The following is a 172,209-nucleotide window of genomic DNA, read 5'->3' on the forward strand; positions in this document are numbered from 1 at the left end:
AGCGCGGCGTGGCTGATCTCCATCCGCGTGAGCAGGTCGGCGAGCCGGGCGGCGTCGGCCGCACGCTGCGCACCGAGCTCGTTCACGATCGTGCGGTCGCCCTGGATGAAATCGGGGACCTCCCAGAGGCTGTCGACGTCGGCGCGCAGCCGGGCGGAACGGTGGTCGAGCACCGGTTCGGCGTCGCGCAGGGTGAGCCAGAGCACGTCGTGCTGCACACGCAGGCGGCGCAGCAGGCGCTCGGTCTCGGTGGTGACCGGGGCCTCGTCGGTGAGCACGACGACGATCATGCGCCGCGCGATCGTCCGCGTGACGAAGGACAGCAGGGCGTCGCGATCGCTGGGGGCCGCCGCGTCGTCGACCGCGCGGTCGATCGTCCGCAGCGCGTGTTCGAGGGCGCCCTCGCTGCGCCCCGGGGCCAGACGGCGGACGCGGGAGGCGTCGCCGTAGACGACCGTGAAGTCGTCGCCGTGCCTGAGCGTCAGCACCCCGAGGGCTCCGGTCGCCAGGATCGCCAGGTCCTTCTTCGAGCGCTCGTCCGCGGCGAGAGCGGTCATCGAGCGTCCCGTGTCGACGACGAACATCACCGTGTGCATGCGCGTGGCCCGCGACCGCTTGACCAACGGTGTGCCGAGGCGGGCGGTCGCGCGCCAGTCGATGTCGCGCACCTGGTCGCCGTACTCGTACTTGCGCAGGTCCTCGAAGTCGAGGCTCCGCCCGTGCAGCAACGACGCGTAGGCGCCGTCGAGCGCGTGCAGCGACTTGCGGTTCGAGTGGATGAAGAGCTTGCTCTTCACCTGCGTGATGAGGCTGGGCATCGGGCGCGGGATCCCTGAACGTGTCGGCGGGTCAGGGGGTGGGCACGGCGGCGAAGATCTGATCGATGATCTCCTCGCTGCGGATGCCCTCGGCGTCGGCCTCGAACGTCAGCAGCACGCGGTGCCGCAGCACGAGGTGACGCAGGGCGCGGATGTCCTCGGGAAGGACGTGGGTCCGGCCGCTGAGGAGGGCGAGGGCGCGGGAGGCCTGGAGGAAGGCGATGCTGGCCCGAGGGCTCGCGCCGTACTTGATGAAGCGGGCACGCTCCTCCCCGATGTACGGCGCGGGATTCCGGGTCACATACGCGATCGACACGATGTAGTTGCGGATCGCGGGGTCGACGTAGATGCGGCTCGCGACGTCCTGCAGCAGGTGCACGTCATCCAGCGTGACGGCGCTGTGCACGTGCCGGTCGGGGTCGAGCACTCCCGAGTCGATGCGGCTGAGGATCTCGAACTCCTCCGCCGGGCTCGGGTACTCGACGATCTCCTTGAGGAGGAACCGGTCCATCTGCGCCTCGGGCAGCTCGTAGGTGCCCTCCTGCTCGATGGGGTTCTGCGTCGCGATCACGAGGAACGGCTTCGGCAGCGGGTGGATCTCGCCGCCGATGGTGGTCTGGTGCTCCTGCATCGCCTCGAGCATGGCGCTCTGGGTCTTGGCGCTGGAGCGGTTGATCTCGTCGAGCAGCACGAAGTTCGCGTGCACGGGGCCGAGCACCGTCCGGAAGCTGCCCGTCGCGGCGTCGTAGATCTGGTTGCCCGTGATGTCGCTCGGCAGGAGGTCGGGCGTGCACTGGATGCGCTTGAACTTCGCCTTCACGGTGTCGGCGAGCGTGCTGGCGGCAGTGGTCTTGGCGAGGCCGGGCACGCTCTCCAGGAGGATGTGGCCGCCGGCGATGAGCGCCACGAGCAGGCTGGTGCGCAGGCGCTCCTGGCCCACCATCTTCGCGGAGTACGCGTCCGAGATCGTCTGCAGCACGGCACCGGCGCGCGCCATCTCGGCGTCGGTCGGAGCGGCGGCGGGGGCCGCGGCGGCGATCGGCGCGGCGGACGCGGGCGGCGGCGGGGGTGCGGAGATCGTCGGCGGGGTCTGCGCGTCGGCGTCGGTCATCGGTCTTCGTCTCCCTCGGTCACACGCGGGCCCGAACGGCGCGCCCCTCCGCCGACCAGCGTAATCGCATCCTGAGCGCGCCGACCTCGACCCGCGCGGGCGGCGCGCTCAGCGCGAGCGCCGCCCGCGCATGCGCGTGATGAGCACGCCGAGCAGGCACAGCGCGCCGCCCACGAACATGAGCGGGGTGGGCACCTCCCCGAGGATCAGCCACGACAGGAGGATGGCGAGGGCCGGGACCACGTAGGTCGTCGCGGAGGTCTTCCCCGCGGTGCTGCGCTGCAGCACGTACGCCCAGGTGGTGAAGGCGATGGCGGTGGGGAAGATGCCGAGGTAGACCACCCACAGCGTCGCGTCGAGGGGCGCCGTCTGCACGTCGGCGATCAACGCGCCGAGCCAGGGAAGCAGGGCGATCGTGCCGGCGGCCGCCCCGAGCCAGGTCAGCGTGGTGGCGTCGACCCCCGAGGTGAGCAGGTGTTTCTGCAGCAGGGTGCACCCCGCGTACATGACCGCGGCGAGAAGGGCCAGCAGGAGGCCCGTGAGGTCGGGGCCGGTGCTGCTGGTGGAGTTCATGCCGATGAGGACCACCCCGAGGAAGGCGATGGGGGCGCCGATCACCAGGGGGCGGGGGAATCCCTCCCGGAGGAAGAGACCGCTGAAGACGACGACCATGAGCGGCGCCAGGTTCACGACCATCGCGGCGGTGCCGGCGTCGAGGGTCCGTTCGGCACTGTTGAGGGCCAGGTTGTAGATGCAGAACCATCCGACTCCCCACGCGGCGATCAGCAGCCAGTGGCGGCGCTCCGGGAGCCGGATGCCGTGCCGTAGCGCGATGATCGTCAGCACGAGGGTGCCTACGGCCATGCGCAGCAGCGCCAAGGCCCCGGGGTCGTAGTGCGGCCCTGCGCCACGGATCCCGATGAAGGCCGAGGCCCAGAGCACCACCGTCACCGCGGCCGCGAGCAGGACCAGGGCGCCGCGCGATCGCGCCGGCGAGCCCTGCGGGTCAAGTCGCTCCGATGCCCTGATGTCCTGTCGCACCGTCCGATCCTGGCACCGGCCGCCGACATCGGCGATGCGCGGAAGCGACAGCCGTCGTCGCATTCCCGCCAGCGTTGCCGCGGGGCACTGCTAACGTCGAAGAGCAGCCACTGTCCGGGCAGGTCGAGCGTTCCGCTCCCACCGGGGAAGAACTGTCCTCCTCTCCCGGATACGGCTGCGCCCGATACATGACGGAAGAGTTTGAGGACGATACGTGACGAACAGTGAACGAGTAGCGATCATCGGCGCCGGCCCCTCGGGGATGGCGCAGCTGCGGGCCTTCGAATCCGCAGCCCGTGCGGGGGCGGAGATCCCCGAACTGGTCTGCTTCGAGAAGCAGGCCGACTGGGGCGGCCAGTGGAACTACACCTGGCGCACCGGGCTGGACGAGTACGGCGAGCCCGTCCACTCCAGCATGTACCGCAACCTGTGGTCGAACGGCCCGAAGGAGGCCCTGGAGTTCGCCGACTACACCTTCGACGAGCACTTCGGACGGCCGATCTCGTCGTACCCGCCGCGTCCGGTGCTGTGGGACTACATCGCCGGGCGCCTCGCGAAGACGCAGGTGCGCGACCTCATCCGCTTCGAGACCGCGGTGCGCTGGGTGGAGTTCGACGAGGACCGCGAGGTGTTCCGTCTTACCAGCGAGCACCTGCCCACCGGGCGCACGACCACGGAGGAGTTCGACCGGGTCGTCGTGGCCAGCGGGCACTTCTCCTTCCCGAACGTGCCGCACTTCGACGGCATCGAGACCTTCCCGGGTTCCGTCGCCCACGCGCACGACTTCCGGGGCGCGGAGGCCCTCGCCGGGCGGGACGTGCTCGTGATCGGGTCGAGCTACTCGGCGGAGGACATCGGCAGCCAGGCCTTCAAGATGGGCGCCCGCTCGGTCACCGCGAGCTACCGGACCGCGCCGATGGGCTACGACTGGCCGGAGGGCTTCGAGGAGCGCCCGTGCGTCGAGCGCTTCGAGGGCCGCACCGTGCACTTCGCCGACGGCACCTCGAAGGAGGTCGACGCGGTCATCCTCTGCACCGGCTACCTGCACAAGTACCCGTTCCTGCCCGCGGAGCTCGCCCTGTCCTCGCCGAACAACGTCTACCCGGACGGGCTGTACCGGGGCGTGCTGTGGCAGGGCAACCCGCGCCTGGCCTACCTCGGCGCGCAGGACCAGTGGTTCACGTTCAACATGTTCGACGCGCAGGCGTGGTTCGTGCGCGACGTCATCCTCGGCCGGATCGCCCTGCCCGACGCGGGCGAGCGCGCCGCGTCCATCGCCGCGTGGCGGAAGCGATTCGCGGAGATCGACTCGGCGGCGACGGAGATCCGCTTCCAGGCGGACTACATCCGCGACCTGCTGGAGTGCACCGACTATCCGGCGTTCGACCTCGATCGCGTCGTGGAGATCTTCCTCGCCTGGAAGCACGACAAGAAGGCCGACATCATGGGCTACCGCGACCGCGTGTACCCCTCGGTCATGACCGGGACGCTCGCCGCCGCACACCACACCCCGTGGCTGGACGAGCTCGACGACTCCCTCGAGCGCTACCTCGAGGCCGACGCGCTCCTCGTCTGATCGCCGACCCACCCCCTTCCGGCCGTCCCACCCCTTTTCGTACGTTCGCAAGGGGGTGGGGCGCACGGGAAGGGGTGGGTCACGGCCTTCCCGGGGGCTGTCCGAGGCCTGCCGATAGGATGGGAGCGCCCGAAGAGGGCCAGCTCATCGGCCGGTGCAAACCCGGCGAAAGCCAAGGGGTTACCCATGCCAGGAATCGTTATCGTCGGCGTGCAGTGGGGCGACGAAGGAAAGGGCAAGGCCACCGATCTGCTCGGTGAGCGCACCGACTGGGTGGTGAAGTTCAACGGCGGCAACAACGCCGGGCACACCGTCGTCGTGGGCGACGAGAAGTACGCCCTGCACCTGCTGCCCTCCGGCATCCTGTCGCCCGGCGTGAATCCGGTCATCGGCAACGGCGTGGTCATCGATCTCGAGGTGCTCTTCTCCGAGCTGGAGGCCCTGTCCGCCCGCGGCATCGACGTCTCGCGGCTCAAGGTCAGCGCCAACGCGCACATCATCACCCAGTACCACCGCACGCTCGACAAGGTCACCGAGCGCTTCCTCGGCAAGCGCAACATCGGCACTACCGGCCGCGGCATCGGTCCGGCCTACGCCGACAAGATCAACCGCGTGGGCATCCGCGTGCAGGACCTCTTCGACGAGAACATCCTGCGCCAGAAGGTCGAGGGCGCCCTCGACCAGAAGAACCACCTTCTGGTGAAGGTCTTCAACCGCCGCGCCGTCACGTGCGATGAGATCGTCGACGACCTGCTCTCCTACGCCGAGCGTCTGCGCCCGATGGTCGCCGACACCGGCTACCTCATCGACCAGGCCCTGAGCCGCGGCGAGGTCGTCGTGTTCGAGGGCGGCCAGGCCACGATGCTCGACATCGACCACGGCACCTACCCGTTCGTCACCTCGTCCTCGGCCACGGCCGGCGGCGCCTCGACCGGCTCCGGGGTCGGCCCCGGCGCCCTCGACCGCATCGTGGGCATCGTCAAGGCCTACACGACCCGCGTCGGCTCCGGTCCGTTCCCGACCGAGCTGTTCGACGAGCAGGGCGAGTGGCTGCGCAAGCAGGGCTTCGAGTTCGGCACCACGACCGGGCGTCCGCGCCGCGTGGGCTGGTACGACGCCCCCATCACCCGGTACGCCACGCGCATCAACGGCATCACCGACCTCGTGCTCACGAAGCTCGACATCCTCACCGGGCTCGAGAAGATCCCGGTGTGCGTGGCCTACGACGTGGACGGGGAGCGGTTCGACGAGGTGCCGGTGAACCAGACCGACTTCCACCACGCGAAGCCGATCCTGGAGTACTTCCCCGGGTGGAGCGAGGACATCTCGACCGCGCGCACCTTCGAGGACCTTCCGCAGACGGCGCAGGACTACGTGCTCGCGCTGGAGGAGATGAGCAACACCCGCATCTCGGTGATCGGCGTCGGTCCGGAGCGCGATCAGGTGATCGTGCGCCACGACCTGCTTGACTGACCGGCATGACGCGGTTCTGGCTCGGGGGCTACGGCCCGGCGATGGAGGGCTCCGCCGAGGGGATCGGCGTGCTGGCAGGCGACGAGGGCCGTGAGGCCACGACGCTCGCCTACCGCGGACCCGTGACGCAGACGCCGTCGCCGTCGTGGCTCGCGGCGCATCCGTCCCTCGACGTCGTGTACGCGGCGTTGGAGGGCGATGCCGCCGTGCAGGCGTTCGCGCGCACCGGGGAGCTGGCGCTGACGCCGCTCGGCGATCCGGTGCCGACGGGGGACGGCGTCTGTCATCTCGCGGTGTCGCCGAACGGCCAGACGCTCGTCGCCAGCTGCTACGGCGACGGGCGGGTCGTCCGGTTCGCGCTCGCCGCGGATGGTCGTCTCGTGCCGGCGAAGGAGGACGCGGCGGCAGCCCTGCGTGCCGCCCTCTTCGGCGACGGCGATCCGGATGCGGCCCCGGCCACGCCCGCCGGGGACGGCATCGCGGCGGTCGACCCGTACGGCGCCGCGGGCCGCGCATCTCACGCGCACGCCGCCGCCTTCCTGCCGGACGGCCGCGTGGCGACGACCGACCTCGGCTTCGATCTCGTCCGGTTCTGGCGCCTGCAGGGCCCCGGGCTCGTCCTCGACCAGGAGGTCGTGCTTCCGCGCGGCACCGGTCCGCGCCACATGGTCGTGCATCCGAGTGGTCACCTGCACGTCGTGACCGAGTACTCCTGCGAGGTCTTCACGCTCGCGGCCGCCGCCGACGGCACCTGGGACGTCGTCTCCTCGGCTCCGGCCAGCCCCATCGCGCAGATCGGCGTGGACTTCCCCGCCGAGCTCGCCCGCTCGAAGGACGGCCAGTTCCTCTATACAGCCCTCCGCGGCAGCAACACCATCGCGGCGCTGCGGGTGCGCGGCAGCGGCGAGGCCCTGGAACCGGTCGCGCTCGCCGACTCCGGAGTCGACTGGCCGCGACACCACCTCGTCTACCAGGGCAAGCTCCTCGTCGCCGGTCAGCGCTCCGACACCGTCACGCTGCTCGACCTCGATGAGCGGACGGGAGCACCGCTCGGAGTCCGGCACGAGGCGCAGGCTCCCGCGCCGACGAGCATCCTCCCGCTCCGCTGACTCCGTGCCGGACCCGCGTCCATCCGGGACTTGACCTCAACCATTCTTGAGGTTCTAGCGTCGTCCTCATGACGACCGAGACCGGGCCCGCCGCGCCGTCCGCGACCGCCCCGCCCCGCATCCTCGGCGGCGAGTACGTCTGGATCACGATCGGCGCGTGCGCCCTCGTGTTCCTCGGCGCCTTCGAATCGCTGGCCGTCACCACGGTGATGCCGGCGGTCAGCGCCGACCTCCACGGTGAGCGCCTGTACGCGCTGGCCTTCGCCGGCCCGCTCGCGACGAGCGTGATCGGCATGGTGGTCGCCGGCAACTGGTCCGATCGGCGGGGTCCCGTGGTGCCGCTGTACGCGTCCGTCGCCCTGTTCACCGTGGGGCTGCTCGTCGCGGGGCTCGCGCCGAGCATGGAGGTCCTCGTCGCGGGACGCTTCGCGCAGGGGCTCGGCAACGGCGGACTCATGGTGGCTCTCTACGTCGTGGTCGCCCGGGTGTACCCGACGTCCCTGCATCCGGCGATCTTCGCGGGGTTCGCCGCCGCGTGGGTCATCCCCTCGCTGATCGGTCCGACGATCGCGGGTGCGGTCACGGAGGTGTGGAGCTGGCACTGGGTCTTCCTCGGGGTCGTGGTGCTCGTCGTGCTCGCGCTGCTGATGGTCGTCCCGGCCCTCCGCGGCCTCGCGCGCAGCGGAGACGCCACCACGCCGTGGGCTCTCGGGCGGCTGGGGTGGTCGGTGCTCGCCGCCTCCGCCGTGCTCGCCCTCGACCTCGTGGGCGAGGTCCCGGTCGCCGGGCCGTTCCTGTCGGCAGCCGCGGTGGTGGTCGCGATCGGGGCGGTGCGCCCGCTCCTTCCGCGGGGCGCGCTCGTCGCCCGCCGGGGCCTGCCGTCGGTGATCCTGGTGCGCGGTCTGGGGGCGGCGGCGTTCTTCGGGGCGCAGATCTACCTGCCGTACCTGCTCACCGATCGGTACCTGCTGTCGCCGACCCTCGCCGGGCTCGCGCTGACCGGGGGTGCGCTCGCCTGGTCGGCGGCGGCGACCGTTCAAGGGCGGATGGGTGAGCGCCTGTCGAGCGTGACCGCGGTGCGGGTGGGGACGGTCTTCGTGGTCATCGGGATCGCGCTGATCCTGGTGATCACGATCACGCAGGCCACCCCGCTGCTCGCCGCCCTCGCCTGGGTCGTCGCGGGTGCGGGCATGGGGTTGATGAGCCCGCGATCCAGTGCGCTCGTCCTCGCGATGTCCTCCCCGGCGGAACAGGGGTTCAACAGCGGGGCGATGACCGTGGCCGACTCCTTCGGAAGCGCGCTCGCCCTCGCCGTCACGGGCTCGCTCTTCGTCGCGCTCGGGGCCGTTGCCGGAGTGGATGCGTTCGCGGGAGTCTTCGCGCTCGCCGCGGCGATCGGTGCGGTAGCGGCCGTCCTCGCCCCGCGGACGAGGAGCGTGGCGCCCGCTGCGGAGTGATTTGCGCGGGCTGCGCGGGCACCTCTACCCTGGTGAACGGTGTTCAGGTGAACACCGTTCAGGAAGGAACACCCGATGGCATCCACCCCTCGCGACACCTCCGCGACCCTCGGCCGCGTCGCCGTCTTCGCCGCGCTCATCATCGTGCTCGGCACGGTCGTCGTCCCGCTGCCCGGCGGGGTGCCCATCACCGGACAGACGCTCGCCGTCATGCTGGCCGGTCTCGTCCTCGGCCCGCGGGTCGCTCCGTGGTCGGTCGCCCTCGTCCTCGTGCTCGCGGCGGTCGGCCTTCCGGTGCTCGCGGGTGGGCGCGGAGGTCTCGGGGTCTTCGTCGGCCCCACGGCCGGGTACCTGCTTGGCTGGATCGCGGGCGTCGTCGTCATCGGACTCCTCATGCGCACCGGCCGCCTGACCTGGTGGCGTACCGCGGTCGCGGCCTTCGTCGGCGGTGTGCTCGTCGTCTACGCCTTCGGCATCCCCGTCCAGGCACTGGTCACCGGCGTTCCCCTCGACCTCACGGCCCTCTCGACCCTGGCGTTCCTCCCGGGCGACCTCATCAAGGTGACCGCGGCGACCCTCATCGTCGTGGCCCTCCGTCGCGCCTATCCCCGGGCCTTCGCCGACCCCCGCCCCGTCCCCTCCGTCGCCTGACCCCCGGGCCGTCCCGGCCGGTCCCGTCGACTCCGTCCGTCCCGTCGACTCCGTCGGTCCTGGTTCGAATGCACGACCAGGACACGTCTGCCGGCGAGTCGCCCCGTCCCGATCGTGCGGCCGTCCTCGGGTCGTGCATCCGGAACGTCGGACCCGACCCTTCTGACCCGACCTCTCTGACGGGACCTCTCTGACGGGACCACGAAGAACGACTCGGCTGGGATCGAACCACCCCCCGGGCTGGTCCGGGCAGTCCCGGTCGTTCAGGTTTCGGATGCACGACCGGGGCACGGCTGCCGGCGGATCGTCCCATCCGAGTCGTGCGGCCGTCCTCAGGTCGTGCATCCGGAACGTCGGAATCCGGAACGTCGGAACCCGGAACGTCGGAACCCGGAACGTCGGAATCCGGAACGTCGGAATCCGGAACGTCGGAGGAAGGGACGTCGTGCATCTGTCCCCGGGTCGTGCACCGGAACTTCGGAACCCCGAACCGAACCCGGGAAGGACGGGTATATCGGCGGACGGGAACAACTCACCCGTGACTCGACGTTCCTCATGAGCGAGACTGGGCCACGGACCGCCGCGGCCACGAGAGGGGCGAGCATGACTGCTGCCGAGAAGACCGACGAATACGACCTCATCGTGCTGGGCGGTGGTCCGGTCGGGGAGAACGTGGCGGACCGTGCCGTGCAGGGCGGTCTCACCGCGATCATCGTGGAGAGCGAGCTCGTCGGCGGAGAGTGCTCGTACTGGGCGTGCATGCCGTCGAAGGCGCTGCTCCGCTCGGCCCAGGCGCTCCGTGCCGCGCAGCACGTCGCCGGCGCCGCGCAGGCCGTGACCGGGTCCCTCGACGTGCGCGCGGTGTTCGAGCGTCGCGACTCCTTCACGAGCAACTGGTCCGACGACGGGCAGGTGAAGTGGCTGGAATCCGCCCACATCGACCTCGCCCGGGGGCACGGCCGGCTGACCGGCGAGCGCGAGGTGACGGTGAGCGACCAGGACGGCGGCACCCGGGTGCTGCGCGCGCGTCACGCGGTCGCCATCAGCACCGGTTCGGATGCGGTCATCCCGCCGATCGAGGGTCTGCGGGAGGCCTCGCCCTGGACGAGCCGCGAGGCGACCAGCGCCGAGGAGCTGCCCGACAGTCTCGCGGTCATCGGCGGCGGCGTGGTCGCGGTCGAGATGGCCACCGCGTACGCCGCACTCGGCTCGTCGGTGACGCTGCTCGCGCGCAGCGGGCTGCTGGGCGGGATGGAGCCCTTCGCCGGAGAGCGGGTGGCCGACGGCCTGCGTGAGCTCGGCGTGGACGTCCGCACCGACACCGGCACGACGGCGGTGCACCGCGACGGTGAGCGGGTCACGATCACTCTCGACAACGGCGAGACGGTGACCGCGGCGGAGGTGCTCGTCGCGACCGGACGCTCTCCCCGCAGCGCCGACATCGGGCTCGAGGCGGTCGGGCTCGAGCCGGGCCGCTGGATCGAGACGGACGACACCCTCCGCGTCCCCGGGCATGACTGGCTCTACGCCGTCGGCGACGTCAACGGCCGCGTGCTGCTGACCCACCAGGGCAAGTACCAGGCGCGCGCCGCGGGCGACGTCATCGTCGCGCGGGCGAAGGGCGACGCGGTGGACGACGCACCCTGGGGCCGTCACGTCGCCACGGCCGACCACGCCGCGGTGCCCCAGGTCACCTTCTCGATCCCGGAGGTCGGGTCCGTCGGCCTTACCGAGGCGGCGGCGAAGGACGCCGGCACCGCCGTCCGCGTCGTCGACTACGACCTCGGGTGGGTGGCGGGCGCGAGCCTGTACGAGGACGGGTTCGCCGGGCAGGCGCGCCTGGTCGTCGACACCGACCGCGACGTCGTGATCGGTGCGACGTTCGTCGGCCCCGAGGTCGCCGAGCTCGTGCAGGCCGCGACCATCGCGATCGTCGGCGAGGTCCCGATCGCCCGACTCTGGCACGCCGTGCCCTCCTACCCCACGATCAGCGAGATCTGGCTGCGGCTGCTGGAGGGCTACGGCCGCGACTCGGCCTGATCCGGGCAATCCGATTCGGGTCGCGTGACGAACAGAACGCGCATTGTGTCCCAGATTGACGACCCCGCGCGCCACCCGGTGCCGGATGTCGCACCCGTCTTATACGCTCGAACCCACATCCGAGGAGGCAGGACCATGAAGGCTGTACTCGCAGGAAACGTCATCGCCGAGGCCGACCAGGACGACCTCATCCGCATCGAGGGGAACTGGTACTTCCCGCCGGCATCCGTCGCGCCGGACGTCCTCGTCGAGAGCCCCACCCCATACACGTGTCCGTGGAAGGGCGAGTGCCAGTACTACTCCGTCCAGGTCGGCGGAGAGCTGCACAAGGATCTCGCGTGGTCGTATCCGCATCCGTATCCGTCGGCGTTCGATCGCGTCGGCAAGGACTTCTCCGGTTACGTCGCCTTCGCCCCGGGCGTCGAGGTCTCGGCCTAGTCCCGCACGACCGCACGTCCGCATGACCGTCGGAGAAACATCCTCATGATCGAGTTCCGCAACGTCACGAAGCGCTTCCCCGACGGGACGCTCGCCGTCGACGACTTCAGCCTCGTGCTGCCCTCCCGCAAGACCACCGTGTTCGTCGGATCGTCCGGCTGCGGGAAGACCACCCTGCTCCGGATGATCAACCGCATGGTGGAGCCGACGTCGGGGGAGGTCGAGATCGACGGGGAGAGCGTGCTCTCGGGCGACCCGGTCGCCCTGCGCCGGCGCATCGGCTATGTGATGCAGAACTCCGGGCTGATGCCGCACTTCACCGTCATCGACAACGTGGCCACCGTGCTGCGGCTGAACGGGGTGAAGCGCACGCAGGCGCATGAGCGGGCCCGTGAGCTGCTCACGACCGTCGGCCTCGACCAGGCGCTCGCCGACCGGTACCCGAGTCAGTTGTCGGGTGGTCAGCAGCAGCGCGTCGGGGTGGCCCGCGGACTCGCCGCCGATCCGAACATCCTCCTCATGGACGAGCCGTTCGGTGCGGTCGACCCCATCGTCCGCGCCGACCTCCAGCAGGAGACCCTGCGGCTGCAGCACGAGCTCGACAAGACGGTCGTGTTCGTCACGCATGACATCGACGAGGCCTTCCTCCTCGGCGACCAGGTCGTCATCCTCGACAAGGGCGCAAGGATCGTGCAGGTGGGCAGTCCGAGCGAGATCATCGAGAATCCGGCCGACGACTTCGTCTCCTCGTTCATCGGGGCCGACCGCGGCCGCCGCGCGCTGCACCTCAAGCAGACCCCGCGGGGGACCGTGGTCGTCGACTCCGAGGGCCGCACCCAGGGGGCCATCGTCGATGCGCCGGAGGGCGTGGTCGACGGAGCCGACACGGTGAAGGCGGCCCCGTGAACTGGGTCGGCGACAACCTCGGGCTGATCCTCGAGCTCACCGCGGTGCACCTGCGCCAGAGCGTGATCCCGATCGTGCTCGGGTTCGTCCTTTCCCTTCCTCTCGGCTGGGTGGCATGGCGCTATCGGCTGGTGCGGGGACCGATCATCGCGCTGACCGGCCTGCTCTACACGATCCCGTCGCTCGCGCTGCTGATCCTCCTTCCCGCGGTGCTCGGCTACTCCGCGATCAACGAACCGAACCTCATCGTCGCCCTCACGATCTATGCGATCGCGATCCTCGTCCGGGCCGTCGCCGACGGCCTGGACTCGGTCGACGACGACGTGCGACAGGCGGCGACCGCGACGGGCTTCGCCGCTTTCCGACGGTTCTGGGCAGTGGAGTTCCCGCTCGCCGGACCGGTCATCCTCGCCGGGCTCCGGGTCACCGCGGTCAGCACGATCTCGCTGGCGACGGTCGGTGTGCTGATCGGCGTGCGGAACCTCGGCTATCTCTTCACCGACGGCCTTCAGCGCCGCATCATCGAGGAGGTCTTCGCCGGAGTCGTCGCCGTCGTCGTGATCGCTCTGATCGTCGATCTTCTTCTCGTGCTGGCGGGGCGCGCCCTGATGCCGTGGACGCGCACGGCGACGAAGACGGCGACCAAGGCCGCCGTGAGTCGTACGGCGGCGATGGGATCGGCCGCATGAACCTCTTCACCGACGCCTTCGTCTGGCTCTTCTCACCCGACCGCTGGACGGGCCCGTACGCGCTGCCGGTGCTGTTCGGTCAGCACATCTTCTACACCGTGATCTCGGTGGCGATCGCGGCGGTCATCGCCGTTCCGCTCGGGTGGCTCATCGGGCACACAGGCCGCGGACGCGAGGTCGCCGTAGCGATTTCCGGTGCCGCGCGCGCCATTCCGTCGTTCGGTCTCCTGATCCTTCTGGTGCTGCTGCTCGGGGTGCTCCGCACACCGGTCGCCGCCGTCATCACGTTCGTCCTCCTGGCGATCCCATCGCTCCTCGCGGGCGCCTACACCGGGCTGGAGGTGATCGACCGCCGAGTCCTCGATGCCGCCCGAGCCATGGGAATGACCGAGTGGCAGGTGTTCTGGAAGGTGGAGGTGCCGCTCGGTCTCTCGCTGCTCATCGGCGGGCTCCGCTCGGCGCTGCTGCAGGTCATCGCCACCGTCACCATCGCGGCCTACGTGAATCTGGGCGGCCTGGGGTGGCCGATCATCCAGGGCCTTCCCCTCCGCCGCTTCGATCAGGTGCTCGGTGGCGCGATCCTCGTCGCGGTGCTGGCGCTCCTCGTCGACCTCCTGCTCGCTCTCGCTCAGCACGCCGCAGTCCCCCGCGGCGTGCGCACGCGTCCACAAAGACGCCGAACTCGGTCGACCGCACCCGCGGTCGCGACCGCCTGACCCACAGCATCGTCCCCCAGAGAAGAGGAAGTCCCATGTTCACCGCACGCACATCTCGTTTCGCCCTTGCCGGCGGCGTCGCGCTCACCGCCGCGCTCGTGCTGGCCGGGTGCTCCAGCAGCAATCCCCTCGACACCCCGACCGAGGAGTCCGGCTCGGGCGGCGGCGAGACCATCGTCATCGGCTCCCAGGCGTACTACTCCAACGAGATCATCGCCGAGATCTACTCGCAGGCGCTCACGGCCGCCGGGTTCGACGTCGAGGAGAAGTTCAGCATCGGCCAGCGCGACGCCTACATGCCGGACGTCGAGTCCGGGGCGATCGACCTGTTCCCGGAGTACACGGGCAACCTGCTCGAGTACCTGGACAAGGATGCGACCGCCACCAGCCCGGACGACGTCTACGCGGCCCTGAAGGACGCGCTCCCGGACGGCCTCACCGCGCTCGACTACGCCGAGGCCTCCGACCAGGACACCTACACAGTGCTCAAGAGCTTCGCCGAGGAGAACGACCTCACCTCGATCGCGGACCTCGCGGACGTCACCACCCCGGTCACGATCGGCGCGGCTCCGGAGTTCGAGCAGCGTCCGTACGGTCCCGCCGCAGCCAAGGAGGTCTACGGCGTCGACCTGGCGTTCTCGGCCACCGGTCCCACGACGCTGGAGTCGCTGCTCGCCGGTGAGATCCAGGTCGCGGACATCTACTCGGCAGACCCGGCATTCCAGACCGAGGACATCGTGGCGCTGGAAGACCCGGAGAACATCATCCTGGCCTCGAACGTCGTCCCGATCGCGTCCAGCGACGTGGCCGACGAGATCGCCGACGTCATCAACGGCATCAGCGCCAAGCTGACCGCCGAGGAGCTCGTCGCCCTCAACGTGCAGAGCACGGTCGACCAGAAGTCGGCGGAGGACATCGCGAAGCAGTGGCTGACGGACAACGACCTCATCTGAGCCGTCTCCCCGCGAAGCGCCCGGCCCTCAGGGGTCGGGCGCTTCGTCGTTCTCGACCGCCGGCGTGCACAGCTTCGGAGATCTCGCCCGACACTCCGCGGAGGAGCCCCGGCTCACGGCGTGTCGCCCCGGATCTCCGAAGTTGTGCCCGGGGGGTCAGGTGCGGGAGTCCTGCTTCGGCACGACCACCTGCTTGACGATGATGAGGATCGAGGCGGTGACGGGCACGGCCACGAGGGCGCCGAGCAGACCGAGGAGCGTGCCGCCGGCGAGGGCGCCAATGACGACGAGCGAGCCCGGCACGGCCACCGCCTTGTTCATGACCCGGGGGGTGAGCACGTACGCCTCGATCTGCATGTAGACGAGGTAGACGGCGGCGAAGACCAGCGCGGCGATCGGGTTCGTGAACAGCGCGAGGATGGTGCCGATCATCCAGAACAGCACCGAGCCGACGAGCGGGATGAGGGTGACGCAGAAGGCGATCGCGGCCATGAGCGGCGGGAACGGCAGGCCCAGCACGGTGTAGAGGATGAGGGCGAGGGTCGCGTTGCAGAAGGCGAGGACGACCATCCCCATCACATAGCCGCCCACGGAGTCGGTGATCTGCTGGGAGATGTCGCCGGCGCGGTCGCGGTCGCGGGCCGGGACCAGACGCAGCATCCCCTGGCGCATGGCCGGGAGGGTCGCGAGGAAGTACAGCGTCAGCACGAGCACCACGATCGCGCCCGAGATCCCGCTCGCGATGGACGCGCCGACCTGGAGCGCCCCGCCGCCGATCGTCGCGAGGTTGCCGAAGTCGGAGAGGAACTTCTGCACCTCCGACACGAGGTCCTGGAACTGGTCGCCGAACTGGTCGTGGAGGGTGGCGTAGAGGTCAGACTTCGTGAAGTCCTGGATCATGCCGGGGACCGACTTCACGAACCCGGCGATCTGATCCACGACGATGGGCACGATCATCCAGAGGACGAGGGCGACCACGGCGATGAGGGCGAGGATCGTCACGACGACGGAGAGCGCGCGGGAGAGGCCGCGGCGCTCGAGGAAGCGGACGGCCGGGTCGAGGCCGAGGGCGCCGAACAGGGCGAGGGCGATGTAGATGAGGACCGTAGAGAGGTTCGACAGCGCGAGGCCGATCACGAGCGCCCCGAGGCCGCCGAGGGTCACGAGGAACCCGAAGACGAACGGGCGATCGATCCGCGTCCAGAACGAGCGGCTGGGCGTGGTCGGCTCGATCACCACGGGCACGGACGGCTTCGCGGCGGCGTCGGGCGCCTCCGCCGCGGCGCCGACGAGCGCGGCATCGACGGGGACGACGTGCGGGGCGGGACCGCCCTGGCCGTCGTGCGGAGCGGAGGCCGGCGACTGGTCGTTGCTCATGAGCACACGATAGCGGTGCCCCTCGTCGGAGGCCGGGTGATCCGCGGCTCTAGAGTAGGGGCATGAATGCCGCTGAGGATCCGAAGGCCGAACTGCTCCGGCTGCGTGCGAGCATCGACAACATCGACGCGGCCCTGATCTTCCTGCTCGCGGAGCGGTTTCGCGCCACACAGCAGGTGGGGCACCTCAAGGCCGAACACGCGATGCCGCCGTCCGACCCGAACCGCGAGGAGCAGCAGGTCGCTCGGCTCCGCGCGCTCGCGGAGGACGCCCACCTCGACCCGGAGTTCGCGGAGAAGTGGTTCAACTTCGTCGTGGCCGAGGTCATCCGCCACCACACCGAGGCCGCCGAGGGGCGCTGAGACCGCGCGTCAGGCCCCGCGCTCGGCGAGCAGCCGGTCGCGCACCTCGCGCCGCAGCACCTTGCCGATGAGCGACCGGGGGAGGTCGTCGACGGCGGTGATCCGGCGCGGCACCTTGTAGGCGGTCAGGTGGGTGCGGCAGAAGTCGCGGAGCCCGTCCATGTCCGCCGCCGCGCCCTCGCGGAGCACCACTGCCGCGGCGACCTCCTCGCCGCCGCTCGCCCGAGGGAGCCCCACGACGGCGGCCGTGACGATGTCCGGGTGGGCTTCCAGCGCGCTCTCCACCTCGCTGGGCGCGACGTTGAAGCCGCCGGTGATGATGAGCTCCTTCCGGCGGTCGACGATGGTGACGAACCCGTCGGGAGAGACCTCGGCGATGTCGCCGGTGCGAAGCCAGCCGTCCGGCAACAGGGTCTCGGCCGTCTCGCCGGGGCGCCCCCAGTACCCCTGGAAGACCTGCGGTCCGCGCAGCAGCAGCTCACCGGGCTCGCCCGTGGGCACGTCGGCGTCGGGGTCGTCGGGGTCGACGACACGGATCTCCGTGCTCGGGAACGGGACGCCGACGGTGCCGGGGCGCCGCGTCGGACCCATCGGGTTGCCGAGCGCGACGGGGGAGGCCTCGGTCATCCCGTACCCCTCGACGAGCAGTCCCCCGGTGGCCTCCTCCCAGCGTCGCACCGTCGCCACGGGGAGGCTCATGGCCCCGGAGATCGCGAACCGCACCGTCGAGAGATCCACCGTGCCGCGGGCGGCCGCGCGGGCCAGCTGGTCGTAGATGGGCGGGACGGCGGGGAGGAAGGTCGGCGGGCTCGTGCGGGCGGCGTCCGTGACCAGGCTCACATCGAAGGCCGGGAACAGCACCACCTTCGCCCCGATGCTCAACGCGAACGTGAGGCACAGGGTGAGTCCGTAGGCGTGGAAGAGCGGCAGCACGGCGTAGAAGGTCTCCTCGCCGTCGCGGAGTCCGGGCACCCAGGCCCGCCCCTGCATCGCGTTGGCCCGCAGATTCGCGTGGGTGAGGATTGCGCCCTTGGGGACCCCGGTCGTCCCGCTCGTGTACTGCAGGACGGCGGTGTCGCCCAGCGACGGCCCGGGGGTGCGGCGGGGGAGCCGGCGGTGCGACACGAGCTTCTTCCACGGCGTCAGGTGCCGCGCGCGTGGCGTGCCGGTCAGCTTCGCCCGCGATGCCCGGGCCTTCGGGACGGGGAGTCGCAGGAGGAGGCGCTTCGACAGGGGCATCGCCGCCGTGAGGTCGACGCTCACGATGTGGCCGACGCGGAGGTCGTCGGGGAACCCCGCGACGGTGTCGGCGACTTTGTCCCACACGATCGCGACGCGGGCCCCGTGGTCCTCGAACTGGTGGCGCAGCTCCCGCGCGGTGTAGAGCGGGTTGTGCTCGACGACGATCGCCCCGAGACGCAGGACCGCGTAGAACGCGACGACGTGCTGCGGGCAGTTCGGCAGCACCAGCGCCACCCGGTCGCCCTTCGTGACCCCGAGATGGCGGAGTCCTTCCGCGGCGCGGTCGATCTGCTCGCCGAGCTCCCGGTAGGTCGTGATGGCGCCGAAGAACTCGAGGGCGGGGCGGCGCGCATACCGCCGGACACTGGCGGCCAGCATCTGCGGCAGGGTCTGCGTCGGCTCGTCGATGTCGGCCGGCACGCCCTCGGCATAGGAGCGGAGCCAGGGACGGGAAGACAGCGGCGCGTCGGTCATGCCCTCATCCTCCGTCACGGACCTGTGCTCCGCCTCCCCCTTGCGCTCCCGCCCGTCCGGCGTGCAGTCACTCGTCCGCGAGGATGCCCATGACGATGGCGTCGACCCATTCGCCGTCCCAGCGCAGCGCCTCCCGGCGCCGGCCCTCGACGACGAAGCCCGCCTTCTCGTAGGCGCGCTGCGCCCGCGGGTTGAACGCGTACACCTCGAGCTCCACCCGGTGCAGTCCCACGGTGTCGAAGGCGTGCCGGATGACCGCGCGCGTCGCCTCGGTCCCGTATCCGGCGCCGAACCACCGCGGGCCGGCGAGGGCGATGCGGAAACCGGCCGAGCCGTTGTCCTCGTCCAGGTCGCTGAGGACCACCTCGCCGATGTGCGCGCCGTCGTCGCGACGGAGGATCGCCCAATCCGCCCGGTCGTCCCGGTCGGCGAGCGACCGGAGCCAGGTCTCGACGCCCTCGCGGGTGAAGCGCGCGTGGGTGCCGGTCAGCCGCAGCACCTCGGGCTCCTGCAGGGCCGCCCAGGTGCCGTCGAGATGCTCCGGTCCGAGCGGCACGAGGTCCAGCCGCTCGGTGGTCAGGGTGGGGACGGGAGTGAGGGAGAGCGCCATCAGACGGGGAGCACCCGCCCCGAGACGATGCCCTCGACCGCGCGCACGTACGCCTGGCCGACCTCGTCGTCGGTGACGGGGCGGTGGCCGGGGAAGGTCGAGAAGTACCCGGGGGAGTTCGCCAGCACGTCGGGGGAGACCGCATTGATGCGGATTCCCCGCGGGGCCTCCGCCGCCGCCGTGATCACGAACGACTCCAGGGCGCCGTTGGCCATCGCCGCCGCCGCTCCCGTCGCGATCGGCTCCCGCGCGAGCACGCCGCTGGTGAGGGTGATGGAGCCGCCGTCGGTCACGTGGTCGAGGGCGACCCGCAGGACGTCGAGCTGCGCGAGGGTCTTCCCGGTGAAGGCGGCCAGATAGTCGTCGCGGTCGAGATCGGTGAGCGGCTTGAAGGGTACGGAGCCCACGGCGACCACGACGGCGTCGACAGGGCCGACCCGCTCGAAGAGGCTGCGGATGGAGGCGGGGTCGGTCACGTCCACGCTCTGCTCGCCGGAGCGGGACGCCCGCACGACCTCGTGTCCCCGGACGTCGAGGGTGGCGGCGACCACCCCGCCGATGCTGCCGGTCGCGCCGATCACGAGTGCTTTCATGCGGATTCCCCTCCCAGGACGGATCGAGACGACGGACGGCCGCCTCGCGGGATCGAGTCTCCCATCCCTTCCGGGCGGGAGGGGACGGACGACGGGGGCGTCCGTCAGCGCGGGCTGAACTCGGCGGCCACCACGCGGGTCGCCGCGCCCAGCAGGACGGCGTCGTCGAGCGCGCTCGGCACCACGGTCGGTCCGAGGGAGGGGTGCGAGGCGGCACGGACCGCGGCGGCCGTCGCGTCCAGGAACTCCGGGGAGACGATCCCGTCGGGACCGCTCAGGACGATCGTGGGCAGGTCGACGGCGGCGGCGATGACCGAGAGCGACGTGCCGAGCCGGGCGCCGGCGGCGGTGAGCACCGACGCGTGGTCTGTGCCCGGGGCCTTCAGGCGCCGGGCGATCGCGGGAGCCGCGGCCCACGCGTGAACGCAGCCGTCGCGGCCGCACAGGCACAGCGCGCCGGGGTCGCCACCCGCACCGACGTGCGCGAGCTCGCGGGCCCCGATGGAGCGTTCGACCGGAGCGCCGTCGTCGCCGACGACGCGGATCGCGGTGCCGATGCGGCTGCCGATGCGGACGAGGAGGAAGTCGGTGCCGACGGAGCCGAACCGCTGCTCGGCGTCGGCCACGAGATCGGCGTCGTCGAAGAGGTGCACGGGCGCGTCGAGGATGTCCGCGAGTCGAGGTCCGAGACCGAGCAGCGCGGAGGAGCCGGTGGGCGCGCCGATGCCGATGCCGAGCGCCGGACCGTCGGCGAGCGCCCGCAGTTCGGCGACGAGACCGGCGATGGCGGCGGCGGCGTCCGGGGTGCGCGGCCGGTGGAGACGGTGTGTGATGCGGCCGTCCGGCGAGGCCAGTGCGCCGATGATGTCGTCGGGCGCGGAGAGGTCGAGCGCGATGACCTGGACAGCACGCTGGTCGAACTCGAGCATCACGGCGGGCTTTCCCGGCCGGGACTCCTGGCTCGGGCCGCTCTCCCGGATCACGCCGTCGGCGAGCAGGTCGCGCACGACCTCGGAGACGGTGGGGCGGGCGAGGCCGGTGAGCCGGGACAGATCCGCGCGACTGAGAGCCGCGTGCTCCATGAGGGTGCGGAGGACCAGGGCGCGGTTCCGCTCCCGGATGCCGCGGGCATGACCGTTGCTCGGTGTCTGCGCGGCTCGTGCCCGATCCGCGGGGCGCTCTAGGATCTGGGGGTAGCGCACGATGCTCCTCCCGATCGACGCTCGGGCTGACTAAGTTCAATGAATAAACTAACGGACCGAGCGTACGGAGCGGTACGCGCGCTGTCAATCGACGGACCTCGGCCCCGAGAAGGAACCCGCAGATGTTCACCCACGACGACGCGCTGGACACCCAGGCGGCGGTTCGGCGAGCGAACCTGCGACGGGCGCTCCAGCTGGTCTTCCAGGCCTCCGGTTCCCAGACCCGCGCCGGCATCGCGCGGACGACGGGCCTCACGGCGGCGACCGCGTCGTCCCTCGTCGCCGAGCTCATCGAGAACCGCTTGATCGCGGAGGGTGAGCAGGCGGTGAGCACGGGGGGCAAGCGCGCAACCACCCTCAGCATCGACGCGGAGCACCACCTGATCCTCGTGCTCGTCGTGCAGCCGACCAGCGCGTACCTGGCGCTCGTCGCGCTCGACGGCTCGGAGGTCGACCGCCGCAGCATCGCGTACACCGTGCAGACGCGGGACCGGGTCCTGGACGAGACCGTCGCGGAGGTGGTGGCGACCTCCGGGGAACGGCTGCTCGCGGTCGGTGTCCAGGTCCCGGGGACGACGGACGGCCGCACGGTGCTGGAGAGCGTGCAGCTGGAGTGGCACGAGGTGCCGCTGGCGGAGCGCTTCGAGAGCATCGCGGGCGTCCCGGTCCTCCTCGTCAACGACGTCGATGCCGAGGCCATCGCAGAGGCCGGGCTGGACGCCGCCCCCTCGGGCTACCGCCTGTTCATCCACAGCGGCGGGGGCATCGGCGCCGCGGTCACCCTCGACGGGGAGCTCGCACCGGGACCCCGCGACCGTGCGGGGGAGATCGGGCACGTGCAGGTGGTGTTCGGCGATGCCGCCCGTCCGTGCCGCTGCGGGCGTCGCGGCTGCCTGGAGTCGGCGGCCGCGATGGGACCGATGCTCGGCGAGGAGTTCTCGGATGCCCTGGACGCATCGGCGGTCCGTGCCCTCGTCTCCCGGGCGGATCAGACGCTGATCGACGACGGGGCGCGGGCGCTGGCCCGAGCCATCAAGCTCATCGGGGCGCTGCTCGATCCGATCGAGGTCGTCATCGGCGGCCCCGCGACGGAGCTCGGCCCCCGGTTCCTGGAACGGGTGCGGGCCGAGAGCGGCTACCCGGCCCGCGGCACCGCCGACATCCCGATCCGGTACGCCGATCCGCGCGTCGCCCCCTCCGCCGGCCCCGCGCAGGCCGCCCTCACCGCCGTCCTCGGCGTGCGATGGAGCCCCGAGCAGCTCCGCGCCGGCGGCCCCCGCCCCTGATCCCGCCCCCTGACCTCTCCCCTCGCATGTTCCGGCTGCACGATCCGGGTACGGGCGCACGACCGGATCCGCCCGGAACCCCTGCACGCGCGCCGCGGTCGTGCAGGGGCCCCGGCCGGGAACCCGGGGGGTGGACGGGAACGGGGACGGGCTACTTCACACTGCCGGCGGTGAGGCCGCCCACCAGACGCTTCTCGATGAGCATGAAGAGGATGATGACGGGGAGGATCGCGACGATCGAGACGCCGAACACGTACTGCCAGCTCGTCTCGTACTGACCGACGAACTTCGTGAGGGCGACCGACAGCGGCTGGTTCTTGTCCGTCGACAGGATCACCAGCGAGGCGGCGAACTCGTTCCAGCAGGCCACGAACGTGAACACGATCGCGGTGACGATGCCCGGCCAGACGAGCGGGAGGTTGATCCGGAACAGGACCGTCAGGCGTCCGGCACCGTCGATCTGCGCCGCCTCGTCGACCTCCTTGGGGATGCCGGCGAAGAACGAGTGCATGATCCACACGGCGAACGACAGGTTGAAGGCCGCGTTGATGAAGATCATGGCGGTCCAGGTGTCGCCGAGGCCGAGGACGGTGAACTGCCGGAACAGGCCCGACGTGAGCACCGCCGGCTGCAGCATCTGCGTCACGATCACGAGGAACAGGAACACCATGCGGCCGGGGAACCGGAACCGGGCCGTGTAGTACGCCGCCGGGAGCGACACGAGCAGCACCAGGAGCGTCGCGAACACGGAGATGACGATGGTCGAGACGAGGTTGTACGGCAGCGGCGTCTCGGGCGTCGACCACATCGTGAGGTAGTTCTCCCAGTGCCACTCCACCGGGAGGTAGGTCGGGTCGACCGAGCGGATCTGCGCCTTCGTCTTCACCGATCCGAAGAACATGATGAGGTACGGCAGCACGAAGATCGCGAGCACGAGGAACCCGGCGGCGGTGCGCAGGATCACCCGGGGCAGCGTCACCTGATCCGCGGTGTAGCGGCGCCGGCGCCCGGGGATCGGCGGGGTGCGTCGTCCGCGGGAGTCGGCGGTGGTCACGAGGGCGGTCTCGGTCACGGTCATGATCAGACCTCCTTCATGGGCTTGACGATCTTGACGTAGGCCGCGACGATCGCGATCACGATGAGGAAGGCCACGACGGACAGGGCGCTCGCGACGTCGACCTTCTTCTGCAGCTCGATGTACTTGAAGATGAGCGTCATGATCGTGTCGGCGCCGTAGCCCGGGATCGACCCGGTCATCACCTTGAGGATCGGCAGCGAGTTGAAGACGTTGATGATGTTGATGAGGATCGCCACGGCGAGGGCGCTGCGCAGCTGCGGCAGGACGATCGACCAGTAGGTGCGGGCCGCTCCGGCGCCGTCCATCTTGGCGGCCTCGATCGCATCGGCGGGGACGGACTGCAGCCCCGCGAGGATCGTGTACGTCGTGAAGGGCAGCGACACGAACACCGCGATGACGATGGACCAGGCGAACGCCGTCGTCGGGTTCTTCGTCCAGCCGTAGCCCACCGCGTCGTCGGAGAGCCCGATGTCGTAGAGGAACTTGTTGAAGACCCCGAAGTACGGCTCGAGGCTGTAGTAGAAGACCATCGTGGTCATCACCACGGACGCGGCCCACGGCACGATGACCGCCATCCGCACGAGCTGGCGACCCGGGAACGCCTTGTTGAGGATCTGCGCGAGTCCGAGCGAGATGACGACCGTGAACAGCACGACCGACACGACCCAGACGATCGTGCGGACGAAGATCGGCCAGAACTCCGGGAACGTGAAGACGGTCACGAAGTTGTCGAAGCCGACCGAGCCCTTGTCCAGGCCCGAGAGCGAGATGTCGCGGGTGGAGTTGAAGAACATGACGCCGGCGGGGAACAGCACCACGCCGATGATGAGCACCAGCGCGGGGGCGATCCACGGCAGCGCCTGCAGGAGGTCCCGCCCGCCGGGGCGACCGCGCACGGCCGTCCCGGAGTCCGGGGTGCGGGGGCGGCCGATGGCCGCCCCCGCGAGGTTCGAGGATTCTGTCGTCTGGCTCATGGGGGGCTTCCCGAACCTCTCCGTTCCGCGGGTCAGCCCGCGTCCACCTGGTCCTGGATCTGCTTCAGCACATCGGCCGCCGGCTGATCCTGGATCTGTCCGAACAGCGACTTGAAGGCGCCGTCCGCGGCCGACCACTTCGGGTTGGTCGACGGGTAGAACTGCGCGTCGGGCAGCACGTCGAGGAACGGCTTGAGGGCCTCCTCGCCGGACAGCTCCTCGGCGCCGGACTTCGTGACGGGGAGGAAGCCCTCCGCCTGCACCCACGGCACGTAGACCTCGGGCGAGTAGAAGTAGTCGAGGAACTTGGTGATCGCCTCCTGCTTGTCGCCGTCGTTCTCGAACGCCATGAGCTGGTCCATGACGCCGAGGGTGAACGGCGAGCCGTCCTTGGTCGGGATCGGCACGATCGAGTAGTCGAGGTCCGGGTTGTTGTCGGCGATCTGGCCGACCGTCGGCGGCAGGCCGACCTGCATGCCGATCTTGCCCTGGATGAAGATGTCCATCAGCGGGGAGCGCTGCGTGGAGCCGGGGTCGGCCTGGGTCGCCCCGGCGTCGATCATCTTCTTGATCTGCTCGGCGCCGACGAGGTTCTCCGGGGTCTCGATGGTGATCTCCGACGCGTCGCCGAAGGATCCGCCGCCGCCCCAGAGCCAGACGGCGGCCTCGGCCTGGGCCTCCTCCGAGCCGAGCGGCATGCCGTAGCCCGCGACACCGCCGCCGAGCCCGGACACCTTGGTCGCCGCGTCGAGCAGGGAGTCCCAGTCGGTCGGCGCCTCGACGCCCGCCTGGGAGAGGAGGGCGTTGTTGACGAACAGGGCACGCGCGGAGGCGATCATCGGCAGGGCGTAGGCCGTGCCGTCGACCTCGGCGTTGGCGAGGAAGGAGTCCTGGAAGTCGGAGTAGACGTCGTCGGACACGATCTCCTCGACCGGGTAGAGCAGTTCGTCCTCGACGAAGCCCGCGAAGGGGCCGCCGTTGTAGATGTCGGGCGCCTCGCCGGCCTGGACCTTCGTGGAGATGACCTTCTCGAGGTTGTCCCACGACTGCACCTCGAGGTTGACGGTGATGTCGGGGTTCTCTTCGGTGAACCCATCGATGACGTCTTCCCAGAGACCCTTCGTGGCGTCGGAGTAGCTGGGGACGAGCAGGTCGAGCGTGCTGGCGTCGTCGCCGCCGCCGCTGTCTCCTCCCGATCCACCGAAACCGCAGGATGCGAGCGACAGCGTGGCGACGGCCGCGACCGCTGCGGCCCCGTATCGCCGTGACTTGTTCATGGGCATTGCATTCCTCACTGTGGGTGCTGCTCCAGCGGGCGGGATCCGCTCTCCGGAGAGGGGGGTGGTGCACAGTCGCAGAACACTCCACGCGACGGTGCGTGATGATCACGCCGCCGAGGTGGTCGCGATCGTCCGAGCGGGGGCTCGGGGGAACTCGTCCCGATTATTTGTCAGGCAAACAAACAAATCAAGATGTTGCTCTCTTGGGACGAAATACTATGATCGGATCACGCCCGAAACAATCACAAGTACGCAACAACTCGTCTGAAAGGCCTCACCATGACCGATTCGCTGCCCGGCGCGCACATGCGCGAAGAGCTCCGCTCCCAGCCGCAGATGTGGGCCACCGCCGCCGAGCTCACCGCCGAGCAGGCCCTCCTGCCGGCCCGCGGGGCACGGGTCGCGGTCGTCGGCTGCGGCACCTCGTGGTTCATGGCCCAGTCGTACGCCGCGCTGCGGGAATCGTCCGGCCACGGCGAGACCGATGCGTTCGCGGCGTCCGAGGCCTTCATCGACCGCGGCTACGACGCGGTCGTCGCCCTCACCCGCTCCGGCACCACGACCGAGGTGCTGGAACTCGTCGACCGCATCAAGGGGCGCACCCGCACGATCGGCGTGATCGGCGATCCCGACTCCCCGCTCGTCTCGCTCGTCGACGACGCCGTGCTGCTGCCCTTCGCCGACGAGCAGTCGGTGGTGCAGACGCGCTTCGCCACGACCGCGCTCGCCCTCTTCCGCGCGTCGCTGGGCGAAGACCTCTCCGGAGCCATCGCCGACGCCACGGCCGTGCTCGCCGAGGAGGGCGACGACACCGAGCTGCGCGACGCCGAGCAGTACACGTTCCTCGGGCGGGGCTGGACGATCGGCCTGGCCCACGAGGCCGCCCTGAAGCTGCGCGAGTCGTCGCAGTCGTGGACCGAGGCGTACCCGTCGATGGACTACCGCCACGGTCCGATCGCCATCGCCGCGCCGGGCCGGGTGACGTGGCAGTTCGGAGAGGCACCGGAAGGACTGGCCGCGGAGGTGCGCGCCACGGGCGCCCGTTTCGAGCACCGCGCTATCGACCCGCTCGCCGACCTCGTGCGCCTGCACCGGACGGCCCTCGACCGCGCCGTGGCCCGCGGGCTCGACCCCGACCAGCCGCGCAACCTCACACGATCCGTCATCCTGGATGCATGACGCCAGCGATCCCCGGAGCCGAGCGATGACCCCGAACGACGCCGCGGACGCGATCCCCGACGTCGCGAGGGACGAGGCCGGTGAGAAGCTCGCCGCAGTGCGCACGCTCGGCGCCGGGTCGCCCGTGCTGGCCTTCGATGTCGGCGGGACGGACATCAAGTCGGCGCTGTTCGACGCGGAAGGGCGGGCGCTCGGCCTCCGCCGCACGCCGACTCCCACGGCCGACGGCGACCGCACCCCTGCGCTGCTCGACCGGCTGCAGGTGCTCGCCGCGCAGCTCCGTGACGAGCATCCCGACGTGACGCCGCGCGCCGCCGGGCTCGTGGTGCCGGGGATCGTCGACGCGGCCGCCGGGATCGGCGTGTTCGCGAGCAATATGGGCTGGCGGGACGCGCCGCTGCGCGCGCTCGCCGCGGAGCGTCTCGGCCTCCCGGTCGCGTTCGACCACGACGTGCGCGCCGCGAGCTGGGCAGAGCACGAGCTGGGGGGCGCACGAGCCTACGACGACGCGGTGATCCTCGTGATCGGCACCGGGATCGCGGGTGCCCTGCTCGTCGGCGGCCGCCCCTACACGGCCGGGGGCTACGCCGGCGAGATCGGGCACTCCCCGATCGCCGACGGACCGGTGTGCCCGTGCGGTGCCCGTGGCTGTCTGGAGGCCGTCGCCTCGGCGGGCGCCATCGCGCGCCGCTACCGGGAGGCCACGGGGACGACCCCGGACGGCGCCAAGGACGTCATCGCCCGGGCGGCCGCCGGGGATCGGGTCGCCGCCGGCATCTGGGACTCGGCGCTGGACGCGCTCACCCTGTCGCTCGCGCAACTGACGGCCGTGGTCGCCCCCGAGGCCGTGGTGATCGGCGGCGGACTGTCGCGGGCGGGCGGTGCGCTCTTCGACGAGCTGCGGTCCCGTCTCGCCGCCCGCCTCAGCTTCCACCGCCTCCCCGCGCTCGTCCCCGCCGAGCTGTCCGGCAACGCGGGACTGATCGGCGCCGCCCTCCGCGCCAGGGAGCTCGCATGATCCTCACCGTCACCCCGAACCCCGCGCTCGACCTCACCTGGCAGGTCGATCGGCTCGTGGCCGGCGGGACCCACCGCGCCGAGACCGGGGCGTCGCGCGCCGGCGGCAAGGGCCTCAACGTCGCCAGGGTCGCACACGCCGAGGGGGCGTCCGTCCTCGCGCTGACCACGGCCGGCGGTCCGGTCGGCGCGGAGTTCGCTGCGGAGCTCACGGCCAGCGGCGTGCCCCATGTGCTCGTGCCCGTCGCGGCCGACACGCGTCGCAGCATCGCCCTCGTCGACGAGGCCGCGGGCGACACCACGATCGTCAACGAACGAGGGGTGAACCCGACCGATGCCGAGTGGGGCGGGCTTCTCGCGGAGGTCGTCGACCGGCTTCCCGGCGCCGCGGTCCTCGTCGTCTCCGGGAGCCTTCCGCCCGGGGCGCCGGAGTCGCTCGTGCCGATGCTCGTCGCGGTGGCTGCGGACGCCCGCGTCCCCGTGATCGTCGACACCTCCGGCCCGGCCCTCCTGCGCGCCGCCGACGCCCGGGCGACCGTGCTCAAGCCCAACGCCGCGGAGCTCGCCGAGGCCACCGGCATCATCGACCCCGTCGAGGGCGCGCGCTCGCTGCTGGCCCGCGGTGCCGAGCTCGTGCTCCTGTCGCTCGGCGCCGACGGCATGCTCGCGGTCACCGCGACCGATCTCCTCCACGCCCGACTCGACGAGCCGCTCTCTGGCAACCCGACCGGGGCCGGAGACGCCGCGGTCGCGGCCTGCGCCGTGCTCACCGCGGAGGGCGAGCGCGACCCCGAGGTCATCCTCCGTCGCGCGACCGCGTGGTCGGCAGCCGCCGTGCTCATGCCGCTCGCCGGCGACATCTCCCCCCGCTGGCGCGCGCTCGAGGAGCAGCTCCGCATCTCCCGCCCCGACCCCGCCTCCTTCCGGAAGGACCCTTCGTGACCCTCGTCTCCGCTCGGGAGCTCGTCTCCGCGGCTGCCACCGCCGGCACCGGCATCGGCGCGTTCAACGTCATCCACCTGGAGACCGCGGAGGGCCTCGTCCGGGCCTCCGCGCTCGCACAGCTCCCCGTGATCCTGCAGATCTCGCAGAACTGCGCCGACTACCACGGCGGTCTGGAGCCGGTCGCCCTCGCGACGCTCGCCGCGGCACGACGCGCGGAGACCCCGGTGGCGGTGCACCTCGACCATGCGGAGCGACCGGAGCTCGTCGATGAGGCCGTGGCCCTCGGCTTCGGCTCGGTCATGTTCGACGGCGGCGCGCTGCCCTACGAGGAGAACGTGGAGGTCACCGCCGAGGTCGCCGCCCGGGCCCGCGCGGCGGGGGTGTACGTGGAGGGCGAGCTCGGCGAGGTGGGCGGGAAGGACGGCGCCCACGCCCCCGGTGTCCGCACCGATCCGGACGAGGCGCGGGCGTTCGTGGCCGCGACCGGCGTGGACGCGCTCGCGGTGGCCGTCGGGTCGTCGCACGCCATGACCGACCGCACGGCCTCCCTCGACCTCGACCTCATCGCCCGCCTGCGTGCGGCTCTGCGTGGCGCCGCCGCGGACGGGACCGACGTGCCCCTCGTGCTGCACGGCTCGTCCGGGGTGGCCGACGCCGTGATCGCCGATGCCGTGCGCGCCGGGATGACGAAGGTCAACGTCTCCACCCACCTCAACGGTTTCTTCACGCGGGCGGTCCGCGAGGTGCTCGCCGCCGACGAGCGTCTCGTCGACTCCCGCAAGTACCTCGCTCCCGCCCGCGCCGCCCTCGCGGACGAAGCCGCCCGGATGCTGCGACTGTTCGCCCTGCTGCCGTCGGAGAATCCCACTCCGGTCGCAGAGGTTCCGGGCACGGCTGCGACCTCGACGCGAAACGACGACCGGTGAAGCGCGCGGCCCGACTGCACGCGATCCTCGACCTCCTCGCGGCGGACGGGGAGGTGACGGTGGAGGAGTTGGTGGAGCGGTTCGGGGCCTCCCCGGCCACCACCCGCCGCGACCTCGACTCCCTCGCCGAGCAGCGCCTGCTCACCCGCACGCACGGGGGTGCCGTGGCCCAGACCGTCGCCTACGAACTGCCGCTCCGCTACAAGAGCCATCTCCGCACGCACGAGAAGGAGAGCATCGCGCAGACCGCGGCGGCGCTCCTCACCCCCGGCATGGTGGTCGGCCTCTCCGGCGGCACGACGACCACCGCTATCGCGGCCGCGCTCGCCGCCCGCGAGGACCTGGCGGCGGAGGGCGGGATCACGGTGGTGACGAACGCGGTCAACATCGCCGCGCAGCTCGCGACCCGGCCGGAGATCAAGGTGGTCGTCACGGGCGGGGTCATCCACTCGCGCACCTACGAGCTCGTCGGCCCGTTCGTCGAACAGCTGCTCCGTGGCGTCCGGCTGGACCTCGCGTTCATCGGCGTGAACGGGATGGACGCGGCAGCCGGGGCGACCACGCAGGACGAGCGCGAGGCGGCGGTGAACCGGATGATGGCGGAGCGCGCGCGGCGGGCCGTCGTCGTGACCGACGGCAGCAAGCTCGGGGCCGAGGCCTTCTCCACCGTCGGCGGGCCGGAGCTCTTCGCCACGGTCATCACGGATCGAGGAGCCGACGGAGCCGCCGTCGACGCGCTGCGCGCCGCGGGGTACTCCGTCCTCCTCGCCTGAGACCCTCCGGCCGCACGCGGGCGCCCCGAGGGCCTCGGCGTCCCCAGATCGCCGAGGCCCTGCGGGAGCATCGCGGCTGCATACCGCGACGCTCCCGGAGCAGATGGTGTCCGTCTCGTCTTCCCGCTCCCCAGCGGCGTTTCCCCAGAACCGACGGCGCCTCCCTCGTGCCTCTCCCTTCGAGGCCTTTCGCTCGACACCTTCCGAAGAACAGGAGGGGGCGGGTGCGGTTCTGATACCTGCACCGGCGAAGAAAGTCAGAATCCGTTGCCGTGACACTGGAACGGGGCGGAAACCCCCGTCGAGAGCGCGGCGCTCGCCAGGGCGTCGGCGGGGGACGCCCCGCCGGCGAGGCCCTCGTGGACCGCGGTCAGGAGCTCGCACGCGTCGTCGTCCGGCACCGTGACGGGAGCCGCGATCACCGCCTCCGCGCCCGCGTGCAACCACACGCGCGTCATGCCCAGGGCCTCCTCGCCCCAGCGCACGGAGGACCGACCCAGCTCGCACGCCGAGAGGATCACGGTCCGCGGCACCCGGGCGATGAGGTCGACGTCGTAGCCGAAGAGCACGCCGTCGGCGAGTTCGAACCCGGAGAACAGCGGATTGTCGATCGCGTGACGCCCGTGCGCGGCGATGTGGAGCACGTCGACGGAGGCCGCCAGCGCGGTGACGGCGCTCACGGTCGCGGTGGCGTCCTGCAGCAGCCGGGTCGTTCCCCGTCCCGCCCACGAATCCGCCGCGCGCTGGACCTCTTCCGCCGCCCGCGGCACGCGCGGTCCCGCCGCGAACCCGACGCTCGGGGCTGAGGAAGCCGAGGCCTCCCCGTCGAGCCAGCGCGAGACCGAGGTCGCGAGGGTGAACGGCACGCCGTGCATGCCGGGGAGCATGGCCCACGGCACCCCGCCGAGGATTCCGGGAACGGTGATCACGAACCGCGTGGCGCCCGCGGCGGCCCGGCGCATCGGCCCGAGCAGCTCGTCGTCGAGGACAGCGAGACGCGCCGTCAGAGCGCGCGCGGTCACCGGCCCCATCGCGCCGTCCCGGGTGAGAGCGGCCATGTCGAGGTCGGCGCGCAGGCCGTCGAGAGCGGCCCGCACTCGCGACCAGGACAGGTCGACGAGGGTCGCGCCGTCCGCCTGCACCGCGACCCCGTGCAGTCCGGTGCCGGTGTAGACGTAGGCCAGGACTGCCGTGTCGGCCGGCAGGAGCGCGGAGGCCTCGGCCAGCGTCCGACGCTCCCGCGTCGCCCCGGAGCCGGTGGCCGACCACTGCCGCTCGCGCACCCGGTCGCGGAGCGCGCGGACGGTGGGGTCGGTCGTCCAGTCCGCCCCCGCGAGGTCGGCACGCAGCATCCGGAGCTCGGCGAGGTCGGCGGCGAGGGAGTCGTCGTGCGGGGGGCGGACCGGGGCGACCTGCTGACTGAGGTGCCGGGCGCGCTCGGACCACTCGAAGAGCGTCGCCGGGTCGCGACGGCGGACGGCTGCGGCGAGTCCCGTGAACACGAGGTCGCTGGCATGCATGGCGACGGAGGCCTGCAGGTCGAGGGCCCCGAACGAGCGCTGCCATGCCGACAGCAGGTCGAGCCCGGTGGCGGCGGCGCGCAGCGCGTCCCCGTCGCGACCGCGTCCGGCGGCGCGGGCGGCGCGGACCTCCTGCGCGCGGAGTCGGAGCGGCGTCGGGGCCGAAGCGGGGATGCGGGGGAGGCGGCCGGTGCCGTCGCGGCGGGCGCTCAACCGCAGGGCCGTGGCCTCGGTGCGGAAGCCGCTCCGGTCGAGCTCCTGTGCCACTTGCTCCCACGCGGCGGCGTCGAGCGGGCGACCGGGCCGGATCCGCTGTCGGGCTTCCAGCTCCACCGCCGCGGCGCGGGCCGCCCAGCCGCTGCTGCCGAGGGCGGTGAAGCGGCGGGTGGCCGTCCTCGCCGCCCGCGCCGCGGCTCGCGGATCGTGGCGGACGAGCGAGCGGGCGAGGTGGAACTCCGCCTCCCCACGGGCCTGGCGCATCCGCTGGGCACCGAACTGCACGGCCACGCGGGCGAGCAGCGCCTCCGCCTCGGTCGTCAGCCCGGCGTCGCGGAGCACCTCGGCGCGGTCGAGGTCGCTGATGGCGGTGGCGAGGGCGCTGGTGGCGGCGAACGTCGGCCGGGATTCGGCCATCAGGCGCAGCGCCGACACGAGGTCGCCGCCGAGGAGTGCGGCATAGCCGAGGTTGTGCGTGGCCTCGGCGAGGGAGTTCCGTTCGTCGTGCGCCTCGTAGATCCCGATCGCACGGCGGAGGTCGGCCATGCAGGTGTCCAGCTGATGGCGCTGCATCCGCACCACCGCTCGGTTCATCAGGCAGTTGGCGAGGGCGGGGGTCTCGGTCCCGGTCGCGGCCAGGGTGTCGATCGCGGTGGTCAGGCTCGCCTCGGCCTCCTCCATCCGGCCCCCGTGCATGAGGAGGGCGCCGAGCTGCCCGCCGAGGAGGGCGACCGTCTCGGCCTGCAGGCCGTCCCGCGCCAGCGCCTCCCGGCACAGCGCCTCCGCCGCCGCGGGCTCGCCGGTCTGCGCGAGCACGTAGGCGGCCGTCCCGTCGATGCGGGCGCGGAGGTCCGCGTCGTCGGTGCGGGCGGCGGCCTTCTCCAGTTCCCGCCTGGCACGGGTGAACTGCCGGGCGTTGGCCGCCTCGACGCCGCGTCGGTGCAGCGCGCTCGCGGACAGGGGCATCCGTCCAGGATGCCGTGCCGGAGCGGTCGTGCGGAAGGGTGCGAGGGGTCAGAGCCGCTCGTGCGGCGTCGGCAGGGACTTCAGCACGGCGGCGACGGCCTTCCCGGCGACGGCGGGCTTCACCCCCGCGGCCGGGACGGCGCCGAGCTGGGCCGCGACCCGACCGGCGATGTACGGAGCCGCGAAGGAAGTGCCGCTCCACACCGCGAAGCCGCCGCGGTAGTCGTCCGGGTCGAGCGTCTCGCGCGGCAGCCCGTCGATGTCCGCGCGGGTCGCGGCCTGCGCGCCGCCGACGAAGGCGGGCGAGGTGCTGACCACGGCGGCGCCCGGGGCGTACACCTGCACCCAGGGGCCGACGTTCGAGAACAGGGCGACGGAGTGCGCCGACGGGTTCAGGGCGCCGACCGACACGTGCGGAGCGCCGTCGTCGGACGGCAGCCCGTTGTCGGCGCCGGGCCACGGCCACAGCGAGGCGGGGAACGACGGCCGATCGATCGCGTCGTTGCCGGCCGAGCAGACGACCACGCAGCCGAGCTCTCTGGCCTTCGCGAGCAGCTCATACAGGGTCTTGCTGAAGAGCCCGTCGGTCGGGGTCTCGTGGTAGTAGCTGAGGGAGAGGTTGAGCACGTCGATGGGGAAGCCCGTCGTCGGGTCCTCGCGGTGCCGCCGCAGCAGTTCCACGACCTGCGCCACGGTTTCCAGGAGCGTGCTCTCGTCGACCACCCCGAGCGCGCCGGCGACGCGGATGGAGAGGATGTCGGCGTCCGGTGCCGCCTGACGCACGAGGCCTGCGATGAAGGTGCCGTGCCCGGCCACCGCGTCGATCTCGCCGTCGAGCTGCCCGTACAGGTCGGGGTAGCGTTCGGGGTCGGCGTCGTCCGTGAAGCCCACGGGGACGCCGTCGAGTTCGACGTGCCGGGTGACGATGTCGGACGGCAGCCAGGCGTGCTCCCCGCAGCCGGTGTCGAGGATCGCCACGACCGGTCGTCGTCCGCGCTTCGGAGCGGCGGCTCGAGCCGGAGCGGGACCGAGCCAGGTGACCGGCTGCCGCGCCCCGCGTCCGGGCTCCAGGTAGTCGTCGCTGCCGCCTCCGCCGGGAGCGGCACCGCGAACGGGATTCGTCCGCGTGAACGGGTTCGTCCGGGTGAACGGGTTCGTCCGGGTGAACGGGTTGAGCCCGACCGGGTCGATCGACAGCACGTGCTCGAGGCTGGTCCGCGGCATCGTCGAGCGCGACAGCCGGCGCGCGCGCTGCAGCACCCGCCAGGCGTCGGGCGCCACGGGGGACTCGCCCCTGGTCGGCTCATCCGGCGTGGTCAGCCGCGCCCGCAGGAACCCCGCGACACCCGGCACGAGCTCACCGTTCCCGATCTCGCGCTCCGGCGACTCCAGCTCCAGCCGCCAGCCGAAGGAGTCCGCGGCATCCCTCAGGGCGCGCAGCTCGCGGTCGTACGCCTCCTCCTCGCCGAGAGCGCGCGTGATGAGCAGGCGCTCCGGCAGGTACGCGGTGGGGAACGCCCGGATCCCGTCCACCGGTTCCGTGCTGGGGTCGAGGGCGGTGCCGCGGCGGATCGATCCCTCCGCGCGGTCCTGCCAGGTCCATCCCTGGGGCTGCTCCATCGGTCATCCTCTCCGTGGGCATCGCCGGCGACGGCGCCGGCGATGCGGGGTCACAACTCGAACTGGGGGGTCTCCAGGGTGCGGGTCTCGTCGCCGACCGTCGCGGTCAGGCGCACGCGGCTGAGCCCGGACGGCACCTCGTCGAACACGAACCGGCCGGTCTCCGCCGGGGTCGTGCGGCGCTCGCGCTCGCCCTGCAGCAACAGGATCTCCGCCGCGACGGTGTCCACCCAGCCGTCGACCCGCCGTCGCCCGGACGCGGTCGTCGTGACGTGGAGGAGGATGCTCGTGCTGCCGTCGCTGAACTGCAGGGTGAGGGCGTCGGTCTCGCCGCGGACAGCCCCGAGCTGGCCTTCCACGAGCGTGAGCAGCGCGTACTCGCGGTGGAGCCCGTCCGCGGCGACCGCGGCGACCATCCGGTCGATGAGGCCGGCCGGGACCGGATCGACCTCTCCCCAGAGGCTGCGCAGGCGGGCGAACAGCCGGGCGTCGTCCTCATCGCTCATGATCGTCCCTCCGTCCGGGTGGCCGGGGCGTCGAGGAGGTCGCGGAGCTTCGCGAGGCAGCGGCTGCGGGTCGGGCCGATGCTGCCGACCGGCATGGAGAGGTCGCGGGCGAGGCGCGCGTAGTCCGGGCGGTCCTCGAAGGCGATCACCCGGAGCAGGCGCTGACAGCGCTCGGCGAGGCGGCGGACGGCGGCCCAGAGCCGCCGGTTCTCGTCGTCGAGCGCGGCGTGCTCCTCGGCGGACGCCTGCTCCGGAAGGAGGGCGTCCAGGTCATCGGATTCGGCGGTGTCGACGCGACCGACGGCCTTGCCGACCTTCCAGGCCTCGCGGCGGGCGGTCGTCGTCAGCCAGGCGGAGACGGCACGCGAGTCGGCGATCGCGCCGTGGCCGCGCACCAGCTGGAGCCAGGTCGTCTGCACGACGTCTTCCGCGAGGGTGCGTTCGAGGCCGTAGGCGCGCACGACGTGCCAGAGCACAGGCGTCATCAGCCGTACCAGGTCGTCCATCGAGCGGCCGTCGCCATCGCGCCACGCATCGAACAGGTCCGCGGCGCGTTCCCAGCGTGCACGCCCGTCGTCGGATGCCGGATCGAAGGCGGCGCCGGGGGCACCGTCGATCATGAGGCCCATTGTGATCACACCTACCAGGAGCACGGCAAGGGCTCGGTGATACATGTCGCCGTCCAAGAATTCCGACGGCCGGATCCGTGGTGCGACGCCGCCCTCGCTAGCGTGGAGGGGTGATCGCTCTCGTCGTCGTGCTGTTCCTCAACGCCGGTTTCAACGTGCTCGTCTGGCCGCGGTTCTACACCCGCGTCGCCAAGGACCCGCGTGCCAGGGACGAGAACGGCAAGGCCACCCCGTTCCTCCGCGTGCACGTCATCCTCATCGCGATCGCGCTGGTGCTGGCCGTGGCCTCCGCGGCGGCGGGGATCACCGTGCTCGCGGTCACGCCCTAGCGCGATTTCTCCGTCGGATGGGTGACGGCCACGATGCCTCACCACGATGACGCGTCCGCAGCCGTGGATCATCGACTTCGGTACTCGGCTCCTACCGATCATCGTCAAGACGGTGTATAACTATTCCGTCGAGCGAAGGGTTTTACATGCAGTTCGTGACGACCGAGGAGGCGGCGAGACGGCTCGGCGTGTCCACGCGGCGTGTGGTCGACATGCTCATGAGCAAACAGCTCGCCGGGCAGAAAGTACACCGGAGCTGGCTGGTGTCGGAGGCCGCCGTCAGCGAGCGCGAGCGGCTGCAGTATGGCGACGGTCGCCCTTTGAAGGCGGCGACGGCGCGCGCGGTTGTCGGCGCACTGTCCGCAGGCACCGCGCTGCCGGCGAGGCAGCGGGCGATTGTGCAGCACCGCGGTGTCGAGCAGCTCACTGCGGTGCTCGCGCGTTCGACGCGGGTCGAGAGATTCGCGACCCGAAACCCCGAACTCGCAGCTGAGCATCTGCATTTCACGGGAGCGAACGCGCTCGAGCGCATCGTCACCCATGCGAACGACGCCCTTGTCGGCCCGGCCCGGCAGCTCCACGGGTATCCGAAGGGGCTGCCTTACGAAGAACTCATCGATCACGCGATGCTCGTGCGCGACGACGAGAACGCACGGGTCGTGCTCTATCGGTTCGAGGACGACATCTTTCCCTGGGACACCACTCCGACCGCGCTCGTCGCTGTTGATGCGGCGCGCAGCGACATCTCGCGGGTACACGCGGTCGGCCTTGAGGCGCTGGAGCGCATGAGGAACCAATGGCTGGCCACGCACACGCCGTAGAGGTCCCGGAGGATATCCCGCCGTGGCCGCTGGTTTTCGAGGTCGGGGCGGCGACTCCGCCCGGCAGCTGGGCACTCGTCGGCGGGCTCATGGTGCACGTGCATGCGCTTCGCGCCGGTGTAGAGGCTACCCGCCCGACACGCGACGTCGATCTGCTGCTGGACGTCGGCGCCGCCTCCGTCTCCGACATCGCCGGTTCCCTGACCGGGCTCGGCTTCGCCGCCGCGGACCCCTCGCCGGGGAATCCCCTCCATCGCTTCAGCCGAGGCGAGCATGACGTCGTCGACGTGATCGTGGCGCGCGATGTGCGCATGCGCACGCGCTGGCAGCGACGCCCGCTGTTGCGCTCGCCCGGCGCTGCACAGGCGCTGCAACGCCGTGACACCTACACGCTCACCTCCCTCGCTCGCTCCTCGACCATCGAGGTGCCGGACGAGCTCGGCGCGATCATCGCCAAAGCTGCCGCATACGCGGTCGACTCACGCAACCCTGGGCGACACCTCGAGGATCTCGCGGTCCTGGCTGCAACTGTAGGCAACCCGCGGGTCCTCGCACTGAGCGCCCTCACGCGAAAGGACCGCCGGCACCTGCGCCGCGCCATCCCCTACCTCGCCGACGACCGGCACCCCGCCTGGCGAGTACTCGACTCCTACGATCGAACAATCGGGCAGCGAGTGTGGGCTGCGATCAGCATGGCGTGCCCGACGTGACCACTCAGGCTTCCTTTCGCGGGTACGACCACGCGCACGGGCATCGGTGCGCCGCTTCTCCACCTCAGTCCGCCTCGTACCGGGCGGCGTGCGCGGCCCAGCGGGACTCGACCGGGAGGCTGCGGAGGGCGCGGTTCCCGATCGCGAGGGCGGCAGCCACCACGCACAGGGCCGCGCAGATGAGGATGGTGCCCTGTCGTCCGAGCCCGGCCAGGCCGAAGCCGGCGATGAGCGGGGCGAGCGGCATCGCCCCCATCGCGAGGACCCCCATGGCGCTGTTCGCGCGCCCCAGCAGACGTGACGGCGTGGCCACCATGAAATAGCCCATCATCCCGGCGTTCAGGGCGGGGACGAGGAGCACCGTGGCACCGAGGACGGCGGCGACGGTCCACGGTGCCGACGCGAACGACAGCACGACGGCGCCGAGGGCGACCACTGCGAGCCCGCCGATCGTGAGTACGCCCGCCGGGATCCGGGGCACGAGGAGCGGGGCGACGATCGCGCCGACGAGCATCACGGCGCCGATGGCCGCGCTGACGGCTCCGATGAGGAGTTCGGAATGGCCCGCCTGCTGCAGCGCATAGACGGCCGTGGTGATCGCGGCGTTGAAGCCGAGGTTCACGATGGTCATGATGAGCATGACGCCGCCGAGGTCGGGGCGGGACAGCAGCCAGCCGAAGCCCTCGCGGAACTCCCGCCAGGCGTTCGGGCGCGCGGGGGGCGTGCCGCCGTCGTCCTCGTCCAGAGCGCCGACGTCGGCGATGCCCGCGCGCCGGACCTGTCGCCCGAGGAGCCCGGCGGTCACGGCGGCGACGAGGTGGCACAGGGTCATGACCGCGCCGACGAGCCAGCCGCCCACCCCGAGGAGCAGGCCGCCGAGGGGTCCGCCGGCGAGCTGAAGGGCCGCATCGCGCCCCTGGTTCGCGGCCTGCGCGCGCCCCATCGCGTCGTCCGGGACGATCTCCTTCAGCGCGCTCTCGCCGGCGACGTCGAAGAGGCCGCTCCGCGCGGCCAGCAGCACGTCGATCACGAGGAGGGTCGCGAAGGTGAGGGCGCCGCCGAGGGCGAGCAGGGTGAAGGCCCCGGCCAGCACGATCCCCAGAATCGAGCCGACGAGCATGAGCACGATGCGCCGGTGCCGGTCCGCGATGATCCCGCCCACGAGGGTGAGCAGCACCCGCGCCACCATGCCCGCCCCCGCGATGATGCCGGCCTGTGCGGGGTCGTTCGTGATGACGAGCGCGAGGAGCGGGACCGCGAACCCGAAGAGCGCCGCGGCGAGCCCCTTGCTCGTGTCGCTGACGAGCCAGGTGAGGTAGCGCGTGTTCTGCCACAGGCGGTGGGGCGTGGTCGTCGTGCTCATGGCTCGACGATAGTTCCGCAAGAATAATTGCGCAACTGTTCGTGCGCATTTGCGTGACTAGGATCGGGGAATGGCTGACGACGCGGAGAAGACCTCTCGGGAGGACGCCGCCTTCATGACGTCGGCCATGCTCAAGGCCTACTCGCACCCGCTGCGCCGCCAGATCCTCCGCCTCATCGCGCGCCGCGGTTTCCTGCGCGCCGCGGACATCGCCGGCGCGCTCGACGTGCCGGCCAACAGCGCCAGCTTCCACCTGCGGGTGCTCGCCGAGGCGGGGCTCATCGAGGAGGCTCCGGAGCAGGCCAGAGACCGCCGCGACCGTGTGTGGACGGGACGCAAGGGTGCCCTCACCGTCGGCGGTCCGGAGAACCCGGTCGCGGACGAGGCCCTCGGCGATGCGGTGGTGGCCGCGCTCGCAGAGGACCACGTCGACCTGCTGCGCCGGGTGGTGGCCTGGACGCCCGAGTACGTGTCCGGTCGCACCGCCGAGGTGCATGCGTCGTTCGTGCAGCGCACCATCCGACTGACCGAGGCCGAGTTCGACGACGTGATGCACAAGATCAATGACGTGCTCTCCGCCGCCGACGACGCGCATGACGACACCGACCCCGCGGGCCGTCACTGGCAGCTGGACATCGTCGTCGCCGACGACACCATCTGACTCACTCGTCTTCGTCGTCGAGGCGCTCGCCGCTGAGGATGAGGATGCGGCGGAGGTGCATCGCCGTCAGCACGCCCGGTCCCATCGAGCTGCGCACGTCGAACGTGCGGTCGTCGACCTTCTCCAGCAGGAGCCGGATCGCCCGCGCCGCCTCCGCGCGGCGGCGATGCGCCGCGCTCGAGGCGGGGTCGTCCTCCGCGATGACGTCGGCGACGGCGTGGCAGGCCGCCGACAACGGCTCGGGCAGCGCAGGATCCAGGGGCATGGCCGCCGGACGCTCCCAGATCGTGTCGGCCGTCGCGTCGGCGATGTCCCGGATGAGGTGCGCGATCCGGTCGAGGGTGGAGAGCTGATCGTGGATGTGGGCGGTGCCCGCATGCCGGCGTCGCGCGCGCGGGTTGTAGCGGACGCTCTCGTCGGCCTCGGCCAGGGCGGCGCGGAGATCGGCGGTGGTCTCGGCGAGCGCTGCGGCATCGTCGGCCCACTGTGCGGTCTCCGGCGGCCAGGACTCCGAGACCGCGGAGCCGATGTCGTGGAGGTGCCCGGCGAGCTGTCGTCGGAACTCCTCCACCCGCGCCTCGGCCGATCCGATGAGCGGGGCGGGGGCGAAGAGGAGGTTCACCACGAGACCGATGACGATCCCGACCCCCATCTGGGCGAGGTAGCCGAGGGAGTAGTCGTCCGCGTTCTGACCGCCGATGATGAGCACGAACAGCGCCGCCATCGGGACGTACTCCTTGCCGACGCCGAACCAGCCGGTGCCGGAGACGAGGACGCCGAGGCCGACAACGAGCGGGATCGTCCACCACGTCGGCCCGACCGTGAGCACGATCAGCGCGGCCAGGCCGATGCCGGTGGCCAGGCCGAACAGGGTCTGCAGGCTCGACCGCATGGACCCCATGAGCGTGGGGTACATGCTCACGAGCGCACCGAGAGGGGCGTAGTACGGGTACTCCTCGGTGACCCCCGGCATGTGCGGCGCGATGGTCCACGCGAGCCCGACGGCGAGTGCCGTCTTGACCACGAGGAGCAGACGGGCGGGGCGGACCGCCTCACGGACGGTGCGGGCGAGGTATGAGCGGCGTTCGCGGACGCGCAGGCGTGAAAGGTCGGGCGTCACGTCATCCTCTCCTCGCGGCGGTCGGGTGGTCCTCTCCGGCGAGGATAGGGCCCGCAGGTGGCGCGCGGCCACCGGGTTGCCCCACCTCCGGTCGCCGGGTAGAGGCGGCCGGACGCGGATGCCGCGACCGCGCGGGGTGCGCGGCCGCGGCATCCGCGGATTCCCGTCGTCGCGTCAGGGCGTGGCCCGACGGAACGCGAGGAAGGAGACGACGCTGAGGACGGCCACGACCACGAGCCCCCAGAGGGCGAGGCCCACGGCGCCGAGGTCGAGGATGCCGAGCCACACGTCGCCCCACAGCTCGAGCCGTGTCACGAGGAACACGACCCCCACGAGGAGGAGCGCCAGGGCGACGCCGACGATCGTGAGGACCATCGGGCCCCAGCTCTTGTAGATCGTCGCGCCGGTGAACCCGACCACGAAGAAGAACAGCGCGAGCGTGAAGTAGACGACGAAGGCGCCGAGCGGGCCGGCCTCCCACAGCCACGGCAGGTGGAACACCCAGCCGTTCACGCCGTACCCGTTCGTGGCCAGCTCGATCGCGCCGCCGAGGAGGAAGAGGATGCCGAGCAGCGCGCTGCCGAGGATCGCGGTCAGCAGCGTTCCGATGAAGAACTCCCGCCGGGTGACGCTCATGGCCTGCGAGAACGGGAAGGTCAGCGTCATGGCCGACAGCCCGATCGCGAAGAAGTACCACAGCGGTGCCTGGCCGCCTCCGCCGTACTTGGGGGCATCGCCGGGGATCATCGCGTAGATGAGGACCGAGATCACCACGGCCGAGGCGAGGATGATCAGCGGCACCCAGACGAAGGTCTGCCGGTTGATGAGCTGCAGGCGGATGACATTGAGTGTGCGTCGCATCAGCGGACTCCTTCCGTGGTGGCGTCGGCTCTGGTGCCGGAGCGGGTCTCGGCCTTCTGGGTGAGGCGGACGATGAGCTGCTGCAGCGAGACGGGGGCGAGGTCGAGGCCGGCGGCCCGCACCTCCGCGCGATCGTCGGCGGTGAGGGCGCCGAGCACGGTGACGGAGGCGACGCGACCGAGCTCGTCCCGGTGCAGCACCTCGCGATCACCGACCCAGGCGTCGACCTTCGCGGCATCCCCGACGACGGTCACGGCGCGGTCGCGGACGGCATCCGTGTCCTCGTTGAGGAGGATCTGGCCGTTGTCGATCACGATGACCTTCTCGATGAGGTTCGCGACCTCGTCGATCAGGTGCGAGGAGAGGATGATCGTGCGCGGGTGCTCCGCGTAGTCCTCCACGAGCCGGTCGTAGAAGATCTGCCGGGCGACCGCGTCGAGTCCCAGATAGGGCTCGTCGAAGAACGTGATCTCGGCGCGGGAGGCCAGGCCGATGATGACGCCGACCGCGGAGAGCTGCCCGCGGGAGAGCTTCTTGATGGTCTGCTTCATCGGCAGCTGGAACTCCGCGATGAGCTCGTCCGCGAGGCCCTGGTCCCAGTGCGGGAAGAACAGGCGGGCGGCGGCGAACGCGTGCCGCGGGGTCGCATCGTCCGGATACTTCTGGCTCTCCCGCACGAAGCAGATCCGGCCGAGCACATGGGCGTTCTCGTACGGGTGCTCGCCGAACACCTTCACGGTGCCGGAGGATTCGAAGTTCTGGGCCGTGAGGATCGACATGAGTGTCGTCTTCCCGGCGCCGTTGCGGCCGAGGAGCCCGTAGATCGAGCCTCCCTCGAGAGCGAGCGACACGTTGTCGAGCGCCCGCTTCTCCTTGTAGCGCTTGGTGAGGTTCTGCACCTCGATGACGGCGGTCATGCGGGGTTCTTCCCTTCTGGGGTGGGGGCGGATGCGGCGCGCTGCCGGAGCAGGTCCGCGAGGTCTTCCGCGCCGAGGCCCAGCGTGCGGGCCTCCGCGAGGAGCGGGTCGATGTAACGGTCGGCGAAGGCCGCGCGGCGCTCGCCGAGGAGCAGGTCCCTGGCGCCTTCCGAGACGAACATGCCGATGCCTCGGCGCTTGTGGAGCACTCCCTTGTCGGTGAGCATGGCGACTCCCTTCGCGGCGGTGGCGGGGTTGATGCGGTAGAACGCGGCGAGCTCGTTCGTCGAAGGGGCCTGCGCCTCCTCGGCCAGCGAGCCGTCGAGGATGGAGTCCTCGATCTGCTCGGCGATCTGGAGGAAGAGCGGCTTGCCTTCTTCGATCACGAGTCCTCCGTGGTTTCTGGGTTACTTACTCAACTAAGTAACCATGGAACCAGGACGGTGTCAACCCCTCTGAATATGGGCGGGCACAGCTTCGGAGATCTCCGTCGACATGCCGCCCGTCGGTCGGTTCCGGCGGCGTGTCGGCCGTCAGCTCTGAAGTTGTGCACGGGGAGGGGGTGAGGCGGGCCGCGTACAGTGGGCTGGTGCCGGAGTTCCCCTACAGCCGCCTGCGTCGCTGGCCTGACGTCGAGGCGGACAACCTCCAGGCCCACGATGCGACCGACCTCCTGCTCGTGGAGCGCGCACTCGCGCTCGACGTGCCGGGCTCCGAGACGGTCGTGATCGGTGACGAGTACGGCGCGATCACGCTGGCGCTCACGGCGGCCGGGCGCTCCGGTGTCCGGGTGCATCAGGACCTCGCGACCGGACGCCGCGCCCTCGCGCGCAACGCGGAGGAGCTCGGAATCGGCGGGTTCGCGCCGCACGAGCTCGATGCCGATCTGCTCGCCGGAGCGAGACTGGTGCTGCTGCAGCTGCCGAAGGCCCTCGCCGAACTGGAGGAGATCGCCGACGCCGTCGCCCGCTGGGCCGCCCCGGAGGTAGTGCTCGTCGCGGGAGGCCGCGTGAAGCACATGTCCCTCGGTCAGAACGACGTCCTGGCGCGGAGCTTCGCCCACGTGCAGGCGCAGCGCGCGGAACGGAAGTCGCGGCTGCTCGTCGCCACTGAACCCCTCCCCGTGCCGGAGTCGCCGCCATTCCCGGTCTCCGCGCGGCACGGCGACCTCGTCCTCGTGGCCCACGGCGGCGCCTTCGCCGGACCCCGTCTCGACATCGGCACCCGCACGCTGCTCGATGTGCTCGACCTCGACGGGAACGATGACGGCCGCCGCGTGCTCGACCTCGGCTGCGGGACGGGAGCGCTCGCCGTGTCCTGGGCGCGTGCTCGCCCGCGGGACCGGCTCGTCGCCACGGACCGCTCGGCCGCCGCCGTCGCCTCCGCCCGTGCCACCGCGTCGGCGAACGGGGTGGCCGATCGGGTCGAGGTCACCCACGATGACGCGGGGTCGGCGCTCGCCGCGGGGAGCTTCGACACGGTGCTCCTGAATCCGCCGTTCCACCTCGGCGCCAGCGTGCACACCGGCGCCGCGACCCGCCTGTTCGAGGCCGCCGCGCGCCTGCTCCGACCGGACGGGGAGCTGTTCACGGTGTACAACTCGAGCCTCGGCTACCGGGCCGAGCTGACCCGGCTCATCGGCCCCACCGCGCAGCTCCGACGCACCCCCAAGTTCACTGTGACGCGCACCGTCCGGCGCCCGTGACGACCCCGCGACGAAATTGCTAGACGCTCGTACTATCCCCCGGTCAGCGGCGGAAACCCGGGCACGTCCGTGGCCCAGGATTTGCCGCTGACCGGCCATTTCGTTACGTTGGTCTGCGGGCCTGACGGCCCATAGACCAGTCCGCGGTCACGTCCTTCCTTCGATGAGCTGTGCGGCGAAGAGGCGTGGGCGTACGGTCGATCCCCTCTGCGGCGGATCCGAAATCCGCCGCCTGTGCCGCCACAGCGAAGACGTCGAACGGCCTCGTGAGGATCACCCGGGCGTGACCGAAGCAGGCTCAGCCACCCGAAGGCCGAGCCGCAGGGGAAACGTGTCCGAAACAGCACTCGAAGCGCGCCATCTGTACAAGGTGTTCGGGAGGAATCCGAGCGCCGCCGTTCGCCGGCTGAAGGCGGGGGAGAGCCGCACGGCCGTCGCCGACGCGGGGACCGCCGCCGTCATCGACGCCAGCTTCACCGTCAACCGCGGTGAGATCTTCGTCATCATGGGCCTGTCCGGATCGGGCAAGTCCACCATCATCCGCATGCTCAACGGGCTGCACGACATCACCGCTGGCACCGTCACCGTGGGCGGCGACCCGATCACGGGGATCCCGGCCGCGCGCCTCCGGGAGATCCGCCGCGACCGCATCTCGATGGTGTTCCAGCACTTCGCGCTGCTGCCGCATCGCACGGTCGCCGCGAACGTCGCCTACCCGCTCGAACTCAAGGGCGTCGGCAAGGCCGAGCGCCAGGCCAAGGCCGAGGAGATCCTCGCCCTCGTCGGGCTCGAGGGTCAGGGCGACAAGCTGCCGTCCGAGCTGTCCGGCGGCATGCAGCAGCGCGTGGGCATCGCCCGCGCCCTCGCGGCCGACAGCGACATCCTGCTCATGGACGAGGCCTTCAGCGCGCTCGACCCGCTGATCCGCCGCGAGATGCAGGAGCAGCTTCTGGAGCTGCAGCAGAAGCTCCAGAAGACCATCGTCTTCATCACGCACGACCTCAACGAGGCCATGTTCCTCGGTGACCGCATCGCCGTCATGCGCGACGGTCGCATCGTGCAGATCGGCACGCCGGAGGACATCCTCATGGACCCGGCGAACGACTACGTCGAGCAGTTCGTGCAGGACGTCGACCGTGCCCGGGTGCTCACCGCCGCGAACGTCATGGAGCGTCCGCGCCCCGTCGTCGCCGAGTCGGCCGGTCCTCGCACCGCGCTCCGCCAGATGCGCGACGCCTACATGTCGGCGACCTACGTGGTCGGCAAGGACCGGCAGCTCGTCGGCGTGGTCACCGACCGCGACGCCGTGAAGCTCGTGCGGCAGGGCGCCACGCGCCTCGACTCGATCATCAAGCCGGTGCTGCAGAGCGTCCGCGAGGACGACGTCCTCATGAACCTGTTCGTCCCCGCCGTCGAGTCGCCGCTGCCCCTCGCGGTGACGGATGCCGACGGCCGCCTCGCGGGAGTGATCCCGCGCGTCACCCTGCTCGCGGCGCTCGGTCCCGGGCCCGGAGCGACCGAGGAGATCCTGCTGCCGATGACCCCCATGCCCCAGGCCGAGATCGACGCCGTGCTCGACGACGGATGGACGGCCGAGCCCGGCCCTTCGACGAGCTCAGGGACCCAGGGTGGCTTCGGCTCAGAGGCACAGGGCGGGTTCGGGTCAGGGACCCAGGGTGGGTTCGACTCAAGGACCCAGGGCTTCGGCTCAGGGACCCAGGGCTTCGGCTCAGGGACCCAGGCGGAGGAGGTGCGCTGATGGACGGTTTCCGCATCCCCGTGGGCGACTGGGTCGCCGCCGGCGTCGACTGGATCACCGCCAACCTCGACGGCCTGCTCGACGCGGTCTCGTTCGTGGTGAGCTTCCTCGTCGACGGCCTCACCCGCCTGCTCCTCACGCCGCACTTCGCCGTCATCATCGTGATCGCGGCGCTGATCGCCTGGCTCGTGCGCTCGTGGCAGCTCGCCATCGGCACGATCCTGTCGTTCGGGCTCATCGTCGCCATGGACCTCTGGGTGCCGGCTATGCAGACGCTCGCCCTGGTGCTCGTCGCCGCCGTCGTGGCCGTGCTGATCGCGGTGCCGCTCGGCATCTGGTCGGCGCGCAATGCGACCGTGCGCGCGACGCTGAAGCCGGTGCTCGACTTCATGCAGACCATGCCGGCCTTCGTGTACCTGATCCCGGCGATCGTGTTCTTCGGCATCGGTGTGGTGCCCGGACTCGTCGCCACCGTGATCTTCGCGCTGCCTCCCGGCGTGCGTCTGACCGAGCTGGGCATCCGCGGCGTCGACGCGGAGACCGTCGAGGCCGGACACGCCTTCGGAGCGACGCCGGGGCAGATCCTCCGCGGCATCCAGCTCCCGCTCGCGATGCCGACCATCATGGCCGGCGTCAACCAGGTCATCATGCTCGCCCTGTCGATGGCGGTCATCGCCGGTATGGCGGGAGCCGACGGGCTCGGGAAGATGGTCGTCGAGGCGATCTCGACGATCAACATCCCCAAGGGCGTCGAGGCCGGACTGGGCGTCGTGCTCATCGCCGTGTTCCTCGACCGGGTGACCGCCGCTCTGGGCGCGCCCGGCGAGAACCGCTCCTCGCTCCTCGGCATGCTGAAGCGTCGCGGTTCGTCCCGGCCGTCCGCTCCCGTGGCGTCGGAGCCCGCAGCCTCCGCGCCCGCCGAGGAGGCTGCGACCGAATCCGAGCTCGCCCGCGCCTGAGCCCCCGCGTCCCCGTCTCCGTCCCACCCCTTTTCGTCCGGTGCGGGACGGAAATGGGGCGTCGGGGCGCGGATCCCGGCACGGTTTCGATCCCGGCACAGCTGTCCCGCGGCCTCGTCCGCACCTCCTGAATCACATACGGAACGCAAGAGAGAGAGTCACATGAAGAAGAAGATCCTGACCATCACCGCCCTCGGGGCTGCCGCAGCGCTCACCCTCGCCGGATGCAGCGGCGACGGCGCCGGTGGCACGAGCGGCGGCGGCGACGGTGCCGAGGACAAGGGCACCATCACCCTCGGGTTCCTGCCCTCCTGGACCGACGGCCTCAGCACCGCCTACCTCCTCCAGGACCAGCTCGAGAAGATCGGCTACACGGTCGAGATGAAGACGCTCACCGAGGCCGGCCCGCTCTACACCGGGCTCGCGCAGGGCGACGTCGACATGTACCCGTCGGCCTGGCCGGAGCTCACGCACGCCTCCTACATGGACACCTACGGCGACGACATCGAAGACCTCGGCACGTACTACAAGAACGCCAAGCTGACCCTCGCGGTGCCGGAGTACTCCGAGCTCACCTCGATCGAGGACCTCGCGGGCAAGGGCGCCGACTTCGACGGCAAGATCTACGGCATCGAGCCGGGTGCGGGCCTGACCGCCCAGACCCAGAAGATGATGCCCGAGTACGGCCTCGACGGCGAGTACGAGCTCGTCACCTCGTCGACCGCGGCGATGCTCACCGAGCTGAAGACCGCGACCGACAAGAAGGAGGACATCGTCGTCACGCTGTGGCGTCCGTTCTGGGCCAACGACGCCTTCCCCGTGAAGGACCTCGAAGACCCGAAGGGCGCCATGGGCAAGGCCGAGGGCCTGCACTTCCTGGGCACCGCGGGCTTCGCGGACGAGTTCCCCGAGGCGGCCGAGCTGATCAAGAAGATCAAGCTCGACGACGAGCAGTACGGCGCGCTCGAAGACCTCGTGGTCAACGAGTACGGCGAGGGCAAGGAAGCCGATGCGGTCGACGCGTGGCTCGAGGAGTACGGCGACCAGTTCGACTGGACCGTCACCAGCTGACACCCGTCGCATGTCTCGAAGGAGGGTCTCCCGCAGCGGGAGGCCCTCCTTCGTCGTGGGTGACCCCACTTACATTCGGGTGCCGAAGGTGGAAGCATGGCGCGAAACCGGCGGGTCGACCGGCCCGCGGAGGGGGGACACGACCATGTGCACAGGACTGAGCTTCACGACCGCCGACCACTACTTCGGGAGGAATCTCGATCTGGAGTTCTCGTACAACGAGACCGTGACCGTCACACCGCGGAACTTCCCGTTCCCGTTCCACCGGCTGCCGTCGATGCCGACGCACCACGCGATCATCGGGATCGCCACGATCGCCGACGGCTACCCGCTCTACTACGACGCGGTCAACGAGAAGGGGCTCGGCATGGCGGGACTCAACTTCCCGGACAACGCGCACTACCCGGCGCCGGGGTCGGGCGACACCGAGGTCACGCCGTTCGAGTTCATCCCCTGGGTCCTCGGACAGTTCGAGACGGTGGCCGAGGTGAAGGAGGCCCTGCGGTCGGTGAGCCTCGTGGACATCGACTTCAGCCCGGAGTTCCCGCTGTCGCCGCTGCACTGGATCATCGCCGACAAGAGCGCATCGATCACGGTCGAGAGCGTGCGCGGCGGCCTCAAGGTCTACGACAACCCGTGGGGCGTGCTCACGAACAACCCCACGTTCGACATCCAGAGCTTCCGGCTCAACGACTACCAGCACCTCTCGAAGCGGCAGCCGGAGAACACGTTCGCCGCGGACGTGCCGATGGACCTCTACAGTCGCGGCATGGGCGGGATCGGACTGCCGGGCGACCTGTCGTCGTCGTCGCGGTTCGTGAAGGCGGTGTTCACGCGGATGAACTCGGTGTGCGGGACGACGGAGTCGGAGTCGATCAGCCAGTTCTTCCAGATCCTCGGCTCTGTCGCTCAGCAGCGTGGCTGCGTGCAGGTCGGCGACGAGGAGAAGTACGAGATCACCATCTACTCGTCGTGCGCCAACACCGCCACGGGCGTCTACTACTACACGACCTACGAGAACAGCCAGATCACCGGCGTGGACATGCACAAAGAGGATCTTGACGGCTCCGAGCTCGCGGCCTACCCGCTCGTGAAGGGGCAGCAGATCGCGATGCAGAACTGATCTCCGCTCCGCGCAACCCCCTCATCGGGCGGGCGGCTGCGGCGTAGCCTGTGGCCGTGGACGGGTTCGCGGCGGTCGACTTCGGGTTCGCCCGCGAGGTCCTGCAGCGGGGCATCGCGGCGCTGTACCTCGTCGCGTTCGTCTCGACGCTGAACCAGTTCCGACCGCTCCTCGGTGAGCACGGACTCCTGCCCGCGCCCGTATTGCTGGACTGGGTGGCGCAGAAGCGCGAGCGCCGGAAGCTGCTGCACCCCACGCTCTTCACCCGCGTCCGCTACACCGACCGGCGTCTGGTCGCGCTGTGCGGGGCGGGGATCGTCATCGCCGCCCTGCTCATCGTCGGGGTGCCGCAGCTCGGACCGCCGTGGGTGCCGATGCTCGCCTTCCTCGCCCTGTGGTTCGGCTACATGTCGGTGGTGAGCATCGGGCAGACCTTCTACTCGTTCGGGTGGGAGATGCTGCTGCTGGAGGCGGGGTTCCTCGCGGCCTTCCTGGGCTCGTACGACCAGCCGCCGCCGACCGTGGTGATCGTGCTGTTCTGGTGGCTGCTGTTCCGGCTGGAGTTCGGCGCCGGGATGATCAAGATCCGCGGCGGACGCGAGTGGCGCGACCTCACCGCGATGACCTTCCACCACGAGACCCAGCCGATGCCCGGGCCGCTGAGCCGCCAGGCGCATCTGCTGCCGCGGTGGTTCCACAAGCTCGAGGTCGTCGGGAACCACGTCGCGCAGCTCGTCGTGCCGTTCTTCCTCTTCGCCCCGCTGCTGTCCCTCTGGCTTCCTGGTCCGGTGCCGCAGATCGTCGGTGCCGTCTCCGGCGGGATCGTGATCGCGACGCAGCTGTGGCTCGTGCTCACCGGGAACTTCGCGTGGCTGAACTGGGCCACGATCGTGCTCGGGTTCTCCGCGATCGGCCTCCCCGGCATCGGGACTCCGGAGCGGACGCCGGAGACCTCGCTGCCGTGGACGGTGTCCGGCATGCCGCTGTGGTGGGTCGTGGTGACCTCGGCGGTCGGGGCGCTGTTCGTCGTGCTGAGCGTGCCCGCCGTGCGCAACCTCTTCGCTCGACGACAGCTCATGAACGCGAGCTTCCACCGCTGGCAGCTCGCCAACGCCTACGGAGCCTTCGGCACGGTCACGCGGGAGCGGATCGAGATCGTCGTGGAGGGGTCGGACGACGAGGAGGGCCGGCACTGGCGCGAGTACGAGTTCCGCGGGAAGCCCGGGGACGTGCGGCGGATCCCGCGGCAGTTCGCCCCGTATCACCTGCGGCTGGACTGGCTGATGTGGTTCCTGCCGCTCGGGCACTCGCTGGACGACTGGTTCTCCGTGTTCCTCGTGCGGCTGCTGGAGGCGGATGCCCCGACGCTGCGGATGCTGCGCGTGGACCCCTTCCACGGCGAGCGGCCGCGGTGGGTGCGCGCCGTGTCCTACCGCTACCGCTTCACGACCCGCGCCGAGCACCGTGTCGACGGGGCCGTCTGGGTGCGGACCGGTCGCCGCGTGGTGCTCGGTCCGGTCGGCCTCCGCTGACTTCGAGTCGCGCACTGTGCGGCGAATCCCGGCCGGATGGAGCCATTCGGGCGATTCGAACGGCCGCCGAGCGCGGCGAAACGCCCCGGCCGGGGAGAGTCCCCGGTCGGAGCGTTCCGTCTCGCTGGACGTCGATCAGCTGACCTTCTTCCGGTAGGAGATGATCGCGAAGACGTAGGCGACCACGAGGATCCCGACGCACCAGGCGAGAGCGATCCAGATGTCGGACCCGACCGGCTCCCCCGCGAACAACGCCTGGATGGAGTTGACGATCGAGGTCACCGGCTGGTTCTCGGCGAACCACTGCACCGGTGCCGGCATGGTGTCGGTCGGCACGAACGCCGAGCTGATGAAGGGGAGGAAGATCAGCGGATACGAGAAGGCGCTCGCGCCGTCGACCGTCTTGGCGTTCAGGCCCGCGATGATCGCCAGCCACGTGAGCGCCAGCGTGAACAGCATCAGGATGCCGATCACTCCGAGCCAGGCCCAGACGCTCGCGCCGGTGCGGAAGCCCATGAGGAACCCGACCCCGAAGATGATCGCGAGGGTGATGGCGTTCGCGGTGAGCGACGTCAGCACGTGGGCCCACAGCACGCTCGACCGGGCGATCGGCATGGAGTGGAACCGCTCGAAGATGCCGCTCTGCATATCGGTGAACAGCCGGAACGCCGTGTAGGCGATGCCCGACGCGATCGCGATGAGCAGGATGCCCGGCAGCAGGTAGTTCACGTAGTTCTCGGCGCCGGTGCTCTGCTGGAGAGCGCCGCCGAAGACGTACACGAACAGGAGCATCAGGGCGATCGGGGTGACCGCGGTGGTGATGATCGTGTCGGGGCTGCGGAAGATGTGCCGCATGGAGCGGCCGGTGAGCGTCGCCGTGTCGGCGGCGAAGTGCGTGGTCATGCTGCATCTCCTCTCTGGACCTGGGTCCCTGAGCCCGCTTGGGTCCCTGAGCCTGTCGAAGGGGTCGAAGGGGTCGAAGGGGTCGAAGGGCCCGAGGGGCCGATGAGGGTGAGGAAGATCTCCTCGAGGGTGGGCTGCTTCTCGACGTACTCGACCTTCGCGGCCGGAAGCAGGCGCTTGAGCCCGGCGAGCGTGTCGTTCGCGATGATGCGGCCCTCGTGCAGGATCGCGATGCGGTCGGCCAACTGCTCCGCCTCGTCGAGATACTGCGTCGTGAGCAGCACGGTCGTGCCGCCGCCCGCGAGCTCCTTCACGACCTCCCACACCTCGATGCGCGACTCGGGGTCGAGGCCCGTGGTCGGCTCGTCGAGGTAGATGACCTCGGGGTCGCCGACCAGGCTCATCGCGATGTCGAGCCGTCGCCGCATCCCGCCGGAGTACGTGCCGACCTTGCGGCCCCCGGCCTCCGTGAGCCGGAAGCGCGCGAGAAGCCGATCGGCCACCGCGCCGGCGTCGGGCAGATGCCGCAGCTTCGCGACCAGCACCAGGTTCTCGCGTCCGGTGAGGATCTCGTCGACCGCGGCGAACTGTCCGGTGAGGCTGATGCGCTCGCGCACTCCGACCGGGTTCGCCGCGACGTCGATGCCCTGCACCGTCGCCGTGCCCGCGTCGGCCCTCAGCAGTGTGGAGAGGATGCGCACCATGGTGGTCTTGCCCGCGCCGTTCGACCCGAGGAGGGCGAAGATCGATCCCCGCTCCGCCTCGAAGTCGACGCCGCGCAGCACGTGCAGATCCTTGTACGACTTCTCGATGCCGCGCACCGAGAGGGCTGGCGTCGTCATGACTCGTCCTCCTTCTTCCTCGCCTCCGCGACCGCCTTGTTCAGCCGCGCGCGCTCCTTGTCGACCCACTGCGTGCCGCCGTAGGCCTCGGCGTAGTTCTCGGCGAACTCCACGGGGTCGTCGCCGATGATGTCGTCGATCGGGGTGCCGTCGATCGCGGCGCGCTCCCACAGGTCGGCGAGGTCGAGGAAGATCTGCACGAGGGTGTCCCCGTCGGTGATGCCCCCGTAGTACATCGTGTAGCGGTGCTGGGCGTTGGCGACCGTGCGGTACGGCTCCGGCAGAGCCTCGATCCGCGCTTTCGCCTGCTTGTACTGCTTCTTTTGCTCGAGCGATCCGGTGAGCGCTTCGATCCATTTGGCGGCCATGTCAGTTCTCCTCGTTCGGGGTGTTCGTGGTGTTCGTGTTGAGTCGTTCGATGTGCGTGCGGAGGAAGTCCCAGGTCGTCCAGAACTCCGCCAGCTCCTGGCGGCCCTGCGCGTTGAGGGTGTACACCTTGCGGGGCGGGCCCTTCTCGCTCGGCACCTTCTCGACGTCGACGAGCTTCTTCTGCTCGATCCTGACCAGCAGGGCGTAGACGGTGCCCTCGGCGGTGTCGGTGAAGCCGTGCTCGCGCAGCCGGGTGGTGATCTCGTATCCGTAGGCCGGCTGCTCGGCGAGGAGGGCCAGCACGATGCCCTCCAGGGTGCCCTTGAGCATCTCGGTCATCTGCTTGCCCATCGTCCCCTCCTCTCGTTCCTGTGTCTTCCGTTCAGTACTCAGTGTTGCTGGGTACCGGTACAAAGTATCACTGAGTACCGGTACCTAGCAACACCGAATACTGAACCTCTCCGCCCTCTTTTCCGCCGAGACCCCGGGTACGCGGCGAGACCCCCGGGTGGCGACGCGAAGACCCCGGGGTGTCGACGACAACCCGGGGTCTCAGCGGGAAGAGGGGGAGGAAGGGAGGTCAGGGGAAGAGGCGGCGGAGCAGGGGGAGGTCATCGTCGCGCAAAGCCTGCGTGATCACGGCAGCGGTCTCCGGAGGCATGTCCTTCTCCAGGCGCTGCCACAGCCACCGCGCGGCACCCAGGTCGGCGGTGGCGACGGCGGTCGAGAACGCGGCGACGCCGTCGTAGTACGGGATGGTGGACGAGCCAGGCGGGGCGTTGTACGGCGAGTAGATGTCGACGAACGGAAGAGCCGGGTCCGGGCGGAGGTAGAGGACGTCGCCGGGTGCGATCGGCTCGAAGCCGCGCACATGGTTGAAGCTGCCGACAGTGACGTAGTCGACGCAGAAGCGCTCGCCGATCGCGATCAGACTGTCGCCGGACTGGACCTCGTAGGAGAAGATCCGCCCGTCCGCATCAAGAGTGACGGGACCGCCCGCCAGCTCCGACGCGCCCATGTCGACGAGCTCGCCGAGGAGTTTCGCGTGAATTGGCGAGCCGTCGTCGCTGCCGATGCTGATGAACGCGTTCGTGGTGCAGTCCCCCGGCCCACCGGCGGGCACGCTGATGCCGTCACCCAGGTCGACGAGTTCGTCCTCGGTCGTGTCTTCGGCTTTCAGGGCGGCCGGCGTGGGGGTCGGCGACGGTGCGGCGGCGAAGCGCTCCGACGCCCACGAGGTGACGTCGAACACGGCGGACGCGGCGCTGACCACGACAGGAGCGGCCGCGACGACCAGGCCGGCGACGGCGACGGCGACGACGGCGGCGGTGATCGTGGTGGAGCGCTTCATCCCGGTCAGCATGGCATCGAAGCGTGCCGAGCACCAGAGCGGAGGTGTCAGCTGCGGAGATAGGCGAGGACGGCGAGGACCCGACGGTGGCCGCTGTCGGTGGCGGCGAGCCCGAGCTTGGCGAAGATGTTGCCGATGTGCTTGCTCACCGCGGTCTCCGTCACGAACAGGCGTGCGGCGATCGTGGTGTTGTCCAGGCCCTCCGCCATGAGCCCGAGCACCTCCCGCTCCCGTGGAGTGAGGGTCTGCACGGGGTCGTCGGCGCGACGGCGGCTCATGAGCTGCGAGATGACCTCGGGGTCCATCACGGTCCCACCGGCGGCCACCCGGCGAAGGGCGTCGACGAACGCGGCGACCTTGCCCACCCGCTCCTTCAGCAGGTACCCGAGGCCGTCCGCCCCGGCCGCCAGGAGCTCGCCCGCATAGCGGTCCTCCACGTACGCCGAGAGCACGAGCACCGGGAAGCCCGGGCGGCGGGCTCTCGCCTCGGCCGCGGCCTTGAGCCCCTCGCTGGTGAAGGTCGGGGGCATCCGCACGTCGACCACTGCCGCGTCGGCCTCGTCGAGCAGGGCGAGGAATCCGTCGGCGTCGGGCACGGCGCCGATCACGTCGAAGCCCTCGCTGCGCAGCAGGAGCGCGAGGCCCTCCCGCAGCAGGGTGTCGTCCTCGGCGATCACGATCCGCATGGCAGCTCCGTCCGGAGGATGGTGGGTCCCCCGACGGGACTCGTCAGCTCCATCGTGCCCTCGAACGCCTCGACACGGCGCCGGATCCCGGCGAGCCCTCCGCTCGGACGCTCGATCGCGCCGCCGGCCCCGTCGTCCTCCACCGTGATGAGGAGCAGCTCGCCCTCCCGCTCCACGCGCACGGTGGCACGGGCCGCTGCGCTGTACTTGTTCACGTTGGTCAGCGCCTCCGCGACCACGAAGTACGAGGCCGACTCGACCGCTGCCGGCACCCGGCCGATGTCCGCGGCGTCGAGCGTGCACGGCACGACGCTGCGCCCGGCGAGCGAGGCGAGCGCCCCCTCGAGACCCAGTTCGTCGAGGATCGGCGGATAGATGTCGTGCACCGTGCGCCGGAGGCCGGCGAGGGCATCGGCCGCGGCATCCTGCGCACGGTGCAACGGCTCGATCACATCGCCGCCGGTCTCCTGGGCGCGCTCCGCGATCCCCAGCATCATCACGACGTTCACCAGGCGGTTCTGGGCGCCGTCGTGCAGATCGCGCTCGATGCGACGGAGCTCGGCGGCGTGGGCGTCGAGCGCGGCCGCGCGGCTGAGCGTCAGCGCGTCGACGCGGGCGGCGAGGCGCGACTTCTGGGGCGTCGCGAGGAGTCTCGCCGAGACGAAGGCCACCAGCCGGGCGACCGCCGGGACGAGGAACAGCGCGGCCACCGCATAGGCGAGGGCGACGAGCGGCATGGTCCACGCCAGATCCCATGACGTGACCGGGTACGGCGAGCCGACCGGGTCGTCGGCGGGCGCGAACTGCCAGTACCAGGTGACCGCGAGTGTGTTGACGGCGGACAGCGGCAGCGCGAGCGTCAGCAGCGAGAGCCACATCACCGGGAAGGCGTGCACGGTGAGCCACAGCGCATCGCGAGCGGTGGAGCGGGAGAAGGCGAAGCGCAGACGCTCGTCGATGGTCGCGCCGCGCGGCAGTGTGCGCCCGAGTGGCGGCAGATCCTCCCCGCGTCGTCGTCCGATCCGTCGCCGCGCGCGGTCGCTCCAGGCGTGCAGTACCTGCACGACCTGCGGAAGCAACAGCACTCCGCCGGTGATGAGCATGAGCGGCAGCAGCACGAGGATGACGCAGAACAATGCGAGGGACACGACGGAGGCGCCGAGTTCGACCGCGAGGAACCGCGCATCGGGCAGCCATCCGCGCAGCCCGCGGCGCATCCATCCGTCCTTCACCCTGCAAGTCTGCCCGAGCGCCCCGCCGCCCGCGGTAGAGCCAGCTCCACCATCGATGCGGGACCGGGCGGGATGGGGGCGGACGCCCAGCTTTCCTAGCGTCGAAGCATGACCTCCCTCTCCTCTCTGCCGCTCGTCGAAGCGGCCCCCGCCGAGGCCCTGCGACTCAGCGGCCTCGTCAAGACCTACGGCTCCGGCAGCGCCAGGGTGACCGCACTCCGCGGCATCGACCTCGCCATCGCCCGGGGCTCGTTCACCGCCATCATGGGCCCGTCCGGCTCGGGTAAGAGCACGCTGCTGCACAGCGCGGCGGGCCTCGACCGCCCGACCAGCGGCACGGTGCACCTCGGCGGCACCGAGATCTCCGCGCTCACGCCCCGGCAGCTCACGGCGTTCCGCCGCGACCACGTGGGGTTCGTCTTCCAGGCCTACAACCTGCTTCCGGCCCTGACCGTGGAGGACAACATCACCCTCCCGCTGCGGCTCGGCCGGCAGGGCCTGGATCATCGCTGGCTGGAGACCCTGCTCGCCGCGGTGGGTCTCACGGACCGCCGCCACCGTCGCCCCGCCGAGCTCTCCGGCGGACAGCAGCAGCGCGTCGCGATCGCCCGTGCCCTCATCACCCGACCGCACGTCGTGTTCGGCGACGAGCCCACCGGCGCCCTGGATTCCCGCACCGGGAAGCAGGTCCTCGATCTCCTCGCCCATACCGCGAAGGAGCTGCACCAGACCGTTGTGGTCGTCACGCACGACCCGGTGGTGGCCTCCCACGCCGACCGGGTGATCTTCCTCGCCGACGGGGCGTTCGCCGGACATCTCGACGGCGGCAGCCCGCAGCAGATCACGGATCGCATGAGCACGCTGGGGGAGTGGTGATGTCCGCCTCGACCCTCGGGCTCGGGCGCATCGTCCGCGCCGACCTCCGTCACCATCGGCGCAGCCTCGCCGGGGTGTTCGTCGCCATTTTCGTCGCGAGCGCGCTCGTCACGGGGCTCGGCGTGCTCGTCGAGTCGGGCATCCGCGGCGGCCTCGCCCCGCAGCGCTACACGGCGGCCGAGGTCGTCGTCGGGGCCGTGCAGCAGGTCGACGTGCCGGAGGACCTGCCGGTACCGCTGCGCGAGCGCGCCCCCGTTCCCGCAGACGCCGCGCGGGGGATCGCCGCGCTGCCCGGAGTCGAGGCCGTGGTCGCCGACGTGACCGTCCCCCTGGCGCTCCGGGGCGGGACGACGGATGCCGTGATCGAGGCGCACCCCTGGTCCGCGACGGCGCTCACCGGCTTCACGCTCGCAGAGGGCCGGGAACCCGCTGCCGGTGACGAGGCCGTGGTGCTCGCCGGTGCCGGCCACGCCGTGGGCGACACCCTTCCGCTGGCCCACGGCGGCACCCCGGCGACCTACACGGTCGTCGGCCTGGTGACCGCAGAGGCGCTGCCGGAGCGTGCGGTGCCGGTGTTCCTGACGGACGAGCGCATCCGCGACCTCGACCCGCACGGCGGTGCCCCGCAGGCGCTGGGCGTGTTCGTCGACGGCGACCCCGAGCAGGTGGCGAGCGCGATCCGGGACGCGTTCCCCGATCTGGTCGCCCGGACCGGTGACGCCCGCGGCGACGTGGAGTTCCTCGACTCGGCGGCGGCGCGGACCCTGCTCATCGCGACCGGCAGCGCGTTCGTCGGTACCTGCATCCTCGTCGCCCTGTTCATCGTCGCGGGAACGCTGTCGCTGTCGGTGCAGGCGCGTCGGCGGGAGTACGCCCTGCTCCGTGCCGTCGGAGCCACCTCGTCGCAGGTGCATTCCCTCATCGCCAGGGAAGTGCTCACGGTCGCGGTCGTCGCCGCACTGCTCGGGATCGTTCCCGGGTACCTGCTGTCGTCCGCGCTGCAGTCGGCGTTCGTCGCGGGGGGCGTGATCCCTGGCGACTTCGCCCTCGCGCTGAGCCCGTTCCCGGCCATGAGTGCGCTGGTGCTGGTGCTCGGTTCGGCCTGGGGGGCGGCGCGCATCGCCGCGCGGCGTCCTGCCCGCCTCGATCCCATCGAGGCGCTGCGCGAGTCGTCGACGGGTCCTGGTCCGATCGGCCTGCCCCGCGTCATCACCGGGATCGTCTTCGCCGCCGCCGGCGTCTCGATCTCCACCGTCCCTCTGACCGTCCGCGGAGACGCCGCCGTCGGCGCCTCGGCCGGTGCGGCGATCCTGCTCATCGTCGCTCTCGCGCTGCTGGGGCCGTGGCTCGTCGCCCTGTGCGTGCGCCTCGTCGGCCCCGTGCTGCGCCGTTCGTCGGCCGCGGGCTTCCTCGCCGCCGCCCACACCACCGCGGGCAGCCGGCGCATGACAGCCGCGATCCTCCCGATCGCCCTCGGCATCGGACTGGGTCTCGTGCAGATCGGCGGGCCGGCGATCGTCGCGGACGAGGCGGCGACCCAGGCGCGAGCCGGGGTCACCGCCGACCTGCGGGTGGCGGCCCCGGCCGGGCTCTCCCCGGACGTCGTCGACGGGCTGCGCGGCGCGCCGGGGGTGACCGCCGCGACCGGCGTGGTCGTCAGCACCGCGGTGCTCGACGCGCTCGACATCGAAGGCAAGGTCGAACGCACGGAGTACGTGCTGCAGGGCGTCGACCCGTCGACGATGGACGGTCTGCTCGACCTCCGCGTGCAGGACGGGTCGCTCGCCGCCCTCGACGGCGGTGCGACCGTCGCCGTCAGTGCCGATATGGCCCACACGCTCGGCCTCGACATCGGCGACCCGGTGACGGGCGTGCTCGGCGACGGCTCACCCCTGGAGGCCACCGTGGTCGGCATCTACGAGCGCGGTCTCGGCTTCGGCGATCTCACCATGGCCGCCGACCACGTCCGTGCGCACACCTCCGCAGGACTCGACTCGTTCGCGCTCGTGTCGGTGGACGGTTCCGGCGCGGCCGACGCCCTCGCCGCCGACGGTCTGCAGGTGGTCCCGGGGGCCGGGCAGAAGGCGAGCACGACCGGCGCCGTCTCGCAGCAGGGGTGGGTGAGTCTCATCGGCCTGCTGGTCATCCTCGGGTACATCGCGATCGCCGTCGTGAACACCCTCGTGATGGCGACGGGGGAGCGGTCCCGGGAGTTCGCCCTGCTGCAGCTCATCGGCGCCTCCCGCGGCCAGGTGCGCGCCACGATGCGCGCCGAGGCGATCATGATCGCCGTCCTCTCGATGGTCTTCGGCGTGCTGGTGGCGATCCCGCCGCTGATGGGCATGAGCTACGGCATCTCCGGGCAGCCGCTCCCGGCGATGCCCGTGCTCGGCTCCCTCGCGATCATCGGCGGGATGGGGGCGCTGGCCCTCGTCGCGCTGCGGGTGGCGACAGGGGCCGCGCTGCGCCGTCGTCCGATCGAGGAGATCGGCTCTCGCGAGTAGGCGGCGACCAGGCGAGGGGCGCATCGGGACCCCCGGTGCGCCCCTCCGGCGTGTCTCCGGGGTGAAAAGGAGGGGTGAATTCCCCCGGTTCGGCCGGAGGGCTCGGCGGCGGACGGGCAGGCTGGCGGAGGCCCGGACCGAGTCCACCCTGCCCGAAAGGGTGCTCGGCGGTCGCCTGAGGGGGCGGGGGCTTCCGTGTGCGCGGATGCGTGCCGGAACGCGATGAATGGGGAGAGCAGTCATGGGATTCCGTGGTGCCCGCAAGGACCGCACGTCCGATGGTCTTCCGCCGGAGCGGCACAGCCGCTGGCGGGGCCGCACGAAGAGGCTGATCGGCGGTGCCGTGAGCACGGCGCTCGTCGCGTCGTCGATGATCGTCGTCGGCGGGACGCTGACCGCCGCACCGGCCGCCGCGGCGGAGCCGTTCCTGTGCACGCCGGGAGCGGTGTATGTGCAGAGCGCCACCGAGGTGCGCGAGTTCGCCGTCGATGACCGGGGTGGCTCCCTCGGCGCGACGAGCATCGGCGTCGGCCACTCCGACAATGGACTCGGCCTGTCGGCGGACGGAACGTTCGCGTACACGGTGACCAACGTCGGCACGGACAAGGTGCTGGCCAAGCACGACCGTCGGGGCGAGGGAACGACGAGCCGAACACCCTTCACGCTGGGAACGAGCCGCTCAGACTCCTCTGTCCTGCGCGGGGCTGTGCATCCCGTCACGGGCGTGTACTACTTCGCCAGCGGCACACTCGATGGTGCCATCAACCTCTATGCGTGGAACGAGAGCGTCACGCCGCAGACCTACGTGCAGGTCGGCAGGCTGCGCCCGACCACCGGCAGCAGCGCCTTCGGCGCCAACGGCGACATGGCCTTCAGCGCCTCCGGTCAGCTCGTGCTCGTCGCCGACCGATACATCTACTCTGCCGATCTGCCCGCCACACTCCAGCCCAGTACGGCCACGATCGATGCCAAGCAGGTGCACGACATGGGCGCTGGCGTGCAGGGCAACGGCATCGCGTTCGGAAACCTCGGTCACATCTTCGTCTCTGTCGGGGGCAACAACCCGTACATCGTCGAGGTCGATCTGCCCCGCGGGCAGACGGTCAACACGACCCAGCTCGGCACCTTCTCGCCCACCGACATGGCGAGCTGCACGTTCCCGAACACGCTGACGCTGAAGAAGGACCTCCCCGAGGGCCGTCACGCGGCGACCGATCAGTTCGGACTCCGAGTGCAGTCGCCGGCCGGCTACCAGGTCGCGCGGACCGACGCCGTCACCCGCGGCGACCGGTCCGGGCTGCAGCCGGACTACGCCGGCCCCGTCTTCACGAACCAGGGCGACACCTTCCGGCTCTCGGAATCGGCGGCGGGCTCGACCGACCTCACGAAGTACGACGCCTCCCTCGTCTGCCTGCAGGTGAACGCCGACGGCTCGACCACCCCGGTGGCCGTCAGCGCGGACGGACAGGTCACCCAGCCGGCCGGCCCGCTCGGCACCGACGTCACGTGCACCTACACGAACGTCCGCCTCGCGCCGGACCTCGCTCTCCGCAAGACCTCCGACCCCGCCGACGGCACCGCCGTGCAGGCCGGCCAGCGTCTCACCTACACGGTGCAGGCCGAGAACACCGGCAACACCCGCCTCGACCCGGTCACCGTGACCGACGACCTGTCCGGCGTGCGCGCGTTCGCCGAGTACCAGGGCGACGTGGCGACGGCGATCGACGGTGACCCGGTGTCGTCCGGCGCCGCCACCGTCACGGGCGACGACCTGGCCTGGACCGGCGCCCTCGAGCCCGGGCAGGTACTCACGATCACCTACTCCGTCGTCGTCGACGAGGGCGTGGAGGGCGAGCGCATCGCCAACCGCGTCACCGCATCCGGCACGCCGCCCGGGGGCCTGCCCCCGACGACCCCTCCGGCCGTCACCACCGAGCACCCCGTCGCCGGCTTCGAGGTCGCGAAGACCTCCGATCCCGCATCGGGCAGCGTGGTGGAGCCGGGTCAGACCATCGAGTACACCGTCACCGGCACGAACACCGGCGCGACCGTCCTCGACCCGGTGACCGTCACCGACGACCTCTCCGGCGTGCTCGCGAACGCCGCCTTCAACGACGACATCACGACCACGGTCGGCGGCACGACCGTGACCGCGGGCGGCGCGACCCTGATCGGGAACGACCTCGCCTGGACCGGAACGCTCCAGCCCGGACAGACCGTGACGATCACGTACTCGGTGACCGTGGGCGACGACACCTCCGGCGCGATCCTGCGCAACAGCGTGACCGGATCGGGCACGCCGACCACCCCGAACCCGGGCGACCCGACGGGGCCGCAGGTTCCCGGTGAGCCGATCGTCCCGCCGACGGTCACCACCGAGCACCCCGTGATCGGCTCCGGCTTCACGATCTCGAAGTCGGCCGACCCCGCCTCCGGCACGGCCGTGTCTGCCGGCGACACGATCACCTACACGATCACCGGCACCAACACGGGCGACACCGACCTCGATCCCGCGGAGATCGTCGACGACCTGTCGGGCGTGCTCGGCTCCGCCGGCTACAACGACGACGTCACGGCCGACCGCGGCTCCGTGCGGGTCGCCGACGCGACCCTCACCTGGACCGGGGCCATACCACGCGGGGAATCGGTCACGATCCGCTACACGGTGACGGTGGATGCGGGTGTCGAGAAGGCCCTGCTGCACAACGTCGTCACCGGATCGGCCACGCCGCAGATCCCGACCGACCCCGCCGACCCCTCCGGGGCGAAGACCCCGGGGTCCCCGATCGTCCCGCCGGCGGCGGAGACGGAGCACCCCGTCGTCGACACCGGCTTCGAGGTCTCGAAGTCGGCTGACCCGGCCTCCGGCACCGCCGTCCGCGCGGGCGACACCCTCACGTACACGGTCTCGGGCGTCAACACCGGCAACACGGTCCTCGACCCCGCGACCATCGTCGACGACCTCTCGGCCGTCCTCGCGAACGCGGAGTACGGCGGCGACGCGAAGGCCTCGTCCGGATCCGTCGCGCTCTCCGGCACCACGCTCACCTGGACCGGGACGCTCGCTCCCGGCGACCGCGTCGACATCACCTACACGGTGACGGTGGACGAGGATGCGACCACCGTGCTGCTCCGCAACACGGTGTCCGGTGAGGGCACCCCGCTGATCCCGACCGACCCGACCGACCCGGAGAGCCCGACCACGCCGGGCACCCCGGTCGAGACCCCGCCGGCGACGACGGAGCACCCCGTCGCGACGCCCGGGTTCACCGTCACCAAGACGGCCGACCCGGCGACGGGCACGCGCGTCGACCCCGGCAGCGTGATCACCTACACCGTGACCGGCCGCAACACGGGCGACACCGTCCTCGACCCCGTCGAGATCGGCGACGACCTGCGCGCGGCGCTGGCCCACGCGTCGTACAACGACGACGTGTCCGCCACCCGCGGCGACGTGCGCGTGGCCGACGGCGCCCTCTCGTGGAACGGCGTGCTGCGCCCCGGCCAGGACGTCGTCATCACCTACTCGGTGACCGTCGACGCCACCGCCGGCGGCGAGACCATCGCGAACACGGCCACCGGAGAGGCGACCCCGCTGATCCCCGCCGACCCGAGCGACCCCGGGAGTCCCACGACTCCCGGCACGCCGATCACGCCGCCGCCGTCGAGCACGGAGCACCCCGTGAACGAGCCCGGCTTCACGTTCGCCAAGACCGTCGACCCCGCCGCCGGTACCGCTGTCGACCCCGGTGACGTGCTCACCTACACGCTGACCGCGGTCAACACGGGCCAGACGGTGCTCGACCCGGTGACGATCACCGACGACCTGTCCGGTGTGCTGCCGTACGCGACGTTCAACGCGGACGCCGTGGCGAGCATCGCAGGTGCCTCCGCGGCTCCCGCGACCCTGGACGGCACCGAGCTGTCGTGGACGGGGGCGCTCGCAGTCGGCCAGACCGTGACCGTCACCTACTCCGTGACCGTGAGCGCCGACGGCGTCGGCACCGTGATCGAGAACGCGGCGTCCGCGACGGCGACCCCGCCGGGAGGATCGACGATCACGCCGCCGCCCGGTGTCACGACCAACCCGGTCAACGAGCCCGGATTCTCCGTCTCGAAGAGCGTCGACCCGGCTGCGGGCACGGCGGTCGACCCGGGCAGCGTCCTCACCTACACGGTGACCGGTGTGAACACGGGCGAGACGGCTCTCGACCCCGTCGCCATCGCCGACGACCTCTCCGGTGTCCTGGCGCACGCGGAGTACAACGACGACGCGACCGCGACGATCGGCGGCACGGCGACGACCGCGCCGACGGTGGCCGAGGACCGGCTGTCCTGGACGGGTGCGCTGCAGGTCGGCGAGAGCGTCACGATCACGTACTCGGTGACCGTGCGCGCCGAGGCCGGCGGTGCCGTCCTCGAGAACTCGGCCTCCGGCTCGGCGACCCCGCCGGGTGGGGTGCCGCCGATCGAGACGCCGCCGGCGACGACCGAGAATCCCGTGAACAAGCCCGGCTTCGAGCTGCGCAAGTTCGCCGATCCCGCGTCCGGCACGCGGGTCGACCCGGGCAGCGTCGTCACGTACACGGTGACCGGCGTGAACACGGGGGAGACGGCGCTGGCTCCGGTCCGCATCCTCGACGACCTGTCGGGCGTGCTCGCCCACGCCGCCTACAACGGCGACGCGACGGCGACCCTGAGCGACGGCACCGCGCCCGGACCCGTCGTCGCGGGCGACGAGCTCACCTGGGCCGGTGACCTCGCGGTCGGCCAGCGTGTCACGATCACCTACTCGGTGACCGTGCACGGCGATGCCGGCGGTGCGATCATCGCGAACACCGTCGAGGGCACGGCCACGCCTCCTGGCGGCGCCGAGCTGACCCCGCCGCCGGTGACGACGGAGAACCTCGTCGGCAGCCCGGGCTTCACGTTCGTCAAGTCGTCCGACCCCGCATCCGGCTCCGCCGTCGCGACGGGCAGCGTCGTGACGTACACCCTCACCGGCACCAACACCGGCGAGACGGGTCTGGACGAGGTCGTCGTCACGGACGACCTGACCGGAGTGCTGCGGCATGCCGACCTCCGCGGCACGGCGACCGCCACGGTGGGTGACCGGGCGGTGGCCGCGCCGACGATCGACGGCACGACGCTGCGCTGGACGGGCAGCCTCGCCGAAGGAGAGCGTGTCGTGATCACCTACGCGGTGACCGTGCACGCCGACGCGGCGGGGGCGACGCTGCGGAACGCGGCCACCGCCTCGGCCACGCCGCCGGGCGGGGAGACGATCACCCCGCCGACGAGCACGACCGAGAACCGGGTGCTGACGCCGCTCGCCCTCACCGGCGGACAGCTGGCGCCGTGGATCCTCGGCCTCGCGACCGCCCTGCTGCTCGGTGGCGCGGTGCTCCTGCTGGTGCGACGTCGCCGCATGCAGAGCTAGCGGTTCCCGAAGAAGGCCCCGCCCGTCGTCTCCGACGGGCGGGGCCTTCGTCATCCCAGGAGGAGGCCGTGCCGGGCGGCCTGCTCGAGCGCCTCCGTGCGGTTGGCCACGTCGAGCTTGCGGTAGATGCTGCGGAGCTGCGTCTTCAGGGTGTTAGGCGAGATCCGCAGCTCCGCGGCGATCTCGGGCAGCGGCGCCCCCGTCGTGAGTGCGTGCAGCACCACCTGCTCCCGCGAGGAGAGCTTCGGGCGCGCCGCGAACGACGGCAACGCCGAGCGGGTGGGCAGCGGCGGGTCGCCGATCGGAGCGAGGTCGGCCCGGACGGCGGCGAAGTCCTCGGCGCCGAGCAGGGCCAGCGGAGTGCGCAGGTCCCGGTCGGCGAGCTGGGCGTGCAACGCCTCGGTCACGGCCTGCGCAGCGGCGGGACTGACGCGGTGGAGCGCCGCACTGTGCACCGCGGCGGCCTCCGCGCGCTCGCGGGACGTCGTCGGCTCGAGGCGTGTCGTGGCGAGCAGCCGCACCGCATCCGGAGCGCGACCGTCGATCAGGGCGATCCTGGCCCGTTCCAGGAGGGTGCCGAAGCGGTCGGTCCCGGCGTCGCGCTGCTTGATGCCGCGCGCGGCACGGACATCGCCGAGCGCCAGGTGCAGCAGGATCCGGGGGCGGCTCAGCGCCTGGCGCGCCGACGTCGACCCGGCCTCGCGCCCGCGCATCCGGGCGAACGACTCCAGCCGCTCCAGTCCGCCGGCGGCCTCGCCGTCGTGCAGCGCGATCCACGCCTCCACCGCCGCCATCGTCGTCCAGTGCTCGCTCGTCGCCCGGTGCGGCAGGAAGGCGCGCACGTGCTGCTTGGCCGCAGCGAGGTCGCCCTCCTCGACCGCGAGCATCGCCTCCGCGACGCGGTAGAACGTGCCGCGGTACCCGTCCAGCAGTGCGGGATCCCACGAGCCGTCCCGGATGATCTCGACGTAGTGGCGCGCTTCCGGGAGGTCGCCGTTGAGCGCGTGGATCCCGCTGAGCAGGCTCACGGCGTGGAAGGCGTTGTCCGTGCCCTGCGACGCGGCGAGGGCGGCCGCCTCGTCGAAGAGGTGGACGGCCTGCTCCCGACGGCCGCCGTAGTACAGCGAGATCCCGAGGTGCGTGCACAGCAGTGGCATCTCGATCGCGTACTGCTGCCACTGCGACTCCGAGGTATCCGTGTACAGCGCGAGCGCGCGAGCCGCGACCTGCCCGGCCCGCTCGGGCATCCCGACCACCCGCAGCGCCGCGCTCTCCGCGGTCCAGATGAACAGGCGCTCCGTCGGCGAGAGGGCGCTACGCCGGGCGTTCGCGGCGGAGATCGCCATCCGCAGCAGCTGCAGGCCCCGCACCCGTCGGAGCCGGTTGGCGTTGAGGCAGATGCCCAGCAGCATCGCCACCAGCGGCTCCTGCTTGAGCCGAGCGAGGGGCAGGTCGCCCAGCAGCGCCACGACCCGGCGACCGTCGTGATCCAGAAGGTGGCTCCAGCCCGACATGATGACGTGGGCGGCGAGGTGCAGGTCGTCCTCCTCCATCGCCAGGCGGAGCCCCTCGAAGGGGGCGTCGCGCCGCAGCGCACCCTCGATCGCGAGGCGCCGGAGCAGGCGGATCTCGGCCGGGAAGCGCTCCAGGAGGTCGCGGCGCAGAAGGGCGCGAGCCGGCGCGGCGATCGTGAAGGTCCGGCGCCCGGATTCCGTCGACCACCGCCCGAAGCCGAACACCTCGGCCTCGTCGAGGGCGGCGCCGATGTCCGGATCACTGCTGAGAGCCTGCGCCAACGGCAGGTCGACGGTGTCCGTGATGCTGATCCGGATCAGGCCCTCGAGGACGCCGGCGCCGAACGTGCCCTCCTCCATGCGGCTGCGGAGGTAGTCGTCGACCGCCGCGGTCGCGACCTCCACGATCGTCGTGCCGCCCGGGACACGGCCGCGGAGGGCGACGGCGCGGATGACCGCGGGAAACCCCTCGGTCGCCTCCCGCACGGCGACGGCGGTGTCTTCATCGACGTCGAGCGCGCGGCGGATCTCGTCGATGTCGAACGCGAGGTCGTCGGGAGAGATCAGCGCGGTGTCGATCACGAGGCCGATGCCGTCGCTGTCGAAGGGGCTGGGGCGGTTCGTGGCGACGATCAGGCGGACGTGCGGCGGGACGGCGACCGTGCGGCACAGGTCGAAGACCGCATCGCGGTCGAGTGCGGCGGCGTCGTCGAGCACGATGACGAGAGGCTCCTCGTGATCGCACAGGTACTGGCCGACGGCAGGCCACCCTTCCTCGGCGTCCGGGGCAGGATGACGGGCGCCGACGGCCTCGCCCGCGCCGCGCAGCGCCCGCAGCAGGGCGGTGGCGAGGGCCGCGCTCGTCGCCAGGGCGGGTGTGGCCGTGAGCCACACGACGCGGTCGGGCGAGGTGAAGGCCCAGCCCACCAGGGCGGTGGTCTTCCCGGAGCCCGCGGCTCCGCGCAGCAGTGTGAGCGGAGCTCCGTCGTCCAGCGCGGCGTTCACCCGCGGACGTCCGATGACGTGCGCGGAAACCCGCGGCAGCCTCTTGTCCCCTTGCGCGCCGAAAGCCGGCATCGTCCCTCCCCAGGTACGCATCCCCACCCCTACGATATCCAACCCGCCCACGGTTCTAGGCTCGGAGGGGTGAGTGGTCCGACAGTCCCCGTGTCCTCCCGCCGCGTGCCGACCAGCGCCCTCCTCGTGAGCGCCGCGCTCGGCGCGGTCCAGGCCCTCGTCTTCCTGGCCGTCGTGCCGATCACGAGCGTGCTGGCCGCCACGTCCCCTCCCGCCTACGCGGTGGTCGCGGGCGTCCACACCGCGCTGCCGTTCCTCGCGCGCGTCGTCACCCGCGTGCCGGGAATGGCGACACTGGCCGCCTTCGTGACCGGCGTGCTGACGGTCGCGGTGTCGCCCATCGGGCTGCTCGGCGTCGTGCCGCTCGTCCTCGGCGGCGTGGTCCTCGACCTGGCGCTGCCGTTCCGGCGGGACGCCCCCGTCCGCCCGGCCCGGGTCCTGCTCGCCGGTGCCGTGACCGGTGCGGTGCTCTTCGTCGTCGCCCTCCCGGTGTTCTCGCCCGAGCACCTCATTCCGCCGGTGCTCGTCGCCACGCTGCTGGGCCGGGTGGTGGGGGAGCTCGCGGTGGCGGGTGTCGTGCTCGCCGTCCGCCGGCTGCTGCGGCGCGCCGGCGTCGCCCGCTAGCCGGCATGCCGGTCGACATACCCCCACGGGGTATCATGAGCACATGGTCGGTCGTCGCGTGCTCCAGGGAGCGATGCTCGCCGTCCTCCTCGTGGGCGGCGTCCTCCTCGGCCTCCTCGGCATGCACGCCCTCGACACGCACGGCACCCCGGGGGCGCATGCCGCCGCGGGGCACACGGCCCCCGCGCACCCCGCGGCGTCGGCAGCGCATGAGGCGAGCGGAGCGGAGGTGGCCGTCGTCCCGGATGACCCCGCGCACGAGGGCGGGGCGGCCTGCGTCCTCGCCCTGCTCGGCGGACTGCTCATGCTGCTGCGCCCCTCTCGCGCTTTCTTGACGGCGCCACTGCTCCGCGCTCTCCGCTCGCCCGTGGAGGCGGCCGCCGCCCCGCTTCGTCCTCCCTCACTCCACGTCCTCTGCATCAGTCGGACCTGATCGGCGCCGATGCGCCCGGGCGCCGCGACCGCGGACGCCCTTCCGACAGACAGAGATGAGAGAGAAATGACCAATCGAACCATTGCCGCCGCCGTCCTCGTCCTGGCGGGAGCCCTCGCGCTCGCGGGATGCGCCTCGACGGCACCCACGGGGCCGGTCGACCACTCCGGCATGGATCACTCCACCTCGGACGCCCCGCTGACCGGAGCGAACGAGGCCGATGCGATGTTCGCGTCGATGATGATCGTCCACCACGAGCAGGCCGTCGAGATGTCGGACATCGTGCTCGCGAAGGACGACGTCGACCCCCGGGTCGCCGACCTCGCGGAGCGGATCACGGCCGCTCAGGGTCCGGAGATCGAGAAGATGCAGGGCTGGCTCGACGACTGGGGTGCCGAGGCGGGTGACCCGGCCGCGATGGACCACGGCGACGGCATGATGAGCGACGACGACCTCGCCGCGCTCGAGGCCGCCGCGGGCCCGGAGGCGTCCCGGCTGTTCCTGGAGCAGATGATCGCGCACCACGAGGGCGCGGTCGCGATGGCCGAGGCGGAGGTGGCGGACGGCGAGAACGCCGACGCCGTCGCCCTCGCACAGGACATCATCGACGCGCAGACCGCCGAGATCGCGGAGATGAAGGAGATCCTCGCCACGCTCTGATCGGCACCCGGCCCCGCGTCGCCTCCGCGGCGCGGGGCCCGTCGCCCGTGTGCATCTGCCCTTTCCGCGCTGTTCTGTACGTTTCGCACTATCATGTCCTCATGAGCGAGATCGCGATCACGGAAGCCCGGGCGCGGCTGGCGTCCATCATCGACGAGGCGCGGGAAGAGCCCGTCTACCTCACCCGACGAAACCTCCCGGTGGCGGCTGTCGTCGATGCCAGCCTGCTGGAGCGACTCCTCGAAGATGCGGAGGAGCTGGCCGACATCCGCGCGGTCGATGCCGCCTGGGACGAGACCGCGCAACTCGACGAGACGCCGATCCCGTGGGAGGAGGTGAAGCGGGACCTCGGGCTCGTGCCGTGACCTACGACGTCCAAGTCCTGCCTGTCGCCGTGCGGGCGATCCGCAAGCTCCCTCCCGAGGCGAGGCGACGTATCCAGGCCGTCATCGAGGTCCTCTCCGAAGACCCACGGCCCCCCGCGGCACGCAGGCTCACCGGCCGACCGGAGTGGCGGGTGCGGACGGGGGACTACCGGGTGCTCTACCGGATCGAGGACGGGATCCTGACGGTCGTCGTCGTGCACGCCGGCCACCGTCGCGAGGTCTATCGCTAGCGATCGCGGCGGCGCAGGCGGCGCAGCGGCGCGGAGAGGCGGTGCCAGAGGGTCGGCGCGGACTCCTCGTCCTCGGCGGGAGGCGGGGCGACGGCGAACTGGACGAACTCCTCCGCGCCATGGTGCACGACGCGATAGAGCGCCGTGCCGATGAGCACTCCGAGCGCGATCGACATGACGGAGACGAGGGCGGCGGTGAAGTCGGCGAGGCCGTTGTCGGTCGCGACCGCCTCGGTGAGTCCCACCAGCCCGGCGGCTCCGGGCACCAGCAGCCAGAAGGCCGGGAGGAACGTGAGCTGCGACGGCGCTCCGTGACGCAGCCCGGCGATCCAGAACACGACCGGCGTGACGGCGACCGCGCCGACGAAGCCGCCGACCGCCGGATCGATGAACTCGGTTCCCGCCCATTGGCCCAGGTATGCGACGACCAGGGCGAGCAGCACCCACCCGAACGTGGACGGCGGGGAGGAGAAGTGCAGATAGTTGCCGAGCGCGAACACGAGGATGCCCAGCATCGGCACCCACCAGGGGAGGTACGAGGAGGAGGCGTCGAGGGCCTCGTACGAATCGCTCGAGACGCCCACCACGGCGCCCGCGGCGAGGATACCGAAGGCGAGGAGCGCGAGCTGCACGAACCCGTAGATGAGGCGGGAAGCACCGGAGATCATCTGCCCGGCGGCGAGCTCGACCGTCGCCGTGGTCAGCACGCCGCCGGGGAGGAAGGTGACCAGCGGGGCGATCAGGAGGCGGATCGGGTCGCCGATCTCGATGACCTCCGCGAGCAGGAACACCGCAGCCGCGCACACGAAGGCGGCGGCGATGGGCATGACGAGCTGCAGGGTGGGAGAGCGCACGAGTTTGAGCAGGCCGATCCCGAATCCGAGCACGAACGCGACGAGGGCGCCCTGCCAGGTCGGTGCGAGCAGGAGGGCCAGGCCGGTCGTGAGGATGGCGTGGCCGAGCGTCCGGGTGAACCAGCCGAGGCGCGGACGCATCGCACCGATCTCGTTGAGTCGCCGGATGCCGTCCAGCGGGTCCACGCCGCCGGTCTTCGCCTGCGCGATGAGGTCGTACAGCGCGGCGATCTGGTCGAAGCGGAAGGAGGCGTTCGTGGCCGAACGGATCGCGACCCGCTGCTCCTCCGCATCCCCCGTCTCCACGATGATGATCGTCGGCAGGACGACGAAGTCGGTGCCGTCTCCGCCGGATGCCGTGGCGACCTCGGAGATCGTGTCGCGGATGCGGTCGACGGACTCCGCCGACGCGTTCATGCCCTGCGCCAACCCCAGCAGGAACTGTCGCAGCGCCGACCGGTCGACGACGTCGGTCATGTCACCAGAACAGGAACGACAGCGCCACCCCGACGACGATGGCCGTGCCGACGTAGACGAGGTTCGGCAGCTGGAACGAGTGGTCGAAGACGAACTTGCCCATCTTCGTCGTCCCGGTCTGGTCGAACGCGACCGTGGCCACCTGGCTGCCGTTGGCGGGCAGCGTGTAGATGCCCATCGCCGCCGGCCACAGCCCCACCAGCAGGGAGGCGGGCAGCCCGATCGTGATGCCGATCGGGACGATCGCGTTCGTGGCGCTCGATTGGCTGGTCGTGAGCATCGCGACCGCGAACAGCGCCAGCGCGAACAGCAGCGCTCCGAGGAAGGCGGAGGATCCGGAGACCACCGAGCCGAGCCCGTCGACGATGAGGGTCTGGTTCGCGGCGACGAACGTGTTCGCGAGCCAGGCGATGCCGAACAGGGCGATGGCGCCGACGATGCCCGCGGGGAAGGTGGACTGCTTCGGCACGTCGGCGGCCTTCACCTTGCAGAACACGAAGATCAGTGCGGCGATGATGCCCATGACGACCTCGATGATCACGGTGACGCTCAGGCGCAGCGGATCGCCGTCGTCATCGGTGCCGATGACCGGACGGAGGTTCTCGAACAGGCCGAAGAAGACGATCACCGCGACGCCGGCGAGGAACAGCGAGGCCGAGAGCACGGCGGTCGCCGGGAGCTTGTTCTCGTGCGCGTCGACCACGGGCGGCTTGATCTGCCCCTCCGCCAGGCGCTTCTGGTACTCCGGGTCGTCCTCGAGGTCCTTGCCGTGGCGCATCATGACCAGCGCGGCGACGAGCAGGCCGGCGATCGAGGCCGGCCACATGATGAGGAGCAGGCCGCCGAGGTCGACGCCCTGCGGTGCGAGCAGCACGACCATCGATGCGGTGGCCGCGGAGACCGGAGAGCACAGGATGCCGACCTGCGAGGCGACGGCCGAGACCGACAGTGCCCGCTCCGGCCGGATCTTCTGCTGGTACGAGACGTCGTAGATCACCGGCAGCAGCGGATAGAAGATGTTGCCGGTGCCCGCGCCGACCGTGAAGAGGAACGACATCGCCGGTGCGAGGAACACGACGGACTTCGGCCGTTTGCGGATGACCTTGGCGGCCACCGACACCATCCAGTCGATACCGCCAGCGGCCTGCATGGTCGAGGCCGCGGTGATGACCGTGATGACGATGAACACCGCGTCGACCGGGGCGTTGCCGGGGGCTTCCCCGAACACGAACACGAGCACCGCGACGCCGACGAGGCCCCACACGCCTAGGCCGATCCCGCTCGTGCGGGTGCCCATGAAGATCGCCAGGACGACGACGATGAGCTCGGCGACGAGGATCCAGACGCTGTCGTTCACGACGACGGCCCCTTCACGATCGGCGCCGATCCGGTGAGGACCTCCACCGGCAGCTCGGTCTCGACGATCCCGCCGTCGACCGCCTCGACCTTCAGCGCCAGCGGGTTCTCGACCGGGCTGACCGCGGTGACGAACTCGCCGTTCTCGAAGTGCAGCGACTGGAGATTGCCCACCGCATAGCCGGTGGACAGCTCACCGCTGAGGAGCGAGGCGTGGAAGAGGGGCCGGCGCTGGTCCTCCGCGTCGTAGTGCGGGCAGAAGCTGCCGTGCAGGAAGCCGAGACCTTCCGGGAGCACCTGCAGCGTGGGCCCGTAGCTGTCGGTCGTGCCGCCCTCGAACCAGCAGATGCCGCCCGCGCTGCCTCCCGTGAACACCACGTTCGAGTCCGGGTCCTCCCACATCTCGCGCATGATCACGTCGAGGCCCTGACGTTTCCACACGTCGAGCATGTTGGCGGTGTTCCCGCCGCCGACGTGGATGACGTCGAAGCCCTTCACGAAGCCGGCGAGGTCGTCGACCGCGCGGTGGAACAGCGGCAGGTGGTGCGGCGCGCATCTGTCGGAGTCGTACGTGGAGTAGAAGCTCACGATGTAGGCGGTGTCGTCGCCCGTGGCGGTGCCGACGAAGAGGACCCGGGGCCGCTCCTTGCCGGTGAGCTTCAGGATGTACTCGTGCGTCGGATCGTTCCGACGTTCCATCATGGCCTTGCCGGCCCCGGTTGCGACGACGTGCGACATGCCCCCACCTCACTGTCGGATGTGAATGCGCTCAACCTAGCGTCGCGCCGTCACCGCCGTCCAGAGCGGTCACCCGGGCCGGGTGAATCCGGGCCGCTCAGCCGAAGATGCGGGCCGTGCCGACCAGGCCTTCGAGGAGGGCGGCCGTGCGGGCGCGCGGACCCTCCGGCGCGATGCCGAGGACGCGGGCGAGCTCGAGGGCGAGAGCGGCGTGGCCGACCGCGCTGGGGTGGAACGGGTCGTTCATGAGGCCCCACGGCACGCCGCCGTTCCCCAGCTCCGCGAAGTGCGCGTGCTGGTCGACGAGGATCACGTCCTCCGCGGCCGCGACCTGGCGCACGGCCTCGGCGAAGTCGGCGATCCGCGCCCGCTCCGGCGCATTGCGGACGTCGATGGCGGGCGGCGTCTGGAGCACCGGGATGGCGCCGAGCCCGCGCACCCGGCGCACGAAGTCGTGCAGGGAGGCGGCGTAGTCGTCCGGCGAGATCACCGGTCGCGGCCCGCCGTCCGAGGCGTCGTTGGTGCCGACCATGAGGGTGACCACGTCCGGCTGCCAGCCGGCGACCCGACGCTCCCAGTCGTCGAGGATGTCGACGATCCGGTTGCCGCTGATCGCGGTGTTGAGGACGATGTCGCGGACGCGCTCGAGCTCGCCCCTGATCAGCTCGTGGAGGTGCTCCGGGTAGCTGCGCCCGCCCTGCGTGTGCACCAGGCCATGGGTGATCGAGTCGCCGGTGATGATCCAGTTCAACGGCGCGGGGTCGCGGAGGGCGGCGGCGAGGCGGCCCAGGTCGGCGGAGGCGGTGGCGGGGGAAGCGGAGGGGGCGATCGGCACGCCTCAGAGCTTATCCGTCGCCCGCCCTCTGCTTCGCGCGAGAGCGTAATGCCCCGGCGCCGTCCCCGTCCTGTTTCCCGAGGGGCGCGGCTGGACGCGTGAGCGCGGATGGGATCCGCGGTCCAGGACGTCGTCGGATCCCCACCCCGACGGCGTGGAGAAATCGAGTCCCTCGTGCGGCGGGCTGCTCCCCCGGCCCGCCGCACCTCCCGTGTCGTCGGCCGTGCGCAGCGGACCCATTCCGGAACGCCGATATACGCGTGGCTCCGGAGGCGTGTGATCGGCCGCGCGGGGAGTACCGTCATGGGCGGCCTGTTCGAGGGAGGGGAACCTTGCGGGCCGGGGGAGAGGTCCGCGGCATCGCCGCGGGCGGAGGATGCGACGCCGCGCGGAGGGGAGACGCGTGCGGCGGGCATGGTCGGGCTCCGCGATCCTGCGGAACCCGCGTAGTACGTCGGGCCCCGCCGTGTCTCATCTTCGACCGTGCCCACGTCGCGTGTGCACGGCTGTCACCGGAGGAACACATGCTGACCCACTCGCCACCCGTCCGACCCCGCTCGGGACGAAGAAGCCGGATCATCCGCCGCGTCGCCGCGGGCGCCGTGATCCTCGGCGGTCTCGTCGGGGCCGTGCTCGCGCCCCTCGCCGCGACGGCGGCACCGCCGTACACGACCCCCGCGACGGTCGAGTCTCTCGCCTTCACGGAGACCGCCGTCGCGAGCGGCACCAAGGCCGAGCTGACGGGAGCCTGGTCCTTGCCGGACGATCCCGTCGCGCCCGCCGGGTTCGTCGTCGAGCTTCCCGAGGGGCTCCGCGGGCTGCCGGACGCCTTCCCGTTGCTCGACGCTGCGGGTGGAGAGGCGGGGCGCTGCGTGACGACGGAGACCCAGCTCGTCTGCGACATCGACAGCGCGTACGTGGCGGAGCATCCCGTGGGGCTCTCCGGCGCGTTCTCGTTCTGGGCGACCGTGACCACCGAGGTGACCGAGACCACCACCGTGACCTACGACTTCGGCGATGTCACGGCCTCCGTCGATGTGAAGCCGGACCCCTTCCTCTGCACGACCGACTGCGAGTTCCGCGGTCGCGAGGACTACAAGAGCGGGGAGTACCAGAACGGCTCCGACACCATCGCGTGGGACGTCGCCGTCGGCGCGGGGGCGAAGGGCATGGTCGCCGGTCAGGAGGTCGTCGTCACCGACGTCATCGGCCCCGATCAGGAGCTCCTGCGCGAATCCGCCGCCGGTGAGCGATACCCGTCGCTCTGGGTGGCCACCGGTCTGCAGACGCTGGCCAGCGGGCTCGTCGTGCCGGGGCCGATCACCGAGGTCCCCGCCGCGGATTACACCGTCTCCGCCGACGGCACGACCGTCACCTTCACAGCTCGCGAGGGCGCTTTCTACAACGTGCACTACCTCTCGCGCGTGACGGACGACGGCGCGGCCGGCACCTACCGCAACGCCGCCGAGATCCGGGTGGGCACCGAGACGTCGTCCACGGTCACGTCCGAGGTGACCCGCCACGGCGGCTCGGGGACGGGGAACGGCACGCGGGTCGGGCGTTTCTCGGCGCTGAAGACCCTCGCCGGTCCGGCAGCCGCGACCGAGCGGATCCCCGCCGGGACCCGATACGTGCTGGAGTACGCGTATCCGGCCGGCTCCGGCTTCCCGGCAGGCGCGGGCGTGCTGACGCTGGAGGCGGGAGCGCCGGTGACGAGTCCGGCGCTGCCGGTCGGCGCGGAGGTCACCGTCCGGGAGCGCGCGCCGGAGCCCGTGGGGGGCACCGCCTGGGGCGCGCCCGTGATCAGCCCGGAGCGGTTCACGGTCGGCGCCGAGACCGTCGTCGTGCGCGTGCAGAACCCGGTGTCTGTCGTGCCCACGCCGTCGCCGTCGCCGTCCACGTCGCCGTCGCCGTCCACGCCGGCGACGCCGGGACACGCGCTCGCCTCGACCGGCGGGGAGATCGCGACCGCGGGAGCACTCGCCGGGGTGCTGCTGCTGGGGATGGGAGGTGTGCTGGCGGCCGCGCGACGCGTACGCCGCGGGAACCGCTGATCCAACGCGCCGGGCGGGGTGCGGCCGACATCCGTCGGCCGCATCCCGCATCGGCGCGAGAACGCACGGGCGAGGTCCGTCACCTCGCCACAGATGCCCTCGGGGGAAGGGAACACCATGAGTGACGAACGCAGAGACGACGAGAGGGAACGCGACGCCGACCTGCTGGACCGGGTCCGCGGCGGGGATGAGCAGGCGTATGCGGAACTGTGGGAGCGATACGCCCCCGCCGCCGCCGCCGTGGCTCGCAGCTACTGGTGGTCGGCCGACGCCGACGACCTGGTCGCGGAATCGTTCACGCGCATCTATCAGGCGATCCAGGCGGGGAAGGGGCCGACGGCCGCGTTCAAGCCGTACCTGTTCGCCACGATGCGCAACCTCGCGATCAGCTGGGGTCGCGCCCGCCGCGAGGTCCCCATCGAGTACATCGAGGCGGTGGAGGACCCGAACAGCACGGATGCCGCGGCGGACGCCGATTTCGACGCGTCCCTGGTCTCCCAGGCCATCCTCGCCCTGCCGGAGCGTTGGCAGGACGTGCTGTGGTTCGGCGAGGTCGAGCACCTCTCCATGCAGGAGATCGGCAAGCGCCTCGACATCAGCGAGCGGGCGGCCGCGGTCCTCGCCTTCCGGGCCAGGGAGGGACTCCGTCAGGCCTGGATCACCGCGCACGTCACGGCCCGGCCCCCGGCGTCGCGGGAGTGCCAGTGGACGATGGGGAAACTGGGGGCGCACGCCCGTCAGCGGCTCACGCCTCGGGACACCGCTCGTGTGCACGGCCACCTGGACGAGTGCGACGACTGCCGAGCCAAGGCCGAGGAGGCGCGTTACGCCAGTTCGCGCATGCTGTCGGTCCTGTTCCCCGCGGGCATCGCGGTGGGGGCCGGTACCCAGATCTGGCAGTCGCTCACCTCCGCGGGGCTCTCCGCGAGCGCGGCTCCGCTGCCCTCCGCGATCGCGACCCCCGTCGCGGGCCTGGCCGCGGCGAAGGCCACCGTCGGGATCGTCGCCGCGGTCGCCGCGACGACCCTCGCCGCGACCGTCGCCGCCACGGTGGTGGGCGGCACCGCGGTGGTCGCGGCACCGGCCGCCAGCCAGATCGTGACGTGGACCGTGCCGACGCCGACGTCATCGCCCTCGGCGGCCCCGGCCCCGGAGGCCACCCCCGTCGAGACCGCGCCGCCTCCGGCTGAATCCGAGCCGTCGGCTCCGGCGGCGCCCCCCTCGGAGCCGGCACCGGACCCGGTCCCCGAGGCGGCCGTGCCGAGTCCTCCGGTCCTCATCGACGTGCCAGGACAGGTCTCGCGCACCGACCTGCTCTCCGTCACCGTGGCGTGCGAACCCGGTGCCGACCTGACGGTGTCGGCCTACGGCGCCACCCTCGCGGCGGGGACGTGCGCGGCGAACGAGCGGTGGCAGGCGAGCTTCCTGGTCGACGCGTACCCGGTCCCGGCGGGGACCGCGGTGACCCTGAGCTTCGCGCAGTCCAACATCGCCGGAGTCTCCGGGGCCGCGACGGCCGAGGTGGTCATCGTGGATTGATTTCGGAACCGCGCGTAATCACCCCTGCGCATCGCTGTCCTGTAGGAGTCCGCCATCTCCGGAGACCAGCGGATGAAGAGATCGAGATTGGAATCACATCGCCATGAGGAAACGATCGGGCGCCTTCGTGCTCGGACTGCTACTCGCCCTCGGGGCCGTCGCTGCCGCCGCACCCGCCACCGCCGCGACGGGAGCGGCGACCATCGTCGACGCGAACACCGGCAGGTTCACGCTGTCGGACGGCACGATCGCCACCGCCACCCTCACCGGCGGCTCTCGCATCTTCGGCGGCGAGGGCAAGACGCTGAGCTCCTGGAGCGGCACGGACGCGATGTACGCCGCGGGTGTCTCGGCGAAGGACCTCGCGACGCTCGACGTGCACTCGAAGGCGAACTGCGGCACGGCGTCGCGGTGCGGCGAGGGACAGCTCACCATCACGTTCGACCGCCCCGTCGACGATCCCGCCATCCACATCGCCGAGTTCGGCGCGGGGACCGGCAGTACCGGGCTCGGCGGGATCTCCATCGCGGACGGCATGCGTTTCGCCTCCGCCGACGGCGGCGCCACCCGCGCGGTCGTCTCCGACGGCGCGACCTTCGTGGACGCCGGCGACGGCTACGTCCGCGGCGACCTCCGTATCTCCTGCGTCGCGGCCTCGCGCCCCGGAGGCTGCGGGAGCTTCACCGTCCCCGGTACCGGGATCACGCGCATCGTCTTCGACGTCGCCCGCTTCGCCCTCGGCGGCGTGCAGACGGCCGCGACCGACGGCTACGCCCTCGGGATCACGGCCACCGCCACACCGGACCCGCAGCTCGCTGGTCTCTCGATCGCGAAGGTCGTCGACAAGGCGGCGGCCGCGCCCGGCGACGCCCTCGACTACACCATCACGGTCCGGAACACCGGCGAGGCGGAGGCCCGGCAGGTGCCCGTGACCGACACCCTCCCCGCCGGGCTGCGTGAGGTGACGGCCGATCAGGGCGGCGTCGTCGCGGACGGCACGGTCACCTGGACGATCGACGCTCTCCCTGCCGGCGGCACGAGCACCCTGCACGTCCTCGGGACGGTCGATCGCGCGGGTGCGGGCAGCACGCTCGTCAATCGCGCCACGGTGCAGAATCCCGCCGGCGTTCCGGCCGAGACGCCCGCACCCACGTCGGCGACGCCGTGTGCGGACGACGCGGGTGCCGCCTGCGCCGCCACGACGGTCGCCGCCCTGCCGGCGTTGTCGCTCGCGAAGACGGTCGACACGCAGGTCGCCGGCCATGATGAGGTGCTGACGTACACCCTCGTCGTCGCCAACGCCGGCACCGGGCCGGCGACCGACGTCCCGGTGACTGACCTCCTGCCGCCGGGCCTGACCGCTGTCTCGGCCGATCAGGGCGGCGTGGTCGCCGACGGCACCGTCCGCTGGACGCTGCCCGAGGTGCCCGCCGGGGGCGAGGTCGCGCTGCACGTGACCGGAACCACCCCTGGGGGCCTGGACGAGGCGCAGCTCCTCAACCGTGCCACCGTGCAGAACCCTGCGGATGCGCCCGCCGGGACACCGGCGCCGACCGTGACCACCCCGTGCCCGGACGACCCGCAGCAGGCGTGCGCCCTGACCGCGGTGGCCGCGCTCGCCTCGCTGGAGATCGACAAGACCGTGGCCCAGTCCGCGGCGGTCGCCGGCTCCATCCTCGACTACACGATCACCGTGTCGAACGTCGGACCCGGCACCGCGACGCAGATCCCCGTCGTCGACGACCTCCCGGACGGCGCCCGGTTCATCGCCGCGTCGACCGGCGGAGTCGCCGTGCAGGACCGCGTGGGCTGGGTGGTCCCGGAGCTCGGCCCCGGGGAGTCGGCCACGATGACCCTGCGTGCCCAGCTGCCGCGCGATGCGGAGGGCACCATCGTCAACCGCGCCACGGTCGCCTACGACGAGTCGATGATCGCCGGTCTCCGCGCGGCCGCGGTCCAAGCCGGGATCACCGTCCCGGACGACCTGTCCGGCCTTCCCCCGCTGCCGCCGCTCGCGGCGACGCACGCCTGTGCCGACGACGCGCAGTGGTCGTGCGTGGCGACCGTCGTCCGCGCTCCCGCCGCGGCAGGACTCGCGCAGACGGGCGGCACGCCGCTCTCCCTCCTCCCCGCGATCGCGCTGCTGGCGGGTGGGGCTCTGCTCCTCGTCGTCTCCGCGCGCCGCGCGACCCACCGATAACCACTGATCGCGTCAGCCACGGGGGACCTCCCTCCGAGGGCTGATTGAGGTACCCAGAAATGCACTCCACACCGTCCGCTTCGTCCGTCTCGCTGCCGAAAGGCTCCGTCATGATCGTCTTCGGGACCCGTCCCGAGATCATCAAACTCGCCCCTCTCGTCCGCGAACTGGGCGACGCCGCGTACGTCGTCCACACCGGGCAGCACTACGACCCGGGCATGTCGCGGGTGTTCCTGCGGTCCTGCGGGATCGAGCGTGTCGACCTCCAGCTCCACGTCGGGGGTCTCCCGCGGGCGGCCCAGATCGGGCGTGCCGCCGAGCAGATCGCCGAGGCCATCACGCGCTTCGAACCGCGGTACGTCGTGGTCCAGGGCGACACCAACGCGACGTTCGCCGCCGCGCTCGCCGCGAACGCGGCGGGCGTGCGTCTCGGGCACGTCGAGGCCGGGCTGCGGGCGAACGACCGCCGGATGCCCGAGGAGCACAACCGGGTGATGGTCGACCACATCGCCGACGATCTGTTCGCCGCGACCGAGGCGAACCGCGCCAACCTCCTCGCCGAGGGCATCGACGAGGAGCGCATCCTCGTCACCGGCAACCCGGTGGTGGAGGCGGTGCGTGCGCAGCGCGCGGGGGCCGACGGCGACGCCGAGGTGCTCGCCGAGCTCGGGCTCGCCCCCGCCGGGTACGTGCTCGCCACGCTGCACCGCCAGGAGAACGTCGACACGCCGGAGAGCCTCCTGGCCACCCTCCGGGCGTTCAATGCCATCGCGGCATCGGGGTGGCCCGTCGTGTTCCCGGTGCACCCCCGCACGAGGGCGATGCTCACGGCGCTGGACGCCACGCACCTCCTCGACGCCCTGATCGCCGAGGAGCCGCTCCCCTACGAGCGGTTCCTCGCGCTCGCCGCGCACGCGGCGCTCCTCGTCTCCGACTCCGGCGGTATCCAGGAGGAGGTGACCGTGATCGGCCGCCCCGTCCTCGTCGTGCGGGACTCGACGGAGCGGCCCGAGGCCCTGGGGTCCTTCACCGAGCTCGTCACCCCGCAGGAGCTCGCTCCCGCCGCGTCCGCCCTGCTCGGCGCGATCGAGCCGACCCTCGCCCGGTTGTCCGCCCTGCCGTCGCCCTTCGGTGACGGTCACGCCACCGCGCGGATCGCGGCGCACATCCGCGCCACCGTCTCGCCCCGCCCCGAGGAGTCCTGATGTACAGCAACGCACTGACCACCCCGCTCGCCACGGTCGGCGTCCTCGCCGTCACCGGGCCGGAATCGATGACCACCTGGGTGATGGCGGCGGGCATCGCGGTGACCGTGGGAGCGGGACTGCTCCTGCGCACCCGGCTGCTGCGCCGGTCGGCGCCAGTCCGCCGCCCGATCCGCCGGAGCACCGCACCGGAAGGCGACCCCGGGCAGGGGAGGACGCCCTGATGCTGCCGGTCCTGAACGCGTTCACCGTGCTGCTGGGCGTCGCCTTCGTCACGTACGTCCTGTTCATCCTCATCCCGTACCTCCGCTATCCGAAGACCGTCCCCGGTGACCCTGCGCACTTCGAGTGGCACTTCTTCATCCCGTGCCGCGACGAGGAGGCCGTGATCGACACGACCGTCTCCCGAGCGCGACGGGACTTCCCCGGCGCTCACGTCTGGGTGATCGACGACGACAGCGAGGATGCCACGGCGGCGATCGTCAGCCGATGGGCCGAGGACGACGAGCACGTGCACCTCGTCCAGCGCCGACGGCCCCAGGCTCGGACGGGGAAGGGCGACGCGCTCAACGCCGCCTATCATCAGCTCCTCGACTGGCTCCCCGCCGATGCCGACCACGACGGGATCGTCATCGTCGTCATCGATGCGGACGGCGAGATGGAGCCCAACGCGCTGGAGATCTGCGCGGCCGACGACATCTTCGGCGACGAGAGCGTGGGGGCCGCGCAGATCGCGGTCTGGATGAAGAACCGGGACGACCCGAAGCCCTACCCGCACGGCGGGCGGTTCGCCAACGGGTTCGCGCGATTCCTGCTGCGGATGCAGGATCTGGAGTTCCGCACCACGATCGCCGCGATGCAGTCGCTCCGGGCGAAGACGGGCACGGTCGGGCTGGGCGGCAACGGCCAGTTCACGCGGCTCTCCGTCCTCGACGCGATCGGCGACACCTTCGGCGAACCGTGGCACGGCGCCCTGCTCGAGGACTACGAGCTGGGCGTCCACGTCGTCCTCGCGGGCTACCAGGTGCGGCACGTCTACGACACGCACGTGAACCAGGAGGCGCTGCCCTCGATCCGTCGTCTGCTCACGCAGCGCACCCGGTGGGCGCAGGGCAATATCCAGTGCGTCAAGTACATCCGCGAGGTGGTGAAGTCGCCGTTCGTCGACAACGCCGGCGTGATCGAGACCGTGTACTACCTCGTGCTGCCGTTCCTCCAGATGCTCGGCGGCCTGTCCTTCCTCATCCTCTTCAGCGTGCAGGTCGGCTGGTGGGTGCGGGAACCCGAGCTCTTCCAGGTCGCCCTTGGCGACATCGTCGGCGTCCTCGGGCTGCTGTTCGCGTTCTCCGTCGCCCCGTTCGCGGTCTGGGGGTTCGTGTACAAGATCCGCTGCGAACCCCAGGCGAGCTGGCTGACGGCACTGGGGTGGGGTCTCGGTGTGTGGCTCTACGTCTACTACATGTACATCTGCATCGCGCGGGCCTTCCTGCGCATCGCTCGGCGCAAGAACGGCTGGGCCAAGACACGCCGCAATGCGGAGGCCCACGTCGTCGTCAACGGATCCGTCGCCGTGGAGGTCTGATGAGCACCGTCACCGAAACCCTGCCCGCCCTCCGCGCCCGCCGACTGGATCGGGTGTCTCTGCCGAACCGCGCCGCGCGCGTGGTCATGGCGCTGCTGATGCTCGCGGCGGGCGGAGCGCTCCTGGCGGCCAACGCCTCCTTCCGCGCCGTCGAGGCGGTCGTCGCGACCTGGCTGCTCTCGCCGTTCGTCGAGGGACAGCGTGCCGCCATCGGCGAGCACTACCTCGTCTGGACCCCGACCGGCGACCTGATCGCCCTGCAGATCACGGTCGAGTGCACGTCGTTGCTGATCGGCCTGCCCCTCACCGTGGTCGCCGCGGTGATCCTCGCCTTCACCCGCGTGCGGTGGAGCCGGCTCTTCGGCGGGCTTGCGGCCATGTGGGGCATCGTCTTCGCGGTCAACATGCTGCGGCTCGTGCTGATCGGCTGGGCCACCCAGACCTGGGGTCTCGATCCTGGCTACAAGGTGAGCCATGTCTTCGTGGGGTCGCTCGTCGGCGTGCTCGGCTACGTCGTCGGACTCGTCGTCATGCTCCTGATCATCGGCGTCCGTGCACCGCAGCGCCGGTATACCCGTCGTCCGCGGGCGTAATCGACCCTCTGCCCCTCCGTCTCATTCGCGGCGAAGCACTCTGCTCGTCGTGTCCACATCAAGAAAGAGGCTTCATCATGAAGAGCATCCTCAAGACCGCGTGCAGCGCCGGTGTCGGCCTGCTGATCGTCGGGGGCTCGCTCCTCGGCGCCCAGGGGGCCATGGCCGCCGACGAGCCGGACTCCCCGAGCACCACGTCGAGCGGTGGGGTCTCCTCGGTCCGCAGCACGGAAGACGTCGACGGTCAGGCCTCGACGCGGGGCTACCTGGGCCGCGCCACGCAGACGGCGCAGACGGGCGTGACCCCGGGGTCGGAGATCAAGGAGGGCGCCATCGTGCAGCTCGTCAACGACGAGCAGATCGACGGCGTCTACAAGGTGATCCTGCCCGTGCCGGCGCACACGACCTTCGTGTCGGCGACCGCCGGGGGTCAGCTCGTCGGAGGCAACGTCGTCTGGACGTTCAACGTCACGCACGACGGCGGCACCAGCATCGTGACCCCGATGGCGACGTTCACCGTCGACGCCGACTACTGGGGTCCGCAGATCACCAACAGCGCGACCGTGCTCTACACCGGCGGCGTCTTCACCGACGACCACCGCTTCACCTACAACTACGGCCACACCTTCGCCGAGCGTCCCCCGGTGCCCGTGGCCGACCCGGCCGTCGGGCTGGCCGGAGCCGGTGTGATCGCCGTCGGAGCCGCGGGCGCGTTCGCGCTGCGCCGTCGTCCTTCGGCGACCCGGTGACGGGCGCCGGACAGAGACGGAGGACGAGAGACCTGTGAAGAAGACATCCTTTCTTCGGGGTGCGCTGACCGTGGGGGTGCTCACCGCTCTGGCGGCGGGCGCCCTCGCGGGTGCCTCCGCCGCCTCGGCGGCCGACGTCAACGGCTGGAGCGGATCGGGAGACACCCGCACCGCGTCGGCCGCCGGCGCGACGGCCCGCATCACCACCACCGACAAGGTGCAGATCAAGAGCTCGGGCGACGTCGTCAACCTCGCCACGGTCCGCGACGGCGGGGAGCTCGGGCTCAACGTCATCGGCCTCAACGAGGGATACCCCTGCAAGAACGGCATCGAGTGCGTCCGCGGGAACGTCGTGATCGACTTCGGCCAGCAGGTCACGAACCCGAAGATCACCCTCGCCAACCTCGGCGGTGACGTCTACTCCATCGGCGGCGTCGTGCAGTCGTCGGCGAAGTACACGCTGAAGACCTCCGGCGTGAGCCTGAGCAGCGTGAGCGGGAACCTCGACGTGACGTCGAACACGATCACCTCGACCTCCTTCGCCGCGAAGACCGGTACCGTCCAGGTCAACGGCACGGTCTCGAAGGTCGAGTTCCAGCTGAGCATGCGTTCGAAGGGCGCGTTCCTGGGTCTCGTGCCGTCGTGGACGAAGGTGCCGAGCGACCTGCACAGCATCGACATCGACGTGGACAAGCCCACGGCGCCCGCGCTGACGGTGGACAAGAACGACCACCGCGACACGGCCGTGATCGGCGACCAGCTCTCGTACGACATCGTGGTGCGCAACACCGGCACCGGTGCGGCGAGCAACGTCGTCGTCAGCGACGACCTGCCGGCCGGGCTCACCGGGATCACCGCGGCGTACACCGCCGGCACGACCGGGACGGTCTCGGTCACCGGGCAGCGCGTCCAGGGGACGATCACGTCGCTCGCTCCCGGGGCGTCCTCGACGATCACCGTGAAGGCCACCGTCGGCGATGCGACGCCGATCGGGAACCTGCGCAACACCGCGTGCGCCGTGGGAACCTCCACGAACCAGGCGTGTGACTGGGATGACACCACCATCACCACGAAGACGACGCCGGTGCTGACCATCAGCAAGAACGACGGTCAGGGTGACGTGAAGCTCGGTCAGGACCTCACGTACGACATCGTCGTGCGGAACACCGGAGACGGCGCAGCCACGAACGTCGTGGTCAGCGACCCGCTCCCGGCCGGTCTCGACTTCGTCTCGGGCAGCGGTCCGTCGGGAGTGACGGTGAGTGCCTCCGGGCGCACCGTGACCGCCAACCTCGGCACGCTGGCACCAGGGCAGTCGGTCACGCTGAAGGTGAACGCCAAGGTCAACCAGTCGGCTCCTCCCGGGGCGCTGACCAACCAGGCGTGCGCGGTCGCCGGGAACGCGGCGAACGTCTGCGCGACCGACACCGACACCGTCAAGCGCGAGTTCTTCCAGTACACGTTCAACTCGAACCCGACCGACCCGACGCCGGGTCAGGCCGTGACGTACCGGATGGAGTTCGGCAACAACGGCAACGTCGACTCCGCGAACGCGGAGATCGCGTACACGCTGGCCGGCATCCTCGACGATTCCAGCTGGAACCCGTCGAGCGTGACGGCCAACCGGGGCACGGTCACCGTCAGCGGCGACAGCATCGACTGGAAGGGACCCCTCGCCTCGGGTGAGACGGTCGTGATCACCTTCACCGGTGTCTGGAACGGCAACGGCGACGGCTTCGCCTTCCCGAACGTCAGCTACTACGGCAGCGCGCGCTAGCCGACACTCAGGCGGACGCGCGGGTGCAGGCCCCTCCTCTGGGGGTGGCCTGTGCTCGCGCGTTCGCCTGTTTCCGCGCGTTCGCCTGTTTCCGCGTGTGTGCGGGGTCTCAGGCACTCGCGCGAGGTCAGGCAGCCACGGGCGGTGTCGCCTGTTCCTGCGTGAATGCCTGTTTCGGCGTCAGTCCCGGTCGGCGCGACTGATGAGGTCCATCAGCTCGTCGAGCGTGTCGACGTCGATGACCTCGGTGCCGTCGGGCTCGCGCACCTCGATGCCGTCGACCTCCAGCTCCTCATCGAGCTGCACGAGGATGCGCGACTCCGGGAACTGCTTGGGGGCGACGAACGCGAGCAGCACGGCATCCGCGAACACGACGACCGAGGTGGCCTCGAGGTCGTCCCGCAGGTCGATCTGTTCGACGACGGGCTCGTCCTCCACCGCATCCTCGATGTCGAGCGCGACCTCCTCGACGATCGCCCGCCAGCGCTTCTCGCTCATCGAGAGCACGCGCGCGATGGCCGCGACGAGCTCGTCGGGATCCAGGTCCTCCGCGGTCTCGTCGCCCTCCAGCTCGGGGTCGACGTTCACGTTCACGACGGTGCCGGCCGCATCCAGGCTCGCCCGGCCGTAGACGAGACCGTTCTCGGAGACGGGGTCTTCGAGCAGACCGCTCTCGACGATGCGGGACAGGAGGAGATCGAGCGCCATGCTTCCAGTCTCGCGCATCTCGCCCGCCGTGGGCCCTGGTTCTTCCGCGACCGGAATCCCGGACGCGCGTAATCGATCCGCCCCCGCCGCCTCTTGTTCACCGGACCATCCCGACTCGACGGCCCCCGGCCGCGTTCGAAAGGCAGGCTGCTGTGATCCGTCGTCCCCTCTCCCGTGGCATCGGCGTAACGCTCGCCGTCGGTGCTGCTCTCGCCCTGGCGATCCCGTCGTCGCCACTCCCGGCGGCGGCGGAGGTCGCCCCCGACGCCCCGGCCCTGAACTGGGTCGTGAACACCGCCCCCGGCGGTCCGAGCGAGGAGACGCTGCGCGCGGCCGTCGCCGACGCGGGAGGGACGCTCCTGATCTCGTACCCGGAGATCGGCGTCGCCGTCATCCGGGCGCCCGAGGGGGAGTTCGCGGCACAGCTCCGCGCTCAGCCGTGGGTGCAGTCCGTCGGCCCCACCCGCACGTCGACCACGCCGGACCGCCTCCCCGAACCCGCGGTGTCGGCAGCGGGGGTCACGGAGGAGCCCGAGACCATGCCCGCCGAGGGCACCGCGTGGGACACGGTCGCCGTCGGCGCGACGACCCCGGGCGGCGCGGGCGTGGTCGTCGGGGTCGCGGACAACGGCATCGACGCGGGACATCCTGACCTCGCCGACCGCATCGACCCCGCGCTCTCCGTCGGCTGCGGAATCAACGGCGTTCCGGACACCCGGCCGGTCGCATGGCAGCCGGCCGCGGGGCTCGTCGGAGCCCACGGGACCCACGTGGCGGGGAGCATCGCCGGCGCCGCGAACGGCTCCGGCATCCGCGGGATCGCCCCGGACGCGCGCGTCGCCGCCATCAAGGTCGACAATCAGACCGGGCACATCTACCCCGAGGCGAGCATCTGCGCCACGATGTGGGCGGTCCGGCACGACATCCCCGTCGTGAACCACAGCTACTTCGTCGACCCCTGGTACGTCTGGTGCGCCGGGGAGGAGACGCAGTCCGCCGCGCTGGAAGCCCTGCGCCGCACGTACGCCTATGCGCACGAGCAGGGCGTCGTCAACGTCGCCGCCGTGGGGAACGAGAGCCAGGACCTCGCCACCATGACCACCGACGTCCTCAGCCCGGACGACGGGGCCCCGGAGCCGCGCTCGGTCGACTCATCGTGCCTGAAGGCCCCTGCCGGTCTGCCGGACGTGATCTCCGTCGCGGCCGCCGATCAGGACGAGACCAGCGGCGCGGTCGTCAGGGCCGGGTTCTCGAACTACGGAGCGGGCAAGATCACCGTCACCGCCCCCGGAGTCGTCTGGTCCGCGGTGACCCGCCAGGACGACGGCTCGATCTACGCCCTGTTCCCCGGTACGTCCATGGCCTCGCCGCACGTCGCGGGGCTCGCCGCTCGGATGCTCGCGGCGGATCCGACGCTCACTCCCGACGAGGTCACACGTCGCATCAGGGCCACGGCCGACGGTGTCGCCGACGAGGGACCGGATCGGGTGGGCGCCGGACTTATGGACGCCGACATCGGCGCCTCCGTCCCCGCCGTCGGGGTCTACTCCCGCGTGGCGCTCACCGGCCAGCCCTTCCGGGTGACCGGCAGCGGACATCCGCCGCGGAGCACCGTCGAGCTCCGCATCGGCTCGAGCATGGTGCCGGTGCAGACCGATGCGCAGGGACGGTTCGCCACCGTGTTCCCCCTCCCCGCGGATGCTCCGGCCGGCCCGAGCACGCTGATCGCCGGCGAGGCCAGGGCTCCCCTCGTCATCCGCACCTCTCCGGCCACGCCGACCATCCTCGCCCCGAGGGCAGGGACCACCGTCGCCGCGACCACGACGACCATCTCGGGCACCGGCGTCCCGGGATCGCGCGTCCGCGTGGACGTGCGCGACGGGGAGCTCACGCCGTTCCTGCGCTTCGTGACCGTGCGCGACGACGGCACCTGGACCGTGAATGCGCCGCTGACGCAGGGGACGTACGAGGTCGTGGCCAGGACGATCGTCGGCGGCGACACCTCGGCCACCACCGCGCCGGTGCGGTTCTCGGTGCACACGAAGTCGGCGATCGGCTACTCGGTCGAGCTCTCCCCGCAGCCGGGGGCCGCGCACGACACGCTCATCCTCCTCGACCTCGCCAACGCCGGGGCAGCGGGCGGACGGGCGGTCGTGGACATCGATCTCACGGCGTTCGCGGATGCCGAGATCCCGGTGCCGACGGTGGGCGAGGTCGAGCGGACGGCTCGCGGGCTGCGATGGACCCTTACGCTGGACTCGGCGGAGAAGGCCCAGCTGCAGATCCCCGCGACCTCCGGCGACGAGCCCGCCTTCCCGGTGATCGCTGTCCGATGAGACAGGCGGTCACGCTGGTTCAGGCGCTTTGTGGAAGCGACAGCCTGAACCGGCGTGACGGCCTGCGTGTCAGAGCCACCTCTTGTACTTGAACACCCCATAGAGCCCGACCGCGAACGCGGCCATCGCCCCGATCGCCATCGGATACCCGAACGCCCAGTGCAGCTCGGGCATCACGTCGAAGTTCATGCCGTAGACGGTGCCGACGAGCGTGGGCGCGAAGATGATGGCCGCCCACGAGGAGATCTTCTTGATCTCGTCGTTCTGCGCCAGACCCGCCTCCGAGTGCCGCCGGGCGACCAGCGCCGACTGCACCGTGAGGGCGTTCTCGAGGATCGCGCGGAACGAGTCGACGCGCTCGTTCACGCGGATCGTGTGGTCGAGCACGTCGCGGAGAGAGCGCTGCAGCTCCTCGTCGATGCGGTACTTCTCCGACCCGCGGCGCAGCCACTCCAGCATGCCGCTCAGCGGGTGCACCGCGCGCTGGAAGTTGATGACCTCGCGGGAGAGCTCGTAGATGCGGCGGGAGAGGGCGTCGTCGTCGCTGTCGCCGAAGAGCTGGTCCTCGATCTCGTCGATGTCGTTCTCCAGGCCCGCCACCACGGGCTCGTACTCGTCCACGACCTCGTCGAGGATCGCGTAGAAGACAGCCTCCGGTCCCATCGCGAGCAGCTCCGGGTTCGCCTCCATCCGGCGGCGGACCGCGGCGAGGTTCGGCGACTCCGCGTGGCGGATCGTCACCACGAAGTCGGGGCCGATGAACAGGTGCAGCTCCCCGAACTCGATCGACTCCTCCTTGTCGCGGTAGCGGGCGGGGCGCAGCACGGCGAAGAGGGTGTCGCCGTAGCGCTCCACCTTCGAGCGCTGATGCCCCGAGAGCGCGTCCTCGACGGCGAGCGGATGCAGATCGAACTCGCGGGCGACGGAGGCGACCTCTTCGGGACTCGGTCGGTACAGGCCGATCCACGCGATCCCGCCGGCGGCATCCAGCATCCGGTAGGTCTCGTCCAGGTTCTTCGGGGTCTCCACGCGACGTCCGTGGACGTACACGCCGTTGTCGATGAGCGCCATGATGCGGCTCCGTTCTCGCGGGCGCACGCAGACGCTTGTCTCGCGTGCGGATTCGTCAGGGGGCGGGAGACGCCGCCGATGACTGCGAGGCGAGAGGCGCGGACGCGGAGCAGGAGCTCAACGCGTGAGTGCGGGGAAGCGCGACGCAGCGAGGGCGGCGTCGTTACTATCGTCGGACATCGCCATCACCGCCTTTCCGTGCTCCTCCGGGGGCCAGCTTACCCCTCCGTTTCGAATCGCCCGAATGGCCCCATTCCGGCCTCAGATGCCACCATGTGCGCGATTCGAAAGGTCAGGGGACGATCGCATCGATGTAGCCGCCATCGACCCGGACGGCGGCGCCCGTCGTCGCCGAGGCGAGCGGGGACGCGAGGTACGCGACCATGTTCGCGATCTCCTCCGGTTCGATGAGCCGCTGCAGCAGGGAGTGGGGGCGGTGCACGCGCATGAACTCGCGCTGCGCCTCCTCCCACGGCAGCTCCGGGTCCACGAGCGAGTACACGAAGTCCTCCACGCCGCCGGTGTGGGTCGGCCCCGCGAGCACCGAGTTCACGGTCACGCCCGTGCCGGCCGCCTCCTTCGCGAAGCCCCGGGACACGGCGAGCAGCGCGGTCTTCGACATCCCGTAGTGGATCATCTCCGCGGGGATCACGACCGCGGAGTCGCTGGCGATGTCGAGCACCCGACCCCAGCCGCGCTCCGTCATGCCGGGCAGGGTCGCGCGGATGAGCCGGACGGCGGCGAGCACGTTCACGTCGAAGTACCGGCGCCACTCGTCGTCGGAGATGTCGAGCGCGGGGGTGGCCCCGAAGATGCCGAGGTTGTTCACGAGGATGTCGACGTCTCCGGTGGCGGCGAGCACCTGGGCGGCGCCGTCTTCCGTGGTGACGTCGCCCGGAGCAGGGACGAGGTTCCGGTCCGGGTTCTCCTCCTGCAGTGCGGCGACGACCGACGACACGGTCTCGGGGTTCCGGCCGTTGACGGCGACCCGTGCGCCCGCATCGGCGAGGGTCGTGGCGATGGCGAGCCCGATGCCCTGGGTGGAACCCGTGACGAGGGCGGTCTTCCCGGCGAGGTCGATGCGCATGTTGTCTCCTCCGTGTCGCTGCGACCTCCGGTGCAACGCCCGCAGCGCCGGTTTCATGCCCGCCCGCTCGCTCCGGGACGCGAGGGCCTGGGACTCCGGCATGCGCGCACCGTCCCCGTGCGGGATGGGAAACGGGCCGCCTGGGTGATTCGGAAGGCGCGGGTGTGATCTCCCACCGAGAGTCGGGGACGCCCGTGCGGGACGGGAAACGTCCCTGAGGAGGCGGAGGGGGGAGCGTTTTCGATCCCGCGAGGGGGAACTGGGGGCGCGGAGAACGGTGCGGGATGGGAAAGGTGCCGGGAAACGGCTGGGGAGGTGCAGGAGTGATCCCGCGCGGTGGGGGGGGCGGGGACGGCGGAGGAACGGACGGAGCGCAGCCCAGATCTGGGACGCGCGTGCGGGACGGGAAACGTTCCTGAGGAGGCGGAGGGGGGGGGAGCTTTTTCGATCCCGCGAGGGGGAACTCCGGGCGCGGAGAAGGGTGCGGGACGGGAAAGGTGCCGGGGCAGGGCGCGGGAGGGGTGGGATTGATCCCGCACGCACGGCCCCCGCACGCGCGGGCCCCCGCACGCGCGGGCCCCCGTACGTGCGGGACGGGAAAGGTGCCGGGGGAGACCGAAAGGGGAGCGTTTTCGATCCCGCGCGGGCGAGGGGTGGGGGGCGGGGGCTAGAGGGGGATGGGGGTACCGGCGCGGGACGCGGACTCCTGCGCGGCCTTCACGATCTCGACGGTCCGGATGCCGACACCGGCGTCGGGCTGAGGCTGACGGCCCGCGCGGACAGCCTGCACGAACTCCTCGAGCAGCAGGGCGTCGAGGTCGGCCCCGACCGGGGTCCAGGTCTCGCCGTGGACATCGTGTCCGGCCACGCCCTTCGCGAAGGGGCTCACGCTCACGGTCCCGCGCTCGGCCACGACCTCGAGGGTGAGGCCGCCCCAGGTCGGCGAGCTCAGCGGCCAGCTCCACGAGCAGTCGATCGTGGCGATCACCCCGCTCGGGTACTGGATCGTCACGAGGCCCCCGGTCTCGACCGCGAGGTCGCGCTCCCCGTGCAGGATGCTGTTCGACACCGCGCGGACGGTCTGCGCCCGCTCACCCAGGAGCTCGTCGAGGAGGTCGGCGCAGTGCACGACGTGGTCGACCAGGGCACCGCCGCCGGCGAGCGCGGGGTCGGTGAACCAGGCCCGGTCCTGCGGGAGCTTGCCGTTGTTGATGCCGGTGACGCCGAGGATCTTCCCGAGGCGTCCGCTGCGCAGCTCGGCGACGGCGTCGCGCACCGCGGGGGAGAATCGCACCGGGTACGCCACCATGAGCAGCACGCCCGCCCGGTCGCAGGCGTCGCGCATCGCGATCGCGTCCTCGACCGTCGTCGCCAGCGGCTTCTCGCACAGCACGTGCACGCCGGCCGCGGCGGCCTGCTCGACGAGGGCGCGGTGACGGGAGTTCTCGGCGGCCACCACGACCGCGTCCGGACCCCAGGCGAAGGCCTCGTCGTAGGTCTCGACGTACGCCACCCCGAGCTCCGCGGCCAGGGTGGCACCGCGCGGAGCGTCGTCCGGGGCGGAGGCGCCGTCGGGGTCGGCCGCGATCAGCTCGACACCGGGCATCTGCTGCAGCGCGTGCACGTAGCTGAGGGCGTGCGTGTGCGCGAAGGACAGCACGGCGATCCGCAGCGGACGGGGAGCGGTCATCGGGTGGCCTCCTCGGCGACGGCGACGGCGGGGGACGAAGCGGGGAGGGCGACCGGGGCTCCGGAGGCGATCGAGGCGTAGGCGGCCTCGGCGACCGCGACCGCCTGGATCCCGTCGTCCGGGGTGACGGCGGCCTCGCGTCCTTCCGCGATGGCGGCCACGAAGTCGGCGATCTCCGCGTAGTACGGGCTCTCCTCCGGCGACATCGGCGGCAGGTAGTCGGTCGCGCCCTCGACGAGCACGGCGTCGGTGCGCAGCGTGTGGTCCTCGGCGCTGTCGTAGCGCAGGCGCCCCTCGGAACCGGCGACCTCGACGCTCGTGCGGAACGGCATGCCGGGCTGTACCCAGCTCGCGTGCACGTGGCTGATGACCCCGTTGCGGTGGGTGAGCACGACATGCGCCGTGACCGGGGCGGGCACGCGGTCGTCGACCGTCGGCGGGTTCTGCACGGCGTAGACGCTGTCGACCGGCCCGGCGAACCACAGCGCCTGATCGATGTCGTGGATCATGAGGTCGCGGATGACGCCGCCGCCCGCCCGCTCCGAGAAGAACCAGGGGGCCTGGGGTGCAGCGCCCAGGCGACGGAAGCGCTGCACGGCGGGGGTGCCGATCTGCCCGGCGTCGATGCCGGCCTTGATCCGGCCGTACTCCCCCATGTAGCGCACGACGTGGGCGGGGAACAGCCGCACTCCCGCGGCGGCTGCGGCGGCGGTCACCTCGGCGGCGGCCTCCGCGGTCGCGGCGAGCGGCTTCTCGCAGATCACGTCGACCCCGCGGGCGATGGCCCGAAGGGCGAAGTCGGCGTGGGTGCTGCTGGGGGTGACGATGTCGACGACGTCGACCAGCTCCAGGAGCGCGTCGACGTCGGCCACGACCTCGAAGCCGTACTCGGCGGCGATCTCCTCCGCGCCCTCCTTCGAGGTGACGAAGCCCTGCACGCCGAGCGCCCGCCAGGCGTCGGCGTGCACGCGGGAGATCCCGCCCGCGCCGATGAGTCCGACCTTCAACGTGCTCACTGCTTCTCCTCGGGGTCGTCGCCGGCCGCGGGGTCGTGCGGCAGGGGGGTGATCGGTGGGGCGGGCATGTCCTCGATGCCGTAGATGTCGCCGGGATGCCGCTGGAACGCATGCACGACGGCGCCGTGGGCGGCGGCTTCCGCTCCCAGCCGCGCCTCCGCGACGGGCACCTGGAACGGCAGACCGAGGTGGCCGGGCAGAGCGGCGCGCAGGGGGTCGAGCAGCTGCTCGTGCGCGGCCGAGAGTCCGCCGCCGATGACGACCATGGCCGGATCGACTGTCATGATCAGCGTCGCGATCCCATGGGCGAGTTCGTCGATGAAGCCGTCGAGCTCCTCCCGGGCGGTCTGCTCTCCGCTGCGCGCCAGGGCGAACACCTCGGCGGCGGTCGGGGCGGTGCGCCACGAGATCTGCCCGGTCTCGGTGTTCAGGCCGCGGAACGCGAGGCGGCCGATGTCTCCCGCCGCGTTGTGGATGCCGCGCCGGGGGCGGCCGCCGAGGATGAGGCCCATGGCGATGCGGTTGCCGACCGAGAGATAGATCACGTCGTCGACGAGCTGCGCGACGCCGAGGTGATGTTCCGCGACGGCCGCGAGCCGCACACCGTTGTCGACCGCCACGGGGCAGCCGAACGCCTGGCGCAGCTGCGAACCGATGTCGATGCCGGACCACTCCGGGATGACGACCGAGGTGGTGACCCGTCCGTCGTCGTCGACGATGCCGGGCAAGGAGACGCCGATCGCCCGCAAGCCGGTCCGCGGCAGCGAGAGCGGGGCGAGAGTGCCCCGGATGTCGTCGATCACGGCGGCGAGCTTGGCCGGGCCGTCCGGCTGCTCCGCGACGCCGGGGAACGCCCGCTGGGTGATCACCACGCCCGCGAGGTCCGCGACGACGACGCGCACGCTCGCGACGCCGATGTCCACGCCCACCACCACACCGGACGCGGCGTGGAAGGAGTAGCGGCGGGCCGGGCGCCCCGCGCCGCCGCCGATCTGCGCCGGGGCGTCGACGAGGAGTCCGGAGTCGGAGAGCACCGCCACGGCGTTCTCGACGGAGGTGCGGGAGACCTCGAGCGACCGGGAGAGGTCGCTGACGGTCGCCGGTCCGGCGTCGCGCAGCCGGAGTGCGGACCGCGCCACGATCGAGAGCGGACTGGTCGCGCCCATCGGGTCCCTCCTTCGTCTCCGCCGTTGGTGCGATCAAATTAGCACACCCGATTCTCAGATCGGGGATTGTTGTTCACGGCCCGAGAAACACGGCCGAAACAAGGCTCTGAGAACTTGTGCTTGACGAATTATCCAAAGCCAATGTCATAATGAACCGTACTCAGCACGGTTTACGCAAAGGAGCACCATGCGCGTCAGCAAGATCACCGGCGTCGTCGCGGGAGTCGCGGCCGCCACCCTGTTGGCCGGATGTTCGGCCGGCGGAGGCAACACCGCAGAGGGCGAGCAGGACATCACGGTCTGGCTCTACCCCGTCATCGCCGACGAGGCGGTGCACAAGGACTTCTGGGACTCGACCATCGAGGCGTTCGAGAAGGAGAACGAGAACGTCAACGTGAAGTACGAGATCTTCCCGTGGGCGAACCGTGACGAGGCCCTGCAGACGGCGATCGCCGCCGGCAAGGGACCGGACGTCGTCTACCTCATCCCCGACCAGCTCGCGGCGTACCAGAAGTCGATCGCCCCGCTGAACGACCTGCTCAGCGAGGAGCGTCAGGGCGACCTGCTCCCCAACGTCAAGGAGTCGGTCACGCTCGGCGGCGACATCCTCGGCGCCCCGATCCTCACCAGCGCGCAGCCGCTGATCTGCAACGCGGCCGCGTTCGAGGCCGCAGGGGTGACCGAGTACCCGGAGACGTGGGACGACATCGCCGAGATGGCTCCGGCGTTCATCGACAAGGGCATGTACGCCCTCAACTACCCGGCGTCGGCCGAGAACACCCTCAACCTCACCTACTACCCGCTGCTCTGGCAGGCCGGCGGCGAGGTCTACACCGAGGACGGCGAGGTCGGCTTCGACAGCAAGGCCGGCGAAGAGGCGCTCACGTTCCTGACCGACCTGGCCGAGGAGGGCGCGCTCGACCCGGAGGCCCTCACCACCAACGTCCCGCTGGAACAGACCGCCATCGCCCAGGGCAAGGTCGCCTGCACCTGGAACAACGCCGTGACCGAGGTCGCGCCGTTCTGGGGCGAGGAGAACGTCAAGGTCCTCGCGCCGCTGACCGACAAGGAGTCCGTGGCCTACGGCACCGTCGGCTCGCTGTCCGTGCTCAAGGGCTCGAAGGCCCCCGAGGCCGCGGCCGCGTTCGCCGAGTTCGCGACCGGCGCCGACGTCGTCGAGCCGTACCTCAAGGCCGCCGGCTACTTCTCCGCGCTCAGCACCACCGAGCCGCTGTACGCCGACGACCCGCTCCTCGGCGAGGTCGAGAAGTACGTCCCCGACACCACGGTGGGCGAGCTCGACGCCAGCTCTCGTGCGCTCATGGGCGTGCTCTCGCCGGAGATCCAGGCCGCCCTGCTCGGCCAGAAGTCCCCGGCCGACGCCCTGAAGGACGCCGCGGCCGCCGCAGCCCCGCTGCTGCAGAAGTGACACCCCGGGGGCGTGCGGGTACCCGCCGCACGCCCCCTCTCCCGCCCCCCACGTGAGGAATCGACAATGACGACGGCCACCACGGCGCCGAAGCCCGCAGGACGGGTCGCCCGGGTGCTCGCCCGACGGGAAGCGCGCGTCGCGTTCCTGTTCGTGCTCCCCGCCTTCCTGCTGTTCATCGCCTTCCGCTTCGGCCCGAGCATCGCGGGTGTGGCGCTGAGCTTCTTCGACTACGACATCTCCGGCGAGATCGCCTGGCGCGGCCTCGACCACTTCCAGCGCCTCGTCGCCGACCCGCTGTTCTGGCGGGCGCTGGGGACCACCCTCATCTACACGGTCTTCGCGGTGCCGATCGCGCTCGTGCTGTCGACGATCATGGCCCTCGGCGTGCGCCGCGCCTTCCGCGGCGCCCGGTTCTTCCGCTCGATCTTCTTCCTCCCCGTCATCACCTCGCTCGTGCTGGCCGGCTCGATCTTCGTCTGGATCTTCTCCGCCAACGGTCCCTGGTCCGCGCTGATGACCCCGCTCGGCCTCGGCGGCTCCTGGCTCGGCAGCACCGTGCTCGTGATCCCGGCGATCGTCGTCGTGGGGGTCTGGTCCCGGTTCGGCTACGGGATGATGATCCTCATCGCCGCGCTGCAGGACGTGCCGCGCGAGCTGGAGGAGGCGGCGCTGGTCGACGGCGCGAACGCCTGGCAGCGCTTCCGGTGGATCATCCTGCCGCACCTGCGCCCGACCTTCTTCTTCCTCGCGGTGATCGAGACGACGGCCGCCTTCCAGGTCTTCGACGTCATCTACGTGATGACCCAGGGCGGGCCGGCGAATGCCAGCTACTCCCTCGTCTACATGCTCTACGACCAGGGCTTCCGCTACTTCGACTACGGCTACGCGGCCGCGGTGGGCGTGGCCCTGTTCCTGATGACCCTCGTGGTCGCCCTCATCCAGCGCCTCGTGATCGGAAAGCAGAAATGACCGCCCTCCTGCAGCCGCCGACGCAGACGACGCCGCCCGCGACCCGTCCCGCCGCGCGGAAGCGCCGTTCGTTCCGCGCGCTCGAGCCGACCGGCTGGGGCATCGCCGTCCGCTGGATCTGGCTGAGCATCGCCGGCATCCTCAGCTTCTTCCCCTTCTACGCCATGGTCGTGCTGAGCCTGAAGCCCGGCATGCTCGTCGAGCTCCCCGGCTCGCTGCTCCCCTGGAACGACATCTCGTTCGAGGCGTACGAGCAGGTGCTCGCCGGGCAGAACATCCTCGTCTGGCTGTTCAACACGCTCGTCTACTCGCTCGTGTCGGTCGTGGCGGTGCTGTTCCTCTCCGCGCTCGCCGGATACGCCTTCGCCAAGAAGCGCTTCCGCGGCAAGGAGGTCATGTTCTGGTCGTTCCTGGCGATGGTCATGGTGCCGTTCCACGTGACGCTGATCCCGACGTTCATCCTCATGGCGAACCTCGGCGGCATCGACACCTACTGGGGCCTCATCCTGCCGACGCTCGCGAACGCGCAGGCCGTCTTCCTCATGCGCCAGTTCATCCAGGGCCTTCCCGACGAGCTCTTCGAGGCCGCCCGCATCGACGGGGCCGGCGAGTTCCGCATCTTCCTGCGGATCGTGCTGCCGCTGTGCAAGCCGATCCTCGCGACGCTCGGGATCTTCGTCTTCCTCTGGCACTGGAACGACTTCCTCTGGCCGCTCATCATCGCCAAGTCCAACTCGATGTTCACCCTCACCGTGGGCATCTCGTCGCTGCAGCAGCAGGATGTGCCGCTCAGCACCATGCTCGCCGGCTCCGTCGTGGCGCTGCTGCCGATCTTCCTCGCGTACCTCATCGCTCAGCGGTACGTGCAGGAGGGCGTCACCGGCACCGGGATCAAGGGCTGAGAAGAAGGGAACCGCACGACCATGACGCAGTACGCATTCGCCTCCGAGGCCGAGCTCGAGGAGGCGCTGGCCACCCCGAGCGACGGGCTCGTGGCCGACCTCGCCCAGGGTTCCGGAGACCTCGTGATCCTCGGTGCCGGCGGCAAGATGGGACCGACCCTGGCGATGCTCGCCCGGCGCGGCCTGGACGCCGCCGGCCGCACGGACGACGCCGTGTACGCGGTCTCCCGCTTCGGCGACGCCGCCATCCGCGAGCGCCTGGAGGCCGCGGGGGTCCGCGTCGTGCCGTTCGACCTCATCGAGAACGACGACCTCGCCGGTCTCCCTGATGCCCCGAACGTGGTGTTCATGGTGGGCGCGAAGTTCGGTGCCGCGACCAACGCCTCCTGGGCGTGGGAGGTCAACGCGGCTCTTCCCGACCGCATCGCCCGCCGGTACCGCGACAGCGCGATCTCGGTGCTCTCCACCGGGAACGTGTACCCGTTCGTCCCTGCCACCTCGGGCGGTGCCGCCGAGGAGACCATGCCCGCGCCGATCGGCGAGTACGCGCAGTCCTGCCTCGGTCGGGAGCGCGTGTTCGAGTTCGGGGCGCAGGAGCGCGGCACCAAGGTCGCGATCATCCGCCTGAACTACGCCGTCGACCTCCGCTACGGGGTGCTCGCCGACATCGGCAGCGCCGTGCACGCGGGCGAGCCGGTCTCGGTCGCCACCGCGAACGTCAACGTGATCTGGCAGGGCTACGCGAACGAGGTCGTGCTGCGCAGCCTCGTGCATGCCTCGACCGACCCCTTCGTGATCAACCTCACCGGTCCGGAGCTGCTCAGCGTCTCCTCGATCGCCCACCGCTTCGGCGAGCTGTTCGAGCGGGAGGTCGAGATCGTCGACGAGCCGCAGCCGACGGCGCTGCTCAGCGACGCCCGCCGCTGCATGGCCCTGTTCGGCTACCCGTCCGTCTCCGCCGAGGAGCTCATCCGCATGCAGGCCGGCTGGATCAGCGACGGGCTGCCGATGATCGCCAAGCCCACCAAGTGGGCCGTCCGGGACGGGAAGTTCTGATGACCGACGCCGCTGCGCGGACGGCGACCGTGCCGTCACTGCGCCCTGAGGCCGCCGCGACCCTCGCCCGCGGTGCCGTGATCCCGGCGCATCCGCTCGCCCTCACCGCCGCGCGCACGCTCGACGAGCGGCGGCAGCGGGCGCTCTCCCGCTACTACCTCGACGCCGGGGCCGGCGGCCTCGCCGTCGGCGTGCACACGACGCAGTTCGAGATCCGCGACCCGGAGCACGCGCTCTTCGAGCCGGTGCTCGCGCTGGCCGCGGAGGAGATGGACGCCCGCGACGATGCGACCCTCGTGCGCATCGCCGGAGTGGCGGGCGACACGGCCCAGGCGGTCGCCGAGGCGGAGCTCGCCCGCTCCCTCGGCTACGACGCCGTGCTGGTGAGTCCCCGCGTCGCGGGTGCGGACGAGCGTGCCCTGCTCGACCGCGCCCGCGCCGTCGGCGAGGTGCTGCCGCTGGTCGGCTTCTATCTGCAGACCGCGATCGGCGGTCCCGTGCTCGACCGCGAGTTCTGGCGGGAGTTCGCCGCGATCCCGTCGGTCGTCGCGGTGAAGGCCGCGCCGTTCGACCGCTATCGCACGCTGGAGCTCGTGCGGGGTGTGGCCGCCTCGGGCCGCGCCGACGAGATCGCGCTGTACACGGGCAACGACGACGCGATCGTCGCCGACCTGCTCTCCGAGTTCCATGTGGACTCCCCGTCCGGCCGGCGCACCCTCCGGTTCGTCGGCGGGCTGCTCGGCCAGTGGGCGGTCGGCACGCACGCGGCGGTCGCGCTGCTGGAGCGTGTGCACCGCGCGCTGGCGGGCGACGCGGAGGCCTACCGCGAGGTGGGCCGCCGTGCCTCGGACATGGTGGACGTGAACCAGGCCGTGTTCGACCCGGGCAACGACTTCCACGGGGTCATCGCCGGGGTGCACGAGATGCTCCGCCAGCAGGGCCTCCTCGAGGGCATCTGGTGCCTCGACCCGGCCGAGGGCCTCTCCGCGGGGCAGGCGGAGGAGATCGCCCGCGTCCGGCAGGCGTACCCGGAGCTCAACGACGACGCGTTCATCGCCGAGAACCTCGAGGCCTGGCTGCGATGACCGCAGGGACGAGCGCTCCGACCGTGGTCGCGGCCTGCTCCGCGGAGCTGTTCGCCGAGTTCTTCTCGCCGGATGACGCAGCGCGGCTGGAGGCCGTCGCGGCGCGGCTCGGCGGGACGTTCGTGCGGGTGGACCGGCTCACAGATGCGGTGCTCGACGAGGCGCGCGTCGTGGTGACGAGCTGGGGCGTGGGTCCCTTCGATCACGCCGTGCTCGCCACGCTTCCGAAGCTCGAGCTCATCGCGCACACCGGGGCCACGATCAAGCCCTTCGCGACCGACGCGCTGTTCGACCGCGGCGTGCGGGTGACGCAGGCCGGGGCGGGGATGGCCCGGTCGGTGGCGGAGGTCTCGCTGACCTTCACGCTCGCCCTGCTGCACCGGGTGCCGGAGATGCACGACGCGCTGCGCTCCGGCGACGGCTGGTGGGACGCGGAGGCCGTCGGGGTGCAGCACGAGATCCTCGGCGCCCCCATCGCGGTCATCGGCGCCTCCCGGACCGGGCGCGCGTACCTCGAGCTTCTCCGTGCGCTCGGCGCACAGCCGCTGCTCGTCGATCCCACGCTCGACGCGGCCGAGGCGTCGTCCCTCGGGGCGGAGCTCGTGACGCTCGACGAGGCACTCCGCCGTGCGCAGATCGTCGCGGTGCACGCCCCGACCCTGCCGGAGACGCATCACCTGATCGGTGCGCGCGAGCTCGCGCTGATGCCGGACGGTGCCGGCCTGGTCAACACGGCGCGGTCCTGGCTGGTCGACGAGGCCGCCCTGCTCGCCGAACTGCGTCGTGGCCGGTTGAGTGCCGCGATCGACGTGTTCGACGAGGAGCCGCTGTCCGCGGAGAGTCCCTTCCGTTCGGCGCCGCGCGTGCTGCTCACCCCGCACCGCGCGGCCGGGACCAGGGAGGGCCGGCTGCGGCAGGGGCGGATCGTCGCCGACGAGCTCGACGCCTTCGCCGCGGGGCGTCCGCTCGCACACGCCGTCGACCGCGCCCAGCTCTCCTCGATGGCATGAGCGCCGTGGTCGTGCGGTCGGCGCGGGCGGAGGACCAGGCCGCTCTCGCGGCACTGTGGGCGGCCGCCTTCACGCCGCCCCTCGCGCCGGACCAGTGGCTCGTGGACGACGAGCGGCTGAGCCACACGCTCGTCGCGGAAGACGACGAGGGCGTGTGCGGGTCGATCTACGGCCTGCCGAAGCGCCTGCGGGAGACCGATGGCGGCGTGGCACAGGTGCACGCGATCGGCAGCGTGGCGGTCGCCGAGCGGGCTCGGGGCCGGGGACTGGCCCGCCGGCTCGTGGCCGCCACCCTGGACGCGGCGGGTGACGCCGACTGGGCCCTGCTGTTCACCGGAACCCCCGAGGTGTACCGGTCGAGCGGCTTCACGACCTTCTCGATGCCCCGCACGATGGCAGGACCGTGGGCGGCGTCGGCGACGGCCGTGGAGCCCGCCTCGGTCGTGCGCGAGTCCGTGGGACTCGGCGTCCTCGGCCCGCTGCGTGCGGTCTACGAGCGCTCCCGCACCGGTGTGGTCGTGCTCGCCCCGGTGCGCGGCGACCGCGACTGGACGATGGCGGAGGTGCGACTGCGGGGCGCGACGCTGTACCGGCTCGCCGAGGCGGACGCGACGGTCGGGTACGCGGTGGCGGAGGTGCGCGACGGCGTCGGGCTGCTGCACGAGAGCGCGACCGATCCCACTGCGGCCGATTCGCCCGCGCTGCGTCGCGCCGTGCTGGAGGCCGTGGCCGCGGACTGGGCCGCAGCGGGCGTCCGTGTCTGTGAGCTGGCCATCCCCGCGCTCGCCGCGGAAGAGGCCGCCGTCCGGGCGTTCGCTCCGGCGGCCGCGCGGCAGGACGACCGCACCGGGATGATCCGACCGCTGCGCCGCGAGGCCCGGGTGGACGGCATCCGCCACTTCACGGCGGGCGACTACTTCTGAGCATCCGCTCGGAGAGCGCTGGGGATCGGGGACTGATCGGTGACCGCGATCCGGCCGAGGGCCGGACGCCTGACCGCGGCGAGGACGCCGCAAGGAGGATGAGCATGACCCAGCTGGACACCACCACCGAGACCGCGGCGCTGCGCAGTCGACGGATGCTGCTCGCCGGTTTCGGTGCCGCCGCCCTGGGCGGGGTCGCCGCGATCGGCGCCCCCGCCGCCGCCCAGGCCGCAGGACCCGTCGTGCCGCAGGAGTCGTCGGGCTCGAAGAACGTCGCGCACGGAGGCGTCGCCACCGCCCTCGCGACGCGCAAGGGCAAGGACGGCGACCTCGTGCGCACGAGCGGCTACGCGGCCCCCGGCGACGGCGGCGACGGGCTCTACCGCTTCGTGAAGAAGGACGCCCCCGCGGCCAACGGCGGCACGGTGCTCGCGGGGCCGAAGGGCGGCGCCTGGGTGCTCGTGCACGACGGCACGGTCGACTTCCGGAAGTTCGGCATCATGGACGCCTCCGCGCCCGCGGACGACGCGCTCGACGCGATGGTGGGCGACGCCCGGGTGCGGCGCGTGGAGGGGCACACCGACCTCAACTTCGTCCGCCGTCATAAATTCTCCCGGTCGAACATCGCGTTCGACTTCGGGAATCACCTCATGACGACCGAGGGCATCGAGAACGCCGGGAAGGACGACCCCTTCGCGGCCGTCATGTTCTTTCGCGGCGAGGTGACCGACGCGGTGCAGGAGGCGAAGCTCGGCGAGGACGTGCCCGACCTCGCCGACATCTTCCCCGTCGCCGACTCGTCGTTCTTCGCGGTCGGGGAGTGGTACGCCGCCGAGGTCAACGCGCTGTCTGGTCGCTGGGAGCGCGAGCTGCAGCGGCTGGTCCAGGTGACCCAGATCGTCGACGGTCGGCACATCCGCGTGAACTACAAGAACGGCTGGCCGCTCGGCAAGGACCGCACGATGACCTGGCGGCACGTGAAGCCGGTGCAGGACGTGACGGTGTCGAACCTGAAGTTCCTCGGCAAGGGCACGGACGAGTACACGGGGTCGCACCCGCTGGCCTTCGAGTACGCGGTGCGCTGCGACGTGGACCACATCGACGGCACGGCGACCTTCTGGCCGCTGATCCAGCGCCGGTGGAACACGTACTTCACCACGGAGAGCTGCACGCTGAAGAACCCGACCTCCGTCACGTGGGGCGGCGCCGGCTACCTGACGCAGCAGATCTACTGCCTGTACGGGTATGTCGCCAACTGCCACACCGCCAACGCCCGGCACCTCAACGACTTCACCGCGAGCGCCTACTGCCTCGTGGAGAACTGCCACGGCGACGGCGACGACCAGGGTCCCTTCGTCACGCACGGCCAGTACGAGCACGACCTCACCTACACGGGCAACTCCGGCCTCATGACGTTCGCGAACTCCGGGGCGGCGTGGGGGTCGGCGGCCAAGCGCATCACCGTCCGCAAGCACGTGTGCTCGTGGTTCTTCGCGCGCGTGCGCATCACCGACCTGACGCTGGAGGACGTGCAGGTGATCGGGAAGCCCTCGCTCTCGGGCTCCGGGATGCTGTGGATCAACGCGGACGGCGCGCAGCTGCGCGGCTGCACCGCGTCGGACACGCTCATCATCACCCAGGCCTCCGACAACTCCGCCCGGCCGACCGTGATCGCCGACTCGCACTTCACGTTCGTCGCTCCCGGCGAGCTCACCAACGCGACGGTGAAGACGCCCGTGACCTTCGTCGACACGGTGCTGGACCGGGTGGGCGGCATGAAGATCAACGGCCCGGGTGCGGTCACCTTCCGTGGCTCGACCCTCACCGCGGCGGACGATGCCGCCCCTATCGCCTCCGCGACGGCGAAGCTGCGCATCGAGGGCTCGACGCTCCGCAACGCCCGCATCGCGGCCGCCGGGAAGGACCGCCAGGTCGTCGAGATCGCGGGGTCCGAGGTGTCGGCGAAGGGCGGGACGACGGTGTCGCGGTCGGGTGCGGGCGAACTGCACCTGACGCTCGCCGACAGCACCTTCCGGGCCGAGGGGGCGACCACGCACGTCGCCGTGACGAGCGGCGCGACCCACTACCGCGCGGTCGGCAACCGGTTCGAGGGCGGTTCCCTGGAGCTCCGCGACGATGCCTTCGGGGCCGGCTCGACGCTGCTGCACACCGGCAACGTGGAGGCCGGCGTCACCCGCACGGCGTTCCCCGCCGAGGGCGACCGCGTCGTCGACACCGCCAACCTCGTCGTCGGCTGATCCCGCCGGGCACGACTTCGGAGCTGCGGCGCGACCCGCCGCCTCCCCGGCCCCGTCTACGGCGTGTCGCCGGGGGTCTCCGAAGTCGTGCCCGGGCGGTGCCGGGGGCTGTCCGGGTTCAGGAGCGAGTGCCGACGGCTGTAGGCGAAGTACACGACGAGTCCGATCACGAGCCAGACCCCGAACCGGAGCCACGTCTCGGGGTGGAGCTGCGAGATGAGGAAGAGCGAGAAGCCCACGCCGACGATCGGGACCACGGGCATGAACGGCAGCCGGAACGTCCGCGGCGCATCCGGCTTGGTGTAGCGGAACACGATCACGGCGATGCAGACGACGACGAAGGCGGCGAGGATGCCGATGTTCGTGAGGTCGGCGACGGCGCGGATGGGGAACACCCCCGCGAAGAACGCCGCGCCCAGCCCCGTGATCCAGGTGACCCGCTGCGGGACGCCGCGGCGGTCGACCCGCGCGAACCAGCCGGGGAGCAGTCCGTCGCGGCTCATGCTGAACCACACCCGGGTGGCGCCGAGCAGGAACGTGAGCATGACGGTGAGGATCGACACGACGGCGAACACCGAGATGACGGAAGCCACGACCGGGAGCCCCACTCCCGTGAACGCCGAGGCGAAGCCCGCCTTCGGATCGATGTCCTGGTAGTTCTGCATGCCCGTGAGCACGAGCGTCGCGGCGACGTAGAGCACCATGGCGATCACGAGGGACAGGATGATCGCCTTCGGCATGTGCCGACGCCCGTCCTTCGCCTCCTCGGCGGCCGTGCTCATCGCGTCGTAGCCGAACACCGCGAAGAACACCGTCGCGGCACCGGTGAAGACGGGGCCGAAGCCGTTCGGCAGGAACGGGTCGTAGTTGGCGGGGTCGATGAAGAAGACGCCGAGGACGACGATGAACACCACGAGGAGGATCTTGATGGCCACGGCGACGAGTTCGAAGCGGCCGAACGTGCGGGTGCCTCGGCTCAGCAGGAATGTCACGAACAGGCAGATGAGGATGGCCGGGATGTTGACCACGCCGCCTGGTTGGTCGGCGGTCTCCGTGATCGCGGTCGGCAGCTCCAGCCCGAATCCGGAGAGGAACGCGTCGAGATAGCCGGAGATGCCGATCGCGACGACGGCGACGATGGCGACGTACTCCAGGAGCAAGTCCCAGCCGATGAACCAGCCGACGAGTTCGCCGAGCGCGACGTAGCCGTAGCTGTAGGCGGAACCGGCCCGCGGGATCATGCCGGCGAACTCCGCGTACGACAGCGCGGCCGCTGCCGACGCGAGCCCGGCGATGAGGAAGGAGAGGACGACGGCGGGACCCACGGCGGGTGTCGTCGCGTCGCCGTGGGCGACGAGCCCGGCGAGCGAGAAGATCCCGACGCCGACGATGCCGCCCACGCCGATCGCGGTGAGCTGCCAGAGCCCGAGCGTCCGGAACAGACCGCTCCCGCCCGACTCCTCCGTCATGTCGCTGACGGGCTTGCGGCGCCACACGGACGTCGTGGAACGAGGTCGATCTGTCCGGGGCATCGTCGCCTTCTCTCGTCAGGAACGGGAGAACGTTACCTTCGCCGACGCGCCGTCACAAGACCGTGGATCCGGCGGCGGACGCGGTGCAGCAGCGGCATCTCCAGGTAGATCACAAGGGGGACGGCGATGGTGACGAGCACCAGCGTGCGCACGACGATCGGGAGTCCGGAAAGCGGGGCGGCGAGGACCAGGTTCAAGACGGTGAGGGTCGGGAAGACGGCGATCCAGATCATCAGCGCGAGCTGATGCTGCGCGGGCGGGGGAACGGGGGTCGCCGTCGGGGCGGGTGCTGCGGACATTGCTGTGTTCCTTCTCTCTCGGGGGTCAGGCACCGCGGTGGGTCGCGAGCTGGGCGGCGAGGTCGTCGTCGGTGAGGTCGGCGTTGAGGGCGATCGCGGCGGCGGAGCCCTGTCCGGCCGCGGTGATGAGCTGCGCACGCGGATCGGCGACGTTCCCGGCGACGGAGACCCCTGGCACGCTCGTGCGCCCGCCGGCATCGTGCCGGACCCACCCGCTCTCCTCGGTCTCGCAGCCGAGAACGTGGAGGAGGGCGTCGTGAGCGCGCATCTCGGGGCGGACGAACACCGCGGCGCGCTCGACGCGCGTGCCGTCGCTCAGCTCCACGCTCTGGAGACGGTCGGCCTCGACGATGAGGCGGGAGACCTCCCCCGGATGCACCCGGACGCCGCGCGCGTCGAGACGTTCCCGCTCGTCGTCCGTGAGCGGCCGTGTGTGGGGGAAGTAGACGACGTCGGCGGACCACTGGGCGATGAGGAGCGCGTGGGCGACCGACGCGGCCGTGCCGCCGATCACCCCGAGAGCGCGATCCCGCACCTCGTAGCCGTGGCAGTACGGGCAGTGCAGCACGTCTCGCCCCCAGCGCTCGCGCAGCTGCGGGATGTCGGGGATCTCGTCGCGCAGGCCCGTGGTGACCAGCACCCGACGGGCCTCCAGGCGTCGCCCGTCGTCGAGGGTGGCCGTGAAGCCCGGGGACAGCTCGGCGACGCGTCCGTCGATGATCGTGCCTCCGTAGCCCGCGACCTCGTCGCGACCGCTCGCGAGCAGCGCAGCGGGTGCGGCGCCGTCCCGGGAGAGGAAGCCGTGCAGGTGCGCCGCGGGGGCGTTGCGGGGCTCCCCCGCATCGACGATCGCGACCGTGCGCCGAGCGCGGAGCAGGACCAGGGCGGCGCTGAGGCCCGCGGCACCGCCGCCGACGATGAGCACATCGAATCTCTTCATGCCACGAGAGTCGCCCCGCAGGTGCCGGGGCGGCAAACTTCTTTGCCGCTCCTGGGAAATGCGGCCAGACTGAGGACGTGCAGGGGGACGAGATCGACGCGACGCTCGACGGCGTGGGCCCGCGGTTGCGGTGGCTCCGGAAGCAGCGGGGGATGACGCTGACCGACCTGGCCGACGCCACGGGGATCTCCACGAGCACGCTCTCGCGGTTGGAGACCGGGCAACGCCGACCGAGCCTCGAGCTTCTCCTCCCGCTCGCCCGCGCCCACCGGGTGCCGTTGGACGACCTCGTCGGGGCGCCCGACGTCGGCGATCCGCGCGTGCGATTGAAGCCACGCCGCGTGCACGGCCGGATCGTCGTACCGCTGACCCCGCACGCCGGCCCGGTCCAGGCCTGGAAGATCCTCATCCCGGGGAGCCAGGTGACTCCGCGCCCCCGGGCGCACGAGGGGCGCGAATGGCTCTACGTGCTCAGCGGCACCATGCGGTTGATCCTCGGCACGCGAGATCTGCGCATGGCAGCCGGAGAGGTCGCCGAGTTCGACACGCACGTGCCGCACTGGTTCGGGAGCGCGGACGGAAAGCCCGCCGAGGTGCTCAGCCTGTTCGGCCGACAGGGCGAACGCGTCCACGCGGGCGAGTCGGGCGCGCAGCCCGAGGGATGACGGCGGACGCCGCCGCCTCGGGGGCGATCAGCGGACGAGCTCGGCGATCCAGTCGGTGGCGATGACCGCTTCCCGGCGCTGGAAGTCGCGGAGCGTCGTCATCCCGTCCGGCGCGGGAAGACGGCACTTCTCGAACCAGGCGCCGCCCGCGGCGGACAGGAGGGCGACATGGTCCTCCGTGGTCGATCCGGCGAAGACGGGGTGATCGAGCAGGGGGCCGACCTCGGCCGCGGCGTCCTCGACGCGGAGGTCGAGCAGGTAGAGGAGGGCGTCCTCCCACCCCGCGCCGCGGGCCGCCCACGGCCAGTCGAGCAGCCGTGCGCGGCCGGAGGCCTCGATGAGGATGTTGTCGGCCCGGAGGTCGGCGTGCAGGAGCCGATCGCCCGCGACCGCGGTGCCCACGCGTTCCGCCGCCGTGCGGAGGAGGTCGACGTTCTGCGCGCACCACGGCGTGGTCGTCTCCAGGAGCCCGGCCTCCTCGAGCCGTCGCCAGGATCCGGAGTCGTCGTGCAGCTCGTCGGCGAGGCGGGGAAGCGTGCGCGGCACCTCGGCGGTGGCCAGGGCGGCGACCGCATCCAGGACGTGCGCGGTGTCGGGCGCGGTGGCCGAGCGTTCCGGATGACGACCCTCGACGTCTTCGATGAGAAGCACCGCCCATCCGTCCGCGGTGAAGGCGTCGACGAGGTGCGCGGCGGGGAGGGAGCGGGGGATCGCGCCGAGCACCTCGGCCTCCCGCACGTAGAGCGCGAACGTGCCCTCCGCGGACTCCTGCACCGCCTTGACGAACAGCCGCCGTCCGTCGGCGAAGGTCAGCCGTGAGGCCAGTCCCGCGGAGAAGCCGCCGTCCTGCGACTGCGCCCGGGCCACCGGGGAACCGGCGAACTCCTCGACCCGGGCTCGGAGAGCGGGAGGGAGCTGGGTCCAGTCGAGGCGCGCCATCGCCCCAGCGTAGACGGCGGGCGCTCAGCCCCCGGCCACGCCGACGAGCTCGGCGCTGCGCCGCCAGAGGGCCTCGGCGAGAGCGGGGTCGTTCACCTGCGGGTTCACGCGGGTGCTGAGGACGCGCTCGTCGTAGTAGCCGCCGGAGATCCAGGTCTCGCCCGGCGTGCCTTCGAGGAACCAGCGCAGCGTCGCGCCGCCGCGGTCGCTGCCGATGAGGACGAGGCGGCGCAGCGGGGTGCGGTAGACGAGGCGCATGATGCTCGACGACTCGGCGGCGAAGTTCGTCGCCACGGTGCCGGGGTGGAAGGCCACCGCGCTGAGCCCCTGCGCATGGAACTTCTCGTGCAGGCTCTTCGCCATCAGGACGTTGGCGAGCTTGGCGTCGCCGTAGGCCTTGTTCGGGGAGTACCGGTGGGTGTTGTCGAGGTCGTCGACGTCGAGATGCCCGAACAGGCGGTGAGCGACGCTGGAGGTGTTCACGACCGCGCCGCGGGCGGCGAGCAGCTGCGGGAGCAGGAGGTTCGTCAGCAGGAACGGGGCGAGGTGGTTCACCTGCATCGTCTTCTCGTGCCCGTCGACCGTGGGGGTGCGGACGCCGAAGATGCCGCCGGCGTTGTTGGCCAGCACGTCGATGCCCGCTGCACCCACGGTGTCCGCGAGCTGGGCGGCGAGCGCGCGCACGTCGTCGAGGCGCGCGAAGTCGGCGGTGAACCACTCCGCGCCCGTCTCGTCCGCGACGGCCCGCATCTTGTCGGGCGAACGGCCCACGAGGAGCATGCGGTGCGGGGATCCGGCGAGCTGGCGGGCGGCGGCGGCTCCGATCCCGTCCGAGGCTCCCGTCAGGACGATGGTGCGTGCGGCCACGGCGGCGCTCACTCGGCCGACGGCGTGATGCGGCGGACGGCCCTGGTCACGTGCTCGGCGATCACGGCGCGTGCCTGCTCCGGATCGCCGCTCGCGATGGCGTCGACGATCTGCTGGTGGCTGCGCACGTGCTCCTCCTGCTCGGCGGGGTCGAGGGCGGAGTTGGCCGCTTGGATGAACCCGGCGATCCGGCCGCGGAGCTGGGCGCTGAGCTCGTCGAGGAACCGGTGCTCGGCGAGGTCGGCGAGGGTCTCGTGGAAGAGGCGGTCCTGGCGCAGGACCTCGGCCACATCGCCCGGCGCCGCCGCCGCCATGGCCTGGATGATGGCTTCCAGCCGGGCCGCCGACTCGTCGTTCCACCGCTCCTGCACCCGGATCGCCATGAACTGCTCCAGCACGATCCGCAGGCTCGAGATCTCCTCCAGGTCCTGCGCGCTGAGCTGGGCGACGCGGGCACCGCGGCGGGGCTCCCGGGTGATGAGGCGCTCCTCGGCGAGCCGGGTCAGGGCCTCGCGCACGGGGATGTGGCTGACGCCGAGTCGGTCGGCGAGCTTCCGCTCCACGAGGCGCTCGCCGGGTGCGAGCTCTCCGGAGTGGATCGCCGCCCGGAGCTCGTCCGCGACCTGCTCGGCGATGTTCTGATCCGACACGCTGCGCATCCGGGGCCCTTCTCGATCTCGCGCGGCCCGGTGCTCGTCGAGCGGGGCTCCCTCGCTCGGTCGATGCTATGGCATGCGGCCGGGACTAGACAGGAACCGTGCGGTGCTACATGCTATAGCAAAACCCGAAACCGATGACGAAGGAGTTGTCATGTCCGGCAGAGAGACGCTCGCGCAGGCGCGCGCCGCGGAGGAGGCACGGGGAGCCGCCGCCATGAAGAAGGCGATCTGGAGACTCGGTCCGTTCCTCGGCCTGCTCTACCTCGTCGCCTACATCGACCGGAACAACGCCGGCTTCGCGAAGCTGGAGATGACGGCCGCCCTCCAGATCACCGAGGCCGCGTTCGGCTTCGCGGCGGGCATCTTCTTCATCGGCTACCTGCTGTTCGAGGTGCCGAGCAACCTGCTCCTGGAGAAGTTCGGCGCCCGCAAGTGGATCGCCCGCATCATGATCTCGTGGGGCATCGTCGCGGCGCTGACCGCGTTCGTCCAGGACGCGACGCAGTTCGCGATCGCGCGCTTCATCCTCGGCATCGCGGAGGCCGGGTTCTTCCCCGGCGTGCTGCTCTACCTCACGCTGTGGTTCCCGCGGCAGTACCGCACGCAGGTGCTCGCCGTCTTCGTGCTCTCGAACCCGATCGCCAACGCGGTCGCCGCTCCGCTGTCCGGCTGGATGCTGGAGCTGCACGGGCTGTGGGGTCTGGACGGCTGGCAGCTCGTCTTCCTGCTGCAGGGCATCCCGGCTGTGCTGCTCGCCTTCGTCGTGTTCTTCTGGCTCCCCGACCGCCCGCAGGACGCGCGCTGGCTGACCCCCGCCGAGCAGCGCTGGATCACCGACACGCTCGCCGCCGAGACCCAGGCGACCGAGCAGCGGCACGGGCGCCTGCGGCTGGGCGAGGTGTTCCGCAACGGGCGCCTCTGGACGCTCATCGTGCTCTTCTTCGGCGTCGTGTTCGGTGCCTACGGGCTGGGGATGTGGCTGCCGACGATCGTGAAGAGCATGGGCGACTTCTCGAACGCCACCACCGGCTGGCTCGTGGCGCTGCCCAACCTGTGCGCGGCCCTCGTGATGCTGCCGTGGGAGCGCGCCGCCCGGAAGCAGGGCAACATCCCGCTGCAGATCGGCATCACGCTCAGCATCACCGCCCTGTCGCTCATCGCGGCGGTCGCGGCCCAGGGCACGCCGGTGCTCGCCCTCGCGGCGCTGTGCGTCGGGATGTCGGCGCTCTTCTCGACCACCCCGCTGTTCTGGAGCCTGCCGCCCATGGTGCTCATCGGCACGGCGGCGGCGGCCGGCCTCGCCTTCATCAACTCGGTCGGCAACCTCGCCGGCTTCGCGGGACCCTACGCGATCGGCTGGATCAGCCAGACCACGGGGTCGGCGGTGTGGGGCCTGCTCCTCATCTCGGGGCTCACGCTGCTCGGGGCGACGATCGCCTTCGTGCTCAGCCGCCGGGCGGACTTCACCGTCCCGGCTGCGCTGCGCGACGCGGCAGAGACCGACTCGGCGCGGCGGGAGAGGAGCACATCGTGATCGATGCATCGACGACCGACGGCCCTGTGAACGCCACGGAAGCGGCGGATGGTGCGGAGCGAGTGCGGTCCACCGGCCGCCGCGCGCTCATGGCCGGGCTCGGCGCGGTCGCGCTCGGCACGGCGGGCGCGCTCGCGAGCACGGCACCGGCGCAGGCCGCCCCGGTCGTCGCCGGCGCCAAGGACGTCACGCGAGCGGAGTCCGTCGCCGACCTCGGCCGCCTGCGGGCCCGCGACGGTGAGGTGGCGGTCGTCGCCGGGTACCGGAAGCCCGGCGATGCCGGGCTGCTCGTGTACGTGGGCAGCGAGAACGCGAAGACCACGCCCAACGGCGGCACGGTGATCGCGGGGAAGCACGACACCCGCTGGGTCCTGCAGCATGACGGGACGGTCGACTTCCGCGTCTTCGGCATCACGGGACCGGAGAATCCAGCCGACGACGCGCTCGCCGCGATGGTGAACGATCCCCGCATCCGCCGGATCGAGGCGAGCACGGATCTCCTGTTCCAGCGCCGGCACCGCTTCACCCGGTCGTACGTCGAGATCGACTTCGGCGGACACCTCATCACGACCGACGGCATCGAGAAGAACACGCACGACAACCCGTTCGGCGCCGTGATGTTCTTCACCGGGGTGTCGAAGGACGTGACGGTCGAGCATGCGCTGGCCGAGGCCTGGCCCGAGTTGACCGACGCCGTCGCCGTGCCGGATGCCTCCCGGTTCCCCGTCGATTCCTGGTGGGCCGTGCAGTGCGATCCCGTCGCCGGAGGAGGGGCGGACGAACGTGAGCTGCAGCGGTTCGTGCAGGTGACGCAGCAGATCGACGGCACCCACATCCGCATCGACTACCTCAACGGCTGGCCGCTGGACACGGGGCGAAAGCTCGTCTGGCGGCAGATGGAACCGGTCGCGGGCGTGCGCATCGCGAACATGCGGTTCCTCGGCGCCGGACCCTTCGACGGTCCCGCCGACGGCTCCTTCCCCGACTCCCGTGAGCTCACCGGCTCTCACCCGATCGCCTTCGAGTACGCGATCCACTGCGACGTCGCCGACGTGCACGCGAGCCGCACCTGGTGGCCCGTGATCATGCGGCGCTGGAACACGCACTTCACGACGGAGCGCTGCTCGGTGGAGAACCCGCCGACCGTGTTCTACGGCGGCGCCGGCTACCTGACGCAGCAGATCTACAGCCTCTATGGACGGGTCAGCGACTGCACCTCGTCGAACGCCCGGCACCTGAACGACCTCACCGCCAGCGCGTACTGCCTCGTCGAGAACTGCCACGGCGACGGCGACGATCAGGGCGGCAACCCCTTCACCACGCACGGCCAGTACGAGCACGACCTCACCTTCATCGGCAACTCCGGGCTCATGGACATCGCCAACTCCGGCGCGCAGTGGGGCACGGCCGCCAAGCGCATCACGGTGCGCGACCACGTCTGCTCCTGGTTCGTCGCCGGCACCAAGATCAGCGATCTGACGCTGGAGAACGTGCGGGTCATCGGCCGCTCGACCTTCGATCCGCAGGCGACCATGACCATCAACGCCGACGGCGCCCAGGTGCGCGGGTGCACCGCGGGACTTCTGGCGATCGGACAGCGGTCGCAGCGCTCGTCGCGGCCGACCGTGATCGCGGACTCCACCTTCGCGCTGCCGAAGGACCAGGTGCTCGTGCAGACCCCGGTCACGGCTCCCGTGCGCTTCGTGGACTGCACGATCACGGGGATCGACGGGGTGAAGGCCCGTGGGTCGGGTCCGGTCGAGTTCGTGGACTGCCGCCTCAGCGGCCCGGCGGCGGGTGCGCCCTTCGAGCTCGGCGCCGCCACGGTCACCATCCGCGGCGGTGCCGTGCGCGACGTGCGCCTGACCGCGACCGCGGTGCGCGATCAGCTCGTCGCTCTGGACGGCGTCGAGCTCTCCACGGAGCGGACGGACGGCGCGCTGCTGAGCAGGGCCGCCGGTGCCGGCGTCGTCACCTGGCGGGTGAGTGGCGTGACCTCGACCGTGCCGAAGGGCGCGGCGCACCTCGACATCGGGACCGGCGTCAACCACGCCCGCGTCACCGGCAGCCAGTTCGTCGGCGGAGGACTGCGGCTGGCGGACGGGTTCGCCGAGCCGTCGACGCTGCTGTACAGCGACACCGTCGAACGCGGCGTCGAGACCGCACTGCCGGAGGGCGGACCGCGCGTCGTCATCGCGGACGTGCTGGCGAGCGCATGACGGACGGCATCATGGACATCAGGGAGGACCACGCGTGAACGACACCGCAGCGGCGACGCACCTCGGAGACCGCATCCGCATCCCACGCACGCGGGCGCGCATCGGCGTCGCCCGGCGCGACATCACACCGCCCGTCGGCATCCGCGCCAAGAACTGGGGCCCGGCCGACTGGGAGCGCTCCGAGGGGGCGCACCGGCCGTTCGCGTTGACCGCGCTCGCCGTGGTCGCCGCGGACGAGCGGCCCCGGGTGCTGCTCGCCGTGGACGGCACGTGGTGGCGCCGAGTCGCCGATGAGCAGGGCGTGCGCGGGGCGATCCTCGACGGTCTGGGTCTCGCGCCCGATCAGCTCATGCTCTCGCTCTCGCACACCCACGCCGGGGCCGTGCTGTGCGCCGCGGATGCGCATCTGCCGGGCGGGGAGCTCATCCCCGGGTACCTGGAGGCTCTTGCTGCCGCGGGCATCGCCGCCGGGCGGGAGGCGCTGGAGGCAGCGCGACCGGGACTCATCGAGTGGACCACGGGTACCTGCACCCTCGCGGCGGAGCGGGAGCTCGACCTCGACGGCCGCGCGCTCGTCGGCTACAACCCCCAGGGCACCGCTGACGACACGGTGACCATCGGCCGGATCAGCATCGACGGGGAGGTGCGGGCGACGCTGGTGAACTATGCCTGCCACCCGACGACCCTGGCCTGGCAGCACCGCGAAGTGTCTCCGGACTACGTCGGCGCGATGCGCGAGATCGTGGAGGCGGCAACCGGCGCACCGTGCCTGTTCGTGCAGGGGGCCTCGGGCGAGTTGGCGCCACGGGAGCAGTACACGGGTGACGTCGCGGTGGCCGACCGGCACGGACGCTCACTCGGGCACGCGGTGCTCGCGGCGCTGGACGGGCTCCCGGTACCCGGCGAGGAGCTGACGCTGGACGGGGTCGTCGAGTCGGGGGCGCCGCTCGCGATCTGGACCGGGACCCCGGCGGACGGCGGCGACGGGGCGGCGGGAGTCGTCTCGGCGGTCGAGCTGCCGCTGCGCGACCTGCCCACCCTGGACGAGCTCGCCGAGGAGTGGAAGGACATCGACCCCCGGTCGCGGGAGGAGCGCCTCGGACGGGCGCGGAACCTTCGCGACGGCTACATCGAGGGGCCGACCGTGTCGCATCCGGTGTGGGCGTGGCGGCTCGGAGACGCCGTGATCGTGGGGCATCCGGGCGAGGCGTACTCGCGGCTGCAGACGACCCTGCGGGAGCGGTTCCCGGAGACGCCGATCGTGGTGATGAACCTCACGAACGGCCCGGGGTTCGTGTATCTCCCGACCCGCGAGGCCTACGACCGTGGCGCGTATCAGTCCTGGCAGACCCCCTTGGCTCCCGGTGCCCTGGAGCTCCTGGAGTCCCACGCCGTGTCGGTCGTGGCAGGGTTGCGGGGGTAGTCCCCGTTCGAATCGCCCACTTTGCTCCATTTCCGGCCGAAATCGAACCAGGTGCGCGATTCGAACCGGTGTTGCCCTACCGGTCCCCGACCTCGAGGAGTTCGGGCATGGGTTTGCGCGTGCGTGCGCGCGTCACGAGCCGGTTGCGCACGGAGAGGACGAGCACAACGCCCAGCAGTGCATAGAGGGTGAGGCTGATCGGCCCCTGGACGAGGACGGAGAAGTCGCCGTTCGCGCTCATCGCGGCGTCCCGGAGACTCGTCTCCGCGAGCGGTCCGAGCACCATCCCGATGATCAGCGGCGCTAGAGGGAAGTCGAGCGCGCGCATGAGGAAGCCGAGCAGCCCCACGCCGAGCAGGAGGAGCAGATCGAAGGGCGACCCGGAGGTGGCGTAGATGCCGAGGCCGCAGAACACGGTGATGCCCGCGTACAGGTACGGCCGCGGGATGAGGAGCAGCTTCGCCCACAGCATCGCGAACGGCAGGTTCAGGATGAGCAGAACGACCATGGCGATGAAGAAGCTCGCCAACAACGACCAGACGAGATCGGGGGCGCGGTCGAACAGCAACGGGCCGGGCTGGAGACCGTACTGGCGGAACGCGGCGAGCATGATGGCCGCCGTGGCGGAGATGGGCAGGCCGAGGGCCAGCAGCGCCCCCATGGCCATGCTCGTCGTGGAGTTGCCCGCGGCCTCCGGAGCCGCGAGACCACGGATCGCCCCGCGACCGAACTGGGGAACCTTCCGCCGGGCATCGAGCCGCTTCTCCAGGCCGTACGCGAGGAACGTGGGGATCTCGGACCCTCCGGCCGGGATCACCCCGAACGGAAGGCCGATCGCCGTACCTCGTAGCCACGCGGGTGCGGCTTCCTTGAGCTCTGCGCGACGCAGCCAGGGCCGGCCGGAGGGGGCGATGAGCTTCGAATCCGAGGAGTGCCGCTGGAGGCAGGCGACGTAGATCACCTCGCCGAGAGCGAGCAGCCCCACGGTGACGGTCACGAGCGACACGCCGTCGAAGAGCTGCGGCGAGTCCATCGTGAACCGGGGCGCGCCGGACACGCCGTCGATCCCGATCACCGCGATGCCCAGTCCGAGGAACAGGGCGGTGAGGCCCTTGACCGCGCTGTCGGAGACGACGGTCGAGGTGGCGGCGAAGGCGAAGACGGCCAGGGCGAAGAACTCGGCCGGGCCGAAGCGGCTCGAGAAGTCGGCCAGTGCAGGGGCGAGGAAGACGACGACGATGGAGGCGATGAAGCCGCCGATGAAGGCGCCGATCGCGGCGGTGGCGAGAGCTTGGGCTGCTCGGCCGTTCTTGGCCATCCGATGCCCCTCGAAGGTCGAGGCGATGGCCGAGGCCTGACCCGGCGTGTTCATGAGGATCCCCATCGTGGAATCGCCGAACAGACCGCCGAAGTACACCCCCGCGAACATGATGAACGCGGCTGTCGGGTCGAGGGAGAAGGTGACCGGCAGAAGGAGCGCGACAGCCATGGAGGACCCGAGGCCGGGAAGCACGCCGACGGCGGTGCCGAGCACGCACCCGATGACCACCCACAGCAGGTTCGCCGGAGTCAGAGCGCCGAGGAAGCCCTCGCCGAGCAGCTGGAGAACGTCCATGTCAGAACCCCCCGAGGACGCCGGACGGGAGCGGGAGCCCGAGCAGCATGTCGAATCCGATGTAGGCCGTCGCGCTCACGGTGAGCCCGACGGCGAGCGTCTGCAGCGGCTTGCGCGCGCCGAAGCCCCGGGCGACGCACCAGAACAGGAGACTGGCGGCGATCAGCCAGCCCAGGACGTTCAGGGCGAGCGCGAACACGGCGAAGGAGACGACCACCCACGCCATCGATCGCACGTCGATGCGCACAGCGCGCTCGGCGGTCGGGGCGTCGATCTCGCCGGTCCCCTCGGCGCGAGCGGTCGCCGTGGCGGGCGCGGCCCGGAGTTCGCGCACGGTCCCGACGACGAGAAGCGCCGCGAGGGCATACAGGCCGGCGGCGATGATCGCCGGGAAGAACTGCGGGCCGGGGAACGTGGTCCCCTCCGGCACCCGCATGGTGAGGATGCCGACGAGGAGGTAGGTCGCGAAAGCCACGAGAAGGGCGGGCATCGTGAGACCTTTGAGCACGGTGGCGACGCCGGGCCCCGACACCAGTCGGAGACGGTCTCCGACCACGGCTGAGGCGGACGTGGGATTGGCGGGGAAGGTCATAGTCCCATCTCCTCGTACAGGGCGCGGATGCGGTTCTCCTCGTCGTCGAGGAAGACCTGGAGCTCGTCCCCGGTGATGACGCGCTCCGTCCAGTGGTAGCGGTCGATGGCGTCCTGCCACTCCGGGGTCGCCACGCTGTCGACCACCAGGTCGGTCAGTGCTTCGACGTCGCCGTCGTCCAGGCCCGACGGTGCGGCCAGCATCCTCCAGTTGGAGAGGGAGATGTCGTAGCCCTGCTCGGCCGCGGTGGGGATGTCGATCCCGTCGATGGGTTCCTTCGCGACGAGGGCGAGCGCCCGGAGGCGTCCGGCCTCGATCTGATCGATGTTGTCGGGATAGCCGCCGGCGGCCGCGTTGGCCGTGCCGTTGAGCAGGGCCTGGATGGCTTCGCCGCCCCCGTCGGACGAGATGTAGGTCGTGTCGACCGGATCGATGCCGGCCGAGAGCGCGAGGTCCGTCACCACGAGCTGATCGAACGACCCTCCTCCCGTCCACGGAACGGACTTCGGGTCCTTCGTCCACGCCTCCACGAGGTCGTCGAGCGTCTCGTACGGCGAATCGGCGGCCACGACGATCACGTCGTACTCCTCGACGATCACGGCGAGGGGAGTGACGTCTTCCAGCGTGGCGGCCGAGCCGAACTGGATCGTCGCCGCCAGCAGGCCGGTACCCCCCACGAGGAGGTTGTTCGGCTGACCGCTGAGGACGGACACATTACCGAGCGCGATCGTCCCTCCGGCGCCGGGCATGTTGACGACCTGAACGTTGTTGACGAGTCCGTTGGCCTTCTGCGCCTGCTGCAGCTCGCGGGCCACGCCGTCCCAGCCGCCACCCGCGGCGGCGGGGGCGATGATCGTCATCGAGGCGTTGATCTCCTGACCGCTCGCCGCCGAGGTGATCGACCCGATGGCCGCGACGGTGACGGCGGCGACCGTGATCGCGCCCCCGATGACACGACCGACGACCTGTCGCGCGGCACCCGGACTGCGCGGACCGGCCGGTCTAGTGAGATGCTTCATTGCTGCTCCCTTCGCGCGGACGCCGTCGTCGCCGCGGGACTGACCTAGGCTGACATCACGGGCACGCACGCGGGGTGTCGAGGCGAATTGTTCTCATAAACCCACGCGCGGCGCGCCGCGGCCCGTCTGGACCCGATCGCGAGGAGGCGACCGACCATGGCCCTGTCCCCGAGCCCGCGCGTCATCCGGCTCACGCTGCTCGTGCTCCCGTCGCTGATCACCCTGTCGTCCCTGTGGATCACGGTCGCGGTGGCGCTGTCGGCGCAGGCCGGCAGCATCAGAGACGCCACCGTCGACCGGGTGCAGGGGGTGGCGTCGAGCCTCGCCGAGCTTCCGGACGTGCGGGCGACTGTGGAGGCGGCATCGGCCGCCGGCACGCCCGACGACCTCGCGGATGCCGCCGACCTGGCGCCGGCGACGGCGCAGCTGCAGCCGGTTGCCGAGTTGATCGCCCGTGCGGCCGACGTGTACTACGTGGTCATCACGGACGACGAAGGGGTGCGGATCACTCACCCTCTCGCGTCCGAACGCGGTGTGCAGGTCGCGACCACGAATCGCTCCGTCCTGGAGGGGACACCGTTCCTCGGAACCGAGACCGGACCCTCCGGCCCGGCGCTGCGGGCCAAGATCCCGGTACGGGATGACGCGGGCGCCGTCGTCGGAATGGTGGCAGTCGGGGTCCGCGAGGCCGACATCGCAGCGAGACGGGAAGAAGCGCTCGAAGACCTGTTGCCCTGGGGCATCGGTGCGCTGATCGTGGCCACGATGGCCAGCTCCTTCCTCACGGCCGCCGTCGAACGGCGCTTCCGCCGACTCGACGGACTCGCGCTGGAGCATGCGCAGATGAGTCGCACGACCGCGGCCTTGAAGGAGCAGTCGCACGAGTTCACCACCCGGCTCCACGTGATCCACGGGCTGGTCTCGCGAGGAGACGCCCCGACGGCGCTCTCGTACATCGAGGACGTCGTCCCGGTTGGCGTTCCGCGGCCCGACACGGGCGGGAGTGTCGCGAGCGGCGACGCCGTCCGTGATGCGGCCGTGCACGCGATCCGTGCGGACCTGCTCGACCTCGGCGCCCAGGTCGAGTTCGACCTCGACACGAGGACCGGCTTCGATGACGAGCTGGTGTCGGTGCTGGCGAACCTCTGTCGCAATGCGGGCGAGGCGGGAGCCACCCGGGTGCGCTGCACGCTGCGAGAGTACGGCGGTCGCCTTCAAGGGGCCGTGGAGGACGACGGGCCAGGGGTCGATCCGCGCCTGGCCCCACGGATATTCCTGTCCGGGTACTCCTCCAAAGCCGGATCGCGCCGGTCGGGAGTGGGCCTCGCGCTGGTGCGCCGGATCCTCCACTCCCGCGACGGCATGATCGAGGTCGGGTCGTCGCCGTGGGGCGGAGCACGATTCTCGTTCGAGATGGCGGGCACGCGATGACGGCGCCGATCCGCGTCCTCATCGTCGACGACGACCGCGGGGCCCGCGCGCTGCACGGGGCGTTCGTGGCGGAGACACCCGGGTTCGTCGTCGGGGGAACCGCGGCCACGGGCGAGGAGGCGTCTGCACAGGGCTCTCGCGGCTTCGATCTGATCCTGCTGGACATGCGTCTTCCGGACATCAGCGGTGTCGAGGTCCTCCACCGACTCCGGACGCTCGGGGAATCCGGTCCGGACGTCCTGGTCATCAGCTCCTCGCCGGACAGGACGACCGTGCGGCAGGCGATGTCCGCCCATGTGATCGGCTACCTGCTGAAGCCGTTCACTCAGGAGGCACTGCAGGAACGCCTGGAGCGCTACCGTGCGAACCGTCGCTCGGGAGGGGACCCGGGGCGGGAGAGCCCCCTGGGGCAGAGCGAGATCGACCGGCTCCTGGCCACCGGGGGGATCGAGGTGGGCGGGCGTGCCGTCCGCACGCCGTCGCCGCACACGCCGGCGCTCGGGGGAGCGGCTCGGCTGCCGAAGGGACTGGCCGAGCCGACCCTCGCGCGCGTGGTCGCCGCTCTCGACCCTGTGGACGCGCGTTCCGCACGGCAGATCGCCGCCGCCTGCGCGCTGTCGCCGGGCACGACGCACCGGTACCTCTGCTACCTCCTCGATGCCGGGGTGCTCGACGTCGCCCACCGCTACGGTCGGCGTGGTCGCCCGGAGATCATGTACCGGATCGTTCCCTCAGGGCCTGCCGGAGTGTGCTGACGGCAACTCTCCCCTACTATTGCTATAGCAAATCCCCGAGGTAGAGGAGAGACATGACCGCGCGCCCCGTCGCCATCGTCACCGGAGGCTCGGCCGGCATCGGCTGGGAGATCGGACAGCGGCTCTCTGCGGACGGGTATCTCGTCGTCGCGACCGACCGCGTCCCCGGGCTCACCGTGGGCGAGAACCCCGCCGGGATCCTGTGGCGGGAGCTCGACGTCACCGACCACGCCGCCGTCGATCGGGTCTTCGGCGAGATCGAGGCGGAGCTCGGGCCCATCGAGGTGCTCGTGAACAACGCCGGCATCCAGCGGCATCGCGGGATCGAAGACCTCACGTGGGATGAGTGGTCCGCGGTCGTGGACGTGAACCTGCACGGGGTGTTCTCCGCGCTCCAGGCCGCAGGGAAGCGGATGCTCGCCCGGGGTGAGGGCCGCATCGTCAACATCTCCTCCATCTCCTCGCGAGGCTCCGCGGGGCGGGCGCCGTATGCCACGACCAAGGCCGCCGTCATCGGACTCACTTCGACGGCCGGAGCGGAGTGGGCGGCGCGCGGTGTCCGTGTCAACGCTGTCGCCCCGGGCTATGTCGACACCGGGGTGTTCCGGCAGGGCGTCGAGCAAGGGACGCTGAGCCTGGACACGATCCTGTCCCGTATCCCCGCGAAGCGCCTGGCCGACGCGAGTGAGATCGCCGCGGCCGTGAGCTTCCTCGTGTCCGACCAGTCGCGCTACATGAACGGGCAGACCCTGTACGTCGACGGCGGGTTCATGGTGGACTACGGCGTGCCCCTCGCGAAGAAGCCCGAATGACCGCCGTCGCCCGGATCGACACGGCCACGGCGGTCCTGCCCCTTCCGGCACCGCTGCAGCTCGGTGCGATGACGGTCACGCGGCGGGAGTACTCCGCGGTGCAGGTGACGGCGGACGACGGCACCACCGGGGTCGCCTACTGCCTGTCGCGCGAGGCCCCGATGGCGGAGATCGTCGACCGCTTGGTGGCCTCGCACGCGGTGGGGCTCGACGCCGACGACCCGGCGGCCGCGTGGGACCGGATGCTCCGCGGCAGCGCGATCGTCGGACGGGTGGGACTCGTGCGGCGGGCGATCGGTCTCGTCGACATCGCCCTGTGGGACATCGCGTCCCGTCGCGCCGGCGTGCCGCTGTGGACCCTGCTCGGCACCGGTGACGCCCCGCGGGAGGGGATGCTCGTCGCCGCGTATCCGTCTCCGCAGCGCACGCCGCGGGAGGTCGCGGACGAGGTGCTCGCGCAGGCGGAGGGCTGGGCGCAGGTGAAGATCTCGCGCATTCCCGATCCGGCATACATGCGCGAACTCCTCGCTATCCTCGGCGCGGAGCTGCCGTCATCGACCGGACTCGTCGTGGACGTGGGCTTCGGCTGGCCCGACGCGGAGGCCGCCGTGGCGGAGGTCGCGCAGTGGGGCGAGCCGCGCCTGGCCTGGCTGGAGGATCCGCTGCTCCCCGAGGACGCGGCCGGTGTCGCCCGCATCCGCCGGGAGACCGGACTGCCGGTGGCGGTGGGCGACGAGGTGACCGACCCCGCCGTGCTCCGGGCTCTCGTCGAGGTCGGCGAGGTCGACGCGCTGCGCCTCGACGTCGTGGCGATCGGCGGCATCACGCCCGCGCGCGAGCTCATCGCCTGGGCGGCGGAGCGCGGCGTCCCGGTGTCTGGACACGTGTACCCCGAGGTCACGGCCCACCTCGGCATCCAGGTGGAGACCTTCGCCCGCGGGGTGAATCCCTACGACCCCGCGCCCTCGTTCGTCACGGGCGGGCCGCAGTTCGCCGGCACCGTCACGCCCCCCACGGCTCCGGGGCTCGGCTTCGGCCTCGATCCCGCCGTCTTCCGTTTCGAGAGGGACTGACATGACACCTTCCCCGCGCAGCGTCGTGGTCACCGGTAGCGGCAAGGGCATCGGCCGCGCGGTGGCCGCGCGGCTCACCGCCGACGGCTGGATCGTGGTCGGGCTCGAACGCTCTCCCGGCTCCGGGACCGTGGAGGAGGGCATCGTCGCCGAGGTCGTGCTCGGCGACGCCTCCGACCGCACGGCCCACGAGCGTGTCGCCGCCGCCGCGCGCGCGAGGGCTCCGCTGGCCGGTTGGGTCAACAACGCCGGCATCACGAAGCGCACGCCGCTGCACGAGCTCGACGAGACGGTCGTGCGCGAGATCGTCGACATCAACGGCTTCGGGTACCTCTGGGGCTGCTCGACAGCCGTGTCCGCGTTCCTCGATCAGGGCGTCGCGGGGGCGATCGTGAACATCGGCTCGATCCACGGGCGGTCGAGCTTCGTGGACCACGCGGCCTACGAGTTCACCAAGGGCGGCATCGACGCCCTGAGCCGCAGTGTCGCCGTGACATATGGCGGAGTGGGCATACGGGCCAACACCGTCGCACCAGGCGGCGTGCGCACTCCGCATCTGGAGGCGCAGATCGCGCGGGCGGCCGACCCTGCGGCGGAGGAGCGCCTGCTCGCGGAGGGTCCGCCGATGGGACGCATCGCCCGTGCGGAGGAGGTCGCCGCGGTGACGGCGTTCCTGCTCTCCGACGAGGCCCCCTACCTCTCGGGGCAGTCCATCGCGGTCGACGGAGCGTGGACGGCGTCGTTCGGGGACATCACGCTCGACCCCGCGCTGCGGGAGCGGTTCGAGGCGCCCCCGGCTTCCTGAGCCTCCGCCACGCCGATGTCCCCGGTCCGTGCGACGATCCGCTCGTCGACGGGAGAACGGGATGCGCGGGGAAGCGACGGTTCTGCACGCCGATCTCGATGCGTTCTACGCCTCGGTCGAGCAGCGTGATGCGCCGGAGCTCCGCGGGCGTCCGGTGATCGTCGGCGGCGGGGTCGTGCTGGCCGCGAGCTACGAGGCGAAAGCGCGGGGCGTCCGCACCGCGATGGGCGGCCGGCAGGCGCGGGAGCTGTGCCCCGACGCCGTCGTCGTGCCGCCGCGGATGGAGGCCTACTCCGCGGCCAGTAAAGATGTCTTCCGCATCTTCCGCGACACCACCCCGCTCGTGGAAGGGCTCTCCATCGACGAGGCGTTCCTCGAGGTCGGCGGGCTGCGACGCATCGCCGGCAGTCCCGAGGCCATCGCCGTCCGGCTGCGGGAGCGCGTGCGCGCCGAGGCGGGCCTCGCGATCTCGGTCGGCGTCGCCCGCACGAAGTTCCTCGCGAAGGTCGCGAGTGCGGTGAGCAAACCCGACGGACTCCTCGTCGTCGAGCCCGACCGGGAGGAGGAGTTCCTCCTGCCGCTCCCCGTCGAGCGGCTGTGGGGCGTCGGCGCGGTGACGGCGGAGAAGCTGCACCGTTACGGCATCCGCACGGTCGGACAGCTCGCGGAGCTCGAGGCCGCGACGGCGGAGCGCATGCTCGGAAAGGCGACCGGAGCGCATGTCCATGCTCTCGCCCGCCTGCGGGACCCCCGCCCCGTGGACACGACCAGGCGCCGGGGATCGATCGGGTCGCAGCGGGCGCTCGGCGTCCGTCCGCGGTCGCCGGAAGAGCTCGACGTCATCCTCACCCAGATCGTGGACCGGCTCGCGCGGCGTCTCCGCGACGGTGACCGCGTGTGCCGGACAGTGGTGCTGCGGCTGCGCTTCGGCGACTTCGCGAAGGCCACCCGTTCGCGGTCGCTCCGCGCGCCGACCGACCGCACCGCCGTGCTGCTCGCCGTCGCCCGCACGCTTCTCGCCGCGGCGCAGCCCGAGATCAGTGGTCGCGGGATCACCCTGCTCGGCCTCTCGCTCACCCAGCTCGACGCGGCGGACAGCGTCCCGCCCGAGCTGCCGATCGACTGGGGCGACGAGTCTCGCCTCGACACCGTGCTCGACACGCTCCGCGACCGTTACGGCTCCGCCTCGGTCTCCCGCGCCGCCCAGCTCGGCCGCGACCCCGGTTGGTCGTCTCCCGTGCTTCCGGAGCACCACTGACCCCTTTCGAATCGCTTGAGTGGTCCCATTTCGGCCGGAAATACAGCCATTCGGGCGATTCGAAGCTGGTCAGGCCTTGAGCATCGACGCCCGCGAGATCACGCCGTCGACCACGTCGAACGTCGCGATCGTCTCCGTCGCGACGCCGGCGTTGATGACCCGCTCCTGCGCGACGACCCAGCGGGAGCCGAACAGGACGCTCGTGTCGATCACGCAGGAGAGCTCCGGGTTCTGCAGCCGCGGCTCGTAGAAGGCGCGGATCGCGGCCGACCCGACGAGGGGTTCCGGCGCGACCCCGGTGACCACGGCATCGTCGGCATAGGTCGCGACGAAGGCGTCGAGGTCGTGGACGTTGAAGGCGTCGAGCTGCGCCTGCACGGTGTCGAGGGCAGAACGGTCCTGGGCGGTGCGGTCAGTCAATGCGAACTCCTCCGTTGACGTCGTAGGTGGCTCCGGTGATGAAGCGGGCCCGCTCCGAGGCGAGCGACGCGATGATCCAGGCGACGTCCTCCGGCTGCCCGAACGCACCGAGCGGGATGCCCGACTCGAGCTTCGCGCGGCCCTCGCCCTGGAGCTGATCCGTGATCGCGCTGGCGACCGGGCCGGGTGTGACGGCGTTGACCCGGATGCCCTCGGCGGCGAGGTGCCGGGCGAAACTGCGGGTGATCGCGAGGATCGCCCCCTTGCTGGCCGCGTAGTGGATGCCCGTCTGCAGCGCGCCGACCTGCCCGGCGATCGAGGCGATGTTGATGACCGAGCGGTCGCCGCCCGCGGCCCGGAGCAGGGGGAGCGCCGCGCGGGTGAGCAGGAAGGTGCCGCGGGCGTTCGTCTCCAGGACGAAGTCCCACTCCTCGATGTCGATCTCGGGGTACGGGGTGTAGGGGCACACCCCGCCGTTGTTGATGAGGACGTGCAGGTCGCCCCAGGCGTCCGTGATCTCGGCGATGAGCGCGGCGATGGAATCGGGGTCGCGGAGGTCGAGGCGCGACACGTGGACCTCCGGGGAGCCCGCGGCGCGGCACTCCTCCGCCACGCGTGCGGCTTCGGCCTCCCGCCCGGCGTAGGTGATCCAGAGGGCGACGCCCTCGCGGGCGAGTTCGAGGGCGGCGGCGGTTCCGATGCCGGAACTGGCGCCCGTGACGAGTGCGCGGCGAACAGTCATGACTAAACGCTATAGCAAGAACCAGCTCTCCGGACAGCGCTGTACGAGAGGTTGCTAGATGCTATAGCATCGCATCCATGACCGCGCCGCTCATCCTCGTCACCGACTGCGACCTCCCCGGGACCGTCATCGAAGACACCCTCCGCGCCGCCGGCCTCCGTGCGGAACGGGCCGCCTCCGGGAGCCCCGACGACATTGCCGCGGCCGGAGCCGACGCCGAGGCCCTGGTCGTGCAGTGGGCGCGCATCGACGGCGACCTCATGGACCGCCTGCCGAACCTCCGTTTCATCAGCCGTGTCGGCATCGGCTACGACATGATCGACGTCGAGGCCGCCACGGCCCGCGGCATCGCCGTCGCGAACACGCCGAGCTACTGCATCGAAGAGGTCGCCGCGCACACCGTCGCGATGATCATGACCCAGGCCCGCGGCCTCTCCGCCTACGACCGGGCCGTGCGGGAGGGCGTCTGGAAGGCCGTCGACGCCCGGCCGCTCGCCGTGCGGCCGTCCTCCACCACCGTGTCGGTGCTCGGCTTCGGGCGCATCGGATCGATCGTCGCCCGCGGGATTCGGGCGCTCGGCTTCCGCGTGCTGGTGGCCGACCCGTATGCCTCCGACGACGCCGTGCGCGACGCGGGCTGCGAGCCCGTCGACATCCCGTCGGCGATCGCCCGCGCCGACATCCTCACTCTGCATGTGCCGCTGACGGACGAGACGCGCCACCTGATCGACGCCGCGGCCCTGGCGACGATGAAGCAGGACGCCGTGATCGTGAACACCTGCCGGGGGCCGCTCATCGACGAGGACGCCCTGGCCGCGGCGCTCCGCGACGGCCGGCTCGCCGGTGCCGCTCTCGACGTCTTCGCGGAGGAGCCCCTCCCCGGCAGCTCCCCGCTGCGAGCGCTCGACACCGTGCTGCTCACGCCGCACGCCGCCTGGTACTCCCCGGAGGCTCTGGCGGATCTTCCCGTGCACGCCGCCGAGAACGTGATCCGCTCGCTCGCCGGCGAGGCCGTGCCCATCGTCAACCCGGCCTTCGCCGCCGCGCGCTGAGAGGACTCCCATGGAACTGCTGCGACTCGGCGCGATCGGCCACGAGCGTCCCTACGTCCGCGATGACGAGGGCGTGGTGCGTGATCTCGCGTCGCTGACCTCCGACATCGACGGCGCGTTCCTCGCCGCGGACGGCATCGCCCGCGTGCGTGCGGCACTCGCCGACGGCTCGCTGCCGGAGGCGGAGACCGCGGGACTGCGCGTCGGTGCCCCTGTGGCGCGGCCGACCGCGGTGGTCTGCATCGGCCAGAACTACGCGGCGCACGCGGCGGAGTCCGGCGCCGAGCCGCCCGCACACCCGGTGGTGTTCTTCAAGCACCCGAACACGGTCGTGGGGCCGGACGACGTCGTGCTCCTGCCGCCGGGAGCCGAGAAGGTCGACTGGGAGGTCGAGCTCGCGGTCGTCATCGGCCGCCCCGCGCGGTACCTCCCCTCCGCCGAGGCCGCGCGCGACGTGATCGCCGGCTACACCATCTCGAACGACGTGTCCGAGCGGGCGTATCAGCTCGAGGTCTCCGGCGGACAGTGGTCGAAGGGGAAGTGCTCCGAGACGTTCAACCCCCTCGGCCCGGCACTGGTCCCCGCGGACGAGGTCGACCCCCAGGCGCTGCGCCTCCGTTCCTTCGTGAACGGCGAGCCGCGGCAGGACTCCTCCACCGCCGACATGATCTTCCCCGTGCTGCAGCTGGTGCACGAGCTCAGTCACTACCTCGTGCTCGAACCCGGCGACGTCATCAACACCGGCACCCCGCAGGGCGTCGCGCTGTCCGGCCGCTTCCCCTACCTGCAGGACGGCGACGAGATGACCATCGAGATCGAGCGGCTCGGCCGCCAGCACCAGCGCACGGAGCGGGTCCGTCTCGGGTGAGGCCTGTGCCCGGGGCACGGTTCCTTTCGCTGAGTGCAACCGTGTCCCGGGTAGAGGTCTCTCCCGGACGCCCGCGCGGGCTCAGGCATCCGCGCGGGCTCAGGCGGCTGGAGGGAGAGGTGCCTGCTTTCGCGCGACAGCCTGGTGCCGCGAGCGCCCGGCGGCTCAGGCATCCACGTGTACACAGGCATCCGCGCGGGCTCAGGCGGCTGGAGGAGAAAAGTGCCTGATGCCGCGCGAGCGCCGGACCCCGCGCGCGGGTCAGCCGGCGAAGGGGAGGACCGGGAGGCCGTGCACCCCGGGACGCACCGCGAACACCGACCCCGCGGCGGTGCCGTGATCGGACGGCAGACCCTGTGCGGAGGTCGTGATGAAGAGCGTGCCGAGGTCGTCGCCGCCGAACGTGCAGGCACTGACCTGCGGCACTGGCAGCACGATGTCCTCGCGCACGGCCCCGGACGGGTCGAACCCCCGCACGCGGCTCCCGCCCCACAGCGCGACCCAGACACTGCCGTCCGCGGCGACCGTGAGGCCGTCGGGCACGCCGTCGTCTTCGGGGATGTGCGCGAACACCCGGCGCCCGCGGAGGTCGCCCTCGGTCACGTCGAACACGTCGATCCGGCCCGTGTCGGTGTCCACGTAGTAGACGCGGCGGCCGTCCGGGGAGTAGCTGACACCGTTGGACGAGGTCACGCGGGGGAGCACCGTGGTCACGTCGAGGGCGGCGTCGATGCGCAGCACGGTCCCGGCACCCGCGGTGGAGTCCGTGGACATCGATCCGGCCAGGAGTCGCCCTCGCGGGTCGCAGCAGCCGTCGTTCATGCGTACCGCGCCGTCGTCGAGCAGGGTTGCGACGGGACGGGCCTCCGCGTCGGGACCGTCGGCGAGGTACAGGGTGCGCGCGCCCACCGCCATGAAGCCCCCGGACGTCCGCGGGCGGAAGAACGCGAGATACTCGTCGTCGACGTGCTGGCGGACGATCTCGTCGCCGCGGAGGGTGAGCAGGTCGCCCGCGTCTCCGTCGACCCAGCGCAGGCCGCCCCACCCGGGCCACCAGACCGGGGCCTCGGCGTGGACGGCGACCGGGCCGGTCACATTCTCGGGAGTCATGCGCCCTCCGCCGTCCGCCGCGGGTCGGTCACGGGCAGCGGCTCCGGGACGGGGTCGGCATGATCCGCCGAGGCGGCAGGGGCGGACGGAAGCTCTTTCGCGACCTGCTTCTCGAGCACGGTCACGGCCTCGTCGGAGAGCAGGATGAGGCCGTCGAGCTCCTCGCGCACCCGCTTGTACGCGATGTTCCGCTCCGACTGCGTCGCCGACTCGTCCACGGCGACCTTGAGGAGCTGCTGCGCGCGGTCCAGGCGCTTGCGCTCGGCCTCGGTGAACGTCGAGTCGCGCAGCCGCCGGGCGTCCTTCTCCGCGATCTCGAACGCGACCGCGTAGTCGCCGACGGCCTGCAGGTACTCCGCGATCTGCTGTTCCGTGAGTTTCGCATCGGCGGCGGCCGGACGCAGCGCGTCCGCGGTCTTCTTCGCGCGGAGGAAGGCGGCCGTCAGCGGCTGGCGGCCGTCGCTCATCGCGGGGAAGGCGATGAGCTTGGCGACGTCGAGCTCGTAGTCCAGCCACCGCGCGGTGATCTCGTCGTGCTCGGCGAAGAGGCGGGCGAGCAGGTCGTCGGGCGCCACCGACGCGGTCGTGTCGACGACGGTGGGACCCCCGTGCTTCGCCTGCCGGGCGGCCGCGCGCGCCTCGATCTCGGCGGTCTTGACCTGCGCCTTCATGCGCAGGGCCTCCAGCCGGCGCTCGTGCCGACGCTTGGAGCCGCGCTCCCAGGCCTTGGCGACTCCGCCGGCCATGCCCATGATCGGAAAGACGAGCCACCAGTAGTCACCCGCGAAGTTCCAGAAGCCCCGGATGAACTCGTCCATGATGGGTTCAGCCTACTGCGCGACGGCGGGTCGCCGGGGGCCCGCACGAGAGGGAGGGCGGCCGCATGAAGAGCGTCGGCATCGTCGGGATCGAGAACAGCCACGCCACGGAGATCGTCCGCTTCCTGAACGTCGAGGCCACGGACGTGCCCGTGCGGATCACGGCCCTCGTGGCAGGGGAGCCGGAACGCACGCGGGAGCTCGCGGCACTCGGGGGCATCGAACGCGTCGTCGACGAGGCGGGCGCGCTCCTCGGCGCGGTGGACGCGCTCATCGTGACCGCCCGCGACGGTGCCGATCATCGCGCCCTCGCCGTCCCCTTCCTGGAAGCCGGGGTGCCGGTCTGGGTCGACAAGCCGCTCGCGACGACCGTCGTCGATGCCGACGCGATCCTGGCGGCCGCGCAGCGGGGGCGGGCACCCGTCACCTCATCGTCCACGCTCCGCTGGCTCGCCGACACCGCCGAACTCGTGGCGGAGGCGGCCCGCATCGGGGAGGTCCAGGCGGTCACGGTCACCGGTCCCGCCGATCCGGACAGCCCGTACAGCGGCATCTTCTTCTACGGCATCCACCTCGCCGATCTCGCCCAGGTGCTGCGGCCCGGCATCGCGGAGGACGTCCAGGTGCAGTTCCTGCCCGCGGGTGTCGTCGCCCGTTACCGGGTCGGCGGGGTGCCCGTCACGCTGGAGTTCGTGCGGCCAGAGGGCGATCACCAGGTGCCGTTCCGGGCGACTGTCGTCGGCCGCCGGGGCATCGCGAGCCGGGAGATCCCGATCGGCCCCGGGTATGTGCAGCCCGGCGTCCGCGCCTTCGCCCGGATGCTCGAGACCGGCGAGCCGCCGGTTCCCACGTCCGAGATGCGCGCTCCGATCGCCGTGCTCGAACAGGTCGCCGAGGCCCTCGCCTCCCGCTGACCCGGGCACAGCTTCGGAGATCGCACCCGGCGCGCCGTCGACAGGCCCTGCGCGGCGGCGTGTCGCCGGCGGTCTCCGAAGTCGTGCCCGGGTCGCGCGCGGAATCAGGCTGTCGTGAGGTCCCGGTCGTTCGCGACGCCGTGCACGGGGCGGCTGTTCTCGAGGTGATGGCCATGCCCGCGATTGTCCGGCGTCAGCGACCCAGCTTCTCGGCGCAGGCCACGCAGTACTCCGCGAACGGTCGCACCTCCAGGCGCTCCGGGGGGATGGGCCGCCCGCAGTGCGCGCAGATGCCGTAAGTCCCGGCGTCCATCCGCATCAGCGCCTCGTCCACTTGGCGGAGCTCCGCCTGCGCCGCCTCGGCGAGCCCCGACAGCCGGGACCACTCCGACGAGAGCGTCACCCCCTCCGGGTCGTGCTCGTCGTCGTCGTTCGAGCCCTCGCGGTCGTGCATGAGCTCCGCGAGCGTAGTCGCCGTCGCCGTGACGCGGGCTTCGGCCTCGGCGCGGCGCTCTTCCAACAGCGCTCGCAGGTCCATGAGCCCCACTCTAGGCCCGCCCTGCGACACGGGCGTCGTCGCCCGATCAGGCACCCGCGCGAGATCAGGCGACGCCGGCAGCAGGTGCCTGAACTCCCGCGCCCGCCTGTCCCCTCCCGACAGCCTGCCCCCGCGACCGCTCGCGCCGGACCAGGCATCCGCGCGAGATCAGGCGACACTGGTGACAGGTGCCTGAACCCGCGCGAACGCCTGTCCCGCGCGAGCCAGACTCAGCCGCGACGGGTGCGCGGGGGCTCCACGGTGGGGACGGAGTCGGTGTGCACGCTGGGGTGGTCTCGCTCCAGCGCCGCGCCCTCCATGTCGACGTTCGGGATGATGCGGTCGAGCCAGGTCGGCAGCCACCAGGCCGAGCGTCCGAGCAGGTGCATGAGCGCGGGCATCAGCAGCATCCGCACCACGAACGCGTCGAGCAGCACGCCGAACGCGAGACCGAACCCGATGGACCGGATGATGGTCGACTCCGAGAACACGAACCCGCCGAACACCGACACCATGATGAGCGCGGCCGCGATGACCACCGAGCGCCCGGCCCGGAAGCCCTGCGCCACGGCATCGCGCGCGGAGGCGCCGTGCACATAGGCCTCCCGCATCCCCGAGGCGAGGAAGAGCTGGTAGTCCATCGCGAGCCCGAACAGGATGCCGACGAGGATCACCGGCAGGAAGCTCAGGATCGGACCGGTGCTGTGCAACCCGATGAGGTCGGCGCCCCACCCCCACTGGAACACCGCGACGATGAGCCCGTACGTCGCGAACAGCGACAGCACGAACCCTCCTGTGGCGATGAGCGGCACGAGCAGCGAGCGGAACGCGACGATCATGATGAGCAGCGACAGGCCCACGACGACCACGAGGTACAGCGGGAGCACGCTCGCCAGCGCCTCGGAGATGTCGATGTTGGTGGCGGCCTGACCGGCGACGCCGAGGGTGATGCCGCCGTCGATCTCGGGGAGACCCCGCAGATCCTGCACCAGCTTCTCGGTGGAGGCGCTGTTCGGGCCTTCGGCGGGCAGCACTTGGAAGGCGAGGAGCGTGTTGTCGTCCGACGTCGCGATGGGGGCGACCGCGACCACGTCGTCCTGCTCGGCGATCTTCTCCGCCACGGTCACCTGCGTGGCCAGCTGGTCGTCGTCGCTCACGGCGTCGTCGAGGGTCGCGGTCACCAGGAGCGGCCCGTTCGCGCCCTCGCCGAACTGCTCGTCGACGGTCTGGAACGCGCGGTAGCTGGTGGAGTCGGCGGGTTCGCTCGACCCGTCAGGGAGGCCGAGGCGCATCGACATCGCGGGGATCGCGATCACGAGCAGCGCGACGACGCTGACGAGCGCGGTGACGACGGCGCGCAGCGTCGACATCCGGCGCACGGGCTTCCCGGCCGCGTGCTCCTGACCGATGGTCGCCCGCGCCTTGCGGCCGAGCAGGCGGGTGCCGACGAGGCCGAGGATCGCCGGGGCGAGGGTCACGGCGACGAGCACGGCGACGGCGACGCACACCGCTCCCACCGTGCCCATGAGGCCGAGGAACGGCACGCCCGTCACGTTGAGGGCGAGGAGCGCGACGATGACCGTGGTCCCCGCGAACACCACCGCGGTCCCGGAGGTGCCGGTGGCCAGACCGATGGACTCGCGCACGGGCGACCCGGCCAGCAGCTGCTTGCGGTGCCGGTTCACGATGAAGAGGGAGTAGTCGATGCCGACCGCGAGTCCCAGCATCACGCCGAGGACGGGAGTGACCGAGGCCATGTCGACGACGCCGGAGAACGCGAGCGACGCCGTGACGCCCACGCCGACGCCGACCACGGCCGTGACGATGGGCAGGGCCGCACCGATCAGCGAACCGAGCATCACGATGAGCACGACCGCGGCGAACGCGAGACCGATGGCCTCGCCGACGCCGAAGATCTCGGGTACGCCCTGGGCGATGTCGGTGCCGAAGTCGGCCGTGACGCCGTCGATCTCCTCGTCCTGGAAGTGGGCGATGGTGTTCTGCTTGGTCTCTTCGGCGAGCTCGAGCCGCGGGTCGACGAAGGAGACGTTGACGATGGCCGTGGAGCCGTCCTCCGAGACGACGCCGATGCCGTCCGCGAGGTCGAGAAGGGTCGTGCCGAGTTCCAGCTGCTCCGCGCTGTCGGCGAGCTCCGCGCGGTTCTCGTCGATGGTGTCCTGCTGCGCGTCGAGCTGCGCGAGCTGGGCGTTCAGCTGCGCGAGCTGCGCGTCGAGCGCGGCGGTCTGCTGGGCTGGCGCACCGGCGGCCTCGGCCTGCGCGCGCGCCCCTTCGAGCTGGGTGATCCCGGCCTCGAGCTGTGCCCGGCCGTCGTCGAGCTGGGCCTGGCCGGCGTCGAGCTGTGCGCGGCCGTCGTCGAGCTGGGCCTGGCCGTCCGTCAGCTCCTTCGCCTGCTCGTCCTGCTGCCGCTGGGCGTCGAACGGGTCGACGACGGAGGCGACGCCGTCGAGGTCTTCCGCGCTCGCGGCGAGGTCGGAGATCGCCTCCTTCTGTTCGTCGGTGAAGGGCTCCCCGTCGTCCGTCCGGTAGACCACCGTCCCGGTGCCGCCGGCGGTGTCGGGCAGCTTGTCGGCGAGCTGATCGGTGACCTCGCCGGAGGCGGTGCCCGGGATGTCGAAGCTGTTGCTCAGCGTGCCGCCGAAGGTGAGGAAGGCGCCGACGCCGAGCCCGAGGATCAGCACCCAGGAGACGATCACCGTCCACGCCCTGCGCGCAGCGAAAGAACCCAGACGGAACAGCAGTGAAGCCACGTGATCTCCTTCAGACGAAAAGAGCATACGGCACGTCTCGTCTAGGGATCTGTGGCTATCCTGAACGCATGGTGAACGAGCATCGCAGCGGCCCGGTGCGCAGCACCGCGGCCCGCGAGGCGATCCTCGACGCGACGGCCCGGCTCTTCCACAATCAGGGGTACGACCGGCTCACGATCGAGGGCATCGCCAGGGAGGCCAGGGTCGGCAAGCAGACCATCTACCGCTGGTGGCCGTCGCGCGGCGCCCTCATCGGGGAGTGCCTGGCCGAGGGACGCCTCATCCCCGTGGACTTCGTCGTGCCCGACACCGGAGACCTCTCCGCCGACGTGGAGACCTGGCTGCGGAGCGTGCTCTCGATCCTCGAGAAGCCCCAGGGCGGGGTGCTGCTGCGGTCTCTCGTGGCCGCGGCCACGGAGGATGCCTCGGTCGGCGCGCACCTCGGTGAGAGCCTCGGGGTGGAGAAGTACCTGTCGGAGCGTCTCCGCGGCGGCATCCGCGACGGTCAACTGCCGGAGGACGCCCCGGTCGAGCAGCTCGGCCGCGCGATCCTCGGGGCCGTCATCGTGGAGTCCCTCGGCCGCGAGGCTCACGATCCCGGTTCCGTCGTCGCCCTGACCCGCTACCTCTTCGCTCGCTGAGGTCGCAGATTCGCACGACGTCGCACGGATTCATGGAATCCCTGCGACTCGGGTGCGAATCTGCGACGCCGGCCCGGATCAGCCGAGGAGCAGGGTGAGCACGGTCGCGCCGCCGCCACCGAGGATCAGCGCCACGATGACGGTCCACGCGATGATGCGGATGCGCCGGTTGCGCTTCTCGCCGAGGTCGCCGTAGTCCTCGCTGAGGCCGTCGCCGCTCATCAGGCCACCGGCTCCGTGACGGTCGGACCGAAGTACGACGGCAGCGTGGCCTGCGAGCGCTCGCGGAGCTCGGCGGCCGAGACGGTGAAGACGTCCTGCACCTCGAGCTGCGGCTCGCTGTCCGTGACGCCGATGCGGGCGACCGGGTAGCCGCGGCCCTCGCAGAGCCCGCGGAACTTCACGTCGTCCTCGCGGGGAACGGTCACGATCACGCGGCCGGTCGACTCGGAGAACAGGGCGGTCGCGGCGTCCACGCCGTCGCGATCGATGATCTCGTTCAGCCAGACCCGGGCGCCGACGCCGAAGCGCATGACGCCCTCGGCCAGGGCCTGCGCGAGACCGCCTTCGGAGAGGTCGTGCGCCGAGGAGATGAGCCATTCGTCCCGGGCCGCGGCGAGCAGTCCGGCGAGGCGCTTCTCGCCCGCGAGGTCGACCTTCGGCGGGCGGCCGCCGAGGTGCTGGTGCACGACCTCGGCCCACGCGGAGCCGGAGAGCTCGGTCGACGTGGTGCCGAGCAGGTAGATGTTCTGCCCCTCGTCCTGCCAGCCGGACGGGATGCGGCGGGAGACGTCGTCGATGATGCCCAGCACGCCGACGAGCGGGGTCGGGTGGATCGGCACGTCACCGGTCTGGTTGTAGAACGAGACGTTGCCGCCGGTGACCGGGGTGCCCAGTTCGTAGCAGCCGTCCGCGAGGCCGTCGACGGTCTGCCCGAACTGCCACATGACCTCGGGGTTCTCGGGAGAGCCGAAGTTGAGGCAGTCGGTGATGGCCGTCGGCACGGCACCGGTCACGGCGACGTTGCGATACGCCTCGGCGAGCGCGAGCTGCGCGCCGGCGTACGGATCGAGCTGGCAGTAGCGGCCGTTGGCGTCGGTGGCGACGGAGAAGCCCAGGCCGGACTCCTCGTCCACGCGGATCATGCCGGCGTCGTCGGGGAAGCTCAGGGCCGTGTTGCCGAGCACGTAGTAGTCGTACTGGTTCGTGATCCAGCTGGTGTCCGCGAGGTTGGGGGAGGCGACGAGGGCGAGGAACTGCTCGCGCAGCGTCTCCGGGTCGTTCGCGCGCGGCAGGTTCTCGGCGGCGTCGGCCTGCAGGGCATCGATCCACGTCGGGTAGGCGACGGGGCGGTCGTAGACGGGGCCATCGACCGCGACGGTCGAGGGGTCGACGTCGACGATGCGCTCGCCCTGCCAGTCGATGATGAGGCGTCCGTCGCCGGTGACCTCGCCGAGCACGGAGGTCTCGACCTCCCACTTGTTCACGACGGCCAGGAAGGCGTCGAGCTTCTCGGGGGCGACGATCGCCATCATGCGCTCCTGCGACTCCGACATGAGGATCTCCTCGGCCGTGAGCGTGGGGTCGCGCAGCAGCACGTTGTCGAGCGAGACGTGCATGCCGCTGTTGCCGTTGGCGGCGAGCTCGCTGGTCGCGCACGAGATGCCGGCGGCGCCGAGGTCCTGGATCGCCTCGACGAGCTCGCCGCGGTAGAGCTCCAGGCAGCACTCGATGAGCACCTTCTCGGCGAACGGGTCGCCCACCTGCACCGCGGGGCGCTTGGTCGGGCCGCCGTCGGCGAACGTGTCGGAGGCCAGGATGCTCGCACCGCCGATGCCGTCGCCACCCGTGCGGGCGCCGAACAGCACGACCTTGTTGCCGACGCCGGTTGCGTTGGCGAGCTTGAGGTCTTCGTGCCGCAGCACCCCCACCGCGAGCGCGTTCACGAGCGGGTTCGCCTGATAGACGCTGTCGAAGACCGTCTCGCCGCCGATGTTCGGCAGGCCCAGGCAGTTGCCGTAGAAGCTGATGCCGCTGGTCACGCCGTGCACGACGCGGGCGGTGTCCGGGTGGTCGATCGCACCGAAGCGCAGGGCGTCCATCACGGCGACCGGGCGGGCGCCCATCGAGATGATGTCGCGGACGATGCCGCCGACACCGGTCGCCGCGCCCTGGAAGGGCTCGATGAACGACGGGTGGTTGTGCGACTCGGCCTTGAAGGTGACGGCCCAGCCCTCGCCGACGTCGACGACGCCCGCGTTCTGGCCCATGCCCACCATGAGGCGTTCCTTCATCTCGTCGGAGACCTTCTGGCCGAAGCGGCGCAGGTAGTTCTTGCTCGACTTGTAGGAGCAGTGCTCCGACCACATCACCGAGTACATCGCCAGCTCGCCCGAGGTGGGGCGGCGGCCGAGGATCTCCTTGATGCGCGCGTACTCGTCGTCCTTGAGCCCGAGGGCGCCGTACGGCTGCTCCTTCTCGGGCGTCGCGATCGCGTTCTCGACGGAGTCGGGGACGTGCTGGGGGGACAGTGCAGGGGCGGTGGTCACGCGCACTCCAAAGGAAGGGGCCGGCGGGGCGTGTCCAGTCTACCGGCGCGGTCGGGGCCGTTCTCTCGTGCGCGCCGTCGGACGGCGGCGGCGGGGCGGGAAGGCGGCGGCGTCATGGCAGCTCGGCGAGGCTCAGGCCTTGCGCGCGTGCGGCGGCGGCCAGCTCACGGTCGAAGGTGAGGAGCGCAGTGACCACGTCGCCGAGTTCGAGCGCGGCGGCGAGGTGGAGAGCGTCCAGAGTGCGGAGCCCTGAGCCTGCCCGGATGGCCGCGGTCAGCGTCTCGTCGTCGAGGGAGACGAGCGCGACGCGGTCGAGGAGGTCGACGACGGCTTCGCGGTCGAGGGAACGGCGGTCGGCGATCGCGTGCAGCTCCACGGCGAGGAGGCGCGAGGAGACGAACTCGCTGCCGTTCGCGAAGGCGAGGACGACCGCTTCCGACCCCTCTTCCTCGATGAGTGCCTTCGCGGCCGCTGAGGTGTCGAGGTAGATCACGACCGGTCGGCCCGAAGCTCGCCGAGGATCTCCATCACGGACAGCGAGTCCGGCACGGGGGCGTGGCGGAGTGGACCGCTCGCGCGGGGCAGCGTCACCCGCCCATTGGCGATCATGCGCGTCCAGGCCGTCTCGGCGGGCGGCGACAGCTCGGCGATCGGGCGCCCGCGGTCTGTCACCGTCAGGTGCTCGCCGGCGGTGACGCGCGCCAGCACCCGCGCGGTCTGCTGGTTCAGTTCGGTCTTCGACACGGTGCCCATCTCCTCAGGGTAGATCCAAAGTAGTAGAACTACTAGTTCTTGGCTTCGTGGGTCCAGTGAACCATCGCTCGGCGACATTGCCAGGCCGCACGGACGGATCTCCCCGAAGGCTCTGGATAACTCCGCTGCAGGGCAGCGTCAGGAGGAGGAGTGCGCTGCTGCGAACCGCTGCGCCAGCACCCCTGCCGCCTCGCGCAGCGCCTCGGGCCCGACCACCGTGAACGGCGCGTCGAACCGGGCCACCGCGGCGAGCACACCCGTCCACGACCAGGAGCCGACCGTGACCCGGCACGAGTCCTCCGACAGCGGCACCACGGCGCCGTCTCCGACCCACGGCGCCACATCCCGCGCCGGCAGGGCGATATCCACCACGCCCGTGCACGGCCAGCGGTCCTCGGCCGTCGAGCCCTTGGCACGGGCGGCGAGGAAGGTCTGGGCGTCCGCGGCGGGCAGGGGTCGCGGCGTGAAGGTGGGCCCCGTCGGCGTGCGGGGCCGCAGTCGATCGAGGCGATACGTGCGCCAGTCGGCTGCGTCGAGGTCCCAGGCCAGCAGGTACCAGCGGCCCTCGCGCGCCACGACGGCATGGGGCTCCGTGCGCCGTGGCGGGCGGTCCTGCGCCGAGCCGTAGTCGAAGCGGAGCACCTTCCGGTCGCGCACGGCCGTGCTCGCCGCCTCCAGCACGGCCGGGTCGGCGCGGACCTCGGCGGGCGCTCCGTCGAAGCGGATCCCGTCGATGCGGTGGCGCAGGCGTGAGGGCATGACCTGACGGACGGTCGCGAGAGCGCGCTGAGCGGCCTCGGTGACCTCGACCCCGGTCGCGCTCGCACTTTGGAGGGCGACGGCGATCGCCACGGCCTGCTCGTCGTCGAACAGCAGCGGCGGCATGTCCGACCCCGCTTCGAGGCGATAGCCGCCGTACGGGCCCTTGCTGGATCCGATGCGGTAGCCGAGCGCGCGCAGTCGATCGACGTCGCGGCGCACCGTGCGCGGAGTGACGCCGAGACGGTCGGCGAGTTCCCCGCCCGGCCAGTCGCGCGTCGCCTGCAGCAGGGACAGCATTGCGAGCATGCGCGACGAGCTTCCGGTCATGGCTCCATTCTGCGTCGCAAAGAGGACAGAAACAGACCTCTACCTCTGTGACGGTGGGATCACACGGTCCGATCGGCGGACCGGGACACGGAGGACACCATGACTCTCACGACCACCACCCACCTCAACTTCCGCGGCACGGCTCGTCAGGCGCTCGACTTCTACCGGTCGGTCTTCGGCGGCGAGGTGACCGCGGCGACCTACGGCCAGTTCGGGATGCCGGAGGGCGTTCCCGGGTTCGACCAGCTCGTGTTCGGGCAGCTCGACGGGCCCGTGCGGCTGATGGCGTACGACGTCCCTGGCGCGGACGACGCCGCCGCGACTGCCGGGAGCACCAGCCGCGAGAACGGGATGACGATCACGGACCGCTCCTTCTTCCAGTCGCTGCGGGCGGACTCCCTGGATGAGCTGCACCCCGTCTGGGACGCCCTCGTCGAGGGTGCCACCGTGATCGAACCTCTCGCCGCCTCCGCGTGGTCCGCCGGTTTCGGCATGCTCACCGACCGCTTCGGCGTGACCTGGGTCCTCGACGTCGCCTGACCCCGTCGGACGCTCGACCTGGCCCCTTGCGGTCGACCCGGCCCCGTGCGCCCGTCCGCAACGGGCCGGGATGCACGGAAGGGGGTGGGTCAACGAGCGGGGTGCCTCCTGCAGTCGACCCGGCCCCTTGCGGTCGACCCGGCCCCTTACGGTCGTCCGCAACGGGCCGGGATGCACGGCAGGGGGTGGGTCCGCGCCCGGGGGCGACTCGACATGTCAAGGGCCTCTTCGTCGTCGGTCGCCTCACGTAGAAAGGAGGAGACGAAAGGCAGGGCATGGCCGCAGGAGACATCGAGACGTTCTCGCGCAACGGAATCTGGTTCAACCGGATCCAGGGCGAGTCGCACACGCTGGGCAGCAGCTTCGAGTCGATGGAGGAGGCGGTGAAGGTCGGCCGTGGCGCGGCGACAGCGCGTCAGGTGCAGCATTTCGTGCGCACCGAGGAGGGGCCGTCCGACGACGTGGCTCCGAACGAGGCGCACCCGCGCGACCTCATGTGGTGAGTCGCGGATGATCCTGCAGGTCTGCGTGAACGGTGCCAGGGACGTCGCGGAGCATCCGTGGCTGAGCGCCGACGAGACGGTGGTGGCCCAGGACGCCGCGGCGGCCGTGGATGCTGGTGCCGCAGAGATCCATGTGCATGCGAAGGACGCCGCCGGTCGCGACTCTCTCGCGCCCGAGGATGTGCGGCGCTGGCTCGGAGCCGTCCGTGCCGCGGCGCCAGGCATACCCGTGGGCGTGACGACCGGAGGCTGGGCCGAGCCCGACGTGTCGCGACGGCTCGCGGCCATCGAGGGCTGGACGGAACTCCCCGACTACGCCTCCGTGAACTGGCACGAGGCCGGAGCCGACGAGGTGGCCGCGGCGCTGCATCGACGGGGGATCGGCGTGGAAGCGGGCATCTGGGACGCGGCGGGGCTCGAGGCCTGGCGGGTCTCCCCGGTCCGCGGCGCCTGCCTGCGCGTCCTGGTCGAGCTTCCGGCGGAGGCCGCCGACGTCGTCCGTCCGCACGCGGAGGGGCTGATCGCCCACGTGGCGCGGGAGGAGCCCGACCTGCCGATCCTGCTGCACGGCGAGGAGCTGTCGGCCTGGCCCGCTTTCGACCTCGCCGGGGAACTGGGCCTCGACACACGGATCGGCCTGGAGGACACGCTCCTCCTCCCGGACGGCACCGACGCCCCGAGCAACGCCGCCCTCGTCCGCGCCGCCCGCGCCCGCCTCCCCCGCGCCTAGCCCGGCCGCTCTCGCGTGGCACCGGTGCGTCGCGCCAGTGCGGGCGCAGAAACGTCCCTCTCTTCGCGGTTTCCGGTCCCTTTTCGCACCCCACATCTCAGGCCCGCCCGGTGCGAGTGCAGAACCGTGCCTCACCGCGCGAACTCCCGCCCGTTTTCGCACTCCCCATCGCCGGTCGCGCACGCCCCGCCGCGCACGCCCCGCCGTGCACGCCCCGCCACGGGTGCGAAACCGCTCTTCCCGTGGCGCGCTCCGGGCCGTTCTTGCACTCCGCACCGCCGGAGACACCCCGGCCCATCGAGTGGGGGCGCAGAATCGCACCTCCCGTCGCCGGTTCCGGGGCGTTCTCGCACTCTCCTTCGGAAGGCGGCGGTCCGAACCCTGTCAGGGCCTTCCCGAGGAGCAGGACCGTCCCTACGCTGGAGCGATGTTCGCCGGTGCCTCCGTCTTCTTCCTTCTCGTCTACGTGGTCGTCCCGCTCCTCGCGCTGCTGCTTCTGTGGGTGATCATCTACTCGGCGGTCCGGGCGGCGCTGACTGCCCATCGCCGCGCCCTCGCCGCCGAGCGTGCCACCGCGCCGGATACCCCCTGACCCTTCGCGTCCAGCGACCTCGCGCCCGCACGCCTCGCCCCTGACGTCTGGTGCGGGCGCAGAACCGCTCCTCCCGCCACCCGGCTCCGGCACGTTTCTGCGCTTCCCTGCACGGCGCCTGTCCGGGACACCGGTGCGGGTGCAGAAACAGCCCCGGTCCCGCCCGCTCCGGAACGTTTTCGCACTCGCCAACGGCATGCGCGCCGCCCGGGACCCGGTGCGGGTGCAGAAACGTCCATAGTCCCGCCGGCCATGGAACGTTTTCGCACTCGCCAACGGCGTACGCGCCACGCTGCCCAGGTGCGTGTGCAGTAACGCCCCTCAGCCCGCCCACCCAGGAACCTCTTCGCACCCCGCACCCGCGAGAGCCCGCGCCCCCCACCCCCGAGAGCCCGCACGAAGACCGCGGACTCACGCGGCTCTCCACCCGCCCCAGTCGGGACGGTCGACGATGCAGAAGCGGTTCCCCTCGGGGTCTTCCATGATGATGTAGTCCGCATCGTCGGGCCGGCCGTCCCAGTGCACCTCCCGCGCTCCGAGCCCGGCGAGGCGCTGCACCTCGGCAGCCTGGTCCTCCGCGTAGATGTCGAGGTGGATGCGCGGCGGCAGCACACGCTCCGAGTGGTGCGCGTCGAGCGCGATGCACGGTGCGTCGGCGTCGCGGGGTTTGAGTACGACCCAGTCGTCCTCCGCGGGGTCTCGTTCGACGTAGTCGAGGGCGGCCTTCCAGAATGCGGTCTGGGCCGAGAGGTCGTCCACGCGGATCACGATCGACACGATCTTCAACATGCCCGCGAGAGTACGGCGGGGATCCACGTCCCGCGGAGGGGCTTGCGCGGCCGCGCGGGATCAGCTTCCGGACCGGCCGAAGTCGCTCGTGAGCCAGTCCTCGACCGACGCGAACGGGAACTCCCGCGCCGCGAACGTCCCCGGCACAGTCCGCACCTCCCGCATCCGGTCGAGCCGGAACAGCCGCCAGTCGTCGCGGTCGATGTCGAAGCCGACCACGTACCACCGCCCTTCGCGGAGGACATGGCGATGCGGCGCGATCACCCGCTCCGAGGCGCGGTCGTGCTGGTCGGCATAGGTGAACGCGACGCGAGCGCCCTGGGCGACCGCGTCGGCCAGTGTCCCGACCGCAGCCCACGCCGCGGGCGCCGGCTCTGCGCGAAGGATCTGCGTGGACAGCGCCGTCGCGGCGGCCCGTCGTCGGAGGCCCGGCGGGAGGACCTGTTCGATCTTCCCGCGGGCGACGGCGGCGGCCGGGTCTTCCGGGCTCCACGCTTCGAGGACGAGCAGACCCGTGATGATCGCGGTGATGTCGTCGGCGTCCAGGAGCAGCGGCGGGATGCGCGTCCCCGGCCGCAGGCGATAGACGGCGCCGGGACCGGGGCGAGAGTGGACGTCGTAGCCGAGGTCGCGCAGGCGCTGCATATCGCGGCGGACCGTCCGCGGGCTCACGGCGAGGCGTGCGGCGAGGTCGGACACGCTCCACTCGCCGCCGGTCTGCAGCAGCGACAGCAGATGGAGCGTGCGGTGCGAGGGGGCGTCCACGGCTCCATCATCGCGCGAGATGCGGCCGGAATCAGGCCGTATCCGTTCGTAGCGTGGAGCGACACCGACCGAGAGGACCCTCATGCGCATCGCTGTCACCACACCCAACGGCCACGTCGGGCACCACCTCACCCGGATGCTGATCCGCGCCGGCGTCCGCCCCCTGCTGCTCGCCCGGAACCCGGATGGCATCGCCGCCGAGTTGCGCCCCTATGTCGAGTTCGCCCGGGCCGACTCGCAGGATCCCGAGGCGATCGTCGCCGCGACGCGGGACGTCGATGCCCTGTACTGGGTGGATCCGTCGGTGTTCTCCGACGACCCGCTCGCCGACTACGCCCGTGCGACCGAGGCCCTGGTGCAGGCCGTCCGGGCGAACGGCGTCCGGCGGGTGGTGTTCCAGAGCAGCGTCGGCGCGGAGAAGCGGCACGGTGTCGGCGAGATCGACGGTCTGGCCGCCACGGAGGTCGCGCTCGACGCCCTCGACATCGACGTGACGCATCTGCGCTGCGGCTACTTCTTCACCAACCTGCTGCTCGACGTCGACTCCCTGCGGGCAGGGAGGCTCGCCACGGTGCTCCCGCTGGACTTCCGGATGCCATGGGTGGCGCCGCTCGACATCGCGGAGGTCGCCGCCCTCACGCTGCTGAACGGGGAGTGGACGGGGCGGCGGGTGCAGGCCGTGCACGGACCCGCGGACCTGAGCTGGTCCGAGGTCGCCGCGATCCTGACGCGCGAGCTTGGGCGAGAGGTGACCGTGCAGCGCATCGACGACGAGGAGATGCGTCAGGGGCTCCGCGCTGCGGGGATGCCCGAGGCGATGGCCGAGGCCGTGCTCGGGATGTCGACCGGACTCCGCGACGACTTCACGGCGGAGCAGCCGCGGTCCGTCCTCTCGACGACACCGACGACCCTCGAAGCGTGGGTGCGCGAGGAGCTCGTCGGAGTGGTGTGAGACGGAGAACGCCCCCGCCGTTCGGGTCGGCGGGGGCGTCGGTTCCATGGAGTCGCGTTACTGCACGGACCAGCCGCCGTCGGAGGCGAGGATGGCGCCGTTGATGTTCACGGCGTCATCCGAGAGCAGGAAGGTGATCGACGCGGCCAGGTGCTCGGCGGTCGCGACGGTCGGGATGGCCTGCTGGAACGGGGCGAGGCGGCCGGAGCCGTACTCGGACATGTGCGGGGGCATCGGGATGCCGGTGGCGACGCCGCCCGGGGCGACGGAGTTCACGCGGATGCCCTTCGGCCCGTACATGAACGCGGCCGACTTGGTGACGCCGATGATGCCGTGCTTGCTGGCCGTGTAGGCGTTGCCCGAGGCGTTGCCGCGCAGGCCCGCCTCGCTCGACACGTTGACGATCGCGCCGCGGCCGGCCTTCTCCATGACGGGGATGACCGCGCGCATGAGCTTGAACGGCGCGGTGAGGTTGATCGCGATGACGCGGTCCCACACGGCATCCGGGGTCTCGCCGGCGGGGGAGAAGTCGTCGTTGATGCCGGCGACGTTCGCGAGCCCGTCGATGCGGTCGCCCGCAGCGGCGATGACGGCGTCGATCGCGTCCTGCTTCGTCAGGTCGCCCGCGACCGTGACGATGTCGGCGTCCGGCAGCTCGGCCTTGAGGGCATCGAGCTTCTCCGCCGCGATGTCGCTGGCGATCACGCGACCGCCTTCCCGGGCGATGCGCGAGGCGGTGGCCTTGCCGATGCCGGAGGCGGCGCCCGTGACGATGACGGTCTTGCCGGCGAAGCGGCCCGCCGTGACCTTCTCGGTCCAGCCCTCGGAGGCGTCGTCCTCGGGGATCTCGCCGTTGTTCGCGGCGCGCACGAGGTCGTCGACGACCGACTGCGGGAGCTGGCCCTGGCTCATGGCGACGAGCTGCTGCAGGGGGAGTCCGAGCACGGGGGTGAGGAGCTCGGGGTCGGCGCCCGTCTGCTCGAAGAGGCCCCGGATGAGCGGGCCGCCGGTGGGGTCGTTCATCCAGTCGCCGATGGTGGAGTGTGCGGTGAGGGCCATGCTCTTTCTCCTTGCTCGGGTTTCGCAACGGTGCGTCTACTTATGTTCCAGTGTACGCCTCTGTACGCTCGAAAGGTGCCCCGTCCTCGCAGTGAAAAGGCCCGCCAGTCCGTGCTGGAGGCGATGCGTCGCGCGCTCGCCGCAAACGGGTACGAGGCCGTGACGATCGAGGGTCTCGCGGTTGAGGCGGAGGTGTCGAAGCAGACGATCTACCGGTGGTGGCCGTCGAAGGCCGCGATCCTCGGGGAGGCACTGCTCGAAGGCGCGGTCCCTGGTGCGGATGTCGTCGTGCCGATGACGGACGACCTCGGCGCGGACCTGCGCGCGTGGTTCACGGCGGTGTCCGCGGGACTGGCCCGACCCGAGGGCGTGTCGCTCGCGCGGGCACTCATCGAGGTGACGGCGGCTGATCCGGAGCTGGGGCTTGTGTTGAACGAGCGGCTGGCGGCGCCGATCCGGGAGTGGGTGGCCGAGCGGGTGTCGCGCGGACGGGCGGACGGAGACGTACGGGCCGACGTGGATGCCGCCGCGGTCGCCGACGAGTTCATCGCGATCGCCTCATACTCCGCCCTGATCGGGCAGCCGTTGAGTGCGGAGCGGGTGGAGGAGACGGTGGTGCGGTTGCTGCGGGGGATCGCGGCGGGCTGAGTCTCTCGCGGGATTGCTGTGCGACGCGACGGTCGCGGTTATCGTGTCGGGGCCGGCGGGTGTGTGGCGGCCGTGGGCGAGGAACTGCTAGAGGTGGACATCATGCATTTTGTCGCGGTGGGAGTAGCTCTTCTTCTCTGGGGGACGTTGGTGGGGCGGGTCGGCAGGAAGCTCGGCACTCTTCTTGCCATCGTTCCCGTTCTGGTGTGGTTCGGGGTCCTTGCGTGGTTCGGCTCGTCGGGCGACCTCGACAGCCCGGCCGGAGATGCGCTACCGGTGTACCTCGTGATCGGGCTCCTTGCCTTTACGATCGGCGTCGACCTCACCAATCGCTCCGCGTCCGTGCGCAATTCACGATGGAAGCCATGACCCGGTCGGCGTGTGATGCTGGCGACGAGTGTGGCGGTGACGTCTTGACGGTGCCGCCGGCCGCGGTCTGACCTGCTCGGGCTGAGAAGTCGCCCTCCGCCACCGGGAAGCAGACCAGCCCGCGAGACCGCCACATCTCGACCAAAGAGACGGTGGTGCTGTTGCTGCGGGGGACCGCGGCGTAACTAGTCCGCGGTCGGGCTGAATCTGAGCACGTTCGTCTCACGCCTGCGGAACCCGACGGACTCGTACAGCCGCAGTGCAGACTCTCGGGACGGGCGGGAGGTGAGATCGAGCGTCCGGAGTCCGCGCTCTTGCGCGAGCTGAGTCATGTGCTCCAGGAGGAGTCGCGCGATGCCGCGCCCCCGTACCGCCTCGTCGACCACGACATCTTCGACGTGCCCGCGGAGCCCGGTCAGGGAAGGTGCAGTCACGAGAGTGGCGGTGCCGACGATGATCCCCCTATCGCGCGCGACGAGGAGATCGGTCGCCTCGTGTGCGATCATCGCCTCGGTGCGGGCGCGATCGAAGTCGACCGACGCGGAGAGCGGCGTCAGGAGCGACGCCAATGCAGCGGCATCGGTGTCGGTGAGACTCTGCAGCGACTCGACGATCAGGGGCGGTTGGTCTATCTCGGTACAGTAGTCCGGCCGCGGATCACGATGTGGGCCCGGGCGGCGAGGAATGCCGGCGCGCGTTGCGATATCGCTTCATCATCGCGCCGAACCACACCGCGGCGCCCGCCGCCGCAGTCGCTTCGAGTGCAGGAGCGAGCTGCGGCACAGAACCCGCGCCCACGAGTACTGCGAGGAACCAGCCCCAGACGCACAGGGTCGCGATGAGATGGCTTCGAGGGCGTGTGATCGTCGAGAACCACGTGGTGGGCTTCATCGACTGTTCTCTCCGATCAGATCAACTGCCCGCCTGTGACCAATTTAAGGCCTCATACGAGGACATATGCAATATATTCGAGGAGCGCGCCGCGGAGCGGGCGGAGCGCTAGGCTCCAGGCATGGATGCGTCGCTCTTCAGCTGGACCGGGTTCGCCATCACCGCAGCGGTCGCGGTCGTGATCCTCGTGCTCGCGTTCCTGCTCGTGCGCGCGGCGTTGCGAGTGATCGCGCGACGTCGGAGTCGCGGCCGAGGGCGCGTGCCATCCGCACCTCGACGCCGGTCCGGGAGCTGAGCGCGAGCGGAAGCAGATCCAGGAGAAGCTCATCAAGTTCGCCACTCGGATCCCCGCCCTCATGTATCTCACCGACTATCGCGAGAACACACTCAAGGACGTCATTACTAAGCTCGAACCCCGACTGTTCCGTTCCGTCACTGGCCTCACCGTCGAGGACTTTGACCTTCTCGTCTCGCTCGGCGTCTTCAACGCGGTGCACATGAATCAGGCCGTCTTCGCCTTCCGGCGGTATGAGGATGCGTCGCTCTCGTACACAGGCATCGCGTCTCACGACGGACTACAGAGGATCGGCCTCTACGACACGGTGGTCGCCCTGGACAGGTAAGAGCCCCGCCGGCACGGCGAGCCATGGACCCGCCGCGAGGACGAAGTGACTGAGCACGTTGCCTCCGGATGCGATCGCGCATCCTGTGAAACGCCGGACAGTGAAGCCAGTTCAGGCACGCCGGAGATGATTGTCCTGTCGCCCAGAACCTACTGCCCGCTCGGCTGCGCCGGGCTCGGGCAAAGACCAACGGCCGGACTGACGCCCTACTCGAACCCGCCCGTCAATCGCCCGTGCATGGTTCCGCTGGAGTCGTTCATCCCGACGATCTCCAGCGTCTTCCCCAGCGCCTGATGTTTCGTCTCGATCGCACCCAACGCGGCAACGGTCGACGCATGCCACATGCGACCCGGACAGATCCACCACAACTCGATCCGGATCTTCCGTATACGAGAACAACGTCGTCAGATCATGGCTCGACGCGAAGAACAACTCCCCCTCCACGACGTACGTCACAACGTCTCCCGCCTCACCGAGAACCCGATTAACCGAAACGAAGTGCGCCACCCGCCGCACGAAGAGCACCGACGCGACCAGCACCCCACCCACGACCCCGACCGCCAGGTTGTGCGTGATCAGCACCAGCACCACCGTCGCCACCATCACGAACGTCTCGCTCTTCGGCATCCGCTTCAGTGTCGACGGCTTCACGCTGTGCCAGTCGAACGCCCCGATCGCGTGGTCCGTGTTCACTCCCGCCCCGGCGGCCGAAGGTCGAGCGCCCCGACCGTAAGGCCCCGGTCCACGCCACCCTGCTGCATCAGCCGCAGCATGTCCTCCTGTCGGGGTTGCCCAAGGGTGAGGCGGTACAGGGTCAAGGCGTCGAGCAGCCGCTCGTACTTCTCGTGATCCCTGCTCAATGTGAACGAGGCAATCCGTCGGTGGATCCGGGCGTCCCCCTCGTACACCCACCATGGCGCGAACTGGCCCAACCGCTTGGTCTCGGGCGTCGCGAGAGCAGCAGCGAACGCCGCGTCCCATGCTCCCTCCGACGATGACAGCACATCATCCCAGTGCGCGGCCGCCACGTTTTTGCGCACGGCGTGGCCCATGAACCGGTGCACTCGGCCTTCGCGCTGCTCGAAGTCGACGGGGTTCGACGGCAGGTTCCAGTGCACGACGGCGTGGCTCCACCAGTGGAAGTCGATCCCCTCCTGTCCGATGCTCGTCGACGCCAGCACGAACGGGGCGAACGGGCTGTTGAACGCGGCTCGCACTTCGCTCTGACGCGCCGCGACCTTCTCGTCGGCGTCCGTGCCCGTGCCGCCGTACCGCACCGCGAACCTCGTCGGGAACGGGATCTGCGCACGCTCGGCCGTCGCCTCGTGCCCGCGCAGCGTCGCCGCGTTGGTCCGCACCGCCGACGCCGCACTCGTCGCGACCTTCCACAGCCCGTCATCGTCGAGCAGTCCGCCCCCGAGGTCACTGCGCAACTGGTGCACGTACTCGTCGATGACCGCCTGCAGGTTCCCGTCCGCGCAGTAGTCCAGCACGGCGCTCCAGTAGTGCGCGCCCGGGTCGCCCACGGTGTCGAGAAGTGCCGCGGTGTCCGGCCGGGCGAAAAGCGAACGCAGACCGAGCGACAGCACCCACGCCGCATGCCACACACCCGCCTCTGTCGCATCCGCCGACGCGGCACCGCGCAACGCTCGATACACGATCGACCCCGGAGCATGCGCGCCGAACCGGGCGAGGTCAGGGTGTGCGCTGGCGTCCTGATCCATCGCCTCGACCGCCGCCCGCACATAGTCCGCGAAACGACCAGACCGCGCATCGAGCACCCGCAGGATCGACAGGGCGTTCACGCCGGCCGGCACGGCGCCGGGTGTCGCGAAGAAGGCATGCGACGGCTCGGCCGCATCATCGTCGCTGGCGGCGCTCGCCGTGAACGCCTCCGCATCGACGAGCCCGCCGGTCTCACGAGCCGCCCGCAGTGGATCCCACGACTCGGCCAGCGCCGGATGCGGCCAGAACAGCGCGAGCGAGTTCATCTGCGACGGGCGCCCCGCCTCGCTCATCGCCCACGTCAGACGGGTGCTCGTCGAATCGGTCGACAGGTTCGAACCCGCATACGCGTGGCGAGCCGCCTCATGGCTGAGCAGACCAGCGACCGCGGTCGGCACACCGTTCCACGCCGAGAACACGACGTGCTTCGTGACATCCCCCACACTCGAGAAGACCGGACCCGGCCGGAAGTACGGCATCGACGGCGGCATCCACAGCAGCTTCCACCACCCGCGAGCGATCGTGTCGGCGGCCAGCGCGCGCAGCAGCCCGTTGCCGAGGTCGAGCTCCTCCCGCGCACTCACCTCCTCCCGGGTCAGCCCTCTGGTCGCAGCCAGCAACTCCCGGACCGCGACATCGTCGCGCTCCAACGCCCCCCGCACGCTGCTCCCCGACTTGTAGGTGTCCATGAACGAGGCGAAGTACGGGATCGACTTCCACTGCTCCAGATCCACCCGCGCACCGAGATGCGCGCCGAGCCGATGTAGCGCCGACCAGTCGGAGATCTCCGCGGCCGTCGGCACCCCGCCGTCCAGCGGCCGGTCGACCACCATGTCCTGGTTGCGCGCAAGTGGGGGCCGCTCGGACCGCGACAGGTACGGAAGCAGCACCTCCCGCACCCGGCGAGCGGATGCTGCGGCATCGCCGCCGGTGATCATAGCGAGACGGTGCGCGTCGAGCGCATCCTTGACCGACCTGACACGGACGCCGTCCTCGTCGGTGAGGAACTCGATGAGCTTGAGGAAATCGGTGTGGTGGTCCTCCCCGACCTCAGCCTGAGTGGTGTACGGCTTGAAGGGCGTCGCCGAGAGAAGCAGGACTTTGGCGCCCTCGGCGTTGAAGAGGTCGTGGGCGAGCTCACCGCCCTCGGTCGTCGGATCGAGGAGCGGGCGGAAGCGCTGGAACTCATCGAGGATGATCAAATCGGGTTGCAGAGCGTCCACCCCGGCACGGGCCAGATGCCGACGCAACTTCGCGACCAGCTCCATCACGTCGTGCCACAGTCGACCGCGGGTCGGGCGTTCGCCTAGGACACGGACCTCTTCGCGGAGCTCGAGGAACCGCGTCCACAGGCCGCACTTCACAATCGCCTGCTGGTACCGACCGGCGATCTCGGGATCGGCGCCGTCCTCGCCCAGACGGTCCCGCGTCCGCTGCACCCGCCACGCGAAGTTCCTCCCCGACTGCACCGCCCCCTGGAAGAGCCAGCGCGTCGGCGCGTCCTCGTCCACCCCGAGCGCATCCTCCGCCAGCACGCACAGCAGCGCCCGCTCGTCGCCGTTGCCCGACCGCCAGCCGCCCTCCTTGAACGACGTGCCTGGCGTGAAGGAGACGAGGTTCACCTTCTTGCGGCTCGCGTCGTCAGGGGCTGCGAGCTTGCGGCTCTCCCGCGCCAACAGCGTGAGCCGCGTCGCCATCGCGAGGTGCTTGTCGCCGGTGACGTTCAGACGCTGCAGGTTCTGATTGGCGAGGTCGGCGTTGCTGCAGATGTACACGATGTCGATGCGCTTCACCGCGTCGACCGCGTTCAACTCCTGGATGGCCCTGGCGATGATCCCCCGCGCGATCACGCTCTTGCCCAACCCGGTCTCATCCGCGACGAGGAACCGCCCGCTGCCGTCGGCACGCCCTGACCCGTAGAAACGGTCGATCACATGCTCCACCGCGTCCTGCTGGAAGCCCTTGAGTCCGCGCATCACGGCGTCAACGTCGAGACCCGTCATCGCTGCACACCCGCCGCTTCCGTGATAGCCGCCCACACTTCGGCAAAGCCCGGCGGCAGAGCGCTGCCGCGCGCATCCTCTGGCACATGCCGAAGCACCCGCTCCACGTCCACGAGCCCCGTCCGGTTCGTGGCTGACGCCCGCACGAGAAGCTCCAACAGTCCGGCACCGTTCTCCGTGACCCCAGCACCGAACGCCGAGGAGAACGCGCCCCCGCCCCCGCCGGTGCCGATCGACGTGAGGTTCCCGTCTTGCAGCATGAGCCGGATGAAACGCGCCACCGCCCCGGGCTCAGTGAGGTGAGCGGCGACGATCGCGTCGCCCCGGCCCGGCACGTCGTCGAGCAGGTCCGCGACCAGCAGGGTCTCGCGTCGGCGGCCGTCGCCGTCCGTCAGCGCGATCACCACGAACGGCGTGATCTGCTCCAGGCGCAGGGCCGTGGACTCGTAGGGGGCGTCGGCGGCGGGCAAGGGACCGGGGATCGGATCCGGCTGCGACAGCATCCGCCAGCTCAGCGTGAACCGGTCGTCCACCGCCTGCGCACCCTCCGCCCACACCGTGACCGTGTATTCGCCCTCCGCGTTCACCCGAACTACGAGCCGGGCGCGGGCGAGCTCCCGCAGCGCACTCTCCAGCCGACGGTCGGCCTCCTCGTCCTGGCTGCTCTGGGCGCCGCCCGCCGTGGTGTACTCCTCGATCAGCGGAGCAAGCGACCCGAGCACTGCTTCGACCCCGAGGTGCGACTTCGGCCCCTCGGCCTCGACCATCACCTCGACGTTGTTCGACCAGGCTGGCCCAGTGGCGTTCGCCGACCCCACGAGCAGTGTCGACTGCTTGTGCGCGTGGTCGTGCACCACGATCTTCGCGTGAAGCCCCCGCAGCTCTCCGGCAGCGACCGTCGAAGTCTCGGCGTCAGCGAGAGCCTGATCCACCATCTCGTCGAGCACGCGCAGCGAGAGCCCCTGCAGTGTCTCGGGTCGCAGCCGATCCAGGGCCTCCGGACGGCTGAGCAGGGTCGTCTCGCCGCCCGGCCGGGCCCGCAGAAGCCGCACGCCCTCATCGGTGACGAACGGGGAGACGACGGCGGTGCGGATGCCGTTGAGACGCGGTCTCACGTCACTCAATGGCCGTCCGATCCCGAAGGCGTGCACCCGGATCGCGCGCACGTGGTCCGGATGCTCCCAGCGGATGCCGGTCCACGCCTCGGCCAGCCGCGCGATCCGGAGCACCCGCTCGGAGGCGAGCGCCGGTGCTGTCCGACCTTCGTCCACCAACCAGCGCAGCAGGCCTGCCATCACGTGGTTCGAGCGCACCGTCTCCTCATCGAGATCCTCGTCGGGCCCGCCGTCGAGGGAGACCACCGCATCCCACGTGCGGTCGTTCGTGAGGTTCCGGCTGCTGCAGACGAATCGGTAGCGGCGCTCCTCGTCCCGCTCGAACTCCAGGAACCACACCTTCGGGTGGAACAGGCGGCTCCCCGGCATCCGTACCGAGTGCACCATCGGCTCGAGGACCGTGACGAGCTCGCTCGCCGTGCCGAGACCCAGGCACCCGGCCTGGGCGAACAGGTCGATGCGCTGCGTGGCTCGGCGCACGGCTCCGAGGATGCCGACCTCGTCGTCGACTTCCACCGCGCCAGCGAACGCGAGGGGGATCGACAGGGCGGCTTCGAGGGTCATCGTGAAGCTCGTGCCCACCGCATGTGACAGGTGGAATCCAGCCGGAGGCCGGAGCAGCTCGGACAGGAGCGAGCGCGAATCGGGTTCAAGCACGAGCGAGCCCCTCGTGGATGTCTCGTGCGAACTGCCGGACGGTCGCCCAGCGGAATGTCAGCAGGGCGCTGCCCGACGCCCCCTTCCATGTCTCGAGCCGCCGCGGGTTGCCGAGACGCGTCTTCGCGCCCTTGATCTTCTCGCGCTCCCGGATCATCGTTCGAGCCTCCGGGAGATCGGCGATCGAGCTCGGATCGCTGCGCTGCACGAGAGTCGTCCAGTTCTGGACGAACCGCTGCGCGGCGGGTGCGACCGGGAGCCGGCTGCCACGTTCCTCGCGGAGGACGGAGAGCAGGTCATCGAGGCGCCAATCGTCGTAGCCCGCCGCGAGCTCCGCGGGCCACCGGGCGAGGCGATCACGGTAGTCGTCGCGGAGCTCTGCACGGTCCGCTTCCTCGGCGAGGAGCAGGTTGTAGAGCAGTTGCGCGCCGCGGAGGATCGTCGCGAAATGCTGCGCATGGCGCAGGACCCTTGAAGCCCGTTGCGGTGCTCGGGTCGCGACCGCGTCCTCCCACGGAGCCCGGCGGTCGTCCTCCGGCCGGTGCTGCACGAGATGCGCCAGAAGAGTGCCGGGTGCGTGCTCGAGCACGCGATCGCGCAGCCAGCTCGCCTCTTCGGAGGTCAGCGCGAACCCGTCACCCACCTCGTCGGGAAACCGTATCGGGATCGGCGGGGCAGACCAGATGGAGGTGGACGTCGTCTGACCGTCGTCGTCGACGTGCACGTGCGGATTCGACGCCTCGAACGCCTCCGCACGGCTCGCCGGCCGGGTGAGGATGCCGTACCGCTGCAGCATCGACCAGTACACCGACGACGGCAGTGTCTGCAGGTCGCGGCCGGCACGCTCGCCGAGCAGACCGTCCGCATCCGGCGAGAACCGCAGGGTCTCGATCAGCTCCAGCTCGGTCGCATCGGGCTGGCGCGTGCCACCCTTCACTCGTGACCTCGACTGTGCGGCGTACTGGAAGCACCACGGCACGAACAGCAGATAGCGCGCGCGGGTGTGCAGGGTCGACGTGCCAGGAAACAGGGCGTCGCTGATGCCGTCGCGAAGCTGCCCGATGCCCAGCTCGTCTCGGCTGTCTCTTTGCGTGAACATGGCCGCGAGTTCCCGCATCCGTCGCTGCTCGTCTGCCGACACGTCGAGCCAGGTGATCACGGACGCCATCAGGTCGCCGCCTGTCTCTTGGCCTCATGGGCTTCCCGCACGCGGGTTCTGATTTCCTGCGCGTCCTGATCGGCCAGGCGCATCAGCTCCAGCAGGTGCTTGTGGTGCGCCCAGTGCCGCTGCCACAGGTCGGGGCCGACCGCCGCTTCGAAGTCGACACGAGTCGGGGATGCCTGGCGCTCGTACTCCTGAAGGCGAGCGATGCGATCTTCGATGTCAGCAACACCCCGAGATTTCGGAGAGAGCGGGGCCGCGCTGCGCATCCAGGTCAGCCAATCCTTGTTGCCCTTGCTCTGGTTGCACTTGCCGCAGGCGGGTACGAGATTGTGTATCTCGGAGATGTATCCCGTTGGTCGCTGATTGCTCACCAGAGGACGAAGATGATCCCACTCCGTGCTGGTGTCGCCGCAGTAGCTGCAGCTCACACGATCGAGCATGCCGAGAATCTCGAGGGCTGCCCGGACCTCTGCCTCGGTCGGCACGACAACGGGGATGATGCCGTTCACGAACGAGTTCGTGATGCTTGAACTCCGACCCGTGATCCGCACGGGCTTCGGCATCGCGAACGTGCTGAGGTAGGTCTTTGAGATCGACTCTCCGGTCCCGTGCCCCATCCCGTCACTCACTCGTCCGCCGTGTCTTTCGGTGGACGCCGACGAAAAGTGCGTCCAGCGAGGTCTGCGAAGGATCCAGCGATCTCCTTTGCCCTGTCCACGCTTTCGGCGCCGACCCGGCCGGCAACCTGGATGCCCTCCGCGCCGATGCGCCACGCGGCGTCCAATCCGTCCGCACCGGCCTTGAGTAGATCGTCGCGGGTATCCGTGGCCGCCGTCGACCAGCGTCTCGACTCCCGCACCTCCGCTGCCCCCTCGATCCCGAGTCGCTCGTGGAAGGTGGCGACAGAGTCGCTCACCTTGTTTCTGGAGCGCACGATGGCCGGAGACTCGATCGGGTTGAACAGCACCTTCGAGTTCGCCAGAGTTGCGGCCTCGTCGATCTGGTCGAGGAGCTGTCGCGTGGTCCGAGTGATCAGTTCCGCGCGCTTTGCGCGAGCTGTTTGCAGGCCGACTCGGTGTTGCTCCAGTTCCTCGGGGGAGGTCTGCAGGACACGGTCGAGTTCGATCACCCCCGTCGCCTCCTGCAAATAGAAGCACTGTGCGAGGACGGCGAGCCATTCCTGTACCTCGCCATCGATCTTCTTGGACGAGTCAGCGAGTTCGTTGACAGACTTGCTTTGGAGCTTCCTCGCCAATACCTCGATCTGCCTCAAGGCGTATGCCTGCGTGCGGGCGATCGTCATCGAGGACGCTTGCACTTTCGACCAGGTCACCTCGGAGACGCCGCCGACCTCCTTGCGGATCGTGAGCGCCTCTTCGAGCATCATGTCTACGCCGATGATGTCCGCGAGTACGGCGTCCTTCTGGGCGCGCAGTACGTCATCGACCTTCTGATCGATTGCGGCGAGGTAGTCAGTGATCTCGTCCATGGTCTGTTGCATCGCAACCTGTGCCATGATTCCGGCCACACCAGCGAGCATCGCAGGGTTTGTGAGGATCGACCCTGGTGTCTTGAGGAACTGCAGGTTCTTCGCGAACTGACCATTAGATGCCCGAAGAGTTGCATGTAGGTTTCCGCTCGACGAGTTGGTTACCTTGGGCAGCTTTTGGGCGGCCGCCCACGACTCTTCGGTCAGCTTCATCCAGCGCCCCGAGTTCGCCGCTATCTCGGAGCCAGTCTTCGTGACAGCCGCCCCAGCGCCGAACGCGGTCCTGAGCCTGGAAAGATCCAGCTCGCGAGACGGTAATCCGTGGGCCTCAACAAACTCCTCGACTGGTTCGCGCCGGCCGATCAGGGAAATTCCATCCCCATCGATGACCAACTCAATCTCGGACAGGTCCCCGTCGTCCATCCTCATGCCCCGTTCGTCGTCGGCCCGCTGGTGGACCTCTCATGATGATGGCCTAAAGCGGGGACGTACGTATGCAGCCACAGCTGCTTGGGGTTAGCAGCGCTCTGTCGCTCGGGGGGCTCTACTCGAATCCGCCCGTCAGCCGCCCGTGCATCGTCCCGCTCGAGTCATTCATCCCGACGATCTCCACCGTCTTCCCCAGCGCCTGATATTTCGTCTCGATCGCATCCAACGCGGCAACGGTCGACGCATCCCACACATGCGACCCCGACAGATCCACGACCACCCGATCCGGATCCTCCGTATACGAGAACAACGTCGTCAGGTCGTTGCTCGACGCGAAGAACAGCTCGCCCTCCACGACATACGTCACCACATCGTCAGCAGGCCCCAGAACCCGACGAACCGAAACGAAGTGCGCCACCCGCCGCACGAACAGCACCGACGCGACCAGCACCCCGCCGACAACCCCGACAGCCAGATTGTGCGTCAGCAAGACCAGCACCACCGTAGACACCATCACGAACGTCTCGCTCTTCGGCATCCGTTTCAGCGTCGACGGCCGCACACTGTGCCAGTCGAACGCTCCGATCGCGACCATGATCATCACGGCCACGAGCGCCGCCATCGGAATCATCCCGACGAAGTCGCCGAACACGACCACCAGCAGGAACAGGAAGATCCCGGCGCAGAACGTCGAGATGCGGGTCCGCGCGCCCGACGCCTTCACGTTGATCATCGTCTGACCGATCACGGCGCACCCGCCCATGCCGCCGAACATGCCGGACAACACGTTCGCGACGCCCTGCCCCCACGACTCGCGGGTCTTGTTCGAGTGGGTGTCGGTGATCTCGTCGACGAGCTTCGCGGTGAGCAGCGACTCCATGAGCCCGACGAGCGCGACGCCGAGCGCGAAGGGCGCGATGATCGTGAACGTCTCCCACGTCAGCGGAACGTTCGGGATGAACAGCGACGGCAGGCTCCGAGGCAGCTCGCCCTGATCGCCGACCGTCGGCACCGTGATCCCGAAGGCGAGCACGACGCCCGTCACGATGATGACCGACACGAGCGGCGCCGGCACGATCTTGGTGAGCTTCGGCATCACGAGCATCACGACGATGCCGAGCGCCACCAGCGGATACACCAGCCACGGCACGTCGATGAGCTGCGGGAACTGCGAGCTGAACACGAAGATCGCGAGCGCGTTCACGAACCCGACCATGACGCTGCGGGGGATGAACCGCATCAGCTTCGCGACGCCGAGCACCCCGAGGACCACCTGGAAGATCCCGGCGAGGATGACCGTCGCGATGAAGTAGTCGAGGCCGTACGTCGGCGCGACCGGAGCGATCACGAGCGCCACGGCACCGGTCGCCGCGGTCACCATCGCGGGTCGCCCGCCGAGGAACGCGATCGACACCGCCATGATGAACGACGAGAACAGGCCGACCTTCGGGTCGACGCCCGCGATCACCGAGAATGCGATCGCCTCCGGGATGAGCGCGAGCCCGACGACGAGCCCGGCCAGCACCTCCCGCGTCAGCAGTCGCGGGTTCTTCAGCGCATCGAGCACCGAGGGGTGGGCGCGATAGCGGGCGCGGTCGTCGACCGTCGTTGCAGACATTGAGCTCCAGGGGAAGGCGCCTCAGAGAGGAGGCAGACGTTCCAGCCTAAGGCGGAGCTCGCGCTCTGGAGTGCGGGCAGATGACACACCCATTTGAGATTCGCCCGTGCCATGGCGCGCGCGTGGACTCCGCTATGGTCTGGATCAAGCGTGTTCAACGAAGAACGGAGTGATGGTGGAGTTTGCAGAACGTCTTGATTCCCTCGCGACGAAGGTGAAGAACCAGGCGACGGCGATCGGGACCGAGGAGGCGACGAAGAACGCCTTCGTCATGCCCTTCATTTCGACGATTCTTGGCTACGACGTCTTCGATCCGCTGGAAGTGGTCCCCGAGTTCACGGCCGACGTCGGAACCAAGAAGGGCGAGAAGATCGACTACGCCATCATGCGCGACTCGGAGGTACAGATCCTCATCGAGTGCAAGCCGTCGATGGGTTCGCTGAAAATCGAGCACGCGTCACAGCTGTTCCGCTACTTCGCTGTCACGAATGCGCGTATCGCCGTCCTGACGAATGGCGTGGTCTGGCATTTCTACACGGATCTGGACGCTCCGAACCGCATGGATGCCAAGCCTTTCCTCGTGCTCGATCTGCTCGACATCGACGAGACCCTGATCCCTGAGATTCAGAAGCTCAGCAAAGAGAGCTTTGACCTCGATTCGATCATCAGCGCCGCGGAGGAGCTCAAGTACATCGGCGCGTTGAAGCGTGAGATCGCGAGCCAGTTTCGCGAGCCAACGGACGAGTGGATCAAGTTCTTTGCCACCCGCGTCTATGACGGGTCGTACACGCAGAAGGTGCGGCAGCAGTTCACCGGCCTGGTTGGGAAGGCGGCGCATCAGTTCCTCAACGAGCGCGTGAACGACCGGCTGAAGACCGCGCTTGGGGTCAGCGGCATTACCCACGCCGCCGATCCCGCGCCTGCCACGAGCGCAGAGGTCGTGGAAGCTGACCTCGATAGGGACACCGAGATCGAGACGACCCTTGAAGAGCTGGAGGGCTATCAGATCGTCAAAGCCATCGCCTGCGGCGAGGTCAAGCCGCAGCGCGTCACGCACCGTGACGCCAAGAGCTACTTCGCTGTGCTCCTCGACGACAACAACCGGAAGCCCGTCGCTCGCCTCCACTTCAACGGCAAGCAGAAGTACCTGGGGCTCCTCGACGCGGACAAGGTGGAGACCCGTCATCCGATCGACGAGCTCGACGAGATCTACTCTCACGCCGACGCCATCCGCGAGGCCGTGCGCCGGTACAAGGAGTAGATGTCCCGCACATCCGCCAGGCTGAACACGACCGCCCCGAGAGGAGCCCCGCATGTCGCAAGCCCCCTCCACCTCCCCGGACACGGCATCCGCCGCGCTCCCCGGCGCCGTGGTCATCGCCGCGATCCGCCGCGTCCTCCTCTGGTCGCTGATCACCGCGTTCCTCTACCCCGTCTTCATGAGCGCCGGCAAGGCTACGTGCCCCGGCGGCGTCGACGCGAACGGCGGGTTCATCGATTCCGCGGGCCAGCCGGTGGACGAGGCTCCGCAGTGTATCCAGCTGACGCTCGCGCCGAGCCCCTTCATCTACATCGCCATCGCCGTGATCCTGCTGCTCGCGCTCGGTCGTGTGATGAAGGCGACCGACGAGCGCGCGGCGCTGCGGATGCTGGAGTGGACCCTGCGCGGAGTCGGGCTGTTCGTCGTGGTCGCGATCATCATCTCGCACGTGTGGTTCGCGCTGATCCCGATCGAGCAGTTCACCGGCGACTCCTGGAGCGTCGTCAGCCCGTTCCCGTTCGGCTCGATCGACGTCGAGGTGACGCCGATGACCACCTCGTGACGGCTTAGTCGCGCCAGTCGATCCCGACGCCGGCGATCCGTCGCCCGGCCTCGTCGGCGGCGACCGGCTCGCCGACGTCCGCCCCGCGTTCGAGCGAGACGGCGGAGTGCACGATGGTGTCGGCGTACACGTGCACGAGGTTGTAGCCCTGCGCGGCGTCCTGTCCGCGCGTCGCACCCACGGGCTGCGCGAGGTCCTGCCCGTACGCGCTCGACGAGGCGACGGCGACGGGGATCCCGGCGAAGGTGCCGAACGACGGATGGTGCACGTGCCCGGACAGGATGCCCCGCACGTCCGACCCCCGCAGCACCGCGGCCAACGCGTCCTGATCCCGCAGCTCGACCGTCACGGCGAGGTCGAGCACCGTGGGCAGGGGCGGATGGTGGATGAGCAGCAGCGTGCCCTGCGGTGCCGCCGTCGACAGCTCTCCCTCCAGCCGAACCAGCTGCGACGACGGCACCTCCCCCCAATGCGCGTCGGGCACCGTCGAATCGACGACGATGACGCGCATCCCCCCGAACCACCGCACCTCGACGATCGGCTCGTCACCCGCCCCCGCGAGTCCGAGCTCCGATCGCATGGCACGACGGTCGTCATGGTTGCCGGCCGCCCACACGACCTCGCAGCCGAGCGCCGCGGCGGCAGGCGCCACGAGCTCGTGCAGGCGCTGGTAGGCGGCGGCATCGCCCCGGTCCGTCAGGTCTCCCGTGAACAGCAGCGCGTCGGGACGGAGCCCCGAGGCGACGAGCCGGTCGAGCATCTCCGCCAGGTTCGCATCGGCGTCGGCCCCGCTGCCGTACAGCGGCGACCGCTCACCGGGCAGGTGCGTGTCGGAGATGTGCACGAAGGTGTGCGACGGGCGAGGGTGTTCGGTGAGGATCATGTCTCTTCCTGGTCGGCGGACGGAGGCAGGTCGGGGCAGATGTCAGACGGCGGCGGCCGTGGAGCCGGGGACGAGGGCTCCCGTGAACGAGCGGCGGACGAGCGTCTCCGGCTCGTCCGCGGTGAGCAGCTGCTGCATGGTCTCGACGGCGGCCGCGGCCACCGCCTCTACGGGGATCCGCAGGGTGGTGAGCCCGAGTAGATCGGCGCCGGGCAGGATGCCGTCGCACCCGGTCACGCTCACGTCCTCCGGCACGCGGAGCCCGGCCGCGCGGGCGGCGCGCATGACGGCGAGCTGCCGGTAGTCCGAGGCGCACATCACCGCGGTCGCCCCGGCCCGCACGGCGGCGAGGGCTTCGTCGACGCCGTCCTCGGGACGCGCGCCGGCCGAGATCATCGTCACGGCGACGCCGGCCGCGGTCAGCACCTCCCGCATCGCGAGCGCGCGCAGGTGCTCGGGGTACGAGGCCTCGGGGCTTCCGGCGAGCACGACGACGGTCCGGTGCCCGAGCGCGACGATGTGCTCCGCGAGCAGACGTCCGTGCCCCTCGTCGTCATAGTGGGCGGTGTGGATACGGCCCGCCGACTCCACGCGCCCGGCACGGAGGATCGGCACCTGGTCGGCGAACGGCTCGAGCTGCGCGGCGGAGATGCCGCCGGTGGCGACGATGAGTCCCGCGACGCGCATGCCGAGCAGCCGGTGCAGCGCATTCACCTGCTTGGCGCCCTGCTCATCGGCGCCGATCGTGACGGTCACGAGGTCGAGGCCGCGCTGATGCGCCTCCTCCTGCAACCGGGAGAAGAGGAGACCGTACGCGGGATTGCTCGCGTCGCGCAGCATGAGGCCGACGGTGCCGGTGCGTCCGGCGGCGAGCTCCGCGGCCATCGTGTTGCGCACGTACCCGAGCCGCTCGGCCGCCTCCAGGATGCGCTCCTGCGTCTCCGGCGCGAACCGGCCCTCGCCCTTCAAGGCTCTGGTCGCCGTGGCTCGCGACACGCCGGCCGCCGCGGCGACGTCGCTGATGGTGACCCGCAGCGCGGGCGTCCCGGCCTCCGCCCCGCTCATGCGCGCTGCTTCCGTCGGCGGGGCGCTCCGGCGCGTGAACCTCGTCCATACACGAGATACATGGTGACACCCATGATGATCATGAGCAGCACGGTGTAGACGAACGTGATGGGCATCGCGTCGAGGTTGTTCTCCCCGCGCGTGCTCTCCTGGATCGCGACGCCGAGCGGCTTGTACAGCGGGTGGTAGAGGAAGATCGCGGCGTCGTAGTCGTCGAGCAGGCTGTTGAAGTTCAGCGCCGTGATCGCGGCCGCGGTCGGCAGCACGAGCGGGATGAGCACGCGCCGGAACGTGGTCAGCGAGCGGGCGCCGAGGATGCGCGAGGCGTCTTCCAGGGAGTCCGGCACGGACGCGAACCCGGCCTTGAGCAGCCGCAGCGTGAACGGGATCTTCACGCAGATGTACGCGACGAGCAGCAGGACCGGCGTCCCCGTGAGCACGATGTTGCCCACGAGCGGCTGCGGCGCGTCGAACGCCATCACGAAGGCGAGGGCGATCAGCACGATCGGCAGGATCCACGGGATGTGCAGCACGTACTCGATGGCCGTGGTGAGCAGGTTGCGGTGCTTCTGCATCATCCGCGCGACGAACAGCAGCCCGCCCACCACGATGACCGCGGCGAGGGCGCTGTAGACGACGCTCACGATGAACGGGCGGAGGGCCGCCGCGCTGGAGAAGACGGTGATGTAGTTGTCGAGCGTGAAGCTGTCGAGCGTGATGGACCCGGCGAGGATGCTCCGCGCGTCCACGAACGAGAAGATCACGATGAGCACGACCGGGATGAGATAGATCACCCAGAGGAGGTAGGCGACCACGTGCACGACCGCGTTCGCGAACGGGTTGCGGATCCGCTGCTTCTGGATCGGCGTCGCCACCTTCGCCACCGAGAAGTACACCCCCGACTTCTCGGCGCGGTTCATGATCGCGAGCAGGATGATGGTCGCGACACCGAGCACGATCGCCAGCAGCGCCGCGATGTCACGCGTGATCGGGCTGCGCGACAGGTCGATGATGAGGGGGGCGACGGTCTGGAAGTCCGGGCCGCCGAGCACGAGCGGCGCGGTCAGGGCCCCGAGACCGATGAGGAACGTCAGCACCGTGACGGCGAAGAGCATCGGCTTCATGACCGGCAGCACGATGCGGCGCAGGATCGTCCAGGTCGAGGCGCCCATGAGCTTCGCCGCCTCGATCGACGCGTAGTCCACCTTGCCGAGCGACGAGGACAGGAACAGCATGTGGTTCGTCGTCGTCGCGAACGTCATCACGAACACGACCGCGAAGTAACCGGAGAACCAGTCCCGGTTCATGTCCGGCCAGATGTTCACCATCAGGTTCGTGATGAAGCCGAACTTGCCGTAGATGAAGTTGTAGCCGGCGGCGAGCACGATGCCGCCGTAGATCAGGGTCGTGGCGTAGCCGAGCCAGAGGAGCTTGGCGCCGCGCACCTGGAAGTACTGCGTCACCAGCACGATGAACACCCCGACGACGTTGACCGTGACGGACAGCGTGATCGCGAGGAGGAAGCTGTTGCCGAGCGTCTTCAGCGCGCGCTCGCTGCCGAGGAGCTTCTCGACGGCGCGGATGCTGAACTGGCCGTCCGGGAAGAAGGTCGCGGCGAGCAGCTCGGCGTTCGGCAGCACGAGGAAGGCCGCGGCGAACCAGATCACGACGATGCCGGTCACCCAGGCGAGCGGCGAGCGGAGCATCGCGCGCACGCTGCCGGGGCGGCCGCGGCGCAGGCGGGGCTTCGTCGCGGTGCCCGCCTCGGCGGCCTCGGTCGTCAGGGCGCCGGGCGCGTCGGTCATGGCCGCGGACGGCGGCGGCACCGGGCGGGAGTCGTTCTGCGGAGCGCTCATGTCACGCCGCCGGGTACTGCAGGATCCACCGCGGGTCGACGTCGATGCGCACGGCGTCGCCGACGTCCCAGCGGTGCGCGCTCGCCGCGGCCGGCACGCTCACCCGGAGCGTCCCGTCGGCCGCCGACACCGTGTAGACGCTGTGGCTGCCGTGGTACGTGCGCTCCGCGACGGTGCCGTCGAGCGACGCCGTGCTGCCGGCGGTGGCCGCGGACGGCGACGCGAGGTGCAGCTTCTCCGGCCGCACGTAGCTCTCGGCCGTGGCGTCGAGGCCCGCGCCGATCGCGACGAGCTGTGCGGGGCTGAGTCGGTTGTTCTCGCCGATGAACCGGCAGACGAAGGGCGTCGCGCTGCGGTCGTAGATCTCCTCCGGGGTGCCCACCTGCTGCAGCGTCCCGGCGTCGAGCACGGCGATCCGGTCGCTGAGGGTGAGCGCCTCCTCCTGGTCGTGGGTGACGTACACGGTGGTCACGCCGACCTCGTGCTGCAGCTCCTTGAGCTGCTCGCGCAGTTGCACGCGGAGCTTGGCGTCGAGGTTCGACAGCGGCTCGTCGAGCAGCAGGATGCTGGGGGTGAGCGCGAGCGCCCGGGCGATGGCGACGCGCTGCTGCTGCCCGCCGGACAGCTCGGCCACGTTCTTCTCCAGCTGCGATGCGGCGAGCCCGGTGCGGTCGGCGACCTCGTCCACGCGCCGCCGCTGCTCGGCCTTCGACACCTTCTGCACCGAGAGGCCGAACGCGATGTTCTCCCGCACGTTCATGCTCGGGAACAGGGCGTAGTTCTGGAACACCATGCCCACGCCGCGCTTCTCGCTCGGCACGCGGGTCACGTCGCGGCCGGCGATGTGGATGCGGCCTCCAGTGGGCTCGATGAACCCCGCGAGCGTGCGCAGGGCGGTGGTCTTGCCGCATCCGGACGGACCCAGGAGGGTGAAGAACTCACCCTCCTGGATCTCCAGATCGAGGTGCGAGACCGCACGGTGGTCGCCGAACACGACCTCGACGTCGTCGAAACGGATCATCGTCTTCTCTCTCTGCCGGTGCGGGACTGCGCGGGTCAGCCGATGTACTCGAGCGTGACCTTCTCGACCCAGGCGCCGAGGTTCTCGCTCACGAAGCCGAAGTCGATGTCCTGACGGTCGAGCGTGCCCATGAGCTCGACGACCTCGGGGTTGGCCTTCTCGACCGCGCCCTCGTTCACCGGCATGGCGTTGAACTCCGCAGCGAACTCGCCCTGCACCTCGGCGCTGCCGAACCAGTCGATGAACTCCTGCGCCTTCTCCTCGTTGTCCGTGCCGTTGATCTGCGCGATCTGCTCGGTCACGTAGGGGACGCCGTACTCGGGCACGATCATGCCGGTGCTGGTGCCGTACTCCTCGTCGCGGGCGGAGATGCCGCTCGACGGCAGCACGCCGTAGTCCACCTCGTCGCGGGTGATGCGGGCGTAGAGGTCGGTGCCCTCCACGGCGGGGGAGCCGTTGGCGTAGTACGACTTCACCAGGTCCCAGCCCTCGTCGCTCACGCCGAGGTCGCCGTCCTCGTCGAGGTGACGGGTGAGCATGCTGGCGAGCACGAGCTGCGGGGTCGCCTGGCCGAGCGCGGGGTTGACCTCGTAGCGGCCGGCGTACTCCTCGTCGGTGTACAGGTCGTCGGGGTCGGTGGGCGCGTCGCTGATGCGGTTCTCGTCGTAGACCGTGACGATCGCCTGCTCCACGAGCGGCCAGAACGCGCCGTCCTTCGGGTCACCGGCGTCCGCGGGCACCTCGCCGCTCCAGGCCGGCTCGTAGGCCGTGATGGCCTCTTCGGTCTTGAGCTGCTCGAAGAACATGTTGTTCAGGCCGAAGACCACGTCGCCGACGGGGTTGTTCTTCTCCGCGATGATGCGGTTCGTCAGGTCGGCGCCGCCGAGGCCCACGATCTCGATGTCGATGCCCGCGTCCGCCGCCTTCTCGGTGATCCACTCACCACGGCCGTCGCTGTTCGAGTTCGTGTAGACGATGAGGGTGTCGCCGGAGCCGCTGTCGCTGCCGCCGCCGTCCGCGTCTGCGTCGCCGCCCGCCGTGCATCCGGTGAGCGCGATCGCCGCCGCGGCCGTCAATCCGATGAGCGCCCAGCGCCTCTGCTGCCTGTCGGCCATGTTCGTCCCTTTCTCGCCTTCGAGGTGTGTCGATGCGACACTACCGGTTCTTGTGGTGAAGGCACAAAGATTGTCTGGTTTCGTGAGCGCGGTCGCGCGTCCGCACTCAAGGTAAGCATGCGGCATGAACGCGAGGATGCGATGAGGTGAACGGGTGGGATCGCGCCGGACCTGGGGCGAGGCGCCCTGTTGCCCGGGGTGGAATGCCGGGATTCATTCGAACAAAGCTTCGAAAGTCGGGCGCTTCGGAGATAAAATGAAGCATGTCGAAAATGTCCGGGTTGCGCGAGGCGATGGATCGCCTCGACGAGGCGTGGGGCGCCGCGGGGGATGCGCCGGAGCTCTCCCGCGCGCAGCTCGTCGACGTCGCCGACGCGATCGGACTCCTGCGGCGCCGACTCGATGCACTGCACATCGACGTGGCGGCTGGCATCGCCCGGGAGTCGCGCGCCGAGCTCGGGGCCGACAGCCTGGCGAAGCAACGCGGGTACCGCACGGTGGCGAAGCTCATCGCCGCCGTGACGGGCATCTCGACGGGGGAGGCGCAGCGCCTGGTGAAGGTGGGAGAGGCGACGTCACCGCGGAGCGATCTGCTCGGTGCGCCGCTGCCCGCGCGGTACCCGCTCCTCCGGGAAGCGCTCGCGTCGGGTGCCCTCGGAGCGCCGGCGGCTGGTCTCCTCGTCGCCCTGCTGGATCGCTGTCGCGTGGCCGCCGGGGTGGAGCGCATCGCCGAGGCGGAGCGTGTGCTGACAGGCGCAGCCGAAGGGCTCGAGCTCGATGCCGTGCGCAAGCTCGTCCTCCGCGCCGAAGCGTGGCTCGACCCCGACGGCGTCGCGCCGCGGGCGGAGGAGCAGCGCGCTCGGCGTGGACTGCGCATCTTCGAACGTGACGGCATGGTGCACCTGCACGCGCAGCTCGATGCCGAGACCGCGGCGCCGGTCGTCACCGCGATCCGGGGACATGTGTCCGCCGTGTTCGCCGCCCGCCTCGACACTCCCGATGGCGCGGCGGCTGACGCAGACCGGCGCTCCGTCGCGATGATCCAGGCCGACGCGCTGTCCCTCTTCTGCGCGCACGTGCTCGGGTGTGAGGGAGATCGGCTCCCGCTCGCCGGCGCGACGGTGATCGTCCGGGTATCGCTGGACGACCTGCAGGCAGGAACCGGGTCGGCGACGATCGACGGGCTCGACCAGGTGATCGACATCGGTGCCGTGCGGCGGATGGCGGCCAGTGGGGGCGTCATCCCCTGCGTCCTCGGCGGGGCGAGCGAGGTCCTGGACTGGGGTCGCGAGAAGCGCCTCTTCACCCGAGCCCAACGCCTGGCCCTCGCCGAGCGGGACGGCGGGTGCGCGATGTGCGGGCTTCCGCCGGGGATGACGAAGGCTCATCACCTCCGCTGGTGGCAGCGGGACGGAGGTCCGACCGATCTCTCGAACGGGATCCTGCTCTGCGAGACCTGTCACCACCGCATCCATGACAACGGCTGGGAGATCGTTATCGAGGGTTCCGGCGTGGCCGGTCGGCCCTGGTTCCTCCCGCCGGCGTGGGTCGACCCGCGGCAGATACCGCGGCTGGGCGGACGGGCGCGCTTCGATGTCGCGGCCTGACGGGGTGTGGTCAGCCTTCGTCCGGTACCCAGCGCAGGAGGTCACCGGGCTGGCAGTCCAGCGCCGCGCACAGGGCGTCGAGCGTCGTGAAGCGCACGGCCTTCGCGCGCCCGTTCTTGAGCACTGCGAGGTTGGTCGGGGTGATGCCGATGCGTTCGGCCAGCTCGCCGACGCCGATCTTGCGGCGGGCCATCATCACATCGATGTCGACGACGACAGCCATCAGATCACCTCATCATCGAGTTCGGTCTGCAATGCTCGTGCCTCGGCGTCGCGCTCGATCGCCTGGCGGAGCAGGGTCTTCATCACCACGACGAGCAGCGCCGCCCCCGCGATGACCACGCCCGCGCCGCCGACCAGAGCGACCACCCCGGGAGCGACGGTGCCGGCGGCGAAGACCGCAGCCAGAGCCCAGGTGAGCACGGCAGCCGCGAGGATCGCCCCGATGATGACATTGATGGGTCCGAACGAGGATGCCCTGAAGATCGCTCCGCGCCGGACGCTCGTGAGGAGGAGCCAGACGCACACGCCCACCACCTGCAGTGTGACGATGCCGGCCCCGAGCAGCACCACGACGGTGATCCGTCCCCAGAGCTGCTCGTCAGCGAGGTCGAGCCACAGCAGAGGCAGGATCAGCGCTTGCACCGCCACCGACCCGGCGAGGGCGACAGTGAGAAGGATACGCAGTGCTGTGATCGTCGCCTTCGTCATGGGGACACCTCCGAGAGCTATCGAAGAACAACGAGAACCTATCGTTAATCGTTCGATATGGCAATCGACGGCATCAGCGGCGGAGGCGGGAGCGCACGCGTCGCGCGGTGCGTGCCAGGGCGTCACGCCAGGCGCCTCCGGGCCATTGCCGGTGCAGGCGCAGGCTGCCGTCGTCGTTCCGCACGAGTTCGACCCGCCGGCCCGCGAGAAGGGGCGAGCGGCCGAGGTGTGCGACCACGTCCGGGGCGGCCGTCAGCGGCGCCGTGAACACCCAGCCGGCCAGGCGGACCGCGACCGACAGATCGGCGTCGCGCCCACCGTCCTCGCGGAACACCTTCATGGGGTCCACGGCGATGGGCACCGCGTCGAGGCGCTTCGGGCGGCGCCCGCCGACCTTGCGCTCCGAACCCGCGGTGGACTCCGCGGGCTGCCCCGGCGCCGGCGTGTCCTGCGCGATGATGTCGACGCGGTCGGCGCGGCGTTCCTTGCGGGCGTTCAGCAGTCCTGGCGGGAGGTCCTCGGTCGCCGACAGCGGCAGGGACAGCAGATGATCCGCCGAGCCGACCGTCTCGAACACGAACGCCTCTTCGCCGTTCCGACGCACGCGGACGCGCACGGTCAGCTGGAGCCCTCCCCGCGACCAGCGCGCCGCGGTCACGGCGGCGGTACAGGTCGTCTCGGCCTCGAACGCGGCGAAGGCGAGCAGATCGTCGCGGCGATCGGCGCGCAGCAGAGCGGCCCGGATGCGCTGCGGGAACGACAGCCCCGCGTCCACGCCGGGTCCGAAGCGACGCTGCGCGAGCGGCACCACCACATCCAGCAGACGGTCGCGGTACTCCGCCGGATACTTCACCATCCGGCGCCCGGCGATCCTGTTGAGGATCTTGCCGCGGAACCAGTGCCGCAGCAGCCGATCCCGCACCTTCCCCGGTTCGGTGTTCGCCTCGACCACGTCGAGCACGGTCTCCAGATGCGGGAAGTACGACTCCGGCTCGATGCGGGCCGAGCTCGCGCTCCCCGGCTCCTTCACCCACGCGTAGCAGGGCTCGCTCGCGAGCACCGAGATCGTGTCGGCGGCGAAGTACGCCTGCATCACGAAGAGATGGTCTTCGAGCCGCACCTTCCCGTCGGGGAAGCGGATGCCGTTCTCCCGCAGGAAGGCGGTCCGGAACATCTTGTGCGGCGTCAGCATCTCCAGGATCGGGTCTTCCCCGAGCACCGCGTGCGGGATGTCGCGCTGGAAGATCTTGGCGGGCAGCTTGCGTCCGATGCCCACCTCCTTGCCGACCACGACATCGGAGCCGTTCTCGTCCGCGTAGTCGCACAGCCGCTCCAGCGCTCGCGGGTAGAGGCGGTCGTCCTGATCGACGAACTGCACGTACGTCCCCCTGGCCTCTTCGACACCCCGGTTGCGCGGAGTGCCCGGCCACCCGGAGTGCGGCAGCGACAGCACGCGCACGTGCGGACGGCCCTTCGCGATGCTCTCGAGCCGCGCGGCCGTCTCCTCTCCGGAGCCGTCGTCGCAGAGCAGGACCTCGAAGGACCCCGCCGGCAGCGTCTGCGCGTCGAGCGAGGCGATGAGGTCGTCGAACGACGCCTTCGGCCGGAAAACCGGCACCACGACGCTCACCCGCACGCGGCCCTCGGCCGCGCCGTCCCCGGTCGTACTGCTCATGGACGTCATCCCCCTGTGATCGTGACCGGCCCGAATCTCCCCCGCCGGAGGTTCCAGCCAACCATCCCTTCCTGTGGAGCGCGCCAGGCTCGCGCCGGAAGGCGACGACCGGGCGGGTGCGCCGGCGTTCCCACCCCGCATTCAGCGTTAACGATATATCGTTGACTATCGTTCACGACTGGGAGGTCATCATGAACAACGCATTCCCCTCCACCCCGTTCGGCGGCAACGGCAACGGCAGCAACGGCGGCGACTTCGTCGGCGGCCTCGGCAACCTCTTCGGCGGTGCGCAGGGCCCGGCCGGCGCGCTGTTCGAGGCGATGGACCAGCTCCGCAAGTCGTTCGAGTCGCGTCCCTCCGGCGGGTCCCGCATGGCCCGCGGCGACGTGCGCGCCGCCGTGCTCTCGCTCCTCACCGAGCGACCGATGCACGGCTACCAGATCATCAACGAGATCGCCGAGCGCAGCGGCGGCACCTGGAAGCCGAGCGCCGGCTCCGTCTACCCGACGCTCCAGCTCCTCGCCGACGAGGGGCTGATCGAGGCCGAGGAGCAGAACGGTCGCAAGACCTACGCCCTCACCGAGGCCGGCCGGGCCGTCGCCGCGGAGAGCACCGAGACCCCGCCGTGGGTGCCGTCCTCCGACAAGGACCGCGGCCGCGACGCCCGGTACAGCGCTCTGCCCAAGGCCGGGGTCGACCTCGCCGCCGCGGCCGCGCAGGTCGGGCGCAGCGGCTCCCCGGAGCAGGTGCAGCAGGCCATCGAGGTGCTCGACGAGGCCCGCCGTAGGCTGTACACGATCCTCGCCCAGGACTGACCGCGTCGTGCGGCGTCCGGCGCGGAACGGCGGAAGGATGACGCGATGACGGCAGCGGCGGCACAGGGTCCTCACCGAGCCCGGTACCGCCGCATCCTGTCGTTCGCGAGCCGTGAGTTCGTGGCGATCTGGTGGTTCGAGCTCGTGCTTCCGCGGTTCGGGCTGTCTTCCGTCGCGGAGCGCACGCGCGCCCGCCGCATGCAGCGGTTCGCGCGGCGGTTCCATACGCTCGCGGTCGAACTCGGCGGGCTCATGATCAAGGTCGGGCAGTTCATGTCCTCGCGCCTCGATGTGCTCCCGCCCGAGATCACGGCCGAGCTGGAGGGGCTGCAGGACGAGGTCCCCGCCGTGCCCACCCCGCAGATCCGGGCGCTCGCGGAGGCCGAGCTGGGCATGCCGCTCGAGCGGGTGTACACCTGGTTCGACGACACCCCCGTCGCAGCCGCGTCTCTCGGCCAGGTGCACCGTGCCAGGCTGTCGGCGCTCGACGCGGAGGACACCGGTCTCGACGAGGTCGTGGTCAAGGTGCAGCGCCCGGGCATCGACGAGATCGTCGCCGTCGACCTCGCCGCCCTCCGCCGGGTCGCGCGATGGCTCACCCGGGTCCGGATCGTGGCCGACCGCGTGGACGCCCCCGCCCTCGTGGAGGAGTTCGCCGTCACGAGCATGGAGGAGATCGACTACCTCCACGAGGCCCGCAGCGCCGAGCGGTTCCGCGAGAACTTCGCCGACGACCCGCGGGTCGCCGCCCCCGAGATCGTCTGGGAGCGCACGACCCGCCGGGTGCTCACGCTGTCCGATGTGACGGCGATCAAGATCAACGACACCGCGGCGCTCCGGGCGGCCGGCATCGACCCCTCCGCGGTCGCCGACGCCTTCGCCGAGGTCATGTTCGACCAGGTCTTCACGCACCGGTTCGTGCACGCCGACCCGCACCCCGGCAACATCTTCGTCACGCCGGTCCCTTCGACGGGCTCAGGGACCCAAGGGGGCTCAGGGACCCCGGGCGGCTTCCGGCTGACGTTCATCGACTTCGGCATGATGGCCGAGGTCTCCGACAACCTCCGGCAGGGACTGCGGACCCTCCTCATCGCGGTGACCGCGCGGGACAGTCGCGGCCTCGTCCGCGCCGCGAAGGAGATCGGTGTGCTTCTCCCCACGGCCGACACCGGCGAGCTGGAGCGGGCGCTGACCGCCCTCTTCGCGCGCTTCGGCGGGATGGGGTTCGCGGAGCTGAGCCGGGTGGACCCGCGGGAGTTTACCGACTTCGCCGAGGAGTTCGGCGACATGGTGCGGCGGCTTCCGCTGCAGCTCCCCGAGGACATGCTGCTCCTCATCCGGGCCGTGTCCCTCACCTCCGGCATGTGCAGCGGCCTCGATCCCGCGTTCAACGTGTGGGACGCGGCCGAGCCGTATGCCGCGCGGCTGCTCCGCGACGAGTCCGGCACCCTCATGCAGGACATGGCGCAGCAGGCGATGGCGAACGCGGCCACGACCTGGCGGCTCCCGAAGCGCATCGACGACATCATCACCCGCGTCGACGACGGCAACGTCTCCTTCGACACCTCGCGTCTGGAGCGCCGCCTCGACCGGCTGGAGGGTATCGCGCGGCGGATCGCCTCCGGCGTGCTGTTCGCCGCGATGCTCATCGGCGGGGCGCTGCTCGTCGGTCCGCTCCCGCCGCTGGGCATCACCCTGCTGTGGGTCTCGGTGCTCCCGCTCCTCGGCGCCCTCTTCCTGGGTCGTCGCCGCCCCCGCTGACCCCCCCCGCCCGCCAGGCTCCGCCCGAACCCCGCCC

159 protein-coding genes and 1 pseudogene (1 of these 160 running past the window's edge) are annotated in these 172,209 nt (G+C 70.9%); 83 read left to right on the forward strand and 77 right to left on the reverse strand.

Annotated features, from left to right (window positions below; translation table 11 throughout):
- From CJ226_RS04975 to CJ226_RS04985, 3 genes are all read right to left on the reverse strand, one after another.
- Positions 1-818, reverse strand: partial view of a DUF58 domain-containing protein gene (locus tag CJ226_RS04975; RefSeq protein ID WP_062637589.1) — the 5' portion only. 70 nt of this gene lie to the left of the window's left edge; the window shows 818 of its 888 coding nt (coding positions 1-818); it begins with the start codon at positions 816-818; its stop codon lies beyond the left edge, outside the window.
- A 31-nt stretch (positions 819-849) separates the two neighbouring features.
- Entirely contained in the window at positions 850-1,857 is a 1,008-nt protein-coding gene (locus CJ226_RS04980) for an AAA family ATPase (protein ID WP_374754523.1), read from the reverse strand.
- Between the two features lie 180 nt (positions 1,858-2,037).
- Entirely contained in the window at positions 2,038-2,970 is a 933-nt protein-coding gene (locus CJ226_RS04985) for a DMT family transporter (RefSeq protein WP_257996522.1), read from the reverse strand.
- Positions 2,971-3,184: 214 nt separating this feature from the next.
- Here CJ226_RS04985 and CJ226_RS04990 point away from each other — a divergent pair, with 214 nt between their 5' ends.
- The 12 genes from CJ226_RS04990 to CJ226_RS05045 all read left to right on the forward strand — a co-directional run bounded on the left by CJ226_RS04990 (position 3,185) and on the right by CJ226_RS05045 (position 14,978).
- Positions 3,185-4,546 carry an NAD(P)-binding domain-containing protein gene (locus CJ226_RS04990; protein ID WP_102208489.1) on the forward strand — a complete coding sequence of 454 codons (1,362 nt, stop codon included), beginning with the start codon at positions 3,185-3,187 and terminating at the stop codon, positions 4,544-4,546.
- A 186-nt stretch (positions 4,547-4,732) separates the two neighbouring features.
- On the forward strand, positions 4,733-6,019 hold the full coding sequence (locus CJ226_RS04995; RefSeq protein WP_062637585.1) for an adenylosuccinate synthase: 1,287 nt from the start codon (positions 4,733-4,735) through the stop codon (positions 6,017-6,019).
- A 5-nt stretch (positions 6,020-6,024) separates the two neighbouring features.
- Positions 6,025-7,128 (forward strand): beta-propeller fold lactonase family protein, encoded by a 1,104-nt coding sequence (locus CJ226_RS05000; RefSeq protein ID WP_102208490.1) that lies wholly within the window; start codon positions 6,025-6,027, stop codon positions 7,126-7,128.
- 68 nt (positions 7,129-7,196) lie between these two features.
- Positions 7,197-8,585 carry an MFS transporter gene (locus CJ226_RS05005; RefSeq protein WP_102208491.1) on the forward strand — a complete coding sequence of 463 codons (1,389 nt, stop codon included), beginning with the start codon at positions 7,197-7,199 and terminating at the stop codon, positions 8,583-8,585.
- A 75-nt stretch (positions 8,586-8,660) separates the two neighbouring features.
- A complete protein-coding gene (locus tag CJ226_RS05010) occupies positions 8,661-9,236 on the forward strand; it encodes a biotin transporter BioY (RefSeq protein ID WP_062637579.1) in 576 nt (191 codons plus the stop codon).
- A 274-nt stretch (positions 9,237-9,510) separates the two neighbouring features.
- Positions 9,511-9,795, forward strand: a complete 285-nt coding sequence (locus CJ226_RS18640) for a hypothetical protein (RefSeq protein WP_102208492.1) — start codon at positions 9,511-9,513, stop codon at positions 9,793-9,795.
- 44 nt (positions 9,796-9,839) lie between these two features.
- Positions 9,840-11,276, forward strand: coding sequence for an NAD(P)/FAD-dependent oxidoreductase (locus CJ226_RS05020; protein ID WP_102208493.1), 1,437 nt, complete (start codon positions 9,840-9,842; stop codon positions 11,274-11,276).
- Between the two features lie 135 nt (positions 11,277-11,411).
- Positions 11,412-11,714, forward strand: a complete 303-nt coding sequence (locus CJ226_RS05025) for a DUF427 domain-containing protein (RefSeq protein WP_062637575.1) — start codon at positions 11,412-11,414, stop codon at positions 11,712-11,714.
- 45 nt (positions 11,715-11,759) lie between these two features.
- Entirely contained in the window at positions 11,760-12,620 is an 861-nt protein-coding gene (locus CJ226_RS05030; RefSeq protein WP_062637573.1) for an ABC transporter ATP-binding protein, read from the forward strand.
- A complete protein-coding gene (locus CJ226_RS05035) occupies positions 12,617-13,309 on the forward strand; it encodes an ABC transporter permease (RefSeq protein WP_062637571.1) in 693 nt (230 codons plus the stop codon). Before CJ226_RS05030 ends, CJ226_RS05035 begins: the two co-directional genes overlap by 4 nt.
- A complete protein-coding gene (locus CJ226_RS05040; RefSeq protein ID WP_062637570.1) occupies positions 13,306-14,025 on the forward strand; it encodes an ABC transporter permease in 720 nt (239 codons plus the stop codon). Before CJ226_RS05035 ends, CJ226_RS05040 begins: the two co-directional genes overlap by 4 nt.
- 35 nt (positions 14,026-14,060) lie before the next feature.
- A complete protein-coding gene (locus tag CJ226_RS05045; protein WP_102208494.1) occupies positions 14,061-14,978 on the forward strand; it encodes an ABC transporter substrate-binding protein in 918 nt (305 codons plus the stop codon).
- A 156-nt stretch (positions 14,979-15,134) separates the two neighbouring features.
- Here the strand turns inward: CJ226_RS05045 and CJ226_RS05050 are convergent, their stop codons facing one another.
- Complete coding sequence (locus tag CJ226_RS05050; RefSeq protein WP_102208495.1) at positions 15,135-16,355, reverse strand: AI-2E family transporter; 1,221 nt, start codon at positions 16,353-16,355, stop codon at positions 15,135-15,137.
- A gap of 62 nt (positions 16,356-16,417) precedes the next feature.
- Here CJ226_RS05050 and CJ226_RS05055 point away from each other — a divergent pair, with 62 nt between their 5' ends.
- Positions 16,418-16,717: a chorismate mutase gene (locus CJ226_RS05055; protein ID WP_102208496.1), complete on the forward strand. Its 300-nt coding sequence runs from the start codon at positions 16,418-16,420 to the stop codon at positions 16,715-16,717.
- 9 nt (positions 16,718-16,726) lie between these two features.
- On the opposite strand, the gene CJ226_RS05060 is transcribed toward CJ226_RS05055, so the two are convergent.
- From CJ226_RS05060 to CJ226_RS05075, 4 genes are all read right to left on the reverse strand, one after another.
- On the reverse strand, positions 16,727-18,433 hold the full coding sequence (locus CJ226_RS05060) for a long-chain-fatty-acid--CoA ligase (RefSeq protein WP_102208497.1): 1,707 nt from the start codon (positions 18,431-18,433) through the stop codon (positions 16,727-16,729).
- 67 nt (positions 18,434-18,500) lie between these two features.
- Positions 18,501-19,043, reverse strand: coding sequence for a GNAT family N-acetyltransferase (locus CJ226_RS05065; protein WP_102208498.1), 543 nt, complete (start codon positions 19,041-19,043; stop codon positions 18,501-18,503).
- Positions 19,043-19,636, reverse strand: a complete 594-nt coding sequence (locus CJ226_RS05070; RefSeq protein WP_102208499.1) for a short chain dehydrogenase — start codon at positions 19,634-19,636, stop codon at positions 19,043-19,045. The genes CJ226_RS05065 and CJ226_RS05070 overlap by 1 nt, the downstream gene beginning before the upstream one ends.
- 104 nt (positions 19,637-19,740) lie before the next feature.
- On the reverse strand, positions 19,741-20,838 hold the full coding sequence (locus CJ226_RS05075; RefSeq protein WP_102208500.1) for an ROK family transcriptional regulator: 1,098 nt from the start codon (positions 20,836-20,838) through the stop codon (positions 19,741-19,743).
- A gap of 122 nt (positions 20,839-20,960) precedes the next feature.
- Here CJ226_RS05075 and CJ226_RS05080 point away from each other — a divergent pair, with 122 nt between their 5' ends.
- Positions 20,961-22,124: an ROK family protein gene (locus CJ226_RS05080; protein ID WP_102208501.1), complete on the forward strand. Its 1,164-nt coding sequence runs from the start codon at positions 20,961-20,963 to the stop codon at positions 22,122-22,124.
- A 151-nt stretch (positions 22,125-22,275) separates the two neighbouring features.
- Here the strand turns inward: CJ226_RS05080 and CJ226_RS05085 are convergent, their stop codons facing one another.
- Genes CJ226_RS05085 through CJ226_RS05095 form a run of 3 tightly spaced genes read right to left on the reverse strand, consistent with a single transcriptional unit; the run spans position 22,276 to position 25,453 of the window.
- On the reverse strand, positions 22,276-23,202 hold the full coding sequence (locus CJ226_RS05085) for a carbohydrate ABC transporter permease (RefSeq protein WP_025104200.1): 927 nt from the start codon (positions 23,200-23,202) through the stop codon (positions 22,276-22,278).
- Positions 23,203-23,204: 2 nt separating this feature from the next.
- Complete coding sequence (locus tag CJ226_RS05090) at positions 23,205-24,176, reverse strand: carbohydrate ABC transporter permease (RefSeq protein ID WP_102208502.1); 972 nt, start codon at positions 24,174-24,176, stop codon at positions 23,205-23,207.
- Positions 24,177-24,208: 32 nt separating this feature from the next.
- Positions 24,209-25,453 carry an extracellular solute-binding protein gene (locus tag CJ226_RS05095; protein ID WP_102208503.1) on the reverse strand — a complete coding sequence of 415 codons (1,245 nt, stop codon included), beginning with the start codon at positions 25,451-25,453 and terminating at the stop codon, positions 24,209-24,211.
- 282 nt (positions 25,454-25,735) lie between these two features.
- Here CJ226_RS05095 and CJ226_RS05100 point away from each other — a divergent pair, with 282 nt between their 5' ends.
- Genes CJ226_RS05100 through CJ226_RS05120 form a run of 5 tightly spaced genes read left to right on the forward strand, consistent with a single transcriptional unit; the run spans position 25,736 to position 30,296 of the window.
- Positions 25,736-26,635: an SIS domain-containing protein gene (locus CJ226_RS05100; RefSeq protein ID WP_060923389.1), complete on the forward strand. Its 900-nt coding sequence runs from the start codon at positions 25,736-25,738 to the stop codon at positions 26,633-26,635.
- Between the two features lie 25 nt (positions 26,636-26,660).
- Positions 26,661-27,653: an ROK family protein gene (locus CJ226_RS05105; protein WP_102208504.1), complete on the forward strand. Its 993-nt coding sequence runs from the start codon at positions 26,661-26,663 to the stop codon at positions 27,651-27,653.
- The gene (locus CJ226_RS05110; RefSeq protein WP_102208505.1) at positions 27,650-28,594 is read left to right on the forward strand and encodes a 1-phosphofructokinase family hexose kinase; all 945 of its coding nucleotides are present in this window, start codon (positions 27,650-27,652) and stop codon (positions 28,592-28,594) included. The genes CJ226_RS05105 and CJ226_RS05110 overlap by 4 nt, the downstream gene beginning before the upstream one ends.
- Complete coding sequence (locus CJ226_RS05115) at positions 28,591-29,523, forward strand: class II fructose-bisphosphate aldolase (protein WP_102208506.1); 933 nt, start codon at positions 28,591-28,593, stop codon at positions 29,521-29,523. The genes CJ226_RS05110 and CJ226_RS05115 overlap by 4 nt, the downstream gene beginning before the upstream one ends.
- Positions 29,520-30,296 (forward strand): DeoR/GlpR family DNA-binding transcription regulator, encoded by a 777-nt coding sequence (locus CJ226_RS05120; RefSeq protein WP_102208507.1) that lies wholly within the window; start codon positions 29,520-29,522, stop codon positions 30,294-30,296. Before CJ226_RS05115 ends, CJ226_RS05120 begins: the two co-directional genes overlap by 4 nt.
- Positions 30,297-30,553: 257 nt before the next feature.
- Here CJ226_RS05120 and CJ226_RS05125 read toward each other — a convergent pair whose 3' ends face one another.
- Genes CJ226_RS05125 through CJ226_RS05140 form a run of 4 tightly spaced genes read right to left on the reverse strand, consistent with a single transcriptional unit; the run spans position 30,554 to position 35,744 of the window.
- A complete protein-coding gene (locus CJ226_RS05125) occupies positions 30,554-32,998 on the reverse strand; it encodes a CHAT domain-containing protein (protein WP_102208508.1) in 2,445 nt (814 codons plus the stop codon).
- A 48-nt stretch (positions 32,999-33,046) separates the two neighbouring features.
- The gene (locus CJ226_RS05130) at positions 33,047-34,618 is read right to left on the reverse strand and encodes a S8/S53 family peptidase (protein WP_062637545.1); all 1,572 of its coding nucleotides are present in this window, start codon (positions 34,616-34,618) and stop codon (positions 33,047-33,049) included.
- A gap of 50 nt (positions 34,619-34,668) precedes the next feature.
- A complete protein-coding gene (locus CJ226_RS05135) occupies positions 34,669-35,124 on the reverse strand; it encodes a hypothetical protein (protein WP_102208509.1) in 456 nt (151 codons plus the stop codon).
- Positions 35,121-35,744 (reverse strand): RNA polymerase sigma factor, encoded by a 624-nt coding sequence (locus tag CJ226_RS05140; protein WP_231729557.1) that lies wholly within the window; start codon positions 35,742-35,744, stop codon positions 35,121-35,123. The genes CJ226_RS05135 and CJ226_RS05140 overlap by 4 nt, the downstream gene beginning before the upstream one ends.
- A gap of 119 nt (positions 35,745-35,863) precedes the next feature.
- Here CJ226_RS05140 and CJ226_RS05145 point away from each other — a divergent pair, with 119 nt between their 5' ends.
- The 3 genes from CJ226_RS05145 (at position 35,864) to CJ226_RS05155 (ending at position 37,613) form a co-directional block, all read left to right on the forward strand.
- Positions 35,864-36,082 carry an SCO4848 family membrane protein gene (locus CJ226_RS05145; RefSeq protein ID WP_062637541.1) on the forward strand — a complete coding sequence of 73 codons (219 nt, stop codon included), beginning with the start codon at positions 35,864-35,866 and terminating at the stop codon, positions 36,080-36,082.
- Positions 36,083-36,228: 146 nt separating this feature from the next.
- Entirely contained in the window at positions 36,229-36,903 is a 675-nt protein-coding gene (locus tag CJ226_RS05150; RefSeq protein WP_102208511.1) for a helix-turn-helix domain-containing protein, read from the forward strand.
- Positions 36,879-37,613 carry a hypothetical protein gene (locus tag CJ226_RS05155; protein ID WP_102208512.1) on the forward strand — a complete coding sequence of 245 codons (735 nt, stop codon included), beginning with the start codon at positions 36,879-36,881 and terminating at the stop codon, positions 37,611-37,613. The genes CJ226_RS05150 and CJ226_RS05155 overlap by 25 nt, the downstream gene beginning before the upstream one ends.
- A gap of 64 nt (positions 37,614-37,677) precedes the next feature.
- Here the strand turns inward: CJ226_RS05155 and CJ226_RS05160 are convergent, their stop codons facing one another.
- On the reverse strand, positions 37,678-38,976 hold the full coding sequence (locus CJ226_RS05160) for an MFS transporter (RefSeq protein WP_062637535.1): 1,299 nt from the start codon (positions 38,974-38,976) through the stop codon (positions 37,678-37,680).
- Positions 38,977-39,046: 70 nt separating this feature from the next.
- Between CJ226_RS05160 and CJ226_RS05165 the strand changes: the two genes are divergently transcribed.
- Positions 39,047-39,637 (forward strand): helix-turn-helix domain-containing protein, encoded by a 591-nt coding sequence (locus CJ226_RS05165; RefSeq protein WP_102208513.1) that lies wholly within the window; start codon positions 39,047-39,049, stop codon positions 39,635-39,637.
- Between the two features lies 1 nt (position 39,638).
- Here the strand turns inward: CJ226_RS05165 and CJ226_RS05170 are convergent, their stop codons facing one another.
- The 4 genes from CJ226_RS05170 to CJ226_RS05185 form a co-directional block, all read right to left on the reverse strand.
- The gene (locus CJ226_RS05170) at positions 39,639-40,757 is read right to left on the reverse strand and encodes an aromatic acid exporter family protein (protein WP_257996523.1); all 1,119 of its coding nucleotides are present in this window, start codon (positions 40,755-40,757) and stop codon (positions 39,639-39,641) included.
- A 174-nt stretch (positions 40,758-40,931) separates the two neighbouring features.
- Positions 40,932-41,618, reverse strand: coding sequence for a hypothetical protein (locus tag CJ226_RS05175; RefSeq protein ID WP_071327961.1), 687 nt, complete (start codon positions 41,616-41,618; stop codon positions 40,932-40,934).
- The gene (locus CJ226_RS05180) at positions 41,618-42,535 is read right to left on the reverse strand and encodes an ABC transporter ATP-binding protein (protein ID WP_025104182.1); all 918 of its coding nucleotides are present in this window, start codon (positions 42,533-42,535) and stop codon (positions 41,618-41,620) included. Before CJ226_RS05180 ends, CJ226_RS05175 begins: the two co-directional genes overlap by 1 nt.
- On the reverse strand, positions 42,532-42,921 hold the full coding sequence (locus CJ226_RS05185; RefSeq protein ID WP_060923259.1) for a GntR family transcriptional regulator: 390 nt from the start codon (positions 42,919-42,921) through the stop codon (positions 42,532-42,534). The genes CJ226_RS05180 and CJ226_RS05185 overlap by 4 nt, the downstream gene beginning before the upstream one ends.
- 203 nt (positions 42,922-43,124) lie before the next feature.
- Between CJ226_RS05185 and CJ226_RS05190 the strand changes: the two genes are divergently transcribed.
- The 6 genes from CJ226_RS05190 (at position 43,125) to CJ226_RS05215 (ending at position 50,684) form a co-directional block, all read left to right on the forward strand.
- A complete protein-coding gene (locus CJ226_RS05190; RefSeq protein WP_102208515.1) occupies positions 43,125-44,240 on the forward strand; it encodes a class I SAM-dependent methyltransferase in 1,116 nt (371 codons plus the stop codon).
- Between the two features lie 331 nt (positions 44,241-44,571).
- Positions 44,572-45,999, forward strand: a complete 1,428-nt coding sequence (locus tag CJ226_RS05195; protein ID WP_257996524.1) for a glycine betaine/L-proline ABC transporter ATP-binding protein — start codon at positions 44,572-44,574, stop codon at positions 45,997-45,999.
- Positions 45,999-46,958 (forward strand): proline/glycine betaine ABC transporter permease, encoded by a 960-nt coding sequence (locus CJ226_RS05200; protein WP_102208516.1) that lies wholly within the window; start codon positions 45,999-46,001, stop codon positions 46,956-46,958. The genes CJ226_RS05195 and CJ226_RS05200 overlap by 1 nt, the downstream gene beginning before the upstream one ends.
- A 162-nt stretch (positions 46,959-47,120) precedes the next feature.
- Positions 47,121-48,029 (forward strand): glycine betaine ABC transporter substrate-binding protein, encoded by a 909-nt coding sequence (locus CJ226_RS05205; protein ID WP_102208517.1) that lies wholly within the window; start codon positions 47,121-47,123, stop codon positions 48,027-48,029.
- A gap of 145 nt (positions 48,030-48,174) precedes the next feature.
- Positions 48,175-49,152: a choloylglycine hydrolase gene (gene bsh / locus CJ226_RS05210; protein ID WP_102208518.1), complete on the forward strand. Its 978-nt coding sequence runs from the start codon at positions 48,175-48,177 to the stop codon at positions 49,150-49,152.
- Between the two features lie 56 nt (positions 49,153-49,208).
- Entirely contained in the window at positions 49,209-50,684 is a 1,476-nt protein-coding gene (locus CJ226_RS05215) for a lipase maturation factor family protein (RefSeq protein WP_102208752.1), read from the forward strand.
- 135 nt (positions 50,685-50,819) lie between these two features.
- On the opposite strand, the gene CJ226_RS05220 is transcribed toward CJ226_RS05215, so the two are convergent.
- From CJ226_RS05220 to CJ226_RS05250, 7 genes are all read right to left on the reverse strand, one after another.
- Positions 50,820-51,587 (reverse strand): ABC transporter permease, encoded by a 768-nt coding sequence (locus CJ226_RS05220; RefSeq protein WP_102208519.1) that lies wholly within the window; start codon positions 51,585-51,587, stop codon positions 50,820-50,822.
- Entirely contained in the window at positions 51,584-52,429 is an 846-nt protein-coding gene (locus CJ226_RS05225) for an ABC transporter ATP-binding protein (protein ID WP_102208520.1), read from the reverse strand. Before CJ226_RS05225 ends, CJ226_RS05220 begins: the two co-directional genes overlap by 4 nt.
- Positions 52,426-52,797: a DUF1048 domain-containing protein gene (locus CJ226_RS05230; protein WP_025104172.1), complete on the reverse strand. Its 372-nt coding sequence runs from the start codon at positions 52,795-52,797 to the stop codon at positions 52,426-52,428. The genes CJ226_RS05225 and CJ226_RS05230 overlap by 4 nt, the downstream gene beginning before the upstream one ends.
- A gap of 1 nt (position 52,798) precedes the next feature.
- Positions 52,799-53,149 (reverse strand): PadR family transcriptional regulator, encoded by a 351-nt coding sequence (locus tag CJ226_RS05235; protein ID WP_102208521.1) that lies wholly within the window; start codon positions 53,147-53,149, stop codon positions 52,799-52,801.
- A gap of 229 nt (positions 53,150-53,378) precedes the next feature.
- On the reverse strand, positions 53,379-54,149 hold the full coding sequence (locus CJ226_RS05240; protein WP_146008204.1) for a LysM domain-containing protein: 771 nt from the start codon (positions 54,147-54,149) through the stop codon (positions 53,379-53,381).
- A gap of 47 nt (positions 54,150-54,196) precedes the next feature.
- Positions 54,197-54,835 (reverse strand): response regulator transcription factor, encoded by a 639-nt coding sequence (locus tag CJ226_RS05245; protein ID WP_062637512.1) that lies wholly within the window; start codon positions 54,833-54,835, stop codon positions 54,197-54,199.
- Positions 54,823-56,067: a sensor domain-containing protein gene (locus tag CJ226_RS05250; protein WP_231868291.1), complete on the reverse strand. Its 1,245-nt coding sequence runs from the start codon at positions 56,065-56,067 to the stop codon at positions 54,823-54,825. Before CJ226_RS05250 ends, CJ226_RS05245 begins: the two co-directional genes overlap by 13 nt.
- Positions 56,068-56,175: 108 nt before the next feature.
- Here CJ226_RS05250 and CJ226_RS05255 point away from each other — a divergent pair, with 108 nt between their 5' ends.
- The 3 genes from CJ226_RS05255 to CJ226_RS05265 all read left to right on the forward strand — a co-directional run bounded on the left by CJ226_RS05255 (position 56,176) and on the right by CJ226_RS05265 (position 64,887).
- Complete coding sequence (locus tag CJ226_RS05255; RefSeq protein WP_102208522.1) at positions 56,176-56,943, forward strand: ABC transporter ATP-binding protein; 768 nt, start codon at positions 56,176-56,178, stop codon at positions 56,941-56,943.
- Entirely contained in the window at positions 56,943-59,447 is a 2,505-nt protein-coding gene (locus CJ226_RS05260) for an FtsX-like permease family protein (RefSeq protein ID WP_102208523.1), read from the forward strand. Before CJ226_RS05255 ends, CJ226_RS05260 begins: the two co-directional genes overlap by 1 nt.
- Before the next feature lie 241 nt (positions 59,448-59,688).
- Entirely contained in the window at positions 59,689-64,887 is a 5,199-nt protein-coding gene (locus tag CJ226_RS05265) for an isopeptide-forming domain-containing fimbrial protein (RefSeq protein ID WP_102208524.1), read from the forward strand.
- A gap of 50 nt (positions 64,888-64,937) precedes the next feature.
- On the opposite strand, the gene CJ226_RS05270 is transcribed toward CJ226_RS05265, so the two are convergent.
- A complete protein-coding gene (locus CJ226_RS05270; RefSeq protein ID WP_257996525.1) occupies positions 64,938-67,499 on the reverse strand; it encodes a LuxR C-terminal-related transcriptional regulator in 2,562 nt (853 codons plus the stop codon).
- A gap of 48 nt (positions 67,500-67,547) precedes the next feature.
- On the opposite strand from CJ226_RS05270, the gene CJ226_RS05275 reads away from it, so the two are divergent.
- From CJ226_RS05275 to CJ226_RS05295, 5 genes are all read left to right on the forward strand, one after another.
- Positions 67,548-68,102: an ECF transporter S component gene (locus CJ226_RS05275; protein ID WP_062637500.1), complete on the forward strand. Its 555-nt coding sequence runs from the start codon at positions 67,548-67,550 to the stop codon at positions 68,100-68,102.
- 43 nt (positions 68,103-68,145) lie between these two features.
- Positions 68,146-68,535 (forward strand): DUF6153 family protein, encoded by a 390-nt coding sequence (locus CJ226_RS05280; protein ID WP_102208527.1) that lies wholly within the window; start codon positions 68,146-68,148, stop codon positions 68,533-68,535.
- Positions 68,536-68,601: 66 nt separating this feature from the next.
- Positions 68,602-69,195, forward strand: coding sequence for a DUF305 domain-containing protein (locus CJ226_RS05285; RefSeq protein WP_102208528.1), 594 nt, complete (start codon positions 68,602-68,604; stop codon positions 69,193-69,195).
- 101 nt (positions 69,196-69,296) lie between these two features.
- The gene (locus CJ226_RS05290; protein WP_062637494.1) at positions 69,297-69,560 is read left to right on the forward strand and encodes a type II toxin-antitoxin system Phd/YefM family antitoxin; all 264 of its coding nucleotides are present in this window, start codon (positions 69,297-69,299) and stop codon (positions 69,558-69,560) included.
- Positions 69,557-69,811: a type II toxin-antitoxin system RelE/ParE family toxin gene (locus tag CJ226_RS05295; RefSeq protein ID WP_062637492.1), complete on the forward strand. Its 255-nt coding sequence runs from the start codon at positions 69,557-69,559 to the stop codon at positions 69,809-69,811. Before CJ226_RS05290 ends, CJ226_RS05295 begins: the two co-directional genes overlap by 4 nt.
- On the opposite strand, the gene CJ226_RS05300 is transcribed toward CJ226_RS05295, so the two are convergent.
- The 4 genes from CJ226_RS05300 to CJ226_RS05315 form a co-directional block, all read right to left on the reverse strand.
- Positions 69,808-71,142 carry a threonine/serine exporter ThrE family protein gene (locus CJ226_RS05300; protein ID WP_102208529.1) on the reverse strand — a complete coding sequence of 445 codons (1,335 nt, stop codon included), beginning with the start codon at positions 71,140-71,142 and terminating at the stop codon, positions 69,808-69,810. The two genes, CJ226_RS05295 and CJ226_RS05300, sit on opposite strands and share 4 nt — an antisense overlap.
- A 1-nt stretch (position 71,143) precedes the next feature.
- The gene (locus CJ226_RS05305; RefSeq protein WP_102208530.1) at positions 71,144-72,499 is read right to left on the reverse strand and encodes an anaerobic C4-dicarboxylate transporter family protein; all 1,356 of its coding nucleotides are present in this window, start codon (positions 72,497-72,499) and stop codon (positions 71,144-71,146) included.
- The gene (locus tag CJ226_RS05310; protein ID WP_102208531.1) at positions 72,496-73,236 is read right to left on the reverse strand and encodes a peptidase E; all 741 of its coding nucleotides are present in this window, start codon (positions 73,234-73,236) and stop codon (positions 72,496-72,498) included. The genes CJ226_RS05305 and CJ226_RS05310 overlap by 4 nt, the downstream gene beginning before the upstream one ends.
- A gap of 97 nt (positions 73,237-73,333) precedes the next feature.
- Positions 73,334-74,071: an SGNH/GDSL hydrolase family protein gene (locus CJ226_RS05315; protein ID WP_257996526.1), complete on the reverse strand. Its 738-nt coding sequence runs from the start codon at positions 74,069-74,071 to the stop codon at positions 73,334-73,336.
- 524 nt (positions 74,072-74,595) lie between these two features.
- Between CJ226_RS05315 and CJ226_RS05320 the strand changes: the two genes are divergently transcribed.
- The 9 genes from CJ226_RS05320 to CJ226_RS05360 all read left to right on the forward strand — a co-directional run bounded on the left by CJ226_RS05320 (position 74,596) and on the right by CJ226_RS05360 (position 85,770).
- Positions 74,596-76,125 (forward strand): DUF5979 domain-containing protein, encoded by a 1,530-nt coding sequence (locus CJ226_RS05320; protein ID WP_102208532.1) that lies wholly within the window; start codon positions 74,596-74,598, stop codon positions 76,123-76,125.
- Positions 76,126-76,242: 117 nt separating this feature from the next.
- A complete protein-coding gene (locus CJ226_RS05325; RefSeq protein WP_180964540.1) occupies positions 76,243-77,664 on the forward strand; it encodes a sigma-70 family RNA polymerase sigma factor in 1,422 nt (473 codons plus the stop codon).
- 103 nt (positions 77,665-77,767) lie between these two features.
- Positions 77,768-79,864 carry a DUF11 domain-containing protein gene (locus CJ226_RS05330; RefSeq protein WP_102208534.1) on the forward strand — a complete coding sequence of 699 codons (2,097 nt, stop codon included), beginning with the start codon at positions 77,768-77,770 and terminating at the stop codon, positions 79,862-79,864.
- 110 nt (positions 79,865-79,974) lie between these two features.
- Positions 79,975-81,069: a non-hydrolyzing UDP-N-acetylglucosamine 2-epimerase gene (wecB, locus tag CJ226_RS05335; protein WP_257996527.1), complete on the forward strand. Its 1,095-nt coding sequence runs from the start codon at positions 79,975-79,977 to the stop codon at positions 81,067-81,069.
- On the forward strand, positions 81,069-81,293 hold the full coding sequence (locus CJ226_RS05340) for an LPXTG cell wall anchor domain-containing protein (RefSeq protein ID WP_102208536.1): 225 nt from the start codon (positions 81,069-81,071) through the stop codon (positions 81,291-81,293). The genes wecB and CJ226_RS05340 overlap by 1 nt, the downstream gene beginning before the upstream one ends.
- Complete coding sequence (locus CJ226_RS05345; RefSeq protein ID WP_102208537.1) at positions 81,293-82,651, forward strand: glycosyltransferase family 2 protein; 1,359 nt, start codon at positions 81,293-81,295, stop codon at positions 82,649-82,651. Before CJ226_RS05340 ends, CJ226_RS05345 begins: the two co-directional genes overlap by 1 nt.
- A complete protein-coding gene (locus CJ226_RS05350) occupies positions 82,651-83,244 on the forward strand; it encodes an exosortase/archaeosortase family protein (protein ID WP_102208538.1) in 594 nt (197 codons plus the stop codon). The genes CJ226_RS05345 and CJ226_RS05350 overlap by 1 nt, the downstream gene beginning before the upstream one ends.
- A gap of 77 nt (positions 83,245-83,321) precedes the next feature.
- Entirely contained in the window at positions 83,322-83,993 is a 672-nt protein-coding gene (locus tag CJ226_RS05355; protein WP_102208539.1) for a hypothetical protein, read from the forward strand.
- A gap of 34 nt (positions 83,994-84,027) precedes the next feature.
- Positions 84,028-85,770 (forward strand): DUF11 domain-containing protein, encoded by a 1,743-nt coding sequence (locus tag CJ226_RS05360; protein WP_102208540.1) that lies wholly within the window; start codon positions 84,028-84,030, stop codon positions 85,768-85,770.
- A 180-nt stretch (positions 85,771-85,950) separates the two neighbouring features.
- Here CJ226_RS05360 and CJ226_RS05365 read toward each other — a convergent pair whose 3' ends face one another.
- Entirely contained in the window at positions 85,951-86,478 is a 528-nt protein-coding gene (locus CJ226_RS05365; RefSeq protein ID WP_025104159.1) for a hypothetical protein, read from the reverse strand.
- Between the two features lie 152 nt (positions 86,479-86,630).
- Between CJ226_RS05365 and CJ226_RS05370 the strand changes: the two genes are divergently transcribed.
- On the forward strand, positions 86,631-88,814 hold the full coding sequence (locus CJ226_RS05370) for a S8 family serine peptidase (protein ID WP_102208541.1): 2,184 nt from the start codon (positions 86,631-86,633) through the stop codon (positions 88,812-88,814).
- 69 nt (positions 88,815-88,883) lie between these two features.
- On the opposite strand, the gene corA is transcribed toward CJ226_RS05370, so the two are convergent.
- The 5 genes from corA to CJ226_RS05395 all read right to left on the reverse strand — a co-directional run bounded on the left by corA (position 88,884) and on the right by CJ226_RS05395 (position 94,844).
- Positions 88,884-89,885, reverse strand: a complete 1,002-nt coding sequence (gene corA / locus CJ226_RS05375; RefSeq protein WP_025104158.1) for a magnesium/cobalt transporter CorA — start codon at positions 89,883-89,885, stop codon at positions 88,884-88,886.
- A 292-nt stretch (positions 89,886-90,177) separates the two neighbouring features.
- Positions 90,178-90,972: an SDR family NAD(P)-dependent oxidoreductase gene (locus tag CJ226_RS05380; RefSeq protein ID WP_102208542.1), complete on the reverse strand. Its 795-nt coding sequence runs from the start codon at positions 90,970-90,972 to the stop codon at positions 90,178-90,180.
- A 667-nt stretch (positions 90,973-91,639) separates the two neighbouring features.
- Entirely contained in the window at positions 91,640-92,662 is a 1,023-nt protein-coding gene (locus tag CJ226_RS05385) for a Gfo/Idh/MocA family protein (protein ID WP_102208543.1), read from the reverse strand.
- On the reverse strand, positions 92,659-93,678 hold the full coding sequence (locus tag CJ226_RS05390) for a Gfo/Idh/MocA family protein (RefSeq protein WP_102208544.1): 1,020 nt from the start codon (positions 93,676-93,678) through the stop codon (positions 92,659-92,661). The genes CJ226_RS05385 and CJ226_RS05390 overlap by 4 nt, the downstream gene beginning before the upstream one ends.
- Complete coding sequence (locus CJ226_RS05395) at positions 93,675-94,844, reverse strand: ROK family transcriptional regulator (RefSeq protein ID WP_102208545.1); 1,170 nt, start codon at positions 94,842-94,844, stop codon at positions 93,675-93,677. The genes CJ226_RS05390 and CJ226_RS05395 overlap by 4 nt, the downstream gene beginning before the upstream one ends.
- A gap of 187 nt (positions 94,845-95,031) precedes the next feature.
- On the opposite strand from CJ226_RS05395, the gene CJ226_RS05400 reads away from it, so the two are divergent.
- The 8 genes from CJ226_RS05400 (at position 95,032) to CJ226_RS05435 (ending at position 104,479) form a co-directional block, all read left to right on the forward strand.
- On the forward strand, positions 95,032-96,273 hold the full coding sequence (locus CJ226_RS05400; RefSeq protein ID WP_102208546.1) for an ABC transporter substrate-binding protein: 1,242 nt from the start codon (positions 95,032-95,034) through the stop codon (positions 96,271-96,273).
- 66 nt (positions 96,274-96,339) lie between these two features.
- The gene (locus CJ226_RS05405) at positions 96,340-97,245 is read left to right on the forward strand and encodes a carbohydrate ABC transporter permease (protein ID WP_062633348.1); all 906 of its coding nucleotides are present in this window, start codon (positions 96,340-96,342) and stop codon (positions 97,243-97,245) included.
- A complete protein-coding gene (locus CJ226_RS05410) occupies positions 97,242-98,147 on the forward strand; it encodes a carbohydrate ABC transporter permease (RefSeq protein WP_102208547.1) in 906 nt (301 codons plus the stop codon). The genes CJ226_RS05405 and CJ226_RS05410 overlap by 4 nt, the downstream gene beginning before the upstream one ends.
- Positions 98,148-98,168: 21 nt before the next feature.
- Positions 98,169-99,203 carry an NAD(P)-dependent oxidoreductase gene (locus tag CJ226_RS05415; protein ID WP_102208548.1) on the forward strand — a complete coding sequence of 345 codons (1,035 nt, stop codon included), beginning with the start codon at positions 98,169-98,171 and terminating at the stop codon, positions 99,201-99,203.
- Positions 99,203-100,288 (forward strand): dihydrodipicolinate synthase family protein, encoded by a 1,086-nt coding sequence (locus CJ226_RS05420; RefSeq protein ID WP_102208549.1) that lies wholly within the window; start codon positions 99,203-99,205, stop codon positions 100,286-100,288. The genes CJ226_RS05415 and CJ226_RS05420 overlap by 1 nt, the downstream gene beginning before the upstream one ends.
- Positions 100,285-101,298 carry a hydroxyacid dehydrogenase gene (locus CJ226_RS05425; RefSeq protein ID WP_102208550.1) on the forward strand — a complete coding sequence of 338 codons (1,014 nt, stop codon included), beginning with the start codon at positions 100,285-100,287 and terminating at the stop codon, positions 101,296-101,298. Before CJ226_RS05420 ends, CJ226_RS05425 begins: the two co-directional genes overlap by 4 nt.
- Positions 101,295-102,221 carry a GNAT family N-acetyltransferase gene (locus tag CJ226_RS05430; RefSeq protein ID WP_102208551.1) on the forward strand — a complete coding sequence of 309 codons (927 nt, stop codon included), beginning with the start codon at positions 101,295-101,297 and terminating at the stop codon, positions 102,219-102,221. The genes CJ226_RS05425 and CJ226_RS05430 overlap by 4 nt, the downstream gene beginning before the upstream one ends.
- A 104-nt stretch (positions 102,222-102,325) precedes the next feature.
- The gene (locus CJ226_RS05435) at positions 102,326-104,479 is read left to right on the forward strand and encodes a peptidase C14 (protein WP_102208552.1); all 2,154 of its coding nucleotides are present in this window, start codon (positions 102,326-102,328) and stop codon (positions 104,477-104,479) included.
- 56 nt (positions 104,480-104,535) lie between these two features.
- Here CJ226_RS05435 and CJ226_RS05440 read toward each other — a convergent pair whose 3' ends face one another.
- The 3 genes from CJ226_RS05440 to CJ226_RS05450 are packed head-to-tail and all read right to left on the reverse strand — an operon-like array spanning position 104,536 to position 107,250.
- Complete coding sequence (locus tag CJ226_RS05440) at positions 104,536-106,011, reverse strand: APC family permease (protein ID WP_102208553.1); 1,476 nt, start codon at positions 106,009-106,011, stop codon at positions 104,536-104,538.
- Positions 106,012-106,043: 32 nt separating this feature from the next.
- Entirely contained in the window at positions 106,044-106,310 is a 267-nt protein-coding gene (locus CJ226_RS05445) for a hypothetical protein (protein WP_102208554.1), read from the reverse strand.
- Positions 106,311-106,335: 25 nt separating this feature from the next.
- Entirely contained in the window at positions 106,336-107,250 is a 915-nt protein-coding gene (locus CJ226_RS05450; protein ID WP_102208555.1) for an NAD(P)/FAD-dependent oxidoreductase, read from the reverse strand.
- Positions 107,251-107,327: 77 nt separating this feature from the next.
- Between CJ226_RS05450 and CJ226_RS05455 the strand changes: the two genes are divergently transcribed.
- Entirely contained in the window at positions 107,328-107,915 is a 588-nt protein-coding gene (locus CJ226_RS05455; RefSeq protein ID WP_257996528.1) for a helix-turn-helix domain-containing protein, read from the forward strand.
- 27 nt (positions 107,916-107,942) lie between these two features.
- On the opposite strand, the gene CJ226_RS05460 is transcribed toward CJ226_RS05455, so the two are convergent.
- Genes CJ226_RS05460 through CJ226_RS05470 form a run of 3 tightly spaced genes read right to left on the reverse strand, consistent with a single transcriptional unit; the run spans position 107,943 to position 110,380 of the window.
- On the reverse strand, positions 107,943-108,854 hold the full coding sequence (locus CJ226_RS05460; RefSeq protein ID WP_102208556.1) for a phosphotransferase: 912 nt from the start codon (positions 108,852-108,854) through the stop codon (positions 107,943-107,945).
- 24 nt (positions 108,855-108,878) lie between these two features.
- On the reverse strand, positions 108,879-109,721 hold the full coding sequence (locus tag CJ226_RS05465) for an SDR family NAD(P)-dependent oxidoreductase (protein WP_102208557.1): 843 nt from the start codon (positions 109,719-109,721) through the stop codon (positions 108,879-108,881).
- Positions 109,722-109,729: 8 nt separating this feature from the next.
- On the reverse strand, positions 109,730-110,380 hold the full coding sequence (locus CJ226_RS05470; RefSeq protein WP_102208558.1) for a GntR family transcriptional regulator: 651 nt from the start codon (positions 110,378-110,380) through the stop codon (positions 109,730-109,732).
- 151 nt (positions 110,381-110,531) lie between these two features.
- Between CJ226_RS05470 and CJ226_RS05475 the strand changes: the two genes are divergently transcribed.
- The 3 genes from CJ226_RS05475 to CJ226_RS05485 are packed head-to-tail and all read left to right on the forward strand — an operon-like array spanning position 110,532 to position 115,556.
- On the forward strand, positions 110,532-111,914 hold the full coding sequence (locus CJ226_RS05475; protein ID WP_102208559.1) for an MFS transporter: 1,383 nt from the start codon (positions 110,532-110,534) through the stop codon (positions 111,912-111,914).
- Positions 111,911-114,133: a peptidase C14 gene (locus CJ226_RS05480; RefSeq protein WP_257996529.1), complete on the forward strand. Its 2,223-nt coding sequence runs from the start codon at positions 111,911-111,913 to the stop codon at positions 114,131-114,133. The genes CJ226_RS05475 and CJ226_RS05480 overlap by 4 nt, the downstream gene beginning before the upstream one ends.
- 34 nt (positions 114,134-114,167) lie before the next feature.
- The gene (locus tag CJ226_RS05485) at positions 114,168-115,556 is read left to right on the forward strand and encodes a hypothetical protein (protein ID WP_102208560.1); all 1,389 of its coding nucleotides are present in this window, start codon (positions 114,168-114,170) and stop codon (positions 115,554-115,556) included.
- A gap of 76 nt (positions 115,557-115,632) precedes the next feature.
- On the opposite strand, the gene CJ226_RS05490 is transcribed toward CJ226_RS05485, so the two are convergent.
- Genes CJ226_RS05490 through CJ226_RS05500 form a run of 3 tightly spaced genes read right to left on the reverse strand, consistent with a single transcriptional unit; the run spans position 115,633 to position 118,782 of the window.
- Positions 115,633-117,171, reverse strand: a complete 1,539-nt coding sequence (locus CJ226_RS05490; protein WP_062633319.1) for a tripartite tricarboxylate transporter permease — start codon at positions 117,169-117,171, stop codon at positions 115,633-115,635.
- A 1-nt stretch (position 117,172) separates the two neighbouring features.
- On the reverse strand, positions 117,173-117,763 hold the full coding sequence (locus CJ226_RS05495; RefSeq protein ID WP_062633317.1) for a tripartite tricarboxylate transporter TctB family protein: 591 nt from the start codon (positions 117,761-117,763) through the stop codon (positions 117,173-117,175).
- Positions 117,760-118,782 carry a tripartite tricarboxylate transporter substrate binding protein gene (locus CJ226_RS05500; protein WP_102208561.1) on the reverse strand — a complete coding sequence of 341 codons (1,023 nt, stop codon included), beginning with the start codon at positions 118,780-118,782 and terminating at the stop codon, positions 117,760-117,762. The genes CJ226_RS05495 and CJ226_RS05500 overlap by 4 nt, the downstream gene beginning before the upstream one ends.
- 156 nt (positions 118,783-118,938) lie before the next feature.
- On the opposite strand from CJ226_RS05500, the gene CJ226_RS05505 reads away from it, so the two are divergent.
- From CJ226_RS05505 to dinB, 6 genes are all read left to right on the forward strand, one after another.
- Positions 118,939-120,213, forward strand: coding sequence for an ATP-binding protein (locus tag CJ226_RS05505; RefSeq protein WP_102208562.1), 1,275 nt, complete (start codon positions 118,939-118,941; stop codon positions 120,211-120,213).
- The gene (locus CJ226_RS05510; RefSeq protein ID WP_102208563.1) at positions 120,210-120,968 is read left to right on the forward strand and encodes a response regulator; all 759 of its coding nucleotides are present in this window, start codon (positions 120,210-120,212) and stop codon (positions 120,966-120,968) included. The genes CJ226_RS05505 and CJ226_RS05510 overlap by 4 nt, the downstream gene beginning before the upstream one ends.
- A gap of 53 nt (positions 120,969-121,021) precedes the next feature.
- Complete coding sequence (locus CJ226_RS05515; protein ID WP_102208564.1) at positions 121,022-121,780, forward strand: SDR family NAD(P)-dependent oxidoreductase; 759 nt, start codon at positions 121,022-121,024, stop codon at positions 121,778-121,780.
- Positions 121,777-122,853 carry an enolase C-terminal domain-like protein gene (locus CJ226_RS05520; protein ID WP_102208565.1) on the forward strand — a complete coding sequence of 359 codons (1,077 nt, stop codon included), beginning with the start codon at positions 121,777-121,779 and terminating at the stop codon, positions 122,851-122,853. The genes CJ226_RS05515 and CJ226_RS05520 overlap by 4 nt, the downstream gene beginning before the upstream one ends.
- A gap of 1 nt (position 122,854) precedes the next feature.
- On the forward strand, positions 122,855-123,658 hold the full coding sequence (locus CJ226_RS05525) for an SDR family NAD(P)-dependent oxidoreductase (protein WP_102208566.1): 804 nt from the start codon (positions 122,855-122,857) through the stop codon (positions 123,656-123,658).
- Between the two features lie 61 nt (positions 123,659-123,719).
- Entirely contained in the window at positions 123,720-124,916 is a 1,197-nt protein-coding gene (gene dinB / locus CJ226_RS05530; protein ID WP_102208567.1) for a DNA polymerase IV, read from the forward strand.
- A 69-nt stretch (positions 124,917-124,985) separates the two neighbouring features.
- Here dinB and CJ226_RS05535 read toward each other — a convergent pair whose 3' ends face one another.
- Both CJ226_RS05535 and CJ226_RS05540 read right to left on the reverse strand, forming a co-directional pair.
- Positions 124,986-125,336 (reverse strand): nuclear transport factor 2 family protein, encoded by a 351-nt coding sequence (locus CJ226_RS05535; protein ID WP_102208568.1) that lies wholly within the window; start codon positions 125,334-125,336, stop codon positions 124,986-124,988.
- A complete protein-coding gene (locus CJ226_RS05540; RefSeq protein ID WP_102208569.1) occupies positions 125,329-126,078 on the reverse strand; it encodes an SDR family NAD(P)-dependent oxidoreductase in 750 nt (249 codons plus the stop codon). The genes CJ226_RS05535 and CJ226_RS05540 overlap by 8 nt, the downstream gene beginning before the upstream one ends.
- A 77-nt stretch (positions 126,079-126,155) precedes the next feature.
- Between CJ226_RS05540 and CJ226_RS05545 the strand changes: the two genes are divergently transcribed.
- The gene (locus CJ226_RS05545; protein ID WP_102208570.1) at positions 126,156-127,130 is read left to right on the forward strand and encodes a C-terminal binding protein; all 975 of its coding nucleotides are present in this window, start codon (positions 126,156-126,158) and stop codon (positions 127,128-127,130) included.
- 10 nt (positions 127,131-127,140) lie between these two features.
- Positions 127,141-127,998 carry a fumarylacetoacetate hydrolase family protein gene (locus tag CJ226_RS05550; RefSeq protein WP_102208571.1) on the forward strand — a complete coding sequence of 286 codons (858 nt, stop codon included), beginning with the start codon at positions 127,141-127,143 and terminating at the stop codon, positions 127,996-127,998.
- 261 nt (positions 127,999-128,259) lie between these two features.
- On the opposite strand, the gene CJ226_RS05555 is transcribed toward CJ226_RS05550, so the two are convergent.
- Together CJ226_RS05555 and CJ226_RS05560 are read right to left on the reverse strand one after the other, a co-directional pair.
- On the reverse strand, positions 128,260-129,108 hold the full coding sequence (locus CJ226_RS05555; protein ID WP_102208572.1) for an SMP-30/gluconolactonase/LRE family protein: 849 nt from the start codon (positions 129,106-129,108) through the stop codon (positions 128,260-128,262).
- Entirely contained in the window at positions 129,105-129,926 is an 822-nt protein-coding gene (locus CJ226_RS05560; protein WP_102208573.1) for a hypothetical protein, read from the reverse strand. The genes CJ226_RS05555 and CJ226_RS05560 overlap by 4 nt, the downstream gene beginning before the upstream one ends.
- Positions 129,927-129,991: 65 nt before the next feature.
- Between CJ226_RS05560 and CJ226_RS05565 the strand changes: the two genes are divergently transcribed.
- A complete protein-coding gene (locus CJ226_RS05565) occupies positions 129,992-130,840 on the forward strand; it encodes a Gfo/Idh/MocA family protein (protein WP_102208574.1) in 849 nt (282 codons plus the stop codon).
- Between the two features lie 193 nt (positions 130,841-131,033).
- On the opposite strand, the gene CJ226_RS05570 is transcribed toward CJ226_RS05565, so the two are convergent.
- Together CJ226_RS05570 and CJ226_RS05575 are read right to left on the reverse strand one after the other, a co-directional pair.
- On the reverse strand, positions 131,034-131,378 hold the full coding sequence (locus CJ226_RS05570) for a TraR/DksA C4-type zinc finger protein (protein ID WP_102208756.1): 345 nt from the start codon (positions 131,376-131,378) through the stop codon (positions 131,034-131,036).
- A 230-nt stretch (positions 131,379-131,608) separates the two neighbouring features.
- The gene (locus CJ226_RS05575; RefSeq protein ID WP_102208575.1) at positions 131,609-134,146 is read right to left on the reverse strand and encodes an MMPL family transporter; all 2,538 of its coding nucleotides are present in this window, start codon (positions 134,144-134,146) and stop codon (positions 131,609-131,611) included.
- 68 nt (positions 134,147-134,214) lie between these two features.
- Here CJ226_RS05575 and CJ226_RS05580 point away from each other — a divergent pair, with 68 nt between their 5' ends.
- Positions 134,215-134,787: a TetR/AcrR family transcriptional regulator gene (locus CJ226_RS05580; RefSeq protein ID WP_102208576.1), complete on the forward strand. Its 573-nt coding sequence runs from the start codon at positions 134,215-134,217 to the stop codon at positions 134,785-134,787.
- Between the two features lie 78 nt (positions 134,788-134,865).
- Here CJ226_RS05580 and CJ226_RS18015 read toward each other — a convergent pair whose 3' ends face one another.
- The 5 genes from CJ226_RS18015 to CJ226_RS05600 all read right to left on the reverse strand — a co-directional run bounded on the left by CJ226_RS18015 (position 134,866) and on the right by CJ226_RS05600 (position 139,178).
- The gene (locus tag CJ226_RS18015) at positions 134,866-135,009 is read right to left on the reverse strand and encodes a hypothetical protein (RefSeq protein ID WP_017202962.1); all 144 of its coding nucleotides are present in this window, start codon (positions 135,007-135,009) and stop codon (positions 134,866-134,868) included.
- Positions 135,009-137,336, reverse strand: a complete 2,328-nt coding sequence (gene purL / locus CJ226_RS05585) for a phosphoribosylformylglycinamidine synthase subunit PurL (protein WP_102208577.1) — start codon at positions 137,334-137,336, stop codon at positions 135,009-135,011. Before purL ends, CJ226_RS18015 begins: the two co-directional genes overlap by 1 nt.
- 112 nt (positions 137,337-137,448) lie before the next feature.
- On the reverse strand, positions 137,449-137,829 hold the full coding sequence (locus CJ226_RS05590; RefSeq protein WP_102208578.1) for a PIN domain-containing protein: 381 nt from the start codon (positions 137,827-137,829) through the stop codon (positions 137,449-137,451).
- Positions 137,826-138,089: a type II toxin-antitoxin system Phd/YefM family antitoxin gene (locus CJ226_RS05595; protein ID WP_102208579.1), complete on the reverse strand. Its 264-nt coding sequence runs from the start codon at positions 138,087-138,089 to the stop codon at positions 137,826-137,828. The genes CJ226_RS05590 and CJ226_RS05595 overlap by 4 nt, the downstream gene beginning before the upstream one ends.
- Before the next feature lie 138 nt (positions 138,090-138,227).
- Positions 138,228-139,178: a YafY family protein gene (locus tag CJ226_RS05600; RefSeq protein WP_102208580.1), complete on the reverse strand. Its 951-nt coding sequence runs from the start codon at positions 139,176-139,178 to the stop codon at positions 138,228-138,230.
- Positions 139,179-139,277: 99 nt separating this feature from the next.
- Between CJ226_RS05600 and CJ226_RS05605 the strand changes: the two genes are divergently transcribed.
- The 4 genes from CJ226_RS05605 (at position 139,278) to CJ226_RS18020 (ending at position 141,543) form a co-directional block, all read left to right on the forward strand.
- Positions 139,278-139,718: a VOC family protein gene (locus tag CJ226_RS05605; protein WP_102208581.1), complete on the forward strand. Its 441-nt coding sequence runs from the start codon at positions 139,278-139,280 to the stop codon at positions 139,716-139,718.
- A gap of 275 nt (positions 139,719-139,993) precedes the next feature.
- Entirely contained in the window at positions 139,994-140,221 is a 228-nt protein-coding gene (locus CJ226_RS05610) for a hypothetical protein (protein WP_025104100.1), read from the forward strand.
- Between the two features lie 7 nt (positions 140,222-140,228).
- The gene (locus CJ226_RS05615) at positions 140,229-140,951 is read left to right on the forward strand and encodes a 3-keto-5-aminohexanoate cleavage protein (RefSeq protein ID WP_102208582.1); all 723 of its coding nucleotides are present in this window, start codon (positions 140,229-140,231) and stop codon (positions 140,949-140,951) included.
- Between the two features lie 427 nt (positions 140,952-141,378).
- Positions 141,379-141,543, forward strand: a complete 165-nt coding sequence (locus tag CJ226_RS18020; protein WP_180964541.1) for a hypothetical protein — start codon at positions 141,379-141,381, stop codon at positions 141,541-141,543.
- A 411-nt stretch (positions 141,544-141,954) separates the two neighbouring features.
- On the opposite strand, the gene CJ226_RS05620 is transcribed toward CJ226_RS18020, so the two are convergent.
- Both CJ226_RS05620 and CJ226_RS05625 read right to left on the reverse strand, forming a co-directional pair.
- Complete coding sequence (locus CJ226_RS05620; RefSeq protein ID WP_102208583.1) at positions 141,955-142,332, reverse strand: VOC family protein; 378 nt, start codon at positions 142,330-142,332, stop codon at positions 141,955-141,957.
- Positions 142,333-142,392: 60 nt separating this feature from the next.
- Positions 142,393-143,097 (reverse strand): YafY family protein, encoded by a 705-nt coding sequence (locus tag CJ226_RS05625; protein WP_257996530.1) that lies wholly within the window; start codon positions 143,095-143,097, stop codon positions 142,393-142,395.
- Positions 143,098-143,179: 82 nt separating this feature from the next.
- On the opposite strand from CJ226_RS05625, the gene CJ226_RS05630 reads away from it, so the two are divergent.
- Complete coding sequence (locus CJ226_RS05630; RefSeq protein ID WP_102208585.1) at positions 143,180-144,049, forward strand: NAD(P)H-binding protein; 870 nt, start codon at positions 143,180-143,182, stop codon at positions 144,047-144,049.
- 57 nt (positions 144,050-144,106) lie between these two features.
- On the opposite strand, the gene CJ226_RS05635 is transcribed toward CJ226_RS05630, so the two are convergent.
- The gene (locus CJ226_RS05635; RefSeq protein ID WP_102208586.1) at positions 144,107-145,108 is read right to left on the reverse strand and encodes an SDR family NAD(P)-dependent oxidoreductase; all 1,002 of its coding nucleotides are present in this window, start codon (positions 145,106-145,108) and stop codon (positions 144,107-144,109) included.
- Between the two features lie 75 nt (positions 145,109-145,183).
- Here CJ226_RS05635 and CJ226_RS05640 point away from each other — a divergent pair, with 75 nt between their 5' ends.
- A complete protein-coding gene (locus tag CJ226_RS05640; protein ID WP_257996531.1) occupies positions 145,184-145,756 on the forward strand; it encodes a TetR/AcrR family transcriptional regulator in 573 nt (190 codons plus the stop codon).
- A gap of 72 nt (positions 145,757-145,828) precedes the next feature.
- Positions 145,829-146,125, forward strand: coding sequence for a hypothetical protein (locus CJ226_RS05645; RefSeq protein ID WP_146008205.1), 297 nt, complete (start codon positions 145,829-145,831; stop codon positions 146,123-146,125).
- A 185-nt stretch (positions 146,126-146,310) separates the two neighbouring features.
- Here the strand turns inward: CJ226_RS05645 and CJ226_RS05650 are convergent, their stop codons facing one another.
- Positions 146,311-146,694: a GNAT family N-acetyltransferase gene (locus CJ226_RS05650; RefSeq protein WP_257996532.1), complete on the reverse strand. Its 384-nt coding sequence runs from the start codon at positions 146,692-146,694 to the stop codon at positions 146,311-146,313.
- Between the two features lie 443 nt (positions 146,695-147,137).
- On the opposite strand from CJ226_RS05650, the gene CJ226_RS18025 reads away from it, so the two are divergent.
- Complete coding sequence (locus CJ226_RS18025) at positions 147,138-147,311, forward strand: hypothetical protein (protein WP_180964542.1); 174 nt, start codon at positions 147,138-147,140, stop codon at positions 147,309-147,311.
- A 61-nt stretch (positions 147,312-147,372) separates the two neighbouring features.
- On the forward strand, positions 147,373-147,639 hold the full coding sequence (locus CJ226_RS05655; RefSeq protein ID WP_257996533.1) for a hypothetical protein: 267 nt from the start codon (positions 147,373-147,375) through the stop codon (positions 147,637-147,639).
- A gap of 206 nt (positions 147,640-147,845) precedes the next feature.
- On the opposite strand, the pseudogene CJ226_RS05660 reads toward CJ226_RS05655, so the two are convergent.
- The 7 genes and pseudogenes from CJ226_RS05660 to CJ226_RS05690 all read right to left on the reverse strand — a co-directional run.
- Positions 147,846-148,353 (reverse strand): annotated as a pseudogene (locus CJ226_RS05660) (STAS domain-containing protein); the annotation flags it as partial.
- Positions 148,329-151,367, reverse strand: coding sequence for a DEAD/DEAH box helicase (locus tag CJ226_RS05665; protein ID WP_102208589.1), 3,039 nt, complete (start codon positions 151,365-151,367; stop codon positions 148,329-148,331). The pseudogene CJ226_RS05660 and the gene CJ226_RS05665, both read right to left, overlap by 25 nt.
- Complete coding sequence (locus tag CJ226_RS05670; RefSeq protein ID WP_146008206.1) at positions 151,364-153,139, reverse strand: phospholipase D family protein; 1,776 nt, start codon at positions 153,137-153,139, stop codon at positions 151,364-151,366. Before CJ226_RS05670 ends, CJ226_RS05665 begins: the two co-directional genes overlap by 4 nt.
- The gene (locus tag CJ226_RS05675) at positions 153,132-154,307 is read right to left on the reverse strand and encodes a DUF6361 family protein (protein WP_102208591.1); all 1,176 of its coding nucleotides are present in this window, start codon (positions 154,305-154,307) and stop codon (positions 153,132-153,134) included. Before CJ226_RS05675 ends, CJ226_RS05670 begins: the two co-directional genes overlap by 8 nt.
- The gene (locus CJ226_RS05680) at positions 154,307-154,813 is read right to left on the reverse strand and encodes an HNH endonuclease (RefSeq protein WP_219719861.1); all 507 of its coding nucleotides are present in this window, start codon (positions 154,811-154,813) and stop codon (positions 154,307-154,309) included. Before CJ226_RS05680 ends, CJ226_RS05675 begins: the two co-directional genes overlap by 1 nt.
- A gap of 116 nt (positions 154,814-154,929) precedes the next feature.
- Positions 154,930-156,222, reverse strand: coding sequence for a hypothetical protein (locus CJ226_RS05685; RefSeq protein ID WP_257996534.1), 1,293 nt, complete (start codon positions 156,220-156,222; stop codon positions 154,930-154,932).
- Positions 156,223-156,337: 115 nt separating this feature from the next.
- Entirely contained in the window at positions 156,338-157,840 is a 1,503-nt protein-coding gene (locus tag CJ226_RS05690; protein ID WP_102208592.1) for a SulP family inorganic anion transporter, read from the reverse strand.
- Between the two features lie 175 nt (positions 157,841-158,015).
- On the opposite strand from CJ226_RS05690, the gene CJ226_RS05695 reads away from it, so the two are divergent.
- Together CJ226_RS05695 and CJ226_RS05700 are read left to right on the forward strand one after the other, a co-directional pair.
- Entirely contained in the window at positions 158,016-159,101 is a 1,086-nt protein-coding gene (locus CJ226_RS05695; protein ID WP_102208760.1) for a type I restriction endonuclease, read from the forward strand.
- Between the two features lie 52 nt (positions 159,102-159,153).
- On the forward strand, positions 159,154-159,663 hold the full coding sequence (locus CJ226_RS05700) for a hypothetical protein (protein WP_102208593.1): 510 nt from the start codon (positions 159,154-159,156) through the stop codon (positions 159,661-159,663).
- A 4-nt stretch (positions 159,664-159,667) separates the two neighbouring features.
- Here CJ226_RS05700 and CJ226_RS05705 read toward each other — a convergent pair whose 3' ends face one another.
- The 5 genes from CJ226_RS05705 to CJ226_RS05725 are packed head-to-tail and all read right to left on the reverse strand — an operon-like array spanning position 159,668 to position 165,603.
- On the reverse strand, positions 159,668-160,546 hold the full coding sequence (locus tag CJ226_RS05705) for a metallophosphoesterase (RefSeq protein ID WP_102208594.1): 879 nt from the start codon (positions 160,544-160,546) through the stop codon (positions 159,668-159,670).
- 42 nt (positions 160,547-160,588) lie between these two features.
- The gene (locus CJ226_RS05710) at positions 160,589-161,611 is read right to left on the reverse strand and encodes a LacI family DNA-binding transcriptional regulator (protein WP_102208595.1); all 1,023 of its coding nucleotides are present in this window, start codon (positions 161,609-161,611) and stop codon (positions 160,589-160,591) included.
- Positions 161,608-163,467 (reverse strand): iron ABC transporter permease, encoded by a 1,860-nt coding sequence (locus tag CJ226_RS05715; RefSeq protein WP_308409679.1) that lies wholly within the window; start codon positions 163,465-163,467, stop codon positions 161,608-161,610. The genes CJ226_RS05710 and CJ226_RS05715 overlap by 4 nt, the downstream gene beginning before the upstream one ends.
- Position 163,468: 1 nt before the next feature.
- A complete protein-coding gene (locus CJ226_RS05720; protein ID WP_102208596.1) occupies positions 163,469-164,488 on the reverse strand; it encodes an ABC transporter ATP-binding protein in 1,020 nt (339 codons plus the stop codon).
- 35 nt (positions 164,489-164,523) lie between these two features.
- Positions 164,524-165,603 (reverse strand): extracellular solute-binding protein, encoded by a 1,080-nt coding sequence (locus CJ226_RS05725; RefSeq protein WP_102208597.1) that lies wholly within the window; start codon positions 165,601-165,603, stop codon positions 164,524-164,526.
- A 272-nt stretch (positions 165,604-165,875) separates the two neighbouring features.
- Here CJ226_RS05725 and CJ226_RS05730 point away from each other — a divergent pair, with 272 nt between their 5' ends.
- The gene (locus tag CJ226_RS05730; RefSeq protein WP_102208598.1) at positions 165,876-167,210 is read left to right on the forward strand and encodes an HNH endonuclease signature motif containing protein; all 1,335 of its coding nucleotides are present in this window, start codon (positions 165,876-165,878) and stop codon (positions 167,208-167,210) included.
- Between the two features lie 10 nt (positions 167,211-167,220).
- Here the strand turns inward: CJ226_RS05730 and CJ226_RS05735 are convergent, their stop codons facing one another.
- The 3 genes from CJ226_RS05735 to CJ226_RS05745 all read right to left on the reverse strand — a co-directional run bounded on the left by CJ226_RS05735 (position 167,221) and on the right by CJ226_RS05745 (position 169,596).
- Positions 167,221-167,433, reverse strand: coding sequence for a helix-turn-helix transcriptional regulator (locus tag CJ226_RS05735; protein WP_062633238.1), 213 nt, complete (start codon positions 167,431-167,433; stop codon positions 167,221-167,223).
- On the reverse strand, positions 167,433-167,921 hold the full coding sequence (locus CJ226_RS05740; RefSeq protein ID WP_102208599.1) for a DUF2975 domain-containing protein: 489 nt from the start codon (positions 167,919-167,921) through the stop codon (positions 167,433-167,435). Before CJ226_RS05740 ends, CJ226_RS05735 begins: the two co-directional genes overlap by 1 nt.
- 73 nt (positions 167,922-167,994) lie before the next feature.
- Positions 167,995-169,596 (reverse strand): glycosyltransferase family A protein, encoded by a 1,602-nt coding sequence (locus tag CJ226_RS05745; protein ID WP_180964543.1) that lies wholly within the window; start codon positions 169,594-169,596, stop codon positions 167,995-167,997.
- A gap of 191 nt (positions 169,597-169,787) precedes the next feature.
- Between CJ226_RS05745 and CJ226_RS05750 the strand changes: the two genes are divergently transcribed.
- Together CJ226_RS05750 and CJ226_RS05755 are read left to right on the forward strand one after the other, a co-directional pair.
- Positions 169,788-170,411 carry a PadR family transcriptional regulator gene (locus tag CJ226_RS05750; protein WP_062633378.1) on the forward strand — a complete coding sequence of 208 codons (624 nt, stop codon included), beginning with the start codon at positions 169,788-169,790 and terminating at the stop codon, positions 170,409-170,411.
- Between the two features lie 45 nt (positions 170,412-170,456).
- Positions 170,457-172,172 (forward strand): AarF/ABC1/UbiB kinase family protein, encoded by a 1,716-nt coding sequence (locus CJ226_RS05755; RefSeq protein ID WP_102208601.1) that lies wholly within the window; start codon positions 170,457-170,459, stop codon positions 172,170-172,172.
- Positions 172,173-172,209 lie beyond the last annotated feature (37 nt).

The sequence above is a fragment of the Microbacterium sp. UMB0228 genome, from assembly GCF_002871415.1.
Taxonomy (GTDB): Bacteria; Actinomycetota; Actinomycetes; order Actinomycetales; family Microbacteriaceae; genus Microbacterium.

Coding starts and splice junctions, on each gene's coding strand:
- CJ226_RS04995 (WP_062637585.1), top strand. CDS start 4,733: ATGCCAGGAATCGTTATCGTCGGCGTGCAGTGGGGCGACGAAGGAAAG.
- CJ226_RS05000 (WP_102208490.1), top strand. CDS start 6,025: ATGACGCGGTTCTGGCTCGGGGGCTACGGCCCGGCGATGGAGGGCTCC.
- CJ226_RS05005 (WP_102208491.1), top strand. CDS start 7,197: ATGACGACCGAGACCGGGCCCGCCGCGCCGTCCGCGACCGCCCCGCCC.
- CJ226_RS05010 (WP_062637579.1), top strand. CDS start 8,661: ATGGCATCCACCCCTCGCGACACCTCCGCGACCCTCGGCCGCGTCGCC.
- CJ226_RS18640 (WP_102208492.1), top strand. CDS start 9,511: ATGCACGACCGGGGCACGGCTGCCGGCGGATCGTCCCATCCGAGTCGT.
- CJ226_RS05020 (WP_102208493.1), top strand. CDS start 9,840: ATGACTGCTGCCGAGAAGACCGACGAATACGACCTCATCGTGCTGGGC.
- CJ226_RS05025 (WP_062637575.1), top strand. CDS start 11,412: ATGAAGGCTGTACTCGCAGGAAACGTCATCGCCGAGGCCGACCAGGAC.
- CJ226_RS05030 (WP_062637573.1), top strand. CDS start 11,760: ATGATCGAGTTCCGCAACGTCACGAAGCGCTTCCCCGACGGGACGCTC.
- CJ226_RS05040 (WP_062637570.1), top strand. CDS start 13,306: ATGAACCTCTTCACCGACGCCTTCGTCTGGCTCTTCTCACCCGACCGC.
- CJ226_RS05045 (WP_102208494.1), top strand. CDS start 14,061: ATGTTCACCGCACGCACATCTCGTTTCGCCCTTGCCGGCGGCGTCGCG.
- CJ226_RS05050 (WP_102208495.1), bottom strand. CDS start 16,355: ATGAGCAACGACCAGTCGCCGGCCTCCGCTCCGCACGACGGCCAGGGC.
- CJ226_RS05055 (WP_102208496.1), top strand. CDS start 16,418: ATGAATGCCGCTGAGGATCCGAAGGCCGAACTGCTCCGGCTGCGTGCG.
- CJ226_RS05060 (WP_102208497.1), bottom strand. CDS start 18,433: ATGACCGACGCGCCGCTGTCTTCCCGTCCCTGGCTCCGCTCCTATGCC.
- CJ226_RS05065 (WP_102208498.1), bottom strand. CDS start 19,043: ATGGCGCTCTCCCTCACTCCCGTCCCCACCCTGACCACCGAGCGGCTG.
- CJ226_RS05070 (WP_102208499.1), bottom strand. CDS start 19,636: ATGAAAGCACTCGTGATCGGCGCGACCGGCAGCATCGGCGGGGTGGTC.
- CJ226_RS05080 (WP_102208501.1), top strand. CDS start 20,961: ATGTTCACCCACGACGACGCGCTGGACACCCAGGCGGCGGTTCGGCGA.
- CJ226_RS05085 (WP_025104200.1), bottom strand. CDS start 23,202: ATGACCGTGACCGAGACCGCCCTCGTGACCACCGCCGACTCCCGCGGA.
- CJ226_RS05090 (WP_102208502.1), bottom strand. CDS start 24,176: ATGAGCCAGACGACAGAATCCTCGAACCTCGCGGGGGCGGCCATCGGC.
- CJ226_RS05095 (WP_102208503.1), bottom strand. CDS start 25,453: ATGAACAAGTCACGGCGATACGGGGCCGCAGCGGTCGCGGCCGTCGCC.
- CJ226_RS05100 (WP_060923389.1), top strand. CDS start 25,736: ATGACCGATTCGCTGCCCGGCGCGCACATGCGCGAAGAGCTCCGCTCC.
- CJ226_RS05105 (WP_102208504.1), top strand. CDS start 26,661: ATGACCCCGAACGACGCCGCGGACGCGATCCCCGACGTCGCGAGGGAC.
- CJ226_RS05110 (WP_102208505.1), top strand. CDS start 27,650: ATGATCCTCACCGTCACCCCGAACCCCGCGCTCGACCTCACCTGGCAG.
- CJ226_RS05125 (WP_102208508.1), bottom strand. CDS start 32,998: ATGCCCCTGTCCGCGAGCGCGCTGCACCGACGCGGCGTCGAGGCGGCC.
- CJ226_RS05130 (WP_062637545.1), bottom strand. CDS start 34,618: ATGGAGCAGCCCCAGGGATGGACCTGGCAGGACCGCGCGGAGGGATCG.
- CJ226_RS05135 (WP_102208509.1), bottom strand. CDS start 35,124: ATGAGCGATGAGGACGACGCCCGGCTGTTCGCCCGCCTGCGCAGCCTC.
- CJ226_RS05140 (WP_231729557.1), bottom strand. CDS start 35,744: ATGATCGACGGTGCCCCCGGCGCCGCCTTCGATCCGGCATCCGACGAC.
- CJ226_RS05150 (WP_102208511.1), top strand. CDS start 36,229: ATGCAGTTCGTGACGACCGAGGAGGCGGCGAGACGGCTCGGCGTGTCC.
- CJ226_RS05155 (WP_102208512.1), top strand. CDS start 36,879: ATGGCTGGCCACGCACACGCCGTAGAGGTCCCGGAGGATATCCCGCCG.
- CJ226_RS05160 (WP_062637535.1), bottom strand. CDS start 38,976: ATGAGCACGACGACCACGCCCCACCGCCTGTGGCAGAACACGCGCTAC.
- CJ226_RS05165 (WP_102208513.1), top strand. CDS start 39,047: ATGGCTGACGACGCGGAGAAGACCTCTCGGGAGGACGCCGCCTTCATG.
- CJ226_RS05175 (WP_071327961.1), bottom strand. CDS start 41,618: ATGCGACGCACACTCAATGTCATCCGCCTGCAGCTCATCAACCGGCAG.
- CJ226_RS05180 (WP_025104182.1), bottom strand. CDS start 42,535: ATGACCGCCGTCATCGAGGTGCAGAACCTCACCAAGCGCTACAAGGAG.
- CJ226_RS05200 (WP_102208516.1), top strand. CDS start 45,999: ATGGACGGTTTCCGCATCCCCGTGGGCGACTGGGTCGCCGCCGGCGTC.
- CJ226_RS05205 (WP_102208517.1), top strand. CDS start 47,121: ATGAAGAAGAAGATCCTGACCATCACCGCCCTCGGGGCTGCCGCAGCG.
- bsh (WP_102208518.1), top strand. CDS start 48,175: ATGTGCACAGGACTGAGCTTCACGACCGCCGACCACTACTTCGGGAGG.
- CJ226_RS05220 (WP_102208519.1), bottom strand. CDS start 51,587: ATGACCACGCACTTCGCCGCCGACACGGCGACGCTCACCGGCCGCTCC.
- CJ226_RS05225 (WP_102208520.1), bottom strand. CDS start 52,429: ATGACGACGCCAGCCCTCTCGGTGCGCGGCATCGAGAAGTCGTACAAG.
- CJ226_RS05230 (WP_025104172.1), bottom strand. CDS start 52,797: ATGGCCGCCAAATGGATCGAAGCGCTCACCGGATCGCTCGAGCAAAAG.
- CJ226_RS05235 (WP_102208521.1), bottom strand. CDS start 53,149: ATGGGCAAGCAGATGACCGAGATGCTCAAGGGCACCCTGGAGGGCATC.
- CJ226_RS05240 (WP_146008204.1), bottom strand. CDS start 54,149: ATGAAGCGCTCCACCACGATCACCGCCGCCGTCGTCGCCGTCGCCGTC.
- CJ226_RS05245 (WP_062637512.1), bottom strand. CDS start 54,835: ATGCGGATCGTGATCGCCGAGGACGACACCCTGCTGCGGGAGGGCCTC.
- CJ226_RS05255 (WP_102208522.1), top strand. CDS start 56,176: ATGACCTCCCTCTCCTCTCTGCCGCTCGTCGAAGCGGCCCCCGCCGAG.
- CJ226_RS05260 (WP_102208523.1), top strand. CDS start 56,943: ATGTCCGCCTCGACCCTCGGGCTCGGGCGCATCGTCCGCGCCGACCTC.
- CJ226_RS05265 (WP_102208524.1), top strand. CDS start 59,689: ATGGGATTCCGTGGTGCCCGCAAGGACCGCACGTCCGATGGTCTTCCG.
- CJ226_RS05270 (WP_257996525.1), bottom strand. CDS start 67,499: ATGCGTACCTGGGGAGGGACGATGCCGGCTTTCGGCGCGCAAGGGGAC.
- CJ226_RS05280 (WP_102208527.1), top strand. CDS start 68,146: ATGGTCGGTCGTCGCGTGCTCCAGGGAGCGATGCTCGCCGTCCTCCTC.
- CJ226_RS05285 (WP_102208528.1), top strand. CDS start 68,602: ATGACCAATCGAACCATTGCCGCCGCCGTCCTCGTCCTGGCGGGAGCC.
- CJ226_RS05290 (WP_062637494.1), top strand. CDS start 69,297: ATGAGCGAGATCGCGATCACGGAAGCCCGGGCGCGGCTGGCGTCCATC.
- CJ226_RS05300 (WP_102208529.1), bottom strand. CDS start 71,142: ATGACCGACGTCGTCGACCGGTCGGCGCTGCGACAGTTCCTGCTGGGG.
- CJ226_RS05310 (WP_102208531.1), bottom strand. CDS start 73,236: ATGTCGCACGTCGTCGCAACCGGGGCCGGCAAGGCCATGATGGAACGT.
- CJ226_RS05320 (WP_102208532.1), top strand. CDS start 74,596: ATGCTGACCCACTCGCCACCCGTCCGACCCCGCTCGGGACGAAGAAGC.
- CJ226_RS05325 (WP_180964540.1), top strand. CDS start 76,243: ATGAGTGACGAACGCAGAGACGACGAGAGGGAACGCGACGCCGACCTG.
- CJ226_RS05330 (WP_102208534.1), top strand. CDS start 77,768: ATGAGGAAACGATCGGGCGCCTTCGTGCTCGGACTGCTACTCGCCCTC.
- wecB (WP_257996527.1), top strand. CDS start 79,975: ATGATCGTCTTCGGGACCCGTCCCGAGATCATCAAACTCGCCCCTCTC.
- CJ226_RS05340 (WP_102208536.1), top strand. CDS start 81,069: ATGTACAGCAACGCACTGACCACCCCGCTCGCCACGGTCGGCGTCCTC.
- CJ226_RS05345 (WP_102208537.1), top strand. CDS start 81,293: ATGCTGCCGGTCCTGAACGCGTTCACCGTGCTGCTGGGCGTCGCCTTC.
- CJ226_RS05350 (WP_102208538.1), top strand. CDS start 82,651: ATGAGCACCGTCACCGAAACCCTGCCCGCCCTCCGCGCCCGCCGACTG.
- CJ226_RS05355 (WP_102208539.1), top strand. CDS start 83,322: ATGAAGAGCATCCTCAAGACCGCGTGCAGCGCCGGTGTCGGCCTGCTG.
- CJ226_RS05365 (WP_025104159.1), bottom strand. CDS start 86,478: ATGGCGCTCGATCTCCTCCTGTCCCGCATCGTCGAGAGCGGTCTGCTC.
- corA (WP_025104158.1), bottom strand. CDS start 89,885: ATGGCGCTCATCGACAACGGCGTGTACGTCCACGGACGTCGCGTGGAG.
- CJ226_RS05380 (WP_102208542.1), bottom strand. CDS start 90,972: ATGCGCATCGACCTCGCCGGGAAGACCGCCCTCGTCACGGGTTCCACC.
- CJ226_RS05385 (WP_102208543.1), bottom strand. CDS start 92,662: ATGACCGCTCCCCGTCCGCTGCGGATCGCCGTGCTGTCCTTCGCGCAC.
- CJ226_RS05395 (WP_102208545.1), bottom strand. CDS start 94,844: ATGGGCGCGACCAGTCCGCTCTCGATCGTGGCGCGGTCCGCACTCCGG.
- CJ226_RS05400 (WP_102208546.1), top strand. CDS start 95,032: ATGCGCGTCAGCAAGATCACCGGCGTCGTCGCGGGAGTCGCGGCCGCC.
- CJ226_RS05405 (WP_062633348.1), top strand. CDS start 96,340: ATGACGACGGCCACCACGGCGCCGAAGCCCGCAGGACGGGTCGCCCGG.
- CJ226_RS05410 (WP_102208547.1), top strand. CDS start 97,242: ATGACCGCCCTCCTGCAGCCGCCGACGCAGACGACGCCGCCCGCGACC.
- CJ226_RS05415 (WP_102208548.1), top strand. CDS start 98,169: ATGACGCAGTACGCATTCGCCTCCGAGGCCGAGCTCGAGGAGGCGCTG.
- CJ226_RS05420 (WP_102208549.1), top strand. CDS start 99,203: ATGACCGACGCCGCTGCGCGGACGGCGACCGTGCCGTCACTGCGCCCT.
- CJ226_RS05425 (WP_102208550.1), top strand. CDS start 100,285: ATGACCGCAGGGACGAGCGCTCCGACCGTGGTCGCGGCCTGCTCCGCG.
- CJ226_RS05430 (WP_102208551.1), top strand. CDS start 101,295: ATGAGCGCCGTGGTCGTGCGGTCGGCGCGGGCGGAGGACCAGGCCGCT.
- CJ226_RS05435 (WP_102208552.1), top strand. CDS start 102,326: ATGACCCAGCTGGACACCACCACCGAGACCGCGGCGCTGCGCAGTCGA.
- CJ226_RS05440 (WP_102208553.1), bottom strand. CDS start 106,011: ATGCCCCGGACAGATCGACCTCGTTCCACGACGTCCGTGTGGCGCCGC.
- CJ226_RS05445 (WP_102208554.1), bottom strand. CDS start 106,310: ATGTCCGCAGCACCCGCCCCGACGGCGACCCCCGTTCCCCCGCCCGCG.
- CJ226_RS05450 (WP_102208555.1), bottom strand. CDS start 107,250: ATGAAGAGATTCGATGTGCTCATCGTCGGCGGCGGTGCCGCGGGCCTC.
- CJ226_RS05460 (WP_102208556.1), bottom strand. CDS start 108,854: ATGGCGCGCCTCGACTGGACCCAGCTCCCTCCCGCTCTCCGAGCCCGG.
- CJ226_RS05470 (WP_102208558.1), bottom strand. CDS start 110,380: ATGCGCAGCGTGTCGGATCAGAACATCGCCGAGCAGGTCGCGGACGAG.
- CJ226_RS05475 (WP_102208559.1), top strand. CDS start 110,532: ATGTCCGGCAGAGAGACGCTCGCGCAGGCGCGCGCCGCGGAGGAGGCA.
- CJ226_RS05490 (WP_062633319.1), bottom strand. CDS start 117,171: ATGGACGTTCTCCAGCTGCTCGGCGAGGGCTTCCTCGGCGCTCTGACT.
- CJ226_RS05495 (WP_062633317.1), bottom strand. CDS start 117,763: ATGACCTTCCCCGCCAATCCCACGTCCGCCTCAGCCGTGGTCGGAGAC.
- CJ226_RS05500 (WP_102208561.1), bottom strand. CDS start 118,782: ATGAAGCATCTCACTAGACCGGCCGGTCCGCGCAGTCCGGGTGCCGCG.
- CJ226_RS05505 (WP_102208562.1), top strand. CDS start 118,939: ATGGCCCTGTCCCCGAGCCCGCGCGTCATCCGGCTCACGCTGCTCGTG.
- CJ226_RS05510 (WP_102208563.1), top strand. CDS start 120,210: ATGACGGCGCCGATCCGCGTCCTCATCGTCGACGACGACCGCGGGGCC.
- CJ226_RS05515 (WP_102208564.1), top strand. CDS start 121,022: ATGACCGCGCGCCCCGTCGCCATCGTCACCGGAGGCTCGGCCGGCATC.
- CJ226_RS05520 (WP_102208565.1), top strand. CDS start 121,777: ATGACCGCCGTCGCCCGGATCGACACGGCCACGGCGGTCCTGCCCCTT.
- CJ226_RS05525 (WP_102208566.1), top strand. CDS start 122,855: ATGACACCTTCCCCGCGCAGCGTCGTGGTCACCGGTAGCGGCAAGGGC.
- dinB (WP_102208567.1), top strand. CDS start 123,720: ATGCGCGGGGAAGCGACGGTTCTGCACGCCGATCTCGATGCGTTCTAC.
- CJ226_RS05540 (WP_102208569.1), bottom strand. CDS start 126,078: ATGACTGTTCGCCGCGCACTCGTCACGGGCGCCAGTTCCGGCATCGGA.
- CJ226_RS05545 (WP_102208570.1), top strand. CDS start 126,156: ATGACCGCGCCGCTCATCCTCGTCACCGACTGCGACCTCCCCGGGACC.
- CJ226_RS05550 (WP_102208571.1), top strand. CDS start 127,141: ATGGAACTGCTGCGACTCGGCGCGATCGGCCACGAGCGTCCCTACGTC.
- CJ226_RS05555 (WP_102208572.1), bottom strand. CDS start 129,108: ATGACTCCCGAGAATGTGACCGGCCCGGTCGCCGTCCACGCCGAGGCC.
- CJ226_RS05560 (WP_102208573.1), bottom strand. CDS start 129,926: ATGGACGAGTTCATCCGGGGCTTCTGGAACTTCGCGGGTGACTACTGG.
- CJ226_RS05565 (WP_102208574.1), top strand. CDS start 129,992: ATGAAGAGCGTCGGCATCGTCGGGATCGAGAACAGCCACGCCACGGAG.
- CJ226_RS05570 (WP_102208756.1), bottom strand. CDS start 131,378: ATGGACCTGCGAGCGCTGTTGGAAGAGCGCCGCGCCGAGGCCGAAGCC.
- CJ226_RS05580 (WP_102208576.1), top strand. CDS start 134,215: ATGGTGAACGAGCATCGCAGCGGCCCGGTGCGCAGCACCGCGGCCCGC.
- CJ226_RS18015 (WP_017202962.1), bottom strand. CDS start 135,009: ATGAGCGGCGACGGCCTCAGCGAGGACTACGGCGACCTCGGCGAGAAG.
- CJ226_RS05595 (WP_102208579.1), bottom strand. CDS start 138,089: ATGGGCACCGTGTCGAAGACCGAACTGAACCAGCAGACCGCGCGGGTG.
- CJ226_RS05600 (WP_102208580.1), bottom strand. CDS start 139,178: ATGACCGGAAGCTCGTCGCGCATGCTCGCAATGCTGTCCCTGCTGCAG.
- CJ226_RS05605 (WP_102208581.1), top strand. CDS start 139,278: ATGACTCTCACGACCACCACCCACCTCAACTTCCGCGGCACGGCTCGT.
- CJ226_RS05610 (WP_025104100.1), top strand. CDS start 139,994: ATGGCCGCAGGAGACATCGAGACGTTCTCGCGCAACGGAATCTGGTTC.
- CJ226_RS05615 (WP_102208582.1), top strand. CDS start 140,229: ATGATCCTGCAGGTCTGCGTGAACGGTGCCAGGGACGTCGCGGAGCAT.
- CJ226_RS18020 (WP_180964541.1), top strand. CDS start 141,379: ATGTTCGCCGGTGCCTCCGTCTTCTTCCTTCTCGTCTACGTGGTCGTC.
- CJ226_RS05620 (WP_102208583.1), bottom strand. CDS start 142,332: ATGTTGAAGATCGTGTCGATCGTGATCCGCGTGGACGACCTCTCGGCC.
- CJ226_RS05630 (WP_102208585.1), top strand. CDS start 143,180: ATGCGCATCGCTGTCACCACACCCAACGGCCACGTCGGGCACCACCTC.
- CJ226_RS05635 (WP_102208586.1), bottom strand. CDS start 145,108: ATGGCCCTCACCGCACACTCCACCATCGGCGACTGGATGAACGACCCC.
- CJ226_RS18025 (WP_180964542.1), top strand. CDS start 147,138: ATGGATGCGTCGCTCTTCAGCTGGACCGGGTTCGCCATCACCGCAGCG.
- CJ226_RS05655 (WP_257996533.1), top strand. CDS start 147,373: ATGTATCTCACCGACTATCGCGAGAACACACTCAAGGACGTCATTACT.
- CJ226_RS05665 (WP_102208589.1), bottom strand. CDS start 151,367: ATGACGGGTCTCGACGTTGACGCCGTGATGCGCGGACTCAAGGGCTTC.
- CJ226_RS05675 (WP_102208591.1), bottom strand. CDS start 154,307: ATGGCGTCCGTGATCACCTGGCTCGACGTGTCGGCAGACGAGCAGCGA.
- CJ226_RS05685 (WP_257996534.1), bottom strand. CDS start 156,222: ATGAGGATGGACGACGGGGACCTGTCCGAGATTGAGTTGGTCATCGAT.
- CJ226_RS05690 (WP_102208592.1), bottom strand. CDS start 157,840: ATGTCTGCAACGACGGTCGACGACCGCGCCCGCTATCGCGCCCACCCC.
- CJ226_RS05700 (WP_102208593.1), top strand. CDS start 159,154: ATGTCGCAAGCCCCCTCCACCTCCCCGGACACGGCATCCGCCGCGCTC.
- CJ226_RS05705 (WP_102208594.1), bottom strand. CDS start 160,546: ATGATCCTCACCGAACACCCTCGCCCGTCGCACACCTTCGTGCACATC.
- CJ226_RS05710 (WP_102208595.1), bottom strand. CDS start 161,611: ATGAGCGGGGCGGAGGCCGGGACGCCCGCGCTGCGGGTCACCATCAGC.
- CJ226_RS05715 (WP_308409679.1), bottom strand. CDS start 163,467: ATGAGCGCTCCGCAGAACGACTCCCGCCCGGTGCCGCCGCCGTCCGCG.
- CJ226_RS05720 (WP_102208596.1), bottom strand. CDS start 164,488: ATGATCCGTTTCGACGACGTCGAGGTCGTGTTCGGCGACCACCGTGCG.
- CJ226_RS05725 (WP_102208597.1), bottom strand. CDS start 165,603: ATGGCCGACAGGCAGCAGAGGCGCTGGGCGCTCATCGGATTGACGGCC.
- CJ226_RS05730 (WP_102208598.1), top strand. CDS start 165,876: ATGTCCGGGTTGCGCGAGGCGATGGATCGCCTCGACGAGGCGTGGGGC.
- CJ226_RS05735 (WP_062633238.1), bottom strand. CDS start 167,433: ATGGCTGTCGTCGTCGACATCGATGTGATGATGGCCCGCCGCAAGATC.
- CJ226_RS05740 (WP_102208599.1), bottom strand. CDS start 167,921: ATGACGAAGGCGACGATCACAGCACTGCGTATCCTTCTCACTGTCGCC.
- CJ226_RS05745 (WP_180964543.1), bottom strand. CDS start 169,596: ATGAGCAGTACGACCGGGGACGGCGCGGCCGAGGGCCGCGTGCGGGTG.
- CJ226_RS05750 (WP_062633378.1), top strand. CDS start 169,788: ATGAACAACGCATTCCCCTCCACCCCGTTCGGCGGCAACGGCAACGGC.
- CJ226_RS05755 (WP_102208601.1), top strand. CDS start 170,457: ATGACGGCAGCGGCGGCACAGGGTCCTCACCGAGCCCGGTACCGCCGC.